The organism is Methylobacterium sp. B4, assembly GCF_003201865.1.
In the GTDB taxonomy this organism is placed as follows: Bacteria; Pseudomonadota; Alphaproteobacteria; order Rhizobiales; family Beijerinckiaceae; genus Methylobacterium.
This window is the reverse complement of sequence record NZ_QJJJ01000009.1, coordinates 1-187,500: the sequence shown is the minus strand read 5'-3', so window position 1 is coordinate 187,500 and position 187,500 is coordinate 1. Positions and strand designations below refer to the sequence as shown.

The window sequence follows — 187,500 nt, the reverse complement described above, 5'->3', positions numbered from 1 at the left end:
GTGCCGAGGCCGAGACCCGCCGCCCCGGCGAACAGCGCGAACAGGGCCGGCATCGGCCAGCTCTTCTCGTTGGGAGCGATGGCGCGGGTGATGATGCGGGCGTTGGTGGCATCGATCCCGGCCCGCTCGCTGATTTCGCGGGCGCGGGTGAGGAACGCGGTGTAGACGCCACGGCTCGCCTCGACCTCCCGCTCCAGCTCGCGCAGCTTGACCCCCGCTTGATTCGTCGTGTCGTTCTCGTTGCGCAGGCGGTTGAGGTTGGCCGTCAGCGTCCGCTCATTGGCGAGCGCCCGCTCGTAATCCGCCCGCGCCGATTGAGCGAGCCGCGTCAGCTCGGCAGCGATGAGTCCGCGCACGCCTTCAAGCTGGCTCGACACGGCAAGAATGGTGGGGTGCCGGGCTCCGAGCTGGGTGCGCAGGTCGGCCTGCCGCTCGATCAGTTCGGCGTACTGCGCGCGCAGCTTGCCGACCACCTGCGACTGCGTCGCCTCGGCGATGGCATCGGCCGACGCGCCGTTGCGGCGGGCCCGCTCGATCTGGTCGTAGCGCGCCTTCGACTCGGCGCTGCGGGCCTGGGCGGCGCTGAGCTGGACGTTGATCTCGCCGAGCTGCTGCTCGGTGACGAGGCGGCCGTTCGAGCGGACGAGATCGTTGGCCGCCCTGTAGGATTCGGCCTTGTTCTCGGCCTGGCGGACGCGCTCGCGCTGCGCGTCGAGCCGCTCGGTCAGCGAGGCGGATGCGCGCCGCGAGGCCTCGGCCCGGGCCTCGCTCTGATCGGTCAGATAGGCACCCGCGATGGCGTTGGCGACGCGAGCGGATTTCTCGGCCGATTTGGCCGTGAAGACGATGTCGATCACGAAGACCTTGTCGGCCCGCTTGATCGCGAGGCGCTTGCGCATGTTGCGCAGGAGGCGCTCCTCCCGCTCGGTGGGCGCGGCTTTGGGTGCCGGCCAGCCCACGGCGGCGCGCACGTCGTCGAGGAACTGTGCGGCCGGTCCCTTCTCGACGAATTCTGGATCCTGGGTCAGCCCGGCCTCGCCCGCCGCACGCAGGAGCACGCTGGTGGATTCGAGCACGCGGGCTTGGCTCTCGACCTGGGTGATGCCGCCGTCGGGAGCGACCATGGCCGGGTTGATGTCGTTGGTGAGAACCTGCCGGTCGCGCGGATCGATCAGGATCTGCGCCGTCGCGGTGTAAAGTGCGGGCGTCAGCAGGCCGTAGGCGAGGGCGGCCGCGACGAGGATCAGCACGGTCCAGAGGATGCTGGCCCGCCGCCGCCAGAGGATGCGCCAGAGGTCGCCGATCTCGGCGGTGCGATCGAGGCCGTCCGCCGCATCGTGCACGGGCGCCGGCAAGGGCAGGCTCCGGTGGCCCGCGTCGATCCTGCTCTCCAACTGCATCATGGCCGGGTTGTCGCCTCGGGACCGTCGCCGCTCGGGCGCGCCTCCTTCAGGGAGGGCCTCCGGCCGCGTGCTGCAATCCGCGTGCGTAGTCGGCCTGTCCGGTTTTGGAAAAAACCTGTGAATACGGCACATTTTCGTCCCGTTGCGGGACGCCGGCTCATGGCTGATTCGTGAGGCGGGCTGCCGGCTCGGCTGGGGCGGCGAGCGCCGTTCGGCGGGCGAGGCCCTTGTGGAGGTGGACCATCAGCGCCACGCCGAAGAGCGGCGTGATCAGGTTGACGATCGGCACGATCATCAGCCCGGCCAGGAGGCAGCCCGCCGCGATGATTGTGAACCCGTAATGCTCGCGCATCGCCCGCGCTTCCTGCAGGGGGCGGAAGCGGCCGGCGGCCAGCTCGAAATACTCGCGCCCGAGCAGGTAGGCGTTCGCGCCGAAGAAGGCGAAGAGGTTCACCCCGGGCACGAAGACGAGGATCAGCGCCACGAGGTTCACGAGCAGCGCGAGCCCGGCGAAGCGGAGGGCTGACCCCATCGCCTGTCCCCAGGGCAGGGCGCGCCCCGGCGTGTCGGCGGGAAAGTCGCTGCGCTCGACGATCTCGGCCGCGTCGTCGAGGAAGAAGCCGGCCACGAGGATCGAGACCGCGGGCATGATGTAGGCAAGCGCGACGAACAGGCCGGCTCCGGCCAGGAAGAAGGCGAGGGTGTCGAGAAAGGGGTAGTCGGCGGAGATGTGGTGGCTCGCCTGGAACGCCTGGATCAGCCGCGTGAGCGCGAACCACAGGACGAGCAGCAGCCCGATCGTGAGCGCGAGCGACTTGAACAGGATACCGCGCAGGGCGGGCGAAAAAACCTGCCGCAGGGCTGCGGCAGCGGCCTTGATGAGCATCGGCCCCCGATCCTCCGATGATCCGCGCCCGCCCGGGGACGGGTTCTCGCCGCTCCGGGCAGGCCGCGCAAGCCCCCGGTCACGGGATCGTCTGACGAAACGCGGCTCCTGCGAGCGTTTGACGCGTTGCCTCGCCAGCATCGGCCCCGTCACGGGGATGCTCGGACCTCGGTGCGGCCCGGTGCGCGACGACCCTCGCCTTGTCGGAGCCCCAGGCATGACCCGCTCGCTGACCACCCGCCTCGCTCTCCTCGGCCTGCTTGCCGCCGCGCAGCCGGCCGCCGCCCACGAGGTTGGCGCGTGGGCGGGCGCCAGCTTCGCCCCGGCCGAGCGATCCGAGGTCGCGGTCGCGGCTCTCGACGGCAAGGCCTACGTCGTCGGCGACTACAACGGCGCCACCGAACTGCTGATCTACGACCTCGCCGCAGACCGCTGGAGCAAGGGCGCACCCTTCCCCTATCCCGTCCACCATACCATGGCGGCCGAAGCGGGCGGTCGGATCTACGTGTTCGGCGGGTACGTGAACGGCTGGGAGGCGACGGATCGGGTCTGGGCCTACGATCCCGGCCGGGACTCCTGGGAGCCGCGCGCCAAGATGCCGACGCCGCGGGCGGCGGGCGGCGCCACGCCGCTCGGAGACCGCATCCACGTGGTCGGCGGCAGCGGTTCGGGCCGGGGCAACGTGGCCCCCCACGAGGTCTACGATCCGGAGCGCAACGCCTGGACGCGGGCGGCCGACCTTCCCACTCCGCGCGACCACCTCGCGGTGCAGACGGTGGCTGGCCGCATCGTCGCCAGCGGCGGGCGCATCGACGGCGATTCGGGCAAGAACCTCTCGGCCAATCAGATCTACGATCCGGCGCGCGATGCCTGGAGCGAGGCCGCACCGCTGCCCACCGCGCGCAGCGGCGTCGCCTCCGCCGTGCTCGACCGCGAGGTTTTCGTCATCGGCGGCGAATCGAACCGACGGACCTACGACGAGGTCGAGGCCTTCGATCTGCCGGCCAATGTCTGGCGCGGTCTGGCCCGGCTCCCGACCGCCCGCCACGGCTTCGGCGCGGTCACCTACAAGGGCCGCATCTACACGCTGACGGGCAGCCCGCGGCCCGGAGGCGACAAGTCGGGGACGGTCGAGGTGCTCGATCCGAAGGGCGCCGCGCCGGCCCGTTGATCGGAAACGGCATCGGGCGCTTGCCGTCGGCCCGGCCGCGGCCGACATGAACCCCGCCGCCGTCTCGCACATTCTCCGACGTCATGCTGGTCCCGCCCGAGCACGCCCGCTTCCAACCCATCGTCGCACCGCGGTTCAGAACACCGTCGACCTTGCCCGACGTGGTGGTGATCGGCGCGGGCGCCGCCGGGATCGCGGCGGCGCGGCGGCTGATCGAGCGGGGGCTCGCGGTGACGGTGCTGGAGGCGCGCGGCCGGGTCGGCGGCCGGGCGGTGACGACATCGTTGCGGGGCCACGCCGTTGATCTCGGCGCGCACTGGCTGCATGCCGGGCCGGTCAATCCCCTCGTCGCCCTTGGGCTCGAGCGGGGCGAACCGCTGCGGCGCGCGCCGCAGACGGAGCATCTCTGGGTGGGGCGCCGTCGGGGCCGGGCGGCCGAGGAGGCTGCCTTCTCCCGCGCCTTCGCCGTCGCCGACCGGGCGATCACCCGCGCCGCGGCCCGCGAGGCGGATGGTCCGGCCGCCCTCGCGCTTCCCCGCCATCTCGGGCCCTGGGGCGAGCGCATCGCCCTCGTTCACGGCCTCGTTTCGGGTCGGCCTCTCGCTGAGGTTTCGCTGCACGACTGGCCGAGCCTGGAATACGGCGACAACTTCTTCGTTGCCGGCGGCTACGGCGCCTATCTCGCGCGGCTGGCGCAGGGGCTGCCGATCCGCCTGGATTGTCCTGTCGCGAGCATCGATTGGTCGGGGCCGGGCGTGCGGGCGCGGCTCGCCGACGGCGGGCGGATTGCGGCCCGCGCCGCAATCGTGACCGTGCCGGTGCCCGTGCTCCAAGCCGGCTTCCGCTTCGACCCGCCGCTTCCTGGGCGCACCCGCGCGGCGATCGACGGCTTCCTCGCCGGCATCTACGAGCACGTCGTGCTGCACTGGCCCTCGGCGCCGTTCCGGGGGCGCGACCGGCTCGCCAGCATCGTCGCCGGTCGCCGCCGGCCGCCGGGCCTGCTGACACGGATCGACGGCACGCCGTTCCACTACTTCGAACTCGATACCGCGCTTGCGCGGGCGCTCGATGCCGGCCGCTCCGGCCCGAAAGGAGCCCGCCGTCTGGCCCGCTCGGTCCTGGCCGAGCATTTCGGCGCAAACGCGCTTGCCGATCTCGCGATACCGGCCGTCACCGCGTGGCGGCACGATCCTTGGTCGCGCGGCTCCTGGGCCGTCGTACCGCCGGGCCACGCCGCGGCGCGGGACATGCTCCGGGAGCCGGTGGGCGAGCGGATCTGGTTTGCGGGCGAGGCGAATTCCCGCGCCCAGTGGGGCACCGCCGGCGGCGCCTACGAGGAGGGCCTGCGCGCCGCCGATGCTGCGGCCGACCTCCTGTCATCGCCTGCCTCACGCGCCTCCGCGGTCACTCCGTCTGCCGCATGAAGCCGTCGGGCGTGCCGGTGCCCGGCTCGACGAAGCGGATGTCGCGCGGACCCCGCCGGGGCGTATCCACCGAGAGGAAGACCACCGGCTCCTCCAGGAGCGCCGGCACGGAATGCACCACGCCGCGCTTGAAGAACACGAGCTGGCCCGGTCCGACCTCGACCGCCGGCGCGTCGCCGAACTGCATCAGGCAGCGGCCCGAGAGGGCGTAGAGGTATTCGTCGCAGCTGGTGTGAGAGTGCGGCGGCGTCGGCCGGTAGACGCGGAAGACGCGGGCGCTCGCGGCCTCCTCGTCGGTGAAGCGGTGATCGACGACCAGGGTGTCGGAGGTCTCGGGCAGGCCGCGCACGCTCTCGGCGACGTCGAAGATCGCGTGATCCCTGGATGGTGGCTGGCCCATGGCTGGCACGCTCCGGCTCGGTCCGGCGGTCACTATGGTCGTCGTCGGCAGTCCTGCACAGGGCCGGACCCTTCCTTACGTTTCACCTGCGCCCCGGTGATGGTAGAAAATCCGATGCCGCGCAGCGCGCGGCCCGGACAGCAGCGGCCCGGACGTGATGAGAGGCTACGAGGGAAATGCGCAGGTCATGGCGGATGTCGCCGCCGTGATCGAGGAGGCCCGGCGCGAGGGGCGCGACCTCGCCACGGCCCTGCGCATCGCGCGGGTGACACTCGCCTATGTCAGCGGCCCCGAGCCCGAGCCGGAACAGGCCCGCGCCCTGGAGGCGATCGACCGGCAGTTGCGGGCACTCTCGGACTGACCGATTGCCGCCGATCCGCCGGCACCGGCTCAGCCGGTCTGCACGATCAGCGTCACGGCGCCGAAGGCCAGGACGGCGAACACGGCCACGGCCATCAGGATGAGGGCCGCGCGCGACTCGCGTAGCTCGTTGTTTTCCATCGGCCGAGTTTAAGGGAGGACGCTCGGGAAGGGGAAGCACCTTGGCCGCCCGTCCGGCCGGCTTCCCCATCGACCGCCGGGCTCTGTCAGGCGGGACGCGTCGATGCCGCTCAGGACCGACGCGGCCGAGCGGAGTCCAGAACGACGATGTCGTCCGGGCAGACGGTGCCGGCGGGCGCCGCATTGGTCGCCAGAACGCCGTGCAGGGGCCTCACGGTCCAGCGGCCGTACCAATCGCCCGACGGGGAGAAGCCGGAGCCGCCCGCCAGTCCCGGCGAGGCGGTGAGCCGCGCGGCGTCGGGGAGGCGGAAGCGGGACTCGCCGGATCCGTCTGCGAACAGCCCGAACAGGATCGGCTGGGCCTCGCGGTTCGGGGCAATCGTCGCGCGGTCGGAATGAGACATTACCAAACGCTTTCTTGAGGCCGGGTCGGTCCGTCCGAAATCGGGACGGGTGCTCGCGGCTTTGCAAGTTCGGCGCCCGTCCCGCCCGTCCTGCCCTGGGGCGAGAAGGAGCATCGGGAGAAGCCGACCCTGGTTCGGCGATTGCCATGTCGGCCCTATCACCGTCCTGCGCGGGGCCGAACGGTCCGCCGCGGGACGCTCCCGAACCGAAGCGGCACGGACGCCCGCCGTTTCGAGACCCGCGCTTGCGAGAAGGCCGATCCCCCGATGAAGAACGCGCTCACCGTCTCGCTGAACGCGCTGCGCTCCCGCTTCGCCGTCCTCGGTCTGGCCGGTGCGCTGGTGATCACGTTGACTTGGTGGTTCGTGGTCGCGCGCGGGCTCTGGCTGGCGCTCGAGTGGGCAGCGGTCTGATCCTCCCCAAAGGATCGCTGAAAACGTTCTTTCTATAGAACGCATCGAGCTTGGATCGTTCTCCCAGGGTCGCGTGCATCCGGAGAACGTTCTTTCGCATCAATCGTGCTGCGCACTGGAAGAGGGCAATCGATCCCGTGAAGCCACGGGAAATTCGGATCGGTGCCTGCCGGCACCGCCTTGACATCGTTCTTTAAAACGAACACTTCCTTCGCTCGAGAGGGCTTCGGCCCGGATCGCGGAGGTGAGAACGACGTGTTGGACGGAAACCCGATCAAGCTCGGCGCGACATCCACGCGGCGCGCGGCGCTCTTCGGCCTCGCCCTGGCCGCCTGTCTCGCGGGTCCCGGCAGCGCCCTGGCGCAGACGGAGATCCTCAACGTCTCCTACGACCCGACCCGCGAACTCTATCGCGAGATCAATGCAGTCTTCGCCGAGGAATGGAAGGCCAGGACCGGTGAGACCATCACCGTCCGCGCGGCCCATGGCGGCTCCGGCGCGCAGGCCCGCACCGTGATCGACGGCATTCCGGCCGACGTGGTGACGCTGGGCATCCCGTCCGACATCGACGCCATCGCCAGGCTGTCGAAGAAGATCGATCCCGAGTGGCGCAAGAAGCTGCCGAACGAGGGCCTACCCTACACCTCGACCGTCGTGTTCCTCGTCCGCAAAGGCAACCCGAAGGCTGTCACGGACTGGTCCGACCTCGCCAAGCCCGACGTGAAGGTCATCACCCCCAACCCGAAGACCTCCGCCGGCGGGCGCTGGAACTTCCTGGCCGCCTGGGGCTACGCCTACGAGCGGGAGGGTAAGGACAAGGAGAAGGCCAACGCCTTCGTCGGCTCGCTCTACAAGAACGTGCCCGTGCTCGATACCGGCGCCCGCGGCTCGACGGTGACCTTCGCCCAGCGCGGCCTGGGCGACGTGCTGCCGACCTGGGAGAACGAGGCCTTCCTCGTGCTGGAGGAGTTCGGCAAGGACAAGTTCGACATCGTCGTACCGCCGACCTCGATCTACGCCGAGCCGCCGGTCGCGATCGTCGACGCCAACGTCGACAAGAAGGGCACGCGCAAGCAGGCCGAGGCCTATCTCCAGTTCCTCTACGGCGACAAGGCGCAGGCGATCTTCGCCAAGCACCACTACCGCCCGATCAAGCGCGAGGCCGCCAAGCCCGAGGATCTGGCGCAGCTGCCCGAGATCAAGCTGTTCAAGATCGAGGATCTGCAGGGCTCCTGGGACGAGATCCAGCGGGCGAACTTCGACAATGGCGGCCTGTTCGACCAGCTGAGCAAGGCCGGTCGCTGAGTCCATGAGCAAATCCGTGCGCGAGCCACCGAAACCCCGGCGGCGCTTCCGCCAGAAGAGCGTGATCCCCGGTTTCGGGCTCACGCTCGGCTACACGCTGACCTGCCTCGGGCTGGTCGTGCTGCTGCCGCTCGCCACCCTCGTGCTCAAGGCGTCCGGGCTCGGCCTGTCGGGGATCTGGGAGGTCGCCACCGATCCGCGGGTGTTCAGCGCCCTGCGCGTGAGTTTTGGCGTCTCGCTGCTGGCCGCGCTCACGGCCTCCATCTTCGGCGGCATCGTCGCCTGGGTGCTGACCCGCTACGACTTTCCCGGCCGCAAGCTCGCGGACGCGGTGGTCGACCTGCCCTTCGCCCTGCCGACCGCGGTGGCCGGCATCGCGCTGGCCTCGCTCTACGCGCCCAACGGGCTGGTCGGTGAGCAGCTCGCCAAGGTCGGCATCGAGGCGGCCTACACGCCGGTCGGCATCTTCATCGCCATGGTGTTCATCGGCCTGCCGTTCGCCGTGCGCACGGTGCAGCCGCTGATCGCCGAGATCGACAAGGAGGTGGAGGAAGCCTCCGCCATCCTCGGTGCCTCCCGCGTCGCCACGCTCACGAAGGTGGTGCTGCCGCCGCTGATCCCGGCGGTGCTCACCGGCTTCGCCCTGGCCTTTGCCCGGGGCGTCGGCGAGTACGGCTCGATCATCTTCATCGCGGGCAACCTGCCCTACGTGTCGGAGATCGCGCCGCTCCTCATCGTCATCAAGCTCTCGGAATTCGACTACGCGGGCGCGAGCGCCATCGCCGTGATCATGCTCGCGATCTCCTTCGTGACGCTGCTGGCGATCAATTTGATCCAGGCCTGGAGCCGGCGGAGGTTCGGCTATGTCTGAGGCGCTGGCTCAACCTGCGAACGTCCCGGTGCGGGACGACGCGCCGCGCCCGCTCGGCAGCGTCGTCACCGAGCGGCCTCTGGTGCGCTGGCTCCTGATCGCGGTGGCGCTGACCTTCCTCGGCCTGTTCCTCGTGCTGCCGCTCGTCACGGTGTTCGCACAGGCCCTGGCCAAGGGTTGGCAGGCCTATCTCGCTGCCTTCTCCGAGCCTGACGCCCAATCCGCGATCCGGCTGACGCTCCTGGTGGCGGCCATCGCGGTGCCGTTCAACCTCGTCTTCGGCGTCGCCGCGTCCTGGGCGATCGCCAAGTTCGAGTTCCGCGGCAAGAACCTGCTCGTCACCCTGATCGACCTGCCGTTCTCGGTCTCCCCGGTGGTGTCGGGGCTGATCTACGTGCTCGTCTTCGGCTCGCGCGGCCTGTTCGGTCCGTTCCTGCTCGAACACGACATCCAGATCATCTTCGCGCTGCCGGGCATCGTGCTCGCGACGATCTTCGTCACCTTCCCCTTCGTCGCCCGCCAGCTGATCCCGCTGATGCAGGAGCAGGGCACGGCGGAGGAGGAGGCGGCCCTCACCCTCGGCGCCTCCGGCTGGCACGCCTTCCGGACGGTGACGTTACCCAACATCCGCTGGGGCCTGCTCTACAGCGTCCTGCTCTGCAATGCCCGGGCGATGGGCGAGTTCGGTGCGGTCTCGGTGGTCTCGGGCCACATCCGCGGCCTCACCAACACGCTGCCGCTGCACGTGGAGATTCTCTACAATGAGTACAACTTCGTTGCCGCGTTCGCCGTCGCCTCCCTCCTTGCCGGTCTCGCTCTTGTCACCCTCGCCATCAAATCCGTCCTCGAATGGCGCTACGCCGACGACATCGCGGCGGGCGCACGGCGCCACTGACCGGACCGGTTCAGCGACCGCGATTCGCATCGAGGAGCTGTCGAAGACCTTCGACACCGCCGCCGTGCTGCACGACTTCACCCTCGACGTGCGGGCGGGCGAGTTGCTGGCCCTGCTCGGGCCGTCGGGCTCGGGCAAGACGACGCTGCTGCGGATCATCGCCGGGCTCGACTTCCCCGATCGTGGCCGGATCATCTTCGGCGGCGACGACGCCACGCGGGTGCCGGTGCAGAAGCGCTCGGTCGGGTTCGTGTTCCAGCACTACGCCCTGTTCAAGCACATGACCGTGGCGCAGAACATCGCCTACGGGCTCAAAGCCCGGAAGCGCTCGGAGCGTCCCGACAAGGCCGAGATCAAGCGACGGGTCGGCAACCTGCTCGACCTTATCAAGCTCTCGGGCTTCGCCGACCGCTATCCCAGCCAGCTCTCCGGCGGCCAGCGCCAGCGCATCGCGCTCGCCCGCGCGCTTGCGGTGGAGCCCCGCGTCCTTCTCCTCGACGAGCCCTTCGGCGCGCTCGATGCGCAGGTGCGCAAGGATTTGCGCCGCTGGCTGCGGGAGATTCACGACCGCACCGGGCAGACCACGATCTTCGTCACCCACGACCAGGACGAGGCGCTCGAACTCTCCGACCGCGTGGCGGTGCTCGACCGCGGCCGCCTCGAACAGGTGGGCACGCCCGACGAGGTCCAGGAGCACCCGGTCTCGCCGACGGTGCTCAAGTTCCTCGGCGACACGATCGAGGTCGAGGCGATCGCTCAGGACGGGAAGGTGCTCGTGAACGGGCGTCCGACGCCGCTGACGGCACCGGAGGGTCTGGTGGGGCCGGTCAAGCTCTACGCGCGGCCCTGGCAGCTTCAGTTCGCGGAGGCCGATGCCGCCCACCTCACGGGCACGGTACGCTCGTCCTACCGGACCCAGGGCCGCCAGCGCATCGAGGTCGACCGGCCCGGCGCGAAGACGGTGGTGGTCGAGGCCTCCGACACCGCCCGCCTTGCCGGCGGCCGGGAGGTGGGCCTGCGGATCGTGGACGGATACGTGTTTCCGTGACCCCGCGGGGCGTGCCCCGCGACCGGTGAAGATCGCGCGTCACGCCGCGCGGAGGAGAGGCGGACGCCTGTCGCGCAGCCCGGCCTCACCCGGGCATCCGCAGCCCGAGGGCCGCGACGATCTCGGGATCGAAGGCGCGACTGACGTCGTCGGTGACGAGGCCGAGACCGTCGAACAGGTTCCAGAAGGCCCAGCCGAAGCCGAACGACTCGATGGTCTCGCGCAGATCCCGGATGTAGCGGGCGCGGTCGGCCGCCCCGGCGGCAACGTAGCGCGCGTCGCTGCGCAGGACGCCGAACTCGCCGATCAGAATTCGGGACGGCGGCACGGCGTGGCGCTCGGCCCAGGCGCGCACCGCCGAGAGACCGTGAACGAGGAAGCCGCGGTCCGGCCGCGCGTCGAAATACTCGCGCATCTTCGCCGTCGTCTCGGCATAGGCGGCAGCTTTTTCGGCCTCCGTGTGCTCGCGGTCCGCCTCCATCCGGCGCCGGACGGCGGCGAGCGTGCGCTCCAGGCTTCCCGCGCTCGCCGGCCAGGGCACGGCATTGAGCGCGCGATAGACCGGCTCGCCCCGCATCCACGGCGCACCCTGATGGGTGAAGAGGTAGGGCTCGTAGTAGTGGACGACGTAGACGAGCGGATCGAACGGCTTGAGGCTGGCCGGATCGAGCGCGTCGAGCCCGGGCACCATGCTGCCGCAGCCGCCCGTCGCCGTGAGCGTCAGGCCCGGCCCGGCATGGCGCGCCGCGGTAAGGAGATCGCGCTGCACTCCGTGCCAGACGGCCGAGCCGCAGGCCTGCGGCGGCTCGTTGACAGGTTCCAGCGCCGTGCGCCGCGGGTCGAGCGCCGATAGCCGCCGAGCGATCTCGGCGGCGAGCGCCGTGTAGGCCCGGAAGCCCGGCGCCTGCGCGCTGGCGATCAGCCGCGCGGAGTTCCAATGATGCGTCGCCTCGTTGATCTGGAGATTGACGAGAACGTCGAGCCCGCTCGAAAGACCCTGGGCAACCGCCGCCTCGAGTTGCTCCAGCAACGGCCGCCGCCGCACCTCGTCGAAGGACAGGAACGGACCGGGATCGACCGGAATACGGATGAAGTCGAAGCCGGCTTCGGCGAGGCGGCGCAGGTCGCCCCGCGTCGGCACAGGCCGCTGATCCTGGAACGGCGGCCATGCATAGTCGGTGCGGGGCGCGGGGAATTCCTTCGTGAGCGAGAACCAGGGCCACACGCTGATCCCCCGCCGCAGGGCAGGCCGCGTCGCTGCCTCGGCCGGATCAGGCCTGAGACAGGCGCCCAGCGCGCCGATCGAGGCGGCGAGGGCGGAGCGGCGGGTCAGACTCATGGCACCGGCTCGGACGAGGCTGCGCGACCGTGCTTCGCCGTCGGCACAGGCGTGGCGGGAAGGCCGGCCAGGGCGAGCAGTTCCGCCTCGTAGCAAGCCAGCACGTCCTGCCACTCGAAGCGCCGCGCTGCATGCAGCCGGGCAGCCCTGCGCGCGGGCGCGAGCTGGTCTGGCTTGCCCAGGGTGAGGGCGATGGCGGCCTCCAATCCGTCCTCGTCGTGGAAGGCGAACTGTGCCGGTCCGGCGGTCCAGGCGTTGTAGACGTTGGCGTGGGCGATCACCGCGTTGCCGGCCCAGAGCGATTCGACCAGGGAGGGATTCGTGCCGCCGACCGTATGCCCGTGCAGGTAGGCGCGGGCGTGGAATCGCAGGGCCTGCACCGTGGTCCTGTCGTAGATCGCTCCCGGGAACAGCACCTCGTCGCTGGCCGCCCCCCGCACGGCCCGATGATAGCGATTGTCCGCATCGAGCCGTCCGACGACGACGAGGCGCAGGCCCCGTCGGCGGCGCGAGAAGGCGCGCACGATCGACAGGACGTTGTTGTCCGGTTCGATCCGGGCGATCGAGACGAGATAACCGTCCGGCTTGAGCCCGAGATCGTCGAGCGGCCCGGTCGAGGCCGCCTCGACGGGATCGCCGCCATAGGGAATCATCGCGATGGCACCCCGCGGGCGTCGTGTCGCGAGATGGTCGGCGATGGCCGGATGGTCGGCGATCAGGCGGTTCGAGGTCCAGGCCGCGATCCACTCGCTGAGCCAGAAGAAGCCGCGGACGGCGCGGCTCCATTTCGGGCGCCGCCACTCGATCCCGTCCATGTTGGTCAGGACCTTCCGGCCGCGCAGGCGCAGGAAGGGGAGGAACACGGCGCCGTTGTAGCCCAGCACGAGGCAGACGGCCCAGTGCCGCGCGGCGTGGCGCGTGCAATGCGCGTCGAAGGCAAGCGTCGCGGCCGCACCCTTCTGCGCGACGGCGACGTGGATGCACTCGATTCCGCGCCACATCCTGGTCTCGAAGCGCGGGGCGACGCGATCCACCTCGCGCTGGCAGTAGACCGTGACCCGCCAGCCGCGGCTCGCCAGATGCAGCGCCAGCCGCTCGGCCAGCGTCTCGAAGCCGCCATGGGCCGCCGGGATGCCGCGGGTTCCGAGAATGGCGACGGCGGGACAATGCGCCGGGGCGAGGGCGGTGGGTGCGTTCAACGGGGGACCGACGGGCCTGGGGCTTGCTCGGCCGTCGGCCGCGCGACAAGCCCTGCGCCGCAACGAGACGCGCCGAGTTTCACGGAGCCGGGCCAAGTGACCCCATGCGCATAGCCTGTCTTCATCAAGGCTACGAACTCTACGGGTCCGACCGCAGTTTCGTCGAGACTGTCAGATTCATTCGCGAGATCTTCCCCTCGGCGGATTTGACGGTCGTTCTACCGCGCTCCGGCCCGATTGTCCCGCTTCTGGAGGGAATTGCGACCCGGATCGATTACGAACCGCTGTGGATACTCCGCCGGAAGGGGCTCGCCCGCCTCGCGACCCTCGACCTGCTGCGCCTGCCCCTCGCGCTCCTGCGCGCCGGCCGGCGCTTTGCCGGGCACGATCTCGTCTACGTCAACACGACCGTGGTGGCCGACCATCTCATCGCCGCCCGCGCCTTTCCCGGCCGCGCGCTGCTGCACGTCCACGAGATCCCGCAGGGGCCGGTGCTGACCGTGCTGCGGGGCCTCGTGCGCTGGAGCGGGGCGCAGATCGTGTTCAATTCGCAGGCCACCCGCGCGGCCTTCGCGCTGCAGGAGGGAAGGCCAGCACGGGTGATCTACAACGGCCTCGCCGGTCCACCGGCGCCGCTGCGGCAGAGCTACGACGGGACGCGGCCCCTGCGGGTGCTGATGCTCGGGCGGATCAGTCGGATCAAGGGGCAGGAAGTGCTGCTCGACGCCCTCGATCTCCTGCCCGAAGACACACGCGGACGGCTCGACCTGCGGATCGTCGGCAGCGCCTTCGAGGCCCCCGAGCGCGAGGCGGCCTTGGCCCGGCGCATCGCCGACTCGCCGGCCGCGGGCCGGGTGCGGCTGCTGCCCTTCGATCCCGAACCGGACCACCATTACCGCTGGGCCGACATCGTCGCGGTGCCGTCGCGCCTGCCGGAATCGCTCGGCCGCGTCGCCATCGAGGCGATGGCCTACGGGCGCCCACCGCTCGTCTCGGAGATCGGCGGCCTGCGCGAGGTGGTCGAGCACGGACGCACCGGATGGTGCGTGCCGCCGGACCGGCCGGACCGCCTCGCCGAGACCCTGGCGAGCATCGTCGCGCATCCCTCGGCCTGGGCCGGCTTCCCCGAGGCCGGGCGGCGGCGCTACGAGGCCCTGTTCAGTGAGGATGCGGCGCGCGGCGCGTGGCATGCCCTGCTCGCCGAACGCTTCGCCGGGGTGCCGGGGCCGATGCAGCCATGATCCGCGCCGACCTCGCCCGGCTCGGGGGCCGCTTCGCCGTGATGCTCGGCGGCGAGGTCCTTCAGAGCCTGTTCCATCTCGGGCTGAACCTCGCCCTGATCCGGGTGCTGTCGGCGCACGATTACGGTCTGTTCGCCATGGTCTTCGTCCTCGGCGGCGTCGGCCTCACCCTCGTGCGGGCGCTCGCGGGCGTGCCGGCCGCCACCTTCATCCCGCAGGCGCGCTCGGCCGGGGCCGCCCGGGCCCTGGCCGTCAGCTTCGGCACCGGAGCGGGTATCCTCGGCCTTGCGCTTGCCGGCCTGACCACGGCGGGCCTTCTGCCCTTCATCGGCCGCGATGCTCTTGCCGCGGGCGCCTTCGTCGGCCTGTGGTCGCTTCGCAGCTACCTGCGCATCGTCCTGTTCGCCCGGCGGCGCGCGGCACTCGCGGGCGCGAGCGATCTCGCTTTCACGCTCAGCGGGACGCTGATGCTCGCGCTCCTGCTCGCCGCCGGCGGCAGCGATGTTCTGGGGATGAGCCTCGCCCTGCTCGCCGCGGCCCACGGCATCGGCATCGCGGCAGCGCTCGCCCTCGCCCGGGAGCCGGTCCGGATCGGTCTGCGCCATACCCGCCGGCGCTACGCGCGGTTGCGCGGCTCGCTCTCGTGGTCTCTGGCCGGCGTGACTACCGCGAACGTTCAGGCGCAGGGCCAGATCCTGCTGATCGGTGCCCTGGCCGGCCCGGAGGCCTACGCGCCGGTCGCCGCCTGCCTCGTGCTGTTCTCGCCCCTGCGCCTGCTGGGCGCGGTGGTCGTGAACCTGATCCAGCCGGAGATGGCGGTTCAGCTCATGCGGGGAGAGGAGGGGCAGGCGCGCCTGCGACGCCTTCTCGGCGCAAGCACCGCAGCGTTCTTGGCCGCCTGCCTTGCCTACGGCATCGCGCTTGCCGCCCTCTTCACGCCGATCGAAGACCGCCTCTTCGCCGGTCGCTTCGCGGGCGAGCCCCTGGGCCTCATCGCCGCCACCGTCTGGCTCACCGTGACGGTCACCATGCTCTACGCCGCGCCGAAGACGTTGCTGGAGACGCGCCGCGCATTCCGCAGCCTCGCCGGGACTGCGCTGGCCAGCGCGTGCATCGGCATGGCCCTGATCGCGCTCCTCATCGTCTTCGGTTCGCCCGCTTGGTCGATGGTCGGCGTCGCTCTCTCCGAGATGGTCGTGCTGATCCGGTGCTGGCGGGCGCTGGCGCCGTCGCACGGTCGGGATCGCCCGCGCGGGCGGCGCTGGTCCGGGCTTACGCTCGAATCCCGGGACGGCTCCGTGAAACCTTCGAGGGTGATCCGATGAGCGGACCGGCCAAAGCGCTGCCCCCCATCGCGGGCGATCGACACGGCGCCGCGGGCCCGGGAGAGAGCTGCTACACGGCCCTCCTTCACGGCGACGCGGAGGCGGTCGCACCGCTCTGGCGCCTTCTGCAAGCGGAGGGAGCCTGCACTGCCTATCAGCACATCGGGTGGATGGGCGGCCTGCTGCGGCACCTCGCGGCGGCGCGGGGGGTCGAGCCGCTCTTCATCGAGGTGAGGGCGGGCGGGTGCCCGATCATGCTGCTGCCGCTCGCCCTGCACCCGAACGGCTTGTGCCGGGTGATCGAGGCCCTCGATCTCGGCGTCTGCGACTACGCCGCCCCCTTGCTCGCTCAAGGGCTCGAACTTTCCCCCGCCGAGATCGACGCGATCCGGCGGGCGGTGCGGGACGTGCTGCCCGCTGCCGATCTCATCCGCATCACCCGTATGCCGGCGCGCGTCGCAACCGAGCCGAACCCGCTGGCACGGTTTCCGGGCGTGCGGCGCATCGATCTCGCCCGTTCCGGTTTCGCGCTGGAGGGCGATCCCGCGACGCTTCTGAAGCGGGTCTGCACCCCGTCCGCATTCAAGGATCTCGCGCGGCGGGCGCGCCGCTTCGAGCGTTTCGCGGATGCCGGCTTCGTCGTGGGCCAGGGACGCGACGAGATCGCCGCCCTCGTCGAGGTGATGATCGCCCAGCGCCGCGCGCGCTTCCACGAACTCGGCCGCTACGAACCTCTCGACGCGCCCGGCGTCGCAGCCTTCTACCGCGAGGCCGCGCTCGCCCAGCCCGAGGGCGGGCTCGTGCGGGTGTTCGGCCTGCGGGCCGAAGGCCAATGGATCGCGACCGCCTACGGTCTCGTCCACGACGGCGCGTTTCACGGCACCATGCTCACCTTGGCGGATGGGCCGTTCCGCGCCGTGGCGCCCGGCCTCCTCATCGCCTCCCGCATCATGGTCTGGGCTCGGGAGCAGGGTCTCGGCTACTTCGACTTCACGATCGGCGCCCAGCCCTACAAGAGCGGCTTTCGCCCCGTGGAGGAGCCGCTGTTCGAATGGGCCGAGCCCCTCACCCTGCGAGGCCGCCTCGTCCTCAGGCTGAGCCGGGCCGTCGCCGGGGCAAAGGCGCGGGTTCAGCGCCATCCCGCGTTGGCCGGGCGCCTGCGGTCGGGCGTACGCTTCCTGCGCCGCCTGAAGGGCCGCCGGGCCGCCGACACCAGCGGCCTTTAATCCGCGATCGCGCGTGCGTCGCTGCACGTCCCAATCGCGACCGAGGCATTATAACAATATCCGTCAGAGCAAGAGCGCATAGCCATCCGGTTGTGCTGCCGTAAAGGAGATCGAACATCCAATGAATTTGCGAGTTGCCGCCGTCGTTTCCGCCATCATTCTTGGCGTGAGCGCTCCGGTCTCGTCCGTGATGGCTCGCGGCCTGGACGCACCTTCCGCCCTTTACCCCGATGTCACGGTCACAGGTTCCCTCGGTGTTCATGACGCTCCCGCACATACGTTCTGCCCCGGCAGCTCCGCGAGCGAGGGTAACGCCAACCAGCAGAACTTTCCGGTGAAGCAGTACGGCCAGACCTCCGGCGGGCCCCTCTGTTAATATTTCACACCTCGCAGGCTATGGTCCTGCATGAAGGTGCTGCAAAGAGAAACAGATCGAAACGGGCTTGTGCGGGATATCGTGCATTTCCGATTTCATTCCGGAAATTTATCGGCAAAAATCGACGCCTGACTTTCCAAATTCGATCAAATCGACGCGATGTTCATCGCCTCGACACAGTTCTTATCTCATCTCGACGGATCGACTGGGCCGCTGGCCCGGTTTCTGCCTGTCTCCGACGCGCCGTCCGGCCTCGCCCGAGGGCCGTGGACCGTGTCGGTGAACAGGACCACTCATCGAAGGAATCGACCGACCATGCAGCTGAAGCCTGTTTCCTACGCCATGATCGCTGCCTTCGCCGGCGGCCTCGTCGTCACCGTGATCGGATCCATGAACGTTCTGCTCGGTGGGATGTAAGCCTCCCGCGCGAAAACCCTCCCGCCGTCCTCGCTGCCTCGAGCGGGGACGGCGCGTTCAGCCCCGCCGCACGACCGCGTCGCGGTCGAGCCGCAGCAGCAGGGCGATCGGGATCAGGCCGATCGTCACGATCAGCAGCGCGGCCGCGGCACCGTCCTCGTAGGTGCCGCGGGCGGCCTCGCCGTAGAGGTGGGTGCTCAGCGTCTCCACGTTGAGCGGACGCAGCAGCAGCGTCACCGGCAATTCCTTGGCGATGTCCACGAAGGCCAGCAGCGCCCCGCTCAGCACCGCGGGCCAAGCCAGCGGCACCTGTACGGTCGCCAGCGTCGTGAGCCGGCCGCGCCCCAGCACCCGGGCGGCATCCGGGATGGTGCGGGGGATCCGGGCAAGACCCGCCTCCGTGGCGCCGACCGAGACCGTGAGGAAGCGCAGCGTATAGGCCAACACCAGGGCCGCCCCCGTCCCGAGTCCGATGGCGGGCGCCCAGCCGAGCCAGGCGCCGCCGGTGCGGGCGAGGCTCGTATCGAGCAGGGCGAGGGGGGCGAGCAGCCCCACGGCCAGCACGGTGCCCGGCATGGCGTAGCCGAGGCCCGCGGCCCGGATCAGGAGCCATCCCGCCCGCCGCCCGATCAGCGCGGGAGCGGCGGCGACCACCAGCCCCAGTATCACCGTCACGCCCGTGGCGAGGCCGGCATAGAGCACGGTGTTGCCGGCCTGCGCCGCCATCGTGTCAGGAAGCCCGGATTCTCGCAGCCGATGCCAGGCCGAGACGGCGAGATAGCCCGCGGGCAGCCCGAAGCCGAACAGGACCGGGATGGCGCCGAGGCTGAGGGCGGCCCAGGCGCGCCATCCGGCGAGCGGGCGCCGCGCGCTCGGCCGATCGCGGTGGGAGCTGCCGGCATAGCCGCGCCCGCCCCGCGCCACGCGCTCCAGCGCCACGAGCCCCACCACGCAGGTCAGCATCACCAGGGCGATCTGCGCGGCCCCGGCGAGGTCCGTGCGGTTCACCCAGGTGGCGTAGACCTGCACCGTCAAGGTGCGCACACCGAGGAATTCGGCGGCGCCGACATCGTTGAGCGTCTCCATGAGGGCGAGCCCGGTCCCGAGCGCGATCGCGGGGCGGGCCAGCGGCAGCGCCACACGGAAGAGAGTCCGCCCGGGCCCGGCGCCGAGCATCCGCGCGGCTTCCAGGAGGGTGCCCGCCCGCATCAGGAACAGCGCTCGCGTCGGCAGGTAGACGTAGGGGTAGAGCACGAAGCCGAGGAGCGCGATGCAGCCCGGCAGGGAGCGCAGTTCGGGGAAGGGTAGGTCGCGCGGGCTCGACAGCCCGAACAGGGCGCGCAGCCCGCTCTGCACCGGACCGAGGGGGTGCAGGAGGTCGAGATAGGCGTAGGCCACCACGTAGGTCGGCACGGCGAGCGGCAGCAGAAGCGCGGCTTCGAGCCAGCGACGGCCCGGGAAAGCGAAGGCCGAGACGAGCCACGCGGTCGCCGTGCCGAGGCCGATCACGAGCAGGCCGACGCCGACGAGCAGCAGGGCGGTGTCGCGGATCGCCTGCGGCAGGACGTAGGCCGCCAGATGCGGCCACAACTCGCCCGTCCCCTCGGTCGCGGCGATGGCGAGCGAGACGACGGGGGCCAGGAGCAAGGCCGCCAGCACCGCCGCCGCTGCCCCGCTCAAGGCTCGCGCCACCGTCATTCCCGCTCCCGTCTTCCCGTTCCGGTCGCCCGGCGAGGTTCTTCTTCCCGGCATGTGGACCGGTGTGGCGAGCGGCCCGGCGGTGCGGCCCGGCCCGAAAACGGGTGCCGTCCTCGATCGCCTTCGCGTGGACCTTTTGTCGAGAGGCGCGGCCCCACATCGGAGGCCGCGCGAGCCGCCTAGAGACGGCGTCCACGTCGTCGAAAAGCGCTCTAGTTGTCGAAGCCGACCTTGTCCGCCAGCAGGCTCGCCGCCTTGCGGTTGCGGGCGATCTCGACCAGCGGCGTCGTGTCGAAAGTCAGCGGGCCGAGCGCCTGCAGCAGCGGATCGATCGCGGCGCCGGGCTTCACCGGATATTCGAAGTCGGTCTTGGCGTAGAGCGCCTGCGCCTCGTCGGAGACGAGGTATTCGAGCAGCTTCACCGCCTCGTCGCGGTTCGGCGCATTCTTGGCGACGATCGCGCCCGAGACGTTCACGTGGGTGCCGCCGCCCTCGAAGGTCGGCAGTACGACCTTGATCGCCTCGCCCCACTTCTGCTGGTCCGGGCCGCCCCGGCCGGAGCGCATCAGGCCGACATAATAGGAGTTGGCGAGGCCGATCTCGCAAAGATCGGCGGCGATGTCGCGCGCCACGTCCCGGTCGCCGCCGGCGGCCTTGCGAGCGAGGTTGGCCTTGACGCCCTTGAGCCACGCTTCCGTCTTTTCGGCGCCGTGTCGCACGAGATAGGCCGCGATGAGGGCGGTGTTGTAGGGATGCTGGCCCGAGCGCAGGCAGATCTTGCCCTTCCACTTCGGATCGGCGAGCGATTCGTAGGTCGCGGCGTCGAGGTCGTTCAGCGCCTTGTCGGCGTAGAGCACGCGGGCGCGCATCGAGAGGGCGAACCAGCGCCCATCCGCGTCGCGCAGGGTGGCCGGCACGGCGGATTCGAGCGCGGTCGAGCGCACGGGCTGGGCGAGATCCCGGTCGACCAGTTCGATCAGGTTGCCGATATCGACCGTCATCACGACGTCGGCGTTGCTGCGGGCGCCCTCCGCCGCGACGCGCTCGGCCAAGCCCTTCTCGACGAAGACGGTGTTGACCTTGACGCCGCTCTTGGCGGTGTAGGCGTCGAGGAGCGGCCGGATCAGTCCGGGCTCGCGCGTGGTATAGAGGTTGACTTCGGCACTCTCGGCCCGGCCCGACAGGGCGAGCGAAAGACCCAGAGCCGCAAGACAACCGAACCGCCCCAAGCGCGACATGACACCTCCCCCGGAACACTCTCCCCGGCGCGAAGGCCGATCCGGCGCGAGAGAGTGCGATCGATCAAGAGTTCAGCGCCGCACGATCTCAGGACAAGCGGGTGGTGCGCCGAACATCGCCGTTGCGAAGGCGGTGTTATACAGGCGTGATTGGTCCGGCAAGGCTGCTTTGTTTATAGATGTTCCAAAGAAGAGTGCCCTATACCGTTCCGTCTTCCTCCGGGAAGACGAGAACGTGGTCCTCCACGAGGCACAGGCCCACGGTCTCGGCGTCGGCCTGCTCCTGCGGGACGGTGAGGCGCAGGGGCGCGTCGAGGCCCGCCACCGCCACGTCGAGGCGCCGGTTCGGCCCGGCGAAGGCGCGGCGCAGGACGCTTCCCGTCACTTGGCCGCGGGCATCCTCGTCCGCCGGCACGACGCGTATCGCCTCGGGCCGCAGGCAGACGCGCACCGCGCCCTCCGGGATGGAGGCGGGCAGGGGACACGTCCCGAGCGGCGTCGTCACCCGTCCCGAGGCGGCGCGTCCGGCCATCTCGACCACCTCGCCGAGGGCGCGCGCGGCGACGACGTTCGCCGGTGCGCGATAGAGAGTTTCGGCGCTGCCGCACTGGATCAGGCGGCCCGCACGCATCAGGGCGATGCGGTCTGCGAACTCCACGGCTTCCGCGGCGTCGTGCGTCACGAGGATCGCACTGATGCCGGCCTGACGCAGGACTCCGAGCGTGTCGGCCCTGACGCGCTCGCGGGTGCCGAAATCCAGGTTCGAGAAAGGCTCGTCGAGGAGCAGCACCCGCGGCCGCGGGGCGAGCGCGCGTGCGAGCGCCACCCGCTGCGCCTCGCCGCCCGACAGGGTCGCCGGATAACTCTCGGCACGTGCCACGAGCCCGACTTCGGCGAGGCGTTCGAGCGCCACCGTTCGTGCCGTGGCGCCCGGAAGGTGACGCAGGCCGAAGCGCACGTTGGCCAGGACCGTGAGGTGGGGAAACAGCGCGTAATCCTGGAACATCAGGCCCACGCCGCGGCTCTCCGGCGGCTCTTCGCGTCCGCCCCCCGCGACGGCGCGGCCGTCGATGCGGATCTCGCCCGCATCCGGCCGGTCGAGCCCGGCCACGAGGCGCAGCAGCGTGCTCTTCCCGCAGCCGGAATCCCCGAGTACGGCGAGGATCTCGCCCGGCCCGACCGACAGCGAGACGCCGTCGAGGGCGAGCGATCGGCCGTAGCGCCGGCTCACCGCGCGCAGCTCCAGGCGCGCCGGTCCGGTTCTATCCCGGGGCGTATCGGGGGCCTCCTCGCCCTCGGAGCGGTCGGCGGCTGCGTTTCGGTCGCGTTGGAGCAAGGACGGAAGATCCGACGAGAGGGCCGGCGCGGAGGATGGCCTCGGGGCAACTCCTCCCTCGCACATCGCCCGCGCCGAGACGAGCATCCTTCTCAAAGCCGTTCGGGCATGCTATCGCCGCGTCGATGCCGCACACCGACCGTTCGCGCCCTGCCGGGCCGCGGTCGGGCCTCCGGGAAACCGGGCGCCCTGCGTGTGATGCCATCGGCGGGTGTAGCTCAATGGTAGAGCAGCAGCCTTCCAAGCTGAATACCCGGGTTCGATTCCCGGTACCCGCTCCACTCTCTCCCTCCTGAGAACGGCTTTCCCTGCAGGCGCTTAGGCGCCCCGGGGTGGTATCCCCGGCTACATGCGCGAGCGCCGGATACCACCGGGATACCACCTTCGCGAGTGGTATCCCCCCTAGGCAGCGGCGCCCTTCGCGACCCGCCGGACCTTCTTCTGGGCCGTGACGGTGTCCCGCATCAGCGCGACGAGGGCCTGCCCGGGGACGCGGTAGTGCTCGGGCGCGGCGCACTCCAGGGTCTCGCTTCCCCGCTGGACCACGAGACGCGTCGGCAGGATCCCGGTCGCGATCCAAACCTGGCGGTCGACCTTGCGGACCCACTCAGCCAAGTGGCCGAGGTTGTAGATCTCGAAGAAACTGTTGACCGCCCGGAGGCGGACCCGCTGCTCCTCGATGCGCCGCATCAGGTCCCCCAGCTTCACCAGGCCGATGCGGATCTCGCGGGTCGTGGCCTCCGGTCGGCGCAGGACCTCCAGGGTCTCGGCGACCTCCCGCTCGATTGCGAGCAACTGCTCGGGGACCGTCGGGCCAGAGCGGAATAACTCGGCCCCGTGCAGCGCGTAGCCCTGGACAACCACGCCCCGGACGCGGGCGTTCTCGGTGCCGTAGTCGCGGAGCTGCTCATCAGTCGAGAGCATGCCGTCGCCGTTGGCCACGCGTTCGAGCCGCGCCCAGACCGTCCGCCCGAGCATCGCCTGCAGGCGGCGCCGGACGTCCATGAAGGCCTGGACGGCCGGGTCGGCTCGCATGGCGGCGATCTGGTCGACGAGGTCGGATCGCTGGGAGAGGACCATGCGCTGCCGCTCGACGTAGTCGCGCCGGTCCCGGGCCGCGTCGAAGTCCTTGACCAACTCGTCGAAGACGACGCCGTAGCGCTTGTGGGCGCAGTCCCGCCCGACGAGCCGGCGCCCGCCGGAGCGGTAGAGCATGACCACGCCCTTGTCGTGGTTGGGGTGCTTGCAGAACACGCACTGGGCGCGGCCGCGGTCCCGGCCCGCGACGTTGTAGGCCAACTCGACCATCGCCTCCTCGTCGGGCGGCGGGTCGTTCGAGACGTTGTCCAAGCTTTCCGGGTCGTCGGTTGTGAACTCCATCGTGAGGAGTTCGTCGTCGGATCGGGTTTTCCAGAAACCGGCACCCGACTTGTCAAAAAGGGCTTCGAGGTCCGCCAAGGGCATCTTCCTGATTACCAGTCAACGGAAGATGGAAACACAGTAAGCAGTTCGCCACCAGCGTCCCGCGAATCTTTACGCAGTTACCTGTGGATAAGCGGGCCTGGATACACCCAATCCGACTAGCACTTCGCGGCCGGTTCCACTAACGCCCGCGACCATCGCCTCCAGGGCCACGACCCAGGCGGCGATCTCCTCGATCATGCAGGCCACGAAGGCGTGGTCGCCGAGGACTTTGCGCCGCTCCCGGAGCTCCGCCTGCATCAGACCGACCATGGTGTTCGTGACCCGGTCCACGGTGTTGGCCGGCTGCTCCAGGCGCGCGATGCGGGGTGCCACGAGGTGCGTCAGGACGGCATGGCGGCGCAGGGTCGCCTCGGTCATGGCCGCGGGTCCAGGATGATCTCCTCGGCGGGCTCGCTTAGGTCCCTCGGGCTGAAACGGCCTTCTCAAGCTCGGTCTTCTCACGCCACATGGTCGGCCTCCTAGAACCGGGTGCAGTCGGGGCCGCCGCGGCCCCATCCGCGCCAGCGGTCGACGATGGCTTCGGCCTCCTCGGAGAGGTCGTGGCTCCCGTGCCATTCCTCGATGGCGCCGGGGACCTGCAGGGCGGCCAGCACCCGCTCGCCGCGTTCGGTCAGCCACGCCCCGCCGACGGACCCGCCGTGCTCGGTCAGGGCGGCGTGGTCGAGCAGGTAGCGGAGGACGTATTCGCGGCCCTGATCCTCGCCCCAGACCGCCTGCTGCAGGTTCTCCTTCTCCCACCTCGGGTGCGCTTCCAGGGCCCGGCGCAGCCAGTCGGCGGCGGTCCACGGCGCGCCGCAGCCGCACCAGCCGAGGTATTGGGAGACGGCCGCGATGGTGACGGCGGCTTCGCGCTTATCCATGGAAGGACCCCACCTGCGGCAGGTCGGCGTCCCGGGCGCGCCGCGGCTCGTCGGTCCACGGCACGCCCCGCACCCCAGCGAAGAGGGAAGCTACGCCGGCCGGCTTCGGCGTCAGGTTCGTCCAGAGCTCGTAGCGGTGCCGGCCGGTGGTGGGCTCGTCGATCCGTACGATGGCCGCCCCGGGACGCAGGTGCTGAATGACCGCCCGCAGCGCCTCGGCGTCCGCGGCATGGCTGGCCCGCTCGCGGTCGAGCGCGGCGGCGGCTTCCTCGATCATGGGCTTGCACGACTTCACGCCCACGTAGCGGCTTCCTCGGTCACCGAGGCGGTCGTCGTTCTCGGCTACCTGAAGGCGCAGATCGAACCGGTCGCGTAGGGTCTGCCCGTCCATGGTCAGGCAGCCTTTCCGAGCAGGCGGGCGAGGATCGACGGCGGCCGGGCGACCTGCGCCAGGGCCGCGTTCCGGGCCTCCCTCATGCGTCGGAGGCCTTCCGAGCGGCGCTCGTCCCGAAGGGCCCACATTCGCCTGTGGAGACCCATGCGAAGGCTGGTGCGCTCGGCTTCAGGGGCGAGGCTGGCAACATCGAACCAGAAGGCGTGCGGCTGACCGATGTTGTAAGGGTCCTCCAGCATCCCGAGGCCGACCTTGACGACGCGGTCGAGGAACGCCTCCCACGACCCGTAGGCCGCCACGGCGTCCGAGCGCATCCGGATGGGGTGGCCGTCGATGGCGAACAGCACCGGGGGCCCGAGCGGGCGCTTCGGCGTCGGCGGCAGCGGCATGGGCAGCCCGCGGGCGCGGCGGACGCGGTTCCAATGGAGGCGCATGGTCAGACGCGCTCCAACATGAGGACGCTCTCGATGGCGTTATCCCTGGCCTGCTTATACTCGGCGTCCCCGTCGTTCGGGTACCGATTGAGGGCATCGTTCCACCCGGCCCGGTACAGGGCCTTCAGGCCTTTGCCACGCACGAACCCGGCGTCACGCAGCGTCTTCAGTCCCGCACTAGGACGTCCGAGAAAGTTGAACTCCGCCATAGCCGCCAGGAACGCGTCCTCGTCTGACAGGGCCAGCAGCTTGGCGGTGTGAGCCGCCTCAGCCTCGGCCCGGCGGCGATGCCGGAGTTCCAGGACCGCCCCTTCGAGGCGCCCGGCGTCCTTGTCATCCAGCGCGGCGACGGCGCGCGCGAGCTCGTCCAGTTCGTCGTCCTTGAGCATGTCGTGATCCCTTCCCACAGGGATCGTGGACCGCACATGCCGATTCGGCCACAGGGCGCTTGACGCGGGATGGGTTTCCGGTCTTGGATTGAGTCGTTCCCCGCTCCGGTGGGGGCAAACCCGGCTTCCCCCCACGCGCTCGGGGCGACCGAGCTCCTCCCGGCTGCGGGAGGGCAGACCTGATCGAAGGGTGTCCACACCCTCCAGCGTCACTCCTCCCGGCTCCGGGAGGGCAGACCGAGACCGAATGGGCCTGGCATCGCGCCGGGCCTTTTTCGTTTCGGGGCTTGCACTGCGACTTGTTTGTCCTATCATATCGGACATGGTTGCCTCGGTTTGAACCGGGGGCCATCACGGCAGCAGGAAACCGCATCATGGCCAGCAAAACCTTCTCCAGCATCGTGCTCTTGCCCGAGCACCTCGACGATCTCGCCGCGGCGCTCGACGCCATCAAGGGCCGCGCCAAGGTCTTCCCGACCGCCGGCCAGATCATCGCCGCGGCCGAGCGCGCAGAGCAGCGCCTCGACGACGCCGGCGTCGCCTACAGCAACCGTGTGGGCTGCCTCTACGCGTTTCGCGAGGCCGGCCCGACCGCAAGCTCCTACAAGTACCGGAAGACCGTCATCTCCTTCGCGCTGAAGCGGACCGCCAAGGGATGGTTCGTGACCTCGGCCGGCTCCGAGGAGGTCCATCCGAAGCAGTCGAAGCTTGACAGGGTCGACCTCACGGCCAAGGCCAAGGAGGCCGTGCTCAGGGCCGCCCTCCGCGGGTTCGGCGAGCTCCCCGCCAAGGCCGCCTGAGGGGACCGGACATGAGCCAGACCCTCCACACCCTCTCGGAGCGCGCCCTCGCGGCGCCCTCCCTCCTCAGGCTCTGGGACCTCGTCGAGGCCTACGTCGAGGCCTGCGACGAGCAGGGCGTCACGACCGCCGAGGGCGGCCTCGACCTCGGCGAGCTGCCGACGTTCGGCGGCGACGTCCCGGCCCACATCGGCAACGGTGTCACCGTCCGGTCCTGGGACGCCACCCACATCCTCATCGACCGGCGCTACGCGGCGCAGCGGTTCGTCCTCGTCCCACGCTCCGCCTACGCCTGACCCACCGGCGCCACGGCGAACACCACATCAGGGCGGTCCCGACCGGGCCGCCCTTCCGCACGTCAGGAGCCCACAAATGCCGCGCCTCGTACTCAGCCCCATGCCCCAGCCGACTGACGGTGGCGTCTGCGTCGGCACGCTCGACGGCGAGCCCTGCACCTTTCACGGACGCACAGCGACCGCCGGCGGCCGCGAGTACGAGATGAAGGTAATCTCGGTCGACATCTTGGAGGCCGTCGACGTCGCGGCGAAGGCCGTCTTCGGGCCCGAATGGGTCCAGGCGCTCGCCCTCGTCACCGGTTTGAATCCCCGGACCTGCCAGCGCGACCGCATAGGCCGCTACGGACTCCCGGCGCCGATCCTGCGAGCCCTCGGCGAGGCTGCCGCTGAGCCATGGCCCCGGGTCACCGGCGACATGATGCTGGCCTGCGCCCGGCTGCTAAAGACCAACGCCATCGGAAACCGCTCCGGGCTGCACGCGCGGCACCCCGCCTTCGCCGGCCCGCCTGTCGGGCACGACGTCGACGCCACGATGCACGTCATCGCACAGCAGGCTCGCGCGCTCGTTTTTCGCCTCGTCGCCGAACGCTCCGAGCACCGTGCGCCCGCCCTCGACGACGACGCTTAACCCCTTGTTAGGGGGTGGAAGTGTAGCTTCGCCCCACGGGACCGCCTCGGCTTGAGCTGAGGGCCCGCCACTACGACGGATGCAGGAAACCGAAATGACGAGCAAGTCGCCCTTCGAGGCGGCTGCCGCGGAGATGCGCGCCGATATCGAGGCCGCAGACCGGGCAGCCCAGACACGCCCCCACGATCACGTCCTCACGCTCGCCGAGCTCTACCAGGGCGCCGAGCCCGGGGACGTCCTCGACCAGGCCGCCCGCGCCGCCGGGGCTACTCTCGCGGTGCGGAACGTGAGCCATCTGAGCCTGAAGACCTTGCAGGCGCTGGAGGCCGTCCGCCGAGAGCCTACGCTGCAGGGGCTCCGGCAAGTCGCCTGCGTCGCAGACGCATTCGTCCATAGCCAGGATCGGTTCCGCGTAGCCCGGAGTGCGCATCAGGACTGGCGCGACCATGCGGCCATCCTGCTGATGCTCGCCGGCGACCGCACCGGGGCGCGGATGACCGTCAGGAGGGCGTTCTCGCTGCTCCTCGCCGGCGACCACTCCTCTCTCTGCCTTTACGAGCTGTGGATCACCCTCGTGGAGGCGCTGCACGTCTCGACGGACGGCCGCGGCGAGGACGAGCCGGACGACTACGGCCCCATGCCGCGGATGCCGGCGAGGCTCATCGCCCGGCAGTGCCTCAGCATGCAGACGGAGGTCACGCTGCTCCATGAGCATGCGACCGCGGCCCTCCTCGACGGCATCGCCGATGACATCCCGCCCGATCCGGACTTCGACGACTTCATGGACCTGGAGCGGCCCGGCCCGCTGCGGCGCCGGCCCCTGCGGCCCGCTCCCCGACCGGTGCGGAAGGCCGTCCCCGCGGCCCCGGCCACCCCGGCACCGGAGGGCGGTCCGGCGCGGCGTCCGCTCGTCTCGGGCAGCCTAGATCACCTCACGGGCGTCATGGCTCCCTACAAGAAGCTGGCGAAGGCGCCGCTTCCCTCGGTCGCGGTGGGCGACCTGGCCGAGATCCGCGACGGCCTCGTCGAGGAGACGCCCTGGGCAGCGGCGGAGATCGCGCGGATGCTCGCGCCGCTCGCCGGCCGCGACCGCGTCGTCCTGCCCGGGCACCTTCTGGTCGGCGCCCAGGGATCGGGAAAGTCAGAGTGCTCCGTGCGCCTGCTGGAGCGGCTCGGGCTGACCACGTCCGTGTTCCCGGCCGGCGGCACGAGCGACGGGGCGTCATTCGGCGGGACGAGCCGGATGTATCACACAGCCCGTCTCAGCGTGCCCGGCCAACTCATGCTGTCGGCCGGCAGCGCGACGGTCGGCCTCGTCATCGACGAGGCGGACAAGATCGGCACGTCAGACCTTAACGGTCTCCTAACCGCGTCCCTCCTGGCGGTGACGGAGCCTTCGCGGCGCCATGTCTACCGGGACCCGGGACTCGACGCCGAGACCGACCTGTCGGGCCTGTCCCTGATCATGACGGCGAATCGCGTCGATCCGCTCCGGGGCCCCCTGCTGGACCGGCTCACGGTAGTGCCCTGGCCCTCTCCGCGGCGTCAGGATCTCCCGGTCGTCGCCAGGGGCATCGTGCGGGCGCTGCGGCGCGAGGCGGGCACGGACGCCGTCTGGCTCCCGGACCTCGACGCGTCCGAGATCAAGGCGCTCCAGGGCTGGCAGGGAGGCAGCATGCGGCCGCTCCGGCGGGCGGTCGAACGCCTCGTCGCGCTCCGGTCCGATCCGCGGCTGGCCAACTGAGGAGGGGATCATGCGTCGCGAAACCCGCCCTTTCCATCCCGCCGGCTCGCCCATCGTCGAGCTCTGCCAGATCCGCCTCGCCGCCGCCGTCGCCGCCGGGCGCGTCCCGGAGGGGGCCGGCCGCATCGCGCAGAGCCATCTCGCCGCGATCCAGGTCTTGGTGCGGATCGGCGAGCTCTCCCCGGTCGAGGCCGCCCTCCAGGCGGCCGAGGCGGTCGAGTACGCCACCGGCACGCTGGAGATCCTCTATGCGTGAGGATCTCCACGCCATCCGCGATGACGTCCGCTCCGCGTGGGCGACGCGGCGCTGCTGCGGCCTTGTCGGCATCGCCGCCACGCTCCGCATCGAGCGTGTCATCGCGCTGGACGCGGCGGGTCGCATCAGCCGGGCGGACGCCGTCCGGATGGCCCGCGAGGCGGAGGCCCTGGCCCTGTGCTTCCCCCCGCTCCCGACGCTCTGACCCAGGCCTACTACAACCGCGGCCAGCGCTGCTGGTCGGTCCGTGTGCGCGGCCTCGTCGCCGCCCACGTGCCGGCCCTGGCCCTGTCGGACTGCACTCTCCGGGCGTCGGAGGCCTCCCGCCTCCGGTGCCTGCGGAAGGCTAGCAGGGACGTCCACGCCTGGGTGGCGGGGACACCCCTCGAAAGGCCGCGCCCGCGGACCGCCGTCCGCATCGGCTACCGCCTGTCCGAGGCCGGCTTCCGGCGCCGGGACACAGGCGCCGTCATCACACACGCCGACGTCGTCTGGCTCGAAGCCGACGGCAGCGCGTGGGCCCTCAATCCTCTCTGAAGGTCTCCTAGAATGCGCGTTCTGATCCTTGCCGTTGCCGCCCTCGCTCCTTCCGTCGCGCTCTCGGATGAGCTCTGGCCGACCTTCAACTCGGGCTGGCAGTGGGCCTTGACCGAGGACATGCCGGGAGGCCTCCGCCGCTACGGCATCGTCGACGCTGAGCCGGCCGGCCCGGCAACGTGGAAGATCCGGGTCCAATGCGGGGTCGAGGATCCCCGCACCGGCCGCGTCGTCAGCCGGGTCGTGGGCACCGGTCTGAGCACCCGCGCGCGGATGCCCGGGTTCGGCGGGCGCTACGATACGGCGGACGGGCGCTGCGGCTCATTCATCGTGACCCAGGACGACAAGGACCCCGAGCGCCTGGACCTGTACGGGGAGTTCGACGAGGGCGTTCCCGAATGCCCTCGGCGTGGCGTGGGAGCACTGTCGTCGGGAGACTGATCGCCTACCGTCAACTTTAACTTTGGGGCCTATTAGCGCCGTCGCGGATGCCGCAGCCGTACGAATAGCCGTTGACGTATTCGGCGACGCGGCGACAATCAGCCTTCGGGACGGGACCGTGCGGATTCGCTTGCTGGGAATAGGCAAGTTGAACACTGTTCAGAAGTCTTGCCCGCTTTCCTGCACTTGACGACCCCGCAGCAGCGCACCCCGAGAGCGAGCCCCCGTGCGATCCGACGAAATTCCTACAGACGTGAGCCCGCTACTCGCGGCCGTCATGGCGCGGTTCCAGGGCGCCAGCGTCGTCAGCGTCCGCGACGCGGCCGCCGTAGATCACGCCGCCGAGGCCGCCGAACGCGCCGCCCGGCAGGCCGCCGCCGACGCCGCCGCCGAGGTCCGCGCCCGCGAGTTCGCCTGGCAGCAGGAGGAGCACCGCCAGAGCTTCCGCAGCGTCGCCCCGGCCTGCGTCGCGAACGGATGGAGCCTGTTTCCGCAGGCGCGCCGCGGCCGCCGCGGCCCCATCCTCGTCCTGCAGGCGAACAACAGTCGGAAGACCCTGCAGTGGGGGCCGTACCAGGAGCGCTTGCCGACCCCGGACGAGCTGACTTGGTGGGCGAACAGCGAGCGCCGCGACAACCGGGCCAACACGGCCCTCATCATGGGCCCGATCTCGGGCGGCGCACTGGCCGTCGACATCGACGTCAGCAACCCGGCGATCTCTGACGTCGTCCTGCGCCTCGCCGACCAGCACCTAGGACGCACCGAATTCCGGCGCGTCGGGCGCGCCCCGCGCATCGTGCTGATCTACCGCTCGGACCCGGCCGACCCGGTCCGCAACAAGTCCTTCGCCCTCGACGCGAAGGACGCCGAGGGCGCCGACCAAGCCATCGAGGTCCTCGCGGACAGGAAGCCGATCACCGCTTTCGGCGCCCACCACAAGACCGGCCGGCACTTCGAGTGGGTCGGCGCCTGCCGCCCGGACACGCACGGCCCCGAGCACGCGCCGGTCGTCACGCAGGCCGCGATCGAGGCCTTCGTCTCCGCCATCGACGCCGCCGGCGTCATCGTCCCGAACCTGCGCCGCGCCCTCGCCGTCGGCGACGGCCCCATGATCGATCCCGCCCTCGTCACCGCGTCGGGCTTCGTGCGGCCCGGCGTCAACATGTCGATGAGCGGCGTGGTCTGGGACGCCCAGGGCAAGGTCAGCGGCGGCCGCGAGGCCTACGTGCACAGCCGCGCCTACTCCTACGTCCTCCACAATGCCGGCCTGGCCCTGACCGAGGACGGGCCCTACACGCTCGCCGGGCTGCTCAAGGACGAATGCGAGGCCGCGTTCGCGCCAGGGGGGACGAAGTTCAAGAGCCCCCAGGAGCTCGTCCGCGGCTGCCGGGAGCGCATCGACAGCTCTGTGGCGAAGCTGAAGCGCGGGGAGATGAAGTCCCGCGGCATCGTGCGCGACGAGGCGACCGGCAAGGTCACCGCCGTCCCGGTGGTTCCGCACGCGGTCGAGCGCCTGGAGGCCGACGACCTGTCCTGGCTGCCGACCGAGCGCGCGAAGCTGCCTGACGACGTCGTCCTCGAGCCCGCCGATCCCGCCCTGGCCCGGGAGCGCGCGCTGATCTCGAAGGCCGAACGGGACGAGCAGTCCCTCCGGCTCGGGACGTCCATCGTCGAGGTGTTCCGGAAGTTCCACGACATCGTCCGCCGGGACCACGCCCTCGGGAAGGAAGCCCCCGTCCGCCCGGTGTTCCTGCTCCGCACGCCGACCGGCGCCGGGAAGTCCAGCACGGCGGTGAGGGTCACGACCGAGGACCTGGCGAAGAACGGCCCCATCCTCGGCGCCGGCTCCGTCGGCGAGGGGGAGCAGCGCCGGCCCGCCCGCGGCGCGATGCTCTACATGCAGCCGAGCTACGACAACATCGCGGAGAACGTCGAGCGCTTCCAGCGGTCCTCGCGCGGCGCCACGGCGGTGTTCCGGCGGAACGCGGAGGCCGCGGCCAAGGACCTGCCGGCCGGCACGCGGTATCTCATCCTCGAAGGCAAGGAACGCGGCGGCTGCCTGCGCGCCGACGACCAGCGGGTGCTCCGGGCGGCGGGGATCTCGACGGCCAACCTGTGCAAGGCCCAGGTCGAGGACGGCGTCGGCGGGACCGAGGAGCGGGTCTGCTCGCACTACGACACGTGCCCCGTCATCGCCGCCCGCAAGCTGATCACGGAGGCCGAGGTCATCTTCGTGCCGACCGCGTTCTTGACCTCGCCGAGCCTGCCCGCCGGGCTCCTGGATCACGTCGCCGGGGTCATCATCGACGAGCGCTGCTGGACCGAGATCTTCCGCTGGGACATCTTCCCGACGGCGACGCTCGACCAGCACCGCGCCCCCCCGCGCACGTACAAGCGGGACAAGGGCGAGACCGGCGAGGACCTGGCGGTCGCCCGTCAGTACGCCGCCCGGACCGCCGCCGAGGCCATCCGGAAGCACCGTGATGTCGCGGCGATGCTGGTCGTGGAGCACGGCATGGAGAAGGCCGAGGCCTTCGTCGAGGCGGCCGTGAAGGTGTGCGGACGCGCCCAGGAAGCCGGGCGCAAGCTGCACCCGGGCATGAACTCCGAGGCCATTAAGCTCCTCGCCGAGCGGCCGAAGGGCAAGCACCTGAGAGAGGAATGGCGGTTCTGGAAGATCGTCGAGGAGCGCCTGGCCGCGCTCAAGCACGACGGCGTGATCCGGGACCTCAACGGCGGCAGGGACCGGCTCGACCGCGACGGCAACGCGATGCCGGGGCAGGCCCGGGGCGAGCGTGACTACCGCATCCAGACGCTCGACGGCGGGGCCAACGTGCGGATCTCGTGGCGCGCCGAGCCCAACTTCGCCGAGAAGCCGATCCTCCTCCTCGACGCCTCGGCCGACGAGGAGCTGACGTCGAAGTGCTGGGGCGGCCGAGATGTGCAGGTCACGCACCTCGACGCCGAGCTCAACTTGCGGACCGTCCTCGTCGCCGACCGCGCCTGGCGCTCCGCGGAGTTCCAGATGGCGTATGCCGGCGCCGACAAGTCGAAGCGGCGGGCCATCGCCGCGACGGTCAAGCGCTTCCGCCACGCCATCTCGGCGGCGTCGCTGCTCTACGGCCACGGCCGTATCCTCGTTGGGGCTCCGAAGGCGACGCGCGCGGCGCTAATGGATGCCTGGGGCGAGCCGGCGAACTGCGACTGGGCGCACTACGGGGCGATCCGCGGGCTCGATTTCGCCCGGCGGCACCTCGTGGCGTTCTCGGTCGGTAGGCACGAGTTCCCGGTCCGGGTCATCGACGGAATCGTCGCCGCGGCGACCTACGACGACCCCGAGCCGGAGACCCCCATCGACCCCTGGGGCGACGGCTGCGTGCACAACGAGGACGGCAGCCTCGCCACGGACGACCGGGGCTACGCCATCGAGGTCCGCCCCCCGCAGGTCCGGCGCACGCACCCGCTCCGCAACGGCGGCAGCGTCACGGTCACAGTCTCGGAGTACGAGGGCCGCTGGGCGCGCACGATCCAGCGCCAGTTCCGGGAGGAGGAACTGGCGCAGTTCGCCGGCCGCCTGCGCCCGGTCTACCGCGTGGACGAGGAGGCGCCCCTGTGGATCGCGGGCTCCAAGGTCCTGCCGGAAGGGTTCGTCGTCGACGACGTCGTCGGGATGGCCGACCTCGCCGATCCCGCCCGCGTCGGCGCCCTGTTCGACGCCATCCGACGCACGGGCGTCGCCGACGCCAGGGTCATCGCGGAGCGGGCGCCGGATTCGAGGCTGCGGGGGGCCGCGGCGGCGGTGCTGCACGAGCTCGGGCTCGACGCGCCCGACGCCACGAGCCGGTGGTCCAAGGGCATGGCGGCGGTCGAGGCGGTGGTGGACGGCGTATCGACCACGGTGCAAGTCCCCGCCTACGTGGGCGATCCCGTGGCCCACGTCCGGGAGACCTACGCGGCCTTCGGCATGGACGTGACCGAGACCGAGTTCCTGGCGCTCGGCGCCCAGCCCGCCGGGGGGTACGCCAGGTCCGAGGAGGGCGACAAGGTGGTGGCCGAGGTCGGGACGCGGGCCGCGCGCGCGGCCCGGGAGATCTCCGTCCGGGAAGAGGTGCGGGCGTCGTTCGACCGCGTGGCCAGCAACTTCCGCACCGACGCGGCCACGCTGTTCGGGCCGCACGGCATCGACATGGACGAGCAGATGGTCCTGGTGGCGAACCCGCCGCCGCCCGCGGACGACGGCGCCGAGGTCATCCCCTTGCCGGTCGGGACGGGCTCAGGGCCCGCAGTCCAGTCGGAGCCGGACGCGGCTGCCGCATAGCCGTCGGGGTACGCGTGCGCTTCGGGACGCGCGCCCCCCGCGGGTCGCCGATCCTGAGGCGCAGGCACTTCACGCCGTTCTTGACGGGCGAGCGCTCGAATTCCCACTCGAACGGGACGCCGACCCGGCGGAGGTCCTCCGCGACCGGGCCGAGTAGCTGCTGCCCGATTGCCGACGGGGACACCATTCCGCTCGCGCCTAGGGCCGCCTGCATCTCGACGGCGGGGATCTCCAGGCTCAGGTGGCCGCCGCGGCCCCGCCGGGCCCTCCAGCCGCGCGGCAGCGTCGCCCCGGCCTCGGTCCACGCCAGCAGCCTGAGGTAGACGACCGGGGTGTAGCGGCAGGAGAACGCGGCCATGACGCGGGGGTCGTAGCCGAACGGGGCGGGATCGGGACCGTCGTCGGTGGCGTCCGCGTGCGGATGCGCGATGGCCGCGATGGTGCGGTCGGCCTTGAACTGCACCGCCTTGGCATTCGCCGCGATGCGATGCCGCGGACGCTCGACGTCCTCGTGGACGCCCGGCGCCAGGATGGCCACCTCGCCCAGCGAGGGCTCGCCGGCGATGCTCGCCCTGATGTGCGCCGCCCGGGCGTGAGCCTCCACCATCGTGCCGACGTTCACCCGCCCGACGTCGGAGAGAAGCGGCCCCAGCGGCATGCCGATTGTCTCGCGGGGGCGGTCGGCGAGGTGCTCGTAGTCGAACCTGGCGTCGAGCCAATCGCCGCGGTCGAGGTCCCGTCCCGCCGCCCGGGACAGCACGGACAGGGCGAGGCGGACGGCCTTGGCATCGACGCGCTCGCCGGGCGAGACCGGGTCGCCGTCCACGTGCAACGGCATCCGGGACGACAGGACGAGGTGGCGGGCGAGGTGGCGGCTGAGGGGCTGCATGGCGCGATCCGAAGCGGTCCTGACCCCTATAGTGCGACTGACGTTGGAATAGCTCAATGACTCATTTCTAGCAGTGTCTTAGACAAACGCACCCCAGTCCTTCAGGGGGTAGGGGGTTCCCACCCACCGGGAGTAAGCGAGCGTCAGCGAGCTATAGGAAACCTTTGTTCAGAGGGTTCCTACGCGCGCGCCTGCGCGAGGGCTGACGCCCCCGCTCCGTCGCGCGTGAGGTCTGGGGTTGACCGCTGTAGGAAGGCTGACCTCAAGGAGTGGGCTTCGCCCTGTTCTCAAGGGGTGAAGAACCGCCGCGCTACCGCCACCGCCCCGACGCCGCCGCGAGGCCGCCAGGGGCGACCGCCAGCGCCCCTCCCGCCGCCGCCGAGGGTCATTCCCCGTTTCGTCGCGCGAGGGCCGTCAGCGGGCCTCCCTGCGCCTCGCCGCGATCCGCACGCGCGCTCTTCTTTCTTGCGGGCCGGGGTGCTTCAATCGTCGCCATGAGCGAGACCCAGCACCTCCCCGACGCCGACACGCCTCAGGCCCGCGCCGCCCGCGACCGGCAAGCCGCCCGGGATCGGGCCCAGCGCTGGCGCGAAGAACGCCGGGCCGAGGTCGACGGCCTGCGCGCCCGGGTCGCTGAACTCGAAGCGGCCGCGGCGGTCGATGCCCTCCTCGTGGCCGGCCTTGCCCGTGCCGTGGCCCGCGACCGCGCGGCGCAGCCCCCTGGCGAGATCCCCGTGACCGGCGGCGCGGTCATGGTGCGGCACGTCATCGACCAGGCCGCGAAGGCGTCCCGCAACGCCGGCGGCTCCTACGACGATGCCAAGGCGGCCGTCGGCGCCCGGCTCCAAACGGCCGTCGAGGCCATCGCCCGTCCCGTAGCATGACGGCTACCGCTTGTGCCGAATCGCCCGGCGCCATACAATATGAGGGCTTCGAGCGTGCCATGCGGCGTGCGAGGGCAGGAAAGCCTCAACGGGCCCGCGCTGGCGACACCGCCGCCGGGTCCGCTTTTTTTGGAAGGCAGGCCGTGAGCGGTCTGGCGGTCGGCATAACCGTCTGAGACACGGTCGAGGCGGCCCGCGGCGCATAAAGCATTTCGGCAAACGCGCTCTCCCGCAGGCGGTCCAGTACATCGACCGCAACTCTGGACTGGATTTGCGTGATCGTCTTCACTTTCACGGGTGCCCTCGCAGCCTCCCGAAAGGAAATGGACTTCGTCGGCTTCGCGGTGCTCGGCACTGCGACCGGCATCGGCGGCGGCACCCTGCGGGACGTGCTGCTCGGGCTGCTGGTGTTCTAGCTGCTCCAGCCGGCCTACAGTGAAGACCACGTCGAGCGCCGATGTCAGCTCGCCAACACGCTCTTCTGACCCCGTGTCTGTACCGCTTACCGTCTCATGCCCACTCTCGGGCGGGATTATGATCCTACTCTTGGCGAGAACCCGAGTAAGGCTGAGCGAACTTTTGACCCTTTCCCGACCTTGAGCTTCATGCTCTCCTTGATCCGCTGTGCTGCTAAAAGCGGACACCCTGCAGGTGAACATAACGCCCGGATATCATTGCCATTAGGCGACGCGGCTTTGCCCTTGCATCCGCGCATTCTTTGGCTGTCAAAGGACAGCCTCGGTTCCTTGCCTGCGTCGAGAAACTGAACCAACTGTGCCGCTACGTCTGCGCTGGACCGCCGATCTGAAGCCTTTCGGTCGCACGAGCGTTCATGCCACTCTTGTGCGGTCGCCCCGGGATCGCGCATAAGCACCGCGATGGACACTGGCGGTCTGCATAGGCGTCGCGTCGCGGCGCGAGAGTGGTGGGTGCTCAGCGCCCGCGCGCTCGTGCTCGCCCTGGCCCTGTTCATCGTCGCTCCCGTCGCGGGCGTCGGTGAGGACCTCGCGTTCCACGCCCCCCGTCACCACGGACTGACCGAGATGGCCGCCCTCGACGCGGCCGCCCCCGAAGAGGCTGCCGACCCGGGCTTCGCCTGTCATCTCCATTGCGGCTGCCACCAGGTGGCTCCGCCACAAGTGTCGGCCGACGTCACGCTGGCACCGGAGTTCGCCGCCCTGACCTATTCCTGGGTGGCCGAGATGCCGGCCTCCGTTGCTCCCGACCGCCTGACGAGACCGCCCCGCGCGTGAGGTGACGCCGCGCCCATGAGCGCGCGTTCGCCCGGCCGTCCGACGCGGCGCCGGGCTCGTCTCCTCACCTGAACCAACGGGAGCGACCGCGACCGCCCAGAGGGGCCGTCCGGCATCCCGGCCGAGCGGTCCCCATGCGCATCCTCCTGTTCGCGGTCCTCCTGACCGCCGGCATCGCCATCGGCGCAGCCGTCCCCGCCGTCACCGGCTTCGTCCAAGGCAGCCTGTCCGCCGCCGGCCTGCCGAAAGACCTGTTCGCTTTCACCGCGGGCCCGGCTCCCGCCAAGCCCGAGCCCGCACGAGCCGGGGCCGGGCAGGACGACGATGACGACAAGGGAGCCGCGTCCCCCGAAAAGGCCCACGGTAAGGAACCCGGAGTGCACGGGCACGAGGCGGCCGAGGGGCACGCCGAGGCCGAGGCAGGCGTGATCAAGATGGCCCCCGAGCAGGTCTCGGGGCAGGACATCTCGGTCGTGAAGGTCGAGGGCGGCACCCTCGCCCGGCACCTTCTGGTGCCCGGCACCATCACCCCCGACACCGACCGGATCGCCCGTGTCCCGGCCCGGGTCGTGGGTACCGTCGCGGAGATGCGCAAGCGTCTCGGCGACCGGGTTGCCAAGGATGAGGTCGTCGCCGTCCTCGAAAGCCGGGAGGTCGCCGACGCCAAGAGCGAGTATCTCACCGCCTCCGTGCGGGCCGAGCTGGAGAAGACCAACTACGATCGCCAGCAGGCGCTCTGGGACAAGCGCGTCTCGTCGGAGCAGGTCTACCTGCAGGCCAAGGCGACCTATACGGAAGCCACCCTGCGCGTCGACCTCGCCCGCCAGAAGCTCTCCGCCCTGGGGCTGAGCGCGACCGAGGTCGCGGCCGCGCAGAAGCGGGACGAGGCGACGCCGAACCAGTCCACCCTGCGCCGGTACGAGCTCCGCTCGTCGCTCGCCGGCCGCATCGTCGAGCGCAAGGTCGACGTCGGGACGAAGGTCGGCGGAGAGGGGGACCCGGCCGACGTCTACACCGTCGCCGACCTCTCGACCGTCTGGATCGAACTCTCGGTGCCGACCACCGAGCTTGCCAAGGTGCGGGAGGGCGCACCGGTCGCGGTCACCCCGGCCCAGGAAGGCGGCGACCGCCACGCCGACGGCAAGGTCGTCTTCGTCAGCCCGTTCCTGAACCCGGACACCCGCTCGGCCCGGGTCATCGTCGCCCTGCCGAACCCGGACCTCGCCTGGCGCCCCGGCACCTTCGTCACCGCCGAGGTCGAGATCGCGCACGACGCGGTCGAGGTGCGCGTCCCGAAGGCTGCCCTGCAGACGGTCGGGGGCGAGCGCGTCGTCTTCGTGCGCACGGAGGAGGGCTTCGAGAAGCGCGAGGTCGAGCTCGGGCGCTCGGACGACGATTCCTACGAGGTTGTCTCCGGCCTGAAGCCGGGCGACCCCATCGCGCTCGCCAACTCCTTCCTCCTCAAGGCCGAGCTCGGCAAGTCCGAAGCCGGCGACGACGACTGAGCGGGAGACCGGACATGATCTCCCGCATCCTCGACTTCTCCGTCCGGCAGCGCTGGCTCGTCGTGCTCCTGTCGCTGCTGGCCGCCGGCTTTGGCGTCCACGCCCTGACGAAGCTGCCCATCGACGCGGTGCCTGACATCACCAACAACCAGGTGCAGATCAACACCGTCGCGCCCGCGCTCTCGCCCTTCGACATCGAGAAGCAGGTCACCTACCCGGTCGAGACCGCGCTCGCCGGCATCAAGGGCCTCGAATACACCCGCTCCCTCTCGCGCAACGGCTTCTCCCAGGTCACGGCGGTCTTCGCCGACGACGTCAACGTCTACTTCGCACGCCAACAGGTGGTGGAGCGCCTGAGCGAGGCGCGCGAAGGGCTGCCGTCGGAGATCGAGCCGCACATGGGGCCGATCACGACCGGCCTCGGCGAGATCTACATGTGGACCGTGCGCTACGCGGCGCCCGGCGAGCGGAAGGCGTCGCGCCCGGGCAAGCCCGGCTGGCAGGCGGACGGCAGCTACCTGACGCCCGAGGGGCAGCGGCTCGCGACCGAGCTGGAGCGCGCGGCCTACCTGCGGACGGTTCAGGACTGGGTGATCCGGCCGCAGGTCAGGACCGTGCGGGGCGTCGCCGGCGTCGACAGCATCGGCGGCTACGAAAAGCAGTACCATGTCCAGCCGGACCCGACGAAGCTGACCGCGCTAGACCTGTCCTTCGGCGACGTCGCCCGGGCGCTCCAGGCGAACAACGCGAACCAAGGCGCCCGCTACCTGGAGGACAACGGCGAGGGCTACGTCGTCCGCTCCTCCGGCCGCCTGGAGAGCATGGACGAGATCGGCAACGTCGTGGTCACGACCCGCGGCGGCGTCCCGGTCCGGGTGAAGGACATCGCCGAGGTGCGGATCGGACGCGACCTGCGCACCGGCTCGGCCAGCGAGGACGGCCGGGAAGCCGTCGTCGGAACCGCCCTGATGCTCATCGGCGAGAACAGCCGCACGGTCGCGGCCGCCGTCGACGCCAGGATGCGCGAGATCCGGCGCTCGCTCCCGCCGGGCATCGAGGTCCAGACGGTCCTCGACCGGACCCGTCTGGTCGAGGCGACCATCCGGACCGTGGCGACGAACCTCACCGAGGGAGCGGCCCTCGTCGTCGTCATCCTGTTCCTGCTGCTCGGCAACATCCGCGCCGCCGTCATCACTGCCCTGGTGATCCCGGTCGCGATGCTGATGACGACGACCGGCATGGTCGAGGCCGGCATCTCGGCCAACCTGATGAGTCTCGGGGCGCTCGACTTCGGCCTCATCGTGGACGGGGCGGTAATCATCACCGAGAACGCCCTGCGCCACCTAGCCGAGCGGCAGCACGCCCTCGGGCGAGTCCTCACCCTGGAGGAGCGCCTGGCCACGGTGCGGGCCTCGGCCGAGGAGATGATCAAGCCGTCCCTCTACGGGCAGGCGATCATCATCCTGGTCTACGTGCCGCTCCTGACCTTCACCGGCGTCGAGGGCAAGATGTTCGAGCCTATGGCGCTCACCGTCATCATCGCCCTCGCGGCGGCCTTCGTCCTCTCCCTCACCTTCGTCCCGGCGATGGTGGCCATCGTGGTCACCGGCAAGGTCACCGAGAAGGACAACCTCATCATCCGCGCCCTCAAGGCGGCCTACCGCCCGATGCTCGGTGCCGCGGTCCGCACCCCGCTGGCCTTCGTGGCGCTGGCCCTGCTGCTGCTCGCCGGGAGCGGCGCGCTGCTGGCCCGGCTCGGCACGGAGTTCATCCCCACCCTCGACGAGAAGAGCATCGCGCTGAACGCGCTGCGCATCCCATCGACCTCCCTGTCGCAGTCCCAGGCGATGCAGCTCAAGGTGGAGGAGGCCATCGGACGCTTCCCCCAGGTCGCCTACGTCTTCTCGAAGACCGGCACGGCGGAGGTGGCCACCGACCCGATGCCGCAGAACTCCTCGGACACCTTCGTCATCCTCAAGCCCCAGGAGGAGTGGCCCGACCCGGGCCTGTCGAAGGCGGAGCTGCAGGAGGAAATCGAGAAGGCGGTGGGCCGGCTCGCCGGCAACGTCTACGAGTTCTCCCAGCCAATCCAGCTCCGCTTCAACGAACTTCTGGCCGGGGCCCGCGGCGACCTTGCCGTCAAGGTCTTCGGCGACGAGTTCGAGCCGATGACGCGGGCGGCCGACCGCATCGCCGACATCCTGAGGGGCACGCAGGGCGCGGAGGACGTCAAGGTCGAGCAGACGGCCGGCCTTCCGATCCTGGAGATCAAGGTCAACAAGACCGAGGCCGCGCGCCTCGGGCTCAGCACCGGCGCCATCCAGGAGGTGATCGGCGCGGCCATCGGAGGCCGGCAGGCGGGCCTCCTGTTCGAGGGCGACCGGCGCTTCCCCATCGTGGTGCGGCTCACCGACAAGGTGCGCGAGGACCGCGAGGCGCTGGAGAACATCCCGGTGCCGCTGCCGCCGGGGCCCAACGGGCGCTCGACCTCCGTCCTCCTGAAGCAGGTGGCGAGCTTCTCGGTCTCGGAGGGACCGAACCAGATCAGCCGCGAGAACGGCAAGCGGCGCGTCGTCGTCACCGCGAACGTTCGCGGACGCGACATCGGCTCGCTCGTGGCCGAGGTCCAGGGGAAGGTCGCCGAGCAGGTCCGGATGCCGCTCGGGTACTACGTGACCTGGGGCGGTCAGTTCGAGAACCTCGCCTCGGCCAAGCGGCGGCTGACGGTGGTGGTGCCGGCGTGCTTCTTCCTGATCTTCCTCCTGCTCTACTCCGCCCTGGGCTCGGTCCGGGACGCGCTCCTCGTGTTCAGTGCGGTGCCGCTCGCCCTGACCGGAGGCATCGCGGCCCTGTGGCTGCGCGGCATGCCGTTCTCGGTGCCGGCCGCCGTCGGCTTCATCGCCCTGTCCGGTGTGGCAGTCCTCAACGGCCTCGTGATGCTGACGTTCATCAAGCAGCTCGTCGCCGAGGGACGCCCCCGCCGGGAGGCGATCCTGGAGGGCGCCATGACCCGGCTGCGGCCCGTCGCCATGACTGCCCTCGTCGCCTCGCTCGGGTTCGTTCCGATGGCGTTGGCGACTGGGACAGGCGCGGAGGTCCAGAAGCCGCTCGCGACCGTGGTCATCGGCGGCCTGATCAGCGCCACCCTGCTGACCCTGGTCGTCCTGCCGGCCCTCTATGCGCGCTTCGGCGGCGCCCGCGCCACGCCGCCGGTCAGCCATGACGAGGACGCCGATGGCGCCGCGCCGTTCCGGCAGGCAGCTGAATAGCCCGCCTGCCGCAGGCATCGAGGGGCAATCCGAGCCCCTCAATGTCTTCTCCGTTCAGCCGATCCGACCTAGCGCCGGAAAGGTCTCCATGATGAGGGAGGCCACATCGGTCATGCGGTCGGTGACCATCAGCAGCCCCATCGCCACCATCACGCCCCCGCCGACGAGCTGAAGCGCACGGCCGAACCAGCGTAGGGTCCGGAGGCGCGCGACGAAGCTGGACAGGAACAGGGCCGCCGCCACGAACGGCACGCCGAGCCCGAGCGAGTAGACGGTGAGCAGGGCGACGCCCTTGCCCGAGGCCGAGGAGGCCGTGACCGCCAGGATGGCACCGAGGACGGGACCGATGCATGGGGTCCATCCGAAGGCGAAAGCCGTTCCGAGGAGATAGGCGGCGACGGGTCCCCGACCCGGCGGATCGCCGTGCCAGCGCAGCTCGCGCTGCAGCCAAGCGGGCCGCAGCAGACCGGCAGTGAACAGGCCGAACAGGATCACCAGCAAGCCGGAGGCGAGGTTCAGCGTCTCGCGATGAGCGAGGAGGGCGAAGCCGAGCGCGCTCGCCCCCGCGCCGAACGCGACGAAGACGGTCGTGAACCCGAGCACGAAGCAAAGGCTCAGGCCGAGCGTGCGAAGGCTGTCACGCTCGCCGGCGGCCGACTGCCCGGCGACGTAAGACACGTAGCCCGGAACGAGAGGCAGCACGCAGGGCGATAGGAACGATACGGCGCCGGCCGCGAAGGCCGCAAGGAAGCCTACGCTTGAGGCGTCGATGGCCATTGGTTCAGCCCCGGCGGAGTGATGGACGCAGGATCGTCACTCCTGATCGGCCCCGGCCGCAGCGAAGATCTTGAGAAGGCGTTGGCGCTCCGCCTCGGTCCCGCCGGGCCCCGTCGGCTTGAGCGCCGCCGCGCCCCGGACCGGATCGCGCTTGCCGGCGAGAGCAACCGGGCCCGCGGTCGGCACAGCGACCTCACGCGGCCCTGCGGCCAGAGCCTCGGGACGGCTCACCTCGCCGAGACCGCCTCCGGCCGCGACCATGGTCTCTCGGAACGACCGGTGCTGGCCGCCGTCCTCGTACACCAGCCGGACGGCGGGCGTCCCGCTCGCCACGAGAGCGGCGACCTGCCGCTCGTCATCCGCCTGCTTCCGCGCGACCGCGCCAGCCGTGGCCTCGTCGCCGGCATCGAACACGTATCGGCCATCGGCGACGCCGACGCCCGGCTCGGCCCTCGTGACCTCGAACCGGTCGGACCCCTCCTTGAGGTTCCTCCAGAACGCGATGTTCGGGTCCTGCCGGTGCCGGGCCATGTTTTCCGGCGTCATACGGAACGGGTAGGACTGGAACTGGACGGCGCGCTGGCCGCCCGCGAAGGCCTCCCGCACCACGGCATAGAGTTCCGAGATCGCCTCGTCCGTCATCGCGAAGCAGCCCCGCGACGAGCACGAGCCGTGCACCATCAGGTGCGCACCGGTGCGTCCCAGGGAGCGGTCGTACTCGTTCGGGTACCCGAGATTGAACGAGAGGTAGAGGCTCGAATTCGGGTTCATGGACGCGGGCGTCACCGCGTAGAAGCCCTCCGGCGCCTGCCGGTCTCCCTCCCGGGTCTTGGGCCCCAGCTGACCCGACCAGCGGCACATCGGGTAGGTCTTCAGGAGGGCGTAGTTGCCGTCCGCGCCGCGCTTCCAGAGCTCGATCTCGGACTCCTTCTTGTAGGCCCGCATCAGGATCGGGTCCGCCGGCGAGACACCCTTGGCCGACATCAGGGCCAGGGTCGCCGGCGGGATTGGCGCGAGGTGGCGCGTCGAGGCCGCGTACTGGCCGTCCTGGCAGGCGGACAGCGCCAGGAGGAGGGCCAGACCAAGCGTTGTCGTCTTCAGCATGTCGGCCTCGCCGAGGTCGGCCTCCGAGCCTGGGCTCGAAGGGTTGATGACAGGTTGCCGTGGCTGCGGTTCGGCGGAATTGGGCCTCTCACGGGATTGGCTCCCCGGCGCTGCGATGCCTCCGCCGCAGAGGAAGTCCGTCGAGGAGCAGCAGCACCACACCCGCCGAGATCCAGACGTCCGCCAGGTTGAAGGTGAACCAGCGGATGCCGCCGGTGTGCAGGTCGAGGTAGTCCGTGACGACGCCGTCCATGAGCCGGTCGACGAAGTTGCCGGCGGCCCCACCCGCTATCGTGGCGAGCCCGAGGCGTTCGAGCCCGCCGCCCACGGCCAGAGCCCAGCCGGCCACAAGGCATGTGAGCGTGCCCTGGATGGCGAGGAGCAGCGCCAGGGAGGACTGGTCGTGCGCCGGGAACAGGCTGAAGCTGATGCCGTGGTTGAACGACAAGCTTAGGTCGACGAAGGGCAGTGCGCCCTTGACGGCGCCCTCCTCCAGCCACGCCTCGGCTACCGCCTTCGCGACGAGGTCTATGGCCGCGGCGGCCCCCGCCACCCCGGCCACGGTCGCCGCCCGGCCGGCCCACCCTGACAGGGAGAACATCAGGCCCTCAAAAGACGGAGCGCGTTGGCCGTCACCAGGACGGTCGCGCCGGTGTCGGCCAGGATGGCCGGCCAGAGGCCGGTGATGCCTGCGATGGTCGTTACCAGGAACACGGCCTTCAGGCCGAGGGCGATCGCGACGTTCTGGCGGATATTGCCCAGGGTCGCCCGAGAGAGGGAGACCAGCGCGGCCACGTCGCCCACCCGGTCGTTCAGCACCGCCGCGTCCGCCGTTTCCAGGGCCGCGTCGGTGCCGCCGCCCATCGCGATGCCGACGCTGGCGGCGGCGAGCGCCGGCGCGTCGTTGATGCCGTCGCCGACCATCGCCACCGGAGCCGCCGCCTTCAGGGCCGCGATCTCGGCGAGCTTGTCCTGAGGCAGGAGCTCGGCCTTCACGTCGAGCCCGAGTTCAGACGCGACCGCCTCGCCCGTGCGCTGGTTGTCGCCGGTCAGCATCACGCTGCGGACGCCGAGCTTCCGCAGGGCCGAGATGCCGGCCGCCGCGTCGCCGCGGGGCTCGTCCCGGACCGCGATGGCGCCCAAGGCCTCGGCGCCACGCACGACGATGACCACCGTCTTGCCGCCGACTTCCAGGTCCGCGACCGCGCGCTCGGCCTCGGGGCCGAGCCGCGCGCTCTCGGCGGCGTGGCGCGGGGAAGCGACGAGCACCGTCTGACCCATCACCGTAGCCGACACCGCCTTGCCGGGGATGGCGCGGGCGTCCCGCGTCGGGCGCAGCGGCACCCCGTCCGCGCTCGCCCGGTCGAGGATGGCCCGGGCGATGGGGTGGCTGCTTCCGCTCTCGACCGCGGCGGCCAACCCGAGAAGCGAGCGCTCCGACGCGTCCGGTGCGAAGACCAGGATGTCCGAGACCCGCGGCCGTCCGGCGGTCAGCGTCCCGGTCTTGTCGAACGCGACCGTGCGCACCCGCCCGATGACCTCCAGTGCGGCGCCGCCCTTCACGAGCAGCCCGCGTCGCGCACCGGCGGCCAGTCCGGAGGCGATGGCCGCCGGGGTCGAGAGCACCAGCGCGCAGGGGCAGGCGATGAGGAGGAGCGCCAGGCCCCGGTAGATCCAAGTGCCCCAGTCGGCGCCGAGCAGCGGCGGCACGACCGCGACCGCGGCCGCGAACGCGAACGCGATGGGCGTGTAGACAGCGCTGAACCGGTCGATGAAGCGCGCCGTGGGCGACTTCGACGCTTGCGCCTCCTCGACGAGGTGCAGGATGCGGGCGACCGTGTTGTCGGCCGCCGTCTTTGTGACCCGGACCTGGAGCGCACCGTCGGCGTTGACACTGCCGGCGTAGACCGGGTCTCCGACCTCCTTGGGCTTCGGGACCGACTCGCCGGTGATGGGGGACTCGTCGAGGCTCGACGCGCCGTCGGTGATCACCCCGTCGGCGGGCACGCGGTCGCCCGGCCGCACGACCACGACCTGACCAATGGCCAGCGATGCGGCGGCCACCTCGCGGATGGTGCCATCGGCCTCGTCGACGAGGCGGGCGGTCTTCGGCACCAGGGCGGCGAGCGCCTTGATGCCGGCCCGCGCCCGGCCCGCCGCCACGACCTCCAGCATCTCGCCGACCGTGAAGAGCAGCACGACGATGGCGGCCTCTTCGGCGGCGTGGATGGCGAGCGCCCCCGCGGTCGCGACCGACATCAGCATCTCGATGGAGAAGGGCGTGCCGGCGAACGCCGCCACGGCCGCGCGGCGGCCGTAATAGGCGAGACCGACGAGCGCCCCTGGCCAGTAGGCGTACTCGCCCGCCACGCCCGGCGCGATCCGCTCGATCAGGAAGCCGGCGGAGAACAGGGCACCGATCAGGATGCCCAGCAGCGCCTTCCGGGTCCGCCAGAGCGGCGGCTCGGGCTCCTCCGCGGTCTCGGCGGGTGGGGCGCCGCCCGAGGCTTGGGCCATGGCTAGGTCCGAGGCCATGGGGAGCGGCGCGACGCCATAGCCCAGGCGCTCGATCCGCCCCTCCAATTCGGTCCTCGGCGTCGCAGCCTCATCGAGCGCGAGGTCGAGGACTTGGCTGCCGTAGTTCACGCGCACGTCCGCGACGCCCGGCAGTCGGGAGACGGCAGTCTCGATCTTCCCGGCGCAGGTCGGGCAGTCCATGCCCTTGACCCTGTAGCGCAGAGCCTGCGGTCCGTTCGTGGGGAAGGATGTGCGGTCCGCGCCGGCGGCCTGGTTCATGATGCGCTCCGTTCGCCGGGCTCCTGGTCCGGACTGGGAAGGCCCCCTACATGCACCCTGTAGTCACTACAGGGTCAAGGCCGTGCGGACCGCCTCTTCCATGACCATCGGCAGCCTCGCGGAGGCCACGCAGACCCGTGTCGAGACGGTCCGGTGGTACGAGAAGGTCGGGTTGCTGCCCCCGCCGGCGCGGTCGAAGGGGAACTACCGGCTCTACGGGCCCGAGCACCTGCGCCGGCTTAGCTTCATCCGCCGCGGTCGCGCCCTGGGGTTCACCGTGGAGCAAATCCGGGACCTGCTCGCCCTGGCGGACGACCGTGAGCGCTCCTGCGGCGAGGTCGACACCATCGCCCGCGCCCATCTCGCCGACGTGGAGCGCAAGCTGGCCGACCTGACCCGGCTCGCCTCGGAACTCCGCGAAGTCATCGGCCAGTGCGGCTGCGGGTCGGTCGCCGACTGCCGCATCATCGAGGCCCTGTCGCCGTTGGGTGAGCCCGCGTGAGGGACCTGAGCCCAGGTCAGCGAGCGACGTAGGGGGGCATCAGCACACGGCTCTCGAACAGCCCCTTGGCCACGAACCCGCAGCACGCGACGGCGAGGACAGCGACCGTGATCGCGACGAAGGCTCGGCGCGCGGCGGTCCGGACATGCGGCCTGACGCGACGGCGACGTCCCGCATTCCTCTGGCCCCAGGAATGGCGTTCCTTCATCACCAGCTCGGCCTTTCCTAAAGTGGAGGCTTGTCACGATTGCGCCGAAACTACGCCCGCTAGGCACTAGCTCCGCCTCAAAAACCGGGAGGCGGATTTGCGGTGAGATGAAAGCCCGACCTGCCACCGCGAAGTAATTACGAAGGCTGGCAGATGTACACCAAAAAGCCGACGCTTCGTCCAGGCGCGGCTAGAAAAAAGGGGTTCGCGGCGCCCGCATAAGCGTAATCCGAGCGATACCTTCGACCTAATTGGTGTGGAGGCGAAATTCCTCTGCGATTGAACTGCGACGCCGGCGTTTAGGCCAGGAATGCGCGACCAACACTGCGAACCGGGGAAGCCGAGCGCCTTGGTTACCTCCTCGAACCGGGCTCGCGCGTCCGACCAGCCCTGCGCGAAGTCGAACAGCTCCCGCAGGGCCGGCGAAATCTCCTTGTAGGCCGCGAGTGCGGCAACCAGCGCCCCGAGCGAGAGCCGGCCCTGGATGACAAGGTAGCCGCCGACCGAGAAGAAGAAGAACGGCGTCAGGTTGGCCGTGTAGTTGTAGAGACCCTTGAGCCGGCCCTTCAGATCGGCGATCTCGACGCGCACCCGCTCCAGCGCCTCGGCCTGGCGCATCTGCCGGAGCAGGGCCGGAGGATGGCCCGCGTTCCCAGCTTCCGGCGCGGTCAGGAGGCCGCCGAGCGCCCGGGTCGCGTGCACCCGCTCGCGCACCTTGGCGTTCAGGCGCCGCTGCAGCCGCGGCAGGAGGGTGAGTTGCACCGGCAGCATCACCAGCGCGGCGAGCGCCAGGGCGGCGTCCTGGAGGAGCAGGAAGGCCACGCTGGTCAGGAGCGTGCCGCCCTGGACGAAGGGCACGGCCACCAGGCCCGCGCCGGCGTAGCCGATGGGCTCGACCTCCTGCACTGCGACGGCGGCCAGCGCGGCGCGGCGCTCGGGCGAGCGCTCCCCGCGGGCCCGCCGGAAGACGGCGAGGCGCAGCCGGCGCACGAGGCGCTCGTTGAGGCCGCCGCGCGCCCGGTTGACCGCGTACTTGGCGAGGCCGCCCAGCGTCAGCACGGCGAGGTAGCTCGCACACAGCGCGAACAGGAGCTCGACGCGTCCCAGTTCGAGCCCGAGGAAGGCCATGCCGGGACGGACGTCGCCCTCCGCGTCCGAGAGGGCGTGGTTGATGATGTGCTTGGGGATCTCCAGGAGGAGCCACGCGGCCGGCAGCGTCAGGAGCGAGAGCAGCACCAGCCGCAGCTGCGGGCGCAGCGTCGCCCGCAGGACGTAGCGCTCAAGGCGCCACGCTCCCGGGCTCGCCGCGCCGGGCAGGTGCCGGTCGCGCAGCGTGCGCCAGGCGAGGCGCAGCGCCATCCACCCCGTCCACGCCGGCGCCACGACGAGGACGAGGAGCGACACCAGCTCCATCCACCAATGGCCGTGGGGCCCGTCGAGGCCGGCGAAGCGGTGGATCAGGTCGTGGATGACGACAGGCGTGAACAACGCTGGCACCGTGACGGGAATGCGGATGCCGGCGGACAGGACCCGCCGCGCGACCAAGCCGGATGGGAGGCCATGCTGGCCTACATGCGTTCCTTGATGCCGGACCCGACGAGCCACCAGTTGACGGGGTAGCTGGTCAGGAATCCCGCGACCATGGCGAGCTGCATGGCGGCCCAGAACTCGACCGAGTTCACCGGCGCCCGTTTCCCCGCGAGGTGCGGGAACAGGTAGAACTGGGCGAAGGCCATGAAACCGTACATGCCGACCTGCCAGGCGATCAGCGAGGCGGTGTCCGCCTTCACGGCCGCCACGAGGCCCTCGCCGGGGGAGAGCCCCCGCATCGGCACGATGGCGTAATACTGGAACACGATCCCGAGCGCGTAGGCGAAGACGAAGTCCAGCACCCAGACCGCGTACATCTTCTCCTCGAACAGCGAGTGCCAGCCGAACCAGACCGCCACCGCCGGCACCAGGAAGGCGAGCCACTCGGCGGCGACGTCGCCCAGCATGCAGCCGCTGCCGCAGTGGAGTGCGCCCTTTCCGACCATCACCGGGAACGGCGTGCCGGTCATGTTCGGCGGGTCCTCGCCCCGCTCCTTGGCGTGGTGGTGCGCCTCCATCGTGGCGAGGCGCCCGTATCTGAAGTAGGCCCAGACCACGGCCACCGTGCCGAACAGGGCGCTGACCGGCCAGACCACGTTCATCACGGTCATGTGCTGCGGGTGGCGGATGACCTGCACCGACAGCAGCAGGGCGCACGCCGCCCCCAGCAGCAGGGACGCGACGGCGAGGGCGTGGAGCCAGGTCGGGAACATGGAGGCTCCTAGCGGGCGGACGAGGGATCGAGCTTCGTCGCCTGCAGGCGCAGGGCGTTGCCGATCACGCTGACCGAGGACAGCGCCATCGCCGCGGCCGCGATGACCGGCGAGAGCAGGATACCGAGGAACGGATAGAGGATGCCCGCCGCCACCGGCACGCCGGCGGCGTTGTAGACGAAGGCGAAGAACAGGTTCTGGCGGATGTTGCCCATCACCGCCCGCGACAGGCGCCGGGCCCGCACGATGCCGACGAGGTCGCCCTTGAGCAGCGTCAGGCCGGCGCTCTCGATGGCCACGTCCGTGCCCGTGCCCATGGCGATGCCGACGTCCGCGGCGGCGAGCGCGGGAGCGTCGTTCACGCCGTCTCCGGCCATCGCGACGACCTGACCGGCGGCCTTGTGGCGCTCGACCACGGCGGCCTTCTGGTCGGGCAGCACCTCGGCCTCGACCTCCTCGATGCCGAGCCGGCGCGCCACGGCATCGGCGGTCGTGCGGTTGTCCCCGGTCAGCATCACGACCCGGATGCCCTCGGCCCGAAGCGCGGCGAGCGCCTCGGGCGTCGTCGCCTTGACGGGGTCGGCGATGGCGATGACGCCGGCCACGCGCCCGTCGACGCCCGCGAAGATCGCCGTGGCGCCGTCGCGCCGGAGCTCGTCGGCCTCGGCCGCGTGGGCCGAGACATCGACGCCCTGCTCACGCAGGAAGGCGGCGTTGCCGAGGGCCACGCGCCGGCCCTCGACGGTGCCGAGCGCGCCCTTGCCGGTCGGGCTGTCGAAATCCTCGACGGGGGAGGTCGCGATCCCGCGCTTCCCGGCGGCCGCCACGATGGCCAGGGCGAGCGGGTGCTCGCTCGCCCGCTCGACGCTCGCCGAGAGGCGCAGCACGGTAGCCTCGTCGAAGCCTGTCGCCGCCACGACCCGCGTCACCGCCGGCTTGCCCTCCGTCAGCGTCCCCGTCTTGTCGACCACCAGCGTGGTGACCCGCTCCATGCGCTCCAGGGCCTCGGCGCTCTTGACCAGCACCCCGGCCTGGGCGCCGCGGCCGACCCCGACCATGATCGACATCGGCGTGGCGAGGCCGAGCGCGCAGGGGCATGCGATGATGAGCACCGCGACCGCCGCAAGCAGCGCGAACGTGAAGCGCGGCTCCGGCCCGAACGCCATCCAGGCGACGAATGCGAGCACCGCCACGCCGATGACCGCCGGTACGAACCAGCCGGCGACCTGGTCGGCGAGGCGCTGGATGGGCGCGCGCGAGCGCTGCGCCTCGGCCACCATCTGGACGATGCGGGCCAGCATGGTGTCGCGCCCGACCTTGGTCGCCTCGACCACGAGCGAGCCGGACTGGTTGAGGCTGCCGCCGATGACGCTGGCGCCGACCTCCTTGCCGACGGGCATGGATTCCCCCGTCACCAGGCTCTCGTCCACCGAGCTGCGGCCCTCCACGACGGCGCCGTCGACCGGCACCTTCTCGCCGGGGCGCACGCGCAGACGGTCGCCGACGCCGATGGCGTCGAGTTGCACCTCCTCGTCCGTACCGTCGGGGTGGATGCGCCGGGCCGTCTTCGGCGCGAGGTCGAGCAGCGCGCGGAGCGCGCCACCGGTGCTCTCGCGGGCGCGCAGTTCCAGCACCTGCCCGAGCAGCACCAGCACGGTGATGACCGCGGCCGCCTCGAAATAGGCCGGCACCGCCCCGCCGTGCCCGCGCAGCGCCTCCGGGAAGAGCCCGGGCGCGAACGTCGCGACCACGCTGTAGGCCCAGGCCACCCCCGTCCCGATGGCGACCAGGGTGAACATGTTCAGGTTGCGCGAGGCCACGGAGCGGTAACCTCGCACGAAGAATGGCCAGCCGGCCCAGAGCACGACCGGGGTCGCCAGCGCGAACTGTATCCAGTTGGACGTCTGCTGGCCGAGGCGCTCGGTCAGGCCGAACAGGTGGCCGCCCATCTCCAGCACGAACACCGGCAGGGTCAGGACGAGCCCGACCCAGAACCGCCGGGTCATGTCGACGAGCTCCTCGCTCGGTCCTTCGTCGGCGCCGACCATCGCCGGCTCCAGGGCCATGCCGCAGATCGGGCATGCCCCGGGGCCGACCTGCCGAACTTCCGGATGCATCGGGCAGGTGTAGATCGTGCCTTCGGGCACCGGGTCGGCCTTCGTCGCGGCTTGGCCGGGGTCTACGTAGCGGACCGGGTCGGCCTCGAACTTGGTCCGGCAGCCGTTCGAGCAGAAGTAGTAGTGGTGGCCGCCGTGCTCGGCCCGGTGCTTCGTCGTATGCGGGTCGACCAACATCCCGCAGACCGGGTCCTTCACACGGTCGGCACCCGCGTCGTTCGCCGCGATGCCGGCCTGGTCGCCGTGCGCATGGCCATGTGCATGCCCGTGCCCGTGACCGGCATGGCCGTGGCCGCCCGCGCAGGCATGGCCTCCCGGGGCGGGGTGATGTCCCTGTGGCGCGTCGCTCATGACCGCTCCTTCCGCATGGCCGAGGAGGCGCCGCCGGGCCACGAGCGACCCGACAGCAGCCGGCAGCTTACTGGCGGCCTTCCTTCTGGGCGTTCTTGTCGAGCCAGGACGTGAGTTCCTTGATGCTCTTCTCCTGCTCCTGGATGGTCTTCTCGGCGATCTTCTTCGCCTCGGGATTGTCGCCGTTCCTCAGGCCGACCTGGGCCATGGCGATGGCGCCCTGGTGGTGCGGGATCATCGCGCAGATCCAGGCGACGTCGGCGTCCTTGGCCATCATCCCCTGCATCATGGGACCGTTCATCGACATCATGGCCTGCTGCAGGCCCTTCTGGGCCTCGGTCATCTGGCCGCCCATGCCCTGCATGGCCTGGGACATGTGACCCTGCATGTCCTTCATCGAGTCCTCCTTGGCGGTCGACGCCGCCTTGCAGGCCGCGGGAAGCTCGAACGAGGGCCCCGGCATGGAGCCGTGGTCGTGGTCGGCGGCGAAGGCCGCCCCGGTGCCGGCGAGCGCCAGGGTCGCGGCGAGGGTCAGGGTGCGAACGAACAAGATTGCCTCCTCAGGTTGGTTGGCGGGGGCGGCCGGCCAGGCCGCCGCGTCGGGTTCAGGCGGCCATCTTCCGGCAGCTCTCGGCGCAGGCCCGGCACTGCGCGACGCAGTCCTGCATGTCGCCGACCTGCTCGCAGCTCCTGGCGCAAGCCTCGCAGACCTCGGCGCAGGCCAGGCAGGTGTGCTTGTGCTCGGGGGTGCCGATCAGCATGAAGTGCGCCGAGGTCCGGCACATCTCCGCGCAAGCCATCATCAGGCGGAAATGGCCCGGCTCGACGTGCTTGCCGCCGGCCGGCAGGCAGTGGTTCGAGGCCATGCCCAGGCAAGTCTGGTAGCAGCGCAGGCACTCGTCGATGCAGGATTGCATCTCGCTCGACACGTGGCTCATTCTGGTCTCCATCGCGGCTTTATTGGGAGATATGGGTACAACTAGAGATCTGATAAAGTATTAGCTCGACCAGCTAGCTATAACCTGGATATCAAAATCCCCAATCCGCGAAGCGTTCAGAAATAAATACTCTGGACGATCACGGATTTGGGAGCGCCGTCTACCAGCGCGAGGGCGACCTCACTGGGTGCCCTTCTTCTTGAGGAAGGCCTCCATCTGGGCGATCTCGACGTCCTGGGCCTTGATGATCTCCTCGGCCAGCTTCCGGATCTCGGGGTCCTTGGAATACCGGAGGGCGACCTTGGCCATGGCGACGGCGCCCTTGTGGTGGGGGATCATGCCGCGCACGAAGTCGACGTCGACGTCGTTCGAGTAGCGGATGTCCATGTCCCGGTGCATCTCGGCGCCGACGTCCCGGAACGCCTTCGTGGCCGGCGTGTCCGCCTTGTCCGTCGCCGTCATCGCGGCGTGGTCGTGCCCGGCATGCCCGGCATGGTCGTGGGCCTCGCGCGCCAGGGCGATGCCCGAGAGACCGAGGGCCAGGGCCGCGACGGCGAGGGTCGAGGGCAGGATCTTCATCGGAGGATTCTTCCTGGTGCGCGGGGTCAGTTGAACTTGCCGCTGGCGGTGGCGCCGTCGGGGCCGGTGAGCTGCACGGCTCCCTTCGGGCTGTCGCCGAGGGCCGCCGCGGCCTTGCCGGTCAGGCGGTTGCCGTTGGCGGGCTCCAGGGGCACGCGGGTCGGCTTGCCGCCGACGACCAGGATGGCCGTGCCCTTGAAGCCCGTGGCCGGGACTGGCTTCTGGCCCTCGTCGGACACGAACACGTCGACGGTCTCGCCCTTGGCGACGAGCTCGACGTGGAACTTGCCGGCGTCCGCCACCCGGCCGCCGTGCTGGCCGGAGGTCTCGTGGGCACACACGGTCGTGGCGGCGAGCAGGCCGGCGACCAGGGTCACTCGCGGTATGATCATGCTCAGGTCTCCTCTCGGGGTTCAGTAGGCCTCGGCCGGGCGCGGGCGCGCGCCGTCCGGGGATGGGTGGGCCGGCGCCTCGGCGTGGAGGGCGCGCAGCCGCTCAAGCGGCTTGCGTCCGAAGCGCAGGAACAGGACGGGGGTCAGGAAGGTGTCGAGCAGCGTCGCGCTGACGAGGCCGCCGAAGATCGTCACCGCCACCGGGTGCAGGATCTCCTTGCCCGGGCTCGCCGCGTCGTAGAGCAGCGGTACCAGGGCGACACCGGCCGAGAGCGCTGTCATCAGCACGGGGGTCAGCCGCTCCAGGCTGCCGCGGATGACGAGGTCAGGCCCGAACGGCACCCCCTCGTGAAGCGACAGGTTCAGGTAGTGGCTGATCTTGAGGATGCCGTTGCGCGCGGCGATGCCGGTCAGCGTGATGAAGCCGATCATCGACGCCACCGACAGGGGCTGCCCGACCAGCCACAGCGCCGCCACCGAGCCGATGAGCGCGAGCGGCACGTTGCCCATGATGATGAGCGCCAGCGCGGCCGAGCGGTATCGGCTGAACAGGATGGCGAAGACCAGGGCCAAGGACAGCGCCGAGAGCGCCGCGATGGTCCGGCTCGCCTCCTCCTGCGCCTGGAAGGTGCCCTCCAGGCTGGTGAAGAAGCCGGGCGGCAGCGGCTCCTTCGCCACGGCCTCGCGGATGGCCGCCACGATGGTGCCCATGTCGCCCTCGCCGTTGGTGTTGGCCTGGACGACGATGCGGCGGCGGGCGTTCTCGCGCAGGATCTGGTTCGGCCCGTCGGTCTCGCGGATGTCGGCGACCTGCCGCGCCGGCACCCAGCCCGAGGGCGTCTCCAGCAGGAGATCTCCAAGGCCCGTCGTGGTCCGGCGGTTCTCCGAGAGGCGCAGGACCACGTCGAAGCGGCGCACGCCGTCGACCACCGTCGAGACCACGCGGCCGTTCGAGAGGCGGCTGATCTGCTCGACGACCGCCGCCGGCTGCACGCCGTAAAGGGCGGCCCGGGTGTAGTCGACGCGCACCTCCAGCTGCGGGATGCGCACCTGCCGCTCGACCTGCAGGTCGACGAGGCCCGGGATCGCGGCCATCCGGTCGCGCAGGGAGTTGGCGACCCGCCGCAGGGCGTCGAGGTCCTCGCCGAACACCTTGAGGGCGATCTCGGCCCGCACGCCCGAGAGCATGTGGTCGAGCCGGTGCGAGATCGGCTGGCCGACGTTGACGGCCACCGGCAGGGCCGCGAGGCGCCCGCGGATGTCGGCGACGAGCGCCTCCTTCGGACGCTTGGCGCCTTCGTCGAGCGCCACCTCGATCTCGGACGAGTGGACGCCCTCGGCGTGCTCGTCGAGCTCGGCCCGCCCGGTCCGGCGGCCCACCGCCTTCACGCCCGGGATGTCCAAGAGCAGCTTCTCGGCGATCAGCCCGACCCGGTTGCTCTCGGCGAGCGAGATGCCCGGGTTGAAGGTCATGTTGACCGTGAACGAGCCCTCGTTGAACGGCGGCAGGAAGGCCCGCGGCAGGTTCCAGGCGGCCACGCCCGCGGCCACCACCGCCGCCGCGACGGTGCCGACCAGCAGGCCCTTGTGGCGGAAGGCGACCCGCAGAAGGGCGGCGTTGCCGCGCTTGAGCAGCTTCAGGAAGCGGCTGTCGTGCTCCTCCAGGTTCTTCAAGCCCGGCAGCAGCAGGGACGCCAGCACCGGCGTCAGGGTGATCGAGGTGAGCAGGCTCGCCAGGATCGAGATGATGTAGGCCTGCCCCAGCGGCGCGAAGAGCCGGCCCTCGATGCCCGAGAGGGCGAAGAGCGGCACGAACACCAGGATGATGATCAGCGTCGCGTAGACGATGCCGGAGCGCACCTCGTTCGAGGCCTCGACCACCACCTGGAACACGCGCTTCGGGTTGCCGGCCCGCCGGTTCTCGCCGAGCCGCCGGTAGATGTTCTCGACGTCGACCACCGCGTCGTCGACGAGCTCGCCGATGGCGATGGCGAGCCCGCCCAGCGTCATCGTGTTGATGGACAGCCCGAACAGGTGGAACACCACCGCGGTCGTCAGCACCGAGACCGGGATGGCGAGCAGCGAGATGGCCGTGGTGCGCAGGTTCAGCAGGAAGGCGAACAGCACCACCGCCACCACCAGCACGGCCTCGACGAGGACACGCTCGACGTTGCGGATCGAGGTCTCGATGAAGTCGGCCTGGCGGAAGAGGACCTGGTCGGCTCGGATGCCGGCCGGCAGGGTCGGCGACATCTCCTTCAGGGCCGTCTCGATGCTGCGGGTCAGCCGCACCGTGTCGACGTCCGGCTGCTTCTCGACCGAGACGATGACCGAGGGCTTGGCCATGTACCCGGCGTCGCCCCGCTTCACCTTCGCGGCGAAGGAGACCTCGGCCACCTGGCGCAAGTGGACCGGCGTCTCGGCGACCGTCGCGACCACGAGGTTGCGCAGGTCGTCGAGGCTCATGGTCCGGCCGATATTCCGGATGAGGTACTCGCGGGAATGCTGGTCGGTGAAGCCGCCACCGGCATTGGTGCCGAACTGCGCCAGCGCCGTCTCAAGCTGGGCGTTCGTCACCCCGAGCGAGCGCATGGCGGCCGGGTTCGGGCTGACCCGGAACTGGCGCACCTCGCCGCCGATGGGGATGACCTGCGCCACGCCCGGAATGGTGAGGAGCCGGGGCCGGATGGTGAAGTCGGCGACCTCGCGCACCTGCATCGGGGTCGCGGTCTCGCTGGTGACCGCCACCAGCAGGATCTGCCCCATGATGGAGGAGATCGGCCCCATGACCGGGGTCACGCCCCGGGGCAGCTGGTCCTGCACCAGGGACAGCCGCTCGGCGACCTGCTGCCGGTTACGGTAGATGTCGGTGCCCCAGTCGAACTCGACGTAGGTGATGGACAGGCCCACACCGGAGACCGAGCGCACCCGGGTCACGCCCGGCAGACCGTTCATCCGGGTCTCGATGGGATAGGTGACGAGCTGCTCGACCTCCTGGGGCGCATACCCTTCGGCCTCCGTCATGATTGTGACGGTCGGCTTGTTGAGGTCGGGGAAGACGTCGACTGGGAGCTTGGTCGCGGTGAAGGCGCCGTAGAGCACCAATACCGTGGCCATGGCGAGGACGAGTAGGCGGTTGCGGACCGACTGGCTGACGAGGAAGGTGAACATGACCGGTCTCCTCAGCGCACCTGGTCGAGGAGTTCGGCGCCCTGGGTCACCACCCGCTTGCCGGGCCCGATCCCCTCGGCGACCAGCACGCGGCCGCCGTCGAGCGGCTCGACCCGCACGGGCCGGGCCTCGAAGCGCTCGGCGGTGGTGTGCTCGTAGACGACGTCCTGCCCGTTGCCGGTGCGCACGACCGCCGCGCGCGGCAGCGCCAGGCCGGACTGCTCGGTGTCGGTCCCGGCGAGCACGGTGACGAACTGGCCGACGCGCAGGCCGGAGGCGTCGCCCTGCACCGCGAACTGCACCGGGATGGCCTGGTTGCGGTCGGCCAGCCCCGTGCCCTGGTAGGCGAGCTTCAGGGTGCGCCCGTCGGCGAGCCGCGCCGTGGCGTTCTGGGCCGCCGTCAGGGCATCGAAGCTCAGCGCCTCGACCCAGAGGCGGTTCGGGTCGACGATCTGGAAGACCATGGCGCCGGGTGCCGCCATCTGGCCGGCTACCGCGGTCGCCTGCGCCACCACGCCGTCGACGGGGGCGACCAGGGTCTCGGGCTGTTGCCTGATCTTGTCGAGGGCCGCGCGGCGGTCGTGCAGGCCGTTGAGCTCGGCGACGGCGTCGTCGAGCTGGGTCTGGGCAACGGCGCCGGTGGTCGCGAGCTTCCGGAAACGCTCGACCCGACGCTCGACGATGGCGATCTGCTGGTCGAGTTCGCCCTGGCGCTGGCGCATATCGGAGACGTCGACGGCCTGGACCGGCGGGGTCACGGTCGCGAGCACGTCGCCTTTGCGCACCTTCGTGCCGAGGCGGGGGAACAGGCCGGAGGGCGGCGGCGAGAGACGGCCGCCGACCGAGGACTGCACGACGCCGCTGGCGTTGGGGTCGGGGATGATGCGGCCGGGCAGCTCGAACGAGCGGTGGAAGCTGCCCTGCTCGGTCATGGTGGTGCGCAGGACCAGCAGGCGCTGGGTCGGCTTCGGCACGAAGACGGAGCCGTCGGGCAGGCGCTGCGCGAGGTCCGACGAGGCCGGCGTGGTCTGGCGCGGCTCGATCAGGGCCGCGCCCTGCACGGGCGCGCCGTGATCCTCGTCGCCGTGCGCGAAGGCGGCGGTGCCGAGGACGATGGTGATGCCGATGGCGACCAGCGCCACCGCCGGAGCGCCACGGCGCCCGCGTGCGAGCGCCGTCACGAGCACGCCGAGCAGGAAGGCGACGGCGACCGCGGCCACCAGGGCTGGGTCCTTGGCCGTGAGCCGCTCCCGGACGTCGTGGGCGACCTTGGAGACACGTGCCAAGGCAGCCTGAGCCGGGGCCGGCATGGCAGGCGCCGCGGCCGCGGCGACCTTCGGGTCGGGCACGGTGACCGCCACGGTCAGCACATCGACCGCGTCCCCGGCCGTGACGGTCGCCACGAGATCGTGCCGGCCAGGCTTCGATAGCCACGGGGCCGGCAGCGCGTAGCCGCCGTCGGCCATGGCGGTCGCGACCCTGGGACCGTCGGGCGTCTCGACCTCGATGGTCGCGCCGGGCACCGGCTCGTTCGTCCGGAAGTGGTCGAGGAACAGCGTCAGGGTCCCGTCGCGCGGAATGGCGACGAGCTCGAAGGCGTCCGAGAGCGCCTCGCCGCGCGGGGCGATGGTCTTCGAGACAGGGGGCTGGGCGGCGCCGTGGTCGTGCCCCTCGTGGGCGAGCGCCGGCCCCGCCAGGACGGCGGCAAGCAGCGCCACCGCGCGCAGGGCGGCGGCAAAACGGGTCGACATGAACAGGAATCCTCGCGTCGGGAAGTCCGGACGGCGCCGTTCTCGGGCGCACTCCGGGCGTCGCGCGCCTCAGGCGCGCCCTACTTCACGCGAGGGTTCGTGGGGGCTTGGGCAGGGCCTCGGGGCCGGGGCCCGAACGGCCGGCGACGTCGCGCGGGATCAGCGTGACGGTCCGGAACAGGGCCGGCGACAGGGCATAGGGCCCGGACAGGACGCCGGTGGCGCAGCAGGCCATCGTCCCGCAGCAGCGGGTCTTGCAGCCGACCGGGCAGCACTTGTCCTGTTCCGGCTCGATGCGCGCGCCGTCGACCGTGGTCGGGGCGAGCGCGACCCTGGCCCATGCCGACATTACGGCCCGGACGACGACCTTGGGCGCCGCGGAGACCGTGGGCGCGACGGCCTTGGGCGCCGGCGACGGGGCGAACTTCGGCTGCGCCGCGGCGTGGTGGCCGTGGTGCGCGTGCCCCTCGTGGGCCTGGACGGCGGACGGCACGACGTAGGCGATGATCGCGAGGATCATCGCCGCCATCAGGCGCACGATTTGCCGGTCGAGGCTCATGAGTTCTGGCTTACACCGATTCCGGTGGCGGGACTATGTCCGCCGTTGAGACGTGAATGCCTGCAGGCAGGTTTGGTTGCCGTCGCGGCGTTTCAAGCCGCCGCGAGCAGCGGCTCGGCCGGGAAGCCCGCCGCGGCGATGGCTTGGGCGATCCGGTCCGCCGGGCCGGCGGCATCCGACACGGTCACGAGCTTGGCTCCGAGCTCGACCTCGACCCGGGCGTTCGGCTCGATGCCGAGGACTGCGCGGGTCACCGACTTGGCGCAGCCGCCGCAGCCCATCTTCTCGACCTTGAAGCGATGCATGACGCACTCCCTTGGATGGCGTCACACCCAGATGGGGCTTCCCATCATGGGAAGGTCAAGGGACAATCCCATATGGTGGGTCTGATTATCGTCGGCACGTGACATCTCAACTGACGTCGGGGCCTGAAATTTGGTCCGATTTGGCAGGGAATGGCGCATGCCCTTCCGGTTTCGCTCAGCGGATCGGTGAGGGGAAAAACACAGTACCCAGAGAGGCGAACTCAGAATAGAACAGCCTCGGAAACCAAGAAGCCCGCAGGCCTGAGCCTACGGGCTTCACACGGGCCGGAGCCCATGGGTTGCTGACGGCGCACCGTTCAGCGTTGACGGATCGGATATGAGTGCATGGGGCTGGATAGTCAAGTGGGAAAATCCAGAATTCGGGCTGCACTCTATATCGACGGATTCAATTTATACCATTCTGTCAATGACTTAGGAGAGCCGTTCCTGAAATGGTGCAACTTCTGGAAGCTGGGGGAATCCATCATCCCGCGTCAGTCGGAGGAACTCGTCCGCGTCGTGTTCTGCACGGCCTATTATCCGGGCGACCACAGCAAGAAAATCCGCCACGAAAGGCTGGTTCGAGCCCTCAAGCTGGTCGGTGTCGAGACCACCCTTGGGCACTTCAGCAAAGAGGACGCCAAGTGCAGGGACTGCGGTTCCATTTGGCAGAAGCCAACCGAGAAGGCCACAGACATCAATCTCGCACTCAGCGTCTATGACGATGCCGTACAGGACGTCATGGATACTGCATATCTTCTGACGGCAGATACGGACCAAGCGGCCACCGCGGGGCTATTTGCGAGGCGCTTCCCGAAGAAGAAGCTCGTCAGCGTCAGCCCCCCGGGCCGGACTCACTCGCAGCACATCCTGTCGCACACGCCGCACAAGATCGCGCTCAACCGGGAGCATATCGAGAGGGCACTCTTTCCGGGCCTCGTCACCGCGGAAGGGCAAGCTTCCGTCATGCGTCCGCACGAGTACGACCCGCCGGCTGGATACGTGATGTGGGATCAGCGTCAGAAGCCCGCGCCCAAGTCGGGCGCGAAAGCGCCCCCGCCCGCAGCGGCGATACCCGAACGCTGAAGACGCCGCTGACTTAGGCTGGTTCACCGCCTCGGTACCGGGCGAAGGCGCTCCGCCCCTTGGGACCGAAGAGTGTGATCTCGTATGTGTCCGGCTCCATGCCATCGACCTCCATGCCGGGCGAGCCGACCGGCATGCCCGGTACGGCCAGCCCAGTCCCCTGGGGTCTCTCCGCCAGGAGCCGCTTGATCGCTCCGGCCGGAACGTGGCCCTCGACCACGTAGCCGTCGACCTGGGCGGTGTGGCAGGAGGCGAGGTCGCGCGGCACGCCGAGGCGCGCCTTCACCGGGTTCACGGGCCCCTCGGTCACGGTGACGGTGAAGCCGGCCTCGCGCAGGTGGGTGACCCACTTCTCGCAGCAGCCACAGTTCGGGTCCTTGGTCACCGCGACCGTGGGACGTCCCTCTGCCAGGGCGCCCCGGCCTAATGCCAACGCAGCCGCGAACCCCGCGAGCACGGCACGCCTGGACGGCATCGTATCGCTCCTCATCGACATCTCCCCTTCGCTCTCACTCGGCCGCCTCGGGCAGCCGCAGGTTCCCTTCCGCCGCCTCGGGCGCGACGGCATCGGACGGCGGCAGGCCCCACCCCTTCACCAGCGCATAGACCGCCGGGATCACGACCAGGGTGAGGACCGTCGAGGAGACCATGCCGCCGATCATCGGCACCGCGATGCGCTGCATGACCTCCGACCCCGCGCCGGTGCTCCAGAGGATGGGCAGGAGCCCGGCCATGATGGCCACCACCGTCATCATCTTCGGACGCACCCGCTCGACCGCGCCGACCATGATGGCCCGCCGCAGGTCCGCGCGCGTGAGCCGGCGGCCCTCGCGGTCGCACTCGGCCCGAACCTCGTCGAGGGCGTGGTCGAGGTAGACCAGCATGATCACCCCGGTCTCCGCCGCGACGCCGGCGAGCGCGATGAAGCCGACGGCCACCGCGACCGACATGTTGAAGCCCATCCACCAGAGCAGCCACACCCCGCCGACCCCGGCGAAGGGCAGCGAGAGCATCACGATGAGCGTCTCGGTCAGCCGCCGGAAGTTCAGGTAGAGGAGAAGGAACACGACGAGCAGCGTCAGCGGCACCACGATTTGCAGGCGCGCCTCCGCCCGCTCCAGGTACTCGTACTGCCCGCTCCACTGGAGCGTCGTGCCCTGGGGCAGCTTGACCTCGTCTGCCACGGCTTGACGTGCCTCGGCCACGTAGCCGCCGAGGTCTCGGCCGGCGATGTCGACGAAGATGTAGACCGCGAGCTGCCCGTTCTCGGTGCGGATCGAGGTCGGGCCTCGGGTCAGCTCGACCTTGGCCACCTCCCGCAGGGGCACCGTGCCGCCGGCCGGCAACGGCACCTGCACCTCGTCGGCGATGGCCCGCGGGTCCGAGCGGAAGCCGCGAGGGTAGCGCACGTTCACCGTGTAGCGTTCGCGACCCTCAACCGTGTTCGTCACGGCCTGGCCTCCCAGCGCCGTGGCGATGACGTCCTGCACGTCCCCGACCATCAGGCCGTACCGCCCGAGCGCCTCGCGGTCGGGAGTGATGTCGAGGAAGTAGCCGCCGATGACACGCTCGGCGTAGGCGCTCGACGTTCCGGGCACGTTGCGGACCACCGCCTCGACCTGGCGGGCGACACCCTCCATCTGCTTCAGGTCCGTGCCGAGCACCTTGATGCCGACGGGCGTGCGGATGCCGGTCGAGAGCATGTCGATGCGGGCGCGGATCGGCTGCGTCCAGGCATTCGACACGCCCGGGAACTGGAGCGCGGCGTCCATCTCCGCCTTGAGGCTCGCCAGCGTCACGCCCGGCCGCCACTCCGCCTTGGGCTTCAGGGCGATGACCGTCTCGAACATCTCCATCGGCGCCGGGTCGGTCGCCGTGTTGGCGCGGCCGGCCTTGCCGTAGACAGAGGCCACCTCCGGGAAGGACTTGATGATGCGGTCCTGGGTCGCCAGGAGCTCGCCGGCCTTGGTCACCGAGATCCCCGGGAGGGTCGTCGGCATGTAGAGCAGACTGCCCTCGTCGAGGTCGGGCATGAACTCGGAACCGAGCTGCCGGGCCGGCCAGACGGTCGCCGCCAGGACGACCACGGCGAGCAGGATGGTGAGCACCCGCGCCCGCAGAACGCCGGCGATGAGCGGCCGATACAGCCAGATGAGCAGGCGGTTGAGCGGGTTGCGGTGCTCCGGGACGATCCGCCCGCGCACGAACAGCACCATGAGCGCCGGGACCAGGGTCACCGACAGGAGCGCGGCGGCCGCCATGGCGAAGGTCTTGGTGTAGGCGAGCGGCCCGAACAGCCGTCCCTCCTGGCTTTCCAGGGTGAAGATCGGCAGGAAGGAGACCGTTATGACGAGGAGCGAGAAGAACAGGGAGGGGCCGACCTCCGCTGCGGCCTCGACCAGGATCTCGACCCGCGGCTTGCCCGGCGGCGCCCGTTCCAGGTGCTTGTGGGCGTTCTCGATCATCACGATGGCGGCGTCGACCATGGCGCCGACCGCGATGGCGATGCCGCCCAGGCTCATGATGTTGGCGCCGATTCCGAGCGCCTTCATGCCGGCGAAGGCCATCAGGATGCCGACCGGCAGCATCAGGATGGCGACCAGCGCGCTGCGCACGTGCAGCAGGAAGACGACGCAGACCAGGGAGACCACGACGCTCTCCTCGACCAGCGTGTGCCGCAGGGTGTCGATGGCCGCGTCGATGAGCTGGGAGCGGTCGTAGACCGGCAGGATCTCCGTGCCGGCCGGCAGGCTTTTCGCGACCTCGGCCAGCTTCGCCTTGACCCCCTCGATGACGCTGAGTGCGTTGGCGCCGAACCGCTGAAGGACGATGCCGCCCGCGACCTCGCCCTCGCCGTTCATCTCGGTGATGCCGCGCCGCTCGTCCGGCCCGAGCTCGACGCGGGCCACGTCCCGCACCCGCAGCGGCGTGCCGCCGGAGGTCTTCAGGACGATGTTCTCGATGTCGCCGACGCCCTTCAGGTAGCCCCGCCCGCGCACCATGAACTCGAACTCGGAGAGCTCGACCGTGCGCCCGCCGACGTCGGCGTTGCTCGACCGGATGGCGTCGCGGAGCTTGGTCAGGGAGATGCCCTGCGCGCGCAGGCGGTTCGGGTCGACGACGACGTTGTACTGCTTCACGAAGCCGCCGACGCCCGCGACCTCGGCCACGCCCTCGGCGCGCGAGGCCCCGAACCGGACCACCCAGTCCTGCAGCGACCGGAGCTCCGCGAGCGTCCGCTCACGCGCCACCACCACGTACTGGTACACCCAGCCGACGCCGGTTGCGTCTGGGCCCAGCGTCGGCGTCACGCCGGCCGGAAGGCGGCTCGCGGCGCCGTTGAGAAACTCCAGCACGCGCGAGCGCGCCCAGTACGGGTCGGTCCCGTCCTCGAAGATGACGTAGACGAACGAGACCCCGAAGAACGAGAAGCCGCGTACCACCTTCGCCTTCGGAACCGTCAGCATGGCGGTCGTGAGGGGGAAGGTGACGACGTCCTCGACGGTCGTCGGACTTTGCCCGGGGTACTCGGTGTAGACGATGGCCTGCACGTCCGAGAGGTCGGGGATGGCGTCCAGCGGCAGGGTTCGCAGCGCCAGCACGCCGGCGGCGACGGCGAACACCGTTCCGACCAGCACCAGGACGAGGTTTCGGGCCGACCAGCCGATGAGGCGCGCGATCACGGCGTGCCTCCCGCATTGGCGGCCTGCCGGTCGTCCTTCGGGGCGGCCAGGGACTGGAGCGCGGCCTTCAGGTTGCTCTCGGCATCGATCAGGAAGTTCGCCGCCGTGACCACCCGGTCGCCGGCCGCGATGCCGTCGCGGATCTCGGTGTAGCCGCCGCCGCGGACGCCGACCTTCACCGCCCGCGGCTCGAACCGGCCCTCGCCGCGGTCGAGGAGCACGACCTGGCGCGCGCCGGTGTCGATGACCGCGTCGTCCGGGACCGCCACCACCGGCTCGGCGTCGCCGGTCGCGATCTCGACGTCGGCGTACATGTCGGGCAGCAGCGCGCCGTCCGGGTTCGGCAGCTCGATGCGCACCCGCGTCGCCCGGGTCTCCGGGTTCACCTGCGGGTAGACGACCGCCACCTTGCCGGAGAAGGTCCGGCCCGGGGTCGAGCGCAGGCGCACGGTCACGGCCTGTCCCACGCGCACCCCGGCGAGGTCGCGCTCGGGCACGTCGGCCAGCACCCACATCGTCGAGATGTCGCCGATCCGGAACAGGGTGTCGCCGGCCGCTGCCTTCATGCCCTCGATGGCGGTCCGCTGCAGGACGAGGCCGTCCCGGGGCGAGGCCCACGTGATGGCCATCGGCACCTTCCGGGTACGCTCCATCTCGTCGATGACGGCCTCGGAGACGTTCAGGTTCTGGAGCCTGCGGCGCGCCCCGTCGAAGCCCGGGTTCGCGATGAGCTGGGCAGCGGCGGCGTTGATCTCGGGCGAGTAGACGTGGACCAGCGCCTGGCCCTTGCGGACGCGGTCGCCGGTCGTGACGTTCTCGACGTGGTCGACGTAGGCGTCGGACCGGGTCGCGATGACGGTGATGCGCCGCTCGTCGAGGGCGACCGTGCCGGGCACGCGCACCGGCTGCGCCACAACCCGCCGGTCGACGGTCTCGGTCCGCACACCGGTGCGCTGGACCTTGCCGGGCGAGACGGTCACGACGTTCCCGCCCTCGTCCTCGCCCGCGTAGACGGGGATGTAGTCCATCCCCATCGAGTCCTTCTTCGGCACCGGCGAGGTGTCGGGCAGCCCCATCGGGTTGCGGTAGTAGAGGACCTTGAGGGCCCCCCCGGCGGGCTTGGTTATCCCGCCCTGCGACATGCCGAGCCCGGCCAATTCATGCTTGGACATGTCGGCGGGCATGGCCTTGCCCACGTCGGGGCCGTCGAAGCTGACGTCCTCGCTCGCCCGGACGGCCCGGAACACGCGCCCGTCCTCCGTAATCATCAGGGATGCCGAGTAGACCGGCTTCCCGTCCGGGTCCTGGTAGTAGACCACCGGTCCGGACGCGGGCTTGGACGGGGCCGGCGCCTGCGCGGCGGGCAGCAGGCTGGTGACGCCGTGCCGGGCCCGCTCGACCAGCGCCGGCACGTACTCGGACCTCGCCCGTTCGACGAGCGCCGGGACGGAGCCATCCTGCCGTCCGGCCCAATAGCCGAGGCCCCCCGCCGCGAGCGCGGCGAGGGTGCCGGCGAACCATGCCGGGCGGATCATTTCGCGGCCTGAAGGACCAGCTTATCCTCGACCGTGCCGGTCTCGCCCTGGACCTTGGCGGCCAGCGACAGGCGCCAGCGGCCCTGCATCGAGAGCTTGGCCTTGAAGCGGTAGACGCCGGGCTCGGTCGAGGGGACCTGCTCGACCTTGGTTGCCATCTCCTCCATGGCGTCGGGGGCCATGTCGAGGCGCTTAGCGAAGACCACCGCGTCGGTCACCGGCTTGCCGCTCCGCCGGTCGACGAGCCGGACGGCGATGACGGCCTCGCCGACCTTCGCCTCCTGCTGCACGAGTTCGAAGCGGTAGTCCTTGATGTCCGCCAGGGCGGGGACGGTCATCGCCGACACCGACAGGGCGGCGGCGAGCAGCGCGGCCGGCACGGCGCGCGCGAAGGGGTTTTCGGTCACGGGTGTCTGTCTCCTGAACGCAATGGAAGGCGACGTGCAGGCGCGCGTCACCGTGCCGGCGCCAGCGCCGGCGGCATCGGGTTCAGGCTCGGGGAGGCTCGGGTAGCGGGGACCCGTGCAGGCTGGCGAAGGAGGCCGCGTCGGGCCAGGCCCGGCTCATGCGCGTGGCGACCGGGGCCGGGACTGGGACCGAGGTTGGCAGGACGGACGCGACGTGGGCGAGGCAGAGCGCCAGCAACGGGCAGCCGGCCTTGGCGCAATCCGGCTTCTCCGCCTTCTCGGGCGGGCAGCAGGGCATGTCGTCCATGTCCATGCCGGCCATGTCCATGGCGCCGTGGTCCATAGCGGGCGTCGGGCCGTGCGCCTGCGCCGTCATGGACGCGTGCATACCCGCGGCGGCCGCGGAAGCGGTCACCGGCGTCAGGGCGAGGCTGAGAACCGCCAGAAGCGGGAGCAGCCGCCGGAGGGCGAGCCTGAACGTCACGAATCGACGATGCCAGTTTTTCGGGTCGTTCGGAAGGTCGATGGACGTCGGGTTAAGTCTTCCTACCGTGGGGAGGTCAAGGGCAAATCGCCGCCGGGACCGTGTCGGGCGATCCCGGCGGTTCTTAGCGGCGTTCAGTATCCGTGATGGTGATGGTGGTGGCCCCGGTCGAAGTGGACGGGGCGATCGTAGCCGTGATGGTGGTGACGCTCGTAGCCGTGGCGGTAACCGTAGCCATGGTGATGATGGTGATCCCAGTGGTGATGGTGATGATGGCGCGGCCCGCGCTCGTACCACTGCGCGGAGGCGGCGCCGGGGAGCAGCACCAGGGCAGCCGCAACCAGACCTGCGATGCGAAGCTTCATGGGAGGACCCTCCTCGGTTGAGATGTCTCCAGACTGGGCAAGTCGCGTTGAACCGGTTCTGAAGCCTGCGCGCAGCCTCCGTTCAGCGAACGGCGCCGCTTCCCTCGACGACGTCCGGCCGCGCCCCCCACAAGGCTATCGCCAGGCCGAGGTTCGCCAGCGCGAGCGCCACCAGCAGGCCGTAGGCCGCGTCGGCGCCGCCGTAAGTGAGCGCCACCGCGCCGAGGGAGGGTGCCACGGCCTGCGCGATCAAGCCCGGCCGCGCCAAGCGTCCGACGAGCACCGGGTAGCGGACCGGGCCAAACAGGGCGAGCGGCACCGTGCCCCGGGCGATGGAGTAGATCCCGTTGCCGGCCCCGTAGAGCACCAGGGCGACGCCGACCGCCGGCACGCCGGCCGCGAGGACCGCCAGGCCGGCTGCCACCAGCACCATGGCCGCGGTCAGCGTCCAGAGCGGGTGGTGCCGCCCCTTCGCAGCCATCTCGACGATGCGGGCGCCGACCTGGGCCGGCCCGATCAGGGCGCCGTAGGACACCGCGGCGGCGAGTGCCACGCCGCGGGCCTGCAGCAGCGCGATCAGGTGGACGGAGACCAGCGCCATCACGGTGCCGCCTAGGATCAGGACACCAGCCATCAGCAGGAAGGCCCGACGCTCGCGGGAGGTGAGCGGCCCGTCCTCTCGCCGGCCCCCGTCCCGGTCGCACGCCAGGGCCGCCGCCGCCGGGATCATGACGAGCACGAGCGGCAGGGTCACGGCGACGTGCAGCCCGGCATAGGCGAGGCAGGCGAGACGCCAGCCCACCTGCTCGACCAGTAAGGCCGAGAGCGGCCAGCAGACGGTGCTGGCGAAGCCGCCCCACAGCGTCAGCGTGGTGATGGCCGGGCGGGCCTCGGCCCCGTAGAGACGTCCGAGGGTCGCGAAGGCCGGATCGTACAGGCCGCAGCCCATGCCGAGCCCGATGACCAGCCATCCCGCCAGGAACGCCGGAAGGTTCGGCGCCAGCCCGATCACGACGTGGCCGGCCGCCAGCAGCAGGGCGGCCAGCGCCAGGACCGGGCGTCCCCCGTGCCGGTTGATGGCGATTCCCACGCGGGGCGAGGCGATGGCCGCCACCAGGAGCCCGACGGACAGGCCGCCGACCACCCAGGCCAGCGGCCAGCCGGTGTCGGCGGCGATGGGACCGGCGAGCACCGCCGGCAGGTAGAAAGACGAGCCCCAGGCGAGGATCTCCACCACGCCCAGGGCCGAGATGACGGCGAGGCGGCCGCGGGCCTCAGATCTCACGGGAGGCAGGCTTCAGGGCCGCTCCCTTGCCCGCCGCGCCGCGCTCGTACCAGCCTTGGCTGCGGTTCACGATCCACACGACCGAGAGCATCACCGGCACCTCGATGAGCACGCCGACCACGGTGGCGAGCGCCGCGCCCGAGTTGAAGCCGAACAGGCTGATCGCTGCCGCGACCGCCAGCTCGAAGAAGTTCGAGGCGCCAATCAGCGCCGACGGGCCGGCGACGCAGTGCTGCTCGCCCGCGGCGCGGTTCAGGAGGTAGGCCAACCCCGAGTTCAGGTAGACCTGGATGAGGATCGGCACCGCGAGCAGGCCGATGACCGCGGGCTGCGCCAGGATCTGCTCGCCCTGGAAGCCGAACAGCAGCACCAGGGTGGCCAGGAGCGCCGCCAGCGAGACCGGGCCGAGCCGGGCGAGCAGCCGGTCCAGCGCCGCCTGCCCGCCCGAGGCGAGGAGGGCGCGGCGCACGACCTGGGCGATGATCACCGGGATGACGATGTAGAGCACGACCGACAGCACCAGCGTGCCCCAGGGCACCGTGATGGCCGAGAGGCCGAGCAGCAGGCCGACGATGGGCGCGAAGGCGACCACCATGATGGTGTCGTTGAGCGCCACCTGGCTCAGGGTGAAGTGCGGCTCGCCCTTCGTCAGGTTCGACCAAACGAACACCATGGCGGTGCAGGGCGCCGCCGCCAGGATGATGAGCCCGGCGATGTAGCTGTCGGCCTGGTCGGCGGGCAGGTAGGGCCGGAACAGGTAGCCGATGAACAGCCAGCCGAGCGCGGCCATCGAGAAGGGCTTCACCGCCCAGTTGATGAACAGGGTCACGCCGATGCCGCGCCAGTGCCGGCCGACGTGCCGCAGCGAGGCGAAGTCGATCTTGAGCAGCATGGGGATGACCATGAGCCAGATCAGCACCGCCACCGGCAGGTTCACCTTGGCGACCTCGGCTGCGCCGACGGCGTGGAAGAAACCCGGCATGACGTGGCCGAGCGCGATGCCGGCCACGATGCAGAGGGCGACCCAGAGGGTCAGGTAGCGTTCGAAGGTGCTCATGGTGCCTCAGGCGGTGGCGACGCGACGGCCGCGCTCGTCGACGACGCGCTCGCCGTCCTCCTTGACGAACTCGCCCTGCTGGTCGGGCAACAGGTCAAGCACCGCCTCGGACGGCCGGCACAGGCGCACGCCCTTCGGGCTCACGACCAGCGGGCGGTTGAGCAGGACCGGGTGAGCCTCGACGGCGTCGAGGAGTTGCTCGTCGGTCAGCGCCGGGTCGGCGAGGCCGAGCTCGGCGTAGGGCGTGCCCTTCTCGCGCAGCGCGTCCCGAACCGTGAGGCCGGCGCGGGCGAGGAGCTGCACCAACAGCAACCGCGCGGGCGGGGTTTTCAGGTACTCGACCACGTGCGGCTCGACGCCGGCGTTGCGGATCATCGCCAACGTGTTCCGCGAGGTCCCGCAGGCGGGGTTGTGGTAGACGACGACGTCGAACGCCTCAGGCATGGGCGGTGTCTCCCGCGGGGCAATCACAGGCGGACAGGGCCGCAACGACGGAGCCGCAGACCTCGGGTCGGCCCTGGCAGCAGTCGCGCATCAGGAAGGCGAGCAGGTCGGACAGGCCGCCATAGGCGGCGCTGTAGATGACCGACTTGCCCTCGCGCCGGGATGTGATCAGCCCGGCGTGGGAGAGCTCCTTCAGGTGGAAGGACAGGTTGTTGCCGGCGACGTTCACCGTCTCGGCGAGGACGCCGGCGGCGAGCCCGTCCGGGCCGGCGGTGACCAGGGCGCGCACGACCCGGAGCCGGTGCTCCTGGCCGAGGGCGGCGAAGGCGGCGAGGGCTTGCCGTTCGTCCATCGAATGACCTACATATCAACTTTCGTTGAAACGTAGAGGAAAGAACCGCCTTGGACAAGCCCCAGCAGCCGTTCGCCGACGGGATGCCGAACCTCTCCGAGGCGCATTTCGAGGTGCCGTCCGAGGAGCGGATGGCGGCGCCGACGCCGCTCGACCATGCGCCTCGGTTCCTCGTCCTCTACGGGTCGCTCCGGGAGCGGTCGTTCAGCCGCTTCCTGGCCTACGAGGCGGCGCGGTTGCTGGAGGCGATGGGCGGCGAGGTCCGCATCTTCCACGCGGACGGACTGCCGCTACCGGACGACAGCACCGCCGATCATCCGAAGGTGCAGGAACTCCGGCAGCTCTCGATCTGGTCGGAAGGGCAGGTCTGGATCAGCCCCGAGCGGCACGGTAACCTGACCGGCGTGATGAAGGCCCAGGTCGACTGGCTGCCGCTGAGCGAGGGCTCGGTGCGCCCGACGCAGGGACGCACGCTCGCGGTGATGCAGGTCTCCGGCGGATCGCAGAGCTTCAACGCCGTGAACAGCCTGCGCATCCTCGGGCGCTGGATGCGGATGTTCACCATCCCGAACCAGTCCTCAGTGCCGATGGCTTACAAGGAGTTCGACGAGGCAGGCCGCATGAGGCCGGGCCCACTCTACGACCGGGTTGTGGACGTCTGCGAGGAGCTGGTGAAGTTCACCCTGCTGACCCGCGGGCGGGCCGATCACCTCGTCGACCGCTACTCTGAGCGGAAGGAGCGCGAGCCCGATTGGCTCAAGTCGGTCGCTGCCGACATCGGATTGGTGAAGCGGTAGGTCTGCTCTCGCCCAGTAAGCGGACGCTCGATTGACCGAAGATGATTGTCAGCTTGTGGCGCGTAGCCGACCAGTCGGCATGCTAACTCATGGCCGAAAGCGGACCGGCAGCTGTCGGCGTCCAAGCATTGAAAGCGGACGCGTGATAGGCCGGCGTTCGCGCGCCGCGCCCATCCGTGACCGGGTTTGCGTCATGCCCCTTGCGTTGGCCTGGCCCGTGACCAAACCTTTTCCCGGGCGGCGCGGCGTGCTGCCGGGCTCGGGCGGCGGATCACCGTGATCATCTCCTACCAAACGAGGGAACAGCAGGTTCTCTGCTGTAAGATCGATGAGGGCGAGGCGACGTTCGGTGCCCCCGCTGCCCAAGCGCTCGTCGCAACGATAGCCGACCTCGAAGCGTTCGAGACGGCGGAAGAGATGGTAGGTTTCTGGCCGGGCGTTAAAATCTCGGGTGACAAGTCTATCGAGGTGGAGATCGGCTCCTACTTCCGTGCGACACTCGTGCCTGCCGGGGTCAGATTCGAGCGCTCCGCCGACGGCGTGCCGAACTGGTCCACGGTCCGGTATCTTAAGCTGGTCGAGCTTGTCAGTTGTCCATGATCCACGAGCAGTCCCTCCAACGCGACTGGTTCTCCAAGCCGGGCGACTCGGTGCTCTCGCTCATGGAGCGACGCAATCTGAGCGCTGTGGACGTGTCCGCTTCGCTGGACGGCGGCATCGAGACGCTGCGTGGGCTGGTCTCGGGCAGCGTCCGGATCGACGGCAAGCTCGCGGACGAGTTGGCCTCGGTCCTCGGGGGCACCCCGGGCTTCTGGCTCAGGCGTCAATCCGGGTACGAGGAAGCGTTGGAGCGGGTCGTCAGCGCCGTCGTGTCAGGCCACTTTGTCGAGTGGCTGGAGCGCGTGCCGATCCCGGGCTCGACCGGGCGGGCGAGAATGACCGAGGGCGAGAAGCGCTCCGCCGTGCGGCAACGACTGGCGTTCTTCAACGTGAACGGGCCAGACGCTTGGGCACGGCGTTACGCCTCGACCAGCGAGACGCGCTTCAGGACGTCAAACTCCTTCTCGTCCAGCGAAGGCGCCACGACGACATGGCTGCGGCTTGGCGAGCTTGAGGCGTCGTTGATCCAAACGGGGTGCTGGGATCCCGACGCGCTGCGCACGCTCGTTCCCGAGATCCGGACCCTCACGAGCATCAGCCAGCCCGCCCGTTTCCTCCCGAGGCTCAGGGCCATGCTCGGCAGCGTCGGGGTGGCCCTGTCGGTCGTACGCGCGCCCGACGGGTGCAGGGCCAGCGGAGCAGCCCGGATGCTCTCGCCGACGAAGGCCATGGTCCTGATGAGCTTTCGGCATCGCTCGGACGACCATTTCTGGTTCACGCTCTTCCATGAGCTCGGTCACCTGCTCCTTCATGCAGGGGCCACGTTCGTCGATGGCGAGGGCACGACCGCCGACGAGCACGAACGCGAGGCGAACGAGTTCGCGCGTGATTGCATCATTCCCGCGAGCCGCCGTGCCGAGTTCGAGGTCCTGCGCCCGGACCGCACCGCAGTGCTGCGGTTCAGCGTATCGGTCGGGATCGCCGCGGGCATAATCGTCGGCCAGATGCAGCATAGCGGGATGATCCCCTACGACCGCCTGAACACCTTGAAGCGGCGTTGGAACTGGGACGACATCCGCGAGGCGCTGCCCTAGCCCTTGAAGTGGACGAACCTGTCGGGGCTCTTCTGCCAATTGCAGAGAGCGTCCTCCATAACCGCCATGCCCACGCCCAGGTCCCGGTCGAGAATGTCGAGCCGCGCCTGCAGCACGTGGAGCGGCGTCGCGCTCCGCGCCTGTCCGTCGAGGAGCAGGCGGGCTCCCATCGCTGGGCCGGTGGCGCCGTCGAGGTAGGCGGACCCGGCCGCTATGGGCGCGATCCGGTATCGACCGATCAGGGAAAGGTAGTCGAAGCGGGCGAGCCGACCGAAGGTCGGCATCGGGAGCTCGCGGTAGAGGACGTCGAAGATGGCGTGGGGGTCGTTGCCGGCCCGCCTGACGACATCGGCGAAAAAGCGGGCGTGACCCGCAGGTCCGATCCATCTCACGTAGCTGTCAACTACCGCGCTCATGGGACGGGAGGCGTTCGGGCGGAGGCTCTCGTACTTGCGGTGGTTGCCGAACTTGCCGCGGATCCCCTGCCAATTCGCAGCGAGCCACGCGTTGAAGGCCGCGGGGTTGCCGCTGACCGTCGCCCAGTCCCACCTTCCCTGTCCGAGCCGACCGTAGACGTCGCGCAAGCGCAGCCAACCGGTATCCACGGGACGAGCGAAGTGGGTCATCAGGAAGACCAGCCAGGCAGCCTCGTCGACGTCGCCGTTCTGCACGTGGTAGGCGACCGCGCGTTCGGCATCGAACCCGGGATCGTTCGGGTCGGCCCGACGGGGATGGATCGGCCCGCGCTGGACGACCTGGTAGTAGCTCTCGCGCCGCAGGCTGGCGATGAACTGCGTGGCGAGGCAGTCGAGCGCCGCGGGCGCCGCGATGCCCGGGAGAGGATGCTGGTGCCGGCTCAGGGAGTTCGCGATGCGCGTCTTCTCCCCGGCCCAGGACGCCCACGTCACTCCGGCTTCCTCCTCGCGTCGACGGGTTCGCGGGGCGACGGTTCCTTGAGCCTCGCTCCCCGGCGGCCCTCAATATAGGCACGGTAAGCAGGCTCTTGAAGCTCGGCCTTCAACTCGTCGAGGCGAGCCTCGTCACCTGAGGACCAGAACACCTGCATCATCCGCAGGATGTCGGCCCAGTAAGGTTCCGGCAGGAGTTCGCCGGCGACGACCCGTTCTTTCAATCGGACCCGCCCCTCGGCGGCCACGAGAGCGTCGACATGCTCGAAGGGGTCGCCCTTCGGCATCTCAGGCATTTCGAACGTTCGCTGGTACCCTTCGTCCAGATACTCAAGGAGCGTTTCGTGGCGATCGTCGTAGAAATGCATGCTCCCGACATAGTGTAGGTACTCTCCGAGCTCGACTCCCAGGCGCCTCGCCGTCATCTCCTGCAACATCGAGAAGCAGAAGACGTCGTGCGGCAATCCGAGGACGGCGTCGTTAGAGCGCATGTTGACCGACATGTGCAGCGAGCCGTCCCTAAGGTGGAACTGCAGGCTGATCGTGCACGGGGTCTCGGGGTGATGGAACGGAGTGCCGAGATCGGCAGGATAGTCGAGCGCGATGTCCTCGGCGTTGAAGAGCTGGATGACGGCGCGCTTGGACGAGGGCTTGTACCGCAGCAGGCGGATGACGCTATCGACCTGATCGATGCCGTTTCGCATGGCGAAGAGACGGGGGCCGTACCCACCAGGCACAACGCCGTCGACGGCCTCCTTCCTATAGTCGGGGATGTACGGCTCGATGAAATCGAGCCTGTTCGACTGGGTTAGGTACCAGAAGAACTCGCCGAGCGCGCTGAACGGCTTGCCTCGATTCTCGGATCGACTCAGGCGTGCCCTGGGCTTGGCGATGCGGAGCGCGACGCCCAGCATCTCGATCGTTTCGCCACGGGATCCCTTATTACGAGCGCCTTGGTCGAGCAGCCGCCGGTAGAGCTCGATCAGGATGTCGTCGAGGCCTTCGCCGCTAATTTCCACCTTCGGTCACTCCGCTCCGTGCCGGCTTAGACGTACAGGGCCGTCCCCGCTCGCCACCATATACGGGAGCACGTGGAGATGCCGGTAAGCCTCCAGGGCTCCTATCGCGCGCAGATCGTCCCTCGCACTTTCGTCCGGTCTCGTTGCGCACCGGGAAATTGGATCGAGGGCAGTCGCCAAGGACACGGGTTGCGGGAAACGTCCGCTCACGGGCCACCTGCCACTCGGCGCTTGTAACGTCCAGTTTCGGAAACGACGAAATCAGCCTTAATGACCGACATGGAGCGCGAAGCCTAAGCTCCGGTTTTGGGCAGCGCGCTGATGTCGGCTTCTGGCGCATTCAAGTCATGCCCGGGGACGTCCTCGCCGTAATGGGGCCGGCCTCCGCCGACGCGGCCGCCTCCGACCTGACGCTGAGCGTCGCCGGCACCGAGACCTGAGGCGGCCCCGCGGGGTACGTGCTTCCCTGACTTTTCGTTACACAACCCCGCAGCCCCGTTACAGAACACAGGAGTAACGGGGCGCTCCCTAACCGTACGAACCCCGGCCGGAGGGTCGTCCGAAAACCGGGGAATACGAACCAACCGCCCAGGGAAGCATTTACCAAGGGGGCAATCGCGGCTTGCGGGCGATTCGACGAGCTGGGATCGTCGCCTCGAACAGGGAGGCCGCCATGAACGCCACGAACATCGCCGAGGGTTTCGATAGCGGCTTCCAGCGCCTGGCGGTGGCGGCCTTCAACCTGCACATGGACCGCGTCGAGGCCCGCCAGGATGCCGCCTTCGAGCAGCGCGACCGGAACCTGAGCGCCGTAGGGAAGGTCGCCGCCCGGGTGCGTGCGGACGGGGAGCGGATCGACGCCCTGGAGGCCGACAACGCCCGGCTTCGTGCCGAGCTCTCCGCGATGCGGATGCGGGCCCTGCGCGCCGAGGGGCAACTCGACGACGTGAAGGGCGCGCTCCGGACCCTCCGCGGAAACCGCGCGGCATGACGGGATGCCCTCGCGGCACGACGTGCGCACACGAGAGCATGACAATGTGCGCACAAGTGTGCACAGGGTAAGGGACAAGCCATTTCTGCCGCGTCCGGCGTGGCAGGCTGTCGCAGTCCGACGCAGGCAAAAAGAGAGGGCCGCCCCGGCGCCGGGGCGGCCCTCTTTCGTTGCGGGGTGTCCGGCGTGATCAGGCCGCGAGCTTGGCGGGCTCCGGCTGGTCGTCGATCAGATCCTCCAGGATCGCCAGGGCGTGGGCCCGCGGGTCGTCGGACTGAGGCTTGACCGGCTCGTCGGCGGCGCGCTTGCCGACAAGGACGATCTTGTCGCCGACCCGGGCGAAGCCCTTGCCGACACGGGCCTCCCGGCAGAGGGGCAGATCCGCGATGGGGCGCTCGCCGAGGACGTGCTCGCCGACCCGCGCAGCGCCGTGCTGCGTCAGCCGGTGGAGATCGGCCGGGCTCAGCTTCGCGATCCACTTGGCGATGTCCTCCGGCAGGCGGGTCATGTCAGGGGCCGGGTGGCGGCCCCCGGAGAGCGCCGACAGGGCGTAGTCGAAGGTGATGCGCCCGGCGTCGACGTCGAGATCCGGCAAGGCGGCCTTCCCGCCGGATTCGGGGGCGGCGGCGACGCGCTCCAGGGCGTCCTCGACCTCGGCGCCGGGGGGCGGCGCCATGTTCGGGAAGACGCTTCGGACGATCCACCGCCCAGCCTCCCACGCCGTCTTCGTCATCGCCGCCATCATCAGCATCACCATGACGGCCATCCGCCTCAGTGTACGCATGTCGTCGTCCCTTCCCGTTCGTGCGGTCCCGGGACGATTTTTCCCCGCACGTACGCATGCCACCAGACCGCACGTGCGGTTTTTTCACGCGCTCCTGATCCGGGCCGCCGCGGCGCGGGCCTCGGGAGTGTCATTCCGAGTGAGGGGCAGGCCCATCTGGCGCATCTCGGCGAGCGTTGGGGCCCGGAGCCAAGCCTGCCGGGCGGTCGTGCGCACGACGACGGCCCAGTAGCTGCCCCAGGCGGCCATCGTGTCATCCACGAGGCCGTGGTCCTCCCATAGCCGAACCCGTCGCGGCTCGGCCCCGAGGCCTGCCGCCAGCGCGAGGCGGCGGTTCAGGCGCGCCTCGGTGCCCGCGGGATCGAGCTCGTCGGCCGCATCCGCCATTGGAACGTGCGCGAGCGACCCGTGTGCTCCGAGGCGGTGGACGACGTGCCCTCCGCCCCACGGGCCGGTTCCCTGCGAGGACATCCCGGCCCGCGTCGTCACGACGAGCGTCCCCGGCTCGGCATCCAGCTCGTAGACGCCGACCAGGTTGAGGCCCGCCCCCTCCCAGCGCGCGGCCCTGATGGGGCGGTCGTTGCAAACGTGGCCCGTGGCCGGGTCTGCGAGCATCGCGGTCCAAAGCCACGAATCGGCGGTAAGGCGCGAAATAATCATGCCGCAGCGTGCCACCGTGCCCTTCGGCGGGCAAGCGATCCCGTAAGCAGAGGGACAGCCAACTTGTACATTGTACAAGTCGTGTACATTGTACACACCGCCCTAACAGCGGATTGCACCCAAAGCCCCCGGCGCGACAGTGAATTACACCCAGCCAGTCGCTGCGATATGTCTTGCGAATCCTAGAATGCGGTCTACTTTTGCCTCGTCGCGTTCTGACGGGAGCTGTCGTGTGCTGAGGCGCAGGGGACCACAACTATCGGCGACGGACGTTCGCGCCCGCCTGCGGGACGAATGCTGCCGTCGCGGCGGGCAGCGCGCGTGGGCCCGCGTCCACGACGTCGCCGACACGTACGTCTCGGGCGTCATCAGCGGCCGGCTCGAGCCCGGACCGAAGATCCTCCGCGCGCTCGGCCTGGCGCGCGACCCCGCCACGTACAGCGAGATCTGGGAGCCGCCCTATGCAGAAAAGTGAAACCGCCGTCGCCGCCGTCGCGGCGCTCCATCCCGCCGACGAGCTCGCCTACGTCCGCGCCGAGATGGATTGCCTGACCGGTCGCGAGATCGCCCTGACCCGCGCCCTCGTCGCCGACCGCGAGGCCCGCGTGGGCTCGCTCCACCACGCCGTCGTCACGCGCGTCTCCGGGAAGGACGCCATCGACGTCGAGCGCCTGCCCGACCTGCTCACGATCCTGTGGCTACTCACGCAGGGCGACATCGTTGCCCTCGATTGCGAGACGACCGGCCTGCACGCGCTCGACGGCGACCGCGTCGTCAGCGTCGGGCTCTACCCGTGCCACATCACGGGGCGCGGCCCCGTCAAGCCGGGGTTCCGACACCTCGACGACGTGGGAGCCGACAATCCGTTCCGCGCGACGGTCAACCCCGGTCGCCCGAGCTCGCCCCAGGCCGCCGCGGTGCACGGCCTGACGGACGAAGTCCTCGCGACGAGGCAGCCGTTCTCGAAGGGGCTCGCCTACGAGATCTACGATCTCGTCGCCGGCCGAACCGTCGTCGCCCACAACGCGCCTTTCGACGTCGGCTTCCTGGAAATGGAGTGCAACCGCCTCGACCTGGGCTTCCGGGACTGGCCCGGGGCCGTGGTCGACACCCGCATACTCTGCAAGCTGCTCTGGCCGGGTGAGCCCGGCACGCTCGACGCGTTGGCCAACCGGCTCGGCGTCAGCCGCGGCGACCGGGACGCCGGTCACGACGCGCTCCGGGACGCCATCCTCCTGGCGGAATGCCTGCCCGGCCTCGTCGCCGAGATCCGTCGGAGGCTCGCATGACCGCCCGGACCGATTTCGCCGACCGCCTCGTAGAGCTCGACGTCGCCCAGACCCGGACCCGTCTAGCGGCTGCCCTCGCCGCGGTGAAGTCGCACCCCGGCTACGCCGCCGGCCCCCGCGCCGCGACGCTCCAGGGCGCCGTCGGCGCCGTCGAGCGTGCCCTCCTGCTGGCGTCGAGGGAGTGCATCCAGCGCCTCGACGCCGCCCTGACCGAGGCGGACCGCCCGCCCGCGACCCTCGCCGAGGCCCACGCCGACATCGTCGCCGGCCTCGATGCCGACGCGCCGGCCCCGCCCGTCCGCCGGTCGCCGCCCCCGCCCCCGATGCGAGGCCCCGTCCCCCCGCGGCCGCGCCTGCCGGCCCGCCCCTGATCCGTGCGTCGTGCGCCAGGCGGCAGTGGCGTCCCAATCAGAAACGGCAATCCTGCATCCAACGAGGCACACATGATCAAGCGCAGCTTCCCCCTCGTCACCGTCCCGATGTCCGAGCGCCCCTACGGCGAGGACTGCCCGGACGCCCGGCGCCCCGACGGTCGGTTCTGGAGCCGGCGCCGGTACCGCGGCGTCGAGATCCAGCACGGCATGGGGGCCTGGGAGTGGTCCTTCACCGTGGGCGGCCGCTTCCAGACCGCCGCCACGCTCACGGCCGCCTGCGACCGGATCGACACCTACCGCGCCCGCCAAGCCGGGCAGGCCAGCCGCGCCGCGGCCTGAGGCCCCACGTCGCGCGCCAGGCGACAGTGGCGCCCTGACACAGACAGGCATCCCCACCAGAACAGGAGAGCGCCCCGTGCGCCAGGAAAACGAAGCGATCAACCAGGCCCTGCAGCGAGCCTGGGAGCAGGGCAGGAACGGGACGGCCCTCGCGCCCGATGCGGCGTCGGGCGTGGTCGACGCCCTGCGCGACGCCGGATTCGAGATCGTGCCGACGCCCGACGACGACCCGCTCCCCGAGCCGGACGAGATCTGCCTCAGCGTCGGGTACGGGGAGACGCCGCTGCCGTACATGTCCGAGGGGAGCGCCGCCCGCGTCGGCGAGGCCCGCCGGACGGGGGACTGGTCTCAGGTCTCGGATGCCGACTGGAATGCGTGGGTAAACATCCTGCGGACCGACGCGGACCGTAGGATGGAGGTCCGCCCGATCACCGAGGAAGACCGAGCCAGACTGCGTGACGCCCATGGCATCCATGTCCAGGCGGGCGAGGCGCGCTCCTTGGCTCGCGAGCGTCGTCAGGCGGTCCCCATCGAGATCCAGATGGAGGGCCAGAGCATGAGGCTATACGCGAGCCCTTCCACTGTAATGGGTCTCTCGGCCATGCTGAGCGCGGTCTGCGAGGTCTACGAGAATTGGGGGGCTTGCTGATGCGCGCCCTCCTCACCCTCACCTGCGGCGGCCCCGGGCGGGTCGCCATCACGGCGGGGGCCATCGTGGCCATCGTCTTCGTCCTGGCCGGAGCCGGCTGGGATCTCGCCCGGGCGGCGTGGATCACGACGCTGGCCCTGGCGGGGTTCACCTTCGCCTTCGCCGTCCTCGCCATGGTCGGGGCCGCCACCGGCGTCTCCGACGAGGCCCCCGTCACCGTGAAGGAGGGCGACCGTGGGTAAGCCGAAGATCGACCAGCGCGCCCTGAAGGCGGCCGCCACTCGGTTGGGTCGCGTCCGGTTGGAGACGATCTACAACACCATGGGGGCGTCGGGGCGTGCCGCCCGCACCGTCGCCGGTGCTCTCGATTCAGGGTTACCGGCGTGCCCGGAGGGCGCCGGTAATGGGGCTGGCTCTCAGGCCGGGCTGGAGTTCCTGATCCAGAACGCGCTGCGCCTCTACGCCGAGGAGCTCGCCAAGGTCTACGAGGCCGTCCTCGCAGGTGCGGAGGCCACCCGTGGCTGATGCAACCAGTATCTCCACCGTCCCCTTCGACGGCGCCACGGTCTGGGCGACGCTGACGCCCGGCATGCAGGCCCGCATCGGCGCACTCGCCCTGGAGGCCGCCGTCGGGCGCGCCATCGCCGAACACGCCTTCGACCCGGCCTCCCGCGCCGGAACGGAGGCCGAGCGGATCGCGCTCGGCGCCCTGCAGGAGGCCGTGCTCGGGATGGACGGCCTGTCCGACAAGGCATGGGTCGAGCCGGAGAACTGGGGCGCGCGCATCGTCGAGCGGTTCCGGCTCCCGTCCGTGCTCGGCCAGGCCTGTCACGGCTGCGGATGCAGCGAGCGCGATCCGTGTGACGAGGGCTGCGGCTGGCATGACGCCGTGACCTGCACCGCCTGCGCCGTCCCGGTGCAGATCAACCTCTCGGGAGAAGCCCTGTGACCGCCACCCCCCGTCCCGCCGTCCGCCTGCCGCTGCGGCTCCCCCCAACCGTGCGGGGGGCCTGCGCCGCGGTCCAGACCGTCGCGCCGCTGCCCGAGCCGGTCGCCCCGGCGCCGGAGCCCGAAGCCCCGCTGGCGGAGGTCCTCGCCACGGAGGCGGCCGCCCTCGCCGAGGTCGCCGATCCCGCCGCCCTGGAGGCTGCCCGCCGGGAGCGGCGCGCCCGCGACATCGTCGAGGCCCTCGACGGCGTGCTCCGGGACAATCCCCTCGACGAGACGACGCTGATGATCGACCTGCAGCCGGCCAAGGAGCACGAGCGCGGCCGCGCCCTCGGACGGCGCTCGGCCCGATGCGGGGGATCGGCGGCACGGCTGCAGGCCTACCTGCGCGACGATTGGCACCCCCGGCACGCGGAACTCGTGGCCCTGCATGCCCGCCTGATCGAGGCCGAGGATCGCCTCCGGACCGAATCGCGCGCGCTCTCCCGCTAGGGCCATGGTGCCTTGCTTGGTCATACGTACGCTTGTCCCCGGGGCGGGCCGAGGGGCCCGCGGGACAAGGGATCAAGGCCGTGGCATTCAGCAGGACACCGTACGCAGACCGTATCGCGGCGGGCATGTCGGCGGCGGGCGGGGACCGGCATTTCGCGCCGGGGGCCGCCTACCGCCGCGGCGGATTCGACAAGAGGGCGTGGATCAAGGCGGTCAACTCGGTCCTCAAGGAGACGCGCCCGGGCTACGAGGTGCGCGTCGTGGGGTTCGTCGACAGGCCGCCCGTGATGACGCTCGTCAGCCGAGTGGACGGTGTCGTCGTCACGCTTACGAGGTCGATCCAGCCGGAGGAGACGAGCGTCCAAGCCGTCGAGTGCATGATCGACGTCTACGAGCGCGCCAGGAAGGCCTCGGCCAGGGAGGAGGCGTCGCGGTTGTACGCCGCCCAGTACCCGGACCGGGTGCTCCCGAGGAGGAACCTGCCGCGGGGCAGGAGCCGCCCCCGGGTCGAGGAGCCCGAGGAGGCCGCGGCCCCGGGCATGCGTCCCTGACGCCGGCCGTCACCCCGAAAGCGAAAGGGCCCCCGGAGGCGATCCGGGGGCCCCCTTTTTTCATTCGGCGTCGTCGTCCTCGTGGCGCTCCCGCGCCCGCCGGCGCTCCTCCGGCTGCTCGGGCGTCGCCCCCATCCGGGCGATGACCTCGGAGACGCGCGCCGGGGCGTAGCCCCAGACGTCCACGCCGACGTCGCACGACTGGGACGTCCCCGGCAGGGAGCCGTGCGTGTGTCCGTGGACGTGCAGGGCGCCCCGGAACGACCCGGGCCAGGCGCGCATGGGGTAGTGGTCGCACACGATCCTGCGGCCCTCGGCGTGCACGGTCAGCCGCTCCTGCACGCTCTGCCACGGCAGCGACGTCACCCTGGGTCTGTCGTGGTTCCCGACGCAGAGATGCTTGTGCCCCTGCAGGGCGGCGAAGATCTCGGCGGCCCTCGCCGGCGTGTGCCCCCACTCGAAGTCGCCGAGGTGCACGACGGTGTCGCCGGGTCGGACGAGGCTGTTCCATGCCTCGATGAGCAGCCGGTCCATCTCGGCGACGTCGCGGAACGGGCGGTCGGTGTGGGCGATGGCGCCGGCGTGCCCGAAGTGCGTGTCGCCGACGAACCACACGGTGCCACGCGGCGGGGTGAGATTGTTGTGGTGGGTCATGGATGCAGCCTCCGTGGGGGGCTGCGCGCGCGGCGTCACTCCCCTGGATGGGTCTCTCGATGCGGGGCTAAGCGCGCTTTTCGTTTCACCGGGGGCCTCTTGGGGCGCTGGGGAATCGGCAGGATCGCAGCTCGCGATTCGTCCGGTCAAGCCTGCGGCCAGGGTTGCCGTGCGTCACGGTGAAGGAAGGGTGAACCGGGGGCCGGAACGTCCACCGGAGGCGGGGTGTGGTGGACGTTCCGGCCCCGTTGACCCGCGCCGGCTTGTTCCTATTTCGTTCTCATGCGGAGGCGGGACATGCACGGGTACGAGGACGTCGCGATCAGCGCGGCCGGCGAGGAGCGGGACGCCCTGTGGCGCGCCCTGGCCGAGGACCTGGCGGAGGCCTCGGGCCGCGCCCGCGGCCCGTCCGGGTTCGTGCAGGCCGAGCGCCCGGCGGACCTGGCGCGGGCCCTCGGGAGGGGCCGGCGCGCTAAGCGAGGGCGGGCTTCCGCCGCCTTGTCGCGGGCTTCCTGACCGGCCGCGGCGGCGGGGGAGGGAGGGGGACGCGGGCGAGGACCTCGCGCTCCCGCTCGTAGGCCTCCATGATCGCCGCGACCCACAGGGCCATGCCCTCCGCCTTCAGGTCCATGCGCTGGGCCCGGTCGTAGTGCAGCCGGGTCACCGCGGCCGTGCGCTCGCGCTCCTCGGCGCGCCCGTCCACGTGATCCAGGATGGCCGCCGCGGCCCCGCCCAGCCGGCGCTCGCCGAGGAACGTGGCGATGCCCCGCCGGACGTCGTGGGGCGTCCATCGGCGGATGGCATAGATCGCGAACAGGTCCGGCTTCCCGGGGGCGGCCTTGCCCTCCCGCAGGCCCTGCAGGCGGGACAAAAGCTGGTTGATGGCCAGGTAGGACACGTGGCCGTCGCCGCGCCGGGACGGGAACATCCACGGTGCAGGCGCCTCTCGGCCTCGGGCGTCTTCTTGGCGGTAGCGCTCGATCACGGCCCACGCCGCCGGCGGGACCGGCAGGGCGTGCGGAAGCTTCGACTTCATGACCTCGCCCGGCCAGCCGATGGCGGTCCAGCCCGGCAGGACGTTGCTGAACTGCGGCACGCACGAACCCACCTGCGTCGTGACGAGCGCGCCCGTCCGCTGCCCCGTCAGGACGACGGCCCATAGGGCCCCGAGCAACCCGGCGCCGGTGGCGTGCTCCGTCTGCCCGAGGGACCTGTACCGCTCCGCGACGGCGAGCGTGCGGGCGAGTTCCTCGACGGTCGGCACGTGGTCGCGCTTGCCCGCGGCGTAGTCGACCGTCAGACGGTCCCACCAGGGGAAGTTCACGCGGACGAGCCGGCAGCGGATGGGCTGCTCCTTCCAGCCCCAGGTCATCGCATCGCGGAACTGACCGATGACGCGCTTGGCCGCGCTGCGCTTCGTGGCGCCGTCCTCCAGCAGCCGCTGCCGGACGCCGAGAAGGGCTTCCAGGTCCAGGCTGGCGACCGTCGACATGCTGAGGCCGGATAGCTCGGGGTGCCGCAGGTAGCCCTCGTAGCTCGCGCGCCAGCGCCCCGCCTTCAGCTTGGGCAGCTTCCAGGCGAGGTAGGCGTCGATCAGGTCGCCGAGGACCCAGGGGCCGTCGCGCCGGCGCTCCTCGGCGGTCTGGGTCTCGGGATCCTCCTCGGGCCACGCGGCGTCCAGGGCCTCCTCCTCGCTGCCGGTCCGGGCCAAGGCCGCCTCGTAGATGCGGGTCTCCATCCGCGGGTCGTGCGTGCCCGGGACGGCGAGGCGGATGCGCTCGGCCTGGTCGCGGGCCTGTGTGAGCGTGATCACCGCCGCGTCGCCGATCCTCACGGTCCCGGTCTTCGACTTCCGCATCCACGTCGCGCTGTTGCGGGTCACACGCAGGACGAGGCCGGCGCAGTCGGCGTCGACGAGGTCGAGGCCGCGCCCGGGGACCGTCCCCTTCCGGATCATGGCGCGCGCCTTGGTCACGTGCCCCGCGGTCAACGCCACGCGCTCCCGGGCGTACGAGCCCCTGCCACCCTCGACGGCCATTCAGTCCCTCCCGGCGGATACCACCGGGATACCACCTGACCCGAATCGCCTCCGCAACCCCGGCATTAACCGTGGGAGGGCGATTTCCCCTGTATTTTCGGGCGGTTGGTTACCGAAACCCTGGACGGACCGGATACCACGAGCGCTGAGGATTCAGCCTTCCAAGCTGAATACGAGGGTTCGATTCCCTTCACCCGCTCCAACGCTTCCTGCCCCAACAATTGACGATCTGCCGGCGGCCTGCGGATCGTCGCCGCCGCGATGGATGCGGCTGGGTTCGGACCAAGATGGGCCGCAACCCGATCCGAGCCGGCTCGCAAACCCACTGACAAGTCTGGAACGGGAACCCGACATCGGGCATTTCGAGCGGCGATCACGCCGATCGATTGCCGTCGCGGGGACGTTCGAGGGGTGACGAGAAACGTGCGGGGACGATGGCGCCGACGGCGCCCGGGAGTGCATCTTTGCGCAAGTCAGTGTTCCCGAGAGGCCGGGAAGCCGTTCTGCTTCTTGGTCTGACGACGCTGCTCGTCGTGAGCGCCGTCGCAGCGTTTTACCTCACGCGGCCCACGACCCTGACCCTCGCCGTCGCCCCGAACGGAGGCACCGAACCGGCCCTGCTGCGCGCCTATGCCGACGAACTTGCCCGCAGGAAGCTGGGGCTGCGTTTGAAGGTCGTCCCGTTCGACGGCGTGCGCGAGAGCGCGGAGGCGCTCAAGGCCGGCAAGGCCGACCTGGCGGTGGTCCGGCCGGACGTGTCGATGCCGGGTAACGGCCTGACCCTCGCGGTCCTGCGGGAACTGGCCGTCTTCGTCGCGGCGCCGGCCGCCGCCGGCATCGCGAACATCCCGGATCTGGCGGGCAAGCGCCTCGGGCTGCTGGCCGGTCGCACCGCCGACCGGACGCTCGTCGGCAACCTCGTGGCCCATCATGGGCTGGAGGTTTTGACGGACGCTGCCGCCGGTGCCGTGCCGACGACCGCGCTGGCCCTCGTACCAGTGGAGGAGGCGGAGATCGTCGACGCCCTCGGCAGCGGGCGCATCGACGCAATGATGCTGGTGACGACACCGACCTCGCCGGTCTCGCGACGGGTCGTCGGCCTCGTGCGCCGGGCGAGCAAGGACGGGGCGGTCGCGCTCGTCGGGGTGCCGGACGCCGCCGCGATCCTGGCACGCTGGCCGCGCCTGCAGCCGGTCACACTGCCGGCGGCCCTGTTCGGCGGCAATCCGCGCCTGCCCGCCGAGGAGGTTGCGACGGTCGGCTCGTCCTACCGGCTGATGGCGCGCGCCGACCTGCCGCGAAGCGTCGCCGCCGAGGTGACACAGCACCTGTTCGAGATGCGCGCCGCACTGGCGGAGAGCGTGCCAGTGGCGGAAGAGGTCACCCATCCGGCCTACGAGGACACCGCGGACGCCACCAGCGCCCGCCTGCCCATCCATCCCGGCGCCATCGACTATTACGAGCGAGAGCAGGAAACCTTCATCGAGCGCTACGAGAGCTGGATCTACCTCGTCGCCATCCTGGCCGGCGGCGTCGGCTCGACCTTCGCCTGGCTGCGGCAGCGCCTGGGACGCATCCGCCGCGAGCGGATCGAGGTCGCCACCGCGCGTCTGCTCGAACTCCGCTCCGAGGCGCGGCGCGAGGAGGACGGGGAGCGGCTGGAGGCCATGGCGGCCGAGATCGACGATCTCGCGGCCAGCATCGCCCGCCACGCCCTGAACAGGCCGACGGAGCCGCGAACCCTGGGGGCCGCCAACGTCGCCATCGAGGCGGCGCGCTCGACGATCCGGCGTGCCGCAGCCCGTCCGGCCCGCGTCGGCAGCGGTGACACCCTCTGATGTCGCCGGCCTCGGCGGCGCGTTCCGCGCCTACGCTTTGACGAAGGCGAGCAGGTCGGCGTTGAGCACGTCCGCGTTCACCGTCAGCATGCCGTGCGGGAAGCCCGGATAGGTCTTCAGGCTACCGTTCCGGAGGAGCTTGATCGACTTCATCGCCGCGGCGACGATCGGCACGATCTGGTCGTCCTCGCCGTGCAGCACCAGTGTCGGCACGCCGATCGCCTTCCCGCGTCGGCAGCGGTGACACCCTCTGATGTCGCCGGCCTCGGCGGCGCGTTCCGCGCCTACGCTTTGACGAAGGCGAGCAGGTCGGCGTTGAGCACGTCCGCGTTCACCGTCAGCATGCCGTGCGGGAAGCCCGGATAGGTCTTCAGGCTACCGTTCCGGAGGAGCTTGATCGACTTCATCGCCGCGGCGACGATCGGCACGATCTGGTCGTCCTCGCCGTGCAGCACCAGTGTCGGCACGCCGATCGCCTTGAGATCCTCGGTCTGGTCGGTCTCCGAGAACGCCTTGATGCCCTCGTAATGGGCCTTGGCGCTGCCCATCATGCCCTGCCGCCACCAATTCTGGATCACGCCCGGATGCACCGTCGCGCCGTCGCGGTTGAAGCCGTAGAAGGGGCCGGTCGGGACATCGACGAAGAAATGGGCGCGGTTGTCCGCCAGCGCCTTGCGGAAGCCGTCGAAGACCTCGAGCGGCAGACCCTCCGGGTTGGCCTCGGTCTTGAGCATCAGCGGCGGCACGGCGCTCACCAGCACCGCCTTGGCGACCCGGCCCTGCGGCTCGCCGAACCGGGCGACGTAGCGCGCGGCCTCGCCGCCGCCGGTCGAATGGCCGATATGGACGGCGTTGCGCAGATCGAGATGCTCGACCACCGCCGCGGCGTCGGCCGCGTAGTGATCCATGTCGTGGCCTTCCGAGACCTGGGCCGAACGACCGTGGCCGCGGCGGTCATGGGCGACGACGCGGTAGCCGTTCGCGACGAAGAACAGCATCTGCGCGTCCCAATCGTCGGAGGAGAGCGGCCATCCGTGATGGAACATGACCGGCTGGGCGCCCTTGGGGCCCCAATCCTTGTAGAAGATCTCGACGCCGTCTTTGGTGGTGACGTAGGGCATCACGGTCTCCGTTCGATCGGCTATTGAAAGTGATTCTAAGGTAATTCTGCAGCGACGTACCCGTGCCGCGACGAGTTTCTGTCACGAAAATGTCGTGCGCAAAGGCATTCGACCGGAATGCGATCCAAGATCGATGCCAGAGATTTCAAAGTGATCTGTCAGCGCATCGGCAAACGCCTGCGAATCGCTGCGGGGGACGGCGCAGCTAAGCATATCCCGGCTGCATGTGCTTGCGGGATCGTGGGCGTTACCGGATCGATCAGGCGTTTGGCGGATCGCCCTCCGCCGTCCGGAGTAGGGCCGGGCTCGAAAGGCTTAGGCCGTCGCGGCTCTCCGGCAACGCGTTCGTCGTGTTCCGATGAGACATCACGTCCGGGGGGCGCCGGGCGTCACGGGCACGCGGCCTCTGGAAGCCGGTCAGAAGTCGCTGGCGAGACCCTTCACTTCCCAGTCGTCATAGCGCACGGGCTCGAGGCCGCCGCGTCCGAGCGTCTCGGGGCGCCGCGCGATCTCGGCGGCGCGGGCATCGATGGCCGCCCGCCGCTCGGCCGCCTCCGCGAGGGCGCGCTGCGCCGCCGGAGAGAGCGGACGGCCTTCTGCCTCGACCTTGGCCTCGACCTCGTTTGCGTCCGCATCGGTCATGCCGCTCTCCTTCGTTGCTTGCATCGCTCGGCTACAGATGTGACTGCGTCATCTCCGGGGCCAGTCCCCGCCGATCCATCCTGTCGCGAACGGCACGTCAAGCGTGGCACTCAAACCGACCCCCCGCACGCCGCCTTCCTTCGACGCCTCCGTGCCGGGTCTCGCGGCGCGCCACGTCGCGCGGGAAGCCGTGGCAATCCTGCTCGGCGCCGCCCGCGGGCTCGCCCTCGAAGATGCGCTGGCCCAGGCCGGGCGCGGGGTCGGCCTGGAGGCCGGCGAGGCCGCGCTCGCCCGCGCCATCGCCACGGCGAGCTTCCGCCGCCTCGGCTTCATCCGGGCCGCCCTGGCCGAGCGGCTGCGGGACGGCCTGCCCGAGGACAAGCCGCACCTGCTTGCCCTGCTCATCACCGGCACGGCCCAGATCCTCGATCTGGCGGTGGCCGATCATGCCGCCGTCGATCTCTCGGTGCGCCTCGCCAAGGCCGATCCGCAGCTCCAGCACCTCGCCCCCCTGGTGAACGCCGTGCTGCGCCGGGTCGTGCGCGAGCGCGACGCGATCCGGGCGGGGGAGGGCGATCCGCTCGACCGGAACACGCCGGACTGGCTTGCGACGCGCTGGCGCGCCACCTACGGCGAGGCGGAGGCGAGACGCATCGCGACCGCCCATCTGGAGGGCGCGGCGGTCGATCTGACCGTCCGCGGCGAGCCGGAACAATGGGCGGAGCGCCTGGGCGGTACGCTGCTCGACCTCGGCTCCGTGCGGCTCACCAACGTGCGCGAGGCCGTGGCCGAGCTTCCCGGCTATGCGGACGGCGTGTGGTGGGTGCAGGACGCCGCCGCGGCGCTGCCGGTGCGCCTGCTCGCGCCCGCCTCCGGCGAGCGGGTCGCCGATCTCTGCGCGGCACCGGGCGGCAAGACCGCGCAGATCGCCGCCGCGGGCGCCGCCGCGACGGCGGTGGACCGCTCAGGAGCGCGGCTGGAACGCCTCGCGCGCAACCTCGAACGTCTCGGTCTCGCCGCCGAGGTGGTGACCGCCGACGCCCTCGACCTGCCGGAGGAGGCGCCCTTCGATGCGGTGCTCCTCGATGCGCCCTGCTCGGCCACCGGCACGATCCGCCGTCATCCCGACGTCGCCTGGACCAAGACCGAGGGGGACCTCGCCCGTCTCGTCGGTCTCCAGCGGCGGCTCCTCGACAAGGCGGCGCGTCTCGTACGCCCGGGCGGGCGGCTCGTCTACTGCACCTGCTCCCTGGAGCCGGAGGAGGGGAGCACGCAGGTCGCGTCCTTCCTCGCGCGCCATCCCGATTTCGAGCGTGTTGTCCTCACGCCGGATCGCCTCGCGGGCCATGCCGAACTGATCGACGCGGCGGGCGACCTTCGCACCCTTCCAAGCCATTTCGGCGGCGGCTCGGGCCGGGCCGGCGGACTCGACGGTTTCTTCGCCAGCCTTCTTCGGCGGCGCGACTAGGGACGACATCCGTCCCGGGCCGACCCGAGAGTCGGCTGCGGACGTCGTCCGCCGCCTCTCAGCAACAGGCGGCCTTCACGCCGATTCCGACCATGGCGAGGCCCGTGACGAGGGCGAGGCCGCCCGCCGTCTCCATGCGGGCCGTCCAGGCGGGATAGCGCGGTGCGCGGACTGCGAGTGCGATGCCGCCCGAAAGGCTGGCGAGGCTGAGCAGGGCGATCATCTATTTTCCCGTTCCGACTGTTCGGCGGAAGTACCGCCGCGGCGCGGCCGGAACCGGCCTTTCCCGCGATCGGGCGTCCGACACGGGTCGCGCGCAGGCACCGGAATGCCGATCGCGCCCACTGTTCCCCACACCGTCTTCCACCGGGTTAACGCCCCAGCCCCCCGATCGGGCATCCCCGCTGTTCCCGTTCTCCACAGGGGATGACCGGCGCCCTAATCTAGATCAGTTCCAGATGTTGCTGACAAAGCCGGCGGCTCGACGTGTCACATGTTGAAAAACAGCCGTTAACCAATTGGTGAGCTTCGTAAACAATCCGTTAGCGAGCTCTGTCGCTTTCGTCTAAGTTTCTCCTCACACAACGAACATCCCTCCGGCTTCGGCGACCCCATGTCCCACGTGTCCAGTCTCTGGGTGCGCTCTCCCATCGTGCTTGCAGGCGCAGCAAGCTTTCTTCTGCTGGGGACGGGGGCGGCCAGCGCCCACGTCAAATGGTTCTGCGCCTTCGACGTGGCCGGTCAGCCGCGGGGGCTCGAGCAGGTGCTCTGCGCCGACTTCGAAGTGCTGACCGGGCTTGCCCTTCTCTGCCTGATGTTCGGCTGCCTCGCCGAAGGGACGCCGGTGGGCACCGCCATCCTCAACGCCCTCGACCGGGTCACGAGCCGGCTTCGCGAGGACAGCGCCCTGATCGTCCGGGCCGTGGTCGGGTTCTTTCTGGTCTCGCTGTGGAATCTCGGCGGCACCATCCTGACGCCGGAACTGAAGACCGAGGCCGCCTGGATCCCCTGGCTTCAGCTCGCCATGGCCGTCTGCCTGCTCTGGAAGCGCACCCTGCCGCTCACCGCTGCCGGCATCGTCTTCCTCTTCGGCTTCGCGGTCTGGAATTACGGAGCCTTCCACCTCGCGGACTACCCGGTCTTCCTCGGCGTCGCCGCCTTCCTCACCCTGGTCTCCTTCGACCGCACCCTGTTCGGCCAGCGCCCCATCGACGTCGTGCGCATCGCCGCCGCCATCACTCTGATGTGGGCGTCGGTCGAGAAGTGGGCCTACCCGCACTGGACCGACCCGCTGATCGCCGCCAAGCCCGCGATGACGATGGGCGCGACGCCCGAGCTCTTCATGCAGGCCGCCGGCGTCATCGAGTTCACCCTCGCCTTCGCCCTGATCTGGACCCCCCTGGTGCGCCGCGCCTCGGCGATCATCCTCACGGCGGTCTTCGTCTCGGCGATCTTCGAATTCGGCAAGATCGACGCCATCGGCCACTCGGGCATCATCGCGGTGCTGATCGCCATCGCCGCCGACAACGCCAGGGTCGCCGTCACCCGCCGGGACGTGGTGCTCGCCCCGGTCTACTATGCCAGCGCCCTGATGATGTTCCTCGGCATCTATTACCTCGCCCACGCGGCCCTCTACGGCGAACTCTACGGGGTCGGCACGGGCATACCGACGATCTGACGGCCGGGACGCTTCGGCGGGGATAGGGACGGGGGCTTCCGGGGTCGGAGGCCCCCGTCTTCGTTTCGGGCGAAGACTTGCGCCTGTTCTCCACCTCGATCGCGCAACGGAAAGGTGCGTGAAAGTTTTCCTTCGATGTTCGCGCAGTTTCCAAATCGTTGATGCCCGAAGCGGGCCGCCGCCATCCGCGACAGGTTAAGGAACGGACAAGACCATTCCGTTTCGCGGCAATAGCAATTCGTTAAATACGCCCCGATGCATTTCGCCTCGACATGCTCCGTTTAACGCCGTGGCAAGTCGGTGGCGCCGAGACTGTGCTTCGAGAAAGACGCGGCATCGGACGGGATGGCATGAGACATCGTGAACAGACCGACGCGAACGCCCGGGACCGGGTGGAGGGCGTCCGCCTCGTGCCGCAGGGCGCCGGCACCGCTTCGGTGCGCGGCCTCGACTTCGCCTCGCAGGATTGCCTCGACCTTTCCGCCCATCCGGCGATCGTGGAGGCTGCCGCCGAGACGCTGCGCCGCTTCGGCGTCCGCAGCGTCTGCTCCGCCGCGGAGGCCGGCGATGCCGGTCTCTCCCTCTCGCTGGAACGCCGGATCGCCGACTTCCTCCAGATGGAGGAGGCGATGCTGACCCCGACCGGCCGCGCCGCCGGCCAGACCGTGATCCGCGGCCTCGTGCGGCCGGCCGATCACGTCGTGATGGACGCCGCCATCCGCGGCGGCCTGCGCGAGGGTGCCGAGGCCGCGACCCGCCATCTCTCGACCTTCCGTCATCTCGACGCCGATCATTGCCGCGCGCGGCTGCGGGCCATCCGCGCCCGCGACGGGCAGGGCGGCATCCTCGTCGTGACCGAGAGCCTGTCGCCGCTCGATTCGGGCACGCCGGACCTGTCCGCCCTGCGGGCCGCCTGCGACGCCTACGGCGCGACGCTCCTCGTCGACGTCTCTCAGGATCTCGGCTGCCTCGGCGAGGACGGCCGCGGCCATCTCGGCCTGCAGGACATGCTGGGGAAGGTCGATCTGGTCACGGGCAGCTTCTCGAAGAGCTTCGCCTCGAACGGCGGCTTCATCGCGGCCGGGACGCGCTCCGTCACCGCCTGCCTGCGCTCCAGCGGCATGGCGACCGGCACCGCGACCGCGCTCTCGCCGATCCAGACCGCCGTCATCCTCCGCGCCTTCGCGATCATCGACGGTGCCGAGGGCATCGAGCGCCGGGCGCGCCTGATGCGCAACGTGCTCAATCTGCGCACCGCCTTGCGCGGGCAGGGCCTCACGGTCTGCGGCGAACCCTCGGCGTCGGTGTCGGTGAAGGTCGCTTCGGCCGATGTCGCCCGTCTTCAAGGCGGTCGCTTGGCCGAACTCGGCCTGCTGGCCGATCAGGCCGCCGGGTCGGAGACCATTCGTCTCCACGTCACCGCGGGCCATTCCGAGGCTGAGATCGATCAGGCGGCGGCCTGCCTCGCCACGGCGCTGGATCGGACCGCGAGCGAACGGCGCCCCGCGATCCGCGTCGCGGCCTGAGCGCACGAACGCTCCTAAGCACGAACGGCGCCGATCCTCACCGGTCGCCGCTCGCTCGCTTTTCCAAACTGACGGGTAGCGAGAGAACGAGCCCGCGCGCGTCCGCCTCCCGGTCGACGGCGTCGAGCAGGGCGCGCGAGGCGATCAAGCGCCGGTCGGTCATGCGATCGGTCAGGCGGTCGATCCAGAGCGGCCAGGCCTTGCGGGCCTGCACGGCCCGGCCCTCGAGATCGCTACGTACGACGCGCAGGTAGGGCAGGGCGTGCGGCCCGAGCCGATCGAGGGCGGAGCGCAGATCGCAGCGAAATTCATGGGTGATCCGCGAGAGACCGGAATGGGCGGTCTCGTAGGCGCCGATCAGAGCGTGGGCATGCCCGACCGCTTCCTGCGGGAATGAGGTGCGCAGCATGACAGGGCCCTCGCAGCGTCTCCCTCATCAATGCGCCGAATGGTGCCGAGTTCGATTCCCGGTTCCGCCGTCTTTCGTGGGCCCCCAAGATCTTCGCGGGTGATTCCAGCAGCTTGGCCGGGGCGAGCCTCGCATTTCGCTCGCCCGCGACTTGTGCACCGCATTGTTGACACTCGGGGGCCGTGATGCGAGTGCGCCGCACCTTGAGCCGCCGGGGCTTCACCCCGGCGCTGCGGCGGCAGGACCACATGACGCGAGCCTTCATTTTCCCCGGACAGGGCAGCCAAGCGGTCGGCATGGGCAAGGCGCTCAGCGAGGCGTCCCCAGCCGCAAGGGCGGTCTTCGAGGAGGTCGATGAGGCGCTCGGCCAGCGGCTCTCGCAGCTGATGTTCGAGGGGCCGTCCGAGGAACTGACCCTGACCGCTAACGCCCAGCCGGCGCTGATGGCGGCGAGTCTGGCCGTCCTGCGCACGCTGGAAGCCGAGCGCGGCCTCGATCTGGCGCGGGACGCGGCCTGCGTCGCGGGCCACTCGCTCGGCGAATATTCGGCGCTGGCCGCCGCCGGGACCTTCTCGGTCGCCGATGCCGCCCGCCTCCTGCGCATCCGCGGCGAGGCGATGCAGCGGGCGGTGGCGCCGGGCGTCGGCGCGATGGCCGCGCTTCTCGGACCCGACCTCGCCACCGCGAAGGACATCGCCGAGGAGGCCGCGCAGGGCATGGTCTGCGATGTCGCCAACGACAACGGCGCCGGCCAGGTGGTTCTCTCCGGCCACCGGGAGGCGGTCGAGCGGGCCATGGCGCTGGCCCAGTCCCGCGGCGTGCGCCGCGCAGTGCTCCTCAACGTCTCCGCCCCGTTCCACTGCGCGCTGATGGCGCCCGCCGCCGAGGCGATGCGCAAGGCGCTGACAGAGGTCGCGATGAAGGCGCCGGTCGTGCCCGTCTACGCCAACGTCACCGCCGGCCCCCTCACCGATCCCGACGCCATCCGCGACGCATTGGTGACCCAGGTCACCGGCACCGTGCGCTGGAGCGAGAGCGTCGCCGCCATGGCCGAGGCGGGCGTCGACCGGTTCCACGAACTCGGCGCCGGCAAGGTGCTGACCGGGCTCGTCAAGCGGATCGCACCGGGCGCCACGGCGGGCGCCGTCGGCATGCCCGACGACGTGGCCGCCTACGCCTGACCCCTCCTTCAACCGGAAGAGCCGCCAGCATGTTCGATCTTACCGGCCGCAAGGCCCTCGTCACCGGCGCGACCGGCGGGCTCGGCGGGGCGATCGCCCGCGCGCTGCACGCGCAGGGCGCGCATGTCGCGCTCTCGGGCACCCGCCGCGCCGCGCTCGACGAACTGGCGGCCGAACTCGGCGGTGAGCGCGTCGCGGTGGTCGAGGCCAACCTCGCCGACAAGGAGGCGGTGGAGGCCCTGTTGCCGGCCGCCGAATCGGCCCTCGGCGGTCTCGACATCCTCGTCAACAATGCCGGCATCACCCGCGACAATCTCTTCATGCGCATGAAGGACGAGGAGTGGGAGGCGGTGCTCAACGTCAATCTCACCGCCGCCTTCCGGCTCTCGCGGGCCGCGCTGAGGGGCATGATGAAGCGCCGCTACGGCCGCATCATCGGCATCGGTTCGGTGGTCGGCACCACGGGCAATCCGGGCCAGGGCAACTACGCCGCCGCCAAGGCCGGCCTCGTCGGCATGACCAAGGCGCTCGCGGCCGAAGTCGCCACGCGCAACATCACCGTCAACTGCATCGCACCGGGCTTCATTACTTCGGCGATGACGGACGCGCTGAACGAGAAGCAGCGCGAGACGATCCTCACCCGCGTGCCGGCCGGACGGCTCGGCACCGGCGCCGAGATCGGCGCCGCGGCGGTCTACTTGGCCTCGGAAGAAGCGGGTTACGTGACCGGACAGACGCTCCACGTCAACGGCGGCATGGCGATGATCTGACGGCATCCACAAGACAAGGTTTCGACCCGAAAACCACGCCGCTGAACGCATTCTGAACCGCCCCTCGCCAGAGCGGAAACCCTGTGTTAACACCCGGCTCAGCCGTGCAGGGGAGTTGACGGTTCAGCGGGTTGCGGCTTTTTCCAAACCACGCGCGATCGAACACCGGCCGTCTAACAAGCAACCCCGAAGTGGGTCGGCGGCCACGGCGCTTTCGTCAGAAGCACACACCACCACGATCGAAAAGACGAGGACCAACAACGATGAGCGATATCGCCGAGCGCGTGAAGAAGATCGTCGTCGAGCACCTGGGCGTCGAGCCTGAGAAGGTCACGGAGGCCTCCAACTTCATCGACGATCTCGGCGCCGACAGCCTCGACACCGTCGAGCTGGTGATGGCGTTCGAGGAGGAGTTCAACGTCGAGATCCCGGACGACGCGGCCGAGACCATCCAGACGGTCGGCGACGCGATCAAGTTCCTGGAGAAGAACTCCGCCTGAGGCGGTGTCTCGTGCGGGCGGGGTCGACAGACCCCGCGCGCCGCTTACATGACATGGATGGGTCCTGCGGGACCGGACGGATCGGTTGGGATCGGACAATGCGTCGGGTGGTGATCACGGGTCTCGGTATGGTCACGCCGCTGGGTGGCAGCGTGGAGCACACCTGGAGCCGTCTCATCGCCGGTGACAGCGGGGCTGCCGCCGTCACCGGTTTCCAGACCGACGATCTCACCTGCCGCATCGCCTGCACGTTGCCGTTCGGCGACGGCTCCGAGGGCACCTTCAATCCCGACAAGTGGATGGAGGTGAAGGAGCAGCGCAAGGTCGATCCCTTCATCGTCTACGCCATGGCCGCTGCCGGCCAGGCGCTCGACGACGCCGACTGGCACCCGAAATCCGACGCGGATCAGGAGGCCACCGGCGTTCTGATCGGCTCCGGCATCGGCGGCATCGGCACCATCTACGACGCCTCGGTGACCCTCCACGAGAAGGGTCCGCGCCGCATCTCGCCGTTCTTCATTCCCGGCCGCATCATCAACCTCGCCTCGGGTCAGGTCTCGATCCAGCACGGGCTGAAGGGACCGAACCATGCGGTCGTCACCGCCTGCTCGACCGGCGCGCACGCCATCGGCGACGCCTCGCGGCTGATCGCGCTGGGCGACGCCGACGTGATGGTGGCCGGCGGCACCGAGGCCCCGGTCAACCGGCTCTCGCTGGCCGGCTTCGCCGCCTGCCGGGCATTGTCCACCGGATTCAACGACCGGCCCACCAAAGCCTCGCGCCCCTACGATCGCGACCGTGACGGTTTCGTCATGGGCGAGGGTGCCGGCATCGTGGTGCTGGAGGAGTACGAGCACGCCAAGGCGCGCGGCGCCAAGATCTACGCCGAGGTGATCGGCTATGGCCTCTCGGGCGATGCCTACCACATCACCTCGCCGGCTCCCGACGGCGACGGCGGCTACCGCTGCATGAAGGCCGCGGTGAAGCGCGCCGGGATCGATCCGAGCGAGATCGACTACATCAATGCCCACGGCACCTCGACGCCGCTCGGCGACGAGCTGGAGCTGAAGGCGGTCGAGCGGCTGCTCGGCCCGGCCGCTGCCAAGGCCTCCATGTCGTCCACCAAGTCGGCCATCGGCCACCTGCTCGGCGCGGCCGGCGCGGTCGAGGCGATCTTCTCCGTGCTGGCGATTCGCGACGGCGTGATGCCGCCGACGCTCAACCTCGACAATCCGTCCGTCGAGACCGAGATCGACCTGATCCCGCACGAGGCCAAGCGCAAGCGCGTGGACACGGTGCTCTCGAATTCCTTCGGCTTCGGCGGCACCAACGCCTCGCTGCTGATGCGCCGCGTCGACTGAGCGGCAAGGGGCCCGAGGCGGCCTTGCCGCCTCCAACGCCATTTCGCCACAAAACCGCTTAAGGATCAGCCCGTCGCGCCACCGCGTCGAGCGTCTCGCTCGACATCGTGCGGCGTACGGGGCGAAATGCCCCCGGGCGGGGCCTTCCGCGCAGGCCCCGCGAGGCCACAGCAGGATCCCGATGTTCCGCAGACGACAAGAGCCGCCGTCTTCGCCGCCCGCCTCCGAGGAGCCGTCGCTGCCGAACCGGCCGTCGCCGCGCAGCCCGAGCGAGGCCATCAAGCCCACCGTCGCGCCCCCGCCGCCCGAGAAGCCGGAGCGCCGCCGTGGCGGCCTCCTGGCCACCATCAGCGGCTTGCTGACCCTCGGTGTGGTCCTGGCGCTGGGCGCCCTCGTCGCCATCACCCTGTTCAACCGCCAGACCACCGAGCCGGGGCCGCTCTCGGCCGACAAGGTGGTCGTGATCCCGAGCCGCAGCGGTACATCGGAGATCGCCGCGATCCTCGCCCGCGAGGGCGTGGTCGATCATCCGAATCTGTTCGAGATCGCCGCGCGCTTCGGGGGCAAGGGACCGCTCAAGCATGGCGAGTACATGTTCAAGGCCCATGCCAGCGTCAGGGATACGATCGAGACCCTGACCAACGGCCGGCAGGTCCAGCACGCCATCACCTTCCCGGAGGGTCTCACCTCCGAGCAGATCGTGGCCCGGCTCGGCGACAACGACGTGCTGTCCGGCGAGGTCGCCGAGACGCCGCCCGAGGGCTCGCTCCTGCCCGACACCTACAAGTTCGAGCGCGGCGCCACCCGCCAGCAGATCCTCAACCTGATGCGGGCCAAGCAGCGTGAGGTGCTGACCCAGATCTGGCAGCGCCGCAGCGCCGACGTTCCGGTGAAGACGCCCGCCGAAATGGTGACGCTCGCCTCCATCGTCGAGAAGGAGACGGGCCGCGCCGACGAGCGCCCGCGGGTAGCCGGCGTGTTCGTCAACCGCCTGCAGAAGCGGATGAAGCTGCAATCCGACCCGACCATCGTCTACGGTCTCGTCGGCGGCCGCGGCACCCTCGGGCGCGGCATCCTCCGCTCCGAGATCGAGCGCCCGACGCCGTACAACACCTACGTGATCGAGGGCCTGCCCCCGGGCCCGATCGCCAATCCCGGCCGGGCGGCGCTCGAGGCGGTCGCCAACCCCTCGCGCACCAAGGATCTCTTCTTCGTCGCCGACGGCACGGGCGGCCATGCCTTCGCCGATTCGCTGGAGGGTCATCAGCGCAACGTGACGCGTTGGCGGCAGGTCGAGCGCGCGCGCCAGCAGGCGCCGCAGCCGGATGCGGGCGCGGTCGACAAGGTCGATCCCAACACCGCCGAGCCGAACGCGGCGCAGCCGGGCCGCGCCTCGGCCTACGCCCCGGGCTCGAACTCGGCCTACGCCGTCGACGGCGCGGAAGGCGGCGGGCGGCCCAAGGCCTTCGACGCGTCCGAGGGGACCAAGCTCGATCCCCTGCGCAACAAGACCTACGATCTGGGTTCGCCCAAAACAGTGCCGGTTCTGCGCAACCCGTAAGTCGGCATCCGTCCGACGACTTCGCCGTCATCGCGAGGCGAAGCCTTGGCAATCCAGGGCTTCGTATGATCCGGAGAGGCCGCACCCTGGATCACTTCGGCTTCGTCTCGCGATGACGAAGTTTGGCAAGATCCGAACGTGATCAGCCGAAAGCGGTGCGAACGGTCGGTCATCGGCGTGATGCGTCCGGGGCCTGCCGTCCTCGGAAAGGTCCGCGCCGCTAGATCGTGTCGCGGACCCCACGAGAGATAACCGGAGCGGATCAGCCGAACTGCTCGCGCAGGATGCGCTCTTCCAGGCTGTGGCCGGGATCGTGCAGCAGCACGAGGTTGGTGGCGTGGTCGAGCCACGTCTCCACCGTGCAGATCCGGCGGAACTCGGTGTGGTCGGCCACCGCCGCCACGGGCCGGTACTCCGCGTCGATCACGTCGATGCGGATGCGCGCGTAGTTCGGAAGGAGCGCGCCGCGCCAACGCCGGGGCCGGAAGGCCGAGATCGGCGTCAGCGCCAGGAGATGGGCATTGAGCGGCAGGATCGGCCCGCCGACCGAGAGGTTGTAGGCGGTCGAGCCGGCGGGGGTCGCGGCGAGGATGCCGTCGGCGATCAGTTCCGGCAGCCGCACGTGCTCGTCCACCGAGACCCGCAGCTTGGCGGTCTGGTGGGTCTGGCGCAGCATGTAGACTTCGTTGATCGCTCGCGCCGTGTGGCTGCGCCCCTCCGTATCGGTGGCGACCATGGTCATCGGATGGATCGTCGAGCGCTTGGTCGCCTCCAGGCGGTCGAGCAGCCCTTCCTCGCGGAACTCGTTCATCAGGAAACCGACCGTGCCGCGGTTCATGCCGTAGATCGGCTTGGGCGCGTTCATGAAGCGGTGCAGCACCTGCAGCATCAGGCCGTCGCCGCCGAGGGCGACGACGACGTCGGCCTCCTCCGGCGAGACGTGGTCGTAGCGGCGCATCAGGGCGTCCGCCGCCTCCCGCGCTTCCGGCGTGGGGCTCGCCACGAAGGCGATCCGAGAAAAGCGCCGCGGCATCCGTGCTGTCAGCCCTGTTGACGGGAAGAGGCCGAGCCGGTCTCACTCGGGGCGCCGCCGCCCGGGCGGACGCCGGCTTGCCAAGGGAGAGCCATAGCATGGAGCGACCGCTCCTCGTCTACACGACCTTCCCCGATGCCCCGACCGCGCTCGCCATCGGGGAGGCGCTGGTGCGCGCGCGCCTCGCGGCCTGCGTCAACGTTCTGCCCGGGATGCAGTCCGTCTACGCCTGGAAGGGCGTGGTCGAGCGCGGCGAGGAGGTCGTCGCGATCATCAAGAGCCGCGAGGGGCTGGCCGAAGCGCTTGCGGCATCCCTCAAGGAGCGTCACCCCTACGAGACCCCGATCATCCTGCATCTGCCGGTCGCGGATGCGGACCCCGAGACGGCGGCCTGGATCCGGGAGGAGACCGATGGCTGAGCACCCCGGTATCGCTCGCAAGCGAAGGGCGCGGAGCGATGACGGCTCCGCGCCCTCGATCGTGCTTGGGGGATCGTCAGGCGCCCGTGATGGGCGACACCGCGCGCTGCTGACGGGCGACGCTCGCTTCGTAGCGCTCGGCCTGCAGTCTCGTGAGGCCGGAGACGAGGGCGAGCGAGCCGCGGTAGACGGTGTAGGTGCCGTCATGGGTCGGCTTGACGCGCAAGAGTTCAGACATGGGACCGCTCCTTGCTAAAGGGGGCAGACATCGAACGCGACGCAATGATGGCAGGTTAATCTGCCATTCAGCTCTTGCAACCCCACTTGACGACTTGGCCGATCCGATTTTTATGCTGCGACGCAAGATCAGTCGGCGTCTCTTGCAGTGCAGCATCGGCGAAAACGCTTGCACTTTCCTGAGGATCGGCGCGAGGCGCGGCACGGCACGACGGCGGATAAAAATCTCTGTGGGGATGGATCTTCCGCGCCCGCGAACATGATGCGTCAACGCTTTTGGCGTTAGGCTCGCGTCCATCGCTTTTCGCTATGCTTCGATGCCCGATCCGCTCCAACAGGCCCTGGGCCTAACCCACGCCGACCCGAACGAAGCCGAGCTTCAGCTCGAGGACTCCGTCGTCGCGCGGCGGGAGGAACGCAGCGTCACCAACTGGATCGCGATGATCCGCCTATTCGATGGCACCGAGATTCCCTGCACCGTCAAGGACATCTCGAAATCGGGCGCCAAGCTCGGCGTGCCGGAGGCATTCGTGCTTCCCTCCTCGTTCATGCTCAAGGTCGTCGGTCGAGACTTCGTTCTGCGGCTGACGCTGGCATGGCGCAGGGGCAACTATGCCGGGGTGCGCATCGACCAGATCGCCAAACTCCAGGCTTCGGAAGAGCGCAAGTCGGAGACGACGTCGCAGACGCCGGATTACCGTTCCATCGGCCGGCGTCGCGACCGCGCCTAGGAAGCCCGGTCGGTGGCCGTCCGCCGCTCGCGAGACCGTGTCGCCGCTCCCGGTGCAGAGGCGCATGCGGTCGACGCCTCGGCGGCGCTCTTGCAAGCGGTCGCCGCGAACCGCTAACCCACGCTGCAGAGTCGTCCGGCCGCCCTCGGGCCGGAAGGGACGGAGGGGCGACACGCTCCTCCGGATCTGCCTCCGGCTGCGGGCCGGCGCCTCGAAGCTGCGCGAACCCTGGGAGCCGCCCTTGGCCACCATCATCCCCGTCCCGACCTTCGACTACGTCGTGTTCGGCGCTACCGGCGACCTGACCCAGCGCAAGCTCCTGCCGGCCCTCTATCAGCGCTACCGCGACGCGCAGATCCCCGAATCGAGCCGCATCATCGGCGCCTCGCGCACGCACATGTCCTCGGAGGAGTTCCGCGAGCGTGCCCGGGACGCCCTCAAGAGTTTCGTGCCCGCCCGGGACATCGACGAGAGCAAGCTCGACGGCTTCCTCGACCACCTGTTCTACGTGGCGGTCGACGCCCTCGGCGACGAGGGTTGGGAGGATCTCAAGGTCCTCCTCGACGAGCGGCCCGACCGCGTCCGCCCCTTCTACCTCGCCACCTCGCCCGACCTCTACGGCCCGATCTGCCGCAACCTCGACCGACACGTCCTGATCGGCGAGACGAGCCGCGTCGTGCTGGAAAAGCCGATCGGCAAGGATCTGAAATCGGCCCGCGCCATCAATGACGCGGTCGGTGCCGTGTTTCCGGAAAGCCAGATCTTCCGGATCGATCACTATCTCGGCAAGGAGACGGTGCAGAACTTGCTGGCCCTGCGCTTCGCCAACACGATCTTCGAGCGGCTGTGGAATGCCGACGTGATCGACCACGTGCAGATCACCGTCGGCGAGACCGTCGGCGTCGAGGCCCGGGGCGATTATTACGACACCTCGGGGGCGCTGCGAGACATGGTGCAGAACCATATCCTCCAGCTTCTCTGCCTCACGGCAATGGAGAGCCCGATCTCGCTCGATGCCAACTCGGTGCGCGACGAGAAGCTGAAGGTGCTGCGCGCCCTCAAGCCGATCACCGCCGCCGACGTGCAGGTCGTGACCGTGCGCGGGCAGTACGGCGCCGGGGCGGTCAATGGAAAGCCGGTGGAGGGCTACCAAGCCGATCTCGGCGGCGAGATCCCGAGCCGCACCGAGACCTTCGTCGCGCTCAAACTCGAAGTGCGCAGCGGACGCTGGGCCGGCGTGCCGTTCTACGTCCGTACCGGCAAGCGCCTGCCGAAGAAGCTCTCCGAGATCGTGGTGCAGTTTCGCGCCTCGCCCTTCTCGATCTTCCCCTCCGACGCCTTCGGGCGCGAGCCGAACCGCCTCGTCATCCGGCTCCAACCGGAGGAGGGCATGAAGCTCGAGGTGATGACCAAGGACCCGGGACCGGGCGGCATGCGCCTGCGCCCGACCAACCTCGACATCTCCTTCGAGGAAACCTTCAAGCAGCGCTATCCCGACGCCTACGAGCGGCTGCTGATGGACGTGGTGCGCGGCAACGCCACCCTGTTCATGCGCCGCGACGAGGTGGAGGTGGCGTGGTCCTGGGCGGACTCGCTGCTCAAGGCCTGGGCCGACCGCCCCGAGCCGCCGCGCCCCTACTCGGCCGGCAGCTGGGGGCCGACGGCCTCCATCGCCCTGATCGAGCGCGATGGCCGCACGTGGCATGAGGAGATCGGCTAACGCCTTTCGGCATGAGGAGCTCGGCTAGCGCTTGAGGAGCTCGGCTGCGTTCGTCAGGCTTCGAGCGGCGGCATCTCCGACGGCCGGTCGATGATGCGGCGGCCGAACAGGCTGGCCACCAGCTCGACGAGAACCCGGGCGCTGCGCCCGCGCTCGTCGAGGAAGGGGTTCAGCTCCACCACGTCGAGGGAGCCGACCAGCCCGGAATCGCAGAGCATCTCCATGATGAGATGCGCCTCGCGGAAGGTCGCGCCGCCCGGCACCGTGGTGCCGACGCCGGGCGCGACGGTCGGATCGAGGAAGTCGATATCCAAGCTGACATGCAGGTGGCCTTCGGCGGCCTTCACCCGATCGAGGATGCGCCGAAGGGGCGCGACCACGCCGAACTCGTCGATGGTCCGCATGTCGACGACCTTCACCTCGCGCCGCGTCACCAGCGCCCGCTCGCCGGCATCGATGGAGCGCAGGCCGAACAGGTGGATGTGGCGCGGATCGAGCCTCGGGCGCTCCGTGCCCTCGAACAGGGAATCGAAGCCGGGCTCACCGCTCAGCGCGGCCAGCGGCATGCCGTGGACGTTGCCGGAGGGCGAGGTCTCCAGCGTGTTGAAATCGGCATGCGCGTCGAGCCAGAGCACGAAGACCGGGCGCCCGGTCCGCCGGCAATGGCGCAGCACGCCGTCGATCGAGCCGAGCGACAGGCTGTGGTCGCCGCCCGCGACCAGGGGCAGGCTGCCGCGGGTGAAGGCCGCCTCGACCGCCCCCGCGATCAGCGTCATCCAGGCTCGGATCGCGGGCAGATCCCGCTGGCCCGCCGCGCAATCCGGGGCGAGGTCGCCCGCGTCGTTGACCGCATAGCCCAGATCTTGCAGCACCCGCCCCAGACCCGCCGTGCGCAGGGCGGCCGGACCCATCAGGGAGCCGGGCTCGCTGGTGCCGATCTCGATCGGTGCGCCGATGATGTCGATGGAGGACGGCATAGGCATGAGCCGGTTCCTGAATGGGGGGCCTCGGCTCGAGAACATGCCGAGACTAGATGAATGCGCTCCGGACGGCGGGGCGATATCCGACTTAACGCCGTCCGACGGAGGGCGGATGTCGCGCCGTCGTGATGAAGCGTTCAAGGCCGCACGGGAGGCGTCAATGAGCGACGAGCAAACCGATCGAGGGAAAGCCGGATCGCCCGGCATCGCATGGAATGCCGTCACAACGCCGGCATGAGTCAGGGTCGAACCTTCGGGAAGTACGCATCGTGAAAGAACCTCGCGATTGGATCGGCTACGGCCGCACACCGCCCCATCCCCGCTGGCCGAACGAGGCCCGCGTCGCCGTCCAGTTCGTCCTCAACTACGAGGAGGGAGGCGAGAGCTGCATCCTCGACGGCGACGACGCCTCGGAGGGCTACCTCACGGAGGTGGTCCCGACGCAGCCCTGGCCCGGGCGACGCCACATGAGCGTCGAATCCGTCTACGCGTACGGCGCCCGCGCCGGATTCTGGCGGCTCTGGCGGCTCCTCGCGGGGCGCGGCGTGCCGGTCACGGTGTTCGGTGTCACCCGCGCCCTGGAGCGCAACCCGGAGGCCGTCGCCGCCATGCGCGAGGCGGATTGGGAGATCGCCAGTCACGGCCTGCGCTGGATCGACTATTCCGCCTTCACGCCCGAGGCGGAGGCCGCCCACATGGACGAGGCGATCCGGCTGCACGGCGCGGTCACCGGTCGCCGGCCGGAGGGCTGGTACACCGGGCGCTTCTCCGAACACACGCTCGGGCTCGCGAGCGAGCGCGGTTTCACCTACCTCTCGGATTCCTACGCCGACGACCTGCCGTACTGGCTGCGGGGCACGGCGGACCCACAGCTCGTGGTGCCCTACACCCTCGACGCCAACGACATGCGGTTTGCGACCTATCAGGGCTTCAACGCCGCCGACCAGTTCTTCGCCTACCTGCGCGACAGCTTCGATGTGCTCTACGCGGAAGGGGAGACGGCGCCGAAGATGATGTCGGTCGGCCTGCATTGCCGCCTCGTCGGCCGACCGGGCCGAGTCGCCGGGCTGATCCGCTTCCTCGACCACATCGCCGCCCACGACCGGGTCTGGGTGGCACGCCGCATCGATATTGCCCGCCACTGGATCGCGACGCATCCTCCGGGCTGAAACAGCCGGTTTTCCGCGCGCGCGGTTGCGGGTCGAAGGAGAGGGAGCGGCGCGTCAGAAGGCGGTCGCCAGGCTCCGCCGGGTCTCGCCCGGTGCGGTGGTGGAGGCTGTCTCGTCGCGCTCGCTCTCGCGCACGGCCTCGGCGAGCCGTTCGGGCGTCGGCATGGGCAGGCGCACCAGAACCAGCGTGCCGATTCCTTCCTCCGAACGGATGCGGATCGAACCGCCGTGCAGTTCCGCGTTGGAGCGGGCGATGGCGAGGCCGAGGCCCGAGCCCTTGTAGCTGCGGGTGAGGTTGGTCTCGACCTGCTCGAACGGGCGCCCGAGCTTGGACACCGCCGCCTTCGGGATGCCGATGCCGGTATCGCCGATGAACAGGTGGACGAAGCCGTTGCAGCAGCGCCCCCGCAGGCTGACGCGCCCGCCTTCGGGCGTGAACTTCACCGCGTTCTGGACGATGTTGAGCAGGATCTGCTGCAGCGCCCGCGCATCGGCCAGCACGTGCAGGGCGCCCGCCAGCTCGACGTCGATGGCGACGGACTTGCTCGCGGCATCCTTGGCCACCAGCATCACCGCCGAGGCGATGGCCCCGTCGAGGGGAACGTCGCGGCGCACCAGCTTCACCCGCTTCGCCTCGATGCGCGACATGTGCAGGATGTCGTCGATCACCGAGAGCAGGTAGGTGCCGCTCTGCTGGATGTCGCGGCAGTAATCGGCGTAGCGGGGCGAGCCCAGAGCGCCGTAGACCTCGCTCTCCATCAGCTCCGCAAAGCCCATGATGGCGTTGAGCGGCGTGCGCAGCTCGTGGCTCATATTGGCCAGGAATTCGGACTTGGCTTGGTTGGCGATCTCGGCCCGCGCCTTCTGGTCGAGATGACGCTCGGCGAGGTCGGCGAGCTGCTGGGTCTGCATCTCCAGGGTATGGCGGGACCGCTTGAGGTCCTTGACGGTTCCGATCAGCTCGCGCTCCGAGGCGACGAGTTGCTCCTGATGCCGCTTGAGGCTGGTGATGTCGGTGCCGACCGAGACGTAGCCCCCGTCCTTTGTGCGCCGCTCGCTCACTTGGAGCCAGCGGCCGTCGGTCAGCTCGACCTCGAAGGTGCGAGAGGTGCCGCGCTCGGCCCCCGGAATGCCCCGGCGCACCGGGGGGAGGGCGCCGCGGCCCATGATTTCGTCGTAGCGGCGGCCCGGCATCGCGTCGTCGCTGGCGAGAGCGTGCAGGGCGCGGAATTTCGAATTGCACAGCACCAGCCGGTTGCTGGCATCCCAGAGCACGAAGGCCTCCGAGATCGCTTCCACCGCGTCGCGCAGGCGCATGTCGGCGGTGGCGCTCGATTCGGCGAGCCGGCGCTGCTCCGTCACGTCCATGGCGATGCCGACCAGATGCCGGCTGCCGTCCATCGCATCTTCCACGATCTCGGCACGGGTGCGCAGCCAGATCCAGGCGCCGGAGGCGTCGCGGATGCGGAACTCGTGATCGACCGTGGCGTGGCTTGCGGCGAGGTGGCGGGCGAGGCTGTAGAGATCGCCGTCTTCGCTGTGCAGCAAGGCGTTCACGTCGCCGAAGGAGAGGAGATCCTTCTCCGGGGTGTAGCCGAGCAGGGCGTACATCGAGTCGGACCAGAAGATCGTGCCCCGGGCGATGTCCCAGTCCCACAGGCCGCAGCGACCGCGCCCGAGCGCCGTGTCGAGCCGCTGCTTGACGAGGTCGCAGACCTCGTCCGCCGATTGTGCTCGCTGCGTCTGGAGGATGTAGGCGGTGGCCGTGCCGATCAGGACGAGGCCGATGGCCGTGAGCGTGACCGCGTGGTTCCAGAACAGGCGCCACCACTCCGCCGCGATCGGCTCGATGGATTGGGAGACGGCGACCTGCCCGGTTCCATCGGACAGACGCCGGACCGCGACGATGGCCTGCCGGCCCGCCTGCAGGGTCACGAGCATGGCCCCGGCGCTCTCGCCGAGGATTCCCAGGGGCTCACCCTCGGCGAGGTAGCCGGCGAAGGTCTCGGCCGGCGCAGGCCGCGGATAGGCGGCGCGGATGCGATCGTTCGGGCCGATCACCAGCACCTCTCGCCCGGCGGGAAGGAGATGGACCGGCAACACCCGTTCGAGCTTCGTCTCGTCGGCGGCCGCGGCGCCCGTGAGAGCCAGCGACGCCAGCCGCGCGAAGGCTTCGACCTCGCGCGTGGCGCTGCGCATCCCCTCCTCGTGCCGCCCCCGCAGCTGGAGGAACGAGACCACCGCGAGCGTGAGCAGGAAGACGGCCAGCAGGGCGGGCAGTGCGTAGCGCAGCCAGGTCTCGGCCCGCATGAGTCGGGCCTGGGCCGTGCCGGTCGTACGCTGGATCCCGAGGATCGTGTCCGCGCGCGCGCGCGCGGACAGGGACGCGGAAACCGCCCCCGGCATATCGACACCTCTGCACTGGCTGGAAACGGCGCTTCGGCCAGGACGACCCCGGCGGTTTCGAATCGTATTCAGATTGGACATCGGGGGGGTGGGTTTGTCCACGCCGTTTTTGGAATAGGGAGTTGACCGAAGAGGTTCTCGATGAGGCTCGACGTGGGCCGCGAGTCGCCAAAACGCCTTCCTCAAGAAAGTCTTAGCTAGCCGCCCAAACTCCGCGCCCCGATATCGGCCACATCACGAGAAAGGCCGGGCGTGGCAGCGATGCGACGCAGGACCTTCTCGGCGGCCTCCCGCCGACCCGATTCGAGCCGGCGCCAAGAGCCGAAGGCGGTCATCAGGCGCGCCGCGACCTGCGGGTTGGTCCCGTCGAGGGCCAGCACCGTCTCCGCCACGAGATCGTAGCCGGCCCCGTCGGGCCGGTTGAACTGCGTCGGGTTTGCGAGGCTGAAGCTGCCGACCAGGGCGCGCACGCGGTTCGGGTTCGTCATCGCGAAGGCCGGGTGGCCCTGGAGGCGCCGGATGCGCGCGACGGTGTCCGCCTCGGGGATCATCGCCTGGAGCCCGAACCACTTGTCGAGCACCAGGGGCTCGTCCGCGTAGCGTTCGACGAAGGCCGCGAGCGCCGCCTCCCTGGCCTCGCCGGGCAGGAGCGCCAGAGTTGCGAGGCCGGCAAGCCGGTCCGTCATGTTGGTGGCCGCTGCGATCTGCGCCCGGGCCAGATCGATGCCGGCTTGCGCGTCGGCGGCCGCGATCAGGTCGAGGGCGGCGTTGCGTAGCGCCCGGCGGCCGGCGGGGGCCGCGTCCGGCGAGAAGGATGCGCCGGCCGGCTCGGACAGCGCCTCGCGCAGGGCGGTCAGGCGCGCGCGCAGGTCCGCACCGAGGCGGCGGCGCAGGTCGCGCCGGGCCTGGAAGATCGCGTCCGGATCGATGTTCGTGCCGATCTCGTCGGCGATGTCGCCCTCGCTCGGCAGGGCGAGCACTTGGGCCGCGAAGGCCGGATTGCGCAGGGCGTGCGCGTCGAGGAAGGCGCCCAGCGCCCCGACGAAGGCCACCGCGTCGGCATCCTGGCCCCGCACCTGCGCCGTCATGATCCGCATGGCCACACGCTGCGCCGCTTCCCAGCGGTTGAAGTCGTCGGTGTCGTGGCGCAGCAGGGTAAGGCGAGCCGCGTCGTCCAGATCGCTCTCGACCCGCACCGGTGCCGAGAAATCGCGGAACAGCGAGGGGACGGGTTCGGCGGCGACGTCGGCGAAGGTCAGGGAGGCTTCCGCCCCGTCGAGCACGAACACGCCGTTCTCCACCGCGTCGCCGGTCGCCTCCGCAAGGGGACCGTCCGGCCCGATCAGACCGAGGCGGACTGGGATGACGAGGGGCGGCGCGTCCGCTCCGGCGCCGGGACGGGTCTGGCGGAAATCGAGGCGGTAGGTCCTGGCGCCCGCGTCGTAGCGGCCGGAGACGGCGACGCGCGGCGTGCCGGGGCGCTCGTACCATTCGGCGAAGCGGGAGAGGTCGCGGCCTGTCACCGTCTCGAAGGCCTTCAGGAAATCCTCGACGGTGGCGGCGGTCCCGTCGTTGTCGGCGAAGTAGCGGTCCATCCCTTCGCGGAACGACGCCTCGCCGATCAGCGTGCGCAGCATCCGCACGATCTCGGCGCCCTTTTCGTAGACGGTCGCCGTGTAGAAGTTGTTGATCTCCGCGTATTGCCTCGGCCGCACCGGGTGGGCGAGGGGGCCCGCATCCTCCGGGAACTGGCGGGCGCGCAGTGTGCGGACTTCGGCGATCCGGTGGACGGCCCGCGAGCGCATGTCGGAGGAGAATTCCTGGTCGCGGAAGACCGTCAGCCCTTCCTTCAGGCAGAGCTGGAACCAGTCGCGGCAGGTGACGCGGTTGCCCGACCAGTTGTGGAAATACTCGTGCGCGATGATCGCCTCGATCGCGGCGTAATCCGCGTCGGTCGCGGTCTCGGGACTCGCGAGGACGTATTTGTCGTTGAAGATGTTGAGGCCCTTGTTCTCCATCGCGCCCATGTTGAAGTCGGAGACGGCCACGACGTTGAACACATCGAGATCGTAGGCGCGCCCGAAAGCGGTTTCGTCCCAGGCCATGGAGCGCTCGACCGCGTCGAGGGCGTAGGCGGCGCGCTCGGCCTTGCCCGGCTCGACATAGACCGCGATCTCGACCGCTCTGTCCTCCATCGTGGTGAAGCGCTTGGCCACCCGGTCGAGGCGGCCCCCGACCAGGGCGAACAGGTAGGCGGGCTTGGGCAGGGGATCGTGCCAGACCGCGAAGTGCCGGCCGGTGCCTGGTATCTCGCCCGCCTCGACCGGATTGCCGTTCCCGAGGAGGATGGGGGCGGCCTCGCGCTCCGCCTCGATCCGGGTCGTGTAGACCGACAGCACGTCCGGCCGGTCGAGGAAGTAGGTGATGCGCCGGAAGCCGTCCGCTTCGCACTGCGTGCAGTAGACGCCGCCGGAGCGGTAGAGGCCCATCAGCTTTGTGTTGGCGGTGGGATCGAGGCGCGTCTCGATCCGCAGGGTGAAGGGCCGCTGCGGCGGCGCGTGAAGGGTGAGGCCGGAGGCGTCGGCCCGGTAGGCGTCCGGCGGCGGCGCCTGTCCGTCGAGGTCGAGGGCGAGAAGCACGAGGTCGTCGCCGTCGAGGACGAGCGGCGCGCCCGCGCGGCCCACGGGGTTCGGGCGCAGGCTGAGCGTCGCGCTCACGCGGGTGTCGCGCGGGTCGAGACGCACGTCGAGATCCACGCGGTCGATCAGGTGATCGCTGGGGCGGTAATCCTCGAGGCGAACGATCGGGGGCGTCTCGGTGCGCATCGGTTCAAGGCTCGCCTTCGGAATCCGTGACGCCTTCTAGAGGCGTTTGTCGGCGGGCGGAATCCTTCGACGGGCGATCCGGGTCGACAATGGGCCGGCACCCCATCCCGTTGACGGGCGCCGATGCCGGGCCAGATAGGCGGCAACCCCTCACATCATCCGGAACGGCCATGGAATATCTGCACACGATGGTCCGCGTGGCGGATCTCGACCGCGCGCTGCGCTTCTATGTCGACGCGTTCGGCCTCAAGGAGGTCCGACGGGTCGACAATGAGAAGGGTCGATTCACGCTCGTCTTCCTGGCTGCGCCGGGCGACGCGGAGCGGGCCGAATCAGCAAAGTCACCCCTGATCGAGCTGACCTATAACTGGGATCCGGAGGAATATTCGGGCGGGCGCAACTTCGGGCACCTCGCCTATCAGGTCGGCGACATCTACGCCTTCTGCCAGCGGCTGCAGGATGCCGGCGTCACCATCAACCGTCCGCCCCGCGACGGGCACATGGCCTTCGTGCGCTCACCCGACGGCATCTCCATCGAGATCCTGCAGAAGGGCGGATCGAAGCCGCCGCAGGAGCCCTGGGCCTCCATGGAGAACACGGGCTCCTGGTGACGCAGCGGCGGACGGGCCTCGCCGCGTCGGTGGCGGGCGCCCGTCCCACGGGATCAACTCTCGTTCCTAGGGTCAGATATCGGCTTTGGGTGTGATCCCGAGTTCGGCGAGCTTGGCGCTCACGGCATCGACCGGTCGCTTCAGTCTCAGGCTGATGACCGAGACGGGCACGCCCTCGCGGGCCATGCTGCGTAGGCTCTGGACGGCGTCGAGGCTCCAGTTCGTGTCGACCGACATGGCTTCCTCCTTCTGTCGCGGGCCGTGGGACGATCCGCAGGATCAGCCCGCCCCGGCGAGGTGGCCCGCCGACCTCGCCGCGACAACGTTCAAGCCGAAACTCTCTGCATGCCCATCGATTGGGCAGACCGACGGCTGGGCCGGCTCCGGGCCGGCGCGCTGAAGGCCACCCGCAGGCTGGATCGCTCGACCTTGAGCAGGATATTCGAGGCCGCCACAAGGGCGCCGGTCTTGTCTCGCAGAGGCGTGGGATAGGGCATGAACCCCACACGCGTCCCGTCCGGACGCTCCAGGCCGATCTGGATGCCGCGCACGGCGCGGCCCTCGGTCAGGGCCACGGCCAGAGGCGAGCGGTCGTGCGGCAAGGGCGTGCCGTCGGCCTCGAACAGCCGCCACGCCCCGCACCAGCGGGCTTTGCCGAGCACGGGGCGGAAGCCCCACAGATCGGCCGCGGCCTCGTTGTAGTAGGTCAACCAACCTTCGGTATCGGTGGTGTAGAGCGGGGCATCGATCTGCCGGAATAGGTCGGCGCGCGACGGCTCGTGATTCCAGTCCGAATCCGGAGCGTCGAAATCGTAAGCGAAGGCGTTCTCGTCCATCATGCTCCCCACGACGCGCAGGCATTCGAAATGCCCGCTGCCAGCATTTCGCGCCCCCCTCTGTCATGGGTTCCTGGGGGCCCCGGCGGCGATCCGGAGATCGCCGAGGCCCGTCGGTGAGGCGCGTGAGCGCCACCCTCCAGATCGTCCAACCCTTGCGCGATTGTGCCTCGAAGCTCCCGGGGGCGGTCGCTCCTCGACGCCATGAACGGCGATTCGATGCCGAGCTGGGCTCTCCCGCTGGGTCTGATGCGGACGAAAGTACAATGCACGTTCGATGCGGCGAGGCAAGTGCATTGATCGAAATTTGCTCAAGACCCCCTTCCCGAAGCTTCGGCTGGTTTTATTGCAATGCAAAACAGGGCGCATCTCTTGGAGATGGTTGCAAGGCTTCCGGAACGAGACGCTTTCGGCTTATCATTTGTTGCGGCGTGCATCTTCCCGGCCGGAGGGTGGGACTTCCATTTGTGGGCCATCGATCGGCCGGTCCGTTCATCCACCGCGGCGAGAGAAGACGCCGTACGGTCGTATGACTGTGTGACGCCGATCCACGGCAACGCTTTTGCCCTATAGTCCGTCTTCCGCTGGTCCGCGTTCGTAGAGTCGCCTTGTCCTATCCGTGTCCCGACATCGCTGCCGCTTGCCGGAGCCTCCTTCGATGAGCCTCGAGCCGGCCGAGGCGGCGATCCCGGCGCCCTTGCGCTTCCTCCTCGAGAGCGGGCAGACGGGGCGCGAGATCCTGGCGCATCCCTGGGAGGCGACGCCGCTCGGGCCGCTCGAAACCTGGCCGCTCGCGCTGCGCAGCACGCTGGCGACGATGCTGGCCTGCCCGGCCGCGATGTTCCTGTCCTGGGGGTCCGAGGGCATCTCGTTCTTCAACGATGCCTACCGTCCGGTCTTCGGCGACCGCCTGCCCCGGGCGCTCGGGGCTCGGTTCCGCGAGATCTGGGCGGATCTCTGGGACGATATCGGCCCGCTCGTCGACGCGACGCTGAAGGGGCAGAGCGTCTCGCAGAGCGACCTCCCCCTCACCATGCACCGCTACGGCAAGCCGGAGCAGACGTGGTGGAGCTTCACCTACTCCCCCGTCCGCGACGACGAGGGCCGCATCAACGGCATGATCTGCGTCACCGCCGAGACGACCGGCGCGGTTCTGGCCGAGCGGGCGAGGCGGCGCAGCGACGAACGGCTCGAGATGGCGCTCTCGGCCGGCGGCAGCATCGGCGTCTGGGACTGGGACGTGGCGGCCGACCGGGTCACCGCCGATCCGCGCTTCGCCACGCTTTACAGGGTCGATCCCGATCTCGCCGCGGCGGGTGCGCCGATCGATCGCTTCTTCTCCGGCGTCCACCCGGACGACCTATCAGGCCTGACGCAGCGCATCGGACAGGTTCTGCGAGAGGGCGGACGCTTCGATGCGGAGTACCGCCTGCTCCAGCCCGACGGCAGCATCCGCTGGGTCGCCGCGCAGGGGCGCTGCGCCCTCGCCGAGAACGGCACGCCGCTGCACTTTCCCGGTGTCAGCTTCGACATCACCGAGCGCAAGCGCACCGAACAGGCCCTGCGCGAGAGCGAGGACCGCTTCCGCGGCATCACCAATTCGATCGATCAGATGATCTGGTCGACGCGGCCCGACGGCTTCCACGACTACTATAACGAGCGCTGGTACGAATATACGGGCGTCCCCTCCGGCTCGACCGATGGCGCGGCCTGGGCGGGCATGTTCCATCCCGACGACCAGCCGCATGCCTGGGAGGTCTGGCGACGCAGCCTCGCCACGGGCGAAACCTATCAGATCGAGTACCGCCTGCGGCACCGCTCCGGCGCCTATCGCTGGGTGCTCGGCCGGGCCCAGCCAGTGCGCGACGCGGACGGGCGCATCGTGCGCTGGTTCGGCACCTGCACCGACATCCACGACAGGAAGCTCGCCGAGGAGCGGCAGGCCTTCCTGCTGGCCCTGAACGACCGCCTGCGGGAAGCGGACGAACCGCAGGCCGTGACGCTGGCCGCCGCCGCCGCCCTCGGCGCCCATGTCGGCGTCGGCCGCGCCGGCTACGGCGAGATCGACGAGACCGGTGAGATCGTCCGGGTCGAACGGGACTGGACCCGCGACGCGACGGTCGCGAGCCTCGCGGGGGCGTCGCGCATCCTCGACGGCTTCGGCCCGGCGGTCATCGCCGAGCTGCGCGCCGGGCGCACCCTCGTCGTCGAGGATTGCTACCGCGACGTCCGGGCGGGCCCCCGCTACGCGCCGGTGTGGGATTCGATCGGATGCCGGGCGCTCGTCGTCGTGCCTCTGATCTGGGACGGGCGGCTGCGCGCCCTCGTCTACCTGCACGAGGCGCAGCCGCGGCTCTGGAGCCGCGAGGAGGTCGGTCTCGTCGAGGACGTGGCCCAGCGCGTCGGGCACGCCGCCGAGCGCGCCCGCGCGGAGCAGGCCGAGCGGGCCAATGCCCGCGAGCTGCGCCTGATCGCCGATTCACTGCCTGTCCTCGTCGCCCTGTTCGATGCGGGCGGGCTCTGCCGGTTCGCCAATGCGGCGGGGGCCGACTGGTTCGGGGCGCAGCCCCAGCAGGCGCTCGGACGGGATTTCGCCGCCCTGATCGGCGGGGAGGCCTTCGGGCAGGAGCGCACGCTCTTCGAGGGCGCGCTGGCCGGGCGCGAGGCCCGTTCCGAGCGCTCCTGGCCGCACCGGGACGGCGCGCTGCGCATCGCCGATATCCGCTACCTGCCCCGGCCGATGCCGGACGGTTCGACCGACGGCGCCTACCTCTTCGTGACCGACATCACCGATGCCAAGCGCGTCGAGGCGATGCTGGAGCGCGAGGTGGGCGAGCGCACCCGCGAGCGCGACCGGCTCTGGCAGACCACCAACGACCTGATGGGGACGGCCGGCCTCGACGGCTACCTGCGCAGCGTCAACCCGGCCTGGGAGCGCCTGCTCGGCTGGAGCGAGCGCATTCTGCTCGAACGGCCCTTCCTCGATCTGATCGACCCGGAGGACCGGGCCGAGACCGGCGCCGTGCTGGCCCGGCTCGCCGCGCAGGAATCCGTCACCGACTTCGTCGACCGCGTCCTGAGCCGCGACGGACGGCGGCGCACGGTGATGTGGACGGCGGTGCCGGAGGGCGACCGCTTCCATATCGTGGGCCGCGACATCACCGATCAGCGCCTCGTCGAGGAACAGCTGCGGCAGGCGCAGAAGATGGAGGCGGTGGGCCAGCTCACCGGCGGCATCGCCCACGACTTCAATAACCTGCTGACCGGCATCGTCGGCTCGCTCGACCTGATGCAGACCCGGATCGCCCAGGGACGCACCGACGCGCTGGAGCGCTACATCCGGGCCGCCCTTTCCTCGGCCAACCGCGCCGCTGCCCTGACCCACCGCCTGCTCGCCTTCGCCCGGCGCCAGCCGCTGGAACAGAAGCCCGTCAGGGTGAACGCCCTCGTTGCCGGCATGGAGGACATGCTGCGCCGGACGCTGACCGAGCGGGTGCATCTGGAGATCGTCACCGCAGGCGGACTCTGGCCGACGCTCTGCGATCCGCACCAGCTCGAGAACGCGGTGCTCAACCTCGCCATCAACGCCCGCGATGCGATGCCGGAGGGCGGCAGGCTCGTGATCGAGACCTGCAACACGCATCTCGACCGCAGCTATACCCGCCTGCACCCGGAGGTCGGGGTCGGCCAGTACGTCTGCATCTGCGTCACCGATTCCGGCCTGGGCATGCCGCCGGACGTGGTGGCCCGCGCCTTCGAGCCCTTCTTCACCACCAAGCCGCTCGGGATGGGGACCGGGCTCGGGCTCTCGATGATCTACGGTTTCGCCCGCCAGTCGGAGGGGCATGCCAAGATCTATTCCGAGGCGGGCCAGGGTACGACGGTGAAGATCTACCTGCCGCGCTATCGCGGCGAGGTGTCGGACGAGGCCGGTGCGGTCGCCGCCTCCGAGCCGCCGCGCTCCGAGCGGGGCGAGACCGTCCTCGTCGTGGAGGACGAGCCCGTGGTGCGCGATCTCGTGGTGGAGGTGCTGCGCGATCTCGGCTACCGCACCGTCGAGGCGCAGGACGGTCCCTCGGGTTTGAGCGTCGTCCAGTCGCCTGCGCGGATCGATCTGCTCGTGACGGATGTCGGCCTGCCGGGTCTCAACGGGCGCCAGCTCGCCGACCGCGCTCGCGAGGCGAGGCCCGGGCTCAAGGTGCTGTTCATCACGGGCTATGCCGAGAACGCCATGTTCGGCGGAGGCCAGCTCGATCCCGGGATGCAGATGATCACGAAGCCCTTTCCCGTGGAGGTGCTGGCCGCCCGGATCCGGGAAATGATCGAGCATTCGTGAGACCGAGCTTGACCGCAGGCCGCGTTCGGCCCCTCTTCGGGCGAGCACGGCCCGTGCGAGTTGTGGATCGCCCGGAACGGCCCCACACCGCGCACGTTGACCGGCGCGGGACGAGATTTCGCAACGATTTCCTTCGAGCGGCAAGCGAGCGAACAGACGAGCGGAATGGGTGCTGAAACGCCATCAGGCGGGATACCGGGGCCGCGCGAGGCGAACGCCCCCTTCGACCTCGACGACGGCTTTCGACGGTTCGCCGACCATGTGCCGCTGATGATGTGGCGCACGGACGATGCCGGCCGATCCACCTATCACAACGATTGCTGGCTCCAGTTCACGGGCCGGCCGCTGGCCGACGAGATCGGCGACGGCTGGCGCAAGGGGCTGCACCCGGACGATTTCGAACGGCATGCGCGCATCGTGTCGCAAGCCATGGAATCGCGCCTGCCCTTCACCGTGGAATTCCGCTTGCGCCGCCACGACGGCGCCTATCGTTGGCTCTTGGAAACCGGCCGGCCGCTCGAGGAGAACGGCGTCTTCTACGGCTTCCTCGGCTCCTGCTTCGACATCACCGACCGCAAGAATGCCGAGGACCACGCCGAGCACGCCCTGATCGAGAAGGAGACGCTACTCGCCGAGATCTATCACCGAGTGCGCAACAACCTCCAGGTGATGGTCAGCCTGATCGGCCTCTACGGGCGGGCCGCACCCGAGAATTGCCGCGGCAGCTTCGACGCCCTCGGGCAGCGAGTGCGTGCGATCGCGCTGGTGCAGCAGCACTTGCACGAGGCTCCCCACATCGCCTCGATCGATCTGCGCGACTACCTGCACCGGCTCGCCTCCGGGCTCGGCCAGTTGCGCCGGGCGGGGCGGATCGGCGTCGTCGTCGAGGGGGACGGGACCAGCCTGGTCGAGCCGCGCACCGCCAACGCCATGGGCATGATCGTCGCCGAGGTCGTGGCCGAATGCCTCGACGCCACCAACGACACCGTGACCTGCGGCATCACCATCCGCATCGATGCCGGCGTCGGCGCGCCGGTGCGCCTTTCGATCGTCTCGGGCTCCGGCGAGGCGGCGGCCGCGGGCAAGGAGGGCGTGCCGAAGCTCGGGCCACGCCTGATCGCGGCCTACGCCGCACAGGCCGAGATCGCGGTCAGCGGCGCGGCGACGGAGGGCGATCCGCTCCTGCTGCAACTGCCCGAGGCGAGAGCTTACGTCCCGCCTTCGCTGCCGCCCACCCTGCGCTGAGACGCTTCGGTCACGACGGCACTCTCCCGACGCCTCGCAGCGCGAGGGCGCGGACGCTATATCGAAGGGATGGAAGCCCCCATCGTTCCGAACCCGAGTCCCATGCTGCCCGACCTCGACACCATCATCGAGAACTTCGAGATCCTCGACGATCCCATGGATCGCTTCGAGTACGTGATCGAGCTCGGCAAGCTGATGCCGAAAATGCCGGAATCCGCGAAAGTCGAGGACAACCGTGTCTTCGGCTGCGAGAGTCAGGTGTGGATCGACGTGTCCCTGGGCGAGGCGGCGGGTCACTCCGCGCTGAAGCTCAACGGGGACAGCGACTCCCACATCGTGAAGGGGTTCGTGGCCCTGATGATCGCCCTCTACGATGGGAAGTCGCCGGATGAGGCGATCAAGGCCGACGGCTTCGACCTGCTCAGGCGCCTCGATTTCGGATCGCACATCACTTCGAAGCGTTCGAACGGCGTGCGCGCGATGGTGGACCGCATCCACAAGGATGCGGCCCGCCTGAGGACCCTGAACTGAGCCGGCGCGAGACGCTTCAAAAGCGTCGGCGGCCGGATCAGGAACCGGGTTGCCCGCGGTCGTTGATGACCCGCCAGGACCGCGTGCGCGCCCGTTCCGGCCCCGTTGCTTCCCGCTCGATCCCGTAATGTTCGGCCAGCCGACCGAGGGCGATGCGCGCGACGACCTTCGCCGAGCGGGCCGGCCAGCGCCGCTCGGACTCGATCCGCTCCAGCCCCTTGAGAAAACCGCACAGGTCGATCAGCAGGCCCGAGAGATCCGAGCCGACTGCCGCGAGCGCGAGATCCACGCGCTGGCGCGCGGCGATGGTCCGGTCGGTGGCCGCGGCCGGATCACGCGGGCCGCCGCCATCGACCCGCGGGGCGGTCCAGTCGGTCGAGAGCTGGGGCAGCATCCGCGCCGCCGTCAGGTCGTGGCGCAGACGCTCGCCGGCGGCGAAGGCGGCGGCATCGATCATCGGCTCGCCGTCGCGTCCCCGGCGCCGCGCCATCCAGGCGAGCGGACTTTCCGCCGCATCCCGCAGGCGCTCCGCCTCTCCCGTCCCCTCGGGCACCGCGACGAGGTGCTGAAGGCGGAAGCGGTCCGTGCCGCCGGCTTCCGCCCGCCGCAGCCGGGCCCGGCCGGCCGCCCCGATCACCAGCCGATTGCGGCGTCCGTCGTCCCGGGCGGCGAGGTCGGCGGCCAGGAGTGCTTCGCCCGCCCGCGCCGGGAAACGCCCCGCCCCGAGCGAGACGCCGCTGCCACCGCCGCGCACGATCAGGGTTTCGGGTGCCGATGGATCGGGGAAGGCGTAGGCGCCCTCGCTTGCGAGGGCGGCGAGGAGGCGTTCGGCATCCCGACCGATCCCGCCCTCTCTGTTCGTGTTTTGTTCTTTTCGCATCATGCCACCCGCAGCAGGAACCGTGAGGGAGGCTAAGGGAAAATTATCCTAGCGCAAGACTTGACAGAGATCTATACTGCTCTTGGTTGCAGCGTCACGCTCGGATGAAGCCGTCGGCTCAGGCCGTCGCGGGCTCGGTCGGCGGCTTCTTGAGCACTTCGGCGATCTCGTCCTCGGACTTTCCACGGACCGCGTAACCCATCCGCTCGAAGCGCTCGATCAGGATTTCGCTGTCGCTGGCGGAGCGTGCAGCCCACTCCGCAAGCAGCGCATTGATTTTAGGGAGTTGTTCGGAGGGATTGTCTTCGCTCATGGCGGGTGAATGCAGCAGAGGCCGAACCGTTCCCGGACTTTGCTGTTGATAAGTTGATTCGGCTCCGCTTCGGCGACGACAGGTCGGAAGCGGAGCCGAAACGGCGCCTACGCGGCCTCGTCGTAATTGCCCGGGCGCGGCTGGCCGAGACCGATCGCCTTGGCGAGGTCGGAGCGGGCCTTGGCGTAGTTCGGGGCGACCATCGGGTAGTCGGCGGCGAGGCCCCACTTGGCCCGGTACTGCTCGGGGGAGAGGTTGTATTTGGCGCGCAGGTGCCGCTTGAGCGACTTGAAGGTCCGCCCGTCCTCGAGGCAGACGAGGTAGTCCGGCTGGATCGACTTCTTGATCGGCACGGCCGGCTGCAGCGGCTCGGGCGTCGCGGCCTGCGGCGCAATGCGACCGGTGCCGACCTGGATCAGGGCGCCGTGAATGCTGCCGATCAAGTGTCCCAGCTCGGCCGCAGGAACCGGGTTATTGCTCACGTAGGCCGCCACGATGTCGGCCGTCAGAACGACGTAATCGACCGGCGTCTCGGTTTCGTTCATGATTTGACGTTGTCCCTTGGCAGTATGACGTCCGCAATCGGACGCGCCGGCCACCCGATCGGGCGACGACAATGGCTGGGCGCGGACCGGTTTGCGCAATTCACCCGCTTGTTTTCGGTTTGGAGTGACGCCCCCTCAGTCACGGGTTCTACCTAGAACATCGAAATTAGACCTGCAAGACAGGACGGGTATGCACAACTGAGCGGCTTGATCGCTGACTCCGATGGTCCCGTTAGATTGTGAATGCTCGAAGGTCGCCTCGGCCGATGGCGCGCCGCCTCCGCGGCGCGTCCGATCCGCACCCCCGCGGCGCGACGGCTTGCGGCAGGGGACGTGGCGCGGCACACCGCCTCATCACACGCGATCTGACACCGGAGTCCGGGAATGACCTTCGAGCCGCCCCCCTTCGCGTTGCCGCCCGAAGCGCCCGCGGCGCAGGCGCGCCCGCACGCCTTCGAGCTTCACGGCCGGCGCATCGAGGACCCCTTCGCCTGGCTCAAGGCGGAGAACTGGCGCGCGGTGCTGAAGGACCCGGCGGCGCTCGCGCCGGATATCCGCGCCTATCTCGAGGCCGAGAACGCCTATGCCGAGGCGGCGCTCAGCGGGGCCTCGGCCCTGCGCAAGACCCTGGTCGCCGAGATGCGCGGGCGCATCCGTGAGGACGATTCCTCCGTGCCCGATCCGGACGGGCCCTTCGCCTACTACACCCGCCACCGCGAGGGCGGGCAGCACCCGCTGATCTGCCGCCGCCCGCGCACCGTTCACCGAATCGCCGAGGAGGCGGAGGACGGGGAGACCGGCGAGCAGATCCTGCTCGACGGCGACCGTGAGGGGGAGGGGCTCGCCTTCTTCGAGATCGCCGGGGCGGCCCATTCCGACGACCACGGCCTGCTCGCCTGGGGCGTCGACACCAAGGGCTCGGAACTCCACACCATCCGCGTGCGCGATCTGGCGACCGGCGAGGACCGCCCGGAGAAGGTCGAGGAGACGGCGGGCGATGCGGTCTGGAACGCCGCCGGCACCGCCTTCTTCTACGTGGCACTCGACGAGAACCACCGCCCGGCCCGCGTCCTGCGCCACCGCCTCGGCACCGATCAGGCGCTGGACACGGTGGTCTACGAGGAGGCCGATCCGGGCTTCTTCGTGAATATCGGCCGCACCCAGTCGGGCACCTATCTCACCGTCACCGCGAGCGACCACGAGACGGCGGAGGTCCACCTCCTGGACCGCTCGAGCGACGAGGCGCCGCTCACCTGCGTCGCGCCGCGTGAGCCGCAGCTGATCTACTCCGTCGAGCACTGGGGCTCGCACCTCGTCATCCTGACGAATGCCGACGGCGCCGTGGACTTCAAGATCGTCACCTGCCCCCTCGACGCGACGGCGCGCGAGAACTGGCACGATGCGGTGCCCTACCGGCCCGGCGTGATGATCCGGCACCTGCACGTGCTCGGCAACCACCTCGTGCGGCTCGAACTGGAGAACGCCCTGCCGCGCATCGTCGTGCGCGATCTCAAGGGTGAGGAGCACACCGTCTCCTTCGCCGAGGAGGCCTACTCCCTCGGGCTGCTGCCGGGCTACGAGTTCGAGACGGCGCGTATCCGCTTCGCCTACTCGTCGATGACGACGCCGAGCGAGACCTACGACTACGATTGCGTCACCCGCGCCCGCATCCTGCGCAAGCGCCAGAGCGTGCCGAGCGGCCACGAGCCCGCCGACTACGTGACTCGCCGCCTGTTCGCGACCGCGCCGGACGGCGAAACGGTGCCCGTCTCGCTGCTGCACCGGCGCGACACGCCGCTCGACGGCACGGCGCCGCTGCTGCTTTACGGCTACGGCTCCTACGGCACGCTGATGCCGGCAGCCTTCCGCACCAACGGGCTCAGCCTCGTCGATCGCGGCTTCGTCTACGCCATCGCCCATGTCCGCGGCGGCACCGAGAAGGGCTGGAACTGGTATCTCGACGGCAAGCGCGAGCGGAAGCCCAACACCTTCACGGATTTCGTGGCCTGCGGACAGGCGCTGATCGAGGCCGGCTACACGGCCAAGGGCCGCATCGTCGCTCATGGCGGCAGCGCGGGCGGCATGCTGATGGGCGCGGCGGCCAACCTCGCTCCCGACCTGTTCGCCGGCATCGTCGCCGACGTGCCGTTCGTGGACGTGCTCAACACCATGCTCGACGCCGAGCTTCCGCTCACGCCGCCGGAATGGCCCGAATGGGGCAATCCGGCCGAGAGCCTTGAGGCGTTCGAGACGATCCTGTCCTACTCGCCCTACGACAACGTCGCCGCCAAGGCCTATCCTGCGATCCTCGCACTCGGCGGCCTGACCGATCCGCGCGTCACCTACTGGGAGCCCGCCAAGTGGGTCGCCCGGCTGCGCGCCACCATGACCGGCGGCGGTCCGATCCTCTGCAGGATCAACATGGAGGCCGGGCACGGCGGCGCGGCGGGCCGCTTCGACCGGCTGGAAGAGGTCGGCCTGATCTACGCCTTCGCGCTGATGGCGGCAGGGCGCGCCGTGAAGCCGACCTGACAGGGACCGATGCCGGCCGCACGGGATCGCGCGGCCGGCGTCTCCACAAAAATGAAGTGCAGAGGGCAGAAGAGCGATCACGCCTCTGCTAGTCTGTGCCTGAGAAAGATAAGAGCAGAATAATAAAGCGCTCGAAAGTCAGGGAGAAAACGTGTGAAGAACTTCGCCATCGCAGCCGCGATCCTGTTCGCGGTGCCGGTTGCCGCCGCGGCCGAAACGACGCCCGCACCGCAGGCGGCGCAGCCGGCACCCGAGAGCGCGGAGAAGGCGCCGGCCACGCCCCAGGAGCGTCAGCAGGCGAGTGCGGCCAAGCTCGCTGGGCTCGTCCGCTTCGTGGGCGAATCCTGCAAGGAGGCGCAACCCGATTACGAGCGATTCAAGGCCGTCGTGTCCGCCATGGGCGTCGATCTCGACGCGATCTCGAAGGGTGAACTGCTCATGCGCAGCATGAGCTACACGGAAGCCTACCGGAAGAACGTGGAAGAGAGCTGCCGCAAGGCGGTGGAGCTGTTCGGCGAGAAGGGAAGCGTGATTCCCGGTCTCGTCCTGCGCAAGGCCTCTTGAGGCGCGCCGCAGCGCGCCCTGCCTTAAGAGCGCGTTCACCGCGTTGGGCCAGACTGTCCCCACGAGTGGCGTGAGGCGCCCGGTTCCCCTTGGGACCGGCCGCCGCAGGGACGGGCGTTCTGCGCGATGGGGGGACCGCCCGGTCAGGGACGAGGGCTGCGGCCGGGCAGGGCTCTCCTGCGCGCCGGGTTCGCCCTGGGCCTATGCGCGGCGGCCTCCGCCGCGGAGGCCGCGCGACTCGTCTCCGCCAAGGGCGCCCAATCGGACGGCTTCGGTCGCATCGTCCTGACCTTCGACGGGCCGGTCGCGGTCAAGGCCCGCCTGTCGGGCGCCATCCTCGTGCTCGGCTTCGGCGAGGCCGTCTCTCCGGGGCCGGAGCGGATCGCCGCGGGCCTGCCGGACTACGTCTCGGTGGTGCGCCGCGACCCCGACGGCTCGGCCCTGCGGCTCGCCCTCCAGCGGCCCTTCCGCATCAATGTGCAGGAGGCCGGCGAGCAGATCTTCGTGGATCTGCTGCCCGAGACCTGGAGCGGCTTCCCGCCGCCCCTGCCCGCCGAAGTGGTGGCGGAGCTGGCCCGCCGTGCCGCCGCCGCCGAGGCCATCCTCAAGGCCCGCAACCCGGCCCCGCCGCCCCGGCCGCTCGCCCTCGAACTCGCCCGCAACGACGTGCGCACCCGGCTCAGCCTGCGCCTTCCGGAGGGCTCGGAGGCCGCCTTCGCGCCGAACGGGCCGGGCACGCGCCTGACGCTGCCGGGCGCTTGGCGCATCGACGACCACTCTCTACGCGGACGCCTCGATCCGGGGGTGGGACGGGTCGAGATCGAGACGGATGCCGGCGAAGCGCGGATCGTCGCGACGCCGGCCGAAGGCGTGACGCTCTCCACCGCCCGCGACGACGACATCCTGACGATCGATTTCCTGGCCAAGCCTCCCAAATCCGCCGAGGCGTCCGCGCCGCCGGCGAGCGCGGCCCACGAGCCTGCAAAAGAAGCGTCCAAGGAGCCACCGAAAGCAGTCGCACAGCCGCCGGCCGCGGAGGCAGCGGCCCGTCGCGCCGAGATCGCGCCGCGCAAGGCGGGTTCGGGGCTCGTCTTCCCGTTCTCCAAGCGCGTGCCCGCGGCCCTGTTCGAGCGAGGCGGCATCGTCACCCTGGTCTTCGCCACGACCGATCCGGTCGCCGTGCCGTCGCCCGGCGCGACCGGCCTCGTTCCCCTCGGACCCGTGGCCCGCAGCGGCGGCCTGAGCGTCCTGCGCTTCCGGCCGCCCCTGGGCCGCCTCGTCGATCTCGTGCCGGTGACCGAACCCGCCGGCTGGGAGCTGGTGGCGGGTGACGGTCTCGCGCCGAGCGAGAGCCTGATCGCACAGCGCGTGGCGGGAACACCGGGGCGCGTCGGCATCGGTCTGCGTCTGCCCGAGCCCGGCCCGGCGGGCTGGCTCGACCTCGACGGCGAGCGCATCGCCGTCGTCACCAGCGAGGGCCGCCGCCCTGCGGGCGTCGCCAAGGCGCAGCGCTTCGTCGATTTCGAGCTGATCCCGAGCCGGCTCGGCCTCGCGGTGCTCGCTCTCGCCGACGACCTCACCGTCCGGCCCGATCTCGACGGCGTCGCCGTCGGCCGGGAAGGCAACCGGGAGACCGGGCTTGCCGTCTCGGGCGTCTCCCGCCCCGCCGACCCACCCGTCGGAGCCGTCGGCGAACTCGTGATCGACCGCGACGCCTGGGAGAACGCGCAGCGCGGCGACGTGCGCGCGATGCTGCGGGACGGTCTCACGGCCGCCGTCGACGCCCACCGCCGCGACCGGGGCGCCGCCCGCCTCACCCTCGCCCGCGCCCTGATGGCCAACGACCTCGATGTGGAGGCTCTGGGTGCCCTCGGAGCGGCCGCCGCCGAGGACGTCGTGATCGACGGCGACCGCCAGACGGTGCTCCTGCGCGGAATCCTGCTGATCCGGATCGGTCGCGCGGAGGAAGCGCGCAAGCTCCTCGCCGACGAGCGGCTGTCGACCAGTCCGGAAGCCCGGCTCTGGCGCGGCCTCGCGGACGCGGCGACCGGCCGATGGAGTGAGGCGGCGGCGGCTCTGCGGGCCGGCGAATCGGTTCTGGAGCGCTATCCCGAGCCGCTGGCCTCTCTGTTTCACGCCGCCGCCGCCGAGGCCGCGGTCGAGACGGGGGATTGGGAAGCGGTGGGTCGGGCCTCGACCGCGGCCTCGCGGGCGGCGAACGAGTACACCCGGGACCGGCTGACGCTGCTGCGGGCGAAGGTGGACGAGGCGACGGGGCGTGGCGAGGCGGCGCTCTCGGCCTACGAGACCCTGCGCCAGCAGGCGCCATGGCCGCTTGCGGCGGAGGCGACCCTGCGGGCGACGACCCTCGGCCGCACGCTCGGCAAGGTGGCACTGCCCCATGCCATCGACCGGCTCGAGATCCTGGGGCTGACCTGGCATGGCGGCCCGACCGAGATCGGAATGCTGGGGGCGCTCGGCGGGCTCTACGAGGAGGCCGGCCGCTGGCGCAAGGTCTTCCTGACGGCGCGCCGCGCCAACGCGTTCAGCCCCGAGGCGCAGACGACGCGGGCGCTGCACGAGCGGGCGCAGGCCCTGTTCGAAGACCTGTTCCTCGGCGCACGGGGCGAGGCCCTGGGCGGCGTCGAGGCGCTGGCGCTCTACTTCGATTTCAAGGACTTCGCGCCGGCCGGCCGGCGCGCCGACGAGATCGTGCGGCGTCTGGCCGATCGCCTCGTCGCCCTCGACTTGCTCGATTCCGCCGACGAACTGCTGCAATACCAGATCGAGCGGCGCCTGGAAGGTGCGGCGCGCGCCTCGGTCTCGGCGCGGCTGGCAACGATCCGCCTCATGGAAGGCAAGGCGCTTCAGGCCCTTCAGACCCTCGACGCGACCCATCTGCCGGAACTGCCGGAGGACGTGCGCCGCGCCCGCGCCCTGCTGCGTGCCCGGGCCCTGTCGGATCTCTCGCGCACCGATCTCGCCCTGGAGACGGTCGAGGGGGAAACGGGCACGGACGCCGAGCGGCTGCGGGCCGACATCCTCTGGGCGGCCCGGCGCTGGCGCGAGGCGGGAGAGGCCCACGAGACCATCCTCGGTCCCGCTTGGCGCTCCGGAAAGCCGCTCGACGACGCCGCGCGGGCGGACGTGATTCGGGCCGGACTCGCCTACGGATTGGCGGGGGAGACCCTCGGTCTCGAGCGCCTCAAGGCGAAGTTCGCGGGGCTCATGGCCGAGAGCGCGGATGCCCGCACCTTCGCCATGCTGACGCGGCCGGACGCCGCCCGCACCGCCGCTTTCCGCGATGCGGCCCTGCGGGCAACCAAGGCGGAGACGTTGGCAGCCTTCCTCGCGGAGTACCGCAAGCGATACCCCGACACTGCCGTGCCCGAGCGCGGCAGCGAGGCCCCGGGGAACCGGGCGGAGGCGCCGTCGCCGCCCCCGCCGGGCTGAGGCTCAGTAGGCCGTGCCGCGACCGCGCTGCGCGTCGACGCTCCAGGGGCCGGGGCCGGCGCAGGCGATGTAGAGGAAGACGAAGCAGAACAGGATCGCCGCGTCGCCGCCGTTGAGGGCCGGGAAGAAGCTCTTCGGCGCGTGGGCGATGAAGTAAGCGAACGCCATCTGACCCGACAGGACGAAGGCCACCGGGCGGCTGAACAGGCCGACGAGCAGAAGCGCTCCTCCGACGAGTTCGAGCATGCCGGCAATGCCGGAGAGCGAGAGAAGCGGCGGGTTCATCGCGCTGGGGGGAAAGCCCAGGATCTTCTGCGTGCCGTGCGCCATGAAGACCAGCGCGGAGACGATCCGCAGCACGCTCAACATCCTCGGCGCCCACTGGGCGGTCACGGTCGTCAGATTCATGTCTCGACTTTCCTCGGAAGGGTCGGGCCGCAACCACGATTCGTGGCGGCCGGCGATCACCCTCCGTAGCTCTGAATCAGGGAGCCCGCCACGAGGGTCCAGCCGTCCACGAGCACGAAGAAGATCAGCTTGAACGGCAGCGCCACCGTCGCGGGCGGCAGCATCATCATGCCCATCGCCATCAGCACCGACGCGACCACGAGGTCGATGATGAGGAAGGGGATGAAGAGCAGGAAGCCGATCTCGAAGGCGCGGCGCAATTCCGAGATCATGAAGGCGGGCGTGACGATCTCGAGGCCGATGGCTTCGGGGCCGGCGGGGACGGACTGGCGCGACATGTCGAGGAAGAGCTTCAGATCCTTCTCCCGCACGTTGCGCAACATGAAGGTCTTGAAGGGGGCCGACGCCCGCTCGAAGGCCTGGGACTGGGTGATCTGCCCCGCCACCAGCGGCTCGACCCCGGCCTGGTAAGCCTCGCGGGCGGTAGGCGCCATGACGAAGGCGGTGAGGAACAGGGCGAGGCTTACCATCACCGTGTTGGGCGGCGCGGTCTGCGTGCCGAGCGCCGAACGCAGGATCGAGAGCACCACGACGATCCGGGTGAAGGAGGTCGCCATCACCAGCACGGAGGGCGCCAGAGCCAGGACGGTGATCAGCGCGACGAGCTGGAGCGCGCGCTCGGTGGTGCCGCCGGCACCGAGATCGAGGGTGACGCTCTGGGCAAAAGCCGCCCCCGTCCCGCCAACGATCAGCAGAGCAGCCAAAAGGCCGGCCAGGAAACCAGCAGGAAGCGCAGTTCGGAGCGAGCGGCGGGGCGGGGAGGGGGTCATCGCGGGCCGCACCCTGCGGCGCGGGCGCCCGTTCGACAAGCGGCGGGAAGACACGCCGCCCCGGCAACCGCGCGCGGCGATCAATCGTCGCCGACGACGCCGGCCTCGTCCTGGGCCTGAAGCACGGCGGGGCGGGGCATCGAGATGATGTTGTAGCCCGAATCCACGAAGTGGATCTCGCCGGTCACGCCGCTCGACAGGTCGGAGAGCAGGTAGAGAGCCGAGTTGCCGACATCCTCCAGCGTCACCGTGCGGCGCAAGGGGGCGTGGGCCTTCTGGTGATTGTACATCAGCCGTGCGTCGGCGATGCCGGCGCCGGCCAGCGTCCGCATCGGGCCCGCCGAGAGCGCGTTCACGCGGATGCCGTCCGGGCCGAGATCCGTCGCGAGGTACCGGACGGAGGCTTCCAGCGCCGCTTTGGCCACGCCCATCACGTTGTAGTTCGGCATGACCCGGGTCGAGCCCGCATAGGTCAGGGTCAGGAGCGAGCCGCCCCGCGGCATCCGGGCGGCGGCGCGCTGGGCCAGTTCGGTGAAGGAGAAGCAGGAGATCGTCATGGTGCGCGAGAAGTTCGCGCGGGTCGTCACGTCGACGTAACGGCCCTTCAGCTGCGCCTTGTCCGAGAAGCCGATGGCGTGGACGATGAAGTCGATGCCGTCGGGAAAACGCTGGTCGAGTGCATCGAACACGGCATCGACCGTGGCGAGATCTTCCACGTCGCAGGGCAGCACGATGTCGGAACCGACGGAGGCGGCGAGCGGCGTGACACGACGGCCCAGTGCCTCGCCCTGATAGGTGAAGGCGAGTTCGGCCCCGTGCTGGTGCAGGGTCTTGGCGATGCCCCACGCGATCGAATGATCGTTGGCGACCCCCATGATGAGGCCGCGCCTGCCCGCCATCAAACCCGTCATTCGCTCACAATCCGTCCGCGTTCGGCCCGGCGCCGCATTTCCTCTTCCGAGGCTTAGCCCGTCCGGCGCGGGCCTGTCCACGCGTGGGGCAACAATCCGAGTTCGGCGCGAAAGCGCCCCGGCGCCGAAGCAGCGGGGCTGAGGCGGTCATCCTGCGGCGTGCGGTCAGAAGTAGCCGCGGGTGCCGGATTGGGCGTCGTCGATCAGCTTCTGCTTCGCGCGTACGGCCAGACTGGCCGCAAGGGCCAGGCCGCACACGATGAACAAAGCGAGGATGACGATCATGGTTCGACCTGCCTAACGAAGCAGGAACGCCGACGCAACGGTCATGTTCCTGCGATCGGTCAGACTAAGTGTCGCCCTATGCTTTCGCCTCGTCTTCGCAACTGCGAGAACAGCCCATCCGCGCCGCGGAGAAGTGGGTACCGAAGGGGTCGGTCAGGCGTCGGGATGCTTCAACACGAGCGTCGCGTTCGTGCCGCCGAAGCCGAACGAGTTCGACATCACGTGGCCGAGTTGCGCCCCGTCGCGGCGCTGGCGCAGGATCGGCATGTCGGCGAAGGCCGGATCGAGCTCGTCGATATGCGCGCTCTCGCAGATGAAGCCGTTGTTCATCATCAGGAGCGCGTAGATCGCCTCCTGCACGCCCGTGGCGCCCAGCGAATGCCCGGTCAGGGACTTGGTGGCCGAAATCGGCGGACAGGCATCACCGGCGCCGAACACCTCGCGGATCGCCTCGATCTCCTTGTCGTCGCCCACGGGCGTCGAGGTGGCGTGCGGGTTGATGTAGTCAATCTTGACGCCCTTCAGGTCCTCCATGGCCTGGCGCATGCAGCGCACCGCACCCTCGCCGGAGGGGGCGACCATGTCGTGCCCGTCGGAGGTGGCGCCGTAGCCGGCGACCTCGCCGTAGATCCTGGCGCCGCGGGCCTTGGCGTGCTCGTACTCCTCGAGCACCAGGACGCCCGCGCCGCCGGCGATCACGAAGCCGTCGCGGTTCACGTCGTAGGCGCGCGAGGCACGGGAGGGCGTCTCGTTGTAACGCGAGGACATCGCGCCCATGGCGTCGAACAGGACGGAGAGGGTCCAGTCCAGCTCCTCGCATCCACCCGCGAAGATGACGTCCTGACGGCCGCCGCGGATGATCTCGGCGGCGTTGCCGATGCAGTGATTCGAGGTCGCGCAGGCCGAGGAGATCGAATAGTTCACGCCGCGGATCTTGAACCACGTGGCGAGCGTCGCGGAGGCGGTCGAGGACATCGCCTTCGGCACGGCGAAGGGTCCGACCCGCTTCGGCCCCTTCTCGCGGGCGATGGCCGCGGATTCGACGATGGTACGGGTCGAGGGACCGCCCGAACCCATGATGATGCCGGTGCGATCGTTGGAGACGTCCCGCTCCTCCAGCCCCGCATCGCGGATCGCCTGATCCATCGCGATGTGGTTCCAGGCCGTCCCGCCACCGTGGAAGCGCATGGCGCGCCGGTCCACGACCCCATCGGGATCGATCGTCGGTGCGCCCGCGACCTGGCTGCGGAAGCCGTGCGCGGCCTGCGCCTCGGCACGCGTGATGCCCGAACGGGCCTCGCGCAGGGAGGCCAGAACCTCCTGAGTGTTGTTGCCGATGGACGAGACGATGCCCATCCCGGTGATGACGACACGCCGCATGATGGCTCAAGCTGCTTGCGCCGCGGCTTCCGCGGCGTTTCTTCGGGGGTCAGTTAGGATGATGCGCGCCCAATCTCAACCGCGCACGGGCGCTCTTTCGCTCCGGACGGGCTCGATCGCCGCGCGTAATCGGCGCCCGGCCGGGGCTCAGGAGCGGAAGAGGGCCACCCGCAGGTCGCTCGCCTCGTAGATCCGCCGGCCGTCGGCCTCGAGCCAGCCATCGGCGATGCCGAGCACGAGCTTGCCCTGGCGCACGCGCTTGATGTCGATGCCGTAGACCACCTGCTTGACGCTCGGCAGCACCTGATCGGTGAACTTCACCTCGCCGACGCCCAGCGCCCGGCCGCGGCCCTGCGAACCGAGCCAGCCGAGATGGAAGCCGACAAGCTGCCAGAGCGCGTCGAGGCCGAGGCAGCCGGGCATCACCGGATCGCCCTTGAAGTGGCAGGGGAAGAACCAGAGGTCGGGCCGGATATCGAACTCGGCCAGCACGTGACCCTTACCGTGGGCGCCGCCCTCGGTCCCGATCGAGGTGATCCGGTCGAACATCAGCATCGGCGGCAGCGGGAGCTGCGCGTTGCCGGCCCCGAACAGCTCACCGCGCCCGCAGGCCAGGAGATCCTCGTAGGAGAAGCTCGAAGCGCGCTGCGGAGAAGCGCCGTCGGATTGCTGGTCGAGAGAAGCCATGGATGACGTACGGGTCCTCGGTGACGGACGGGTCCGACGGAACAGGGCGGTCGGAGGGTAAAGGAATGGGCGCCTCGTAGCACAGGCTTGCCGCGCCCACAAAGCGGACTCGGAACGATGCGGCCCTCGGCAATCACGGCCGTACGCACGCATTGCGCGTCCAGCCGGCCCGCGAGCCATGCGTCCTCCACGCATCAAACCCGAGCTTGGGCTCGTACGGGTTGCCGCAGGCGCTGCGCGGCCGTATACTTTGCTAGCTTTAGTCATTCTAAATTAGCGGGAATCCTTCCCAGCCATGTCCGATCTGACGCCTCTTCAGGCCGTGCTCAACGCACGCTCGATCTCGCCGGCCGACGCGGTCAGCGGCCGTCGGGGCTGTCCGCTCTCCGACCTGCGCGACCGTCTGCGCCGGGCGGGCCTGCGGCCGACCCGGCAGCGCCTTTCGCTCGGCTGGCTCCTGTTCGGCCGCGGCGACCGCCACCTGACCGCGGAAATGCTCTACGACGAGGCGATGCGGGCCAAGGTCCCTGTATCCCTGGCGACCGTCTACAACACGCTTCACCAGTTCACCGAGGCGGGCCTGCTGCGCCAACTCGCCCTCGATGGATCGAAGGCCTATTTCGACACCAATCCGAGTGAGCACCACCATTTCTTCCTGGAGGAGGAGGGTGAGGTGCTCGACATGCCGGAATGCGGCATCTCGGTCGATTCGCTTCCCGAGGCGCCCGAGGGCATGGAGATCGCCGGCGTCGAGGTGATCGTTCGTCTGCGCCGTCGCGCCACGTCCGGCCGCGCCTGATTCGGCTTCGCGCCGATTCCGAACGAGAAAGGGCCCGGTTTTTCCGGGCCCTTTCTGGTTTCTACTCCACCCGCTCGTTCGGGTAGACGCCCCAGAGCCGGCTCTGGCGGATGTAGCCGTCCACGTCGCCCCTCTTGTCGGGGAGCGGCACGACGAGCCGGCACCACGTGCCGCCGCAACTCTTCACGCTGCCGATGACGCCGGGCTGCAGCCGGGCTTCCTCGGCCGATTGCTCGTCGGCGGCCGCCGTGAGCGGCACCGTGGACTTGGCTGAATCGGCGCGCTCGCCGGAGGGCGGGATCACGACGGCGGTGCGGCGTCCCGACAGCAGGTTGTGAAGAACCCAGCCCTCGGTGCCTTCCGAATCGCGGATGCGCCGCCAGGTTTCGAACTCGGCAACGATCTCGACCGGAAGGCCGGCCCGCTGGAACACCCAGAGGGTACGGTGATCCTTCGAGGGGCCCTCGCGCAGGTTCACGCGGTTGCTCTTCAGGCTGGCGTAGCGCGGCAGCGGCAGCTTGGTGACGGGCCCCTTGCCGACCTCGGATTCGGCGGGCGGAGCCGCCTCTGCGGTCAGCGGCACCAGCAGGGCGAACAACGCTGCGAGCAACGCGAGGCGGGTGGGGTTCACCAGGGGCAGGTTAGGCGGGCGCATGGTCCCTCGTCTCCGATCCGTGGCTTCGGGAAAGTCTTGTCCGCCGTCCGGGACGGCGGAGGAAAAGCGTGTTCAGGCGGCGTCGTCCGGCCGGGACCGGCGACGGCCGTCTTCGGCCGCCCTGGATTTGCCGCCGGGGCGACGGCGTTCCGGGCGGGACGGGCGGGGTGGGCCGCATTGTGTTCCCCGACCTCTCTGGTAGAGAGGCCGGATGTCCTGCGGCGTGGCCGGGAGCCCGGTCCGCCTCCGCCCCTTCTGGCCGCAACGTGGTTAAGGGAGCGTAAGCCGGCGGGCGGGCAACCGCACCGGAGCCCGGGTTCGGGGCAGGAACGAAACGCGGGACGGCCTCGCCGGGAGGAAACATGTCGTCGTTGAAGCGCAAGCCGTTGGTGGTCGTCACCCGGCGTCTGCCGGACGCGGTCGAGACGCGCATGCGCGAGCTGTTCGACACGCGCCTCAACCACGACGATGCACCGCTCTCGCAGGAGGCCCTGGCCGCCGCGTTCCGCGAGGCCGACGTGGTGGTCCCGACCGTGACCGACGAGATCAGCGCCGGTCTCCTCGCGCAGGCGGGTCCGAACCTCCGGCTCATTGCCAATTTCGGCAACGGTGTGGACCATATCGACGTCGCCGCCGCCCTGGAGCGGGGCATCACCGTCACCAACACGCCCGGCGTGCTGACCGAAGACACCGCCGACATGACCATGGCGCTGATCCTGGCCGTCGCCCGCCGGATCGCCGAGGGCGCGCGCATCATCCCCGAGGACGACTGGACGACCGGTTGGTCGCCGACCTGGATGCTGGGCCGCCGCATCACCGGGAAGCGCCTCGGCATCGTCGGCATGGGCCGCATCGGTCAGGCGCTCGCTCGCCGCGCCAAGGCCTTCGGCCTGTCGATCCACTATCACAACCGCCGCCGAGTGCCCTCCTCGATCGAGGAATCGCTCGACGCGACCTACTGGGAATCCCTCGACCAGATGCTGGCGCGGGTCGACATCGTTTCCGTGAACTGCCCGCATACGCCCGCGACCTACCACCTGCTTTCCGCCCGCCGCCTCAAGCTGCTCAAGCCGGAATCGATCGTCGTCAACACCGCTCGCGGCGAGGTCATCGACGAGAACGCCCTGGCGCGGCTCATCGAGGCCGGCGAAATTTCGGCGGCAGGCCTCGACGTCTTCGAGCAGGAGCCGGCGGTGAGCCCGCGTCTCGTGCGGTTGGCACGCACCGGCAAGGTGGTGCTGCTGCCGCATATGGGTTCGGCCACGCACGAGAGCCGCACCGACATGGGCGAGAAGGTCATCATCAACATCAAGACCTTCATGGACGGCCACCGCCCGCCGGATCGAATCCTGCCCAGCATGCTCTGACACGAATCGGCCGCCGAGCGACGGCGGCCATGCCTGCTCATCCGGGAGCGGTGCGCCGCCGGGTTGCCTCGTTGGAGCTCGCTACGGCGCCGCGTTCTCCGTCATCGCGAGCCCTAGCATAGCGATTCAGGCAGCACGGACGCGAGCCTTTCCAGCCTGACGTGACGCAACGTGCGAGGTGTACCTCGTCCGCCTGATCCGTCCTCAGCCCAGCATCGACGGCGCGCGATCCATCCCGATCGCCGCTCGCGCGCGCGCGGAATCCACATCCATCTGCGCGACGAGCGTCTCGGCGCTCGAAAACCTTTCCTCGCCGCGCAGGTAGGCCAGCAATTCGACCGCCACCTCCTGGCCGTAGAGGTCGCTCGAGAAGTCGAACAGGTGCACTTCGAGGAGTGGCGCCCCGTCGTCGAAGGTCGGGCGGCGGCCGTAGCTCGCCACGCCATCGTGCAGGCTGCCGTCGGGCAGGCGCACCCGCACCGCGTAGATGCCGTGCGCCAGCCCGCAGGCGTCGAGGGCGAGGTTGGCGGTCGGGTAGCCGAGGGTGCGTCCGCGCTTGTCCCCGTGGCGCACCTGCGCCAGCACGAACCAGCGGTAACCGAGCAGTGCGTTGGCCCGTGCCACGTCGCCCGCCGCCAGCGCCGCCCGGATCGCGCTCGAGGAGATCGGCGCGTCGCCGGGCTCCGCCGAAACCGCCGGAACGATGCGGCAACCAAGCCCCGCCTGCGCGCAGAGATCGGCCAGCACGCCCGGCGAGCCCTCGCGGCCGCGGCCGAAATGGAAATCGTGGCCGATCACCACGCCGGACAGGCCGAGATCGTCGCGAAGGCAGCCCTCCACGAAGTCCCGGGCGCTGGTGCCGGCAAGCACGCGATCGAACCGGCGCACGATCAGCCCGTCGAGACCGAGCCGCGCGAACACGATTTCCTTGGCCCGCGGGCCGGTGAGGCGGAACATCGGCTGATCGGGTGCGAAAAAGGCGCGCGGATGCGGCTCGAAGGTCAGCACGGCGGCGGGATGCGTGCCCGCCTCCCGGCGCACGGCCTCGATCAGCGCGCGGTGGCCGCGATGCACACCATCAAAATTGCCCAGGGCCGCGACGGCGCCCGCCAGGAGAGCCGGCACCGCGTCGTCCTCGCGGCAGATCGCGAACGGCCTGCGCCCGGCTGCGGCATCGGTCCGCTCGGGCGGCGCGGCGTACTCATCGCCTGACGGCATCGGCTCCTGCGATCGGATCACTGCAAGGCTTGAAGGGGCAGGGTGGGTGCGTCCGCTGCCGGCGCGCGGGCGGAGAGGTGCCGCGCGGGCGGAGACTTGGCGAAATCGGCTTGCCCGGTCAAGCGACGGGCCCGGCCAGCGCGCACGTCACGGTTTTCGCGGCCGGCGCGATTAACCGCTTCGCAAGTCGCTCCGAACTATGGTCCCGGGGACGGAAGGCAGCGCCGTCCTCGCTCGCCCACGCGACCGCGCTCGCGTCAGAGGATGGTGCGCCCCCAGCACCGACCAGGGACAACCGGAGCTCGTTTCACATGGCCCTCGACCTCAGCATGCCTATCCTGGTGGTCGATGACTACCAAACCATGGTGCGCATCATCCGCAACCTCCTCAAGCAGCTCGGCTTCGAGGATGTGGACGATGCCTCCGACGGAACGGCGGCGCTCGCTCGCCTCAAGGGCCGCAAGTACGGCCTCGTCATCTCCGACTGGAACATGGAGCCGATGACGGGCTACGAGTTGCTGCGCCACGTGCGCGCCGACGAGGGCCTGCGCACCACGCCGTTCATCATGGTCACCGCCGAGTCGAAGACCGAGAACGTCATCGCCGCCAAGAAGGCCGGCGTGAACAACTACATCGTCAAGCCGTTCAACGCCGCGACGCTGAAGTCGAAGATCGAGGCCGTCTGCGGAGCCTGACCTCCGCCTCGCCTCCGGTGCGGCCGCCCGAACCGGGCGGCCCTCCGCCGGGGCAAGCGCGGAACGCGGCACCGCAAGCCCGAGACACGAAAGATCCCTCGAGAGATCATCCATGAGATCGACGGCATCGGCACGCGACGCCCGGTCGCAGACCTCCAACCCTTCGGTGATGGTCAAGGAACTCCTCGACATCGCCGACTACATCTCGAACCTGCGGGACGCGATCGCGCTGCTGCGGGCCAACGAGCTGACCCGCGACCGCCTGCCGATGGTCCACGAGGAGCTGAGCGAGGTGGTCGCGGCGACCGCCGGCGCGACCGACTCGATCATGGGTGCGGCCGAGACCATCCTCGGCCTGCCCGACGGCCCGGGGTACCGCGCGGCGGTGGAAGCCAGGATCTACGACATCTTCGAGGCCTGCGCCTTCCAGGACATCACGGGCCAGCGCATCGGCAAGGTCGCGGAAGCGATGAGCCAGCTCGAAGGCCGGCTGGCGCGGTTCAGCTCCGCCGTGAAGGCCCGCGACGCCAGCGGCATCGACGAGTTGGAGGTCGATCGCCGGACGCGCAACGAGTCGCTCCTGCTCAACGGCCCGCAAAAGGGCGGCCCCGCCACGGCGCAGGACGCGATCGACGCCCTCTTCGCCTGAGGCCCCGCTTACGGCCAAGCTGCCGCCTTCCCGCCATCGGGCGTACGAAAAGCCGTCACTCTCCTCCCCGAAGAAGGAGCCGGGATCCCGAGAATGGATCTCGCAGGGGCTGGACCATGGCGAGCATCGATCTGCCGCCGGATCGCACATCCGGCGACGCCCTCGACCGCGCCCATGCGCAGGGGCGGCTTCATCATTCCATCGCGACGACGCTTCTCGTGATCGCCGCCGCCCGCGTCGAGCGCGAGGCGCCGCCGGTCCACGCGGCGCGCCGACGTCTGGCCCAGGTCTACGGCGCAACCCGGTTGCGGCGGCGCTTGGAGCGAGAGGCGGCCAAAGCCTGAAGCGAAGGCCTGAGCGGCCCTCGTCTCAACCCGCCCGGCGCAGGAAATCCCGGAAGGGGCGGCGCTGCGGCGGCGGGCTCGGCGGCGGATCGGGCGAGGGCGGCAGCGGCGGCGCGGTATCGGTCGGGGCGGACAGCACCTCGGACCGCACGGCGCGGGGCGGCGCGAAGATCGCGCCCTGGGCGAGCGGCACGTCGAGATCGATCAGGTCGGGCACCTCCGATTCCGTCTCGACGCCGGTCGCCACGAGCCGGATACCGGCCCGGGCGAGGGAGGAGACCAGATCCTCCAGGGCGATGTCCGGCATCGCCGTGCGGTCGAGCGGTCGCAGCAGCATCGCCGCCGTCACCTTTACCTGGGCGATGCCGCGCTCGGCCAGGGCGGTCGGATCGAAGCGCAGGTCGATCGGCCGATCCATCACGAACCCGATCCGCCCGCGAAGGCCCGCCAGCAGGGAGGCCTGCTCGGCGTCGAGGTTGCGCCAGCTCACCTGCGGCAGGGCGATCACCACCCGGCCGGCGAGTTCCGGTCCTTCGCTGACGAGGCGCCCGAGGGAGCGCAGGAAGCCCGGCTCGTAGAGCGAGTGCGGCGTCAGGCTGTAGCTGACCGCGGCGGGGCTGCCGCGCCCCTGGAGATGACGCGCGATGGTGGCGACGCGCTGGAGCATGCGCCGGTCGAGCGCGGTGGTCCGGCCGTGCCGCTCCAGCACGGGCAGGAAGCTCTCGGGGGCCAGCACCGCCTCGCCGATCTTGAGCCGCGCCAGTGCCTCGTAGGCCACGACCTTGCGCTGCGGCAGGGTCACCACCGGCTGCAGGTAGACTTCGAGGCCTTCGCCATCGAAGGCGTCGATCAGGGAGCGCTCGTCGCCGATGCCGAGAAGCGGGTCGGGCGCGCGGGTGGCGGGCGGGGACGTGCGCGGCACGAGCCGCATGGGCGGTGCCACGGGCTCGGGATTCGGAAGAACGGAGGCGGCCGGCAGCGGCACCGGCTGGATCGTCTCGGTGACGGCCTCTGGCATAGTCTGGGTCTGCCGCACCGGCGCCGGGGCGGGGCGGGGCGCCTTCAGGCCGGCGATGTCCGCATCCTGCGCGGCCACCACGGCTGCCAGTTCCCGCACGATGCCGCTGAGGATGCCGATCTCCGCCGTCACCTCCTCGATGCCCGCGTTCAGCCGCGCGTCGAGCGCTTCGAGAGCTAGAGCAGCGGAAGGGGCGGGCGGCTCGGCCTGACCGCGCCCCTGGACCAGGGCTGCCGCAACGGCTTCGAGCTTCACGAGGCGCTGGGAGATCACGCCGATCTCCCGGGAAGCGACCTCCTGGGCGGCGGCGATGGCCGACAGACGGCGCCAGAGCAGCAAGCCCCCGGTGATCGCGAGGCATGAGACGGCGACCGCCGCTGCGAGCGGCGCGACGAGGGCCAGCGGAACGAGGATCAAGATGCCGATGAGGCCGAGGATCCACGGGGTGCCGCGCGGGCGGATCGTTCGGGCTTTCGGTGTCTTCACCGGCGATCGACGCGTTTCTTTCTGGCGGCCGAGGCCGGGTTTCCGTCGCACGAAGCGGGAGTGCACCCGCGGAGCGTGTGGCGATAACGCGCCGGGCGCCATTCGGTGACGCCTTCGGCTCGTCGTAACCATAATGTCGCCGAGCCGGCTCTCCGCCGCAAGCCGGTGGCCCGCTTTCTCCCCGTGCATTCCGTCTCCGAAAGACTGCGCCCCGAGGCCGCCTTGCCGGCGGCCCGCCCGGAGCCAGATGCCACGCGACCGAAGAGCAGGAGGTGCCGCGATGGACCAGAGTCCGATCGAACTGACGATGCGCGTGGACGGGATGACCTGCCAGGGGTGCGCGGAGGCCGTGCGCCGCACGATCCGCCGTCTTGACCCGGATGCGGAGGTCGCGGTCGATGTCGAGCACGGCCGCGTTACCGCAACCACCCGCGCGCAGAGCCTCGACGTGGCCCAGGCGCTCACCAAGGCGGGCTACACCGCCAGCGCGATGACCGGCTGATCCGCTCCGTCGGAGGATCGAGCGCCCTTCGTCCTCTGAAAAACTTCACGGTGCGGATCAAAAAAATCCGAGAGGCAATTCCCCTGCATTTCGCTCACAATGCGAAGATCGGTGAATCGTGGCCGGACCTATACGCTGAGGCGCCCAACGCCGAAGCGGGAGGCTCGGCTCGCAAGTGAGCCTGCCCGGCGCGACGACGGCCGGGCCCGGTTCGCTGGCCGTGCGACGGGCCCAGAGCCCGTGTGACAAGAAACGACGGTGAGAGAAATGCCCTCAGACATCGAGATTGCCCGCGCGGCGACGCTGAAGCCCATCGCCGAAGTCGCCGAGAAGCTCGGCATCCCCGATGAGGCCCTGCACAATTACGGCAAGCACATCGCCAAGATCGACCACGACTTCATCCGATCGCTGGAGGGCAAGCCGGAGGGCAAGCTGGTGCTCGTCACCGCGATCTCGCCGACGCCCGCGGGCGAGGGCAAGACCACGACGACGGTCGGCCTCGGCGATGCGCTCAACCGCATCGGCCAGCGGGCCGTGATGTGCCTGCGCGAGCCCTCGCTCGGCCCCTGCTTCGGCATGAAGGGCGGCGCGGCCGGCGGCGGCAAGGCGCAGGTCGTGCCGATGGAGCAGATCAACCTGCACTTCACCGGCGACTTCCATGCCATCACCTCGGCGCACTCGCTGGCCGCCGCCCTGATCGACAACCACGTCTACTGGGCCAACGAACTGAACATCGACGTGCGCCGCATCCACTGGCGCCGTGTGGTCGACATGAACGACCGGGCGCTTCGCGCCATCAACCAGTCGCTCGGCGGCGTCGCCAACGGGTTCCCGCGCGAGGACGGGTTCGACATCACCGTCGCCTCCGAAGTGATGGCGGTGTTCTGCCTCGCCAGGGATCTGGCCGACCTCGAAGAGCGCCTCGGCCGCATCGTCATCGCCGAGACCCGCGACCGCAAGCCGGTGACGCTGGCCGACGTGAAGGCCACCGGCGCCATGACCGTCCTGCTCAAGGACGCGCTGCAGCCGAACCTCGTGCAGACGCTGGAGGGCAACCCCGCCCTGATCCATGGCGGTCCCTTCGCCAACATCGCCCACGGCTGCAACTCGGTGATCGCCACCCAGACCGGCCTGCGGCTCGCCGACTACGTGGTGACGGAAGCCGGCTTCGGCGCCGATCTCGGCGCGGAGAAGTTCATCGACATCAAGTGCCGCCAGACCGGCCTCAAGCCTTCGGCGGTGGTGATCGTCGCCACGATCCGCGCCCTCAAGATGCATGGCGGCGTCAACAAGAAGGATCTGGCCGGCGAGAATCTCGGCGCGCTGGAGAAGGGTTTCGCTAATCTCGAGCGCCACGTGAAGAACGTGCGGAGCTTCGGCCTGCCGGTGGTGGTGGGCGTGAACCACTTCTTCCAGGATACGGACGCCGAGCACGCCAAGTTGAAGGAGCTGTGCCGCGACCGTCTTCAGGTCGAGGCCATCACCTGCAAGCACTGGGCCGACGGCGGCGCGGGCGCCGAGGAGCTGGCCCAGGCCGTGGTCAAGCTCGCCGAGGGCGAGCAGAAGCCGCTGACCTTCGCATACGAGACCGAGACGAAGCTCACCGACAAGATCAAGGCGATCGCGACCAAGCTCTACGGCGCGGCCGACATCCAGATCGAGTCGAAGGCGGCCACCAAGCTCGCCGGCTTCGAGAAGGACGGCTACGGCCACCTGCCGATCTGCATGGCCAAGACGCAATACTCGTTCTCGACCGACCCGACCCTGATCGGCGCGCCGTCCGGCCATCTCGTCTCGGTGCGCGACGTGCGCCTTTCGGCGGGCGCCGGCTTCGTCGTGGCGATCTGCGGTGAGATCATGACCATGCCGGGCCTGCCCAAGGTGCCGGCGGCGGACACGATCCGGCTCGACGCGAACGGTCAGATCGACGGACTGTTCTAAGCGGTTTCCCTGAGACGGGGTGGCGCTGGCAGAGGTCTCTTGAGACGTCTCGGCATCATCCCGGCTCGGCTTCGAGGGAGAGGAGCAGCGATAGGGTTTCGTCGCTCTCTTCGTCCTCGTGAGGGGAGCCGGAGCAAACCAGGCTGCGGCCTTTTCAGGAAAAGCGCGACACCCGCCCATGCGGTCGCGATCTAAATGGATGCTGCGGAAACCCGAGTTCCGTCGGTTCCACGTCGCAAGCACGGCGTCGGCATTTCGTGGCATACGCTGTTGTTTAGAGTGCATTTCCACACGGCATTTTCGCCGATGGGCCGTTTGGATGATAAAAATGAAGACGCCCGGGATGATGGCGCGTCGGCAATCGTGCGCAGAGCCTCAACAGCTTAAGCGCTGGTTGTAGTTTGTCGTATTCAGCACAGCTGCGGTCAAGATCGTCGAGTGCACTTGGTTCCCCGCATCGGATGCTGCGTTCGGCCGCGGCTGACGCATCGGTTTCCGCCCTATCTGCGGACCCAGATCCCCCGCATCCACGGTCCCAGATGAGCATCTTTCGCAAGCCGGCCGACATGGCCGCCTCCGGCATGGGCGCAGCCGTCCACGCTCTCACCGCAGGCTTCGACACCCTGACCGGCCTCGTCGCCCGGATGAACGGGCGGGTCGAGGCGCATCTTCGCGACCGGACCACGCTGCTCCGGGCTCATCACGCGCGGCAGTCGAACCGTGAATCCCGCCCGCTGCCGGTCCTCGACGGTCCGATCGACCTGTCGCTGCGCGGCGGCATCAAGAATGCCGCCTGACCCGCTCCAGTGAGGCGCTCTCTACGCCGCCAGTCCCCGCTTCTTCAGCAACGGCTCGATGCTCGGCAGGCGTCCCCGGAAGGCGGTGTAGGCCTCGCGCGCGTCGCGCAGGTTGCCCGCGCCGTAGATCATCCGGCGCAGGCGCTGCGCCGTCTCCGGGTGGAATATGTCGCCCGCCTCGCGGAAGGCGTCGAAGGCGTCGGCGTCGAGCACTTCCGACCAGAGATAGCTGTAATAGCCGGCGGCGTAGCCGTCGCCCGAGAAGATGTGCGCGAAATGCGGCGCGCGGTGACGCGCCGCGATCTCCGCCGGCATGGCGATGCGCCGCAGCGCGTCCGCCTCGAAAGCGACGACGTCGAGCCCGTCCTCGCCGGCCGCCGAAAGGTGCAGCGTCATGTCGACGATGGCGGAGGCCGCGTACTCAACGGTGGCGAAGCCCTGGTTGAAGTTCGCGGCGGCCAGCAGGCGCTCAAGGAGCGCGGCCGGCATCGGCTCGCCGGTCGTCACGTGGCGGGCATGGGCGCGCAGCACCTCCGGCTGCTGCAGCCAGTGCTCGTAGAGCTGGGAGGGCAACTCGACGAAGTCCCGCGAGACCGCGGTGCCCGAGAGCAGCGGGTAGGTCACGTCGGAGAGAAGCCCGTGCAGGGCGTGGCCGAACTCGTGGAACAGGGTGCGTGCGTCGTCGAAGGAGAGAAGCGTCGGCTCGCCCCGCGGGGCGCGGGCGAAGTTCATGACGTTGACGATGATCGGCCGGATCTCGCCGTTCAGCCGCTCCTGCGAGCGGAAGGCACTCATCCAGGCGCCGGAGCGCTTCGAGGGCCGGGCGAAGTAGTCACCGAGGAACAGGCCGATCTCCGAGCCGTCGGCGTCGCGCACGATCCAGCTCCGCACGTCCGGATGATAGCGCGGAACGTCCGCGACCTCCTCGAAGCGCAGCCCGAACAGGCGCGAGGCGGTGTCGAAGGCGGCCTCGATCATGCCTTTGAGCTGCAGATACGGCTTGATCTCGGATTCGTCGAGGTCGTGCTCGGCCCTCCGGAGCTTCTCCGAGTAGTGGCGCCAGTCGTGGGCTTCGAGGGCGAAGTCGTGGCCCTCCGCCCGCACCAGCGTCTGAAGCGCCTCGCGTTCAGCGGCCGCACGCTGGAGCGCCGGCTTCCAGACGTTGCGCAGAAGCTCCATCGCCGCGTCGGGCGAGCCGGCCATGGCATCGTCGAGCTTGAGGTGTGCAAAGCTCTCGAAGCCGAGCAGCCGCGCCCGCTCGGCCCGCAGCCGCACGATCTCGGAGACGATGGCGCGGTTGTCGCTCTCGTCCCCGTTCTCGCCGCGCCGGATCCAGGCCTGATAGGCCCGCTCGCGCAGGTCCCGCCGGGTCGAGAAGACGAGGAACGGCTCGATCAGCGAGCGCGACAGGGTGATGACGTGGCCGTGCCCGTCTCCCCGCTCCGCGGCCGCTCCGGCGGCGGCGTCGCGCAGGAAGGGCGGCAGGCCGGCCAGATCGTCCTCACGCGCCAACGGCAGCACGAAGCCGCGCTCATCGGCGAGCACGTTCTGGCTGAACTGCGTGCCGAGTTCGGCGAGCCGGGTCGCAATCTCGGCAAGGCGGGCTTTCGCCTCCGGCGCGAGGTCGGCGCCGGCCCGGCGGAAGCGGCTGCGGTAACGGTCGAGCACCCGCCGCTCCTCGGCGCCCAGGTCTTCCGCGTCGATGGCCGAGAGCCGGGACCAGAGCTGTGGGTTCAGGGTGATGGCGCTCCCGTGGCGGGCGAGCTGCGGTGCCACCGCCCGCTCGATCGCCTGCAATTCGGGGCTGGTATCGCTGCCGGTCAGGTTGAAGAACACGTTGGCGACCCGGTCGAGCGCCTGCCCCGCGCGCTCCATCGCCGCCACGGTGTTGGCGAAGCTCGGTGCCTCGGCATTTCCGGCGATCGAAGCGATCTCCGCCTCGTGCGTCTTCAGGGCGGAGGCGAAGGCCGGCACGTAGTGCTCGGGCCGGATTGCCTCGAAGGGCGGCAGGCCGAAGGGCGTCGACCACGCGGGCGCGTCGAAGGGGTTCGCCGCCGGGCCGGCGGCGCGGGACGGTTCGTAGAGGTCGCGTGCGGTGTCGGCGGTCATGCGGTGCCTTCGGCCTGCGTCGTGCAATCGAGGCTGAACATAGGTTTGCGGGCCGGGCGGCGCAAAGTGACGGAATGCGCGGTGCGAATGGCGCGCCGGGATTTTGCCCGGCGTTGCCCCCGCGTACTTGCCCGACGGGCCCGCGCGGCGGAAGACGGGGCGGGACTCGGGCCATAGCCGAGCAAGCGAGGATCATCGCGGCATGTCGCCTCTCAGCCTCGCCCGCCTGCTCGGTGTCGGGATCGGCCTCGCGCTCGTCCAGGCCGGAGCGGAGCCGGCCAAGTCGCCGCCGGCCGCGACCGTGCCGTTGCCGCCCCCGGCTCCGCCCGCGCGTCCCAACGACCTCGTTGCTCCCGCTCCGCAAGTGACGCCGCTGCCGCCGGAGCGCCCGCCGGAATTGGCCGGCGGTTCGGACGCGAAGGCCGTGGCGCCGCCCAAAGAGGCGCCCTCGGAAGCGCCGAAGCAGGCGCCCAAGGATGCCTCCGACCAGAATGCGAAGGAGGCGAAGGACGCGCCCGCCGCCCAGCCGGAGACGCCCCTGCCGCCGGCGCGTCCGCCGGAGCTGTCGGGAGAGGCGGCGCTCGCGCTGAAGGTATCCGCCCCGGACGACACCGCCTGCTTGCGGCGCCTGGAGCGGCTCGGGGCGCGCTTCGAGGCGATGGCCGCCCTCGGCAACGGCCAGTGCAGCGCCCCGCGCCCCCTGAGCGTCACGGCCCTCGCGGACGGTGTGGCGCTCGAGCCCGCCGCCACGCTGAGTTGCCGGGCGGCGGAGGCCCTGGCCCGTTGGACGACGGAGGTGCAGGTCGCCGCGCGGGAGACGTTCGACGACGGCCTCAAGAGCCTGAACCTGGGCGGCACCTATGTCTGCCGCGGTCAGAACCACGACACGGACGCGAAGCTCAGCGAGCACAGTTTCGCCAACGCCATCGACGTGATGGGCTACGGCTTTGCCAAGCGCGCCGGCCTCAAGGTCACCGCTTCGCCCGCCGGCAGCCCGGAGGCCGCCTTCCTGGATAGGGTGCGGGCCAGCGCCTGCGGCTTCTTCCGCACCGTGCTGGGACCCGGCAGCGACGCGGCGCACGGCAACCACCTCCATCTCGATCTGCGCGAGCGCAACGCCGGTCACCGACTCTGTCAATGATCGGGCCGGGATCGGGCCGGAAGCCGTTCCCGCGCCTTCGCAAAAAGCGCTCTCATGGAGGAACGGCGGCCTGCGCTTGCGGCTTTTCTTCCCTTCAAGGATCGGGAGCGCGGGCGGGCGATGGGACGGGCGTGGATGCGGGGAGCGCTGACGGCGCTCGGTCTTGTCAGCGCGGTTGCCGCGTCGGCCGCGGAAGGGCCGGCTCCGGCCCTGACCCGCGACGCCATCAATGGCGCGACCTTCCGCGAGCCTGAAGAGGCGCCGAAGCCGGAGAAGAGTGCCGGCAAGAAGGCGAAGAAGGTGTCCGACAAGACGGAGGCGTCGAAGAAGCCCGACCCGCTGCTGGTGAAGGTGCAGGTCCTGCTCGACCGCGCCCGCTTCTCCCCCGGCGCCATCGACGGGCGCGACGGCGAGAATCTGCGCGGCGCGCTCGCGGCCTTTGCCGGCGCGCAAGGTCTGCCGGCCTCGGACCGGCTCACCCGCGAGCTCTTCGACCGGCTTCAGGCGACGAGCCCCGACCCGGTGGTGACGACCTACAGCATCACGGAAGAGGACGTGAAAGGCCCCTTCGTCGAGAAGATGCCGGCCAAGATGCAGGAACAGGCCGATGTCGGGCCGATGCGCTACACGAACCCGCGCGAGATGCTGGCCGAGCGCTTCCACATGCAGCGCGACCTACTGTCCGCCCTCAATCCGGACGTTCCCTTCGACAAGGCGGGCGGCAGCCTGATCGTGGCGGCGGTGCCGCCTCTGGGCGACGGCAAGGTCGAGGGCGCGCCGCTGGCGCCGAAGGTCAGCCGCATCGAGGTCGACAAGCGCACCAAGCGGGTGCGCGCCTTCGACGAGGACGGCAAGCTGACGGCGGATTACCCCGCCTCGATCGGCAGTTCGGAGAAGCCCGCGCCGGACGGGTCGGCCAAGGTCAAGGCGGTCGCCTTCGACCCCTGGTACACCTACAACCCGAAGTACCGCTTTGAGGGCGTGACGGCGAAGAAGAAGTTCTCGATCCATCCGGGACCGAACAACCCCGTCGGCCTCGTCTGGATCGATCTCTCCATCCCCTCCTACGGCATCCACGGCACGCCGGACCCGGAGAAGGTCGGCAAGACGGAATCGCACGGCTGCATCCGTCTGACCAACTGGGACGCGCGGGACCTCGCGAGCCATACGGCGAAGGGCGCCAAGGTCGAGTTCCTCGACAAGTGACGCCGTCTCAGGCCGCTTCGCGCCGCGCGAGGCCGCCGGCCGCCAGCAGGAGCGCGTCGCCGAGGAAGGCGAGCGCCGCCGCCGCCGCGGTGCCTTGGAACATCGCGACGACGTTCTGGTTCTGCAGTCCCGCGACGATGGGCGTTCCGAGCGTCGAGGCGCCCGCGAGCGCGCCCACCGCCGTCACCGCGACCGCGAGCACGAAGGCCGTCCGCAGGGTCTCGATCAGGCCGGAGGCAGCGAGCGGCAGCTCGACTTGACGCAGGACCTGACCCGGCGTGAGCCCGACGGCGCGGGCCGCCTCGCGCGCCTCGGGCGAGACCGATTCGAGGGCGCCGACCGTGCCGCGCAGGGCCGGCATGATGCCGTAGGCGGCGAGCGCCAGCAGGGTCGGCGGCCCGCCGAAGCCGAGGATCGGCAGCGCCAGAGCCACCACGACCACCGGCGGCACGGCCTGGGCGAAGGCGGCCAGCGTATCGATTCCGCCGCGCAGGGCCGCGAAGCGCGAGCGGGTCACGACCAGCCCGAGCCCGAGACCGAGGCAGGCGACGAAAGCAAAGCCGCTTGCCGCCAGCGTCAGATGATTGAGCGCGAGGTCGGACAGCCGGGTGAGCGAGAGCGGCCGGTTCGCGCCCCCGTCGCCCAGGAGGCCGGCCACGGCCGGATGGCAGGCCGCCGCGAGGGCGAGGCCGAGCAGAAGCGGCCCGACGGCCGGCGCGAGCCGCCTCATGACGGCCAGTGGCGGCGGGCCGCCGCCTCCAGGCCGCTCAGGGCGCGCTCGGCGGCGAGCGAGAGGGCGATCACCGGCAGGGCACCGAGCAGGATCAGGTCGGGCGCGAACTGCGCCATGCCGTCGAAGACGAGGGTGCCGAGCCCGCCCGCGCCGACCAGCGCCCCCAACGTCGCGAGGCCAAGCGCCTGCACCGCGGCCACGCGCACGCCCCCGAGGAGGACCGAGGCACCCAGCGGCAGGCGCAGGCCGGTGAGGATCTGGCGCGGCGTGAGGCCGAGCGCTCGGGCGGCGTCGAGGCTGGCGGCGTCCGGTGCGCGCAGCGCGCCCTGGAGCCCGCGCCAGAGCGGCAGCAGCAGGTAGGCGGCGATGCCGACGAGGGCGGGCACCGTGCCGAGCGCCGAGAGACCGTAGGTGCGCAGGGCGGGGGCTGCGGAGAGCAGGGCCGAGGCCGCGGTCACCAGGCCGCCCAGCAATGCGACGGCGGGCACCACCTGCAGCCCGCTGACGGTCAGATCGACAAGGCCGCGCCCGCGTCGCCACAGTGCCAGCGCTCCGGTGACGAGGGCGGCCAGGGCCAGGGCGCCGAGGGCGAGGGCGAGATGGTCGAGGAGCGCCGCGGCGAGTTCGTCGCGCCGGGCCCGGAACTCCACCACGACGGAGAGCGCGTCGAGACGGCCCGCGAGCCAGAGGCCCTGCACCGACGCCGCCAGGGCGAGCGCACCGATCGGGCCGCCCGCCGCCGGATCGACGCGCCGGGCGCCGAGCGGTACGGCGGCAGCAAGGAGGCTCGCGCCGATCCACGCCCCGGCCGCGAGCCGCGCCCGCGCCGCAGGCGGCTGGCCGGCGGTCCAGGCGGCGGCGCCGTGCCCGAGACCCGCGAGCAGTAGCGCGAATGCACCGAGACAGGCCAGAGCGGCGATGGCGGCAGCGAGCCGGCCGCGGCTTCCCGCCAGCAGGCCGGGCCCGATTGCCGCCAGTGCGCCGAGCGGCCAGAGCATGGCACCGAGGATGCTCGGGGCGTCGATGGCCGTGCCGGTCAGCAGCCGGTTCGGCGCAAAATGCATCAGCGGCAAGAGCACGAGGAGCGTCGGAACGACGGCTGCGCCTGCCAGCCCGAGAATGATTCGCCTCCTCACTGGTCATCCGCCTTCCGGTCGAGCCATTCCGCAGCAACGGAGGTGGCGATACGCCCCTCGACGGTGATGGCCGCGTTGAGGCTTCGAAGGGTCGCGGCATCGAGCCTGGCGAAGACGAGATCGAGCGCGGCGCGGATTTGCGGATGGCGCTTGAGCGTCGCGGAGCGGATCACGGGGGCGGGCTCGTAGACGATCTGCGCCCCCTTGGGATCGCTCATCACCACGAGGTCGAGGACGGCGAGCGCCCCGTCGGTGCCGTAGACCATGCCGGCATTGATCCCGCTGATGCCCTCCGCCGCGGCGCGCGCGGTTACGGCGGTGTCGCCGCCGGGCAGGCTGACGATTCGGTTCATCGGCAAAGCGAAGCCGTAGGCGGCCTCGAAGGAGGGCAGGGCGGCGGGGCTCTCCACGAACTCGGTCGAGGCGGCGAGCCGGATGATGCCGTCCCGCACGGCGCCCGCGAAATCCGCCATGGTCGCGAGACGCCGCTCCCGGGCGAGTCGGCCCTGCACCGCGATGAGCCAAGTGTTGTTGGCCGGTGCCCGCCCGAGCCAGACGAGACCCCGCGCGGCGTCGAGCCGCAGGGCCCCCGCATAGGCGCCCTCGCTCGTCTTCCAGGCCGGGTCGGTCTCGGTGCCGGAGAAGAAGGCGACGTTGCCGGTGTATTCGGGATAGAGGTCGATTTCCCCGGCGAGCAGGGCCGAGCGGACGATCAGCGTCGGGCCGAGCCCGAGGCGGCGGGTGACGGGCAGACCGAGCCCTTCCAGCACGAGCGCGATCAGGTTGCCGAGGAGGGCGCCTTCCGTGTCGCTCTTCGAACCGACCACGAGCGAACGACCGCTCTCGGCCCGGCCGAGCGCCGGAGCCATCGCGGCGGCGGCGGCAAGAAGCCCGCGCCGACTCAGGCCGGCGCGGGCACCGGCCGGCCCGCGAAATGCGGCTCGTTCGCGACACTGGAGGGGAAATGTTTTGCGGAATAACATTGGCTCTGCCAGCATAGCACGGGCGAGCCGTCCGGGCGCTTGACACGCTCAGCTTTACGGGCGACGGCTCCGAGACCGGGCAGCGTTTTTCCGGGCGTGCACTTCATTTCTGAAGGTATCGGGCGCTCGCCGTCCGGGGCGCCGAGGATATGATCGGCCCGCCAGAGACAGCGTTCCGGATCGGGAACGGATCGATAGGGAAGACGACCCGGCGTGACTGTGGATTCGAACGAGGATCGTCTGTCCGGCGCCCGCGTGCTGGTCGTCGAGGACGAGGCAGCAATCTCCATGCTGCTCGAAGACATGCTGCTCGATTTCGGCTGCGAGATCGTCGGCCCGGCCGCCCGGCTCGCGACCGCCCTCGAAATGGCGCGCAGCGAGAGCTTCACGGTCGCCATCCTCGACGTGAACGTCGCGGGTGAGCCGATCTATCCGGTGGCCGAGGTCATCGCCGAGCGCCAGCTGCCCATCGTCTTCTCGACGGGCTACGGCGGGGCGGGAATTCGCGAGCCGTTCCGCGACCGGCCGGTGGTGCAGAAGCCCTTCAGCCAAGCGGATCTCAAGCGCACTCTGATCGCCGCCATCGAGCGCGCGCAGGGCTGATCCCGAACCTGCACGGCGTTAGAAGCCTTCGAGCTCGAAGGCGTTCGGCAGGTGGCGCGGCCAGCGCCTGGGCGCCACGAACACCGCATCCGCCCGCAAGGTGACGTCCGCCGCAAGCGGCCGGCGCGCGAGCCACGCGCGCGCGGCCCGGGACATCCGCGCGCGCTTTCGGGCATCGATCGCGACGGCGGCGGCCTCGAGGGTGGAGCGCGCCTTCACTTCCACGAAAGCGACGGTGCGACCGCGCCGGACGATCAGGTCGATCTCGCCGCCGGCCGCCGCGAAGCGCCGCGCCAGCGGGCGATAGCCCTTCAGCATCAGCGCCAGCAGGGCCAGCGTCTCGGCCGAGAGGCCGCGGCCATGGGTGGCCCGGCGCCGCTGCGCCGGATCAGGCGGACGAGTCTTCATCCGCGCGGCGGGCGAGCGCGAGGGCACGGGCGTAGACGACCCGCTTGGGCTGGCCTGTTTCGTCGGCCACGAGCGCGGCGGCATCCTTGATCGAGTGGCGGGCGAGCGCCGCCTCGATGCGCGCGTCGAGCCCGGCATCGGCCTCCCGCGCCACCGCATCCTCGGGCGCGGCCCCGATCACCACCACGACCTCGCCCTTGGGCGGCCCCTCCTGCGCGAAGGCCGCGGCGAGACCGTCGAGGCTGTCGCGGCGGATGGTTTCGTAGAGCTTGGTCAGTTCGCGCGCGACCGCGGCGGGCCGCTCGCCCCCGAGCACCTCGGCGGCATCCGCCAGCATCTCGGGAAGGCGATGGGGGGATTCGAACACCACGAGCGTGCCGGGGATCGCCGCCAGCGCTTCCAGGCGGGTCCGCCGGGCGCCGGATTTCTGCGGCAGGAAGCCCTCGAAGAAGAAGCGGTCGGTCGGCAGGCCGGCGGCGACGATGGCCGTCATCACCGCCGAGGGGCCGGGGATCGGCGTCACGGCGATGCCGGCGGCGATGGCCGCCTGGACGAGCTTGAAGCCGGGATCGGACACCAGCGGCGTGCCGGCATCGGAGACGAGCGCCAGGGTCTCCCCCGCCTTGAGGCGCATCACCATCCGCTCGCGCACGGCCTCGTTCGAGTGCTCGTGGTAGGAGAGCAGCGGCGTCGTGATCCCGTAATGCATCAGCAGCGTGCGGGTGACGCGGGTATCCTCGGCCAGAACCGCGTCGGCGGCGGCGAGGGTCGCCAGGGCGCGGAAAGTGACGTCGCGTAGGTTTCCGATCGGGGTTGCCACCACGTAGAGGCCCGGCGCCAGCCGTTCGGCCTCCGCCGCGAGGCCGAAGGCCGTGAAGGTGGCGGGGCCGCGGGGTGTCCCTTCGGGGCGCTTGTCGAGTCGCTGTGTCATCCCCGCGACAATGCCACGCCCGCGCGTGTTTGCGGACCGGGGAAAGGCTTGGCCTCACATTTACTTTTCGCAGGGCCCTCCGCATCGTCACCCTGGATTGCGCTTTGCGGGAGGGGGTCGCGATGGCGCGACGCGGCGGACGTTCGGCGGGCCTGTTCGGGGCCGCTCTCCTGTGTGCGGGGCTCTCCGGCTGCATCGGCGTTCCGGATGCGCCGCGGCCCCGGGCCGAGGCGGTGCCCGCCGAGGTCGCGGCGGCGCCCGTGGCGGGTGCGGGGCCGACGATCGGCACCGGCTCCGTGAAGGTCGCGCTGGTCGTGCCCCTCAGCGGGCAGGGGGCGGCGGTGGGCGCGGCTGTGCGCAACGCGGCCGAACTCGCCTACGACGACTTCCAGAAGCCGAACCTGCAGATCCTCGTCAAGGACGACCGGGGCAGCCCCGAGGGTGCGCGCGAGGCGGTACAGGCCGCCTTCGCCGAGGGCGCCGAAGTGGTGCTCGGCCCGCTCTTCGCGGCCAACGTCCAGGCGGCCGGCTCCGTCGCCCGGGGCGCGGGCAAGCCGGTCATCGCCTTCTCGACCGATGCGGCGGTGGCGGCGCGCGGCGTCTACCTCATCAGCTTCCTGCCGCAATCGGAGGTCGACCGCATCGTCGACGAGGCGACGGCGGGCGGGCGCCGCTCCTTCGCCGCGCTGATCCCCGAATCGACCTACGGCAACGCCGTCGAGGCGCAATTCCGCGAGGCGGTGGCCCGGCGCGGCGCCCGGCTGGTGGCCATGGAGCGCTACGCCCCCGGCAATCCCGGCCCGGCGGTCGATCGCCTGCGCGGCGTGATCGCGGGGTCGTCCGCGCAGGCGGACGCGCTGTTCATGCCCGACACGCCGGAGGGTCTGGCGGCCGTGGCGCCGGCCCTGGCGCGGGCCGGCTTCTCGCCCGCGCGGGTTCGTCCGCTCGGGCTCGCCCTGTGGAACGACCCACGGGTGCTCTCCCAGCCGGCCTTCCAGGGCGGCTGGTTCGCCGCGCCGGACGCCGCCGGCTTCTCGGGCTTCGCGGCACGCTATCAGGCCCGCTTCGGAACGGCCCCGCCGCGGGCGGCCGCACTCGGCTACGACGCGGTCGCCCTCACCGCCGCGCTTTCGCGCCAGTACGGCACGCAACGCTTCGCCGACACGACCCTGACCAACCCGGCCGGCTTCTCCGGCTTGGAGGGCACCTTCCGCTTCCGGGCCGACGGTCTCGGCGAGCGCACGCTCGCGGTCTACGAGATCCGCAACAATGCGGCGAGCGTGGTGAGCCCGGCCCCGAAGGTGCTGGGGCCGTCGGGCATCTGAGCGCTCAGGCCGCCAGTTCCGCCACCACCGCGTTGAGCACCGGCGCCCCGCGCGCGGTGGCGGCGATGCGCCCATCGGGCAGGCGGGCCACGAGCCCGTCGGTGACCAGCGCGTCGAGCCGCCCGGCATCGAGCGGGCGGCCCTTGAGCGCCGCGTAGCGGGCCGGGTCGATTCCTTCGGACAGGCGCAGGCCCATCATCAGGAATTCGTCGCCCTGATCCTCGGGCGCGAGCGCTTCCGTCTCGACAATGCCGTGGCCGTCGCGCTCGACCCGGGCGAGCCAGTCCTCCGGCGCCTTCTCGGTCCGCGTGCAGAGCCGCCCCTCGGGCCGGACGAGGCGACCGTGGGCCCCGGGGCCGATGCCGGCATATTCGCCGTAGCGCCAGTAGAGCAGGTTGTGGCGCGACTGCGCGCCGGGACGCGCGTGGTTCGAGATTTCGTAGGCCGGCAGACCCGCCGTCCCGCAGATCTCCTGCGTCACGTCGTAGAGCACGCGCGCCGCCTCGTCGTCCGGCGGCACGAGGCGTCCGGCGCGGGCGAGGCCGAAGAAGGGCGTGCCCGGCTCGATGGTGAGCTGGTAGAGGGAGAGGTGCTCGGCCGCGTGGTCGATGGCCTGCCGAAGTTCGGCCGCCCAAGCTGCCGGCGTCTGGTCCGGCCGGGCGTAGATCAGGTCGAAGGAAAAGCGCTCGAAATGCGCCGCCGCCGTGCGGAGGGCCGCGAGCGCTTCCGCCACGCTGTGCAGCCGGCCGAGCCGCTTGAGGTCGCCGTCGTCGAGGGCCTGGACACCCAGGGAGACGCGGTTCACCCCGGCCGCCCGGTAGCCGCGAAAGCGCGTCGCCTCGACGCTGGTCGGGTTCGCCTCCAGCGTCACCTCGGCCTCGGGCGCCACGGCCCAGGCGCCGGCCACCGCATCGAGCAGGCCGGCCACGGTCTCGGGTGCCATCAGCGAGGGCGTACCGCCGCCGAGGAAGATGCTGGTCACCGTCCGGCCCGGCGCGAGCGCGGCGGCGTGTGCGATCTCCCGGCGGAAGGCGGCGAGGAAGCGCGGCTGGTCCACGCCCGCATGGCGGACATGGCTGTTGAAGTCGCAATAGGGGCACTTCGCGGCGCAGAACGGCCAGTGCAGGTAGACCCCGAACCCGGCGTCGCGGGTCGGGTGGTCGAGCGGTGTCGCGGCGGGCATCGGCTTGCTTGGTTTCTCGACCCGTTCGGGCCGATCACGGGTCCATCCCTCGGTTCTCAGAATGAGGGGGCGAGTCGGATGGAGCCGTAGGGCGGTGTGATGGTGCCGATGTAGGCACGCCGAGGGCCGAGCGGAAGCTCAGCCCGGCCGGCGCAGGCAGGCCCTTGCGAGCAGGACGAAGGCACGCGCCCGGTGAGAGAGGGCATTGCCGCTCTGCCAGTCGACCCCGTGCTTCTCCTCGGACGAGATCTCGCCGAAGGTGCGGTCCATTCCCTCGGGTCGGAACATCGGGTCGTAGCCGAAGCCCAGGCTGCCGCGGGGCGCGACGAGGTCGCCGAAGACGCGGCCCTCGAACAATTCGGTATGGCCGTCGGGCCAAGCGAGCACGAGGGCGGAGACGAAATGCGCCCGCCGGTCGGACGCGCCGCGCGTTTCGAGCTCCGTCGCGATCCGGGCCATGGCGCCGGAAAAGTCCTTGTCCGGGCCGGCCCAGCGGGCGGAGAACAGGCCCGGCGCCCCGTCGAGCGCATCGACGCACAGGCCGGAATCGTCGGCGAAGGCCGGGAGGCCCGAGGCTTTCGCGGCGGCGTGCGCCTTGATCGCCGCATTCTCGGCGAACATCGTACCGGTCTCGTCGGGCTCGGGAAGTCCGAGTTCGCCGGCCGAGACCGCCTCGACGCCGAAGGGCGCCAGCAGCTCGCGCATCTCCACGAGCTTGCCGGCATTGTGGGTCGCGATGACGACCTTGCCCGACAGGATGCGATGATCGCTCACGCGATGGCCTTCCGCTGCAAGTCGACGAGAGCGGCGATACCGCCCTTGGCGAGGCCGAGCAGCTCGACGAACTGCGCTTCGGAGAAGGGCTCCATCTCGGCGGTGCCCTGCACCTCGACGATGCCGCCCCTGCCGGTGAGGACGAAGTTCGCGTCCGTTTCGGCGGCCGAATCCTCGGCGTAGTCGAGGTCGAGCACGGGGGTGCCCTTGTAGATGCCGCAGGAGACCGCCGCGACGTGGTCCTTGAGCGGATCGACCGAGATGATCGAGCGCGCGCGCATCCAGGCAAGGCAATCGTGCAGCGCCACCCAGGCGCCGGTGATCGAGGCCGTGCGGGTGCCGCCATCGGCCTGGAGCACGTCGCAATCGACCGTGATCTGGCGCTCGCCGAGGGCGGGCAGGTTGGTGACGGCGCGCAGCGAACGGCCGATCAGCCGCTGAATCTCCTGGGTGCGGCCCGACGGCTTACCGGAATTCACTTCGCGGCGGGTGCGCTCGTGGGTGGCGCGGGGCAGCATGGCGTATTCGGCCGTCACCCAGCCCTTACCGGAGCCGCGCAGCCACGGGGGACCGCGCTCCTCGAGCGAGGCGGTGCAGAGCACGCGGGTGTTGCCGAAGGAGACGAGGCAGGAGCCTTCCGCGTAGCGGGCCACCGCCCGCTCCAGCGTGACGTCGCGCATCGCGTCGGGCGCGCGCTTCGAGGGACGCATCCGTGACAAGCTCCGTGTCGAGATCGAAGCCCGCGCTCTTAGGCGCTGTCGCCGTCCGCGGCAACCGCCGGAGCAGCCCACGAAAAAGGCCGCCGTCTCGCGACGGCGGCCTCTTCGAGGATGGGGGCTCAGCGCCAGCGGCGGTGATGCCCGTAATGGCGGTGGTGGTGATGGCGCGGCCCGCGGAAGTGGTGGTGGCGGTGCATGTGCCGGCGATGGCGATAGTGGCGGCGCATATGGCGGTGAGGCCGGTACTGCGCCTGCTCGACCATATCGCTGGCCGGCGCCGCCGTGACGGCGGCCATCGGGAGCGGGGCAGCCTCGACGGCGCGGGGGGCCGCGACGAGGCCGAGGCCGGTCACGGCGATCGCCAGCGCGGCGACCTTGACCAGAGACTTGCGTACGCCTGTCAGCACTTGGGAGGCTCCTTGTCGTCGGATGCTTTGAAGAGGGCCGGGATCAGGACCTTGGCCCTTGCCTGCTAACGGTCCCGGGCGCCGGATTGATCCCTCCCGCGGGCCACTCACCCGATCCTCCGGGGAAATCGGGCGCCGAAGGTCGCGGGCCGGGAGGATTGATCGGCGGCGCCCGAGACCCCTAAGTGTCTCTCACGAGACGTCCGTCGCATCGATTTGGCCAGAGGGAAGGCCGCCGGTGATCGTTTGTCTTGCGAGGCTCCCCTCTTCGCCCGTCAGGTTCTGTTCCCTTGTCCGAGACCTTCCAGCCCGCCACGCCGCCGCAGGCCCTCTCCGCCCTCAACGAGCGGGCCCGGGAGATTTTTCGGCAGATCGTCGAGAGCTACGTCACGACCGGCGAACCGGTCGGGTCGCGCAACCTCGCCCGCATCCTTCCGATGAGCCTGTCGCCGGCCTCGATCCGAAACGTGATGGCGGATCTGGAGCATTCCGGGCTGATCTTCGCGCCCCATACCTCGGCCGGGCGCCTGCCCACGGAGATGGGCCTGCGTTTCTTCGTCGATGCGATGATGGAGATCGGCGATGTCGATCTCGCCGAAAAGGCGCGGATCGAAGCGCAGATGCAGGCGGCGGCCTCGCGCCACACCTTCGATTCGGCGCTGGCCGAGGCGTCCTCGCTTCTATCGGGCATCTCGCGCGGGGCGGGCGTGGTGCTGACCACCAAGGTCGATGCGGGCCTCAAGCATGTGGAGTTCGTCCGGCTCGATGCCCACCGCGCCCTCGTGGTGCTCGTCTCCGTCGACGGCACGGTGGAGAACCGGCTGGTCGACCTGCCGCCGGGCCTGCCGGCGGGGGCCTTGCAGGAAGCCTCGAATTTCCTCAACGCCCGGCTGCGCGGCCGGACGCTCGATTCCCTGCGCGCCGACATCGAGTCCGGGCGCAAGGCCATGAAGCGGGAACTCGACGCGCTGACCGAGCGCTTGGTCGATGCGGGGCTCGCCACCACCGTCGGCCCTTCGGAGGCGCGCCAGCTCATCGTGCGGGGCCAAGCCAACCTGCTCGACGACCTGCGCGCGGCTGAGGATCTCGAACGCATCCGCCTGCTGTTCAACGATCTGGAGACGCAGAAGGACGTGATCGAGCTGCTGGCGCGGGCCGAGCAGGGCGACGGCGTGCGCATCTTCATCGGCTCGGAGAACAAGCTGTTCTCGCTCTCCGGCTCCTCGATGATCGCCGCGCCGTTCCGCGACGGCGCGCAGAAGATCGTCGGCGTCGTCGGCGTGATCGGCCCGACGCGGCTCAACTACGCCCGCATCGTACCGATGGTCGACTACACCGCCCGTGTGGTCTCGGGCCTGCTCGACCGGCCGCGATAGGGCTCGTTCCGCGCTGACCCTCCGCCGTCATCGCGAGGGAACGAGACCACTTAGCGAAAGCCTCTTCCGGCTGTGTGCGGGAAGGGGCCCTAGCCGTGAGCCGCCGGGGCGGGGGCGGGGCCGTCTTCGGCCTCGTCGCGCGGTCCGACGAAGCGTCCGAGGCCACGCCCGAGCAGGCTGCCGAAGCTGTCCATCAGCAGGAACACCGCCGGCACGAACACCAGCGAGAGCAGGGTCGAGACGATCAGGCCGGCAATCACCGCGACCGCCATGGGCGCGCGGAATTCGCCGCCGATCCCGAGCGCCATCGCGGAGGGGACCATGCCGGCGGCCATGGCGATCGTCGTCATCACGATGGGGCGCGCCCGCTTGCGGCCGGCATCGACGATGGCCGTGACGCGATCGACGCCCGCCCGCATCTCCTCGACGGCGAAGTCCACGAGCATGATCGCGTTCTTCGTCACCAGACCCATCAGCATCAGGATGCCGATGACGACCGGCATCGAGATCGGCATCTTGAAGATGAGAAGGCCGAGGATCGCCCCGCCGATGGAGAGCGGCAGCGAGAACAGGATGGTGAGCGGCTGCAGGAACGAGCCGAACAGCAGCACCAGCACGGCGTAGACCATCATGATGCCGGCGCCCATCGCCATGAGGAAGCCGGAGAAGACCTCCTGCATGATCTCGGCGTCACCCGTCTGGCGGATGGTCACGCCCGGCGGCAGGTTTTTCGCGGTCGGGGTGGCGAGGGCCTGCTCGATCAGCGAGCCGAGCGCGTCCGAACCTTCCATATTGGCCTCCACCGCCACGCGCACCACGCGGTCGTAGCGCTCGATGGCGCCCGGGCCCTGGTCGAGTTCGATGTCGGCCACGGAGGCGAGCGGCACCGCCGTGCCGTTCTTGGCCGGCACCTTCAAATTCTCCAGCCGCGAAATCGCGCCGCGGGCGCTCTCGGGCAGCTGCACGCGGATCGGAACCTGCCGGTCCTTGGCGTTGAACTTGGCGAGGTTGATGCCGATGTCGCCGATGGTGCCGACACGCACCGTTTCCGCGATTACGTCGGTGGAGACGCCGAGATCGGCCGCCGCGCCCTCCTTGGGGCGGATGCGGACCTCGGTGCGGTTGAGGGGTGCGGTGGACATCACCGAGACGAGGTGCGGGATCGCGGCCATGTCGCGCTGGAGCCGGGCGGCGACCTCCGTCACCACCTCGACATCGGGTCCGCCGACCACGAGGGCGAGGTCGCGCTGGCCGTTCTCGCGCAGGTTCCAGGAGCGGATGTCGGGCTCCTGCGCCAGTAGGCCGGCGATCTCGGTCTCGATCGTCCATTGCCGCTTGGCGCGCTGGCTCTTGGGGCTGAGGTTGACGATGAGCGTGGCGAGCCGCGTCTCCTTCTTGCCGCCGGCCTGACGGCCGCCATCCACGAAGACCGAGCTGACTTCGGGCAGGGCGCGGATGCGCTCGACCACGCGGTCGGAGACGGCGACGGTGTCGGCAAGCTTGGCGCCGGGTGCCAGCTCGATCATGAACAACGTGCGCGCATTGTCCTGCTTCGGAATGAAGCCCGAGGGCAGGAGCCGGGTGGAGGCGAGCGAGCCGGCAAACAGCGCGAGGCCGACGAACAGCGTGATCCACTTGTGGCGCACCGACCAGCCCACCAGCCGGCCGTAGGCGCGCATGATCGGGCCCTCCCGCTCCTCCGCGTGCCCGTGGTCGCGCAGGAAGTAGGCGGCGAGTAGCGGCGTGATCAGGCGCGCCACGAGCAACGACATGAACACCGAGACGGCGATGGTGAGCCCGAATTGGATGAAGTAGCGGCCGGCGATGCCGCCCATGAAGGAGACGGGGGCGAAGACGGCGATCAGCGTCGCGGTGATGGCGATGACCGCGAGTCCGATCTCGTCGGCGCCCTCGATCGAGGCGCGGTAGGGCGACTTGCCCATTCGCATGTGGCGCACGACGTTCTCGATCTCGACGATGGCGTCGTCCACGAGGATGCCGGTCACAAGCGTGATCGCCAGCAGGCTGATGCCGTTGAGCGTGAAGCCCAGCGCGTCCATCGCCCAGAAGGTGGGCAGCACCGAGAGCGGCAGTGCTACCGCCGCGATCAGCGTGGCACGCCAGTCGCGCAGGAACAGGAACACCACGAGGACGGCGAGCGCGGCGCCCTCGATCAGCGTGTGCATGGCCGAATCGTAGCTGCCGATCGTCGCCGCGACCGAGGAGTCGATGGTCTCGAAGCGGATCTCGGGATAGCCCTGGCTGAACTCGGCGATCTTCTTCTCGACGCCCGCGGCGACCTCGGCATCGCTGGCGCCCGAGCCGCGCGAGACCGAGAAGGCGACGACCGGCTCGCCGTTGAAGCGGGCGAAGGTGCGCGGTTCCTCGATCGCGTCCTCGACGGTGGCGAGGTCGTCCAGGCGCACCTTGCGCCCGCCGGGCAGGACGATGGAGGTGGCCTTGAGGTCGCGGATGGTGCGCGAAGCCGCCAGCGTGCGGATCGACTGCTCACGGCCGCCGACCTCGCCGCGCCCGCCCGCCATGTCGGCGGAGGTGACGCGCACCTGACGATTCACGTCGGCCGCGGTGATGCCGAGCGCCAGCAGCCGGTCGGGCAGGGGGGTGATGCGGATTTCGCGGGCGACGCCACCCACCCGCTCGACGCCGCCGACGCCCTTCACGCCCTGGAGCGTGCGAGCGACTTTGTCCTCCACGAACCAGGACAGCTCGGCGGGCGTCATCGCGGGCGAGGTGACGCCGTAGATCAGGATCGGCAGGCCGGTGATCTCGACACGCTGGATGACCGGCTCGTCGATCGTGCGCGGCAGGTTGATGCGGATCTTCGAGATCGCATCCTTGACGTCGTTGACGGCGCGGTCGGTGTTCACCTCCAGCCGGAACTCGACGGTGGTGACGGACGAGCCCTCCGTGATCGCCGAGGTGATGTGCTTGACCCCGCGCACGCCCGCGATCGAATCCTCGACCCACTTCGTGACCTGGGTCTGCAATTCGGACGGCGCGGCGCCGCTCTGCGTGATCGAGACCGAGACGATCGGCACGTCCACGTTCGGCATGCGCGTGACGGCCAGCCCCCGGAAGCTGACGAGGCCGAGCACCATCAGCACGAGGAACAGGACGATGGGCGCGATCGGATTGCGGATCGCCCAGGCGGAGATGTTCAGGCGCATTCGCGCAACCCGTCAGTGAGGTTCGAGCGTGGCCCCGCGCGCGGCGGAGAGCGGTCAGCGCAGGCCGGCGTCGGCGGTGGCGTTCGGCGAGGGTGCGGCCGAGACCGCGGCCGGCGAGCGGATCGTGGCGGCGACAGGGCGGACGCGGTCGCCGTCGCGCAGGAAGCTGCCCGCGCGGGCCACCACCCGTTCGCCCTCGGTCAGGCCGGCACGAATCTCGATGTCGTCGTCGTCGGAGAGGCCCGTACGAACCTCGCGGGACTCGACCCGATCCTCGGCCACGACGAGCACGGAGCTGCGCTTGCCGCCGCCGTAGAGGACGGAGGCCTGGGGCACGGTCACGCCGCGGGTGCGGGCGAGTTCGACCGCGCCGCGGGCGAAGGTGCCGATGCGCAGGCGCGGATCGGGATCGAGGCGCACGCGGACCTTGCCCAGGCGGCTCGCCCGGTCGACTTCCGGGTAGACCGCGCGGACGCTGCCGCGGACCCGCTCGCCCTCGCCGATCTCGATAAAGGCCGGCGCGCCCTCGCGCAGCAGCGGCAGCTTCGTCTCGATGACCTCGGCTTCCAGCTCGATCTCGCCCCGGGCGATCAGCCGGAACAGCGGTTCCGCCGAGGACGAGGTCGCCATGCCGACCCGCGCCGTGCGGCGGTTGACGATGCCGGCCTCGGGCGCGCGGATCTCGGTGCGGGCGAGCCGCAGGTCGAGTTCGTCGCGCACCGCCCGGGCCTGGGCCAGCTCCGCCCTGGCCATGGCGAGGCCGTTGCGGGCGAAGGCCAGCTTGCCTTCCGCCTGACGCAAAGCCGCGGTGCGGCTCTCCATGATGACGGCCGTGGTGTTGCCGGTCTGGATCAGCTGCTTGGCGCGATCATAGGCGAGGTGCGCTTCGAGTTCGGCGGCCTCGGCCTGCTCGATGTTGCTCTGCGCCTGCGGAACGGCGGCGGTCGCCTTGTCGATCAGGGCGTTCTGCTGGGCGATCTGCCGCTCGATCAGGTCGCGCGAGAGACGCGCGAGCACCTGCCCCTTCTCGACGCGCATGCCCTCCTCGACCAGCAGCTCGACGAGCCGGTAACCGTCGATCTCGGGCGTGACCAGGATCTCGTCGCGCGGCACCAGCGTTCCGGTGACGACGACGCTCTCCACGATCTCGCGGCGCGCGGCCTCGACCACGCTCACGATCGGGGCGGGCGCGGTCTTCGCCGGGGTCTGCGCCGTTTCGGCCCTTGCGGGACCGAGGCTCAAGGCGGTGAATACCAGGGCCGGAACGGCCAGGGTCCGGGCGCGGATCATCGGCCGGCTTCCTTGTCGGCAGGGGAATGGGCGAGCGCGCCCGAGAGACCCGCCTCGATCAGCGCCTGAAGCTGAGCGACGGAGGGACGGGCATCGTAGCCGGGAATGAGCGCCCGGCTGACGATCATGCCCTTCATCAGTGGCGCGATTGCGTCGAACAGGGCCGCGGGATCGCAGTCCGGCGAGGTCTTGAGCGCGTCGAACATCTCGGTCAGCCAGACCCGGCCCTCCTCGTCGCCCCGTTCGACAAGGTCGGCGATGGCAGGGTTGCGGGTGGCTTCCACCCACAAGTCGAGACGCAGAACCGCGGCCTCGCGGCTGATATCGATGAAGAAGCGGCTGAGAATGCCCATCAGCGCACCGAGCCGGTCGCCGGCCCGCTCCATCGCCTCGACGAGGACAGCGCCGCGCTCACGGTCGCGCTCGGCCAGACCGAGGACGACCGCTTCCTTGGAATCGAAGTAGCGGTAGATGTTGCCCGGGCTCATCGAAGCCTCGCGGGCGAGATCCTGCATGGTCGTGCGGTGAAAGCCGTTGCGGACGAAGCAGGCCTCCGCCGCGTCGAGGATGTGCTCGCGCCGCACAGCCTGTCCGCTGCGGGCATCGATGACGGCGCCGACGGCGGCACTCACGACGCGTTTCTCACGCTGTCCGCCCCGGCGGCGCGGCCCGCGTCGCTCATGGATTGCACCGCGGCGCAGGCGCGGGGCTGAAGGTCGAGATCGGCGCAGAGCCGCGCCTGGAAGCCGTCCGGCCCGGCACCGGTCCAGCCGATCAGGGCGAACCAGCCGAACGCCACGACGGCGCAGAGCAGGAGGTTTGCCGGCGTGCAGACGGCCCGGACCAGGCGCATCGGGCTCAACGCATCACGGCCATCCGACTCCATCGCATGATCGAAGGACGGGGAGAGGAAACCGGCGGATCCTTGGGACAAGTTCATACGCGAACTCCTACGCTCGCGAGCTTGATAGTGAACGTTCATTCTCGTGTCAATGAACGTTCATTCTCGTCGGGCCGCGCGTCTTGTTCCGCTCCACAAGTGCGGCAAGCGTGCCACGCCCGCGCACGCTTCACCCCGCATTAACGTTCCGGTTACCAAGCAGGAATAGCGCAGTCGCCAAGACGGGCGCGGCCGAACGCCCGGAAATCACTGCTTTCGCAAGCTCAGACTAGCCTTGCAAAAGCGTACATCTAGAACAAGCGCTCCGGAACGGCTCCGAGACATAGCATCAGACGCGCCGTTCGAGACACTCACCATGATCGCCGCAGATTACATCGCCCTCGCGTGGCATGCCGCGCGTGAACACCTCGACCTGTACGGAAGCCTGGGGCTCTGCCTCGGCTTTGCCTCCGGCATGATGCCGAGCCGCAGCACGATCCTCCTGACAGCGGCGGCGTGCTCGACCTGCTTCGCGCTGCATTACCTGCAACTCGGCGCGACGACCGGGGCGGCGATGTGCCTGATCTCGGTGATGCAAAGCCTCGTTGCCGCCCGGTGGATCGGCGCCGATGCCCGCGCGGCCTGGGTGGTGCCGCTCTTCACCGGCAGCAGTCTCGTCGCCGCCGGCCTCACCGTCGCGACCTGGAACGGTTGGCCTTCAGCCTGCGCCGGCCTCGGCGCCCTGCTCGCGACCGCCGCACGGCTTCAGGGCGATGCCGAGTGCATGCGCCGTTTCTTCCTGGGCGCATCGTCCTGCTGGATGATCCACAACACGCTGGTCGGTTCGGTCTTCGGCCTGACCTGCGACGTGCTCACGATCTCGGCGCTCCTGGTGGCGCTGCTGCGCGGCGGACCTGCCAGGGTCAGCGAGCCGGCACTCGTCGCGGCGGAGGCCGAAAATCTGCCGGGCGCTGCGGAGAATGTCGGACCGCTCCGGGACGCGGTCTGAGATCATCTCGGTTCGATCGCCTCGGACTTTGCCCCGTTCCGTGATCGCGAGGCGGAGCCGAAGCGACCCGGAGCGCGACCTGTCCGGACAATGCGGAGTCCTTGATTGCCACGGCCTCGCCTCGCAATGACGACGGAAAAGACCGAAGCGATCAAACAGATACTGAGGTGGCGCGTCGCTGCTCCGCCCCGACTCGCTACTGCGCGAAGAATTTGGGATCGAGCGCCGAGAGCGCGAGCAGGGGCGGGGGCAGCGCCACACCGGCGAGCCGCATCGAGCGGGCCGCGGCCCGGCAGGCGGCGAGGTCGTTGGCACCGGCCGCCGCCTCGATCTTCTCCACCACCGCCGGGTCGGGCTTCGGGGCGGGCGCGGGCGCCGCTGGAGGCGGGGGAGACTTGGCGAGGGCATTCGCCTTGGCATTGTGATTGTCCGCCGGGTTGCCCGACGCCGCATTGGTCGCAGGGCCGGGGGCCGGCCCGCTTCCGCCCTCGTTCGTCGGGCCGCTGAGGCCCGAGGTCTTCTGCGGCTCGCTGCTGCCCGACGGCTTGGCGCCCTCGGTCTTGCCCGACGGATTCGAGACGGCGGTCGCCTGCTGCGGCGGCGTCGCAGCGGCCTTGTTGGCCGGTTCCGGCGCCTTCACGAAGGCGACGAGCTCCTGGCACAGATTGGCCGGCTTGCCTGCGGCGACCGGGGCAGGGGCCGGCTGGCCGGCATCCTGCGCCGCGGCGGCGCCGAGGAGGAGCGCGGACGCCGCGAGGCCGCCGACCAGATGCCGGGTGATGGACGCAGGCTTCATCGGGCTCACTCCCTCGTGTCTCGTCGCTTCGTCTTGGCCGGCGCTCAGGAGCGCTTCGGGTGCGAGGCCGTTCCCTCGGCCTTGCCGTGCGGCTCGGCCTCGGAACCCATCTCGTCGGGCGCGGTGTCGCCGTTCCAGCGAGGGCCGACGAGGTTGGTGCCAGGCTCCGAAACCCGCGCGCCGGAGGTGGCGAAGGCCTGGTAGGCGAACTTCTGACTGCTGGTGAGCGCGAACATCGCCAGCACCCCGAGGGCGATCGCGGCGACGATGGCGGCGAGGAAGGCTTTCATGCTCGTGTCGTCCCTGGAGGCCACAGGCCTCGATAAGCGCGGATCGTCTGCCCGTTTGCGAAAGCCGGCCCGCGCGACCGGCCCCGGTTCCGTCACTCGGCCGGAGCCGGGTGGCCCTTGAGCTGCGGACCGCTGCCGGTGCGCGCCTGCTCCTTCTCGACCCAGAGGTCGTGGTGGGCGCGCGCCCAGGCGAGATCCACCTTGCCGCTGCCCATGGCGTCGTAGGCGCCCTCCATGCCGAGCGTGCCGATATAGATGTGGGCCAGGATGCCGGCGATGAAGACGATGCCGATCAGCGAATGGATCACCTGCATGACCTGCATGCCGTTGATGTCGAGGAGCGCGAACGGGAAGAGCATCATCAGCCCGGTCGCGCCCATGGCGGCGCCGAATCCGGCGACCATCCAGAACACGCCCTTCTGGCCGGCATTGAAGCGGCCCGCATGGGGATGCCCCTTGCCAATGAAACCGCCGCCGGCCTTGATCCAGGCCCAATCGACCTTGCTGGGGATGTTGTCGCGCACCCAGACCACGAACATGAAGGCGACGCCGAGCATGAACGGCCACGCGAGGTAGACGTGGCTGTACTTGGCCCATTGCGAAAGGGCACCGAAGGCGTCGGGGCCGATCAGCGGCATCAGCAGTCGCTTGCCGAAGATGTAGTTCAGACCGGACAGCGACAGGATGATGAAGCACACCGCCGTCATCCAGTGCGTGAAGCGTTCGAACGCGTTGAAGCGCAGGATCTTCTTCCCCGATTCCTGGCTGTGCTCCATCATGATCCGGCCGCGGAAAAGGAAGAACGCGCCGAGCGCGGCCACCATGCCGAGGATGGCGAGCGCCCCGATCCAGGGCAGCCAGCGCTCGCGGAAGTTCTGATACTCGCGGCCCTGCGGCTGGATCAGGTTGGCGGCCTTGCCGTCCGGAATCGAGATCCGGCCCCGGATCTTCGACTCCTGCTTGAACAGAAGCTCCTCGTTGACCGAATCCGCCGTCGGGCGCGCACCCATCGGGTTCTGGCCGTCGGCCTGGATCGGGTTCTGGGCCTGCACCGGGGCAAAGGCCGCTGGCGCCGCGACCAGCATCGCCGCGACGAGGAGGGTGCTGAAGAGGGTCGTTACCCGCCGCATCGGCGTTCCTTTCCAGGCGTCTCTTGGTTGGGTCCCGCGGGCGTCCTTCGCGCCCGCGGAGCCGGATCAGATCGCGACGGTCTCGCGGTAGGCCGTCTTCCAGCCCCAGGCGCCGGAGCCGTAGCCGCGCTTGATCACCCGCTGCTTGTAGATCTCGGCGATCATCTCGCCGTCACCCGCCAGCAGCGCCTTGGTCGAGCACATCTCGGCGCAGAGCGGCAGCTTGCCCTCGGCCAGACGGTTCGAGCCGTACTTCTCGTACTCGGCGGTCGAGAAATCGGGCTCGGGACCGCCGGAGCAGTAGGTGCACTTGTCCATCTTGCCGCGCGAACCGAAGTTCCCGACGCGCGGATACTGGGGCGCGCCGAACGGGCAGGCGTAAAAGCAGTAGCCGCAGCCGATGCAGATGTCCTTGGAGTGCAGCACCACCGCGTCGGCGGTCGTGTAGAAGCAATTCACCGGGCACACCGCCGCGCAGGGCGCGTCGGTGCAATGCATGCAGGCCATGGAGACCGAGCGCTCGCCGGGCTTGCCGTCGTTGAGGGTGACGACGCGGCGGCGATTGATGCCCCACGGCACCTCGTGCTCGTTCTTGCAGGCCGTGACGCAGGCGTTGCACTCGATGCAGCGATCCGCGTCGCAGAGGAACTTCATCCGGGCCATGGTTCGGGTCGCTCCTCTCAGGCCGCTTTGATCTGGCACAGGGTGCACTTCGTTTCCTGCATGCCCGTCACAGGATCGAAGCCGTAGGTCGTCACGGTGTTCACGCTCTCGCCGAGCACCACCGGGTCGGTGCCCTTCGGGTAGTAGTCGCGCATGTCCTTGCCCTGGTACCAACCGGAGAAGTGGAAGGGCATGAAAGCCACGCCCTTGCCGACGCGGTCGGTCACCAGCGCCTTCACCTTGGCCTTCGAGGCGTTCTCGGGGCCGGTGACCCAGACGAACTGTCCGTCCTTGATGCCGCGCTCGGCCGCGTCGCCGGTGTTGATCTCGACGAACATGTCCTGCTGCAGCTCGGCCAGCCACGGGTTCGAACGTGTCTCCTCGCCACCGCCCTCGTATTCCACGAGGCGTCCGGAGGTGAGGATGATCGGGAACTCCTTGGCGACCCCGCGATCCACCACCGACTTCTGCACCGAGAAGCCGATATTGGGCATACGCAGCTGCCGCTCGTCGGGCCGGGTCGGGTACTTCGCCACGAGGTCGGGCCGCGGCGAGTAGACCGGCTCGCGGTGGACCGGCACGGGGTCGGGCAGGTTCCAGGCATTCGCCCGGGCCTTGCCGTTGCCGAACGGCGAGACGCCGTGCTCCAGGCAGACGCGTTGGATGCCGCCGGAAAGGTCGGTGGCCCAGCTGACCGTGTCGGGCTTCTCGCCGCCGATCTTGAGGATCGTGGCCAGTTCCTCGGGCGTCAGGTCGCGGTCCCAGCCGAGCTTCTTGAATACGCCGAAGGTGAATTCCGGGTAGCCGTCGGTCAGGTCCGAGCCTCTCGAGAAGGAATCCTCGGCGAGCAAAGTCTGCCCGTTGCGCTCCGTGCCGAAGCGCGCGCGGAAGGTGCCGCCACCCTCCTTCACGTGGAGGTTGGTGTTGTACAGGATGGCCGAGCCCGGGTGCCGGATCTCCGGCTTGCCCCAGCACGGCCAGGGCAGGCCGTAATAGTCGCCGCCGACCTCCGGGTCGTCCTTGGGCGCGCGCAGCGTCACCAGATCAAACTTGTGCTGGTTGCGCATGTGCGCCTTCAGCCGCTCCGGCGACTGGCCGCAATAGCCCGTCGACCAGCCGCCGCGGTTGATCTCGCGGAGGATGTCCTCGGCCTCGGGCACGCCGTCGACGATCTTGATGTTCTTGCACAGCTTGTCGGCGAAGCCGAGCTTCTGCGCGAGCTTGTAGAGCACCTCGTAGTCGTTCTTCGACTCGAAGGCCGGTTTCACGACCTGCTCGCCCCACTGGATCGAGCGGTTCGAGGCGGTGCGCGAGCCGTCCATCTCGAGCGAGGTGCAGATCGGCAGCAGGTAGGTGTTGTCCTGCCGGGCATCGAGCGCGGCGAAGGTGGTCGGGTGCGGGTCGGCGACGACCAGCAGCTCCAGCTTGTTCATGCCCTCGATCGCTTCGGGCATGCGGGTGACGGTGTTGCCGCCGTGGCCGAAGACCATGAAGGCCTTGACCGGGCTCTTCTGGTCGATCTGCTCGGGCGGCAGATTCACGGCATCGAACCAGCGGGTCGAGGTGATACCGGGCGCCTCCATGTTCTCCTTGCGGGTGCGGGCCTTGCGGCCGGCCGCCGCCGGAACCTCATCGAAGCGCGATTGCAGCCACTCGTACTCGACCTCCCAGACGCGGGCCCAGTGGCGCCAGCCGCCCTCGACGAGGCCGTAATAGAGCGGCAGCGAGGTGACATCGAGGCCCAGATCCGTGGCGCCCTGCACGTTGGTGTGGCCGCGGAAGATGTTGGCGCCGGTGCCCGGCTTGCCGACGTTGCCGGTGGCCAGACACAGGATGCACAGCGCCCGGACGTTGGCGGTGCCGACCGTGTGCTGGGTCGCGCCCATGCACCAGATCAGAGTCGCCGGCTTCTCCTTGGCGAACTTCTCAGCGACGCGCTTGAGCTGCTCGCCCGGCACGCCGGAGACGCGCTCGACCTCGTCGGGCGTCCACTTGGCGACTTCCTTGCGCACGTCGTCCATCGCGTAGACGCGCTGAGCGATGAACTCCTTGTCCTCCCAGCCATTCTGGAAGATGTGCCAGAGGATGCCCCAGACCACCGGAATATCGGTGCCGGAGCGGATGCGGACGTATTCGGTGGCGTGCGCAGCGGTGCGGGTGAAGCGCGGATCGATGACGATCATGTTGGCGCGGTTGATCTCCTTGCCCGACAGCACGTGCTGCAGGGAGACCGGGTGCGCTTCGGCGGGGTTACCGCCGAGGATGATCATCGTCTTGGCGTTGCGGATGTCGTTGTAGGAATTGGTCTGGGCGCCATAGCCCCAGGTGTTGGCCACGCCCGCCACCGTCGTCGAGTGGCAGATGCGCGCCTGATGGTCGATCGAATTCGTGCCCCAGAGGGCGGCGAACTTGCGCATCAGGTAGGAGGCCTCGTTGGTGAACTTGGCCGAGCCGAGCCAGTAGACCGAGTCCGCGCCGTTCTTCTCGCGGATCTGGATCAGCTTATCGCCGATCTCTTCGTATGCCTGGTCCCACGAGATCCGCTTCCACTGCCCGCCTTCGAGCTTCATCGGGTATTTGAGGCGGCGGTCGGACGAGACGAGTTCGCGGATGGCCGCGCCCTTGGCGCAGTGGGTGCCGCGGTTGATCGGGCTCGCCCAGGACGGCTCCTGGCCGACCCAGACGCCGTTCACGACCTCGGCCGTGACCGTGCAGCCCACGGAGCAGTGGGTGCAGACGTTCTTCTTGATCACCGTGTCCGGCCCGACCGCGGAGGAGCCGGCGGCCTTGGCCTTGCGCACCGATCCGAGCTGGGTCGTGCCGGCGGCCGCGAGCGCGCCGGCGGTGAGGCCGGACTTCCGCAGGAAGGCGCGGCGGTCGAGCACGCCCGACGCGAGGCCGGCGGCGACGGCCTGGTGCTTGGTGCGAGCAGCCTCGCCGCTCTTGCGCTTGATCAGCATGGCAGCCTCACTTCGGACCGGTCGAAGACTTGGGACCGGTCGACGCCGGATCGGTGTTCTTCTTGAGGGTCTCGTACCCGTTGGTGCGGTAGAACGCCTTCACGTGGTCGCTCTCGCGGTAGCGGGCCCGGGTCTCGTCGGTGCCGGGATCGTAGGCCTGCGCTTCGGTCGCACCCATCGGCGAGGCGACCGCCGCCGCGGCGGCCACGGTGCTGCCCCCGAGCGCCCGAAAGAACTGGCGACGACCGAGCGTCTTCGGATCCTGTCGCATCACCCTCGTCTCCTTCGGCGGCTGCCTGTGATGGCAACGCGCCTCGCTTCCGTTTGTCTCGTCGCGCAAGCGCTTCAGCCTTCCATGGCGAAGGCTTCCACCTCGATCTCGATGAAGGCGCGGCCGAGCCCCCCGACCGCGCGGTAGAACCGGCCCGCTTTCGCGTCCTCCAGGTCCGCGAAGAAGCGCCCTGCCCAGGGCTCGATGTGCCGGGCGAAGAAGCGGCCCTGCATGCCGGGCTCCGCTTCGAACCGCCCCGCCGCGAGCCCGGCCATCACCTCCAAGAGGATCGCGAGGTGATCCTCCGGCTCGCTTATCGATTCGTCCCGCTCGATGCCGAGCGCGAAGAAGTCCTCGCGCACCCGCGCCAGCGGACGCTCGTTGAGGAAGCCGGTGAGGTAATAGGAGGCGTAGGGAAGAAGCTCGCCCCGCCCGACGCCGATGAACAGCGCGAAGAACTCGCGCTCGACATCCGCCGCGCCGATCTCGGCCGCGGCGCGGCGCAGGGCCGAGACCTGACGGCCCAGAACCCCGTCGCCGTCCGGCAACGCGGCGAGCGCCGCGAGCAGGGCCGGCGCCGGCGCCCGTCCGAGGAGGGCGGCCAGCAGGTCGTATTGCTGCGCGCGCAGGAGGTCGACGTCGTCGGGCAAGCCGCCGAACCCGGGCACCTCGCTTTCCGGGAGTGCCATGACCGACGCAACCGAACTCATCGTTTCCCTCAGGTCCTTCGCAGGACCGCCTTGTTTGGATCGATAATAAAAAGCGTTTCGCTTTGCCGCAATCGAAATGCGCGTGAATTACACGGGCATCGCCCCTCCATGGCGCCGCAGGCGGGGCCGTTCCGGGGGCGTCGGCGCCGGTTGAGGTACGGCGGTCGCAGAGGGCTCTACCGGACCTTGCAGGCTCTCGATCGGACGTGATGCGGTTGCGGCGCAGGGCGTCTCGAGCGCGGGAGGGGCCGGCGCGTCGGGCAGGCTTGCGACGGTGGTCTCGCCCGGCTCTTCAGCCGGGGAGGTTTCCTGCCGCATCTCTTCCGCCGGCGCATCGTCCTTGGCGGGGACGCCGCCAACGAGCCGGTCGAGCATCGCCTTCACGTCGTCGGTCGGCAGCAGCGGGCCGAGGCCCGGCACGCCGCCGGGCGTGTTCCAGTCGTAGGCGTATTCCCGCGCCTCGCTCACGAAGTCGCGGATCGACGGGTCCAGAGACCACATCCGGCGCAGGGCCGCGTTGCGCAGCGGGGCCGGCACCCCGGCGCGCAGGAAGGCCGTGAGATCGCTCTGCGCCGTCAGGGTCTCGAGCGAGGGCAACTCGGCGAGCGGCGCGCCCTCGGCCCCCGCTTCCGCCCGTGGCGGGATCGCGCTGGCGGAGCCAGGGTCCAAGCCCGGCGTCGGCGCCCCGTCCGCTTCCGGAGCGGCCGGAGGCGTCTCGGGGCGTTCGGCGCGGACGGCGTCCTTCCGCCGGGCCCAGCGGGAGAGAAAGGTCTCGCTCATTCGGGTTTGCCCTGGGAGCCGGGGGCGCGGCGGGCCAGCGCCTCGGGATCGGCGCGGTCGCGCTTGCGCTTCTCGAACTTGCGTTCGATGTGAAAGGCCTCGAAGAAGGCCAGCAGCTTGGCCTGCAGCTCGGGCGGCATCGGCACGGCCTCGACGATCTCGCCGATCCCCTCGGCCATCGACTCGCCCTCGTAGGGGTCGGCGGTGACGCTCGCGATGTCGTAGGTGTCCTCGGCGGTGGCCCGCAGCGAGACCCAGAGGGAGGGACGCCCGGAGACGAGGTTGTCGCGGTAATGTGCGGTCTCGCCGATGTGCAGCGAGACCTCGTAGGCGCCCGCGTAGAAGGTCGCCTCCTCCTCGGTCTCGGAAAGTTTGGTCCAGGGCTCGGCCTGCGCGGCCGCGGGCAGGGCGGCCACCGGCATCCAGACATGGCTCGCCCACGGCCCCTTGAGGCGGCGGCGCGCCACGATGATGCCGACCTCGAAGCGGTCTTCCGGCGTCATGCTCGTCCTCACGCGGCCGCTCGGTCGGAGGCCAGCGGCAATCCGACAACGAGATTCTGCGGCTTCAGCTGCAACGTCTTATCCGCACTCATGGCGAGCAGCAGGTAGACCGGGCGCTCGCCGACCCGCGGATCGACCTGGGCCGGATCGGCGAAGGTCAGGGAAAAGACGGCGATCACCCGCTCCCGCGTCGCCGCGTCCAGCGCCTCGCCGTTCCAGAGCCGATTGCCGATGCGCGTGCCCTCGGCATCGAGCCCGACGAACCAGCGCCAATCGGGATCCTCTAGCCGGTCGAGGGGTGTCACGGTCACCTCGGCGTTCAGCAGATGGCGCACGAAGACCTCGATCGCCCGGGCCAGCCCCTCGCGGCTGCGGGCACTGGAGCCGAGATTGAGCGCCATGGTGAAGGCGTCCGAGCGGCTCCAGTAGGTCCAGGCATTGTCCTCGACGAGCACGTCGAGTTCGCTGGCCGCCTCCTTGCCCAGCATCGAAACGAGGGGCGAGAGCGGTGCGCCGCCCTCCCGCGCCTCGATCACCTCGGCATCGGCCAGCAGCACCGCGCCCTCGTGCAGGCTGACCCGCTGCGTCCGGAAGAACAGTTCGGCGGCGCGCAGGACGAAGGGGTCCTCGCACCCGTCCAGCGCGTTGCGCAGGATCAAATGGACGAGCTGGTTGAGGAACAGCCCCGGCACGCCTTGCAGGCCGCCGCGTACCAGGGCGAGATAGGCCGCCTCGACCGAGCGCGCCGCGAGCAGCCGCTCGCGGAAGGCCAGCATCACTTCCCAGTTCTCGCGCGCATCCGCGTCCGCGAGCCGGTCGAGTTCCGCCCTCGGCACGGGGCGGCGCGGCGCGGCGAGCAGGCCGGCATGGATCGCGCGCTCGGCCGCGCAGGCGTCCTCCGGCGGCACGAGTTCGGGCCGCGCCAGATAGGCCAGGATCAGCTCGTCGGTGACCGCGAGCCCGCCGCCCTCGGTGCGCTGCGTAAGGTGGTGGCCGCTCGATACCCAGAACTCGGTCATGCTCTCTCAGCCTCGGCGGAGGCGCCCTTCATGAGACCGACGAGATCGGCCTGCTCCTCCGGGCCGTCCTCGTCGGTCTCGACGAAGTGGAAGGCGCGCCCGTGCAGCGGGTCGGACCCGGGCGCGCGCTGGTGCAGGGTGCGGAACTCCTCCGCGATCTCGCCGCCGCGCGCGCTCCGATGCAGGGCGACGACGCTGCCGACGGGCAGGTTGCACAGGGAGGCGGCGACCTCGATCTCTTCCTCGGCCGCCGCACGGGCGGTCTCCGGGCTCGGTGCGCCGAATCGTTCGAGGATGTGGCCGGCCAGCGTCTCCACCGCCTCGGCACGCTCCGCCGCGCTCGCCTCGCTGACGACGACGAGTGTCGAGAAGCCGAGGGAGCGAACCCCGACGAAGCCCGAGCGAAAGGCCGCGCGTTCCTTGCCCGCAAGCCCGCCAAGATCGGCGTCGAAGAATAGGAACGAGCCCGTCACCGCCCACTCGCCGGGTTCGGCCGCACGGGCGAAGACGAAGGTGTCTGAGGGGTCGAGCCGCAGGGTGCGCGGCAGCTTGCCGGCGCTCACAGACGCACGCTCCCGGTGGCCGGGTTGCGCCAAGTCGGCGCCTCCAGAGCCGGCCGTAGCGGCAGGATCTCGGTGATCTCCTCGCCCCGGATCACGCGGGCGTCGCCGTTCTCTTCGATCGCGGCGCGGGCGCCCTCCGGCAGCGCGAGGCGCGCCAGGTAGCGGCTCGCCGAGCGCGCAAATCCGTCCTCGCTCCAGATCTCGAACGCCTTGGTGAGATGGCGCGCAAAGCTCTCGACCAGGGCCTCGCGCAGATCGGCCGGAAACCCTTCCTCCTCGAGCGCCGTCGAGTCCGGCGTCAGGCCCGGATCGCCCGCCGCCCGCTTCGAGACGATCAGCATCGCCGAGAAGACGAGCCAGTCCGGCACCTCCGCCTCGTCGCAGGCCTCCGGCCAGCGAAGCGCGCCGCCGCCGAGCCGGGCGCCGTTGAAGCTCAGCGTGTCGGGCCAGTGAAAGGTCACCGGGATTTCCGGCGGCCCGAAGCTGCCCACCGCATCGGCAAGTGCCTGCATCCCGACGAAGAAGGCGCGGCGCGCCGTCGACAGCGGCTCGGTCGGCGCGAGCACCACGGCGAAGGCGATCAGGTCCTCGCGCTCCTCCAGCAGCAGGGTACCGGCCTCTGCCTCGCCCGCTTCGGCCAGCCGGCAGGCCTGAACCGCGGCGTCGAACGGCGCGGCCGTGACCAGCCCGGTAAAGGCCGGCGGCAGGACGAGCGGTGCGGTGCGGAGAAGGGCGAGGCCGGAGTCGGAATCGGTCATGGAGTGGTTTCAGGTCGGAGCGGAGCACTTGCGAGGCCACCTGCGCCCGCATGTCCGTTCGTAGTTTTGAACGATACGAGTATATGGAAGGCAGGCCCCCGCGCGAAGGGCCTCCGCACGCCTCCATTGTCCCAGGTTTCATCGTGTCCGATCGTCTCGTGTTCGCCTGCTCCTGCGAGAAGACGATGCCGCTCGATGTCGCGGCCCTCGAAAGGGGCTGCGGCGGTCGTGTCGGCACCGCCGACCAGCTCTGCGGCCGGGAGCTGGACCGCTTCCGGGAGGCGCTGACCACGGGCCGGCCCGTCACCGTCTCCTGCACCCTTCAGGCACCGCTCTTCGAGGAAGTCGCCGCCGAACTGGGCGCGGAGGAGCGCGTGACCTTCGCCAAGATCCGCGAGACCGCCGGCTGGTCCTCGGACGCCGCCGCTTCCGGCCCGAAGATGGCCGCTCTGCTCGCCGCGGCGGCCGAGCCGGTGCCGGTCGCCGGGACCGTGCCGCTGGAGAGCCGCGGGGTGGCGCTGATCTACGGGCGTGACGAGGCCGCGATCGAGGCCGGGCGGCGCCTGGCGGAACATCTCGACGTCACCGTGCTCCTGAGCCGGCCGGGCGAGATCGCGCCGCTCCATCGCAACGAGTTCCCGGTGATCCAGGGGACGGTGCGCGGCGCAACCGGTCATCTCGGCGCCTTCGAACTGCGCATCGACGACTACGCCCTGCCGGCCCCGTCCTCGCGCACCCGACTCGTCTTCGGCCAAGCGCGGGACGGGGCGACCTCGACCTGCGACCTCGTCCTCGACCTGACCGGCGGCACCCCGCTTGTTCCCGCGCACGAGCTGCGCAACGGCTATCTGCGCGCCGACCCGCGCGACCCGGCTTCGGTGGAGCGGCTGGTGATGGCCGCCTCCCACCTCGTCGGCGAGTTCGACAAGACCCGCTTCATCGACTTCCGCGGTGAACTCTGCGCCCATTCCCGCTCGCGCATCACCGGCTGCACCCGCTGCCTGGAGGCCTGCCCGACCGGCGCGATCGCCTCGGCCGGCGACACGGTGGCGATCGACCCTTACGTCTGCGCCGGTTGCGGCAGTTGCGCGGCCGTCTGCCCGACGGGGGCGGCCGCCTACGCGCTTCCCCCCGCCGACGCACTGATGCGCCGCCTGCGCACGCTCCTGCGCGCCTACCGCGCCGCCGGGGGCGCGGACGCGGTGGTTTTGTTCCACGACGGCGACCACGGCGAGCCGCTGATCGACGCCCTCGGCCGCTACGGCGAGGGCCTGCCGGCCAACGTCCTGCCGGTGCGGGTCAACGAGGTGACGCAGCTCGGCCCCGAGACCGTGGCCGCGCTCTTTGCCTACGGCGCCGCCGGCGTGCGGATGCTGGTGCGCGGGCGCCCGAAGCACGATCTCGACAGCCTGCACCGCACCGTCGCCCTGAGCCGCACGCTCGCCGAGGCCCTCGGCTACGGCGAGGGAGCCGAGGCGCCTGTGGTCGGCCTCATCGAGACCGACGATCCCGACGCGCTCGGGGCGGCCCTGCGCGCGGGCCGCCTCGGGCGGGCGACGGCGATGCCGGCCGGCTTCGTGCCGGTGGGCGGCAAGCGCGAGATGCTGCGCCTCGCCTTCCGCGAGATGCACGCCGCCGCGCCGAGTCCGGTCGCCGCCGTGCCGCTCGCGGCCGGAGCGCCCTTCGGCGGGCTCGCCTTCCGCACCGAGGATTGCACGCTCTGCCTCTCCTGCGTCGGCGCCTGCCCGACTCACGCGCTGACCGACAGCGCCGACCGGCCGCTGCTCGCCTTCGAGGAGAGCCTGTGCGTGCAGTGCGGCCTGTGCGCCGCGACCTGCCCGGAGGACGTGATCAGCCTCGAGCCGCAGATCGACTTCGAGGCCTGGAGCCTGCCGCGCCGGATCGTGAAGGAGGAGGAACCCTTCTGCTGCGTGACCTGCGCCAAGCCCTTCGGCACCCGTGCGACGATCGAGCGGGTGATCGGCAAGCTGCGCGAGCGGCACTGGATGTTCTCGGGCGAGGCCGGCGAGCAGCGCATCCGCTCGCTGATGATGTGCGACGATTGCCGCGTCGAGGCCGCGCTCAACCAGGGCTTCGATCCGCACGCCATGCCCCCGGCCAAGCCGCGCACGACGGAGGATTACCTGCGCGAGCGCGAGTCCGGCAGGCCGGTGCAGGGCTGACGGCGGTATCAAAAGACGACCCGCCGTCGAAGCGAGGGCGGGTCGGTCAGGGGATCGATCGTCGCAGGAGAACGTGGATTCAAGCCGCGACGCGGGGATTGGGTTCCTGGAGTTGCATCCGAAACGGGAAACGAAACTTCGCAGATTGTAACCGCCGCCGGCCGGGTTCAACGCCGCGCACCGCGTGCTATAGGGCGCGCCCTCTCCTTCAGATTCAGGCCCAGATGCACCCGATCGTCTCGATCGCGAACCTGTCGAAGGTCTACGCCTCGGGCCTGCACGCCCTGCGCGACGTGAACCTCGACATCGCCAAGGGCGAGATCTTCGCCCTGCTGGGGCCCAACGGCGCCGGCAAATCGACCCTCATCAACGTCGTCTGCGGCATCGTCACGCCGAGCACCGGCGTGATCCGCGTCGGCGGGCACGACATCCGCGACGATTACCGCGCCGCGCGCCGCCTGATCGGCCTCGTCCCGCAGGAGCTGACCACCGACGCCTTCGAGAAGGTGTGGGACACGGTGAGCTTCAGCCGCGGGCTGTTCGGGCTGAGCAAGAGCCCGGCGCATATCGAGCGGGTGCTCAAGGATCTGTCCCTCTACGACAAGCGCGAGAGCCGGATCATGCAGCTCTCGGGCGGCATGAAGCGGCGGGTGCTGATCGCCAAGGCGCTGGCCCACGAGCCGCAGGTGCTCTTCCTCGACGAGCCGACCGCGGGCGTCGACGTGGAGCTTCGCCAGGATATGTGGCGCCTCGTGCGGCGCCTGCGCGAGCAGGGCGTCACCGTCATCCTCACCACCCACTACATCGAGGAGGCCGAGGAGATGGCCGACCGGGTGGGCGTGATCCGCAAGGGCGAGATCATCCTCGTCGAGGACAAGGTCGAGCTGATGCGCAAGCTCGGCAAGAAGCAGCTCGTCCTGCACCTGCGCGAGCCGGTCCGGGGCCTGCCCGAGAGCCTCGCGCGCTACCATCTCCAGGTCGCGGCGAATGGGCGCGAACTCGTCTACACCTACGAGACGCGCAAGGAGCGCACGGGCATCACCGGCCTGCTCGGCGATCTCGCCGCCGCGGGTCTCGCCTTCACCGATCTCGACACCAGCCAGAGCTCGCTCGAAGACATCTTCGTCGATCTCGTCCGCGAGCGCGCATGAAGGCCGTGTCCATGCTCAACGTCCCGGCGATCCTCGCCATCTACCGCTTCGAGATGGCCCGCTTCTGGCGCACGGCCCTGCAGAGCATCGTCGCGCCGGTGATCTCGACTTCGCTCTACTTCGTGGTGTTCGGCGCCGCGATCGGCTCGCGGGTGCAGCAGGTCGACGGCGTGCCCTACGGCCTCTTCATCGTCCCGGGGCTGATGATGCTCTCGCTGCTGACGCAGAGCGTCTCCAACGCCTCCTTCGGCATCTACTTCCCGCGCTTTGCCGGCACGATCTACGAACTCCTGTCGGCGCCGATCTCGCCCTTCGAGGTGGTGCTCGGCTATGTCGGCGCCGCAGCCACCAAGGCGATCGTCATCGGGCTGACCATCCTCGCCACCGCCGCCCTGTTCGTGCCGCTGCACATCGAGCACCCGTTCTGGATGGTGTTCTTCCTGCTGCTCACCGCGATCACCTTCAGCCTGTTCGGCTTCGTGATCGGCCTGTGGGCGGACGGGTTCGAGAAGCTTCAGCTCGTGCCGCTGCTCATCGTCACGCCGCTGACCTTCCTCGGCGGCAGCTTCTACTCGATCGACATGCTGCCGCCGTTCTGGCGGGCGGTCAGCCTGTTCAACCCGGTCGTCTACCTCGTGAGCGGCTTCCGCTGGGCCTTCTTCGGCAAGGGCGACGTGGCGGTCGGCATCAGCATCGCCGCGACCCTGGCCTTCCTCGCCCTGTGCCTCGGGCTCGTGACCTACATCTTCCGCACGGGCTATCGTCTCAAGAGCTGACGCGATTCCCGAGGGCCGATGACGTTCGATCCCTACATCGTCCGGCGCGAGAGCCTGCCGCTCGCGTTCCCGCCGGGGATCGAACCGCCGGCCCTGCTTTGCGACTTCGCGGACTGGCTCGACGGCCGGCCCTGGGGCAGCGTCGGCTGCTACCGACTGCAGGGCACGCTCAGCGACGAGGCGCCCATCGTCGACGGCAGCGCCCTGCGCCGGGACTTTTCGCTGTTCCTCTACCTGCCCGACGGTTCCCTTGTCGGCCTCTGGCATCCCGACGGCATGCCGTCTGCGGCAAGCCCGGTCGTCGGCCTCGGCTCCGAGGGCGATGCCGCCGTGCTCGCCGGTTCCCTCGACGGATTTCTGGTCAAGCTCTCCCGCAACGCCTTCACCGACTCGGCCTGGAGCGATCTCGCCCCTTCCGACGAGGATGAGGAATGCGAGGATGAGCCCGACGCCGAGACCGCGATAGCGCACGGCGACGCACCCGGCGATCTCGCCGCTTGGCTCTCGCAGCGGATCGGGCCTGAGCGCCTGAACGCCCTTGCGGACGAAGAGCCGGATCAGAGCGTTTTCCCGGCCCGGATGGAAGCCTGGATGCACCAGCGCGAGGCCTATTGGGCCCAGCATCCGATCCTTCGGGAGATCGGGCAGATTCTTGCCGCCCACCTCCCGCGCGGAAAGGATCCCTGGGACCGGACGCGCTTCAGGGCCGCGATCGTCGGGACGCTCTATGAGGCGCAGGTCTATCGAGCTGGGCGCCAATCCTTCCCGGAGGCTCCTGCCATCGAGCCGCTGCTGCGCGCGCTTCGCGAGGCGCAGCGGGCAGACGACCCCGATCTCGGTCTCTGGTTCGAGGTGGAGTTCGCCCTCGACCGGGAAGGCTGCATCCTGCCGCGCTTCGACTATCACGGCCATCCCGCCATCGGCGGGGTTCCGGCGCCGATCGAGGAGGCCCGTGCCGACCTTCGCCGCGCGCCGCGGCCGGCGCGATGGGTGCCGGACTGGCTCGGCGATCCGGTGCAGGCGGGCTGAGCATCCGCCACGAGGCGTTCGGGGTGGCTTCCGGCCGGAGGATCGGCGTTGCCAACCCTCGAAGAAGCCTACGGACGCTCCGCCAGGAACTCCAGCACACCCTTGCGGTGCAGCCGGTCGCCCACCGCCGTCGAGTGATCACGGCCCGGCAGGTCGAGGGCGCGGGCATTCGGCATCAGCTTGGCGAGTTCGGGGCCCGAGCCCGCCACCGTGTCGAGCGTGCCGACGGACACGAGCGTCGGCGTGTCGATGGCCGAGAGTTCGGCGCGCGACAGCGTCTGGCGCGAGGCGCGGATGCAGGCGGCGAGCGCCCGCAGGTCGCTCTTGGTCTGCTCGGCGAAGGTGCGGAAGCTCGCCGCGGTCGGGTTCGGGGCGGGCGTGCCGGGCGGCGCCTCCAGCGCCTCGGCGATGCCCTGCGGCAGCCCGTGCCCGTCCACGAGGTGGAAGCCCAGGCCGCCGATCAGCAGCGAGCGGACCGCGTCGGAATGGTCGAGCGCCATATGCGCGGCGATGCGGGCGCCCATGGAGTAGCCCATCACGTCCGCCCGGCCGATGCCGAGATGGCGCAAGAGCCGCACCGCGTCGCCGGCCATGTGCTCGGAGGTGTAGGCGGCGGGGTCGTAGAGCTTCTCGCTCTGGCCGTGGCCGCGGTTGTCGAGGGCGATGACGCGGTAGCCCGCCTCGGTCAGGAACTTGACCCAGAGGGTGTTGACCCAGTTCACCGCGTGGTTCGAGGCGAAGCCGTGGATCAGCAGGACGGGATCGCCGCTTCCGGCCTTGGCCGGAACGTCGATATAGGCGATCTGGACGCCGTCGGAATCGAAGCTCTGCATGGGTCCGTGTCATCGGGCGCCCGCGCGCCGATGTCAAAGGCCGGGCCGCGCGATCGCGCGACATTGCCGAATGTTTGGCCCTCGCCGCGCTGTGCTTCGGCCCGGCCCGTCATCCCGGAATGGGGTCGCGACTTGCCGCCGCCCCGCGAGGCTGGCATCACCCGGCGACGATGACGGATTCCTCACCTTACGGCACCTACGCCCCCACCGGCCTCGTCGCGCGGATCGCCGAGCGCACGCAGCGGCTGCCCGACCATTCCTGGCGCGCCCGGCGCATGGCGATGTTCCTGCGGCGCCTCGCCATCTCGATGCTGCGCGGCCGGCCGCTCGACGTGGAGCGCTACGGGGCGCGGATGCGGCTGCACCCCTACAACAACAACTGCGAGAAGAAGGTGCTGTTCACGCCGCAATTCTTCGATCCGCAGGAGCGTGCGCTGCTCAAGCAGCGCCTGTCCGAGGATGCAGTGTTTCTCGACATCGGGGCGAATATCGGCGCCTACGCCCTGTTCGTGGCGGGCTTTACCGGGCCGCGCGCCCGCATCCTCGCGGTCGAGCCGCAGCCGGACGTGTTCGACCGGCTCACCTTCAACATCGGGCAGAATCCGTTCGGCACGGTCAAGGCCATCGCCTGCGCCGTGGCCGACAAGGCGGGCGAGCTGACCCTGTTCATCGATCCGCGCAACCGCGGCGAGTCGAGCGTGAAAATCGTCGGCACCCACAAGAACGCCACGGTCCGCGTGCCCTCGGTGACGTTGCTCGGCCTGTGCCGCTCCGAGGGCATCGAGCGCATCGACGCGATCAAGCTCGACACGGAGGGCGCCGAGGATCTGATCCTCGAGCCGTTCCTGCGCGATGCGCCGCCGAGCCTGCGCCCGGCGCTGATCATCCTCGAGAACGGCACCGATCAGTGGCAGATCGACCTGCCGAGCCTGCTGCACAGCTACGGCTACCGCCAGATCGCCCGCACCCGGCTCAACCTGATGTTCGAGCGGACCCCGTCCCCTCAGGGGTGAGGATCGGGACGGCCTCGGCGATCGTGACGCCGTCGGGGCCGACGGTGCAGCGATAGGCATGGGCCTCGACGCCCGCCGCCCGCGCCGCCCGGAAGCCGCGATCGAAGGCCGGGTCGATGTCGCGGGCCACGTCGAAGCCCTTGGCCGTCATCTGGATCACCACGATCAGCATTGCCCGGCCACCCGCGGCGACGACGTTGGCCAGTTCCTCCATGTGGCGTGCCGAACGCGCGGCCTTGCAGTCGGGGAACTCGGCGAGCCCGGGTGTCCGCATCAAGTGGCAGTTCTTCACCTCGACGTGGCAGGGCGGGAGCCCGCCGCCGCTCGCCAGGAAATCGACGCGGCTCGCCTTGCCGTAGGCGACCTCGGGCCTCAGCGTTTCGTAACCCAGGAGCGGCGCGATCGTCCGCGCGCGAAAAGCTTCCGCCACGAGCGCGTTCGGGCGGGCGGTGTTGATCCCGACCCATTGCGGCCCGCCGGGCAAGTCGGCCTCCACCAGCTCCCAGGAGAAGTGCAGCTTGCGCGTCGGGCTGGTCGAGGGCGAGAGCAGCACCCGAGACCCTTCCGTGTTGAGCCCCAGCATCGCGCCGGGATTGGCGCAGTGGGCCGTCACGAGGCGGCCGTCGGCGAGTTCCACGTCGGCGAGGAAGCGCTTGTAGCGCCGCACGAGGCGCCCTTCGATCAGGGGGAGAGGGAACTGCATCGGGACGGGTCCGGGGCGCGGTCGGCGCAGGTTTCGCTTTCTGGCAGAGGCGCCCTAGCTTTCCTCTCCGCTCATTGCCACCGAGGCCGCATGTCCCAGGGTTCCGACGTCACCGCCGCCATCCTCGTCATCGGCGACGAGATCCTGTCGGGCCGCACCAAGGACAAGAACATCGGCACCATCGCCGAGATGCTGACCGAGATCAGCGTGGATCTGCGCGAGGTGCGCATCGTCCCGGACGAGCGGGCCGAGATCGTCGCCGCGGTGAACGCGCTGCGGGCGCGCTACACCTACGTCTTCACCTCCGGCGGCATTGGCCCGACCCACGACGACATCACCGCCGACAGCATCGCCGAGGCCTTCGGCGTCGGCATCGACGTGGATCCCCGCGCCCGGGCCATGCTGCTGGAGCGTCATCGGCCGGAGGATCTCAACGAGGCGCGGCTGCGCATGGCCCGCATCCCCGACGGGGCCGAGCTGATCGCCAACCCGATCTCGAAGGCGCCGGGCTTCCGGCTCGGCAACGTCCACGTCATGGCGGGTGTGCCCCAGATCCTGCGGGCCATGCTCGACGAGATCCGCCCGACGCTGACGGGCAACGCGCCGGTGATCTCCGAGACGATCGAGGCGGGCGCCATCCCGGAAGGCGACTTCGCCGGCGCCCTCACGGGAATCGCGGCGGCGCATCCCGTGGTGTCCATCGGTTCCTACCCCTCGATGACGCCGGAGGGGTTTCGCAACCGGATCGTCGTGCGCGGACGCGACCGGGAGGCGGTCGCGGCAGCGCGCGCCGCGATCGAGCAATTGCTCGGCGGACTCCGACCGTAGGAACGAGCGCCCCTCAGGATGGGACAGGCATCTTCGTTCCATATCTCCGCGGACGGTCCTGCAATAAATTTCTGCGTGTGAGGAGCGCGCAAGCGGTGCCGTACGTTGGGCTGCGGTGAGACGACCCCCGAGGATCCGATGTCCCAGGACCCCCGCGATCAGCAGCCCCGCACCCACGGCGCTCATACCCGTGACAAGGACGACGCGCAGGTCGAGAAGGCGCACCGGCCGGACGCGCTGATCCTCCACGAGATCATCCGCCGCGAGGGCGAGGAGGAGATGCGCCGGACCTGGGTGGCGCTCTCGCTCTCGGGCTTTGCCGCCGGCCTGACCATGGGCTTCTCGCTGATCGTGCCCGGCGTCCTGAAAGGGCATCTGCCGCACGAGCCCTGGGCCGAACTCGTGATGAGCATGGGCTACTCGATCGGCTTCCTCATCGTCGTCCTGGGACGCCAGCAGCTCTTCACCGAAAACACCGTGACGCCGATCCTGCCGCTCCTGACCGAGCGGACCATGGCCGCCCTGCTGCGGGTCGCCCGGCTGTGGAGCATCATCCTCGTCGCCAACATCCTGGCCACCCTCGCCATCGCCTCGGTGTTGGCCCACACCGACGCCTTCAAGCCGGAGGTGCGGGCGGCCTTCGCCGAGATCAGCCGGCACACCATCGAGGACCCGTTCTGGACGACCGTGATCAAGGCGGTGTTCGCGGGCTGGCTGATCGCGCTCATGGTCTGGATCCTGCCGGCCTCGGGCTCGGCGGCGCCGTTCATCATCCTGCTGATGACCTCGCTCGTCTCGATGTGCGGGCTCGCCCACATCGTCGCCGGTTCGGTCGACGCGTTCTACCTCGTCGCCATCGGCGAGATCGGGGTCGCTACCTACCTCTGGGGCTTCTTCGTGCCAACACTGATCGGCAACGTGGTCGGCGGAGTAACCCTGGTCTCGGTGCTCAATTTCGGACAGGTCGCGCCGGACATCGAGGACGAGGCCCGAACGAGCGAGTGAGGCCGACGCCTCTCAGCGCAGCATGAAGCGCTCGGCCTGGGGCGGCGCGGGCCGGGCCTCGCCGAGGGCGTCGAGAATCGGCGCATCGGCCGCGTGGAGCAGGGCGTCGAGGGGAAGGTCGTTGGCATCGGTACCGAACGGCTCCTCCAACTCGTCGCCGAGCGCATCGAGGCCGAAGAAGGCGTAGGCCACGAGGGCCGCGACCACCGGCGTCGACCAGCCGAGCGAGCCGGCGAGCCCGAAGGGCAGCAGCAGGCAGTAGAGCCAGGCCGTGCGGTAGAGCAGCAGGGTATAGGCGAAGGGCAGCGGCGTGCCGTGGATGCGCTCGCAGGTGGCCTGGATCGCCGAGAGGTTTGCGATCTTGTGCTCCAGGCTCGCGAACAGGATCTCGCTCAGCGCCCCCGCCCGCATCGCCTCGGCAAGATCGTGCGTCAGCCCGGCCAGCGCCGCATCCGCGCCACTCGGCCGCTGCCGCAGGGCGGCGTGCTCCTCGGGCGGCAGCCAGGGTGCGGCGGCCTCGGCCTCGTCGAGGCCGCGCAGGCGGGCGTGCAGCGCGTGGGCGAACGCCGCCGCCCGGCGCAAGGAACGGCGGCGCAGCGCCTCGTGCTCGGAGCCGGGCAGAAGGGCGGGCAGGAGCCGGGCGAGGCCGCGCATCTCGACGATGAGCGAGCCCCAGGCGCGGCGCGCCTCCCACCAGCGGTCGTAGCAGGCACCATTGCGGAAGCTCAGGAAGATCGACAGCGCCAGCCCGACCAGGGTGAACGGCCCGATCCCGGCGGTGACGGGAAACCACGCCGCGTGCCGCTGCTCCAGCGCCACCACGAGACAGGCGAGCGCGCAGATCGCGATCACCTTCGGCGCGACCTTCGGGAGGATCGAGCCGCGCATCGCGAACAGGATGGTGAGCAGGTTGGGCCGTGGGCGGACGATCATGGCTGGGGGCTTAAGGAGCGCGGTACGCCTCGACCAGCCGACGCATGAACGCTTCGCCCCGGGCCAGCTCGTCGAGGGTGATGAACTCGTCGGGCTGGTGCGCCTGATCGATCGAGCCGGGTCCGCACACCACGGTCGGGATGCCGGCTCTTTGGAATCGCCCGGCCTCGGTGGCGTAGGGCACGGTGATCGTGGCGTTGCGCTCCGCCAGCCGCAGGGCCAGCCGCTCGGCATCGGAGCCCGGATCGGGGGAGAGGCCCGGAACCGCGACCTCCTCGATCGTCTCGATGCGCCCGAAGGCGCCGAAGCGGTTGAGCCGGTCGCGCGTCACCCGCTCGCAGGCCGCCGCGAACAGCGCCGGGATTTCGGCCATGTCGAGATCGGGCAGGCCGCGGAACTCCCACTGGAAGGTGCAGCGCTTCGGCAGGATGTTGCGGGCGGTGCCGCCCTGGATCACGCCGACATGGACCGTGGTGTTGGGCGGATCGAAGCGGCCGGAGGCGTCGCCGCGGGCGACCATGGCATCGGCGACGCGATTCAGCTCGGCGATGAGGTCGGCCGCCGCCATCACCGCGTTGGCGCCGAGCATCGGCTTGGCCGAATGCGCCTCGTGGCCGTGCACGGTGGTGTTGAAGGTCACGACGCTCTTATGGGCGTCGGCCACCTGCATCCCGGTGGGCTCGCCGACGATCACCGCGCCCGGCCGCGGCAGGTCGGCGCCGAAGCGGGCGATGGTGTCGGCGACGCCGAGGCAGGTCGTCTCCTCGTCGTAGGAGAGCAGGATGTGGATCGGCCGCCGCAGCTCCGCCCGGAGGGCGTCTGGCACCAGGGCGAGGGCGAGCGCGTCGAAACCCTTCATGTCGACCGCACCGCGGCCGTAGGCCCGGCCCTCGGCGACGCGTAAGGAGAACGGGTCCGTGGTCCAGGCCTGCCCCGTCACCGGCACCACGTCGGTGTGGCCCGACAGCACGACGCCACCGTCGATGGACGGCCCGAGCGTGGCGAAGAGGGCCGCCTTGTCGCCCGCGGCGTTGGGCACGCGGACATAGGGCACCCCCCAGCCGTCGAGATAGTCGGCCACGAAGTCGATCAGCGCGAGGTTCGAGCGCGAACTCTCGGTATCGAAGGCGACGAGCCGCTCCAACAATTCGAGCGGGGTGTAGCGGATGCCGTTCGCGGAGCCCGTCAATGGACGACGCGGCGCACGTGCGGCGAGTCCAGCGAGAAGGCCGGGATCTCGGCCTCGAAGCTCTCGCCGCCGACGGTCGACATCGTGTAGCTGCCGGCCATCAGGCCGTCCGGCGTGGTGAGCGGGCAGCCGCTGGTGTAGCTGAACGACTCGCCCGGCTCGAGGACGGGCTGCTTGCCGACGACGCCCGCGCCGCGCACCTCCTGGCAGGCGCCGCGTCCGTCGATGATGCGCCAGTGGCGCGAACGGAGCTGCACCTGCTCGCGGCCGTTGTTCACGATCTCGACCGTGTAGGCGAAGAAGTAGCGGCTCTCGCCCGGCGAGGATTCCTCCTCGACGAAGCGGGGCTCCACCGTCACCGTGATGCCGCGCGTCTCGGCCTTGTACATCGCGAAAAAGCATCCCCGTGGACGGCGCGCAGGCCGCGACGCGACATCTGCGTCGCGTCGTGGTACGTGGCGCCCGAAACCTCGTCAATCGCGGCTTCCTACGGGTGGAAGAGGGCGGAGAGCACGTGCCGAACGCTTCGCACCGGAGCGCCCTCCAGGGATCGCCGCCCGACCGCCTGCCGCCTTTCCCGGGCCTCGTCCTCGGCATTCTCCTCACCCTCGTGCCCGCGGTTCTGTTCGCGTGGTGGCATCCGGCCCGGAACCTGTGGCCGGCGCTAGCCCTCGTTCTCGCCTTCGGCCTCGACGCCGTCGGGCGGCTGGCAGGCCAAGCGGCGCGGCGGCAGACTGGCGTCGCGGCCGAGTTCCGCGGCCTTCCCTCGCCGATGCTGGCGCTCGGCAACGCCGTCTGGATCGGCGGGGCGGTGATGAGCGCGGTCTCCCTGCTGCGGCCGGAGCTGTTCGCGCTGCTGGCGAGCGCGCTAGCGGGCCTCGTCGCCATGGGGGCGTTCGCCCGGCTGGCGCTGGCGCGGACGGTGGTGGTGATCGACGCGGCGGAGCGCGCGGAGGCCGAGGCGAAGGCCGGGACCGGCACGAAGAGAGGCGAGGGGACGGGACGATGAGCGACGACGGGCCGGCCCGGGCCGGGGGCATTCTGCCGGCGCAGGCCATCGCCGCCTTGACTGAACGGGGCGCGATCCGCCCGGCCACGCCCTATGCGCCGGACCAGATCCAGCCCGCGAGCCTCGACCTTCGCCTGGGCACCCGTGCTTACCGGGTGCGCACCAGCTTCCTGCCCGGCAGCGCCCGTCCGGTCTCGGCCTGCGTCGAGGCCTTCGCACTGCACGAGATCGATCTGAGCCGCGGCGCCGTCCTCGAGACGGGCTGCGTCTACATCGCCGAGTTGCAGGAGGAGCTGGCGCTCCCGCCCGATCTCTGCGCCAGCGCAAACCCGAAAAGTTCGACCGGCCGCATCGACGTGTTCACCCGCGTCATCACCGATCGCGCCAGCGCCTTCGACCAGATCGAGCCGGGCTATGCCGGCCGCCTCTACGCCGAAATCTCTCCGCGCACCTTCCCGGTGCGGGTGCGGACGGGCTCGCGCCTGTCGCAGATCCGCTTCCGCCAGGGCGACCCGCGCTTGCGCGAGCCGGAACTCGCCGCGCTCCACGCCCGCGATCCGCTGATCGATGGGGCACCGTCCTCGCTCCAGGGCGGCGTGCCGGTCTCCGTCGACCTCTCGGGCTTCGACGGGCTCATCGGCTATCGCGGCAAGCGCCATACCGGGCTGATCGACGTGGATCGGCCCCGCGGCCACCGTACCCGCGACTTCTGGGAGCCGATCCCGGCCGACGGCAGCCGCACGCTGATCCTCGATCCCGGCCAATTCTACATCCTCGCCTCCAAGGAAGCGGTGCGGGTGCCCGCCGATTACGCCGCGGAGATGGTGCCGTTCGATCCCCTCGTGGGCGAGTTCCGCGTGCATTACGCAGGCTTCTTCGATCCGGGCTTCGGCCTCAGCGAGGCCGGCGGCGCGGGTGCCCGGGCCGTATTGGAGGTGCGCTCGCGCGACGTGCCGTTCCTGTTGGAGGATGGCCAGATCGTCGGACGTCTCGTCTACGAGCGCATGCTGGAGCCGCCCGCGACCCTGTACGGGGCGGGGGCCGGTTCGAACTATCAGGCGCAAGGGTTGAAGCTGTCCAAGCACTTCGCCGACGCACCCGAATCGTCGGCCTGAGCCTCTCCTCGGGCGAGCGAGTTTCGGCACATGGCGCGGCGGGTGACGGTCGCGGCCCCGCGTCGAGGGCGTTCCGTGGGCCGGTGCCGGCCTCACTGCGAGGGTATCGGCCGGCAACAGCATTCGTTCGCTCGCACCGTCGCGCGGCCAAACAGGTCCGCTAGCTAGAGCGGCATCCGATCAGGTTGGATCGTAGGCGTCGTAGCCTGCGGCCGCGAGATAGTTGCGGCACTCCGCCGTTGAGAAGCGCCTGAACGCG

Annotated in this window: 182 protein-coding genes, 1 tRNA gene and 3 pseudogenes (1 of these 186 only partly in view); 85 read left to right on the top strand and 101 right to left on the bottom strand. The window is 70.2% G+C overall.

Features of this window, described 5'->3' with window-relative positions; genetic code table 11:
• Both BY998_RS13815 and BY998_RS13810 read right to left on the bottom strand, forming a co-directional pair.
• On the bottom strand, window positions 1-1,355 hold the 5' portion of the coding sequence (locus BY998_RS13815) for an exopolysaccharide transport family protein (protein WP_245421585.1). It extends 727 nt beyond the left edge of the window; the window shows 1,355 of its 2,082 coding nt (coding positions 1-1,355); its start codon is at window positions 1,353-1,355; its stop codon lies off the left edge, out of view.
• 205 nt (window positions 1,356-1,560) lie between these two features.
• Window positions 1,561-2,289 (bottom strand): sulfate transporter family protein, encoded by a 729-nt coding sequence (locus BY998_RS13810; protein ID WP_110352185.1) that lies wholly within the window; start codon window positions 2,287-2,289, stop codon window positions 1,561-1,563.
• Between the two features lie 217 nt (window positions 2,290-2,506).
• Here BY998_RS13810 and BY998_RS13805 point away from each other — a divergent pair, with 217 nt between their 5' ends.
• Together BY998_RS13805 and BY998_RS13800 are read left to right on the top strand one after the other, a co-directional pair.
• A complete protein-coding gene (locus BY998_RS13805) occupies window positions 2,507-3,460 on the top strand; it encodes a kelch repeat-containing protein (protein ID WP_110352184.1) in 954 nt (317 codons plus the stop codon).
• Window positions 3,461-3,543: 83 nt separating this feature from the next.
• Window positions 3,544-4,884: an NAD(P)/FAD-dependent oxidoreductase gene (locus BY998_RS13800; protein WP_110352183.1), complete on the top strand. Its 1,341-nt coding sequence runs from the start codon at window positions 3,544-3,546 to the stop codon at window positions 4,882-4,884.
• Here BY998_RS13800 and BY998_RS13795 read toward each other — a convergent pair.
• Window positions 4,865-5,284: a cupin domain-containing protein gene (locus BY998_RS13795; protein WP_110352182.1), complete on the bottom strand. Its 420-nt coding sequence runs from the start codon at window positions 5,282-5,284 to the stop codon at window positions 4,865-4,867. The genes BY998_RS13800 and BY998_RS13795 overlap by 20 nt on opposite strands.
• A gap of 157 nt (window positions 5,285-5,441) precedes the next feature.
• Between BY998_RS13795 and BY998_RS13790 the strand changes: the two genes are divergently transcribed.
• Window positions 5,442-5,645, top strand: a complete 204-nt coding sequence (locus tag BY998_RS13790; RefSeq protein WP_110352181.1) for a hypothetical protein — start codon at window positions 5,442-5,444, stop codon at window positions 5,643-5,645.
• Between the two features lie 250 nt (window positions 5,646-5,895).
• On the opposite strand, the gene BY998_RS13785 is transcribed toward BY998_RS13790, so the two are convergent.
• Entirely contained in the window at window positions 5,896-6,189 is a 294-nt protein-coding gene (locus tag BY998_RS13785; protein ID WP_110352180.1) for a hypothetical protein, read from the bottom strand.
• Window positions 6,190-6,456: 267 nt separating this feature from the next.
• Between BY998_RS13785 and BY998_RS24400 the strand changes: the two genes are divergently transcribed.
• The 5 genes from BY998_RS24400 (at window position 6,457) to BY998_RS13765 (ending at window position 10,722) form a co-directional block, all read left to right on the top strand.
• The gene (locus tag BY998_RS24400) at window positions 6,457-6,603 is read left to right on the top strand and encodes a hypothetical protein (RefSeq protein WP_181425520.1); all 147 of its coding nucleotides are present in this window, start codon (window positions 6,457-6,459) and stop codon (window positions 6,601-6,603) included.
• Between the two features lie 255 nt (window positions 6,604-6,858).
• The gene (locus BY998_RS13780) at window positions 6,859-7,908 is read left to right on the top strand and encodes a sulfate ABC transporter substrate-binding protein (RefSeq protein ID WP_110352179.1); all 1,050 of its coding nucleotides are present in this window, start codon (window positions 6,859-6,861) and stop codon (window positions 7,906-7,908) included.
• A 16-nt stretch (window positions 7,909-7,924) separates the two neighbouring features.
• Window positions 7,925-8,779 (top strand): sulfate ABC transporter permease subunit CysT, encoded by an 855-nt coding sequence (gene cysT / locus BY998_RS13775; protein ID WP_110352197.1) that lies wholly within the window; start codon window positions 7,925-7,927, stop codon window positions 8,777-8,779.
• Entirely contained in the window at window positions 8,772-9,674 is a 903-nt protein-coding gene (gene cysW / locus BY998_RS13770; RefSeq protein ID WP_110352178.1) for a sulfate ABC transporter permease subunit CysW, read from the top strand. The genes cysT and cysW overlap by 8 nt, the downstream gene beginning before the upstream one ends.
• 22 nt (window positions 9,675-9,696) lie before the next feature.
• On the top strand, window positions 9,697-10,722 hold the full coding sequence (locus BY998_RS13765) for a sulfate/molybdate ABC transporter ATP-binding protein (protein WP_110352198.1): 1,026 nt from the start codon (window positions 9,697-9,699) through the stop codon (window positions 10,720-10,722).
• Window positions 10,723-10,807: 85 nt separating this feature from the next.
• Here BY998_RS13765 and BY998_RS13760 read toward each other — a convergent pair whose 3' ends face one another.
• Both BY998_RS13760 and BY998_RS13755 read right to left on the bottom strand, forming a co-directional pair.
• Window positions 10,808-12,061, bottom strand: a complete 1,254-nt coding sequence (locus BY998_RS13760; protein WP_110352177.1) for a cellulase family glycosylhydrolase — start codon at window positions 12,059-12,061, stop codon at window positions 10,808-10,810.
• Window positions 12,058-13,260: a DUF1972 domain-containing protein gene (locus BY998_RS13755; RefSeq protein WP_110352176.1), complete on the bottom strand. Its 1,203-nt coding sequence runs from the start codon at window positions 13,258-13,260 to the stop codon at window positions 12,058-12,060. Before BY998_RS13755 ends, BY998_RS13760 begins: the two co-directional genes overlap by 4 nt.
• 104 nt (window positions 13,261-13,364) lie before the next feature.
• Between BY998_RS13755 and BY998_RS13750 the strand changes: the two genes are divergently transcribed.
• The 4 genes from BY998_RS13750 to BY998_RS24745 all read left to right on the top strand — a co-directional run bounded on the left by BY998_RS13750 (window position 13,365) and on the right by BY998_RS24745 (window position 17,428).
• A complete protein-coding gene (locus BY998_RS13750; protein ID WP_110352175.1) occupies window positions 13,365-14,501 on the top strand; it encodes a glycosyltransferase family 4 protein in 1,137 nt (378 codons plus the stop codon).
• Window positions 14,498-15,826: a hypothetical protein gene (locus BY998_RS24395; protein WP_181425519.1), complete on the top strand. Its 1,329-nt coding sequence runs from the start codon at window positions 14,498-14,500 to the stop codon at window positions 15,824-15,826. Before BY998_RS13750 ends, BY998_RS24395 begins: the two co-directional genes overlap by 4 nt.
• The gene (locus tag BY998_RS24390; protein WP_181425518.1) at window positions 15,823-17,052 is read left to right on the top strand and encodes a GNAT family N-acetyltransferase; all 1,230 of its coding nucleotides are present in this window, start codon (window positions 15,823-15,825) and stop codon (window positions 17,050-17,052) included. Before BY998_RS24395 ends, BY998_RS24390 begins: the two co-directional genes overlap by 4 nt.
• A 121-nt stretch (window positions 17,053-17,173) precedes the next feature.
• Window positions 17,174-17,428, top strand: coding sequence for a hypothetical protein (locus BY998_RS24745; protein WP_110352174.1), 255 nt, complete (start codon window positions 17,174-17,176; stop codon window positions 17,426-17,428).
• A gap of 474 nt (window positions 17,429-17,902) precedes the next feature.
• On the opposite strand, the gene BY998_RS13735 is transcribed toward BY998_RS24745, so the two are convergent.
• The 3 genes from BY998_RS13735 to BY998_RS13725 all read right to left on the bottom strand — a co-directional run bounded on the left by BY998_RS13735 (window position 17,903) and on the right by BY998_RS13725 (window position 22,027).
• Window positions 17,903-19,543 (bottom strand): iron ABC transporter permease, encoded by a 1,641-nt coding sequence (locus tag BY998_RS13735; protein ID WP_110352173.1) that lies wholly within the window; start codon window positions 19,541-19,543, stop codon window positions 17,903-17,905.
• A gap of 212 nt (window positions 19,544-19,755) precedes the next feature.
• On the bottom strand, window positions 19,756-20,781 hold the full coding sequence (locus BY998_RS13730; protein WP_110352172.1) for an extracellular solute-binding protein: 1,026 nt from the start codon (window positions 20,779-20,781) through the stop codon (window positions 19,756-19,758).
• 199 nt (window positions 20,782-20,980) lie between these two features.
• On the bottom strand, window positions 20,981-22,027 hold the full coding sequence (locus tag BY998_RS13725; RefSeq protein WP_348629223.1) for an ABC transporter ATP-binding protein: 1,047 nt from the start codon (window positions 22,025-22,027) through the stop codon (window positions 20,981-20,983).
• Window positions 22,028-22,324: 297 nt separating this feature from the next.
• Here BY998_RS13725 and BY998_RS13720 point away from each other — a divergent pair.
• Window positions 22,325-22,398: transfer RNA gene (locus BY998_RS13720), tRNA-Gly, on the top strand.
• Between the two features lie 121 nt (window positions 22,399-22,519).
• On the opposite strand, the gene BY998_RS13715 is transcribed toward BY998_RS13720, so the two are convergent.
• The 6 genes from BY998_RS13715 to BY998_RS13690 all read right to left on the bottom strand — a co-directional run bounded on the left by BY998_RS13715 (window position 22,520) and on the right by BY998_RS13690 (window position 25,679).
• Window positions 22,520-23,497, bottom strand: coding sequence for a hypothetical protein (locus BY998_RS13715; RefSeq protein WP_146221781.1), 978 nt, complete (start codon window positions 23,495-23,497; stop codon window positions 22,520-22,522).
• 153 nt (window positions 23,498-23,650) lie between these two features.
• Entirely contained in the window at window positions 23,651-23,959 is a 309-nt protein-coding gene (locus BY998_RS13710) for a hypothetical protein (protein ID WP_110352170.1), read from the bottom strand.
• Window positions 23,960-24,060: 101 nt separating this feature from the next.
• Window positions 24,061-24,462 carry a hypothetical protein gene (locus BY998_RS13705; RefSeq protein ID WP_110352169.1) on the bottom strand — a complete coding sequence of 134 codons (402 nt, stop codon included), beginning with the start codon at window positions 24,460-24,462 and terminating at the stop codon, window positions 24,061-24,063.
• Window positions 24,455-24,853 (bottom strand): hypothetical protein, encoded by a 399-nt coding sequence (locus BY998_RS13700; RefSeq protein WP_110352168.1) that lies wholly within the window; start codon window positions 24,851-24,853, stop codon window positions 24,455-24,457. The genes BY998_RS13705 and BY998_RS13700 overlap by 8 nt, the downstream gene beginning before the upstream one ends.
• A 2-nt stretch (window positions 24,854-24,855) precedes the next feature.
• On the bottom strand, window positions 24,856-25,290 hold the full coding sequence (locus tag BY998_RS13695; RefSeq protein ID WP_110352167.1) for a hypothetical protein: 435 nt from the start codon (window positions 25,288-25,290) through the stop codon (window positions 24,856-24,858).
• Between the two features lie 2 nt (window positions 25,291-25,292).
• Window positions 25,293-25,679, bottom strand: coding sequence for a hypothetical protein (locus tag BY998_RS13690; protein ID WP_110352166.1), 387 nt, complete (start codon window positions 25,677-25,679; stop codon window positions 25,293-25,295).
• A 374-nt stretch (window positions 25,680-26,053) separates the two neighbouring features.
• On the opposite strand from BY998_RS13690, the gene BY998_RS13685 reads away from it, so the two are divergent.
• The 9 genes from BY998_RS13685 (at window position 26,054) to BY998_RS13645 (ending at window position 34,699) form a co-directional block, all read left to right on the top strand.
• A complete protein-coding gene (locus tag BY998_RS13685) occupies window positions 26,054-26,479 on the top strand; it encodes a hypothetical protein (RefSeq protein WP_110352165.1) in 426 nt (141 codons plus the stop codon).
• A gap of 11 nt (window positions 26,480-26,490) precedes the next feature.
• Window positions 26,491-26,775, top strand: a complete 285-nt coding sequence (locus BY998_RS13680; protein WP_110352164.1) for a hypothetical protein — start codon at window positions 26,491-26,493, stop codon at window positions 26,773-26,775.
• Between the two features lie 76 nt (window positions 26,776-26,851).
• The gene (locus tag BY998_RS13675) at window positions 26,852-27,403 is read left to right on the top strand and encodes a hypothetical protein (RefSeq protein ID WP_110352163.1); all 552 of its coding nucleotides are present in this window, start codon (window positions 26,852-26,854) and stop codon (window positions 27,401-27,403) included.
• 94 nt (window positions 27,404-27,497) lie between these two features.
• The gene (locus tag BY998_RS13670; protein ID WP_110352162.1) at window positions 27,498-29,147 is read left to right on the top strand and encodes a hypothetical protein; all 1,650 of its coding nucleotides are present in this window, start codon (window positions 27,498-27,500) and stop codon (window positions 29,145-29,147) included.
• 10 nt (window positions 29,148-29,157) lie between these two features.
• Window positions 29,158-29,403 carry a hypothetical protein gene (locus BY998_RS13665; protein ID WP_110352161.1) on the top strand — a complete coding sequence of 82 codons (246 nt, stop codon included), beginning with the start codon at window positions 29,158-29,160 and terminating at the stop codon, window positions 29,401-29,403.
• Window positions 29,396-29,608: a hypothetical protein gene (locus BY998_RS13660; RefSeq protein ID WP_110352160.1), complete on the top strand. Its 213-nt coding sequence runs from the start codon at window positions 29,396-29,398 to the stop codon at window positions 29,606-29,608. Before BY998_RS13665 ends, BY998_RS13660 begins: the two co-directional genes overlap by 8 nt.
• Window positions 29,581-29,940: a hypothetical protein gene (locus BY998_RS13655; protein WP_110352159.1), complete on the top strand. Its 360-nt coding sequence runs from the start codon at window positions 29,581-29,583 to the stop codon at window positions 29,938-29,940. Before BY998_RS13660 ends, BY998_RS13655 begins: the two co-directional genes overlap by 28 nt.
• 12 nt (window positions 29,941-29,952) lie before the next feature.
• Entirely contained in the window at window positions 29,953-30,381 is a 429-nt protein-coding gene (locus BY998_RS13650; RefSeq protein ID WP_110352158.1) for a hypothetical protein, read from the top strand.
• A gap of 253 nt (window positions 30,382-30,634) precedes the next feature.
• A complete protein-coding gene (locus tag BY998_RS13645) occupies window positions 30,635-34,699 on the top strand; it encodes a bifunctional DNA primase/polymerase (RefSeq protein WP_146221780.1) in 4,065 nt (1,354 codons plus the stop codon).
• Here BY998_RS13645 and BY998_RS13640 read toward each other — a convergent pair.
• On the bottom strand, window positions 34,629-35,588 hold the full coding sequence (locus tag BY998_RS13640) for a hypothetical protein (protein WP_110352156.1): 960 nt from the start codon (window positions 35,586-35,588) through the stop codon (window positions 34,629-34,631). The genes BY998_RS13645 and BY998_RS13640 overlap by 71 nt on opposite strands.
• Window positions 35,589-36,082: 494 nt before the next feature.
• Here BY998_RS13640 and BY998_RS13635 point away from each other — a divergent pair, with 494 nt between their 5' ends.
• The 5 genes and pseudogenes from BY998_RS13635 (at window position 36,083) to BY998_RS13615 (ending at window position 42,499) form a co-directional block, all read left to right on the top strand.
• Window positions 36,083-36,472, top strand: a complete 390-nt coding sequence (locus tag BY998_RS13635) for a hypothetical protein (protein WP_110352155.1) — start codon at window positions 36,083-36,085, stop codon at window positions 36,470-36,472.
• A 209-nt stretch (window positions 36,473-36,681) separates the two neighbouring features.
• Window positions 36,682-36,885 (top strand): annotated as a pseudogene (locus tag BY998_RS13630) (TRIC cation channel family protein); the annotation flags it as partial.
• Between the two features lie 516 nt (window positions 36,886-37,401).
• Window positions 37,402-37,725, top strand: coding sequence for a hypothetical protein (locus tag BY998_RS13625; RefSeq protein ID WP_238178671.1), 324 nt, complete (start codon window positions 37,402-37,404; stop codon window positions 37,723-37,725).
• A 134-nt stretch (window positions 37,726-37,859) separates the two neighbouring features.
• Window positions 37,860-39,230, top strand: coding sequence for an efflux RND transporter periplasmic adaptor subunit (locus BY998_RS13620; RefSeq protein WP_110352154.1), 1,371 nt, complete (start codon window positions 37,860-37,862; stop codon window positions 39,228-39,230).
• A gap of 14 nt (window positions 39,231-39,244) precedes the next feature.
• Window positions 39,245-42,499 carry a CusA/CzcA family heavy metal efflux RND transporter gene (locus tag BY998_RS13615; RefSeq protein ID WP_110352153.1) on the top strand — a complete coding sequence of 1,085 codons (3,255 nt, stop codon included), beginning with the start codon at window positions 39,245-39,247 and terminating at the stop codon, window positions 42,497-42,499.
• A gap of 54 nt (window positions 42,500-42,553) precedes the next feature.
• Here the strand turns inward: BY998_RS13615 and BY998_RS13610 are convergent, their stop codons facing one another.
• The 4 genes from BY998_RS13610 to BY998_RS13595 form a co-directional block, all read right to left on the bottom strand.
• Window positions 42,554-43,276, bottom strand: coding sequence for a cytochrome c biogenesis protein CcdA (locus tag BY998_RS13610; protein WP_110352152.1), 723 nt, complete (start codon window positions 43,274-43,276; stop codon window positions 42,554-42,556).
• 36 nt (window positions 43,277-43,312) lie between these two features.
• Window positions 43,313-44,380 (bottom strand): murein L,D-transpeptidase family protein, encoded by a 1,068-nt coding sequence (locus BY998_RS13605; protein WP_110352151.1) that lies wholly within the window; start codon window positions 44,378-44,380, stop codon window positions 43,313-43,315.
• A gap of 88 nt (window positions 44,381-44,468) precedes the next feature.
• Window positions 44,469-44,981: a signal peptidase II gene (gene lspA, locus BY998_RS13600; protein WP_110352150.1), complete on the bottom strand. Its 513-nt coding sequence runs from the start codon at window positions 44,979-44,981 to the stop codon at window positions 44,469-44,471.
• Window positions 44,981-47,176, bottom strand: coding sequence for a heavy metal translocating P-type ATPase (locus BY998_RS13595; RefSeq protein ID WP_110352149.1), 2,196 nt, complete (start codon window positions 47,174-47,176; stop codon window positions 44,981-44,983). The genes lspA and BY998_RS13595 overlap by 1 nt, the downstream gene beginning before the upstream one ends.
• 100 nt (window positions 47,177-47,276) lie before the next feature.
• Between BY998_RS13595 and BY998_RS13590 the strand changes: the two genes are divergently transcribed.
• Complete coding sequence (locus BY998_RS13590; RefSeq protein WP_110352148.1) at window positions 47,277-47,678, top strand: helix-turn-helix domain-containing protein; 402 nt, start codon at window positions 47,277-47,279, stop codon at window positions 47,676-47,678.
• Window positions 47,679-47,952: 274 nt separating this feature from the next.
• Here BY998_RS13590 and BY998_RS13580 read toward each other — a convergent pair whose 3' ends face one another.
• The 11 genes from BY998_RS13580 to BY998_RS13530 all read right to left on the bottom strand — a co-directional run bounded on the left by BY998_RS13580 (window position 47,953) and on the right by BY998_RS13530 (window position 60,352).
• On the bottom strand, window positions 47,953-49,374 hold the full coding sequence (locus tag BY998_RS13580) for a multidrug ABC transporter ATPase (protein ID WP_245421583.1): 1,422 nt from the start codon (window positions 49,372-49,374) through the stop codon (window positions 47,953-47,955).
• Window positions 49,375-49,454: 80 nt separating this feature from the next.
• Window positions 49,455-50,189 (bottom strand): DUF4396 domain-containing protein, encoded by a 735-nt coding sequence (locus BY998_RS13575; protein ID WP_110352147.1) that lies wholly within the window; start codon window positions 50,187-50,189, stop codon window positions 49,455-49,457.
• A gap of 8 nt (window positions 50,190-50,197) precedes the next feature.
• Entirely contained in the window at window positions 50,198-52,657 is a 2,460-nt protein-coding gene (locus BY998_RS13570) for a heavy metal translocating P-type ATPase (RefSeq protein ID WP_110352146.1), read from the bottom strand.
• Window positions 52,658-52,724: 67 nt separating this feature from the next.
• Window positions 52,725-53,207: a DUF305 domain-containing protein gene (locus tag BY998_RS13565; RefSeq protein WP_048463380.1), complete on the bottom strand. Its 483-nt coding sequence runs from the start codon at window positions 53,205-53,207 to the stop codon at window positions 52,725-52,727.
• Window positions 53,208-53,262: 55 nt separating this feature from the next.
• Complete coding sequence (locus BY998_RS13560; protein ID WP_048463379.1) at window positions 53,263-53,595, bottom strand: four-helix bundle copper-binding protein; 333 nt, start codon at window positions 53,593-53,595, stop codon at window positions 53,263-53,265.
• Window positions 53,596-53,775: 180 nt separating this feature from the next.
• Window positions 53,776-54,174 (bottom strand): DUF305 domain-containing protein, encoded by a 399-nt coding sequence (locus BY998_RS13555; RefSeq protein ID WP_110352145.1) that lies wholly within the window; start codon window positions 54,172-54,174, stop codon window positions 53,776-53,778.
• A 26-nt stretch (window positions 54,175-54,200) separates the two neighbouring features.
• Window positions 54,201-54,566 carry a hypothetical protein gene (locus tag BY998_RS13550; protein ID WP_048463377.1) on the bottom strand — a complete coding sequence of 122 codons (366 nt, stop codon included), beginning with the start codon at window positions 54,564-54,566 and terminating at the stop codon, window positions 54,201-54,203.
• A 21-nt stretch (window positions 54,567-54,587) separates the two neighbouring features.
• On the bottom strand, window positions 54,588-57,737 hold the full coding sequence (locus BY998_RS13545) for an efflux RND transporter permease subunit (RefSeq protein WP_110352144.1): 3,150 nt from the start codon (window positions 57,735-57,737) through the stop codon (window positions 54,588-54,590).
• 11 nt (window positions 57,738-57,748) lie between these two features.
• Window positions 57,749-59,488: an efflux RND transporter periplasmic adaptor subunit gene (locus BY998_RS13540; RefSeq protein WP_110352143.1), complete on the bottom strand. Its 1,740-nt coding sequence runs from the start codon at window positions 59,486-59,488 to the stop codon at window positions 57,749-57,751.
• 85 nt (window positions 59,489-59,573) lie between these two features.
• Window positions 59,574-60,047: a hypothetical protein gene (locus BY998_RS13535; protein ID WP_110352142.1), complete on the bottom strand. Its 474-nt coding sequence runs from the start codon at window positions 60,045-60,047 to the stop codon at window positions 59,574-59,576.
• A 92-nt stretch (window positions 60,048-60,139) separates the two neighbouring features.
• Window positions 60,140-60,352: a heavy-metal-associated domain-containing protein gene (locus BY998_RS13530; RefSeq protein ID WP_048463373.1), complete on the bottom strand. Its 213-nt coding sequence runs from the start codon at window positions 60,350-60,352 to the stop codon at window positions 60,140-60,142.
• 345 nt (window positions 60,353-60,697) lie between these two features.
• On the opposite strand from BY998_RS13530, the gene BY998_RS13525 reads away from it, so the two are divergent.
• Window positions 60,698-61,438: an NYN domain-containing protein gene (locus tag BY998_RS13525; RefSeq protein WP_110352141.1), complete on the top strand. Its 741-nt coding sequence runs from the start codon at window positions 60,698-60,700 to the stop codon at window positions 61,436-61,438.
• 13 nt (window positions 61,439-61,451) lie between these two features.
• Here the strand turns inward: BY998_RS13525 and BY998_RS13520 are convergent, their stop codons facing one another.
• The 10 genes from BY998_RS13520 to BY998_RS13475 all read right to left on the bottom strand — a co-directional run bounded on the left by BY998_RS13520 (window position 61,452) and on the right by BY998_RS13475 (window position 71,050).
• Window positions 61,452-61,928 (bottom strand): DUF411 domain-containing protein, encoded by a 477-nt coding sequence (locus BY998_RS13520; RefSeq protein WP_181425517.1) that lies wholly within the window; start codon window positions 61,926-61,928, stop codon window positions 61,452-61,454.
• Window positions 61,929-61,947: 19 nt separating this feature from the next.
• Window positions 61,948-65,121 (bottom strand): CusA/CzcA family heavy metal efflux RND transporter, encoded by a 3,174-nt coding sequence (locus BY998_RS13515; protein ID WP_110352140.1) that lies wholly within the window; start codon window positions 65,119-65,121, stop codon window positions 61,948-61,950.
• Window positions 65,118-66,656 (bottom strand): efflux RND transporter periplasmic adaptor subunit, encoded by a 1,539-nt coding sequence (locus BY998_RS13510; RefSeq protein ID WP_110352139.1) that lies wholly within the window; start codon window positions 66,654-66,656, stop codon window positions 65,118-65,120. Before BY998_RS13510 ends, BY998_RS13515 begins: the two co-directional genes overlap by 4 nt.
• Window positions 66,653-67,063 (bottom strand): FixH family protein, encoded by a 411-nt coding sequence (locus tag BY998_RS13505; RefSeq protein WP_110352138.1) that lies wholly within the window; start codon window positions 67,061-67,063, stop codon window positions 66,653-66,655. The genes BY998_RS13510 and BY998_RS13505 overlap by 4 nt, the downstream gene beginning before the upstream one ends.
• A gap of 82 nt (window positions 67,064-67,145) precedes the next feature.
• Window positions 67,146-67,547 (bottom strand): hypothetical protein, encoded by a 402-nt coding sequence (locus BY998_RS13500; RefSeq protein WP_110352137.1) that lies wholly within the window; start codon window positions 67,545-67,547, stop codon window positions 67,146-67,148.
• Between the two features lie 134 nt (window positions 67,548-67,681).
• Window positions 67,682-67,912 carry a hypothetical protein gene (locus BY998_RS24385; protein WP_177302883.1) on the bottom strand — a complete coding sequence of 77 codons (231 nt, stop codon included), beginning with the start codon at window positions 67,910-67,912 and terminating at the stop codon, window positions 67,682-67,684.
• An 82-nt stretch (window positions 67,913-67,994) separates the two neighbouring features.
• On the bottom strand, window positions 67,995-69,197 hold the full coding sequence (locus tag BY998_RS13490) for an MFS transporter (protein ID WP_110352136.1): 1,203 nt from the start codon (window positions 69,195-69,197) through the stop codon (window positions 67,995-67,997).
• The gene (gene arsB, locus BY998_RS13485; protein ID WP_110352135.1) at window positions 69,187-70,254 is read right to left on the bottom strand and encodes an ACR3 family arsenite efflux transporter; all 1,068 of its coding nucleotides are present in this window, start codon (window positions 70,252-70,254) and stop codon (window positions 69,187-69,189) included. The genes BY998_RS13490 and arsB overlap by 11 nt, the downstream gene beginning before the upstream one ends.
• Window positions 70,255-70,260: 6 nt before the next feature.
• The gene (gene arsC, locus BY998_RS13480) at window positions 70,261-70,698 is read right to left on the bottom strand and encodes an arsenate reductase (glutaredoxin) (RefSeq protein ID WP_110352134.1); all 438 of its coding nucleotides are present in this window, start codon (window positions 70,696-70,698) and stop codon (window positions 70,261-70,263) included.
• Window positions 70,691-71,050, bottom strand: coding sequence for a metalloregulator ArsR/SmtB family transcription factor (locus tag BY998_RS13475; protein ID WP_110352133.1), 360 nt, complete (start codon window positions 71,048-71,050; stop codon window positions 70,691-70,693). The genes arsC and BY998_RS13475 overlap by 8 nt, the downstream gene beginning before the upstream one ends.
• Before the next feature lie 50 nt (window positions 71,051-71,100).
• Here BY998_RS13475 and arsH point away from each other — a divergent pair, with 50 nt between their 5' ends.
• The 3 genes from arsH to BY998_RS13460 all read left to right on the top strand — a co-directional run bounded on the left by arsH (window position 71,101) and on the right by BY998_RS13460 (window position 73,541).
• Window positions 71,101-71,847 carry an arsenical resistance protein ArsH gene (arsH, locus tag BY998_RS13470; RefSeq protein ID WP_110352132.1) on the top strand — a complete coding sequence of 249 codons (747 nt, stop codon included), beginning with the start codon at window positions 71,101-71,103 and terminating at the stop codon, window positions 71,845-71,847.
• A gap of 276 nt (window positions 71,848-72,123) precedes the next feature.
• On the top strand, window positions 72,124-72,447 hold the full coding sequence (locus tag BY998_RS13465) for a hypothetical protein (RefSeq protein WP_017483147.1): 324 nt from the start codon (window positions 72,124-72,126) through the stop codon (window positions 72,445-72,447).
• Window positions 72,444-73,541, top strand: coding sequence for an ImmA/IrrE family metallo-endopeptidase (locus BY998_RS13460; protein WP_110352131.1), 1,098 nt, complete (start codon window positions 72,444-72,446; stop codon window positions 73,539-73,541). The genes BY998_RS13465 and BY998_RS13460 overlap by 4 nt, the downstream gene beginning before the upstream one ends.
• Here BY998_RS13460 and BY998_RS13455 read toward each other — a convergent pair.
• Both BY998_RS13455 and BY998_RS13450 read right to left on the bottom strand, forming a co-directional pair.
• Window positions 73,538-74,449 carry a hypothetical protein gene (locus BY998_RS13455; RefSeq protein WP_110352130.1) on the bottom strand — a complete coding sequence of 304 codons (912 nt, stop codon included), beginning with the start codon at window positions 74,447-74,449 and terminating at the stop codon, window positions 73,538-73,540. The two genes, BY998_RS13460 and BY998_RS13455, sit on opposite strands and share 4 nt — an antisense overlap.
• Window positions 74,446-75,468, bottom strand: a complete 1,023-nt coding sequence (locus BY998_RS13450; RefSeq protein ID WP_110352129.1) for a thymidylate synthase — start codon at window positions 75,466-75,468, stop codon at window positions 74,446-74,448. Before BY998_RS13450 ends, BY998_RS13455 begins: the two co-directional genes overlap by 4 nt.
• 673 nt (window positions 75,469-76,141) lie before the next feature.
• Between BY998_RS13450 and BY998_RS13445 the strand changes: the two genes are divergently transcribed.
• The gene (locus tag BY998_RS13445) at window positions 76,142-76,459 is read left to right on the top strand and encodes a response regulator receiver protein (protein ID WP_110352128.1); all 318 of its coding nucleotides are present in this window, start codon (window positions 76,142-76,144) and stop codon (window positions 76,457-76,459) included.
• Between the two features lie 190 nt (window positions 76,460-76,649).
• On the opposite strand, the gene BY998_RS13440 is transcribed toward BY998_RS13445, so the two are convergent.
• Both BY998_RS13440 and BY998_RS13435 read right to left on the bottom strand, forming a co-directional pair.
• Window positions 76,650-77,243, bottom strand: a complete 594-nt coding sequence (locus BY998_RS13440) for a hypothetical protein (RefSeq protein WP_146221779.1) — start codon at window positions 77,241-77,243, stop codon at window positions 76,650-76,652.
• An 84-nt stretch (window positions 77,244-77,327) separates the two neighbouring features.
• On the bottom strand, window positions 77,328-77,918 hold the full coding sequence (locus BY998_RS13435) for a hypothetical protein (RefSeq protein WP_146221778.1): 591 nt from the start codon (window positions 77,916-77,918) through the stop codon (window positions 77,328-77,330).
• A gap of 446 nt (window positions 77,919-78,364) precedes the next feature.
• On the opposite strand from BY998_RS13435, the gene BY998_RS13430 reads away from it, so the two are divergent.
• The 9 genes from BY998_RS13430 to BY998_RS13390 all read left to right on the top strand — a co-directional run bounded on the left by BY998_RS13430 (window position 78,365) and on the right by BY998_RS13390 (window position 82,545).
• On the top strand, window positions 78,365-79,192 hold the full coding sequence (locus BY998_RS13430; RefSeq protein ID WP_110352125.1) for an exonuclease domain-containing protein: 828 nt from the start codon (window positions 78,365-78,367) through the stop codon (window positions 79,190-79,192).
• The gene (locus BY998_RS13425) at window positions 79,189-79,563 is read left to right on the top strand and encodes a hypothetical protein (RefSeq protein ID WP_110352124.1); all 375 of its coding nucleotides are present in this window, start codon (window positions 79,189-79,191) and stop codon (window positions 79,561-79,563) included. Before BY998_RS13430 ends, BY998_RS13425 begins: the two co-directional genes overlap by 4 nt.
• A 72-nt stretch (window positions 79,564-79,635) precedes the next feature.
• A complete protein-coding gene (locus BY998_RS13420; RefSeq protein WP_110352123.1) occupies window positions 79,636-79,905 on the top strand; it encodes a hypothetical protein in 270 nt (89 codons plus the stop codon).
• A 76-nt stretch (window positions 79,906-79,981) separates the two neighbouring features.
• A complete protein-coding gene (locus BY998_RS13415; RefSeq protein ID WP_110352122.1) occupies window positions 79,982-80,554 on the top strand; it encodes a hypothetical protein in 573 nt (190 codons plus the stop codon).
• Window positions 80,554-80,796: a hypothetical protein gene (locus BY998_RS13410; RefSeq protein ID WP_110352121.1), complete on the top strand. Its 243-nt coding sequence runs from the start codon at window positions 80,554-80,556 to the stop codon at window positions 80,794-80,796. The genes BY998_RS13415 and BY998_RS13410 overlap by 1 nt, the downstream gene beginning before the upstream one ends.
• Complete coding sequence (locus tag BY998_RS13405) at window positions 80,789-81,079, top strand: hypothetical protein (protein ID WP_110352120.1); 291 nt, start codon at window positions 80,789-80,791, stop codon at window positions 81,077-81,079. The genes BY998_RS13410 and BY998_RS13405 overlap by 8 nt, the downstream gene beginning before the upstream one ends.
• A complete protein-coding gene (locus tag BY998_RS13400; protein WP_110352119.1) occupies window positions 81,072-81,503 on the top strand; it encodes a hypothetical protein in 432 nt (143 codons plus the stop codon). The genes BY998_RS13405 and BY998_RS13400 overlap by 8 nt, the downstream gene beginning before the upstream one ends.
• Window positions 81,500-81,994 carry a hypothetical protein gene (locus BY998_RS13395; protein ID WP_110352118.1) on the top strand — a complete coding sequence of 165 codons (495 nt, stop codon included), beginning with the start codon at window positions 81,500-81,502 and terminating at the stop codon, window positions 81,992-81,994. Before BY998_RS13400 ends, BY998_RS13395 begins: the two co-directional genes overlap by 4 nt.
• 80 nt (window positions 81,995-82,074) lie before the next feature.
• Window positions 82,075-82,545, top strand: coding sequence for a hypothetical protein (locus BY998_RS13390; protein WP_110352117.1), 471 nt, complete (start codon window positions 82,075-82,077; stop codon window positions 82,543-82,545).
• Window positions 82,546-82,605: 60 nt separating this feature from the next.
• On the opposite strand, the gene BY998_RS13385 is transcribed toward BY998_RS13390, so the two are convergent.
• Together BY998_RS13385 and BY998_RS13375 are read right to left on the bottom strand one after the other, a co-directional pair.
• On the bottom strand, window positions 82,606-83,199 hold the full coding sequence (locus tag BY998_RS13385; RefSeq protein WP_110352116.1) for a metallophosphoesterase: 594 nt from the start codon (window positions 83,197-83,199) through the stop codon (window positions 82,606-82,608).
• A gap of 472 nt (window positions 83,200-83,671) precedes the next feature.
• Window positions 83,672-85,237, bottom strand: a complete 1,566-nt coding sequence (locus tag BY998_RS13375) for an integrase arm-type DNA-binding domain-containing protein (RefSeq protein ID WP_110352114.1) — start codon at window positions 85,235-85,237, stop codon at window positions 83,672-83,674.
• Between the two features lie 515 nt (window positions 85,238-85,752).
• Between BY998_RS13375 and BY998_RS13365 the strand changes: the two genes are divergently transcribed.
• Window positions 85,753-87,075, top strand: a complete 1,323-nt coding sequence (locus tag BY998_RS13365; protein WP_245421588.1) for a TAXI family TRAP transporter solute-binding subunit — start codon at window positions 85,753-85,755, stop codon at window positions 87,073-87,075.
• A 30-nt stretch (window positions 87,076-87,105) separates the two neighbouring features.
• Here the strand turns inward: BY998_RS13365 and BY998_RS13360 are convergent.
• The 3 genes and pseudogenes from BY998_RS13360 to BY998_RS13350 form a co-directional block, all read right to left on the bottom strand.
• Window positions 87,106-87,300 (bottom strand): annotated as a pseudogene (locus BY998_RS13360) (alpha/beta hydrolase); the annotation flags it as partial.
• A gap of 59 nt (window positions 87,301-87,359) precedes the next feature.
• A complete protein-coding gene (locus BY998_RS13355) occupies window positions 87,360-88,196 on the bottom strand; it encodes an alpha/beta hydrolase (RefSeq protein ID WP_110352112.1) in 837 nt (278 codons plus the stop codon).
• Window positions 88,197-88,613: 417 nt separating this feature from the next.
• Entirely contained in the window at window positions 88,614-88,838 is a 225-nt protein-coding gene (locus tag BY998_RS13350) for a DUF1674 domain-containing protein (protein ID WP_110352111.1), read from the bottom strand.
• Between the two features lie 151 nt (window positions 88,839-88,989).
• On the opposite strand from BY998_RS13350, the gene BY998_RS13345 reads away from it, so the two are divergent.
• Window positions 88,990-90,306 (top strand): RsmB/NOP family class I SAM-dependent RNA methyltransferase, encoded by a 1,317-nt coding sequence (locus tag BY998_RS13345; protein WP_181425522.1) that lies wholly within the window; start codon window positions 88,990-88,992, stop codon window positions 90,304-90,306.
• Window positions 90,307-90,364: 58 nt separating this feature from the next.
• On the opposite strand, the gene BY998_RS24380 is transcribed toward BY998_RS13345, so the two are convergent.
• Window positions 90,365-90,529, bottom strand: coding sequence for a hypothetical protein (locus BY998_RS24380; RefSeq protein ID WP_181425516.1), 165 nt, complete (start codon window positions 90,527-90,529; stop codon window positions 90,365-90,367).
• 390 nt (window positions 90,530-90,919) lie between these two features.
• On the opposite strand from BY998_RS24380, the gene BY998_RS13340 reads away from it, so the two are divergent.
• Window positions 90,920-91,984, top strand: coding sequence for a hypothetical protein (locus BY998_RS13340; protein WP_110352109.1), 1,065 nt, complete (start codon window positions 90,920-90,922; stop codon window positions 91,982-91,984).
• A 350-nt stretch (window positions 91,985-92,334) separates the two neighbouring features.
• Entirely contained in the window at window positions 92,335-93,510 is a 1,176-nt protein-coding gene (locus BY998_RS13335) for a pyridoxal phosphate-dependent aminotransferase family protein (protein ID WP_110352108.1), read from the top strand.
• Between the two features lie 37 nt (window positions 93,511-93,547).
• Here the strand turns inward: BY998_RS13335 and BY998_RS13330 are convergent, their stop codons facing one another.
• Entirely contained in the window at window positions 93,548-93,919 is a 372-nt protein-coding gene (locus tag BY998_RS13330) for a hypothetical protein (protein WP_110352107.1), read from the bottom strand.
• Between the two features lie 248 nt (window positions 93,920-94,167).
• Between BY998_RS13330 and fabD the strand changes: the two genes are divergently transcribed.
• From fabD to mltG, 5 genes are all read left to right on the top strand, one after another.
• On the top strand, window positions 94,168-95,100 hold the full coding sequence (fabD, locus tag BY998_RS13325; protein ID WP_110352193.1) for an ACP S-malonyltransferase: 933 nt from the start codon (window positions 94,168-94,170) through the stop codon (window positions 95,098-95,100).
• Window positions 95,101-95,129: 29 nt separating this feature from the next.
• On the top strand, window positions 95,130-95,870 hold the full coding sequence (fabG, locus tag BY998_RS13320; RefSeq protein WP_110352106.1) for a 3-oxoacyl-[acyl-carrier-protein] reductase: 741 nt from the start codon (window positions 95,130-95,132) through the stop codon (window positions 95,868-95,870).
• Window positions 95,871-96,133: 263 nt separating this feature from the next.
• A complete protein-coding gene (locus tag BY998_RS13315) occupies window positions 96,134-96,370 on the top strand; it encodes an acyl carrier protein (RefSeq protein ID WP_003599981.1) in 237 nt (78 codons plus the stop codon).
• Between the two features lie 98 nt (window positions 96,371-96,468).
• A complete protein-coding gene (gene fabF, locus BY998_RS13310; RefSeq protein WP_110352105.1) occupies window positions 96,469-97,731 on the top strand; it encodes a beta-ketoacyl-ACP synthase II in 1,263 nt (420 codons plus the stop codon).
• Window positions 97,732-97,912: 181 nt separating this feature from the next.
• Entirely contained in the window at window positions 97,913-99,292 is a 1,380-nt protein-coding gene (gene mltG / locus BY998_RS13305; protein WP_110352104.1) for an endolytic transglycosylase MltG, read from the top strand.
• Window positions 99,293-99,554: 262 nt separating this feature from the next.
• Here mltG and BY998_RS13300 read toward each other — a convergent pair whose 3' ends face one another.
• On the bottom strand, window positions 99,555-100,325 hold the full coding sequence (locus BY998_RS13300) for an NAD kinase (protein ID WP_110352103.1): 771 nt from the start codon (window positions 100,323-100,325) through the stop codon (window positions 99,555-99,557).
• A 98-nt stretch (window positions 100,326-100,423) separates the two neighbouring features.
• Here BY998_RS13300 and cutA point away from each other — a divergent pair, with 98 nt between their 5' ends.
• Window positions 100,424-100,744: a divalent-cation tolerance protein CutA gene (gene cutA, locus BY998_RS13295; RefSeq protein WP_110352102.1), complete on the top strand. Its 321-nt coding sequence runs from the start codon at window positions 100,424-100,426 to the stop codon at window positions 100,742-100,744.
• A 76-nt stretch (window positions 100,745-100,820) separates the two neighbouring features.
• On the opposite strand, the gene BY998_RS24375 is transcribed toward cutA, so the two are convergent.
• On the bottom strand, window positions 100,821-100,982 hold the full coding sequence (locus BY998_RS24375) for a hypothetical protein (protein WP_181425515.1): 162 nt from the start codon (window positions 100,980-100,982) through the stop codon (window positions 100,821-100,823).
• A 316-nt stretch (window positions 100,983-101,298) separates the two neighbouring features.
• Between BY998_RS24375 and BY998_RS13290 the strand changes: the two genes are divergently transcribed.
• Both BY998_RS13290 and zwf read left to right on the top strand, forming a co-directional pair.
• A complete protein-coding gene (locus tag BY998_RS13290) occupies window positions 101,299-101,712 on the top strand; it encodes a PilZ domain-containing protein (RefSeq protein WP_110352101.1) in 414 nt (137 codons plus the stop codon).
• Window positions 101,713-101,953: 241 nt separating this feature from the next.
• The gene (gene zwf / locus BY998_RS13285; RefSeq protein ID WP_110352100.1) at window positions 101,954-103,432 is read left to right on the top strand and encodes a glucose-6-phosphate dehydrogenase; all 1,479 of its coding nucleotides are present in this window, start codon (window positions 101,954-101,956) and stop codon (window positions 103,430-103,432) included.
• 53 nt (window positions 103,433-103,485) lie between these two features.
• Here zwf and rocF read toward each other — a convergent pair whose 3' ends face one another.
• On the bottom strand, window positions 103,486-104,415 hold the full coding sequence (gene rocF / locus BY998_RS13280) for an arginase (RefSeq protein ID WP_110352099.1): 930 nt from the start codon (window positions 104,413-104,415) through the stop codon (window positions 103,486-103,488).
• Between the two features lie 266 nt (window positions 104,416-104,681).
• On the opposite strand from rocF, the pseudogene puuE reads away from it, so the two are divergent.
• Window positions 104,682-105,572, top strand: a pseudogene (gene puuE, locus BY998_RS13275) (allantoinase PuuE); the annotation flags it as partial.
• Between the two features lie 63 nt (window positions 105,573-105,635).
• Here puuE and BY998_RS13270 read toward each other — a convergent pair.
• Together BY998_RS13270 and pepN are read right to left on the bottom strand one after the other, a co-directional pair.
• Window positions 105,636-107,987 (bottom strand): ATP-binding protein, encoded by a 2,352-nt coding sequence (locus BY998_RS13270; RefSeq protein WP_110352097.1) that lies wholly within the window; start codon window positions 107,985-107,987, stop codon window positions 105,636-105,638.
• 197 nt (window positions 107,988-108,184) lie between these two features.
• Window positions 108,185-110,812, bottom strand: a complete 2,628-nt coding sequence (gene pepN, locus BY998_RS13265) for an aminopeptidase N (RefSeq protein WP_110352096.1) — start codon at window positions 110,810-110,812, stop codon at window positions 108,185-108,187.
• A gap of 170 nt (window positions 110,813-110,982) precedes the next feature.
• Between pepN and BY998_RS13260 the strand changes: the two genes are divergently transcribed.
• Window positions 110,983-111,423, top strand: a complete 441-nt coding sequence (locus tag BY998_RS13260; protein ID WP_110352095.1) for a VOC family protein — start codon at window positions 110,983-110,985, stop codon at window positions 111,421-111,423.
• 72 nt (window positions 111,424-111,495) lie between these two features.
• Here BY998_RS13260 and BY998_RS24370 read toward each other — a convergent pair whose 3' ends face one another.
• Together BY998_RS24370 and BY998_RS13255 are read right to left on the bottom strand one after the other, a co-directional pair.
• Window positions 111,496-111,660, bottom strand: a complete 165-nt coding sequence (locus tag BY998_RS24370; protein WP_181425514.1) for a hypothetical protein — start codon at window positions 111,658-111,660, stop codon at window positions 111,496-111,498.
• An 89-nt stretch (window positions 111,661-111,749) separates the two neighbouring features.
• Complete coding sequence (locus tag BY998_RS13255; protein ID WP_110352094.1) at window positions 111,750-112,259, bottom strand: hypothetical protein; 510 nt, start codon at window positions 112,257-112,259, stop codon at window positions 111,750-111,752.
• A gap of 658 nt (window positions 112,260-112,917) precedes the next feature.
• Between BY998_RS13255 and BY998_RS13250 the strand changes: the two genes are divergently transcribed.
• The 3 genes from BY998_RS13250 (at window position 112,918) to BY998_RS13240 (ending at window position 118,371) form a co-directional block, all read left to right on the top strand.
• Window positions 112,918-116,595 (top strand): PAS domain S-box protein, encoded by a 3,678-nt coding sequence (locus BY998_RS13250; RefSeq protein ID WP_110352093.1) that lies wholly within the window; start codon window positions 112,918-112,920, stop codon window positions 116,593-116,595.
• Between the two features lie 165 nt (window positions 116,596-116,760).
• A complete protein-coding gene (locus tag BY998_RS13245; RefSeq protein ID WP_110352092.1) occupies window positions 116,761-117,840 on the top strand; it encodes a PAS domain S-box protein in 1,080 nt (359 codons plus the stop codon).
• Between the two features lie 102 nt (window positions 117,841-117,942).
• Complete coding sequence (locus BY998_RS13240; protein ID WP_110352091.1) at window positions 117,943-118,371, top strand: SufE family protein; 429 nt, start codon at window positions 117,943-117,945, stop codon at window positions 118,369-118,371.
• Between the two features lie 37 nt (window positions 118,372-118,408).
• Here BY998_RS13240 and BY998_RS13235 read toward each other — a convergent pair whose 3' ends face one another.
• The 3 genes from BY998_RS13235 to BY998_RS13225 all read right to left on the bottom strand — a co-directional run bounded on the left by BY998_RS13235 (window position 118,409) and on the right by BY998_RS13225 (window position 120,109).
• Entirely contained in the window at window positions 118,409-119,251 is an 843-nt protein-coding gene (locus tag BY998_RS13235; RefSeq protein WP_110352192.1) for a DUF6456 domain-containing protein, read from the bottom strand.
• Between the two features lie 118 nt (window positions 119,252-119,369).
• Window positions 119,370-119,564 carry a hypothetical protein gene (locus BY998_RS13230; protein WP_110352090.1) on the bottom strand — a complete coding sequence of 65 codons (195 nt, stop codon included), beginning with the start codon at window positions 119,562-119,564 and terminating at the stop codon, window positions 119,370-119,372.
• A 107-nt stretch (window positions 119,565-119,671) separates the two neighbouring features.
• Window positions 119,672-120,109 carry a MucR family transcriptional regulator gene (locus tag BY998_RS13225; RefSeq protein ID WP_110352089.1) on the bottom strand — a complete coding sequence of 146 codons (438 nt, stop codon included), beginning with the start codon at window positions 120,107-120,109 and terminating at the stop codon, window positions 119,672-119,674.
• A gap of 384 nt (window positions 120,110-120,493) precedes the next feature.
• Between BY998_RS13225 and BY998_RS13220 the strand changes: the two genes are divergently transcribed.
• The 3 genes from BY998_RS13220 (at window position 120,494) to BY998_RS13210 (ending at window position 126,658) form a co-directional block, all read left to right on the top strand.
• The gene (locus tag BY998_RS13220; protein ID WP_110352088.1) at window positions 120,494-122,641 is read left to right on the top strand and encodes a S9 family peptidase; all 2,148 of its coding nucleotides are present in this window, start codon (window positions 120,494-120,496) and stop codon (window positions 122,639-122,641) included.
• A 153-nt stretch (window positions 122,642-122,794) separates the two neighbouring features.
• The gene (locus tag BY998_RS13215) at window positions 122,795-123,205 is read left to right on the top strand and encodes a hypothetical protein (RefSeq protein WP_110352087.1); all 411 of its coding nucleotides are present in this window, start codon (window positions 122,795-122,797) and stop codon (window positions 123,203-123,205) included.
• Window positions 123,206-123,331: 126 nt separating this feature from the next.
• Window positions 123,332-126,658, top strand: coding sequence for a hypothetical protein (locus tag BY998_RS13210; protein WP_110352086.1), 3,327 nt, complete (start codon window positions 123,332-123,334; stop codon window positions 126,656-126,658).
• 3 nt (window positions 126,659-126,661) lie between these two features.
• Here the strand turns inward: BY998_RS13210 and BY998_RS13205 are convergent, their stop codons facing one another.
• The 5 genes from BY998_RS13205 to fabA all read right to left on the bottom strand — a co-directional run bounded on the left by BY998_RS13205 (window position 126,662) and on the right by fabA (window position 131,159).
• Window positions 126,662-127,066 carry a DoxX family protein gene (locus tag BY998_RS13205; protein WP_110352085.1) on the bottom strand — a complete coding sequence of 135 codons (405 nt, stop codon included), beginning with the start codon at window positions 127,064-127,066 and terminating at the stop codon, window positions 126,662-126,664.
• Between the two features lie 56 nt (window positions 127,067-127,122).
• The gene (gene fliP / locus BY998_RS13200) at window positions 127,123-127,896 is read right to left on the bottom strand and encodes a flagellar type III secretion system pore protein FliP (protein ID WP_110352084.1); all 774 of its coding nucleotides are present in this window, start codon (window positions 127,894-127,896) and stop codon (window positions 127,123-127,125) included.
• Window positions 127,897-127,976: 80 nt separating this feature from the next.
• Window positions 127,977-128,807, bottom strand: a complete 831-nt coding sequence (gene fabI / locus BY998_RS13195) for an enoyl-ACP reductase FabI (RefSeq protein ID WP_110352083.1) — start codon at window positions 128,805-128,807, stop codon at window positions 127,977-127,979.
• A gap of 438 nt (window positions 128,808-129,245) precedes the next feature.
• Window positions 129,246-130,472 (bottom strand): beta-ketoacyl-ACP synthase I, encoded by a 1,227-nt coding sequence (fabB, locus tag BY998_RS13190; RefSeq protein WP_110352082.1) that lies wholly within the window; start codon window positions 130,470-130,472, stop codon window positions 129,246-129,248.
• A gap of 147 nt (window positions 130,473-130,619) precedes the next feature.
• Window positions 130,620-131,159 (bottom strand): 3-hydroxyacyl-[acyl-carrier-protein] dehydratase FabA, encoded by a 540-nt coding sequence (gene fabA / locus BY998_RS13185; RefSeq protein WP_110352081.1) that lies wholly within the window; start codon window positions 131,157-131,159, stop codon window positions 130,620-130,622.
• A gap of 295 nt (window positions 131,160-131,454) precedes the next feature.
• Here fabA and irr point away from each other — a divergent pair, with 295 nt between their 5' ends.
• Complete coding sequence (irr, locus tag BY998_RS13180) at window positions 131,455-131,958, top strand: Fur family transcriptional regulator Irr (protein WP_110352080.1); 504 nt, start codon at window positions 131,455-131,457, stop codon at window positions 131,956-131,958.
• Window positions 131,959-132,019: 61 nt separating this feature from the next.
• On the opposite strand, the gene BY998_RS13175 is transcribed toward irr, so the two are convergent.
• Window positions 132,020-132,613 carry an SH3 domain-containing protein gene (locus tag BY998_RS13175; protein WP_110352079.1) on the bottom strand — a complete coding sequence of 198 codons (594 nt, stop codon included), beginning with the start codon at window positions 132,611-132,613 and terminating at the stop codon, window positions 132,020-132,022.
• Between the two features lie 362 nt (window positions 132,614-132,975).
• Between BY998_RS13175 and BY998_RS13170 the strand changes: the two genes are divergently transcribed.
• Entirely contained in the window at window positions 132,976-133,980 is a 1,005-nt protein-coding gene (locus tag BY998_RS13170) for a D-glycerate dehydrogenase (protein ID WP_110352078.1), read from the top strand.
• 204 nt (window positions 133,981-134,184) lie between these two features.
• Here BY998_RS13170 and BY998_RS13165 read toward each other — a convergent pair whose 3' ends face one another.
• The gene (locus BY998_RS13165) at window positions 134,185-135,198 is read right to left on the bottom strand and encodes a bifunctional riboflavin kinase/FAD synthetase (protein ID WP_110352077.1); all 1,014 of its coding nucleotides are present in this window, start codon (window positions 135,196-135,198) and stop codon (window positions 134,185-134,187) included.
• 311 nt (window positions 135,199-135,509) lie between these two features.
• Between BY998_RS13165 and BY998_RS13160 the strand changes: the two genes are divergently transcribed.
• The 3 genes from BY998_RS13160 to BY998_RS13150 all read left to right on the top strand — a co-directional run bounded on the left by BY998_RS13160 (window position 135,510) and on the right by BY998_RS13150 (window position 136,886).
• The gene (locus BY998_RS13160) at window positions 135,510-135,893 is read left to right on the top strand and encodes a response regulator (protein ID WP_003604011.1); all 384 of its coding nucleotides are present in this window, start codon (window positions 135,510-135,512) and stop codon (window positions 135,891-135,893) included.
• A gap of 112 nt (window positions 135,894-136,005) precedes the next feature.
• On the top strand, window positions 136,006-136,542 hold the full coding sequence (locus BY998_RS13155) for a protein phosphatase CheZ (protein ID WP_181425513.1): 537 nt from the start codon (window positions 136,006-136,008) through the stop codon (window positions 136,540-136,542).
• Window positions 136,543-136,658: 116 nt separating this feature from the next.
• Window positions 136,659-136,886, top strand: coding sequence for a hypothetical protein (locus BY998_RS13150; RefSeq protein WP_110352076.1), 228 nt, complete (start codon window positions 136,659-136,661; stop codon window positions 136,884-136,886).
• A 25-nt stretch (window positions 136,887-136,911) separates the two neighbouring features.
• Here the strand turns inward: BY998_RS13150 and BY998_RS13145 are convergent, their stop codons facing one another.
• Window positions 136,912-138,390, bottom strand: coding sequence for an EAL domain-containing protein (locus tag BY998_RS13145; RefSeq protein ID WP_110352075.1), 1,479 nt, complete (start codon window positions 138,388-138,390; stop codon window positions 136,912-136,914).
• A 280-nt stretch (window positions 138,391-138,670) separates the two neighbouring features.
• Here BY998_RS13145 and BY998_RS13140 point away from each other — a divergent pair, with 280 nt between their 5' ends.
• From BY998_RS13140 to BY998_RS13130, 3 genes are all read left to right on the top strand, one after another.
• Window positions 138,671-138,892, top strand: coding sequence for a heavy-metal-associated domain-containing protein (locus BY998_RS13140; RefSeq protein ID WP_110352074.1), 222 nt, complete (start codon window positions 138,671-138,673; stop codon window positions 138,890-138,892).
• A 267-nt stretch (window positions 138,893-139,159) separates the two neighbouring features.
• Entirely contained in the window at window positions 139,160-140,833 is a 1,674-nt protein-coding gene (locus BY998_RS13135) for a formate--tetrahydrofolate ligase (protein ID WP_110352073.1), read from the top strand.
• A gap of 539 nt (window positions 140,834-141,372) precedes the next feature.
• A complete protein-coding gene (locus tag BY998_RS13130) occupies window positions 141,373-141,630 on the top strand; it encodes a hypothetical protein (protein WP_110352072.1) in 258 nt (85 codons plus the stop codon).
• A gap of 21 nt (window positions 141,631-141,651) precedes the next feature.
• Here BY998_RS13130 and BY998_RS13125 read toward each other — a convergent pair whose 3' ends face one another.
• A complete protein-coding gene (locus tag BY998_RS13125) occupies window positions 141,652-143,739 on the bottom strand; it encodes a M3 family metallopeptidase (RefSeq protein WP_110352071.1) in 2,088 nt (695 codons plus the stop codon).
• A gap of 202 nt (window positions 143,740-143,941) precedes the next feature.
• Between BY998_RS13125 and BY998_RS13120 the strand changes: the two genes are divergently transcribed.
• Together BY998_RS13120 and BY998_RS13115 are read left to right on the top strand one after the other, a co-directional pair.
• Window positions 143,942-144,880, top strand: coding sequence for an extensin family protein (locus BY998_RS13120; RefSeq protein ID WP_110352070.1), 939 nt, complete (start codon window positions 143,942-143,944; stop codon window positions 144,878-144,880).
• Window positions 144,881-145,000: 120 nt separating this feature from the next.
• Window positions 145,001-146,086 carry a L,D-transpeptidase gene (locus BY998_RS13115; RefSeq protein ID WP_110352190.1) on the top strand — a complete coding sequence of 362 codons (1,086 nt, stop codon included), beginning with the start codon at window positions 145,001-145,003 and terminating at the stop codon, window positions 146,084-146,086.
• A gap of 7 nt (window positions 146,087-146,093) precedes the next feature.
• Here BY998_RS13115 and BY998_RS13110 read toward each other — a convergent pair whose 3' ends face one another.
• From BY998_RS13110 to BY998_RS13100, 3 genes are read right to left on the bottom strand one after another with little or no spacing between them, the layout of a single operon-like run.
• Window positions 146,094-146,816 carry an ABC transporter permease subunit gene (locus BY998_RS13110; protein WP_110352069.1) on the bottom strand — a complete coding sequence of 241 codons (723 nt, stop codon included), beginning with the start codon at window positions 146,814-146,816 and terminating at the stop codon, window positions 146,094-146,096.
• Window positions 146,813-147,955, bottom strand: a complete 1,143-nt coding sequence (locus BY998_RS13105; protein ID WP_110352068.1) for an ABC transporter permease subunit — start codon at window positions 147,953-147,955, stop codon at window positions 146,813-146,815. The genes BY998_RS13110 and BY998_RS13105 overlap by 4 nt, the downstream gene beginning before the upstream one ends.
• On the bottom strand, window positions 147,952-148,860 hold the full coding sequence (locus BY998_RS13100; RefSeq protein WP_110352189.1) for a glycine betaine ABC transporter substrate-binding protein: 909 nt from the start codon (window positions 148,858-148,860) through the stop codon (window positions 147,952-147,954). Before BY998_RS13100 ends, BY998_RS13105 begins: the two co-directional genes overlap by 4 nt.
• Window positions 148,861-149,151: 291 nt before the next feature.
• Here BY998_RS13100 and BY998_RS13095 point away from each other — a divergent pair, with 291 nt between their 5' ends.
• Window positions 149,152-149,541, top strand: a complete 390-nt coding sequence (locus BY998_RS13095; RefSeq protein ID WP_110352067.1) for a response regulator — start codon at window positions 149,152-149,154, stop codon at window positions 149,539-149,541.
• An 18-nt stretch (window positions 149,542-149,559) separates the two neighbouring features.
• On the opposite strand, the gene BY998_RS13090 is transcribed toward BY998_RS13095, so the two are convergent.
• Together BY998_RS13090 and rsmI are read right to left on the bottom strand one after the other, a co-directional pair.
• On the bottom strand, window positions 149,560-149,949 hold the full coding sequence (locus BY998_RS13090; RefSeq protein ID WP_110352066.1) for a YraN family protein: 390 nt from the start codon (window positions 149,947-149,949) through the stop codon (window positions 149,560-149,562).
• Window positions 149,930-150,880 (bottom strand): 16S rRNA (cytidine(1402)-2'-O)-methyltransferase, encoded by a 951-nt coding sequence (rsmI, locus tag BY998_RS13085; protein ID WP_110352065.1) that lies wholly within the window; start codon window positions 150,878-150,880, stop codon window positions 149,930-149,932. Before rsmI ends, BY998_RS13090 begins: the two co-directional genes overlap by 20 nt.
• 122 nt (window positions 150,881-151,002) lie before the next feature.
• On the opposite strand from rsmI, the gene BY998_RS13080 reads away from it, so the two are divergent.
• The gene (locus BY998_RS13080; protein ID WP_110352064.1) at window positions 151,003-152,205 is read left to right on the top strand and encodes a penicillin-binding protein activator; all 1,203 of its coding nucleotides are present in this window, start codon (window positions 151,003-151,005) and stop codon (window positions 152,203-152,205) included.
• Window positions 152,206-152,209: 4 nt separating this feature from the next.
• Here the strand turns inward: BY998_RS13080 and hemW are convergent, their stop codons facing one another.
• The 4 genes from hemW to BY998_RS13060 form a co-directional block, all read right to left on the bottom strand.
• Complete coding sequence (gene hemW, locus BY998_RS13075; protein WP_110352063.1) at window positions 152,210-153,388, bottom strand: radical SAM family heme chaperone HemW; 1,179 nt, start codon at window positions 153,386-153,388, stop codon at window positions 152,210-152,212.
• Window positions 153,389-153,526: 138 nt separating this feature from the next.
• Window positions 153,527-154,162, bottom strand: coding sequence for an RdgB/HAM1 family non-canonical purine NTP pyrophosphatase (gene rdgB, locus BY998_RS13070; RefSeq protein ID WP_110352062.1), 636 nt, complete (start codon window positions 154,160-154,162; stop codon window positions 153,527-153,529).
• On the bottom strand, window positions 154,159-154,872 hold the full coding sequence (rph, locus tag BY998_RS13065) for a ribonuclease PH (RefSeq protein ID WP_110352061.1): 714 nt from the start codon (window positions 154,870-154,872) through the stop codon (window positions 154,159-154,161). The genes rdgB and rph overlap by 4 nt, the downstream gene beginning before the upstream one ends.
• 128 nt (window positions 154,873-155,000) lie before the next feature.
• Entirely contained in the window at window positions 155,001-155,288 is a 288-nt protein-coding gene (locus BY998_RS13060; RefSeq protein WP_245421582.1) for a hypothetical protein, read from the bottom strand.
• A gap of 290 nt (window positions 155,289-155,578) precedes the next feature.
• Here BY998_RS13060 and hrcA point away from each other — a divergent pair, with 290 nt between their 5' ends.
• Window positions 155,579-156,664: a heat-inducible transcriptional repressor HrcA gene (gene hrcA, locus BY998_RS13055; protein WP_110352060.1), complete on the top strand. Its 1,086-nt coding sequence runs from the start codon at window positions 155,579-155,581 to the stop codon at window positions 156,662-156,664.
• 89 nt (window positions 156,665-156,753) lie between these two features.
• On the opposite strand, the gene BY998_RS13050 is transcribed toward hrcA, so the two are convergent.
• From BY998_RS13050 to BY998_RS13035, 4 genes are read right to left on the bottom strand one after another with little or no spacing between them, the layout of a single operon-like run.
• On the bottom strand, window positions 156,754-159,852 hold the full coding sequence (locus BY998_RS13050) for an efflux RND transporter permease subunit (protein WP_110352059.1): 3,099 nt from the start codon (window positions 159,850-159,852) through the stop codon (window positions 156,754-156,756).
• Between the two features lie 54 nt (window positions 159,853-159,906).
• On the bottom strand, window positions 159,907-161,142 hold the full coding sequence (locus BY998_RS13045) for an efflux RND transporter periplasmic adaptor subunit (protein WP_110352058.1): 1,236 nt from the start codon (window positions 161,140-161,142) through the stop codon (window positions 159,907-159,909).
• Window positions 161,139-161,774: a TetR/AcrR family transcriptional regulator gene (locus tag BY998_RS13040; RefSeq protein ID WP_110352057.1), complete on the bottom strand. Its 636-nt coding sequence runs from the start codon at window positions 161,772-161,774 to the stop codon at window positions 161,139-161,141. Before BY998_RS13040 ends, BY998_RS13045 begins: the two co-directional genes overlap by 4 nt.
• A complete protein-coding gene (locus BY998_RS13035) occupies window positions 161,771-161,995 on the bottom strand; it encodes a hypothetical protein (RefSeq protein ID WP_245421587.1) in 225 nt (74 codons plus the stop codon). The genes BY998_RS13040 and BY998_RS13035 overlap by 4 nt, the downstream gene beginning before the upstream one ends.
• A gap of 403 nt (window positions 161,996-162,398) precedes the next feature.
• On the opposite strand from BY998_RS13035, the gene BY998_RS13030 reads away from it, so the two are divergent.
• Window positions 162,399-163,031, top strand: coding sequence for a YgjV family protein (locus BY998_RS13030; RefSeq protein ID WP_110352056.1), 633 nt, complete (start codon window positions 162,399-162,401; stop codon window positions 163,029-163,031).
• Between the two features lie 196 nt (window positions 163,032-163,227).
• Here the strand turns inward: BY998_RS13030 and BY998_RS13025 are convergent, their stop codons facing one another.
• The 12 genes from BY998_RS13025 to BY998_RS12970 all read right to left on the bottom strand — a co-directional run bounded on the left by BY998_RS13025 (window position 163,228) and on the right by BY998_RS12970 (window position 173,474).
• Entirely contained in the window at window positions 163,228-163,827 is a 600-nt protein-coding gene (locus BY998_RS13025; RefSeq protein WP_110352055.1) for a hypothetical protein, read from the bottom strand.
• A gap of 44 nt (window positions 163,828-163,871) precedes the next feature.
• A complete protein-coding gene (locus tag BY998_RS13020) occupies window positions 163,872-164,117 on the bottom strand; it encodes a hypothetical protein (RefSeq protein WP_110352054.1) in 246 nt (81 codons plus the stop codon).
• Window positions 164,118-164,209: 92 nt separating this feature from the next.
• Window positions 164,210-165,247, bottom strand: coding sequence for a formate dehydrogenase subunit gamma (locus BY998_RS13015; protein ID WP_110352053.1), 1,038 nt, complete (start codon window positions 165,245-165,247; stop codon window positions 164,210-164,212).
• 66 nt (window positions 165,248-165,313) lie between these two features.
• Window positions 165,314-165,910: a formate dehydrogenase FDH3 subunit beta gene (gene fdh3B, locus BY998_RS13010; protein ID WP_003605051.1), complete on the bottom strand. Its 597-nt coding sequence runs from the start codon at window positions 165,908-165,910 to the stop codon at window positions 165,314-165,316.
• 17 nt (window positions 165,911-165,927) lie between these two features.
• Window positions 165,928-168,870: a formate dehydrogenase subunit alpha gene (locus BY998_RS13005; RefSeq protein WP_110352052.1), complete on the bottom strand. Its 2,943-nt coding sequence runs from the start codon at window positions 168,868-168,870 to the stop codon at window positions 165,928-165,930.
• Between the two features lie 7 nt (window positions 168,871-168,877).
• Window positions 168,878-169,141, bottom strand: a complete 264-nt coding sequence (locus BY998_RS13000) for a formate dehydrogenase (protein WP_110352051.1) — start codon at window positions 169,139-169,141, stop codon at window positions 168,878-168,880.
• Window positions 169,142-169,215: 74 nt separating this feature from the next.
• A complete protein-coding gene (locus tag BY998_RS12995) occupies window positions 169,216-169,851 on the bottom strand; it encodes a molecular chaperone TorD family protein (RefSeq protein WP_110352050.1) in 636 nt (211 codons plus the stop codon).
• 87 nt (window positions 169,852-169,938) lie between these two features.
• A complete protein-coding gene (locus BY998_RS12990) occupies window positions 169,939-170,631 on the bottom strand; it encodes a DUF3306 domain-containing protein (protein ID WP_110352049.1) in 693 nt (230 codons plus the stop codon).
• Window positions 170,628-171,134 carry a DUF3305 domain-containing protein gene (locus tag BY998_RS12985; RefSeq protein ID WP_110352048.1) on the bottom strand — a complete coding sequence of 169 codons (507 nt, stop codon included), beginning with the start codon at window positions 171,132-171,134 and terminating at the stop codon, window positions 170,628-170,630. Before BY998_RS12985 ends, BY998_RS12990 begins: the two co-directional genes overlap by 4 nt.
• Window positions 171,135-171,142: 8 nt before the next feature.
• Window positions 171,143-172,153: a DUF6352 family protein gene (locus BY998_RS12980; RefSeq protein ID WP_110352047.1), complete on the bottom strand. Its 1,011-nt coding sequence runs from the start codon at window positions 172,151-172,153 to the stop codon at window positions 171,143-171,145.
• The gene (locus BY998_RS12975; protein ID WP_110352046.1) at window positions 172,150-172,716 is read right to left on the bottom strand and encodes a DUF6505 family protein; all 567 of its coding nucleotides are present in this window, start codon (window positions 172,714-172,716) and stop codon (window positions 172,150-172,152) included. Before BY998_RS12975 ends, BY998_RS12980 begins: the two co-directional genes overlap by 4 nt.
• Window positions 172,713-173,474: a biotin/lipoate--protein ligase family protein gene (locus BY998_RS12970; protein WP_110352045.1), complete on the bottom strand. Its 762-nt coding sequence runs from the start codon at window positions 173,472-173,474 to the stop codon at window positions 172,713-172,715. Before BY998_RS12970 ends, BY998_RS12975 begins: the two co-directional genes overlap by 4 nt.
• Before the next feature lie 185 nt (window positions 173,475-173,659).
• On the opposite strand from BY998_RS12970, the gene BY998_RS12965 reads away from it, so the two are divergent.
• The 4 genes from BY998_RS12965 (at window position 173,660) to BY998_RS12950 (ending at window position 178,613) form a co-directional block, all read left to right on the top strand.
• Entirely contained in the window at window positions 173,660-175,657 is a 1,998-nt protein-coding gene (locus tag BY998_RS12965; protein WP_110352187.1) for a 4Fe-4S binding protein, read from the top strand.
• Window positions 175,658-175,881: 224 nt separating this feature from the next.
• Window positions 175,882-176,808, top strand: a complete 927-nt coding sequence (locus tag BY998_RS12960) for an ABC transporter ATP-binding protein (protein ID WP_110352044.1) — start codon at window positions 175,882-175,884, stop codon at window positions 176,806-176,808.
• Window positions 176,805-177,584, top strand: a complete 780-nt coding sequence (locus BY998_RS12955) for an ABC transporter permease (protein WP_110352043.1) — start codon at window positions 176,805-176,807, stop codon at window positions 177,582-177,584. The genes BY998_RS12960 and BY998_RS12955 overlap by 4 nt, the downstream gene beginning before the upstream one ends.
• Window positions 177,585-177,602: 18 nt before the next feature.
• A complete protein-coding gene (locus tag BY998_RS12950; RefSeq protein WP_110352042.1) occupies window positions 177,603-178,613 on the top strand; it encodes a hypothetical protein in 1,011 nt (336 codons plus the stop codon).
• Window positions 178,614-178,681: 68 nt separating this feature from the next.
• On the opposite strand, the gene BY998_RS12945 is transcribed toward BY998_RS12950, so the two are convergent.
• Window positions 178,682-179,446, bottom strand: coding sequence for an alpha/beta hydrolase (locus BY998_RS12945; RefSeq protein ID WP_110352041.1), 765 nt, complete (start codon window positions 179,444-179,446; stop codon window positions 178,682-178,684).
• Window positions 179,447-179,616: 170 nt separating this feature from the next.
• Here BY998_RS12945 and BY998_RS12940 point away from each other — a divergent pair, with 170 nt between their 5' ends.
• Window positions 179,617-180,459: an FkbM family methyltransferase gene (locus BY998_RS12940; protein ID WP_110352040.1), complete on the top strand. Its 843-nt coding sequence runs from the start codon at window positions 179,617-179,619 to the stop codon at window positions 180,457-180,459.
• Here the strand turns inward: BY998_RS12940 and sfsA are convergent.
• Window positions 180,419-181,162: a DNA/RNA nuclease SfsA gene (sfsA, locus tag BY998_RS12935; protein WP_110352039.1), complete on the bottom strand. Its 744-nt coding sequence runs from the start codon at window positions 181,160-181,162 to the stop codon at window positions 180,419-180,421. The two genes, BY998_RS12940 and sfsA, sit on opposite strands and share 41 nt — an antisense overlap.
• 90 nt (window positions 181,163-181,252) lie before the next feature.
• Between sfsA and BY998_RS12930 the strand changes: the two genes are divergently transcribed.
• Both BY998_RS12930 and BY998_RS12925 read left to right on the top strand, forming a co-directional pair.
• Complete coding sequence (locus tag BY998_RS12930; protein ID WP_110352038.1) at window positions 181,253-181,990, top strand: molybdopterin-binding protein; 738 nt, start codon at window positions 181,253-181,255, stop codon at window positions 181,988-181,990.
• Window positions 181,991-182,128: 138 nt separating this feature from the next.
• A complete protein-coding gene (locus BY998_RS12925; RefSeq protein WP_110352037.1) occupies window positions 182,129-182,995 on the top strand; it encodes a formate/nitrite transporter family protein in 867 nt (288 codons plus the stop codon).
• A 12-nt stretch (window positions 182,996-183,007) separates the two neighbouring features.
• On the opposite strand, the gene BY998_RS12920 is transcribed toward BY998_RS12925, so the two are convergent.
• The 3 genes from BY998_RS12920 to apaG are packed head-to-tail and all read right to left on the bottom strand — an operon-like array spanning window position 183,008 to window position 185,506.
• Window positions 183,008-183,928: a bestrophin family protein gene (locus BY998_RS12920; protein WP_110352036.1), complete on the bottom strand. Its 921-nt coding sequence runs from the start codon at window positions 183,926-183,928 to the stop codon at window positions 183,008-183,010.
• A 10-nt stretch (window positions 183,929-183,938) separates the two neighbouring features.
• The gene (gene argE, locus BY998_RS12915) at window positions 183,939-185,117 is read right to left on the bottom strand and encodes an acetylornithine deacetylase (protein ID WP_110352035.1); all 1,179 of its coding nucleotides are present in this window, start codon (window positions 185,115-185,117) and stop codon (window positions 183,939-183,941) included.
• Window positions 185,114-185,506, bottom strand: a complete 393-nt coding sequence (apaG, locus tag BY998_RS12910; RefSeq protein ID WP_110352034.1) for a Co2+/Mg2+ efflux protein ApaG — start codon at window positions 185,504-185,506, stop codon at window positions 185,114-185,116. The genes argE and apaG overlap by 4 nt, the downstream gene beginning before the upstream one ends.
• A 125-nt stretch (window positions 185,507-185,631) precedes the next feature.
• On the opposite strand from apaG, the gene BY998_RS12905 reads away from it, so the two are divergent.
• Together BY998_RS12905 and BY998_RS12900 are read left to right on the top strand one after the other, a co-directional pair.
• Window positions 185,632-186,126 (top strand): hypothetical protein, encoded by a 495-nt coding sequence (locus BY998_RS12905; protein WP_245421581.1) that lies wholly within the window; start codon window positions 185,632-185,634, stop codon window positions 186,124-186,126.
• A complete protein-coding gene (locus tag BY998_RS12900) occupies window positions 186,123-187,241 on the top strand; it encodes a 2'-deoxycytidine 5'-triphosphate deaminase (RefSeq protein ID WP_110352033.1) in 1,119 nt (372 codons plus the stop codon). Before BY998_RS12905 ends, BY998_RS12900 begins: the two co-directional genes overlap by 4 nt.
• The last annotated feature ends 259 nt before the right edge of the window (window positions 187,242-187,500 follow it).

What these genes read in the sequence shown, in the direction of transcription:
- fdh3B (WP_003605051.1), bottom strand. Translation starts at nt 165,910, where the DNA reads ATGGCCCGGATGAAGTTCCTCTGCGACGCGGATCGCTGCATCGAGTGC.
- cysW (WP_110352178.1), top strand. Translation starts at nt 8,772, where the DNA reads ATGTCTGAGGCGCTGGCTCAACCTGCGAACGTCCCGGTGCGGGACGAC.
- BY998_RS13355 (WP_110352112.1), bottom strand. Translation starts at nt 88,196, where the DNA reads ATGCCCTACGTCACCACCAAAGACGGCGTCGAGATCTTCTACAAGGAT.
- BY998_RS13520 (WP_181425517.1), bottom strand. Translation starts at nt 61,928, where the DNA reads ATGAGGAGCGATACGATGCCGTCCAGGCGTGCCGTGCTCGCGGGGTTC.
- BY998_RS13670 (WP_110352162.1), top strand. Translation starts at nt 27,498, where the DNA reads ATGACGAGCAAGTCGCCCTTCGAGGCGGCTGCCGCGGAGATGCGCGCC.
- BY998_RS13005 (WP_110352052.1), bottom strand. Translation starts at nt 168,870, where the DNA reads ATGCTGATCAAGCGCAAGAGCGGCGAGGCTGCTCGCACCAAGCACCAG.
- BY998_RS24380 (WP_181425516.1), bottom strand. Translation starts at nt 90,529, where the DNA reads ATGATCGCCCTGCTCAGCCTCGCCAGCCTTTCGGGCGGCATCGCACTC.
- BY998_RS13710 (WP_110352170.1), bottom strand. Translation starts at nt 23,959, where the DNA reads ATGACCGAGGCGACCCTGCGCCGCCATGCCGTCCTGACGCACCTCGTG.
- hemW (WP_110352063.1), bottom strand. Translation starts at nt 153,388, where the DNA reads ATGCCCGCCGCGACACCGCTCGACCACCCGACCCGCGACGCCGGGTTC.
- BY998_RS24400 (WP_181425520.1), top strand. Translation starts at nt 6,457, where the DNA reads ATGAAGAACGCGCTCACCGTCTCGCTGAACGCGCTGCGCTCCCGCTTC.
- BY998_RS12995 (WP_110352050.1), bottom strand. Translation starts at nt 169,851, where the DNA reads ATGAGTTCGGTTGCGTCGGTCATGGCACTCCCGGAAAGCGAGGTGCCC.
- BY998_RS13150 (WP_110352076.1), top strand. Translation starts at nt 136,659, where the DNA reads ATGGCGAGCATCGATCTGCCGCCGGATCGCACATCCGGCGACGCCCTC.
- BY998_RS13050 (WP_110352059.1), bottom strand. Translation starts at nt 159,852, where the DNA reads ATGCGCCTGAACATCTCCGCCTGGGCGATCCGCAATCCGATCGCGCCC.
- BY998_RS13790 (WP_110352181.1), top strand. Translation starts at nt 5,442, where the DNA reads ATGAGAGGCTACGAGGGAAATGCGCAGGTCATGGCGGATGTCGCCGCC.
- mltG (WP_110352104.1), top strand. Translation starts at nt 97,913, where the DNA reads ATGTTCCGCAGACGACAAGAGCCGCCGTCTTCGCCGCCCGCCTCCGAG.
- BY998_RS13080 (WP_110352064.1), top strand. Translation starts at nt 151,003, where the DNA reads ATGGCGCGACGCGGCGGACGTTCGGCGGGCCTGTTCGGGGCCGCTCTC.
- BY998_RS13595 (WP_110352149.1), bottom strand. Translation starts at nt 47,176, where the DNA reads ATGAACCAGGCCGCCGGCGCGGACCGCACATCCTTCCCCACGAACGGA.
- fabF (WP_110352105.1), top strand. Translation starts at nt 96,469, where the DNA reads ATGCGTCGGGTGGTGATCACGGGTCTCGGTATGGTCACGCCGCTGGGT.
- BY998_RS12970 (WP_110352045.1), bottom strand. Translation starts at nt 173,474, where the DNA reads ATGACCGATTCCGACTCCGGCCTCGCCCTTCTCCGCACCGCACCGCTC.
- BY998_RS13205 (WP_110352085.1), bottom strand. Translation starts at nt 127,066, where the DNA reads ATGAATCTGACGACCGTGACCGCCCAGTGGGCGCCGAGGATGTTGAGC.
- BY998_RS13575 (WP_110352147.1), bottom strand. Translation starts at nt 50,189, where the DNA reads ATGTTCCCGACCTGGCTCCACGCCCTCGCCGTCGCGTCCCTGCTGCTG.
- BY998_RS13690 (WP_110352166.1), bottom strand. Translation starts at nt 25,679, where the DNA reads ATGCTCAAGGACGACGAACTGGACGAGCTCGCGCGCGCCGTCGCCGCG.
- BY998_RS13115 (WP_110352190.1), top strand. Translation starts at nt 145,001, where the DNA reads ATGGGACGGGCGTGGATGCGGGGAGCGCTGACGGCGCTCGGTCTTGTC.
- BY998_RS13545 (WP_110352144.1), bottom strand. Translation starts at nt 57,737, where the DNA reads ATGTTCACCTTCCTCGTCAGCCAGTCGGTCCGCAACCGCCTACTCGTC.
- BY998_RS13700 (WP_110352168.1), bottom strand. Translation starts at nt 24,853, where the DNA reads ATGGACGGGCAGACCCTACGCGACCGGTTCGATCTGCGCCTTCAGGTA.
- BY998_RS13035 (WP_245421587.1), bottom strand. Translation starts at nt 161,995, where the DNA reads ATGCGCCTGGTCCGGGCCGTCTGCACGCCGGCAAACCTCCTGCTCTGC.
- BY998_RS13695 (WP_110352167.1), bottom strand. Translation starts at nt 25,290, where the DNA reads ATGCGCCTCCATTGGAACCGCGTCCGCCGCGCCCGCGGGCTGCCCATG.
- BY998_RS13140 (WP_110352074.1), top strand. Translation starts at nt 138,671, where the DNA reads ATGGACCAGAGTCCGATCGAACTGACGATGCGCGTGGACGGGATGACC.
- BY998_RS13805 (WP_110352184.1), top strand. Translation starts at nt 2,507, where the DNA reads ATGACCCGCTCGCTGACCACCCGCCTCGCTCTCCTCGGCCTGCTTGCC.
- BY998_RS13730 (WP_110352172.1), bottom strand. Translation starts at nt 20,781, where the DNA reads ATGTCGCGCTTGGGGCGGTTCGGTTGTCTTGCGGCTCTGGGTCTTTCG.
- BY998_RS13640 (WP_110352156.1), bottom strand. Translation starts at nt 35,588, where the DNA reads ATGCAGCCCCTCAGCCGCCACCTCGCCCGCCACCTCGTCCTGTCGTCC.
- BY998_RS13120 (WP_110352070.1), top strand. Translation starts at nt 143,942, where the DNA reads ATGTCGCCTCTCAGCCTCGCCCGCCTGCTCGGTGTCGGGATCGGCCTC.
- BY998_RS13090 (WP_110352066.1), bottom strand. Translation starts at nt 149,949, where the DNA reads ATGAAGACTCGTCCGCCTGATCCGGCGCAGCGGCGCCGGGCCACCCAT.
- irr (WP_110352080.1), top strand. Translation starts at nt 131,455, where the DNA reads ATGTCCGATCTGACGCCTCTTCAGGCCGTGCTCAACGCACGCTCGATC.
- BY998_RS13610 (WP_110352152.1), bottom strand. Translation starts at nt 43,276, where the DNA reads ATGGCCATCGACGCCTCAAGCGTAGGCTTCCTTGCGGCCTTCGCGGCC.
- BY998_RS13340 (WP_110352109.1), top strand. Translation starts at nt 90,920, where the DNA reads ATGTCCCACGTGTCCAGTCTCTGGGTGCGCTCTCCCATCGTGCTTGCA.
- BY998_RS24390 (WP_181425518.1), top strand. Translation starts at nt 15,823, where the DNA reads ATGAGCGGACCGGCCAAAGCGCTGCCCCCCATCGCGGGCGATCGACAC.
- BY998_RS13810 (WP_110352185.1), bottom strand. Translation starts at nt 2,289, where the DNA reads ATGCTCATCAAGGCCGCTGCCGCAGCCCTGCGGCAGGTTTTTTCGCCC.
- BY998_RS12965 (WP_110352187.1), top strand. Translation starts at nt 173,660, where the DNA reads ATGCCGCTCGATGTCGCGGCCCTCGAAAGGGGCTGCGGCGGTCGTGTC.
- fabD (WP_110352193.1), top strand. Translation starts at nt 94,168, where the DNA reads ATGACGCGAGCCTTCATTTTCCCCGGACAGGGCAGCCAAGCGGTCGGC.
- BY998_RS13750 (WP_110352175.1), top strand. Translation starts at nt 13,365, where the DNA reads ATGCGCATAGCCTGTCTTCATCAAGGCTACGAACTCTACGGGTCCGAC.
- BY998_RS13045 (WP_110352058.1), bottom strand. Translation starts at nt 161,142, where the DNA reads ATGATCCGCGCCCGGACCCTGGCCGTTCCGGCCCTGGTATTCACCGCC.
- BY998_RS12980 (WP_110352047.1), bottom strand. Translation starts at nt 172,153, where the DNA reads ATGACCGAGTTCTGGGTATCGAGCGGCCACCACCTTACGCAGCGCACC.
- fliP (WP_110352084.1), bottom strand. Translation starts at nt 127,896, where the DNA reads ATGACCCCCTCCCCGCCCCGCCGCTCGCTCCGAACTGCGCTTCCTGCT.
- pepN (WP_110352096.1), bottom strand. Translation starts at nt 110,812, where the DNA reads ATGCGCACCGAGACGCCCCCGATCGTTCGCCTCGAGGATTACCGCCCC.
- BY998_RS13160 (WP_003604011.1), top strand. Translation starts at nt 135,510, where the DNA reads ATGGCCCTCGACCTCAGCATGCCTATCCTGGTGGTCGATGACTACCAA.
- BY998_RS13635 (WP_110352155.1), top strand. Translation starts at nt 36,083, where the DNA reads ATGAGCGAGACCCAGCACCTCCCCGACGCCGACACGCCTCAGGCCCGC.
- BY998_RS13210 (WP_110352086.1), top strand. Translation starts at nt 123,332, where the DNA reads ATGGGGGGACCGCCCGGTCAGGGACGAGGGCTGCGGCCGGGCAGGGCT.
- BY998_RS13660 (WP_110352160.1), top strand. Translation starts at nt 29,396, where the DNA reads ATGCGTGAGGATCTCCACGCCATCCGCGATGACGTCCGCTCCGCGTGG.
- rph (WP_110352061.1), bottom strand. Translation starts at nt 154,872, where the DNA reads ATGCGTCCCTCGAAGCGCGCGCCCGACGCGATGCGCGACGTCACGCTG.
- BY998_RS13440 (WP_146221779.1), bottom strand. Translation starts at nt 77,243, where the DNA reads ATGCGTACACTGAGGCGGATGGCCGTCATGGTGATGCTGATGATGGCG.
- BY998_RS24745 (WP_110352174.1), top strand. Translation starts at nt 17,174, where the DNA reads ATGAATTTGCGAGTTGCCGCCGTCGTTTCCGCCATCATTCTTGGCGTG.
- BY998_RS13315 (WP_003599981.1), top strand. Translation starts at nt 96,134, where the DNA reads ATGAGCGATATCGCCGAGCGCGTGAAGAAGATCGTCGTCGAGCACCTG.
- BY998_RS12955 (WP_110352043.1), top strand. Translation starts at nt 176,805, where the DNA reads ATGAAGGCCGTGTCCATGCTCAACGTCCCGGCGATCCTCGCCATCTAC.
- BY998_RS13000 (WP_110352051.1), bottom strand. Translation starts at nt 169,141, where the DNA reads ATGCGACAGGATCCGAAGACGCTCGGTCGTCGCCAGTTCTTTCGGGCG.
- BY998_RS13795 (WP_110352182.1), bottom strand. Translation starts at nt 5,284, where the DNA reads ATGGGCCAGCCACCATCCAGGGATCACGCGATCTTCGACGTCGCCGAG.
- BY998_RS13020 (WP_110352054.1), bottom strand. Translation starts at nt 164,117, where the DNA reads ATGAAAGCCTTCCTCGCCGCCATCGTCGCCGCGATCGCCCTCGGGGTG.
- BY998_RS13760 (WP_110352177.1), bottom strand. Translation starts at nt 12,061, where the DNA reads ATGAGTCTGACCCGCCGCTCCGCCCTCGCCGCCTCGATCGGCGCGCTG.
- BY998_RS24375 (WP_181425515.1), bottom strand. Translation starts at nt 100,982, where the DNA reads ATGTCTGAACTCTTGCGCGTCAAGCCGACCCATGACGGCACCTACACC.
- BY998_RS13785 (WP_110352180.1), bottom strand. Translation starts at nt 6,189, where the DNA reads ATGTCTCATTCCGACCGCGCGACGATTGCCCCGAACCGCGAGGCCCAG.
- BY998_RS13025 (WP_110352055.1), bottom strand. Translation starts at nt 163,827, where the DNA reads ATGAAGCCTGCGTCCATCACCCGGCATCTGGTCGGCGGCCTCGCGGCG.
- BY998_RS13460 (WP_110352131.1), top strand. Translation starts at nt 72,444, where the DNA reads ATGATCCACGAGCAGTCCCTCCAACGCGACTGGTTCTCCAAGCCGGGC.
- BY998_RS13175 (WP_110352079.1), bottom strand. Translation starts at nt 132,613, where the DNA reads ATGCGCCCGCCTAACCTGCCCCTGGTGAACCCCACCCGCCTCGCGTTG.
- BY998_RS13130 (WP_110352072.1), top strand. Translation starts at nt 141,373, where the DNA reads ATGAGCATCTTTCGCAAGCCGGCCGACATGGCCGCCTCCGGCATGGGC.
- BY998_RS13255 (WP_110352094.1), bottom strand. Translation starts at nt 112,259, where the DNA reads ATGGACGAGAACGCCTTCGCTTACGATTTCGACGCTCCGGATTCGGAC.
- BY998_RS13155 (WP_181425513.1), top strand. Translation starts at nt 136,006, where the DNA reads ATGAGATCGACGGCATCGGCACGCGACGCCCGGTCGCAGACCTCCAAC.
- BY998_RS13165 (WP_110352077.1), bottom strand. Translation starts at nt 135,198, where the DNA reads ATGCCGTCAGGCGATGAGTACGCCGCGCCGCCCGAGCGGACCGATGCC.
- BY998_RS13535 (WP_110352142.1), bottom strand. Translation starts at nt 60,047, where the DNA reads ATGAGCCTCGACCGGCAAATCGTGCGCCTGATGGCGGCGATGATCCTC.
- BY998_RS24385 (WP_177302883.1), bottom strand. Translation starts at nt 67,912, where the DNA reads ATGAAGCTTCGCATCGCAGGTCTGGTTGCGGCTGCCCTGGTGCTGCTC.
- BY998_RS12960 (WP_110352044.1), top strand. Translation starts at nt 175,882, where the DNA reads ATGCACCCGATCGTCTCGATCGCGAACCTGTCGAAGGTCTACGCCTCG.
- BY998_RS13135 (WP_110352073.1), top strand. Translation starts at nt 139,160, where the DNA reads ATGCCCTCAGACATCGAGATTGCCCGCGCGGCGACGCTGAAGCCCATC.
- arsC (WP_110352134.1), bottom strand. Translation starts at nt 70,698, where the DNA reads ATGCCTGAGGCGTTCGACGTCGTCGTCTACCACAACCCCGCCTGCGGG.
- BY998_RS13335 (WP_110352108.1), top strand. Translation starts at nt 92,335, where the DNA reads ATGAGACATCGTGAACAGACCGACGCGAACGCCCGGGACCGGGTGGAG.
- BY998_RS24370 (WP_181425514.1), bottom strand. Translation starts at nt 111,660, where the DNA reads ATGTCGGTCGACACGAACTGGAGCCTCGACGCCGTCCAGAGCCTACGC.
- cutA (WP_110352102.1), top strand. Translation starts at nt 100,424, where the DNA reads ATGGAGCGACCGCTCCTCGTCTACACGACCTTCCCCGATGCCCCGACC.
- BY998_RS13250 (WP_110352093.1), top strand. Translation starts at nt 112,918, where the DNA reads ATGAGCCTCGAGCCGGCCGAGGCGGCGATCCCGGCGCCCTTGCGCTTC.
- BY998_RS13015 (WP_110352053.1), bottom strand. Translation starts at nt 165,247, where the DNA reads ATGCGGCGGGTAACGACCCTCTTCAGCACCCTCCTCGTCGCGGCGATG.
- BY998_RS13425 (WP_110352124.1), top strand. Translation starts at nt 79,189, where the DNA reads ATGACCGCCCGGACCGATTTCGCCGACCGCCTCGTAGAGCTCGACGTC.
- BY998_RS24395 (WP_181425519.1), top strand. Translation starts at nt 14,498, where the DNA reads ATGATCCGCGCCGACCTCGCCCGGCTCGGGGGCCGCTTCGCCGTGATG.
- BY998_RS13235 (WP_110352192.1), bottom strand. Translation starts at nt 119,251, where the DNA reads ATGCGAAAAGAACAAAACACGAACAGAGAGGGCGGGATCGGTCGGGAT.
- BY998_RS13680 (WP_110352164.1), top strand. Translation starts at nt 26,491, where the DNA reads ATGAGCCAGACCCTCCACACCCTCTCGGAGCGCGCCCTCGCGGCGCCC.
- BY998_RS12950 (WP_110352042.1), top strand. Translation starts at nt 177,603, where the DNA reads ATGACGTTCGATCCCTACATCGTCCGGCGCGAGAGCCTGCCGCTCGCG.
- BY998_RS13410 (WP_110352121.1), top strand. Translation starts at nt 80,554, where the DNA reads ATGCGCGCCCTCCTCACCCTCACCTGCGGCGGCCCCGGGCGGGTCGCC.
- BY998_RS13685 (WP_110352165.1), top strand. Translation starts at nt 26,054, where the DNA reads ATGGCCAGCAAAACCTTCTCCAGCATCGTGCTCTTGCCCGAGCACCTC.
- BY998_RS13665 (WP_110352161.1), top strand. Translation starts at nt 29,158, where the DNA reads ATGCGTCGCGAAACCCGCCCTTTCCATCCCGCCGGCTCGCCCATCGTC.
- BY998_RS13170 (WP_110352078.1), top strand. Translation starts at nt 132,976, where the DNA reads ATGTCGTCGTTGAAGCGCAAGCCGTTGGTGGTCGTCACCCGGCGTCTG.
- BY998_RS13220 (WP_110352088.1), top strand. Translation starts at nt 120,494, where the DNA reads ATGACCTTCGAGCCGCCCCCCTTCGCGTTGCCGCCCGAAGCGCCCGCG.
- BY998_RS12900 (WP_110352033.1), top strand. Translation starts at nt 186,123, where the DNA reads ATGAGCGACGACGGGCCGGCCCGGGCCGGGGGCATTCTGCCGGCGCAG.
- BY998_RS13605 (WP_110352151.1), bottom strand. Translation starts at nt 44,380, where the DNA reads ATGCTGAAGACGACAACGCTTGGTCTGGCCCTCCTCCTGGCGCTGTCC.
- BY998_RS13570 (WP_110352146.1), bottom strand. Translation starts at nt 52,657, where the DNA reads ATGAGCGACGCGCCACAGGGACATCACCCCGCCCCGGGAGGCCATGCC.
- BY998_RS12985 (WP_110352048.1), bottom strand. Translation starts at nt 171,134, where the DNA reads ATGACGCCGGAAGACCGCTTCGAGGTCGGCATCATCGTGGCGCGCCGC.
- lspA (WP_110352150.1), bottom strand. Translation starts at nt 44,981, where the DNA reads ATGTTCTCCCTGTCAGGGTGGGCCGGCCGGGCGGCGACCGTGGCCGGG.
- BY998_RS13475 (WP_110352133.1), bottom strand. Translation starts at nt 71,050, where the DNA reads ATGGACGAACGGCAAGCCCTCGCCGCCTTCGCCGCCCTCGGCCAGGAG.
- BY998_RS13430 (WP_110352125.1), top strand. Translation starts at nt 78,365, where the DNA reads ATGCAGAAAAGTGAAACCGCCGTCGCCGCCGTCGCGGCGCTCCATCCC.
- BY998_RS13735 (WP_110352173.1), bottom strand. Translation starts at nt 19,543, where the DNA reads ATGACGGTGGCGCGAGCCTTGAGCGGGGCAGCGGCGGCGGTGCTGGCG.
- BY998_RS13445 (WP_110352128.1), top strand. Translation starts at nt 76,142, where the DNA reads ATGAACGCCACGAACATCGCCGAGGGTTTCGATAGCGGCTTCCAGCGC.
- apaG (WP_110352034.1), bottom strand. Translation starts at nt 185,506, where the DNA reads ATGTACAAGGCCGAGACGCGCGGCATCACGGTGACGGTGGAGCCCCGC.
- BY998_RS12920 (WP_110352036.1), bottom strand. Translation starts at nt 183,928, where the DNA reads ATGATCGTCCGCCCACGGCCCAACCTGCTCACCATCCTGTTCGCGATG.
- BY998_RS13715 (WP_146221781.1), bottom strand. Translation starts at nt 23,497, where the DNA reads ATGGAGTTCACAACCGACGACCCGGAAAGCTTGGACAACGTCTCGAAC.
- BY998_RS13540 (WP_110352143.1), bottom strand. Translation starts at nt 59,488, where the DNA reads ATGTCGACCCGTTTTGCCGCCGCCCTGCGCGCGGTGGCGCTGCTTGCC.
- BY998_RS13420 (WP_110352123.1), top strand. Translation starts at nt 79,636, where the DNA reads ATGATCAAGCGCAGCTTCCCCCTCGTCACCGTCCCGATGTCCGAGCGC.
- BY998_RS13525 (WP_110352141.1), top strand. Translation starts at nt 60,698, where the DNA reads ATGGGGCTGGATAGTCAAGTGGGAAAATCCAGAATTCGGGCTGCACTC.
- fabI (WP_110352083.1), bottom strand. Translation starts at nt 128,807, where the DNA reads ATGACGGGTTTGATGGCGGGCAGGCGCGGCCTCATCATGGGGGTCGCC.
- rocF (WP_110352099.1), bottom strand. Translation starts at nt 104,415, where the DNA reads ATGCCTATGCCGTCCTCCATCGACATCATCGGCGCACCGATCGAGATC.
- BY998_RS13650 (WP_110352158.1), top strand. Translation starts at nt 29,953, where the DNA reads ATGCGCGTTCTGATCCTTGCCGTTGCCGCCCTCGCTCCTTCCGTCGCG.
- fabA (WP_110352081.1), bottom strand. Translation starts at nt 131,159, where the DNA reads ATGGCTTCTCTCGACCAGCAATCCGACGGCGCTTCTCCGCAGCGCGCT.
- BY998_RS12940 (WP_110352040.1), top strand. Translation starts at nt 179,617, where the DNA reads ATGACGGATTCCTCACCTTACGGCACCTACGCCCCCACCGGCCTCGTC.
- BY998_RS13620 (WP_110352154.1), top strand. Translation starts at nt 37,860, where the DNA reads ATGCGCATCCTCCTGTTCGCGGTCCTCCTGACCGCCGGCATCGCCATC.
- fabB (WP_110352082.1), bottom strand. Translation starts at nt 130,472, where the DNA reads ATGCGGCGTGTCGTCATCACCGGGATGGGCATCGTCTCGTCCATCGGC.
- BY998_RS13350 (WP_110352111.1), bottom strand. Translation starts at nt 88,838, where the DNA reads ATGACCGATGCGGACGCAAACGAGGTCGAGGCCAAGGTCGAGGCAGAA.
- BY998_RS13560 (WP_048463379.1), bottom strand. Translation starts at nt 53,595, where the DNA reads ATGAGCCACGTGTCGAGCGAGATGCAATCCTGCATCGACGAGTGCCTG.
- BY998_RS13555 (WP_110352145.1), bottom strand. Translation starts at nt 54,174, where the DNA reads ATGAAGATCCTGCCCTCGACCCTCGCCGTCGCGGCCCTGGCCCTCGGT.
- BY998_RS13330 (WP_110352107.1), bottom strand. Translation starts at nt 93,919, where the DNA reads ATGCTGCGCACCTCATTCCCGCAGGAAGCGGTCGGGCATGCCCACGCT.
- BY998_RS13510 (WP_110352139.1), bottom strand. Translation starts at nt 66,656, where the DNA reads ATGATCCGCCCGGCATGGTTCGCCGGCACCCTCGCCGCGCTCGCGGCG.
- BY998_RS13385 (WP_110352116.1), bottom strand. Translation starts at nt 83,199, where the DNA reads ATGACCCACCACAACAATCTCACCCCGCCGCGTGGCACCGTGTGGTTC.
- BY998_RS13530 (WP_048463373.1), bottom strand. Translation starts at nt 60,352, where the DNA reads ATGCATCGCTTCAAGGTCGAGAAGATGGGCTGCGGCGGCTGCGCCAAG.
- BY998_RS13300 (WP_110352103.1), bottom strand. Translation starts at nt 100,325, where the DNA reads ATGCCGCGGCGCTTTTCTCGGATCGCCTTCGTGGCGAGCCCCACGCCG.
- BY998_RS12945 (WP_110352041.1), bottom strand. Translation starts at nt 179,446, where the DNA reads ATGCAGAGCTTCGATTCCGACGGCGTCCAGATCGCCTATATCGACGTT.
- BY998_RS13705 (WP_110352169.1), bottom strand. Translation starts at nt 24,462, where the DNA reads ATGGATAAGCGCGAAGCCGCCGTCACCATCGCGGCCGTCTCCCAATAC.
- BY998_RS12990 (WP_110352049.1), bottom strand. Translation starts at nt 170,631, where the DNA reads ATGAGCGAGACCTTTCTCTCCCGCTGGGCCCGGCGGAAGGACGCCGTC.
- BY998_RS13260 (WP_110352095.1), top strand. Translation starts at nt 110,983, where the DNA reads ATGGAATATCTGCACACGATGGTCCGCGTGGCGGATCTCGACCGCGCG.
- BY998_RS13030 (WP_110352056.1), top strand. Translation starts at nt 162,399, where the DNA reads ATGATCGCCGCAGATTACATCGCCCTCGCGTGGCATGCCGCGCGTGAA.
- BY998_RS13375 (WP_110352114.1), bottom strand. Translation starts at nt 85,237, where the DNA reads ATGGCCGTCGAGGGTGGCAGGGGCTCGTACGCCCGGGAGCGCGTGGCG.
- BY998_RS13125 (WP_110352071.1), bottom strand. Translation starts at nt 143,739, where the DNA reads ATGACCGCCGACACCGCACGCGACCTCTACGAACCGTCCCGCGCCGCC.
- BY998_RS13290 (WP_110352101.1), top strand. Translation starts at nt 101,299, where the DNA reads ATGCCCGATCCGCTCCAACAGGCCCTGGGCCTAACCCACGCCGACCCG.
- BY998_RS13615 (WP_110352153.1), top strand. Translation starts at nt 39,245, where the DNA reads ATGATCTCCCGCATCCTCGACTTCTCCGTCCGGCAGCGCTGGCTCGTC.
- sfsA (WP_110352039.1), bottom strand. Translation starts at nt 181,162, where the DNA reads ATGCAGTTCCCTCTCCCCCTGATCGAAGGGCGCCTCGTGCGGCGCTAC.
- arsB (WP_110352135.1), bottom strand. Translation starts at nt 70,254, where the DNA reads ATGAGCACCTTCGAACGCTACCTGACCCTCTGGGTCGCCCTCTGCATC.
- BY998_RS13245 (WP_110352092.1), top strand. Translation starts at nt 116,761, where the DNA reads ATGGGTGCTGAAACGCCATCAGGCGGGATACCGGGGCCGCGCGAGGCG.
- BY998_RS13800 (WP_110352183.1), top strand. Translation starts at nt 3,544, where the DNA reads ATGCTGGTCCCGCCCGAGCACGCCCGCTTCCAACCCATCGTCGCACCG.
- BY998_RS12925 (WP_110352037.1), top strand. Translation starts at nt 182,129, where the DNA reads ATGTCCCAGGACCCCCGCGATCAGCAGCCCCGCACCCACGGCGCTCAT.
- fabG (WP_110352106.1), top strand. Translation starts at nt 95,130, where the DNA reads ATGTTCGATCTTACCGGCCGCAAGGCCCTCGTCACCGGCGCGACCGGC.
- BY998_RS13240 (WP_110352091.1), top strand. Translation starts at nt 117,943, where the DNA reads ATGCTGCCCGACCTCGACACCATCATCGAGAACTTCGAGATCCTCGAC.
- BY998_RS13675 (WP_110352163.1), top strand. Translation starts at nt 26,852, where the DNA reads ATGCCGCGCCTCGTACTCAGCCCCATGCCCCAGCCGACTGACGGTGGC.
- BY998_RS13270 (WP_110352097.1), bottom strand. Translation starts at nt 107,987, where the DNA reads ATGCCGGGGGCGGTTTCCGCGTCCCTGTCCGCGCGCGCGCGCGCGGAC.
- BY998_RS13110 (WP_110352069.1), bottom strand. Translation starts at nt 146,816, where the DNA reads ATGAGGCGGCTCGCGCCGGCCGTCGGGCCGCTTCTGCTCGGCCTCGCC.
- BY998_RS13225 (WP_110352089.1), bottom strand. Translation starts at nt 120,109, where the DNA reads ATGAACGAAACCGAGACGCCGGTCGATTACGTCGTTCTGACGGCCGAC.
- BY998_RS12930 (WP_110352038.1), top strand. Translation starts at nt 181,253, where the DNA reads ATGTCCCAGGGTTCCGACGTCACCGCCGCCATCCTCGTCATCGGCGAC.
- rsmI (WP_110352065.1), bottom strand. Translation starts at nt 150,880, where the DNA reads ATGACACAGCGACTCGACAAGCGCCCCGAAGGGACACCCCGCGGCCCC.
- BY998_RS13230 (WP_110352090.1), bottom strand. Translation starts at nt 119,564, where the DNA reads ATGAGCGAAGACAATCCCTCCGAACAACTCCCTAAAATCAATGCGCTG.
- BY998_RS13550 (WP_048463377.1), bottom strand. Translation starts at nt 54,566, where the DNA reads ATGATCATACCGCGAGTGACCCTGGTCGCCGGCCTGCTCGCCGCCACG.
- BY998_RS13590 (WP_110352148.1), top strand. Translation starts at nt 47,277, where the DNA reads ATGACCATCGGCAGCCTCGCGGAGGCCACGCAGACCCGTGTCGAGACG.